160 protein-coding genes and 1 other RNA gene (1 of these 161 cut by a window edge) are annotated in these 163842 nt (G+C 64.7%); 84 read left to right on the top strand and 77 right to left on the bottom strand.

Going from position 1 to position 163842, the window contains the following annotated elements; genetic code table 11:
• A partial coding sequence (locus C6V82_RS09860) for a transketolase family protein (RefSeq protein WP_107164739.1) occupies positions 1 to 1385 on the top strand: 1385 nt, incomplete at its 5' end.
• A 24-nt stretch (positions 1386 to 1409) separates the two neighbouring features.
• On the opposite strand, the gene C6V82_RS09855 is transcribed toward C6V82_RS09860, so the two are convergent.
• The 4 genes from C6V82_RS09855 to C6V82_RS09840 form a co-directional block, all read right to left on the bottom strand.
• Entirely contained in the window at positions 1410 to 2816 is a 1407-nt protein-coding gene (locus tag C6V82_RS09855) for a mannose-1-phosphate guanylyltransferase/mannose-6-phosphate isomerase (RefSeq protein WP_102587777.1), read from the bottom strand.
• A 168-nt stretch (positions 2817 to 2984) separates the two neighbouring features.
• Positions 2985 to 4037, bottom strand: a complete 1053-nt coding sequence (locus C6V82_RS09850) for a class I fructose-bisphosphate aldolase (protein WP_102587776.1) — start codon at positions 4035 to 4037, stop codon at positions 2985 to 2987.
• Positions 4038 to 4352: 315 nt separating this feature from the next.
• Positions 4353 to 4745 carry an Hsp20/alpha crystallin family protein gene (locus C6V82_RS09845; RefSeq protein ID WP_102587775.1) on the bottom strand — a complete coding sequence of 131 codons (393 nt, stop codon included), beginning with the start codon at positions 4743 to 4745 and terminating at the stop codon, positions 4353 to 4355.
• A 40-nt stretch (positions 4746 to 4785) separates the two neighbouring features.
• Positions 4786 to 5247 (bottom strand): Hsp20/alpha crystallin family protein, encoded by a 462-nt coding sequence (locus tag C6V82_RS09840; protein WP_102587774.1) that lies wholly within the window; start codon positions 5245 to 5247, stop codon positions 4786 to 4788.
• Positions 5248 to 5391: 144 nt separating this feature from the next.
• Here C6V82_RS09840 and C6V82_RS09835 point away from each other — a divergent pair, with 144 nt between their 5' ends.
• From C6V82_RS09835 to C6V82_RS09800, 8 genes are all read left to right on the top strand, one after another.
• On the top strand, positions 5392 to 5760 hold the full coding sequence (locus C6V82_RS09835) for a CidA/LrgA family protein (RefSeq protein WP_102587773.1): 369 nt from the start codon (positions 5392 to 5394) through the stop codon (positions 5758 to 5760).
• Positions 5757 to 6476, top strand: coding sequence for an LrgB family protein (locus C6V82_RS09830; protein WP_102587772.1), 720 nt, complete (start codon positions 5757 to 5759; stop codon positions 6474 to 6476). The genes C6V82_RS09835 and C6V82_RS09830 overlap by 4 nt, the downstream gene beginning before the upstream one ends.
• Positions 6477 to 6549: 73 nt before the next feature.
• Entirely contained in the window at positions 6550 to 7593 is a 1044-nt protein-coding gene (locus C6V82_RS09825; protein ID WP_102587771.1) for a type I glyceraldehyde-3-phosphate dehydrogenase, read from the top strand.
• A gap of 52 nt (positions 7594 to 7645) precedes the next feature.
• Positions 7646 to 8812 (top strand): phosphoglycerate kinase, encoded by a 1167-nt coding sequence (locus tag C6V82_RS09820; RefSeq protein ID WP_102587770.1) that lies wholly within the window; start codon positions 7646 to 7648, stop codon positions 8810 to 8812.
• Positions 8813 to 8902: 90 nt separating this feature from the next.
• Positions 8903 to 9967 carry a class II fructose-bisphosphate aldolase gene (gene fba / locus C6V82_RS09815; RefSeq protein ID WP_102587769.1) on the top strand — a complete coding sequence of 355 codons (1065 nt, stop codon included), beginning with the start codon at positions 8903 to 8905 and terminating at the stop codon, positions 9965 to 9967.
• 148 nt (positions 9968 to 10115) lie between these two features.
• Positions 10116 to 11045 carry a LysR family transcriptional regulator gene (locus C6V82_RS09810; protein WP_102587768.1) on the top strand — a complete coding sequence of 310 codons (930 nt, stop codon included), beginning with the start codon at positions 10116 to 10118 and terminating at the stop codon, positions 11043 to 11045.
• A 169-nt stretch (positions 11046 to 11214) separates the two neighbouring features.
• Positions 11215 to 11970 (top strand): SDR family oxidoreductase, encoded by a 756-nt coding sequence (locus C6V82_RS09805; protein WP_102587767.1) that lies wholly within the window; start codon positions 11215 to 11217, stop codon positions 11968 to 11970.
• 119 nt (positions 11971 to 12089) lie between these two features.
• Positions 12090 to 12356, top strand: a complete 267-nt coding sequence (locus tag C6V82_RS09800; protein WP_102587766.1) for a hypothetical protein — start codon at positions 12090 to 12092, stop codon at positions 12354 to 12356.
• Positions 12357 to 12479: 123 nt separating this feature from the next.
• Here C6V82_RS09800 and C6V82_RS09795 read toward each other — a convergent pair whose 3' ends face one another.
• On the bottom strand, positions 12480 to 12794 hold the full coding sequence (locus C6V82_RS09795) for a hypothetical protein (RefSeq protein WP_229843153.1): 315 nt from the start codon (positions 12792 to 12794) through the stop codon (positions 12480 to 12482).
• Between the two features lie 397 nt (positions 12795 to 13191).
• On the opposite strand from C6V82_RS09795, the gene C6V82_RS09785 reads away from it, so the two are divergent.
• The 10 genes from C6V82_RS09785 (at position 13192) to kduD (ending at position 22833) form a co-directional block, all read left to right on the top strand.
• The gene (locus tag C6V82_RS09785; RefSeq protein WP_102587764.1) at positions 13192 to 14214 is read left to right on the top strand and encodes a LacI family DNA-binding transcriptional regulator; all 1023 of its coding nucleotides are present in this window, start codon (positions 13192 to 13194) and stop codon (positions 14212 to 14214) included.
• Positions 14215 to 14236: 22 nt separating this feature from the next.
• Positions 14237 to 15049 carry a sugar phosphate isomerase/epimerase family protein gene (locus tag C6V82_RS09780; protein WP_102587763.1) on the top strand — a complete coding sequence of 271 codons (813 nt, stop codon included), beginning with the start codon at positions 14237 to 14239 and terminating at the stop codon, positions 15047 to 15049.
• Between the two features lie 29 nt (positions 15050 to 15078).
• Positions 15079 to 16053, top strand: coding sequence for a sugar kinase (locus C6V82_RS09775; protein WP_219724492.1), 975 nt, complete (start codon positions 15079 to 15081; stop codon positions 16051 to 16053).
• A 22-nt stretch (positions 16054 to 16075) separates the two neighbouring features.
• A complete protein-coding gene (locus C6V82_RS09770) occupies positions 16076 to 17065 on the top strand; it encodes a 2-hydroxyacid dehydrogenase (RefSeq protein WP_102587762.1) in 990 nt (329 codons plus the stop codon).
• Between the two features lie 90 nt (positions 17066 to 17155).
• Positions 17156 to 18247: a LacI family DNA-binding transcriptional regulator gene (locus tag C6V82_RS09765; RefSeq protein WP_102587761.1), complete on the top strand. Its 1092-nt coding sequence runs from the start codon at positions 17156 to 17158 to the stop codon at positions 18245 to 18247.
• Between the two features lie 64 nt (positions 18248 to 18311).
• The gene (locus C6V82_RS09760; RefSeq protein WP_102587760.1) at positions 18312 to 19313 is read left to right on the top strand and encodes a TRAP transporter substrate-binding protein; all 1002 of its coding nucleotides are present in this window, start codon (positions 18312 to 18314) and stop codon (positions 19311 to 19313) included.
• Positions 19314 to 19383: 70 nt separating this feature from the next.
• Entirely contained in the window at positions 19384 to 19989 is a 606-nt protein-coding gene (locus C6V82_RS09755) for a TRAP transporter small permease (RefSeq protein ID WP_102587759.1), read from the top strand.
• Complete coding sequence (locus tag C6V82_RS09750; RefSeq protein WP_102587758.1) at positions 19989 to 21296, top strand: TRAP transporter large permease; 1308 nt, start codon at positions 19989 to 19991, stop codon at positions 21294 to 21296. The genes C6V82_RS09755 and C6V82_RS09750 overlap by 1 nt, the downstream gene beginning before the upstream one ends.
• 104 nt (positions 21297 to 21400) lie before the next feature.
• Entirely contained in the window at positions 21401 to 22084 is a 684-nt protein-coding gene (locus C6V82_RS09745) for an HAD family hydrolase (protein WP_102587757.1), read from the top strand.
• Entirely contained in the window at positions 22081 to 22833 is a 753-nt protein-coding gene (gene kduD / locus C6V82_RS09740) for a 2-dehydro-3-deoxy-D-gluconate 5-dehydrogenase KduD (protein ID WP_102587756.1), read from the top strand. The genes C6V82_RS09745 and kduD overlap by 4 nt, the downstream gene beginning before the upstream one ends.
• Before the next feature lie 45 nt (positions 22834 to 22878).
• On the opposite strand, the gene C6V82_RS09735 is transcribed toward kduD, so the two are convergent.
• A complete protein-coding gene (locus C6V82_RS09735) occupies positions 22879 to 24351 on the bottom strand; it encodes a mannitol dehydrogenase family protein (RefSeq protein ID WP_102587755.1) in 1473 nt (490 codons plus the stop codon).
• Between the two features lie 148 nt (positions 24352 to 24499).
• On the opposite strand from C6V82_RS09735, the gene C6V82_RS09730 reads away from it, so the two are divergent.
• Together C6V82_RS09730 and C6V82_RS09725 are read left to right on the top strand one after the other, a co-directional pair.
• Positions 24500 to 25189: an HAD-IA family hydrolase gene (locus C6V82_RS09730; protein ID WP_102587754.1), complete on the top strand. Its 690-nt coding sequence runs from the start codon at positions 24500 to 24502 to the stop codon at positions 25187 to 25189.
• Between the two features lie 111 nt (positions 25190 to 25300).
• Positions 25301 to 25675 (top strand): translation initiation factor Sui1, encoded by a 375-nt coding sequence (locus C6V82_RS09725; RefSeq protein ID WP_102587753.1) that lies wholly within the window; start codon positions 25301 to 25303, stop codon positions 25673 to 25675.
• Here C6V82_RS09725 and C6V82_RS09720 read toward each other — a convergent pair.
• Positions 25656 to 26531, bottom strand: a complete 876-nt coding sequence (locus C6V82_RS09720) for an NAD-dependent protein deacetylase (protein ID WP_102587752.1) — start codon at positions 26529 to 26531, stop codon at positions 25656 to 25658. The two genes, C6V82_RS09725 and C6V82_RS09720, sit on opposite strands and share 20 nt — an antisense overlap.
• 131 nt (positions 26532 to 26662) lie before the next feature.
• On the opposite strand from C6V82_RS09720, the gene C6V82_RS09715 reads away from it, so the two are divergent.
• Entirely contained in the window at positions 26663 to 27562 is a 900-nt protein-coding gene (locus C6V82_RS09715; protein ID WP_102587751.1) for a nuclease-related domain-containing protein, read from the top strand.
• A gap of 10 nt (positions 27563 to 27572) precedes the next feature.
• On the opposite strand, the gene C6V82_RS09710 is transcribed toward C6V82_RS09715, so the two are convergent.
• The 5 genes from C6V82_RS09710 to glnA form a co-directional block, all read right to left on the bottom strand.
• Positions 27573 to 28916: a deoxyguanosinetriphosphate triphosphohydrolase gene (locus tag C6V82_RS09710; protein WP_102587750.1), complete on the bottom strand. Its 1344-nt coding sequence runs from the start codon at positions 28914 to 28916 to the stop codon at positions 27573 to 27575.
• Between the two features lie 124 nt (positions 28917 to 29040).
• The gene (gene glnG / locus C6V82_RS09705; protein WP_102587749.1) at positions 29041 to 30453 is read right to left on the bottom strand and encodes a nitrogen regulation protein NR(I); all 1413 of its coding nucleotides are present in this window, start codon (positions 30451 to 30453) and stop codon (positions 29041 to 29043) included.
• Positions 30446 to 31492 (bottom strand): nitrogen regulation protein NR(II), encoded by a 1047-nt coding sequence (gene glnL, locus C6V82_RS09700; protein ID WP_102587799.1) that lies wholly within the window; start codon positions 31490 to 31492, stop codon positions 30446 to 30448. The genes glnG and glnL overlap by 8 nt, the downstream gene beginning before the upstream one ends.
• A 614-nt stretch (positions 31493 to 32106) precedes the next feature.
• A complete protein-coding gene (locus C6V82_RS09690; RefSeq protein ID WP_102587748.1) occupies positions 32107 to 32670 on the bottom strand; it encodes a DUF4124 domain-containing protein in 564 nt (187 codons plus the stop codon).
• 109 nt (positions 32671 to 32779) lie between these two features.
• Complete coding sequence (gene glnA / locus C6V82_RS09685) at positions 32780 to 34186, bottom strand: glutamate--ammonia ligase (RefSeq protein WP_102587747.1); 1407 nt, start codon at positions 34184 to 34186, stop codon at positions 32780 to 32782.
• A 915-nt stretch (positions 34187 to 35101) separates the two neighbouring features.
• Here glnA and C6V82_RS09680 point away from each other — a divergent pair.
• Entirely contained in the window at positions 35102 to 35674 is a 573-nt protein-coding gene (locus C6V82_RS09680) for a glycosyltransferase family 2 protein (RefSeq protein ID WP_102587746.1), read from the top strand.
• Between the two features lie 140 nt (positions 35675 to 35814).
• Positions 35815 to 37641 carry a translational GTPase TypA gene (gene typA / locus C6V82_RS09675; RefSeq protein ID WP_102587745.1) on the top strand — a complete coding sequence of 609 codons (1827 nt, stop codon included), beginning with the start codon at positions 35815 to 35817 and terminating at the stop codon, positions 37639 to 37641.
• 99 nt (positions 37642 to 37740) lie between these two features.
• On the opposite strand, the gene C6V82_RS09670 is transcribed toward typA, so the two are convergent.
• Positions 37741 to 38610, bottom strand: a complete 870-nt coding sequence (locus C6V82_RS09670) for an alpha/beta fold hydrolase (protein WP_102587744.1) — start codon at positions 38608 to 38610, stop codon at positions 37741 to 37743.
• Positions 38603 to 39724, bottom strand: a complete 1122-nt coding sequence (locus tag C6V82_RS09665; RefSeq protein ID WP_102587743.1) for a helix-turn-helix transcriptional regulator — start codon at positions 39722 to 39724, stop codon at positions 38603 to 38605. The genes C6V82_RS09670 and C6V82_RS09665 overlap by 8 nt, the downstream gene beginning before the upstream one ends.
• Positions 39725 to 40006: 282 nt before the next feature.
• On the opposite strand from C6V82_RS09665, the gene C6V82_RS09660 reads away from it, so the two are divergent.
• The 8 genes from C6V82_RS09660 (at position 40007) to C6V82_RS09625 (ending at position 48456) form a co-directional block, all read left to right on the top strand.
• Positions 40007 to 41062, top strand: a complete 1056-nt coding sequence (locus tag C6V82_RS09660; protein WP_102587742.1) for a transferrin-binding protein-like solute binding protein — start codon at positions 40007 to 40009, stop codon at positions 41060 to 41062.
• Between the two features lie 114 nt (positions 41063 to 41176).
• A complete protein-coding gene (locus tag C6V82_RS09655) occupies positions 41177 to 42502 on the top strand; it encodes a porin family protein (RefSeq protein ID WP_146157040.1) in 1326 nt (441 codons plus the stop codon).
• A 65-nt stretch (positions 42503 to 42567) separates the two neighbouring features.
• Positions 42568 to 42906, top strand: a complete 339-nt coding sequence (locus C6V82_RS09650; RefSeq protein ID WP_102587740.1) for a hypothetical protein — start codon at positions 42568 to 42570, stop codon at positions 42904 to 42906.
• A 130-nt stretch (positions 42907 to 43036) separates the two neighbouring features.
• Positions 43037 to 44482, top strand: coding sequence for a sodium-dependent transporter (locus C6V82_RS09645; protein WP_102587739.1), 1446 nt, complete (start codon positions 43037 to 43039; stop codon positions 44480 to 44482).
• A 54-nt stretch (positions 44483 to 44536) separates the two neighbouring features.
• Positions 44537 to 45301 carry an ABC transporter ATP-binding protein gene (locus C6V82_RS09640; RefSeq protein ID WP_102587738.1) on the top strand — a complete coding sequence of 255 codons (765 nt, stop codon included), beginning with the start codon at positions 44537 to 44539 and terminating at the stop codon, positions 45299 to 45301.
• A 96-nt stretch (positions 45302 to 45397) separates the two neighbouring features.
• On the top strand, positions 45398 to 46102 hold the full coding sequence (locus tag C6V82_RS09635; RefSeq protein ID WP_102587737.1) for an ABC transporter ATP-binding protein: 705 nt from the start codon (positions 45398 to 45400) through the stop codon (positions 46100 to 46102).
• A gap of 51 nt (positions 46103 to 46153) precedes the next feature.
• Positions 46154 to 47155: a branched-chain amino acid ABC transporter permease gene (locus C6V82_RS09630; RefSeq protein ID WP_102587736.1), complete on the top strand. Its 1002-nt coding sequence runs from the start codon at positions 46154 to 46156 to the stop codon at positions 47153 to 47155.
• Complete coding sequence (locus C6V82_RS09625) at positions 47155 to 48456, top strand: branched-chain amino acid ABC transporter permease (protein WP_102587735.1); 1302 nt, start codon at positions 47155 to 47157, stop codon at positions 48454 to 48456. The genes C6V82_RS09630 and C6V82_RS09625 overlap by 1 nt, the downstream gene beginning before the upstream one ends.
• A gap of 202 nt (positions 48457 to 48658) precedes the next feature.
• On the opposite strand, the gene C6V82_RS09620 is transcribed toward C6V82_RS09625, so the two are convergent.
• The gene (locus C6V82_RS09620) at positions 48659 to 49864 is read right to left on the bottom strand and encodes an ABC transporter substrate-binding protein (RefSeq protein ID WP_102587734.1); all 1206 of its coding nucleotides are present in this window, start codon (positions 49862 to 49864) and stop codon (positions 48659 to 48661) included.
• A gap of 204 nt (positions 49865 to 50068) precedes the next feature.
• On the opposite strand from C6V82_RS09620, the gene C6V82_RS09615 reads away from it, so the two are divergent.
• Together C6V82_RS09615 and C6V82_RS09610 are read left to right on the top strand one after the other, a co-directional pair.
• Positions 50069 to 50854: a dienelactone hydrolase family protein gene (locus C6V82_RS09615; RefSeq protein ID WP_102587733.1), complete on the top strand. Its 786-nt coding sequence runs from the start codon at positions 50069 to 50071 to the stop codon at positions 50852 to 50854.
• Positions 50851 to 51927, top strand: a complete 1077-nt coding sequence (locus C6V82_RS09610; RefSeq protein ID WP_229843152.1) for a C45 family autoproteolytic acyltransferase/hydrolase — start codon at positions 50851 to 50853, stop codon at positions 51925 to 51927. Before C6V82_RS09615 ends, C6V82_RS09610 begins: the two co-directional genes overlap by 4 nt.
• Here C6V82_RS09610 and C6V82_RS09605 read toward each other — a convergent pair.
• Together C6V82_RS09605 and C6V82_RS09600 are read right to left on the bottom strand one after the other, a co-directional pair.
• Positions 51904 to 52203, bottom strand: coding sequence for a hypothetical protein (locus C6V82_RS09605; protein ID WP_102587732.1), 300 nt, complete (start codon positions 52201 to 52203; stop codon positions 51904 to 51906). The genes C6V82_RS09610 and C6V82_RS09605 overlap by 24 nt on opposite strands.
• A gap of 87 nt (positions 52204 to 52290) precedes the next feature.
• On the bottom strand, positions 52291 to 52920 hold the full coding sequence (locus tag C6V82_RS09600) for a DUF4202 domain-containing protein (RefSeq protein ID WP_102587731.1): 630 nt from the start codon (positions 52918 to 52920) through the stop codon (positions 52291 to 52293).
• Between the two features lie 151 nt (positions 52921 to 53071).
• Between C6V82_RS09600 and C6V82_RS09595 the strand changes: the two genes are divergently transcribed.
• From C6V82_RS09595 to C6V82_RS09580, 4 genes are all read left to right on the top strand, one after another.
• Positions 53072 to 54550, top strand: a complete 1479-nt coding sequence (locus C6V82_RS09595) for a bifunctional enoyl-CoA hydratase/phosphate acetyltransferase (RefSeq protein WP_102587730.1) — start codon at positions 53072 to 53074, stop codon at positions 54548 to 54550.
• Entirely contained in the window at positions 54547 to 55761 is a 1215-nt protein-coding gene (locus tag C6V82_RS09590) for an acetate/propionate family kinase (RefSeq protein WP_219724491.1), read from the top strand. Before C6V82_RS09595 ends, C6V82_RS09590 begins: the two co-directional genes overlap by 4 nt.
• A gap of 119 nt (positions 55762 to 55880) precedes the next feature.
• A complete protein-coding gene (locus C6V82_RS09585; protein WP_102587728.1) occupies positions 55881 to 56351 on the top strand; it encodes a hypothetical protein in 471 nt (156 codons plus the stop codon).
• 44 nt (positions 56352 to 56395) lie between these two features.
• Positions 56396 to 57535, top strand: a complete 1140-nt coding sequence (locus tag C6V82_RS09580) for a zeta toxin family protein (RefSeq protein WP_102587727.1) — start codon at positions 56396 to 56398, stop codon at positions 57533 to 57535.
• 80 nt (positions 57536 to 57615) lie between these two features.
• On the opposite strand, the gene C6V82_RS09575 is transcribed toward C6V82_RS09580, so the two are convergent.
• Positions 57616 to 57933, bottom strand: coding sequence for a HigA family addiction module antitoxin (locus tag C6V82_RS09575; RefSeq protein ID WP_102587797.1), 318 nt, complete (start codon positions 57931 to 57933; stop codon positions 57616 to 57618).
• Between the two features lie 36 nt (positions 57934 to 57969).
• On the opposite strand from C6V82_RS09575, the gene C6V82_RS18110 reads away from it, so the two are divergent.
• The 23 genes from C6V82_RS18110 (at position 57970) to thiE (ending at position 75157) form a co-directional block, all read left to right on the top strand.
• On the top strand, positions 57970 to 58134 hold the full coding sequence (locus tag C6V82_RS18110) for a hypothetical protein (protein WP_180978258.1): 165 nt from the start codon (positions 57970 to 57972) through the stop codon (positions 58132 to 58134).
• A gap of 67 nt (positions 58135 to 58201) precedes the next feature.
• A complete protein-coding gene (locus tag C6V82_RS09570) occupies positions 58202 to 58939 on the top strand; it encodes a hypothetical protein (RefSeq protein ID WP_229843151.1) in 738 nt (245 codons plus the stop codon).
• Between the two features lie 102 nt (positions 58940 to 59041).
• Positions 59042 to 59191, top strand: a complete 150-nt coding sequence (locus C6V82_RS18105; RefSeq protein WP_180978257.1) for a hypothetical protein — start codon at positions 59042 to 59044, stop codon at positions 59189 to 59191.
• Entirely contained in the window at positions 59191 to 59925 is a 735-nt protein-coding gene (locus C6V82_RS09565; RefSeq protein ID WP_102587726.1) for a metal ABC transporter ATP-binding protein, read from the top strand. The genes C6V82_RS18105 and C6V82_RS09565 overlap by 1 nt, the downstream gene beginning before the upstream one ends.
• Positions 59909 to 60799 carry a metal ABC transporter permease gene (locus tag C6V82_RS09560; RefSeq protein WP_102587725.1) on the top strand — a complete coding sequence of 297 codons (891 nt, stop codon included), beginning with the start codon at positions 59909 to 59911 and terminating at the stop codon, positions 60797 to 60799. Before C6V82_RS09565 ends, C6V82_RS09560 begins: the two co-directional genes overlap by 17 nt.
• Before the next feature lie 42 nt (positions 60800 to 60841).
• Positions 60842 to 61891, top strand: coding sequence for a metal ABC transporter solute-binding protein, Zn/Mn family (locus tag C6V82_RS09555; protein ID WP_102587724.1), 1050 nt, complete (start codon positions 60842 to 60844; stop codon positions 61889 to 61891).
• 86 nt (positions 61892 to 61977) lie between these two features.
• A complete protein-coding gene (locus C6V82_RS09550) occupies positions 61978 to 62280 on the top strand; it encodes a DUF4160 domain-containing protein (RefSeq protein WP_219724490.1) in 303 nt (100 codons plus the stop codon).
• Positions 62281 to 62299: 19 nt separating this feature from the next.
• Positions 62300 to 62539: a DUF2442 domain-containing protein gene (locus C6V82_RS09545; protein WP_102587722.1), complete on the top strand. Its 240-nt coding sequence runs from the start codon at positions 62300 to 62302 to the stop codon at positions 62537 to 62539.
• Positions 62540 to 62748: 209 nt separating this feature from the next.
• The gene (locus C6V82_RS09535) at positions 62749 to 63057 is read left to right on the top strand and encodes a nucleotidyltransferase domain-containing protein (RefSeq protein ID WP_102587721.1); all 309 of its coding nucleotides are present in this window, start codon (positions 62749 to 62751) and stop codon (positions 63055 to 63057) included.
• Entirely contained in the window at positions 63054 to 63581 is a 528-nt protein-coding gene (locus tag C6V82_RS09530) for a hypothetical protein (RefSeq protein ID WP_102587720.1), read from the top strand. Before C6V82_RS09535 ends, C6V82_RS09530 begins: the two co-directional genes overlap by 4 nt.
• 44 nt (positions 63582 to 63625) lie before the next feature.
• Positions 63626 to 64303 carry an ABC transporter ATP-binding protein gene (locus C6V82_RS09525; protein ID WP_102587719.1) on the top strand — a complete coding sequence of 226 codons (678 nt, stop codon included), beginning with the start codon at positions 63626 to 63628 and terminating at the stop codon, positions 64301 to 64303.
• Complete coding sequence (locus C6V82_RS09520; protein ID WP_102587718.1) at positions 64303 to 66840, top strand: FtsX-like permease family protein; 2538 nt, start codon at positions 64303 to 64305, stop codon at positions 66838 to 66840. The genes C6V82_RS09525 and C6V82_RS09520 overlap by 1 nt, the downstream gene beginning before the upstream one ends.
• Complete coding sequence (locus tag C6V82_RS09515; protein ID WP_229843149.1) at positions 66837 to 68003, top strand: lipocalin-like domain-containing protein; 1167 nt, start codon at positions 66837 to 66839, stop codon at positions 68001 to 68003. Before C6V82_RS09520 ends, C6V82_RS09515 begins: the two co-directional genes overlap by 4 nt.
• 49 nt (positions 68004 to 68052) lie before the next feature.
• Positions 68053 to 68958 carry a LysR family transcriptional regulator gene (locus C6V82_RS09510; RefSeq protein ID WP_102587717.1) on the top strand — a complete coding sequence of 302 codons (906 nt, stop codon included), beginning with the start codon at positions 68053 to 68055 and terminating at the stop codon, positions 68956 to 68958.
• 116 nt (positions 68959 to 69074) lie between these two features.
• Positions 69075 to 69497 (top strand): DoxX family protein, encoded by a 423-nt coding sequence (locus C6V82_RS09505; RefSeq protein ID WP_102587716.1) that lies wholly within the window; start codon positions 69075 to 69077, stop codon positions 69495 to 69497.
• A 113-nt stretch (positions 69498 to 69610) separates the two neighbouring features.
• Entirely contained in the window at positions 69611 to 70360 is a 750-nt protein-coding gene (locus C6V82_RS09500) for a DODA-type extradiol aromatic ring-opening family dioxygenase (RefSeq protein WP_102587715.1), read from the top strand.
• A gap of 125 nt (positions 70361 to 70485) precedes the next feature.
• Positions 70486 to 70830, top strand: coding sequence for a hypothetical protein (locus tag C6V82_RS09495; RefSeq protein ID WP_102587714.1), 345 nt, complete (start codon positions 70486 to 70488; stop codon positions 70828 to 70830).
• Positions 70831 to 70901: 71 nt separating this feature from the next.
• Positions 70902 to 71417, top strand: coding sequence for a C40 family peptidase (locus C6V82_RS09490; protein WP_102587713.1), 516 nt, complete (start codon positions 70902 to 70904; stop codon positions 71415 to 71417).
• A gap of 181 nt (positions 71418 to 71598) precedes the next feature.
• The gene (locus tag C6V82_RS09485; RefSeq protein ID WP_102587712.1) at positions 71599 to 72627 is read left to right on the top strand and encodes an ABC transporter substrate-binding protein; all 1029 of its coding nucleotides are present in this window, start codon (positions 71599 to 71601) and stop codon (positions 72625 to 72627) included.
• 8 nt (positions 72628 to 72635) lie between these two features.
• Positions 72636 to 73388, top strand: a complete 753-nt coding sequence (locus C6V82_RS09480; protein WP_102587793.1) for an ABC transporter permease — start codon at positions 72636 to 72638, stop codon at positions 73386 to 73388.
• The gene (locus C6V82_RS09475) at positions 73385 to 74182 is read left to right on the top strand and encodes an ABC transporter ATP-binding protein (RefSeq protein ID WP_229843147.1); all 798 of its coding nucleotides are present in this window, start codon (positions 73385 to 73387) and stop codon (positions 74180 to 74182) included. The genes C6V82_RS09480 and C6V82_RS09475 overlap by 4 nt, the downstream gene beginning before the upstream one ends.
• Positions 74183 to 74209: 27 nt before the next feature.
• Positions 74210 to 74509, top strand: coding sequence for a DsrE family protein (locus C6V82_RS09470; RefSeq protein ID WP_102587711.1), 300 nt, complete (start codon positions 74210 to 74212; stop codon positions 74507 to 74509).
• Positions 74510 to 74545: 36 nt separating this feature from the next.
• Complete coding sequence (thiE, locus tag C6V82_RS09465) at positions 74546 to 75157, top strand: thiamine phosphate synthase (protein WP_102587710.1); 612 nt, start codon at positions 74546 to 74548, stop codon at positions 75155 to 75157.
• A gap of 63 nt (positions 75158 to 75220) precedes the next feature.
• Here thiE and C6V82_RS09460 read toward each other — a convergent pair whose 3' ends face one another.
• On the bottom strand, positions 75221 to 75937 hold the full coding sequence (locus tag C6V82_RS09460) for a metal-binding protein ZinT (RefSeq protein ID WP_102587709.1): 717 nt from the start codon (positions 75935 to 75937) through the stop codon (positions 75221 to 75223).
• A gap of 62 nt (positions 75938 to 75999) precedes the next feature.
• A complete protein-coding gene (locus C6V82_RS09455; RefSeq protein WP_102587708.1) occupies positions 76000 to 76650 on the bottom strand; it encodes a zinc ABC transporter substrate-binding protein in 651 nt (216 codons plus the stop codon).
• Positions 76651 to 76734: 84 nt separating this feature from the next.
• Here C6V82_RS09455 and C6V82_RS09450 point away from each other — a divergent pair, with 84 nt between their 5' ends.
• A complete protein-coding gene (locus tag C6V82_RS09450) occupies positions 76735 to 77406 on the top strand; it encodes a DUF1826 domain-containing protein (protein WP_229843146.1) in 672 nt (223 codons plus the stop codon).
• A gap of 14 nt (positions 77407 to 77420) precedes the next feature.
• On the opposite strand, the gene C6V82_RS09445 is transcribed toward C6V82_RS09450, so the two are convergent.
• The 9 genes from C6V82_RS09445 to C6V82_RS09405 form a co-directional block, all read right to left on the bottom strand.
• Positions 77421 to 78296, bottom strand: a complete 876-nt coding sequence (locus C6V82_RS09445) for a DMT family transporter (protein ID WP_102587706.1) — start codon at positions 78294 to 78296, stop codon at positions 77421 to 77423.
• A gap of 126 nt (positions 78297 to 78422) precedes the next feature.
• On the bottom strand, positions 78423 to 79811 hold the full coding sequence (locus C6V82_RS09440) for a serine hydrolase (protein ID WP_229843145.1): 1389 nt from the start codon (positions 79809 to 79811) through the stop codon (positions 78423 to 78425).
• 151 nt (positions 79812 to 79962) lie between these two features.
• Positions 79963 to 82857, bottom strand: coding sequence for an HD domain-containing phosphohydrolase (locus C6V82_RS09435; RefSeq protein ID WP_102587705.1), 2895 nt, complete (start codon positions 82855 to 82857; stop codon positions 79963 to 79965).
• 74 nt (positions 82858 to 82931) lie between these two features.
• Positions 82932 to 83702 carry a TSUP family transporter gene (locus C6V82_RS09430; protein ID WP_102587704.1) on the bottom strand — a complete coding sequence of 257 codons (771 nt, stop codon included), beginning with the start codon at positions 83700 to 83702 and terminating at the stop codon, positions 82932 to 82934.
• 38 nt (positions 83703 to 83740) lie between these two features.
• Positions 83741 to 84790, bottom strand: coding sequence for an ABC transporter ATP-binding protein (locus C6V82_RS09425; protein ID WP_102587703.1), 1050 nt, complete (start codon positions 84788 to 84790; stop codon positions 83741 to 83743).
• Positions 84787 to 85866 (bottom strand): ABC transporter ATP-binding protein, encoded by a 1080-nt coding sequence (locus C6V82_RS09420; RefSeq protein WP_102587702.1) that lies wholly within the window; start codon positions 85864 to 85866, stop codon positions 84787 to 84789. The genes C6V82_RS09425 and C6V82_RS09420 overlap by 4 nt, the downstream gene beginning before the upstream one ends.
• The gene (locus tag C6V82_RS09415) at positions 85841 to 86800 is read right to left on the bottom strand and encodes an ABC transporter permease (protein ID WP_102587701.1); all 960 of its coding nucleotides are present in this window, start codon (positions 86798 to 86800) and stop codon (positions 85841 to 85843) included. The genes C6V82_RS09420 and C6V82_RS09415 overlap by 26 nt, the downstream gene beginning before the upstream one ends.
• Positions 86797 to 87774 carry an ABC transporter permease gene (locus C6V82_RS09410; protein ID WP_102587700.1) on the bottom strand — a complete coding sequence of 326 codons (978 nt, stop codon included), beginning with the start codon at positions 87772 to 87774 and terminating at the stop codon, positions 86797 to 86799. Before C6V82_RS09410 ends, C6V82_RS09415 begins: the two co-directional genes overlap by 4 nt.
• A 67-nt stretch (positions 87775 to 87841) precedes the next feature.
• A complete protein-coding gene (locus C6V82_RS09405; RefSeq protein WP_102587699.1) occupies positions 87842 to 89422 on the bottom strand; it encodes an ABC transporter substrate-binding protein in 1581 nt (526 codons plus the stop codon).
• A gap of 232 nt (positions 89423 to 89654) precedes the next feature.
• Between C6V82_RS09405 and C6V82_RS09400 the strand changes: the two genes are divergently transcribed.
• From C6V82_RS09400 to C6V82_RS09385, 4 genes are read left to right on the top strand one after another with little or no spacing between them, the layout of a single operon-like run.
• A complete protein-coding gene (locus tag C6V82_RS09400; protein WP_102587698.1) occupies positions 89655 to 90326 on the top strand; it encodes a methylamine utilization protein in 672 nt (223 codons plus the stop codon).
• The gene (locus C6V82_RS09395; RefSeq protein ID WP_102587697.1) at positions 90327 to 92657 is read left to right on the top strand and encodes a putative bifunctional diguanylate cyclase/phosphodiesterase; all 2331 of its coding nucleotides are present in this window, start codon (positions 90327 to 90329) and stop codon (positions 92655 to 92657) included.
• Positions 92657 to 93520, top strand: a complete 864-nt coding sequence (locus C6V82_RS09390; RefSeq protein WP_229843159.1) for a DUF3034 family protein — start codon at positions 92657 to 92659, stop codon at positions 93518 to 93520. The genes C6V82_RS09395 and C6V82_RS09390 overlap by 1 nt, the downstream gene beginning before the upstream one ends.
• 13 nt (positions 93521 to 93533) lie before the next feature.
• Positions 93534 to 93986, top strand: a complete 453-nt coding sequence (locus tag C6V82_RS09385; protein ID WP_102587696.1) for a group I truncated hemoglobin — start codon at positions 93534 to 93536, stop codon at positions 93984 to 93986.
• Between the two features lie 87 nt (positions 93987 to 94073).
• On the opposite strand, the gene C6V82_RS09380 is transcribed toward C6V82_RS09385, so the two are convergent.
• Positions 94074 to 94826 (bottom strand): ribonucleoside-diphosphate reductase, encoded by a 753-nt coding sequence (locus tag C6V82_RS09380; RefSeq protein ID WP_102587695.1) that lies wholly within the window; start codon positions 94824 to 94826, stop codon positions 94074 to 94076.
• Between the two features lie 189 nt (positions 94827 to 95015).
• Positions 95016 to 97127: an adenosylcobalamin-dependent ribonucleoside-diphosphate reductase gene (locus tag C6V82_RS09375; RefSeq protein ID WP_102587694.1), complete on the bottom strand. Its 2112-nt coding sequence runs from the start codon at positions 97125 to 97127 to the stop codon at positions 95016 to 95018.
• Between the two features lie 386 nt (positions 97128 to 97513).
• Here C6V82_RS09375 and C6V82_RS09370 point away from each other — a divergent pair, with 386 nt between their 5' ends.
• From C6V82_RS09370 to C6V82_RS09355, 4 genes are all read left to right on the top strand, one after another.
• Entirely contained in the window at positions 97514 to 98137 is a 624-nt protein-coding gene (locus C6V82_RS09370; protein WP_229843143.1) for a hypothetical protein, read from the top strand.
• 155 nt (positions 98138 to 98292) lie between these two features.
• Positions 98293 to 98802: a peptidylprolyl isomerase gene (locus C6V82_RS09365; RefSeq protein ID WP_102587789.1), complete on the top strand. Its 510-nt coding sequence runs from the start codon at positions 98293 to 98295 to the stop codon at positions 98800 to 98802.
• Between the two features lie 12 nt (positions 98803 to 98814).
• Positions 98815 to 99393 carry a histidine phosphatase family protein gene (locus C6V82_RS09360; RefSeq protein ID WP_229843142.1) on the top strand — a complete coding sequence of 193 codons (579 nt, stop codon included), beginning with the start codon at positions 98815 to 98817 and terminating at the stop codon, positions 99391 to 99393.
• Positions 99394 to 99417: 24 nt separating this feature from the next.
• On the top strand, positions 99418 to 99795 hold the full coding sequence (locus tag C6V82_RS09355) for a DUF6164 family protein (RefSeq protein WP_102587693.1): 378 nt from the start codon (positions 99418 to 99420) through the stop codon (positions 99793 to 99795).
• Here C6V82_RS09355 and C6V82_RS09350 read toward each other — a convergent pair.
• Genes C6V82_RS09350 through C6V82_RS09340 form a run of 3 tightly spaced genes read right to left on the bottom strand, consistent with a single transcriptional unit; the run spans position 99784 to position 102125 of the window.
• Positions 99784 to 100599: an EAL domain-containing protein gene (locus C6V82_RS09350; protein WP_102587692.1), complete on the bottom strand. Its 816-nt coding sequence runs from the start codon at positions 100597 to 100599 to the stop codon at positions 99784 to 99786. The genes C6V82_RS09355 and C6V82_RS09350 overlap by 12 nt on opposite strands.
• Positions 100600 to 100624: 25 nt before the next feature.
• A complete protein-coding gene (locus tag C6V82_RS09345) occupies positions 100625 to 101317 on the bottom strand; it encodes an OmpA/MotB family protein (protein ID WP_102587691.1) in 693 nt (230 codons plus the stop codon).
• A complete protein-coding gene (locus C6V82_RS09340) occupies positions 101310 to 102125 on the bottom strand; it encodes a motility protein A (protein ID WP_102587690.1) in 816 nt (271 codons plus the stop codon). The genes C6V82_RS09345 and C6V82_RS09340 overlap by 8 nt, the downstream gene beginning before the upstream one ends.
• A 205-nt stretch (positions 102126 to 102330) precedes the next feature.
• Here C6V82_RS09340 and C6V82_RS09335 point away from each other — a divergent pair, with 205 nt between their 5' ends.
• The gene (locus C6V82_RS09335; RefSeq protein ID WP_180978256.1) at positions 102331 to 103530 is read left to right on the top strand and encodes an EAL and HDOD domain-containing protein; all 1200 of its coding nucleotides are present in this window, start codon (positions 102331 to 102333) and stop codon (positions 103528 to 103530) included.
• Positions 103531 to 103542: 12 nt separating this feature from the next.
• Here the strand turns inward: C6V82_RS09335 and C6V82_RS09330 are convergent, their stop codons facing one another.
• From C6V82_RS09330 to xseB, 30 genes are all read right to left on the bottom strand, one after another.
• Positions 103543 to 104244 carry an RNA polymerase sigma factor FliA gene (locus tag C6V82_RS09330; protein WP_102587688.1) on the bottom strand — a complete coding sequence of 234 codons (702 nt, stop codon included), beginning with the start codon at positions 104242 to 104244 and terminating at the stop codon, positions 103543 to 103545.
• A 24-nt stretch (positions 104245 to 104268) separates the two neighbouring features.
• A complete protein-coding gene (locus tag C6V82_RS09325) occupies positions 104269 to 104676 on the bottom strand; it encodes a flagellar protein FlhE (protein ID WP_102587687.1) in 408 nt (135 codons plus the stop codon).
• On the bottom strand, positions 104673 to 105215 hold the full coding sequence (locus C6V82_RS09320) for a hypothetical protein (protein ID WP_229843141.1): 543 nt from the start codon (positions 105213 to 105215) through the stop codon (positions 104673 to 104675). Before C6V82_RS09320 ends, C6V82_RS09325 begins: the two co-directional genes overlap by 4 nt.
• A complete protein-coding gene (gene flhF, locus C6V82_RS09315; protein WP_102587686.1) occupies positions 105212 to 107398 on the bottom strand; it encodes a flagellar biosynthesis GTPase FlhF in 2187 nt (728 codons plus the stop codon). Before flhF ends, C6V82_RS09320 begins: the two co-directional genes overlap by 4 nt.
• Positions 107399 to 107420: 22 nt before the next feature.
• The gene (gene flhA / locus C6V82_RS09310; protein ID WP_102587685.1) at positions 107421 to 109502 is read right to left on the bottom strand and encodes a flagellar biosynthesis protein FlhA; all 2082 of its coding nucleotides are present in this window, start codon (positions 109500 to 109502) and stop codon (positions 107421 to 107423) included.
• On the bottom strand, positions 109499 to 110656 hold the full coding sequence (gene flhB / locus C6V82_RS09305) for a flagellar biosynthesis protein FlhB (RefSeq protein ID WP_102587684.1): 1158 nt from the start codon (positions 110654 to 110656) through the stop codon (positions 109499 to 109501). Before flhB ends, flhA begins: the two co-directional genes overlap by 4 nt.
• Before the next feature lie 141 nt (positions 110657 to 110797).
• Positions 110798 to 111487 carry a protein phosphatase CheZ gene (cheZ, locus tag C6V82_RS09300; RefSeq protein WP_102587683.1) on the bottom strand — a complete coding sequence of 230 codons (690 nt, stop codon included), beginning with the start codon at positions 111485 to 111487 and terminating at the stop codon, positions 110798 to 110800.
• Positions 111488 to 111536: 49 nt separating this feature from the next.
• Positions 111537 to 111926 carry a chemotaxis response regulator CheY gene (cheY, locus tag C6V82_RS09295; protein WP_102587682.1) on the bottom strand — a complete coding sequence of 130 codons (390 nt, stop codon included), beginning with the start codon at positions 111924 to 111926 and terminating at the stop codon, positions 111537 to 111539.
• A 75-nt stretch (positions 111927 to 112001) separates the two neighbouring features.
• The gene (locus C6V82_RS09290; RefSeq protein WP_102587681.1) at positions 112002 to 113708 is read right to left on the bottom strand and encodes a methyl-accepting chemotaxis protein; all 1707 of its coding nucleotides are present in this window, start codon (positions 113706 to 113708) and stop codon (positions 112002 to 112004) included.
• Positions 113709 to 113902: 194 nt separating this feature from the next.
• Entirely contained in the window at positions 113903 to 114964 is a 1062-nt protein-coding gene (locus tag C6V82_RS09285; RefSeq protein WP_102587680.1) for a protein-glutamate methylesterase/protein-glutamine glutaminase, read from the bottom strand.
• A gap of 147 nt (positions 114965 to 115111) precedes the next feature.
• Positions 115112 to 115963 carry a CheR family methyltransferase gene (locus C6V82_RS09280; RefSeq protein ID WP_102587679.1) on the bottom strand — a complete coding sequence of 284 codons (852 nt, stop codon included), beginning with the start codon at positions 115961 to 115963 and terminating at the stop codon, positions 115112 to 115114.
• Positions 115964 to 115977: 14 nt separating this feature from the next.
• The gene (locus C6V82_RS09275) at positions 115978 to 118161 is read right to left on the bottom strand and encodes a methyl-accepting chemotaxis protein (RefSeq protein ID WP_102587678.1); all 2184 of its coding nucleotides are present in this window, start codon (positions 118159 to 118161) and stop codon (positions 115978 to 115980) included.
• Positions 118162 to 118228: 67 nt separating this feature from the next.
• Positions 118229 to 119857, bottom strand: coding sequence for a methyl-accepting chemotaxis protein (locus C6V82_RS09270; RefSeq protein ID WP_102587677.1), 1629 nt, complete (start codon positions 119855 to 119857; stop codon positions 118229 to 118231).
• Positions 119858 to 119920: 63 nt separating this feature from the next.
• Positions 119921 to 120418 carry a chemotaxis protein CheW gene (gene cheW / locus C6V82_RS09265; protein ID WP_102587676.1) on the bottom strand — a complete coding sequence of 166 codons (498 nt, stop codon included), beginning with the start codon at positions 120416 to 120418 and terminating at the stop codon, positions 119921 to 119923.
• A complete protein-coding gene (cheA, locus tag C6V82_RS09260) occupies positions 120415 to 122469 on the bottom strand; it encodes a chemotaxis protein CheA (RefSeq protein WP_102587675.1) in 2055 nt (684 codons plus the stop codon). Before cheA ends, cheW begins: the two co-directional genes overlap by 4 nt.
• 19 nt (positions 122470 to 122488) lie before the next feature.
• Positions 122489 to 123451, bottom strand: a complete 963-nt coding sequence (gene motB, locus C6V82_RS09255) for a flagellar motor protein MotB (RefSeq protein ID WP_102587674.1) — start codon at positions 123449 to 123451, stop codon at positions 122489 to 122491.
• On the bottom strand, positions 123448 to 124320 hold the full coding sequence (gene motA, locus C6V82_RS09250) for a flagellar motor stator protein MotA (protein WP_102587673.1): 873 nt from the start codon (positions 124318 to 124320) through the stop codon (positions 123448 to 123450). Before motA ends, motB begins: the two co-directional genes overlap by 4 nt.
• 255 nt (positions 124321 to 124575) lie before the next feature.
• Complete coding sequence (flhC, locus tag C6V82_RS09245; protein WP_102587672.1) at positions 124576 to 125142, bottom strand: flagellar transcriptional regulator FlhC; 567 nt, start codon at positions 125140 to 125142, stop codon at positions 124576 to 124578.
• Positions 125143 to 125145: 3 nt separating this feature from the next.
• On the bottom strand, positions 125146 to 125481 hold the full coding sequence (gene flhD / locus C6V82_RS09240; RefSeq protein ID WP_102587671.1) for a flagellar transcriptional regulator FlhD: 336 nt from the start codon (positions 125479 to 125481) through the stop codon (positions 125146 to 125148).
• A 336-nt stretch (positions 125482 to 125817) separates the two neighbouring features.
• On the bottom strand, positions 125818 to 126099 hold the full coding sequence (locus tag C6V82_RS09235; RefSeq protein WP_102587670.1) for an EscU/YscU/HrcU family type III secretion system export apparatus switch protein: 282 nt from the start codon (positions 126097 to 126099) through the stop codon (positions 125818 to 125820).
• Positions 126099 to 127505 (bottom strand): flagellar hook-length control protein FliK, encoded by a 1407-nt coding sequence (fliK, locus tag C6V82_RS09230; protein ID WP_102587669.1) that lies wholly within the window; start codon positions 127503 to 127505, stop codon positions 126099 to 126101. Before fliK ends, C6V82_RS09235 begins: the two co-directional genes overlap by 1 nt.
• Complete coding sequence (locus tag C6V82_RS09225) at positions 127502 to 127918, bottom strand: flagellar protein FliT (RefSeq protein ID WP_102587668.1); 417 nt, start codon at positions 127916 to 127918, stop codon at positions 127502 to 127504. The genes fliK and C6V82_RS09225 overlap by 4 nt, the downstream gene beginning before the upstream one ends.
• A 2-nt stretch (positions 127919 to 127920) precedes the next feature.
• Positions 127921 to 128340, bottom strand: a complete 420-nt coding sequence (gene fliS / locus C6V82_RS09220) for a flagellar export chaperone FliS (protein ID WP_102587786.1) — start codon at positions 128338 to 128340, stop codon at positions 127921 to 127923.
• 248 nt (positions 128341 to 128588) lie between these two features.
• Positions 128589 to 130271, bottom strand: coding sequence for a PilZ domain-containing protein (locus tag C6V82_RS09215; RefSeq protein ID WP_102587667.1), 1683 nt, complete (start codon positions 130269 to 130271; stop codon positions 128589 to 128591).
• A 103-nt stretch (positions 130272 to 130374) separates the two neighbouring features.
• Positions 130375 to 133869 carry a putative bifunctional diguanylate cyclase/phosphodiesterase gene (locus C6V82_RS09210; protein ID WP_102587666.1) on the bottom strand — a complete coding sequence of 1165 codons (3495 nt, stop codon included), beginning with the start codon at positions 133867 to 133869 and terminating at the stop codon, positions 130375 to 130377.
• 164 nt (positions 133870 to 134033) lie between these two features.
• Positions 134034 to 134255 (bottom strand): DUF2835 family protein, encoded by a 222-nt coding sequence (locus C6V82_RS09205; protein WP_102587665.1) that lies wholly within the window; start codon positions 134253 to 134255, stop codon positions 134034 to 134036.
• Positions 134256 to 134354: 99 nt separating this feature from the next.
• On the bottom strand, positions 134355 to 134990 hold the full coding sequence (locus C6V82_RS09200; protein ID WP_102587664.1) for a glutathione S-transferase family protein: 636 nt from the start codon (positions 134988 to 134990) through the stop codon (positions 134355 to 134357).
• A gap of 56 nt (positions 134991 to 135046) precedes the next feature.
• Positions 135047 to 136957 carry a 1-deoxy-D-xylulose-5-phosphate synthase gene (dxs, locus tag C6V82_RS09195; RefSeq protein WP_102587663.1) on the bottom strand — a complete coding sequence of 637 codons (1911 nt, stop codon included), beginning with the start codon at positions 136955 to 136957 and terminating at the stop codon, positions 135047 to 135049.
• A gap of 46 nt (positions 136958 to 137003) precedes the next feature.
• On the bottom strand, positions 137004 to 137885 hold the full coding sequence (locus C6V82_RS09190; RefSeq protein WP_102587662.1) for a polyprenyl synthetase family protein: 882 nt from the start codon (positions 137883 to 137885) through the stop codon (positions 137004 to 137006).
• Positions 137875 to 138180, bottom strand: a complete 306-nt coding sequence (xseB, locus tag C6V82_RS09185) for an exodeoxyribonuclease VII small subunit (protein ID WP_102587785.1) — start codon at positions 138178 to 138180, stop codon at positions 137875 to 137877. The genes C6V82_RS09190 and xseB overlap by 11 nt, the downstream gene beginning before the upstream one ends.
• 253 nt (positions 138181 to 138433) lie before the next feature.
• Here xseB and serA point away from each other — a divergent pair, with 253 nt between their 5' ends.
• The 6 genes from serA to C6V82_RS09155 all read left to right on the top strand — a co-directional run bounded on the left by serA (position 138434) and on the right by C6V82_RS09155 (position 145046).
• Positions 138434 to 139684 carry a phosphoglycerate dehydrogenase gene (serA, locus tag C6V82_RS09180; RefSeq protein WP_102587784.1) on the top strand — a complete coding sequence of 417 codons (1251 nt, stop codon included), beginning with the start codon at positions 138434 to 138436 and terminating at the stop codon, positions 139682 to 139684.
• A 163-nt stretch (positions 139685 to 139847) separates the two neighbouring features.
• Entirely contained in the window at positions 139848 to 141371 is a 1524-nt protein-coding gene (locus C6V82_RS09175) for a sensor domain-containing diguanylate cyclase (RefSeq protein WP_180978255.1), read from the top strand.
• A gap of 40 nt (positions 141372 to 141411) precedes the next feature.
• Positions 141412 to 142197, top strand: coding sequence for an enoyl-CoA hydratase (locus C6V82_RS09170; protein WP_102587660.1), 786 nt, complete (start codon positions 141412 to 141414; stop codon positions 142195 to 142197).
• A 117-nt stretch (positions 142198 to 142314) separates the two neighbouring features.
• On the top strand, positions 142315 to 143142 hold the full coding sequence (locus C6V82_RS09165) for an IclR family transcriptional regulator domain-containing protein (protein WP_102587659.1): 828 nt from the start codon (positions 142315 to 142317) through the stop codon (positions 143140 to 143142).
• 107 nt (positions 143143 to 143249) lie between these two features.
• Entirely contained in the window at positions 143250 to 144281 is a 1032-nt protein-coding gene (gene pyrB, locus C6V82_RS09160; protein WP_102587658.1) for an aspartate carbamoyltransferase, read from the top strand.
• Positions 144282 to 144407: 126 nt separating this feature from the next.
• Complete coding sequence (locus C6V82_RS09155) at positions 144408 to 145046, top strand: DUF308 domain-containing protein (protein WP_102587783.1); 639 nt, start codon at positions 144408 to 144410, stop codon at positions 145044 to 145046.
• A 34-nt stretch (positions 145047 to 145080) separates the two neighbouring features.
• Here the strand turns inward: C6V82_RS09155 and ruvX are convergent, their stop codons facing one another.
• From ruvX to C6V82_RS09115, 8 genes are all read right to left on the bottom strand, one after another.
• Positions 145081 to 145527, bottom strand: a complete 447-nt coding sequence (gene ruvX / locus C6V82_RS09150; RefSeq protein WP_102587657.1) for a Holliday junction resolvase RuvX — start codon at positions 145525 to 145527, stop codon at positions 145081 to 145083.
• Complete coding sequence (locus tag C6V82_RS09145; protein WP_102587656.1) at positions 145527 to 146099, bottom strand: YqgE/AlgH family protein; 573 nt, start codon at positions 146097 to 146099, stop codon at positions 145527 to 145529. Before C6V82_RS09145 ends, ruvX begins: the two co-directional genes overlap by 1 nt.
• Before the next feature lie 17 nt (positions 146100 to 146116).
• Entirely contained in the window at positions 146117 to 147067 is a 951-nt protein-coding gene (locus C6V82_RS09140; RefSeq protein ID WP_102587655.1) for a TonB family protein, read from the bottom strand.
• A 15-nt stretch (positions 147068 to 147082) separates the two neighbouring features.
• Entirely contained in the window at positions 147083 to 148051 is a 969-nt protein-coding gene (gene gshB / locus C6V82_RS09135; RefSeq protein WP_102587654.1) for a glutathione synthase, read from the bottom strand.
• A 312-nt stretch (positions 148052 to 148363) separates the two neighbouring features.
• Positions 148364 to 149131, bottom strand: coding sequence for a CvfB family protein (locus C6V82_RS09130; protein ID WP_102587653.1), 768 nt, complete (start codon positions 149129 to 149131; stop codon positions 148364 to 148366).
• 86 nt (positions 149132 to 149217) lie between these two features.
• Complete coding sequence (locus C6V82_RS09125) at positions 149218 to 149949, bottom strand: 16S rRNA (uracil(1498)-N(3))-methyltransferase (RefSeq protein ID WP_102587652.1); 732 nt, start codon at positions 149947 to 149949, stop codon at positions 149218 to 149220.
• A 10-nt stretch (positions 149950 to 149959) separates the two neighbouring features.
• A complete protein-coding gene (gene secB / locus C6V82_RS09120) occupies positions 149960 to 150487 on the bottom strand; it encodes a protein-export chaperone SecB (RefSeq protein WP_102587651.1) in 528 nt (175 codons plus the stop codon).
• 31 nt (positions 150488 to 150518) lie between these two features.
• Positions 150519 to 150941: a rhodanese-like domain-containing protein gene (locus tag C6V82_RS09115; protein ID WP_102587650.1), complete on the bottom strand. Its 423-nt coding sequence runs from the start codon at positions 150939 to 150941 to the stop codon at positions 150519 to 150521.
• Positions 150942 to 151179: 238 nt separating this feature from the next.
• Between C6V82_RS09115 and gpmI the strand changes: the two genes are divergently transcribed.
• From gpmI to C6V82_RS09100, 3 genes are all read left to right on the top strand, one after another.
• Positions 151180 to 152754: a 2,3-bisphosphoglycerate-independent phosphoglycerate mutase gene (gpmI, locus tag C6V82_RS09110; protein ID WP_102587649.1), complete on the top strand. Its 1575-nt coding sequence runs from the start codon at positions 151180 to 151182 to the stop codon at positions 152752 to 152754.
• Positions 152755 to 152788: 34 nt separating this feature from the next.
• The gene (locus C6V82_RS09105; RefSeq protein ID WP_180978254.1) at positions 152789 to 153943 is read left to right on the top strand and encodes a murein hydrolase activator EnvC family protein; all 1155 of its coding nucleotides are present in this window, start codon (positions 152789 to 152791) and stop codon (positions 153941 to 153943) included.
• 100 nt (positions 153944 to 154043) lie between these two features.
• Complete coding sequence (locus tag C6V82_RS09100; protein WP_102587647.1) at positions 154044 to 155333, top strand: S41 family peptidase; 1290 nt, start codon at positions 154044 to 154046, stop codon at positions 155331 to 155333.
• A 127-nt stretch (positions 155334 to 155460) separates the two neighbouring features.
• Here C6V82_RS09100 and C6V82_RS09095 read toward each other — a convergent pair whose 3' ends face one another.
• From C6V82_RS09095 to C6V82_RS09080, 4 genes are all read right to left on the bottom strand, one after another.
• Complete coding sequence (locus C6V82_RS09095; protein WP_102587782.1) at positions 155461 to 156717, bottom strand: UbiH/UbiF/VisC/COQ6 family ubiquinone biosynthesis hydroxylase; 1257 nt, start codon at positions 156715 to 156717, stop codon at positions 155461 to 155463.
• 32 nt (positions 156718 to 156749) lie between these two features.
• Positions 156750 to 157979 (bottom strand): 2-octaprenyl-6-methoxyphenyl hydroxylase, encoded by a 1230-nt coding sequence (ubiH, locus tag C6V82_RS09090; RefSeq protein ID WP_102587646.1) that lies wholly within the window; start codon positions 157977 to 157979, stop codon positions 156750 to 156752.
• 137 nt (positions 157980 to 158116) lie between these two features.
• On the bottom strand, positions 158117 to 159454 hold the full coding sequence (gene pepP / locus C6V82_RS09085) for a Xaa-Pro aminopeptidase (RefSeq protein ID WP_102587645.1): 1338 nt from the start codon (positions 159452 to 159454) through the stop codon (positions 158117 to 158119).
• Between the two features lie 82 nt (positions 159455 to 159536).
• Positions 159537 to 160115 (bottom strand): UPF0149 family protein, encoded by a 579-nt coding sequence (locus C6V82_RS09080; protein ID WP_102587644.1) that lies wholly within the window; start codon positions 160113 to 160115, stop codon positions 159537 to 159539.
• A 189-nt stretch (positions 160116 to 160304) separates the two neighbouring features.
• On the opposite strand from C6V82_RS09080, the gene C6V82_RS09075 reads away from it, so the two are divergent.
• The 3 genes from C6V82_RS09075 (at position 160305) to C6V82_RS09065 (ending at position 161522) form a co-directional block, all read left to right on the top strand.
• Positions 160305 to 160604, top strand: coding sequence for a cell division protein ZapA (locus C6V82_RS09075; protein WP_102587643.1), 300 nt, complete (start codon positions 160305 to 160307; stop codon positions 160602 to 160604).
• Positions 160605 to 160693: 89 nt separating this feature from the next.
• A non-coding RNA gene (ssrS, locus tag C6V82_RS09070) (6S RNA) lies at positions 160694 to 160878 on the top strand.
• Positions 160879 to 160886: 8 nt separating this feature from the next.
• Positions 160887 to 161522 carry a 5-formyltetrahydrofolate cyclo-ligase gene (locus C6V82_RS09065; RefSeq protein ID WP_102587642.1) on the top strand — a complete coding sequence of 212 codons (636 nt, stop codon included), beginning with the start codon at positions 160887 to 160889 and terminating at the stop codon, positions 161520 to 161522.
• A 468-nt stretch (positions 161523 to 161990) separates the two neighbouring features.
• On the opposite strand, the gene ilvA is transcribed toward C6V82_RS09065, so the two are convergent.
• Positions 161991 to 163505 (bottom strand): threonine ammonia-lyase, biosynthetic, encoded by a 1515-nt coding sequence (ilvA, locus tag C6V82_RS09060; RefSeq protein ID WP_102587641.1) that lies wholly within the window; start codon positions 163503 to 163505, stop codon positions 161991 to 161993.
• Positions 163506 to 163696: 191 nt separating this feature from the next.
• Here ilvA and rpiA point away from each other — a divergent pair, with 191 nt between their 5' ends.
• Positions 163697 to 163842, top strand: partial view of a ribose-5-phosphate isomerase RpiA gene (rpiA, locus tag C6V82_RS09055; RefSeq protein WP_102587640.1) — the 5' end (the start) only. Its footprint extends 529 nt past the window's final position; the window shows 146 of its 675 coding nt (coding positions 1-146); it begins with the start codon at positions 163697 to 163699; its stop codon lies beyond the right edge, outside the window.

Genomic DNA, 163842 nt, shown 5'->3' with positions numbered 1-163842 from the left:
GCTGGCACGTGGTGCCCCAGGTCGACGGCCACAAGCCCGAGGAAGTCGAGGCGGCCATCGCCCTGGCCAAGCAGCACGACGACAAGCCCAGCCTGATCATCTGCAAGACCATCATCGGCTTTGGCGCGCCCAACAAGCAGGGCAAGGAGGAGTGCCACGGCGCGGCACTGGGCGAGGACGAGGTAGCCGCGGCGCGCGTTCAGCTCGATTGGCCCCACGCCCCCTTCCATGTCCCCGAGGATATCTATCGCGGCTGGGATGCCTGCGAAGCCGGCAAGGCTCGCCAGGATGCCTGGCAGGCACGCTTCGATCGCTACGCCGAGGCCCACCCGGAACTGGCCCGTGAATTCGAGCGCCGCGTGCAGTGTCAGCTGCCGACCGAATTCACCAGCGAGGCGATGGTGCAGCATGCCCAGCAGCAGGGCGAGTCGATCGCCAGCCGCAAGGCCTCGCTCAACTGCCTGAACGAACTCGGCCCGCAATTGCCCGAGCTGCTTGGCGGCAGTGCCGACCTGGCGCCCTCCAACCTGACCTTCTGGGACGGCGCCAAGGCGATCACCCCTGAGGCGACGGATGGCAACTACCTGCACTACGGGGTGCGCGAGTTCGGCATGGGCGCGATCATGAACGGCATCGTGCTGCACGGCGGGTTTATCCCCTACGGTGCGACCTTCCTGATCTTCATGGAGTACATGCGCAACGCCGTGCGCATGGCCGCGCTGATGGGCAAGCGGGCGATCTACGTGTTCACCCACGACTCGATTGGCCTGGGTGAGGATGGCCCCACCCACCAGCCCATCGAGCAGCTGACCACGCTGCGCTCGACCCCCAACCTGGCCACCTGGCGCCCCTGCGACGCCGTGGAAACCGCTGCCGCCTGGGATGCCGCGATCAAGCGCAATGCCGGCCCCACCGCGCTGGTGCTGTCACGCCAGAACCTGCCGCATCAAGCGCGCAGCAAGCAGCAACTGGCCAATATCCAGCGGGGTGGATACGTTCTGAAAGAGAGCGTGCTCAAGGACGAGGTGGTGACACCTGACCTTATCCTGATCGCCACCGGCTCGGAAGTCGGCCTGGCCATGGATGCCGCCAGCGAGCTCGAGACCCAGGGCCACGCAGTGCGCGTGGTATCGATGCCCTCGACCGACCGCTTCAATGACCAGGACGCCGACTACCGCGACAGCGTACTGCCACGCGCAGTGACCAGGCGGCTGGCCATCGAGGCCGCCCATGCCGACTTCTGGTACCAGTACGTGGGCCTGGACGGTCGCGTCATCGGCATGCGCAGCTACGGCGAATCCGCTCCGGCGGGGGATCTGTTCAAGCACTTCGGCTTCACCGTCGACAACGTCGTCAAGCAGGCGAGCGAATTGCTGGAAGGCTGAGGGCCAAGGGCGTCGCTGAGGTGATCAAACACGCCCATAGTCATCTTCGAAGCGAACGATGTCGTCTTCGCCCAGGTAACCCCCGGATTGCACCTCGATCAGCTCGAGTGGTATCGGGCCGGGGTTCTTAAGCGTATGAATCTGGCCGATGGGTATGTAGGTTGATTGATTCTCGGAAACGAGATAGGTCTCATGCCCATTGGTCACTTCGGCCGTGCCGGAAACCACGACCCAATGCTCCGCCCGGTGGTGATGCATCTGTAACGAAAGCCTTGCACCGGGATTCACCGTGATGTGCTTGACCTGGTAACGCGGGCCCGTGTCTATCGATTCGTAGCGCCCCCAGGGACGATAGACTTCTCGGTGGTTTTCGAACTCGGACCGTCCGTCCGACTTGAGCCTCTCGACGATCTTCCTGACGTCTTGCGTTTTGTGCCTATCAGCCACCAGCACAGCATCCTTGGTCTCGATAATTACCAGATCATCCAGGCCAATTGCAGCGACCAGACGACTCTCGGCACGAATCAACGTATTGCGGGTGTCTTCTTGAATGACATCGCCATGACAGCTATTTCCCGACTCGCATTTGTCACTTATGTCCCATAGCGACGACCAGGAGCCAAGATCGCTCCAGCGCGCAGACAAGGGGACAACGGCAGCGTGCTGGGTGTTTTCCATCACGGCATAATCCACCGAAATCTCGGGGCATCGAGCAAATGCCTCACCATCCATGCGCGTAAAATCCAGATCCCTTTCCAAGTGGGACATGGCCTGATGGCATGCGTGAAGCATATCGGGATGAAAGCGTTTCAGTTCCTGCAGATAACGACTCGCGCGAAACAGAAACATGCCACTATTCCATAAATATTCACCACTCTCGATGTAAGCGTTCGCTGTGGCAGCATCGGGCTTTTCGACAAATCGCCTGACGCCAAAACCCGCTCTCAGCGGCGATCCCTGATGAATATAACCGTATCCCGTTTCGGGGTAGGTCGGTACCACACCGAAGGTGACAAGATAGTCCAGCTCAGCAAGCGACAGGGCTTGTTCGATGCTGGCGTGGAACTGTTCGACATCCTGGATCAAGTGGTCTGCGGCCAGTACCAGCAACAAGGGGTCATCACCGCCTTGAGTCGCCGCAATGGCAGCCAGCGCGATCGCGGGTGCCGTGTTGCGACCTACCGGTTCCAGCAAGATGCGATGGTTTTCAGACCCGACTTGGCGTAATTGTTCCGCCACCAGGAAGCGATGTGCTTCATTGCAGATCACGATGGGCGGTTGCTTCTCGAGCCCGTCGAGACGTTCCAGCGTCCGTTGCAACATGGTGGGGCCGCCGTCAAGCGACAGGAACTGCTTGGGACGCAATTGTCGTGACGATGGCCATAGCCGAGAGCCAACACCTCCCGCAAGGATTACAGGCAAGAATGACATGTCAAAAAATCCCACGGTTCAAGGGATGACGGCTTGGCCGCAGAAACTGACTACAACACCTGAAACTTCGATCAGGTGTTGCCCACCCAGGCTCGAGGCCGAGGATATCCCCAGCCTCCAGTGTTTGCGTCTCGCCAGCTGATTCACATAATCCAGTGACGCCTGTGATCAAGCCACCGTTACCGCCGGGTCCAGGTAGACGTCCTGGATCGCGTTAAGCAGCCCGACGCCCTCGGCCATGGGCTTCTGGAAGGCCTTGCGCCCGGAGATCAACCCCATGCCGCCGGCACGCTTGTTGATGACCGCCGTGCGCACCGCCTCCGCGAGGTCTGATTCGCCCTTGGAGCCGCCGCCCGAGTTGATCAGCCCGGCACGCCCCATATAGCAATTGGCGACCTGGTAACGGGCCAGATCGATGGGGTGGCCGGTGGCCAGCTCGTCATACACCTTATCGTGGGTATGGCCAAAGCCAATCGCGCGGTAACCCCCGTTGTTCTCCGGTAGCTTCTGCTTGACGATATCGGCCTTGAGAGTGGCCGCCAGATGGTTGGCCTGGCCGGTGAGGTCGGCGGCGACATGGTAATCGGTGCCTTCATGTTTGAAGGCCGGGTTGCGCAGATAGGCCCAGAGGACCGTCACCATGCCAAGCTCGTGGGCACGCTCGAAGGCGGCACTGATCTCCATGATCTGGCGACGGCTCTCGTGAGAACCGAAGTAGATGGTCGCGCCCACCGCCACACAGCCCATGTCGAAGGCCTGCTCGACTTCGGCGAACAGCGTCTGGTCGTAGATGGCAGGATGGCTCAACGACTCATTGTGATTGAGCTTGAGCATCATCGGGATCTTGTGGGCATAGCGGCGCGCCACCGAACCGAGCACGCCGAGGGTCGAGGCCACGCCATTACAGCCGCCTTCGATGGCCAGCTCAACGATGTTGGCCGGGTCGAAATAGCGCGGATTGGGCGCGAACGAGGCGCCCGCCGAGTGTTCGATGCCCTGGTCCACCGGCAGCAGGCTCAGGTAGCCGGTGCCGCCGAGACGCCCATGGTTGTAGAGCGCCTGCAGGTTTCGCAGCACCGCTGGCGGGCGGTCGCTTGCCGATACCACGCGGTCAACGAAATCAGGCCCCGGCAAGTGCAGGCTGTCACGCGGCACGCCTTGACAGGTATGGCCGAGCAGGTCATCGGCATCATTGCCCAACAGCTTGGCAATATCGGTCATGGTGTTCCTCTCCTTGGGAAAATGGGGGCCTTGGGAAAATGGTGGCCTTGGGAAAATGAGGGCCTTGGCTAGAGGCCTGTATCGAATCTAGCGTGTGTGGACCTGGTTCGCGGATGAGCCTTGCGCTTTCTCTACTCCCATCCTAGTGGATACGCACCGTGTCGTGGAAACAGCCTGCGCAGATCACCGCTTGGACACCCGTCGGAAACTGGGTGAAAGACCAGGCGAAAGCCCCATTGGATGGCTGAAGGGGGAGGCTACCAGGAAAAAGCCAGGCGCCCTGACAGGGTCAGGGCACCTGGTATCGGTGGCCACTCAGGCGGCCTGGATCTCGATCCGGCGCCGCCGATGGGTGGCTTTCTTGGGCAGTGTCACATGCACCACGCCGTTGTCGATGCGTGCTTCGATGGCATCGCTGTCGATTTCATGGCTGAGCGTGAAACGCCGCGCATAACGCTGGGCGCGAACCTCGGCATAGATGGCCGTGAGGGTCTCCGGCATCTCGAGGGCCACGTCTCCTTCCAGGCTCAGCACATTGCTGTCGACCTCGATATGCAAGCTTTCGCGCGTCACGCCCGGCATGTCGGCGAGGATGTGCAGGGCATTGCCCTCCTCGAAGATATCCACCGGAGGCAACAGGCTATCGCCACGCTGGTTGCTCTCGGCTGACTCCGGCAGGCCAGCGTCTCGTCGAGTGATATCGTTCATGACCAATACCTCCTTGCTGCGGGACTCGTAGACTCGGGATTCACGCGACCTGGACGTTGATGCGCCTGGGCTTGAGCTCTTCGCGCTTGGGCAGCAGTACCTCGCAGACTCCATCGCGGAAGCGAGCCTCGGCACGCTCGACGTCGAGCCCGTCAGGCAACGCCAGGGAGCGGCTGAATTCGCCCCGAAAGCGCTCGCGACGGAAGTCACTACGCGGCGGCTGTTGCTCGCCATTGCCGGCCTCGGCATCTCGCTTGCCACTCACGGTCAATACGTTGTCCTGAATGTCGATCGCAAGCTCGGACGCGGTAATCCCCGGCGCAAACACGTAGACCCGCACCGTATCATCGGTACGCCCCACGTTGATCATTGGAAAGCTGCCTCGCGGCACCGAGCGAATATCCGCCGCCCCGCTGTCCGGGAACACCTCATCCATCCACTGGCGGAACCAATCCATGCCCTGCACGCGGGCGGGCTCTAACCCTCTGAGATCTCCGAACATCTCGAACACCTCCTTACACATGCCTACACGGTGGGAAAGGGACCGAACCAGCGCCACACCAGGATCAGCTGACAAGGCCCCGGTAATCTGCACAATAGGGGCACTCGATACGGTTTCAAGTCCCCCTTACCGATAGGCACCTGGATGCTCGAACTACGCGGTTTTCTGTGGCTCACCGGCTTCCTGCTGCTGGGTGAAGCGCTGGTCATCTGGCTCGGCCTACCGATCTCCTCCGGCGTCATCGGCATGCTCGCCCTGACCTCGTGGCTGATCCTGCGCGGGCACGTCAGCGTGGCTATCAAGGCCGCAAGCCAGCCACTCATCACGCTCCTCGCCATGCTGATCATGCCGGGTGTCGTCGGCGTGTTCTTTATCGTCGATGCCTTCGCCGGCCAATGGCTCGCCGTGGGCGTGGCGCTGATCCTCGGCACCCTGGCAAGCGTTGCCACCACATTCTGGTTTATGCAGCGCTTCATGCCCCGCGAGACATCAGAGGGGAGAGCCGAGCAATGAGTTCGCTTGCAAGCCTCAGGGATTCGCTGCTGATTACCCCGCTGCCCGCGATCACCCTGACCATTGCCGCCTTCCTGGCCGGCGGCTGGCTGTTCAACCGCCTGGGGCGCCCGGTGTGGTGCCCGGGCGTGCTGATGGCGGCGCTGCTGCTGGCCACCACCCTGGCCATTACCGGTATCGACTACGACGTCTACCGTGAGGGTGCCGGCTGGCTAATGTTATTGCTGGGCCCGGCCACCGTGGCACTCGCCGTGCCGCTCTACCAGCAACTGCCGCGCATTCGCGAACTGTGGCGCCCGATCCTGATCTGCCTCCCGCCAGCGGCGGCCCTGGCGGCCTTCTACGCCATTGGACTCGCCTGGTTGCTCGGTGCCACGCCGGAAGTACTGGCTTCGCTGGCCCCCAAGTCGGTGACCGCTCCCATTGCCATCGGCATCACCGAACAGCTTGGCGGTGTCGTGCCGCTGATGATGGGAGGCCTGCTGGTGACGGGCGTGGCAAGCGTCGCCTTCGTCGGGCTTCTGGCACGCCTGTTCGGCATCCAGGACCAGCGGGTGCTGGGTTTCGTGCTCGGAGTGAACGGACATGTGATCGGAACGGTGCGCGCCTTCGAGATTGGCACCACCGCGGGCGCCTTCGCCTCGCTCGGCATGGGGCTCACCGGCATCTTCAGCGCCCTGTTTCTACCGCTGGCATGGCGGCTGCTGGGCCTGTAGCAGACTGAAGGGGCGCAAATGCGCTAGAATCGCCGGCTCGTGTGACACCGCCGCAGGAGACTGTCCCACCACCATGGCCCATCGCATCGCCATCAACGGTTACGGCCGCATCGGCCAGTGCGTGCTGCGCGCACTCGTCGAACGCCAGGCCCATGGCCAAGCGGCAGCCGGAATGTCGCCACTGGAGATCGTGGCAATCAACGAGCTGTCGGATCTCGCCACCATCGCCTACCTGACACGCTACGACACCACCCATGGCCGCTTTCCCGGCCAGGTAGAAGCCGAAGGTGACGTGATGTGCGTCAATGGCCAGCCGATCCGCGTGCTCTCTCAGCCCGACCCCGAGTGCCTTCCCTGGCGAGAGCTGGGTATCGACCTGGTCATGGAGTGCTCCGGCAGCTTCCGCGACCGCGCCACCGCCGAGCGCCACCTGGCCGCCGGCGCCAAGCGCGTACTGTTCTCCCAGCCTGCCGAGAGCGACGTCGATGCCACCATCGTCACCGGCATCAACGACCATGACCTCGCTCCCGGGCAACGCATTCTCTCCGCGGCGTCGTGTACCACCAACTGCCTGGTGCCCGTGCTGACCGTGCTCGACGAGGCGCTTGGCATCGAGCATGGCGTCACCACCACCATCCATTCGGCAATGAACGACCAGCCGGTGATCGACGCCTACCACCAGACCGACCTGCGTCTGACCCGTTCGGCGATGCAATCCATGGTGCCGGTGGATACCGGGCTCGCGCGTGGTATCAACCGGCTCATGCCGCATCTCGCCGGACGTTTCGAATGCCTGCACATGCGCGTGCCGACCATCAATGTGTCGGCCATGGACCTGGCGATCACCGTACGGCGTGACACCACCGCCGCCCAGGTCAATGCTCTGTTCGAGGAGGCCAGCCGTGAGCGGTTGGCCGGCCTGCTCGGCTACACCGAAGCGCCCATGGCCTCGGTCGACTTCAACCACGACCCGCGCTCCGGTATCGTTGACGCCACTCAGACCCGGGTGGCCGGTAGCCGCTTGATCAAGATGCTGTGCTGGTTCGACAACGAGTGGGGGTTTGCCAACCGCATGCTCGATGTCGGCCAACGCCTGGCCGCCATGCCGCCGCCCTGACGCCCTGGCTCGGCTCCCGCTTCACCATTCCCCAGATGAGGACCACGCTGCGATGACCGTCCACAAGATGACCGACCTCGACCTCGCCGGGCAGCGCGTGCTGATCCGCGAGGACCTGAATGTCCCCGTCAAGCACGGCAAGGTAACCAGCGACGCCCGACTGCGCGCCGCACTGCCGACCATCAAGGCCGCCATGGACTCAGGCGCCAAGGTCATGCTGATGAGCCACCTGGGCCGCCCCACCGAAGGTGAGCCCGCCGAGGAATTCTCGCTGGCCCCGGTAGCCGAGCATCTGGGTGAACTGCTGGGTCGCCCGGTGACCCTGGTCCAGGACTACCTCGATGCCGCCCTCGACCTCGCCGATGGCGAAGTAGTGCTGCTCGAGAACGTACGCTTCAACGAAGGTGAGAAGGGCGACGACGAGACGCTCGCCAAGCAATACGCCGCGCTGTGCGATATCTTCGTCATGGACGCCTTCGGCACCGCCCACCGCGCCCAGGCCTCTACCCATGGCGTGGCGCGGTTCGCTCCCACCGCTTGTGCCGGCCCGTTGCTGGCCGCCGAACTCGATGCGCTCGAAAAAGCGCTTGCCACCCCAAAACGCCCGATGGCCGCCATCGTCGGCGGTTCCAAGGTGTCCACCAAGCTCGACGTGCTGGTGGCCCTCTCCGACAAATGCGACCAGCTGATCGTCGGTGGCGGCATCGCCAACACCTTCATCGCCGCGGCCGGCTACAACGTCGGCAAGTCATTGCACGAGGCCGACCTGATCGGCCAGGCCAAGGCCTTGATGGAAAAGGTCGAGATTCCGCTGCCCAGCGACGTGGTGGTGGCCACCGAGTTCTCCGAATCCGCGCAAGCCGTGGTCAAGCCGGTCGACCAGGTCAATGATGACGAGATGATTCTGGATATCGGCCCCGAGACCGCCGCTCACCTCGCCGGCATGCTCAAGGGCGCCGGCACCATCCTCTGGAATGGCCCGGTGGGCGTGTTCGAGATCGACCAGTTCGGTCATGGCACCGAGGTGATCTCGAAGGCCATCGCCGAAAGTCCGGCATTTTCCATCGCCGGCGGTGGCGACACCCTGGCGGCCATCGACAAGTACGGCATCGAGGCACAGGTTTCGTATATCTCCACCGGCGGTGGCGCCTTCCTCGAGTACGTGGAAGGCAAGACACTACCGGCGGTCAAGGCCCTCGAGGACGCCGCGGCGCGCTGAGAACGGCCACCCGACATCGAAGCGGCACGGCAATGGCCGTGCCGCTTTCGTGAACAGCTTGATAACCCCCGAAAACCGACAGGACACTTCATGGCACTGATCAGCATGCGCCAGATGCTGGACCACGCCGCCGAATACGGCTACGGCGTTCCAGCCTTCAACGTCAACAACCTCGAGCAGATGCGCGCCATCATGGAAGCCGCCGACGCCACCGACTCCCCGGTGATCGTCCAGGCCTCCGCTGGCGCCCGCAAATACGCCGGGGCCCCTTTCCTGCGCCATCTGATCCTGGCCGCCGTGGAAGAATTCCCGCACATTCCGGTGGTCATGCACCAGGATCACGGCACCAGCCCCGCCGTCTGCCAGCGCTCCATCCAGCTCGGCTTCTCCTCGGTGATGATGGACGGCTCGCTGGGTGAGGATGGCAAGACCCCGGCGGACTACGACTACAACGTCGATGTCACCCGGCGCACCGTCGAGATGGCGCATGCCTGCGGCGTGTCCGTGGAAGGCGAGCTGGGTTGCCTCGGCAGCCTGGAAACCGGCATGGCGGGCGAAGAAGACGGCATCGGCGCCGAAGGCAAGCTGGACATGGAGCAGTTGCTCACCGACCCCGAAGAGGCCGCCGAGTTCGTCAAGGCCACCCAGGTCGACGCCCTGGCCATCGCCATCGGCACCAGCCACGGCGCCTACAAGTTCACCCGGCCACCCACCGGTGACACGCTCTCCATCCAGCGCATCAAGGAGATCCACGCGCGCATCCCCGATACCCACCTGGTGATGCATGGCTCCTCTTCGGTGCCCCAGGAGTGGCTCGCCATCATCAACGAGTTCGGCGGCGAGATTCCCGAGACCTATGGCGTCCCGGTGGAAGAGATCGTCGAGGGCATCAAGCATGGCGTGCGCAAGGTCAACATCGACACCGACCTGCGCCTGGCCTCCACCGGGGCGGTTCGCCGCTTCCTCGCCAATAACCCGTCGGAGTTCGACCCGCGCAAGTACCTGAAGGAAACCGTCGGTGCCATGCGCGAAGTCTGTATCGCCCGCTACGAAGCCTTCGGCACCGCCGGCAACGCCTCGAAGATCAAGCCGATCAACCTCGAGGCGATGTTCGAGCGCTACGCACGCGGCGAGCTGGATCCCAAGGTGAGGTAATCCTCGCACGTCTCGCTGGCGATACGGATAGTCGGGCGGCCCTGGTGGCCGCCCGAGTCGCTTCCGGTCATGCCAGCCGGCGGCGGTTTCCGTCCCTGCCCGCCTGTGGCAACCTGACGGCCCCAGCACCAGGATCGACGGCCCCGCCATGGATCGTATCGACACCCTCCGCACCTTTCTGCGCGTAGCCGAGATGCGCAGCTTCACCAAGGCCGCGGCCAGCCTGCAGATGCCCCGCTCCACCGTCTCGACGGCCATCCGGGAGCTGGAGGCCCGGCTGGGTACACGCCTGCTGAGTCGCACGACGCGCCACGTCGCCCTGACCCATGACGGCGAGGAACTCTATGAAAGGGCCCTGCGGCTGCTTGGCGAACTGGAGGCGCTCGAGGGCCTGTTCCACCAGGATGATACCCAGCTCCATGGCAGGCTACGCATCGAGGCCCCTGGCCGCATCGCACGCTTGATCATCGTGCCCGCCCTGCCGGACTTCTTCGCGCGCTATCCTGGCATCGAGCTCGAGGTCGGCGCCAGCGACCGCCCCGTCAACCTGGTGGCCGAGGGCGTGGACTGCGCCATCCGCGTCGGTGAGCTCGCCGAGTCCAGCCTGATCGCCCGCCCGCTCGGTCGGCTGCCGCTGATCAACTGCGCCAGCCCCGGCTACCTTGCCCGGCATGGCACCCCGACGACCCTCGACGACCTGTGGCATCACCAGACCATTCACTACGCCTCCCCCTTCGGCAGCATCGCCGATGACTGGGAATATCGGGAGGCGGGGGAGTCACGCACGCTCTCCCTGCCGGGCCGGGTCATCGTGGACAATGCGGAGAGCTATATCGCCGCCTGTCTGGCGGGGCTCGGACTGATCCAGGTGCCGACCTACGACGTCCAGCACCATCTGCGAGAGGGGCGCCTCGTCGAGGTGCTACCCGATCATCGGGCGGCCCCCATGCCGCTCACCATCCTCTACCCTCACCGCCATCATTGCTCGCGCCTTCTGCGTGTCTTTATCGCCTGGGTGGAGACCCTGCTTGGCCAGGAGATTCAGGGACTCTCATCGCCCCTGACCCTCTCTCCCTGAACCTCTTCCCCTGACCCCCTCACTGTTCGACGTCACGGGATAGTGCTGTCGAGGGAGCGGAGATTATCTCCGGCTCCCCCTTCGCCATACTCCTTCACGCAGCGTCCACACGCGCATTCACCAGGAACTGTCCCTCAATGGGACGCTGGACAGAAAGGAGATGGGAAAGATGACGACACATTCTCTCGACGGCAAGGTGGTCGTGGTCGGCGCCGGCGCCAAGAACCTGGGCGGGCTGATCAGCCGCAAGATGGGCGAAGCAGGGGCCAAGGTCGTAGTGCACTATCATGGCGACGCCACTCGACCCGACGCCGAAGCCACCGTACAGGCAGTTCAGGAGGCCGGCGGCGACGCTTTCGCCTTCCAGGGCGACTTGACGAAACCGGCCAATGTCGCCGCCCTGTTCAACGAAGCGAGGTCGCGCTTCGGCAGGGTCGATATCGCCGTCAATACCGTCGGCAAGGTGCTGCGCAAACCGATCGTCGAGACTTCCGAGGCGGAGTATGACTCGATGTTCGATATCAACGCCAAGGCCGCCTACTTCTTCATCAGGGAGGCGGGACGGACCCTCAACAACGACGGCAAGATCATCACCATCGTCACCTCCCTGCTGGCCGCCTTTACCGACGGCTACTCCACCTATGCAGGCGGCAAGTCGCCCGTCGAGCATTTCACCCGCGCCGCCGCCAAAGAGTTCGGCTCTCGCGGCATCTCCGTTACTGCGGTGGGACCGGGACCGATGGACACGCCCTTCTTCTATGGCCAGGAGACGCCGGAGCGAGTCGAGTTCCACAAGTCCCAGGCCATGAACGGTGATCTGACCAAGATCGAGGACATCGAACCCATCGTGCGCTTCCTCGCCACCGACGGTTGGTGGATCACCGGCCAGACGATCTTCGCCAACGGCGGTTATACCACCCGATAGCCCTTGGCTTGGCTTGGCGAGGCGGGTCCGCCCTCTCGTCGTTTCGCCCTCTCGCCTAGTCGTTTTACGGCTAGGCTATAGGCACGGAAGACTGCTCCAAGAGAAAGGATCCCAGAATCATGCGTACCCTCGCCTTCATCCTTATCGGCCTGCTTCTGCTGGGCGTGGCGCTGGCCCTCAGCCGTCCGGCATGGCGCCCCCGCGTCGCCCTGGGCTTTATCGCCGCTTGGCTTGCGGTCAGTGCCGCCAACCTCGGCGTGGGGCTCTCCCACGGCTACTCCCTGGCCGAGGAGTTACTGGTTCACCTCTTCCTGTTCGGTATCCCGGCCCTGGCCGCTTGGTGGGCATGGCGGCGGCACCGGATCGGGCCGCCCCCCCGGAAGTAACCGCATCAGCTCCTCACGACCGTCCACGCGAAAACGCCGCCACGACAAAGCCGTGGCGGCGTTCACTGGTCTACCATCCCGGCTCACGTCCAGGATGGGGCCGCGCCTGGCGGCCCTTGGAAATTACCAGGAGGAATCCTCGTCATCCTCACCTTCTTCCGGTTCTTCCCATTCTTCCTCTTCGTCCTCGTATTCATACTCGGAGTCGGAGCCTGAGGCGTCATCGGAACCGGACGTCTCCCACTCCTGCTCCTCGTTCTCGTACTCGGTGCTGTCATACCCGGCGCTGTCGCCACTGGTGTCAGGGGCACTCTCTTCCTGAGTGACCGGCTCCTGTTCCTCTTGCTCGCTCAAATCAGCGAACGCCAGCGGGCTGGCGATCAGGCCGAACGAGACACCGGCGACACCGAGCTTCTTGAGGAATTCCTTGGACATCATTTTCGCACCTCCATGGGGTCTGGACTTGCGAGGGTGTTGAGCACTTGGCTCGCGATAGCGGGAAGGCGGATCAGGGACCGCGTAGTGGGTAAGCTGATGGGCGATCCACCGTTCCCGCGTTCATCCTGACCCTGCAGGCGGTGGGCCAGGATGCCAATGAAATATAAATAATACTTTAAAATCAATATTATAAAATAAACCATCGTATGCCACCACGGCCCCTGTGCGGGTCGGATGACTGATTACATCTGACACATGCGACGACTGCACACACTCCCGAGGCTCTCTTCCATCGGCCACCGGACCGGGCAGACGCCTGCAGGGCAACCCTCACCAGAGTTTGCCCAATGCCTCGATCGCGACTAGCATGGGAACGGTTCCATTGATGAGTTCCCCCATGTCGATCCATTCACCGCAGCGCGCCACTATCCTCGAGGTCGCCCGCGAGGCAGGCGCCTCCAAGACCAGCGTTTCCCGCTACTTCGGCGGCGAGCGCGAACGGCTCTCGCGTGAACTGCAGGGCCGCATCGAGAGCGCGGCGCAGCGGCTGGGCTATCGTCCCAACCAGATGGCCCGTGGCCTCAAGGGAGGGCGCTCCCGGTTGATCGGCATGCTGGTGGCGGACATCCGCAACCCCTTCTCGGTGGCGGTAATGCACGGCGTGGAGCAAGCCTGCCGCGAGCGGGGCTATTCGCTGCTGGTCTGCAACACCGACAACGACCCGGCCCAGGAGCGAGAGCATCTGGCGCTGCTTACCTCCTACCGGGTCGAGGGGCTGGTGATCAACGCCGCCGGCAGCCCCGACCGGGAACTCCAGGCGCTAGTCGAACAAGGCATGCCCCTTGTGATGCTCGACCGTGAGCTCGGCGAGGTGGAGGCCGAAGTGGTGGGCCTCGACAACGCCCGGGCACTCGACCTGGCCCTGGACCACCTCCAGGTCCAGGGGTATGGCGAACTACTTTATCTCAGCGAACCCCCGGAACAGGCCAGCCCCCGACAGGCGCGCCTGATGCGCTTCCACCAGGGTGTAGCGGCACGCGGCCTGGCCGGTGAGGCGCATTGCCAAGCCCTCAAGGATCGCGAGACCTTGCAGCGTGCCATCGGCGACTTCCTGGCCCGTCCGGGCACGGCGCCACGGGCGCTGCTGTGTGCCAATGGCAACGCCACCCTGGCGGCTACCCGCGCCCTGCAGACCCTCGGCGCCCGCCTGGGCGACACCGGCCTGCTGGGCATCGACGAGCTCGACTGGTGCGCGCTGGTCGGCCCCGGCATCACCACGCTGGCGCAACCCACCGAGGCGATCGGTCGCGCCGCGGTGGAGTGCCTGATGCGGCGTCGCGAATGCGGTGACCACACGACGCCGTCGCGCCGCGTGCATTTCCAGGCCAGCCTGATCCCGCGCGGCTCCACCCGCCGCTGAGAGCCCCCCTTCAGGAGTCCCCATGTCCGCTACCTTGCCCACCCCCCGAATAGCACCGTTCCCATCACTACTGTCCGGTACCGCGGATACTCCCGCCGTGCTGGTATCCACCTCCGCCTATGGTCAGAACCTGATCGTCACCCACGGTCAGGCCGCCGTGCTGCCGTGGCTCGCCGCGGCCGGGGCCGATGGCGTGGAGATCCGCCGCGAGCTGTTGCCGGAGGGCTTCGCGGACTTCATCGGCCTGGGCCAGGCCTGTGCCGCGCAGGGCCTGGCGGTGATCTACTCCGCCCCCGATGGGCTCTGGGAGGCAGGCGGGCTCACGGTGCGACTGGACCAGCGCCTGGACGAAGCCGCCGCTCTGGGTGCGATCGCGATCAAGGTCTCCCTGGGCCACTACCCCGGCGGGAGCCTGGTCGACTGGGCGGCACTGCGCGACCGTTTGAACGACTTTCCACCGCTGCTGTTAGAGAACGACCAGACCCCCGAGGGCGGCACACCGGAGCACCTGGCCGAATGCCTTGAGGACGCCGCGGCAGCAGGATGCTCGCTGGGCATGACCTTTGACATCGGTAACTGGCACTGGACCGATAGTGACCCGCTGGACGCCGCCCGGCGCCTGGGCCCCTTCGTGCGCTATCTACACTGCAAGGGCATCGTGCACGATGGAGGACGTCTCGGGGCCGGTGTACCCCACGACAGCGAACTCTCTGCCTGGAAGGCACTGCTGGCACACCTGCCGAGCGGCCTGCCGCGCGCCATCGAATACCCCCTGCAGGGCCAGGACCCGGTGGCCCTCACCGCCAAACAGCTGGCGCGACTGCGCCGCCTCTGACATACCACCCACGACCACAGGAGACTGCCATGACTCAGCCTTCCTCCCCGCCCGAGATTCTCGCCTTCGGTGAGGCCATGACGATGTTCGTCGCCGATGATCCTGGCGAACTGGCCGCCGTCGAGCACTTCCAGCGCCGTATCGCCGGCGCCGACACCAACGTGGCCATCGGCCTGGCCCGGTTGGGCTTTCATGTGGGCTGGTTGAGCCGGGTCGGGGACGATGGCTTCGGTACCTTCATTCGCCGTGCCCTGGAAGTCGAGGGGCTGGACTGCCGCCACCTGCGCACCGACGCCGACCATCCCACCGGCCTGGTATTCAAAGAGCTCGCCCAGGGCGGCGCCGATCCCCACGTGGAGTACTTCCGCCGTGGCAGTGCCGCCAGCCACCTGGCACCGACCGATGCCGACGATGTGGACTTCTCGGCGCTGCGCCACCTGCACGCCACCGGCATCCCCCCGGCGCTCTCGACGAGCAGCCGCGAGCTCGCAGAAACCATCCTCGAGCGGGCACGAAACGCCGGCGCCAGCCTCTCTTTCGACCCCAACCTGCGACCCAGCCTGTGGGCGAGCGAAGCCGAGATGCGCGACACCCTCAACGCTCTGGCGTCGCGCACCGACTGGGTGATGCCCGGCCTGGCCGAGGGCCGTCTGCTGACCCGCCGTGACAGCCCTGAGGCAATCGCCGACTTCTACCTGGAGCGCGGCGCCCGGGCAGTGATCATCAAGCTGGGTCCACAAGGCAGCTACTATCGGGGTAGCCTGGGCGGCGTCGAGGACAGCTTCACCGTACCCGGCGTACCGGTGGCCGAGGTGATCGACACCGTAGGCGCCGGTGACGGATTCGCGGTGGGGGTGATCAGCGCCCTGCTCGACGGCCTCGCCCCCCGGGAGGCGCTGAGCCGCGGCAACCTGATTGGCGCCCTGGCGGTACAGGTACGCGGCGACATGGAGGGCCTGCCCGACCGCGTCCGCCTCAATGAACTGGCATCCACCCCGCAATGAGAGAACCTCGAAGGAGACCGACATGAAGAAGCGTATCCTGGCCTATGGCCGCCTGAGCGAGGCCCAGATGGCCCAATTGTCCCGCGAGTTCGAGGTCCAGCAGTTCAAAGGCCTCGCCTCGGCGGATGACCCCGAGTTCCGGGCCGCCCTGCCCGGTGCCCACGGCCTGATCGGCTCCAGCGTGGCGATCTCCGCCGAGCTGCTCGAGAACGCACCCAACCTGGAGGCCATCGCCAGCATCTCGGTGGGCTACGACAATTATGACATGGAGGCGCTGAGCCAGCGTGGCATCCTGCTCTGCAATACCCCAGACGTGCTCACCGAGACCACCGCCGACACCGGCTTCACACTGATCATGGCCACCGCACGCCGAGTGGTGGAACTGGCCGACTTCGTCAAGCGCGGCGACTGGCAGAAGAGCATCGGGCCCGAGCACTTCGGCAGCGACGTGCATGGCAAGACCCTCGGCATGGTGGGCTTCGGACGCATCGGCGCCGCCGTGGCCAGGCGCGGCGCCCTGGGCTTCGGCATGCGGGTGCGCTACGCCATGGCCTCGCCCAAGCCGGCCCTGGAAGCCGAGCTGGGTGCCGAGCGCCGCGAACTCGACGAACTGCTCGCCGAGTCCGACTTCGTATGCGTCACCGTGCCCCTCTCCGAGGCCACCCGCCACCTGATCGGCGCCCACGAGCTAACCCGCATGAAGTCCTCGGCGATCCTGGTCAACATCGCCCGGGGCCCGGTAGTGGACGAGGCGGCCCTGATCGAAGCGCTGGAGATGGGTCACATCCGCGCCGCCGGTCTCGACGTCTTCGAGCGGGAACCGCTGTCGCCGGAGTCGCCCCTGCCGCACATGGCCAACGTGGTCGCCCTGCCTCACATCGGCTCGGCGACACACGAGACCCGCGATGCCATGGCCCAGCGGGCGGTGGACAACCTCATCCTGGCACTCACCGGCGAGCGCCCCATCAGCCTGGTCAATGAAGATGCCTGGGAGAATCGTCACAACGCCTGATCGAGCGATCTTAGACTAAAGACGATTGGTAGGCAGGCGTCGTCTTGGCTAAGTTTTAGATCAATCCAAAAACACCACGTCGGAGCCACCATGCGCCAGGATGCCTCGCCTCGCCAAGGCCAGCGCGACACCGCAAGCGTCACCCTGCAGGACATCGCCGCCCACGCCGGCGTGTCCCGCTCCACGGTGTCGCTGGTGCTGCGCGAGAGCCCTCTGGTGGCCGAGCGCACCCGGTCGAAGGTGCAGCGTTCGATCAAGACCCTGGGGTATGTCTACAACCGAGGCGCGGCCGCGCTGCGCGGCAGCCGCACATCGACCCTTGGGGTGGTGGTCTACGACATCGCCAACCCCTTCTTCGGCGCCATGGTGGCCGGCATCGATGCCGCCCTGAACCGCGAGGGCTACGTCTCCTTCCTGGCCAACAGCGAGGACTCCCCGGCACGCCAGCAACGCTTTCTGGAACGCATGCGCGAGCACCGCGTGGACGGCATCCTGCTGTGCCCTGCGGAAGGCACCGACCCCGGGCTGATCAACACCCTCTCCGGCTGGGGCATGCCCTGCATCCAGGTGCTGCGCCATGTGGGCGAGCCGCCCTTCGACTACGCCGGCACCGACTTCCATCAGGGGGTCTGCCAGGCCATGGACCACCTGGTGGCCCTCGGCCACCGGCGTATTGCCTTTCTCGGCGGCCACTACGAGCACTCGGCGACCCGCGAGCGCTGGCAGGGCTACCGGGAATCGCTGGAGCGCCACGGGCTCACCTACCAGCGCCTGCTGCGCTCCACCGTGACCCGCCGCGATGGCGTCGCCATGATCCAGCAACTGATGGCCGAATCGCCGGCGCCCAGCGCCGTGGTCTGCCATAACGACCTGGTAGCCTTCGGCGCCATGCTGGGCTTGAGGCGCCTGGGTCTGGTACCCGGTGCCGACTGCGCGGTGATCGGCACCGACGATGTCGAGGAAGCCTCCCTGGGTGAGCCGGCACTGACCAGTGTCGCCACCCATCCTCATGCCATCGGCGAGGAGGCCGCACGCCTGGCGTTGCGGCGAATCGCCAATCCAGAGGGCGCGCGGGAACAGGTCGTACTGGCGCCCCGACTGAAGGTTCGCGACTCCTGCGGAGCCACCCGGCCCGAGCCGGGCGCGACCTGGACCGAACCTGCCACCGGGGAGCACGCCTAGCGTTCCGCCCCACGCCAGCCACACCCACCGCCGCCCTGGGCGGCGACAACAACAAGGAGTCATCATGACTCAGAAATGGATCGATCCAAACCGTACTGCCCGCGGCCTGCTGAGCACCGCCCTGCTGGCCACCGCAATGGGCATCGCCGGCACGGCCCAGGCCGTCGACCTGCGCTTCGGCCACGGCGGCACCGAGGATACCGCCTACCATCTGGGGGCCGAGCGCTTCAAGGAACTGCTCGCCGAAGCCAGCGACGGCGAGATCGGCGTGGAGATTCTCGGCAACTCGGTGCTCGGCCACGAGACCGAGATGTTCGAGCAGCAGATGGCCGGCGCCCTGGACGTGTCAATCATCAACCCCGGCCTGATCACCGACTTCTCGCCCGTGGCCAACGTCTTCTCCATCCCCTTCCTGTACCGCGACGAGGAGCACTGGCAGACCGTGCTCGACGGCGAAGTGGGACGCGAAATCGCCGACCGCATCAGTGACGAGACAGACGTGCGCATCCTCGCCTTCTACGGCGGTGGCAAGCGCCAGATCGTCAGCACCGAGCCCCTCGAGAGCCTCGACGACCTGGAGGGCCTGAAGCTGCGCACCAACCCGACCAAGCCGCTGATCACCGCCTGGGGGGCACTGGGCGCCGACCCGACGGTGATGGAGTGGGAGGAGATCTACACCGGCCTTCAGGTAGGCGCCATCGACGGCCTGCTCAACGAAGCCGAGTGGATCCACCGCATGCGCTTTCATGAGGTGGCCCCGCACATCGGCCTCTCCGAGCACGACATCACGGTGCGCCTGCTGACCATGTCGCAGATGTCCTGGGACCGGCTCTCCGAGGAACAGCAGGAAATGGTGATGAGTGCCGCCGAGGAGTCCGCCGGCTACGCCCGCCAGGTGCAGCTGGAGCAGGACGCAGAGGCTCTCGACCTGCTGGTCGAGGAGGGTGCCACTCTGCACGAGCTCGACCGCGAAACCATGATGGAGACCGTGGCCGGCCCGCTGGAGAGTGTCATCGAAGAGATGAACCTCACCGAACTGCACCGCATGATCGTCGACGCCGAATGAATCGGCCCGGCGCCCGCCCGACCGGCGCGGGCGCCGACTTCACCCTCACCCCCCTAGACAGGTAACCGCCATGTCCCTGCTGCTTCATGGCCTGGCCCGGCTCAATCGCCTCCTGGAGCGCCTGCTGCACGTGGTGCTGCTGGCCTTGGTATTCACCTTCATCGTGCTGATCATCTACCAGGTGGCAAGCCGCAACCTGCCCTTCATGCCACGCCTCTACTGGACCGAGGAGTTCAGTCGCTTCGCGTTCCAGTGGATGGTGATGCTGGGGGCCGCCGTAGGCGTTCTTCACGCCGACCATTTCGTTCTCGAGGCCTTCCCCCGCGGCTCGCGTGCCGACCTCGCCACCCGCTTGATCCGCGACCTCGCGTGCCTTGCGATCGGGGTGATCTTCCTGTTCCTTGGCCAGGAATTCGCCGCATCGGGACTGCGCCGCAATGCTACCGCCTCGGGCCTGTCGATGGTCTTCGTTTACTCCACCTTCGCCGTCAGCGGCGCCTTCATGATGCTGTTCAGCCTCCAGCGCCTGCTGCACACCACCCTGCACGGCATGGGCGACATGGAAGACGCGCTCAACACCCCCAACGAGATCGACGAGGTCCTCGACCACACCCCCCATGAGGGCGATCCCTTGAACCCGAGTTCTCGCTCATCCCCGCCCGGAGGACGCTCCTGATGCTGTCGATGGATTGGGTCTTCCTGCTTCCCTGGCTGCTCTTCGCCCTGCTCGGTGTACTGATCATCGCCGGCGTGCCTATTGCCATGGCACTGATCCTGACCGCCTTCGGGGTGATCTGGCTCGACCCACGGCTCACCCACTGGGTCATGTTCCAGCGTATGTACAACGGCATGGACTCCTTCGTGCTGCTGGCCGTGCCGCTGTTCCTGCTGGCCGGCAATCTGATGAACGCCGCGCGCATCACCGACCGCCTGATCACCCTGTGCATGCTGCTGGTGGGCCACTTCAAGGGCGCCCTGGCCCACGTCAACGTCATGGTCAGCATGTTGTTCGCCGGCGTTTCGGGCTCCTCCACCGCCGACAGCGCCGGTGTGGGCACGGTGCTGATACCGGCCATGAAACGCGAGGGCTATCCGACGCACTTCGCCGTGGCGGTGACCGCCGCTTCCTCGGTGATGGGCATCATCATCCCGCCCTCGATCAACATGATCGTCTGGGGCGCCTTGACCAATACCTCCATCGCCGGTCTCTTCCTGGGCGGCATCCTTCCTGGCATCATGATCGGCATGGCCCAGCTCGCCCTCAACCTGGGCTATGTACGCCGCTACCAGGTACCGGTCAGGAAGCGCGCCTCCTTCAGAGAGCTGCTGCATTCCGGCAAGGATGGTCTGATGGCCGCCGGCATCCCAGTGGTGATCATCGGCGGCATCACCCTGGGGATCGTCACCCCCACCGAAGCGGCGATGATCGCCGTGCTCTACGCCCTGGCGCTTGGCTTTCTGATCTACCGGGAGCTGCGCCTGCGCGATGTGCTCGACGCCTCCACCGCCACGGTGCGGCTCTGTTCACTGTCGCTGTTCAGCCTGGTGGGGGCGGCGATCTTCGGTTACCTGATCAGCTTCTACCAGATTCCGCCCAAGCTGATGGCCGGGGTGAACATCACCGACCCCATCGTGCTGCTGCTGATCATGACCCTGGTAATGCTGGTGATCGGCACATTCATGGACTCCTTGCCGGCCATGGCAATCATGGCACCGATCTTCCAGCCGCTGGCCATGCAGGCAGGTATCCACCCAGTACAGTTCGGGGTGATCGGCGTGATGGCCCTGGGCCTGGGGTTGATCACGCCACCCTACGGTCTGTGCTTGATGATCTCGGCCAAGATCGGAGGCATCCCGCTGCTCAAGGCACTGGGCACCACCTTGCTCTACCTGGCGGTGATGCTCGGGGTCATCCTGCTGCTGATCGTCTATCCCCAGTTGGTCCTGGCGATTCCCCGGCTCCTGGTGCCGGACTTCGTCTGAGACTGGACCACTAGACCACCCGGCATCGCCGGCCCTGCTAAGATGGGCCGGCGACCTATCTCCCGGACTATCTACCGAATCATCTCCCAGACTATGAGGCCACCATGACCCCACCGCTCTGCCTGCTCTTCGACTCCGACGGCACCCTGGTCGACAGCGAGATCCTGCTGGCCGAGGTGATGGGCGAGCTGCTGCCAAGCCACGGCCTGCCGTTCACTGCCGACCAATACATGGAAGAGTTTCGCGGCGTGCGCTTCCAGTCGATCATCGAGACGCTGGAAGCACGCCATGGCGTGCTTGGCGAAGGCCAGTTCGCGGTTGTCGAAAGCACCATGCGCGACCTGATGGAGGAGCGCATGCGCGCAGAACTCAAGCCTGTCGCCGGTATTCCCGAGGCGCTCGCGGCACTTGCCGGGCACCCCATGGCGGTGGCCTCCAACGGCCCCGAGCGCAAGATCCGCTGCGCCATGCAGAGCAGCGGGCTTGCCGAGCACTTCGGCGACAACCTGTTCAGCGCCTATACCCTGGGCACCTGGAAGCCCGACCCGGGGCTGTTCCTGGCGGCCGCCAAGGCCATGGGCCATGCGCCCGAGCGCTGCGTGGTGATCGACGATGCCGCTGTCGGTGTGTCGGCGGGGCTTGCCGCGGGCATGCGGGTCGTGCACCTCAATCACTTTCCCGACGAGGAAGCCACACCCCAGGGCGCCATCGGCATTCGCCACGCCAGCGAGTTGCCTGGCGTGATCGCCGGTTTGAACTCACCAAGCCAGCTGAAGGAGGCCCCATGAACCCCTTTTCCCTCTCTGGCCGCGTGGCCATGGTCACCGGCTGCAACAAGGGTCTCGGCCAGGCCATGGCTGTGGCGCTCGCCGAGGCCGGCGCCGATGTGGTCGGCGTCAACCGTACATCGGCCGACACGACCCGGGAGCGTGTCGAGGCCCATGGCCGCCGCTTCTTCGATGTCGAAACACAGCTTGGCCGCACTGCGCCTGGCGACATCGTCACCCGGGCAATCGCGCAGGCCGGCAAGCTCGATATTCTGGTCAACAACGCAGGCACCATCCGCCGCGCGCCCGCCCTCGAGTTCAGTGAACAGGACTGGGACGACGTCATCAACGTCAACCTCAAGGCGGCGTTCTTCCTCGCCCAGCAGGTCGCTCGTCACCTGGTGGACCGAGAGGCCGCGGGGCGGATCGTCAATATCGCCTCGGTGCTCTCCTTCCAGGGGGGCATTCGTGTGCCCTCCTATACCGCCAGCAAAAGCGGGCTGCTCGGCCTAACCCGGCTGATGGCCAACGAGTGGGCGGCCCATGGCATCACCGCCAACGCCATCGCCCCGGGCTACATGGCCACCGACAACACCCAGGCGCTGCGTGATGATCCGCAGCGCAGCGCCGAGATTCTCGGCCGCATTCCCGCCGGGCGTTGGGGCTCGCCGGAAGACCTGGGTGGCGCCCTGGTGTTCCTGTGCTCGGATGCAGCCGCCTACGTCAACGGCCACGCACTGGCTGTCGATGGAGGATGGCTGGCGCGCTGACCCTCGCATTCAAGCCATCGGGGGCAACGCGTACCTGTCGGTATCTCAGCGGATATCCAATGCTGCCAGGGCACCGGCAAGGCCGTCCTGAGCCAGGGTGCGGTAAGCGTCCAGCACCGCATTGGCGAAGGTGGGTGTGGCGGCAAGCTCGGGCGGCACCACGTCATCCATGGCAAGGAAGGCGTTCACCAAGGTGTCGTCGGACTGGCCATGGTCGGCATGCAGGGCCGCGAAGCGCGGCGCCAGCGGGTCATCGACCGGGTAGCGATTTCCATCGAAATCATGGCCGGCGGTATAGCGAATCCATGCCGCCATGCCCAACGCGACACACCCCGTGGGCTCGTCCGCCCGGACCCGGGCCAGGGTGCCCGCCAGCCAGCGCTGGGGCAGCTTCTGGCTACCGTCCATGGCGATCTGCTGCAAGCGATGACGCAGGCTGTCGTTGCCGAAGCGAGCCAGCAGCGACTTGGCGTAGGCGTCCACATCAGTGCCCTGGGGCATTTCCAGCGTAGGGGCGGCTTCCTCGAGCATGTAGCGGCGCAGCAACGCCGTCAGCTCGTCCCGGCTCACCGCGTCGAATACCGTCTCGATGCCGGCAAGCGCACCCAGGTAGGCAAGCAGCGAGTGGCTGCCGTTGAGCATGCGCAGCTTCATGGTCTCGAAAGGCGCGACATCGGCGACGGTTTCCACACCCACGGCATCCCAATCCGGCCGCCCCTGGGGGAAGTCATCCTCGACCACCCACTGGGCGAAGGATTCGCAGACCACGGCATTGGGATCATCGATGCCGAGCTCGGCAAGACGCGCGACATCGGCCTCGGTCATGGCCGGCACGATGCGGTCGACCATGCTGCAGGGGAAGGCCACCTCACGCTCGATCCACTCGGCGAGCCCGGCATCGCGCCTTGCCGCGAGTTGTACCACTGCGTTGCGGGTCCGCTTGCCATTGTCCGGCATGTTATCGCAGCAGAGTACCGTGAAGGGTGCCATGTCCAAGACGTGGCGGCGCGCCAGCGCCTCGACCAGCAGGCCCGGCGCGGTGCGAGGTGCCGTCGGCGTGGCGATATCGTGGGTGATCATCGGATCGTCGAGACGCAGGTCGCCACTGGCAGGGTTCAGGAAGTAGCCCTTCTCGGTGACGGTCAGGGTGACGATGCGCACCTCGGGGGAGGTCATGCGGTCCAGTAGCGTCTCGAGATCACGCCCCCAGCGGCCATCCGCGTCACACCCGGTGAACAGGGTCTGCTCGATCACCCCGATCTCGCGCAGGGTGAGCGTCTCGCTGTCGATGTATTCGGCCACCTGATAGCGGTGACCGGCGCGACGCAGGTCGTCCACGAGATCGACGTTCGAGCGCAGGTTGGCACTCGCGATCCCCCAGGCGTCATCCCCGCTGTGCTGTCGATAGCGCTCGAGGTAGACGGCTTGCTGGGCGCGGTGAAAGGCACCGAGGCCAAGATGGACGATCCCGACCCTCCCTGCCGGCGGGGCGGCGGGGTGTCGTGTTATTCTGGTCATGCTTGTTTACTCCATTATGGGGCGATAAGTCGGCCGGCCCTCCAATATAGTTGAAGAACACTGTTCACAAAAAAGCGGATGTGGTCTTTAATAGTAGGACTTACGGAGTAGAACTTATCGCTCATTGACACGCCCGAGAGGCTAGGTAATGACACGCCCCCTCTGCTTGCTCTTCGACTGTGACGGCACCCTGGTGGACAGCGAACCCCTGCTTGCCAGTGAAATGTCAACGGCACTTACCGCGGCAGGCCTGCCTTTCAAGGCCGACGACTACATCGGTGAATTCCGAGGCGCTCGCTTTCGTCGCATCGTCGCCACCCTCGAACAGCGCCATGGCAGTGTCGACCCGCGCCAGCTCGAACCCCTCGAAGCGGAAATGCGTGCCAACCTGAATCGCCGCCTGGCCACCGAGCTATCACCGATCGTCGGCGCCGCCGAAGCCATCGCCGCCTTGAGCCACTACCCCATGGGGGTAGTATCCAACGGCCCGGAAAACAAGATCCGCACCTCGCTTACCGCCACCGGCTTCGATGCAATCTTCGGTGACCACCTGTTCAGCGCCTACAGTGCCAACTGCTGGAAACCCGACCCCTGCCTCTACCTGCATGCCGCCGAACGCATGGGCTATGCCCCCGAACAGTGCGTGGTGGTCGAGGATGCCATCGTCGGCGTCAAGGCGGGCCTGGCCGCCGGCATGATCGTGGTGCACTTGAACCGCTTCCCGGATGTTGACGAGACTCCGGAAGGCGCCATCATGATCACCAGCATGTTCCAGTTGCCCACGGTGATCACGCGGCTCGCCATGGACAGGGTGCCACTGAAGGCCTACGCACGCTGAGTACTTCGCGACACCTGCCGCTGCCTGCCCTGCGCCTTGCACGCACCTTACATGCGGTACGCCGTTCAAGACGCTATCATGCGTTCCCACAGTCACAGCAGGAGGCTTGCCATGGCAACGCTTCAGGATCAGCTGCGCGGCCTGGTCTACTCCACCGAACACGGCGACATCTGCCCCGAATGCCGCGCACCTCTCGCCGAGTGCCGCTGCGAGGCGCTGGCCGATGAGCAGCGACTGGCCGGGCTGGATGGGATCGTGCGCATTCGCCGTGAAACCAGCGGTCGCAAGGGCAAGGGCGTAACGACGGTTTCCGGCGTGCCGCTTGCCGAGGCGGAGCTCAAGGCACTGGCCAAGGCGCTCAAGAAGCGTTGCGGTACCGGCGGCTCGCTCAAGGAGGGTGTGATCGAGATCCAGGGGGATCACCGCGACCTGCTCAAGGCGGAACTGGAGAGCCGCGGGTTCACCGTCAAGCTGGCCGGCGGCTGACACTGGGCTCGCCATCAAGCGCGACCGCCAATGCTGAAAGAGTCGATTCGACCGGTGCCTCGAGCTTCAGGGTATACAGTGAATCGGCGCGGGTGCGGCCCAGATTGAGACAGCCAATCGGCTTTGCCTGTGCGGCCGCCGCGCGCGCGAAACGAAAGCCCGAGAACACCATCAACGACGAGCCGACCACCAGCAGCGCATCGCTATGCTCAAGCAGCGCAAAAGCCCGCTCCACCGTGTCGCGGGGCACGCTGTCGCCGAAGAACACCACGTCGGGCTTCCATACGCCACTGCCGCAGCGTGTGCAGGCCGGCACCTGGAAATCGCTGAAATCGGCCTCGAGGTCGGCATCGCCATCCGGCGCCGCACGCGCGCCAAGGGTCGACCAGCGCGGATTGCGGCGCGCCAGTTCGGCGTGCAGATCATGGCGCATGCGATTGGCGTCACAGCTCATGCAACGCACCCGGTCGGCACGCCCATGCAGATCGATCACCTCCCTGGAGCCGGCCCGCTGATGCAGGCCATCGACGTTCTGGGTAATCACCCCGCTGACATGGCCCAGCGCCTCGAGCCTGGCCAGCGCATGGTGAGCGGGATTGGGGGTGGCCTCGCCAAGCACCCGAAACCCCACCAGCGCCCTCGCCCAATAGCGCTGACGCGCCGCGTGGCTGCCCATGAACTGCTGGTGCTGCATCGGCGGCGAGCGCTTCCACTCACCGCTGGTGTCGCGATAGTCCGGGATGCCACTGGCGGTACTGACACCGGCCCCGGTCAGCACCGCTACCCGCGCATGGCGTTCGAAGAAGGCCACCAGCGCCTCGATATCGCCGCCGGTGCCACTCAGTTGCTGATCCACAGTGATCTCCTCACACCTCACGACTCACGACTCACGACTCACGACTCACGACCACCGAAAGAGCATGGCCCCCCCGGGGCAAGCTTGTCTAGAATGGTCGAATCGTCTCAACGCATGGGCAAGGAGCCCCGATGGCCTGGTTGGAATACCTGTTACCGCTGATCTTCCTGTTTCCGTTGGCGGCCACCGCGGTGATCGTACTGGCTCTGCGTAACCTGCATGACGCCAGTGTCACCTCACCCTTCGACGCTCATCCGCTGCGCGAACCGGGGCAATCGCTGCGCGACAGGCTGGACCGTGCCTTCGCCGGGCTGTTCCTCAATGGCGCCATGGGCCCCATCGTCACCTTGGCGCCGCTGGTCTATGGCATGGGGCGCATGCTGTTCGCCAGCGAGCAGGACTGGATCGAGTGGGCACTCTACGGCGTACTCTGCTCGGTGCTGGTATTGGTGTACTGCTTCCTGCTGATGCGCGATTTTCAACGTATCCGGCGTCTCAAGCTGGGGCTTGCCTGCGAGCTTGCCGTAGGCCAGGAACTCGAGCGGCTAATACGGCCAGAAGCGCACCCTTTCTATGTCTTCCATGATGTGCCAAGCGACGGGGCAACCATCGATCACGTGGTGGTCACGCCGCATGGCGTCTTCGTGGTGGAAACCCGCGCCCGCACCCGCCCCTTCTCTCCCTCGGGCGAGGAGATCGATCTCGTGCACGTGGAACCCACGCGCTTGCGCTTTCCCGGCTGGAGCGAGCGCCAGCCCCTGGACAAGACTCGCCGAGTCACCCGCTGGCTATCCAACTGGCTGGCGGAACTCATCGGCAAGCCGGTGCCTGTCATGGGGGTGCTGACCCTGCCTGGCTGGAAGGTGGAAACTACCCAAGCCCCGCCCGACCTGCTGGTGGTCAGTGGTGATGGCCTGGCCACAACGCTTGCCGAGATGCCACTTGGCGAGCTGGACACCGCCACCCACGATGCGGTAATCCAGCGTCTGCTGGAACGGGCTTCTCGCCTGGATGGCCAGGCAGCACCCTGAGCATACTCGCTCATTCACCACGCAAGCGGCCGCCCATCTCCTGGGCCAGGTCCACCGCGTAGTGATCGGTCATGCCGCCGATGAAATCGAGCATGCGCCGGTAGCTGTCGTAGAGCGTCCATGAGGGCCGGGGGGTGTTCTCGCCGACCAGCGCCAGCACGCGCTGGTGCTTGAAGGTCGAGCGACCGGTGTGATGCAGCTCATGGGCCGCGCCGATGAAGGCCTCGAGCAGGATGCCAAGCGTGGTGTAGGCACCGATCTCCAGCTTGGCCTTGCGTTCGTTCTGGAAGATGCGTTCGCGGGCCAGTTGCTTGGCCGCCTTGACCCCCCAGCCGAGGTCGGGGTGGCAGAGCTCGAGCAGATCCTCCTGCAGCCGCCCGCCGAGCAGCTCCGCCTCGTGTTGCACGAAGACCGCCCCGACATCATTGACCGCCCGTTCCATGGCCGCGCCGCGCAGCGCCGCGATTCGCCGGCGCTGTGACACGCCGAGGCGCTGCATCTCGGCATAGTCCCCCGGCTCGCCGCCGGCAATCTGGGTGAGAATCTCGGCCACTTCGTCGAAGCGCAGAATGCCCATCTCCAGGCCATCCTCGAGATCGAGCAGCGCATAGCAGATATCGTCGGCGGCCTCGACCAGCCAGGCCAGAGGATGCCGGCACCAGCGACCGGGGCCATTCGGCAGCAATCCCAGGCGCTTGGCCACTTCCGCCAGCAAGTGCTGCTCGCTCTGGTAGCAGCCAAACTTGCCGGCGGCCCCGCCATATTCCACGGTCCAGGGGTACTTGAGCAGGGTGCCCAGGGTCGCCGTGGTCAGGCGCATGCCGCCGCGGAACTGGTTGTATTCCACCTGAGTGACGATCCTGAAGCCCTGGGCATTACCCTCGTAGGTCAGCAGATCGTCACGCTCACGCGCCTCGAGCCCATCGAGCAGGCCGCTTGCCTCGGCACGCTTGAACCAATCGCGGATGGCATATTCGCCAGCGTGGCCGAAGGGTGGGTTGCCGATGTCGTGACCAAGGCATGCGGCCTGCACGATCACGCCGAGATCGGCGGGAGTGATCCAGCCTGGCAGCCGGTCGCGCAGCAGCTCACCGACGATCATCCCCAGCGAGCGGCCCACGCACCCCACTTCCAGGGAGTGGGTCAGGCGGGTGTGGATATGATCGTTATCGGTCAGCGGGTGCACCTGGGTCTTGCGCCCCAGGCGGCGAAAGGAGCCGGCGAAGACAATCCGGTCATGGTCCTTGTGGAAAGGGCTACGCCCGATCTCGCCGCTGCCACTTTCGGGGCGCTTGCCGCGCGTGTCGTGCAGGCGGCCCGGGTCGAGCAGCCGCTCCCAGTTCATCTGCGTCATGGGCAATCTCTCCTTGAGACGCCCATTCTGGCAGCCCCGGGCGACGGCGCCCAGCCCCGGAGGCCAGAGCTATCGCAGGCGCGTGCTGATCAGCAATAGTGCGAGTGTCGCCGAGGAAGGGGATTCAGTCGCCCTCGGCCAGCGCGGGCAGCAGAGTTTTCAACTTGCGGGTCAAGGTATTCCTGCCCCAACCCAGCAGCTCGGCGGCTTCACCCTTGCGGCCACCGGTATGGCGCAGAGCGGTCTCGATCAGGATGCGTTCGAAATCCGGCACGGCTTCTTCCAGCAGGTGCGTGTGGCCCGCCGCCAACGCCCGGTCAGCCCACTCACGGAAGGCGACCCGCCAATCGCCGGCCACCGCCTCGCCACTGCTGGCATCCCGCAACTCGGGCGGCAGGTCTTCGATCAGCACCTCGCGGCCGGAGGCCATCACCGTCAGCCAGCGGCAGGTATTCTCGAGCTGGCGCACGTTGCCAGGCCATGGCAGGCGCGTCAGGTGGGTCTCGGCTTCCGGTGTCAGCACCTTGATATCGGTGGAGAGCTCCTTGGCCGCCTCGGCGAGAAAATGCCGCGCAAGCCTGGGGATGTCCTCGCGGCGCTCGGCGAGCTTGGGCAGGTGCACCCGGATCACGTTGAGGCGGTGGAAGAGATCCTCACGGAAACGGCCATCTTCGACCAGGGTTTCGAGATTCTGGTGGGTGGCGGCGATGATTCGCACGTCCACCTTGACCGAGGTGTGACCGCCGACGCGGTAGAACTCGCCATCGGCCAGCACCCGCAGCAGACGGGTCTGGGTCTCGGCGGGCATGTCCCCGATCTCGTCGAGGAACAGCGTGCCACCATTGGCCTGTTCGAAGCGCCCCTGGCGCTGGGCGGTGGCGCCGGTAAAGGCGCCCTTCTCGTGGCCGAACAGCTCGGATTCGATCAGGTCGCGGGGAATCGCCGCCATGTTGAGGGCGATGAACGGCTGACTGCCACGCGGGCTGTGCTGATGCAGGGCGCGGGCGACCCGCTCCTTGCCGGTGCCCGATTCGCCGTTGATCATCACCGTGATGTGCGAGTGCGACAGGCGGCCGATGGCGCGAAACACCTCCTGCATGGCTGGCGCCTCGCCGATGATCTCGGCATCCAGCCCCTCCGGCACGCTGACCGGCCGCTTGCGTTCACGAGCATGGGCCACGGCGCGCCGCACCAGCGCCAACGCCTCGTCCACATCGAAGGGCTTGGGCAGGTATTCGAAGGCACCGCCCTGGTAGGAGGCCACGGCGCTGTCCAGATCGGAGTGCGCGGTCATCACGATAACCGGCAGATCCGGGTGGGCTTCGCGCACTCGGGCCATCAGGTCCAGGCCATCGATTCCCGGCATGCGTATATCGGTGACCAGCACATCCGGGGGATTGTCCAGCAAGCGATTGAGTGCGGTATCGGCACGCTCGATGCACTCCACCTCGAGGTCGGGCTGGGCCAGGGCACGCTCCAGTACCCAGCGTATGGCGCGGTCGTCGTCGACGACAACCACGCGTGCGACATCAGTCATGGCGCTTCTCCAGCGGAATCAGCAGTCGAAATTCGGTTTGGCCGGGAATGGACTCGCATTCGATGAGCCCCTGGTGCTGGTGCAGGATCGCCTGGGCAATCGACAGCCCCAGGCCACTGCCATCGGCACGCCCGGACACCATGGGATAGAACAGCGTGTCCTGCAGCGACTGTGGGATACCGGGGCCGTTGTCGATGATGGCCACTTCACACACCAGTCGATGGCGTTCGGCACCCATAGTGAATTGCCGACGTGCGCGGGTGCGCAGCACCAGCCTTGGCGACTCGATGGCGGCCTCGGTCATCGCCTCCACGGCATTGCGCGCCACGTTCAACACGGCCTGGATCATCTGGGCTTCGTCACCGCAAAGATCCGGCAGGCTGGGGTCATAGTCGCGCTCTACCCATACCTGCGGGTGCTCGACGATCAACAGCGAACGCACGCGTTCCAGCACCTTGTGAATGTTCAGCGGCTCGTGGCGGGTGACACGGTTGGGACCCAGCATCGAGTCGACGAGATCACGCAGGCGGTCGACTTCCTCAACGATGATCCGCGTGAATTCCTTGAGGTCATTGTCCTCGAGGTCACGCTCGAGCAGCTGCGCCGCGCCTCGGATACCGCCCAGGGGGTTCTTGACCTCATGGGCAAGCCCCCTGGTCAGCACCTTGATGGTCTCCTGACGCGTCATCAGCGCCTCTTCACGCGAGATGCGCATCAGCCTGTCGCGCGGCTCGATTTCGAGCAGCAGCTCATCGTCGGAAAGTGGGGTGACGGTATAGTCGACGGTGATCGGCTCACCCCCGATCATCGCCAGCCGAGCTTCGCGCTGGGTGAAGGGATGGAACTCGTCACGCGCCTTGCCGAGTACCTCGGCGAGACTGTCCTCGCTTTCCATCAGCGAGGTAAGCGTCAGCCCGCCAACGCGACTGAGACTGACGGCCAGCAGCGCTTCGGCGGACGGGTTCATCCACTTCAAGCGAAGCTTGCCATCCAGCAGCAGCACCGCCGTCGTCAGGTGTTCCATCAAGCGTTGGTACATCGAACGGGCCATCTTGAATCCACGATTGTCGTAAGTTTTGCAAGAAGCGCGCCAGACCGACAAAGCGCCAGGGGGCGATGTTTCGGTGCCAGTCTCACCGACAGCATGCGCCAAAACGGTGCACCCGGAAACGTCATGCACCCACCATGGACTAAAGGCGGTGCAAGGCAAGGGGCACGATGAGGCAGCCTTATGCTCGAAACAGGCACACACGCGAAGCCGCGCGGTAACAGAGCGGTGCAGAAACAGGGAGCCATGCCGATAAAGGTCGCCTTGCTAACAACGGTAGCAGTGCTGAAACAGGAAACAGCGCTTAAACGAGAAGGCGCCAGTCAGGATCACTCCTCGGCAGGACGGGTGGCCCGCTGGCGTGGCGACATATCGTCTTCGGAAGGCGCGGAATCGACGCCGCCGGAGGCCCGGGCACGCCTTTCACTAGGTGCCTGGGCGCCATCAGGCCGATCACTTCCGGCCTGGGAGGGCCATGGCGAATAAGGAATGCCTTGTCCATACGGGCGGTCATGGTGATAAGGGCGGGCATGAGGTTGACCGTCATGACAAGGCCTGAGACTTCCGTCCGTGCACAACGGCCAGGGTGCCCGGCGAGGGGGCAGCTAACCCGAGCTGCTTGGGCGATTGACGTTGGCACGCTGCACATAGATGGTGACCGGCGACGTGCGATGACGCACCTCTCCCGTTGCATCCAGCAACTCGGCCTGCAGCACGTGCTCGCCGGGATTCATGTTGGCGACCATGAAGACCGTGGTGTGCATCTCCGATTGGCTGACCTGGCCATCCACCAGCAGGCGTACCCGATGATCCTCGCGCAGCTCAGGCTCGATACCCAACTCCACTTGGACATTGCCTCCCTGGCCCACGGGAATTCCCTGCTCATGACTTGGCGAGAGCAGACGAAAGCTGTCGTAGGGCATGAACGGCTGCCCTGGCGAGCTCGTCACGGACGCCCCGGACTGCACGCGCGGTTGGCTTTCCGCCCGCACCTCACCCCGGGAGGGCACCACGGTCAAGGGGGTCAACTCGACCTCTTCACCGCCCTGCTCGGGGTTATCGGTGAACACCACGTTGCCTTGGGCATCCGTCGACCGGAAGATTTGCTGCGCCTGGGCGGCCAGGCTCAGCGATAGTCCCACCGCCAATACCATGAGTGACGTGCGCATTCCTGTCTCCCCTGCGTCATGACCGTTAGAGTGGCCAACCAAAAAGGAGGGATCCGCGATGGCGGAACCCTCCTTGTGGACAGCATCGTCTTTCGACAGTTTCAGCCAATCAGCAGCTGTAATACATGTCGAACTCGATCGGATGCGTGGTCATGCGGATACGCTCGACATCTTCCATCTTCAGTTCGATGTAGGCATCGATCATGTCGTCGGTGAACACGCCACCTTCGGTGAGGAAGGCACGATCCGCGTCCAGCGCCTCGAGTGCCTGATCGAGGCTGGTGGCGACGGTCGGCACCAGCTTGCCCTCTTCCGGAGGCAGGTCATAGAGGTTCTTGTCCATGGCATCGCCAGGATGGATCTTGTTCTTGATGCCATCGATACCGGCCATCAACATCGCGGCGAAGCACAGGTACGGGTTGGCGGTCGGATCGGGGAAGCGAGCCTCGACGCGCTTGCCCTTGGGGCTTGCGGTATAGGGGATGCGGATGGACGCGGAGCGGTTGCGGGCGCTGTAGGCCAGCATCACCGGCGCCTCGAAGCCCGGTACCAGGCGCTTGTAGGAGTTGGTGGACGCGTTGGTGAAGGCGTTCAGCGCACGCGCATGCTTGATGATGCCGCCAATGTAGTAAAGCGCCATTTCGGAAAGCCCGGCATACTCGTCGCCAGCGAACTGGTTGGTGCCATCCTTCCAGAACGACTGGTGGACGTGCATGCCACTGCCGTTGTCACCCACCAGGGGCTTGGGCATGAAGGTCGCGGTCTTGCCGTACGCATGCGCCACGTTGTGGATCACGTACTTCATTTCCTGAACTTCGTCGGCCTTCTTCACCAGGGTGTTGAACTTGACACCAATCTCGTTCTGACCGGCGTTGGCCACCTCGTGGTGGTGCACCTCGACGCTCTGGCCAATCGCTTCCAGGGTGTTGCACATGGCGCCGCGCATGTCGTGGAAGCTATCCACCGGCGGTACCGGGAAGTAACCACCCTTGACGCGCGGACGGTGCGCCAGGTTGCCGCCCTCGATGGCACGATCAGTAGCCCAGGCACCTTCCTCGGAGGTGATCTTGTACATGGAGCCCTCGATATCGGACTTCCAGTGCACCTCGTCGAAGATGAAGAACTCGGGCTCCGGGCCAAAGAAGGCGGTGTCGCCAAGCCCCGTGGACTGCAGGTAGGCCTCGGCACGCTTGGCGATGGAGCGCGGATCACGCTCGTAACCCTGCATGGTGGCGGGCTCGATGATATCGCAGCGCAGCACCAGGGTCGCGTCTTCGGTAAAGGGGTCGAGGAAGGCGCTGCCATCTTCAGGGCGCAGGATCATGTCCGACTCGTTGATGCCCTTCCAGCCAGAAATGGAGGAACCGTCGAACATCTGACCATTCTCGAAAAATTCCTCATCGATGTCGCGCGCCGGAATGGTGACATGCTGCTCCTTGCCGCGCGTATCGGTAAAACGCAGGTCGATCCACTTGATGTCATGTTCTTCAATCAGGGCGAGAGTCTTGGCAGACATGGTGTCCTCCACAAATGACGATAGGTTGGCTCGTGTCCTTGGCTGTTGATCACTGGCTTGTTGATCACAAGGGACGTTGATCACTAGCGCTGGTCAATTCCAGCGAATGTTGTAGCACGCCGTGGGCTCACTGCCCACGGCCGCCATGCATTGGCTTGGCGCTGGCCATAAGAATGCACGTCTCGTGCCAGAATGTCTCATCAAGGCCAATGATTCATCCAAGTGACTGATTTTTCGTCTAGCATCCTCTCAGACTGCGCACCAATGCGCACCATCAGAGCATCCCCAGGCATGCAGAGGCGTATTGGCCGCGCTCGAACGCATCATAATGGTGCGCACAGCCACCCCAGCGCACCAAAATAGCTCAAAACGAGGCCTGGGCTACCCATCTACCGGCGACATCGGGCGCGCTGGTGTGCACCACGCCGTTTCATCCACCTTGGCATTGATTTCCAGCAGGTATCCCTCTCCACAACGCACCCGACTCCAGCACGCATTCATCCGTGGCTGGCATTCACCTTTAGCATCGACATTTGTAAAAGACTTTGAAACGAATTGACACCTAGCACTACACTTCATTACAAGGTGAGCTTCTAGGGAAGCGCCGAACAAATCGAAGAGCGAGATGAAGCGCACGGAGCACAGCACCGAGCGGAGCGACAAACATCCGAAGGATGGCCTCGAAGGGGCGAGAAACCGGAGGTTTTGAGTCAACCGGAGCATAGGTGAATATGTGAAGATTGTGTCCGGGCTGGCGCACCAGCACCGCGCAACGCAGCGATTCGCCCGAGCAGGTATTTGTGCGGTGTTTCCCTAAGCAGGAATCCACCTTTCGCCTGGATCACCGCCTTGCAGCGAGCCACAGGCATCCTAAAACAGCAATTATCGATATGGCGGCTAGCCCCCGGAGCTCGCATGACACCCTATCTCGGCTGCATTTTGCTTGACGCTCGGGTGTCGGGATCCCACCTACCCCGTCAGCTCGCCGCGCTTGAAGGCCTGAACCGCCAGCGTGACCCGACCTTCGGGATATTGCTTGTCGATGATACCGCCGATCAGCGCCGCGCTTCCCTCGCCGCTCGCCACGGAGTGCAGCATCTCGTACTGGCCCCAGCCGCGCTGGGCACTCGGCTCAATATCGCCACGTCTCACTGCCAAAGTGACGTGCTGGTATTTCCCGCCGCCAGGCAACAGCCCGACCCCGCCAGTATCAGCAAGGCAGCGGCTCGAGTCGCCGAGAAACGCCAGGATGCGATGTCGCTCACCACCTCGCCCAGTGGCCCTCTTGCCCGCTGGCTACCCCGCCTGGTGCGCGGCGATCTCAACCACACACTCTGCGTCTCCCGGGAGTGGTTCGAGCGTATCGGCGGCTGTGACCCGGAACTCGAGCACTCGGCACTCACTGAGCTGCTCGAGCGACTACGGGCCTGCGGGGCACGCGTGGTTGAATCGAGCCTCAACCACAAGGCTGGCACCGTCGAGCTCTGAACGCCAACGATTAAAACTTCCCAACTCCTTGAAATTCCTGATAGCGCTTGTTCGTGAATCTCGAGACTCTCGACAAAGCTGGTAGCCGTTGCACTACTGCCTCTATAATGCGGACCCATTTTTCCCAGCAGGATCGCGTCGTGATCGAGAATCTTCGCAACATTGCCATCATCGCCCACGTCGACCACGGCAAGACCACCCTGGTCGACAAGCTCCTCAGCCAGTCCGGCACCCTGGACCGCAAGGCTGAAGGGCAGGAGCGCATCATGGACTCCAATGACCAGGAGAAGGAACGCGGCATCACCATCCTGGCCAAGAACACCGCGATCCGCTGGACCGATCCTGCCGGAAACGGCTACCACATCAATATCGTCGACACTCCCGGACACGCCGACTTCGGTGGCGAGGTCGAGCGCGTGATGTCGATGGTCGACTCCGTGCTGCTGCTTGTCGACGCCGTCGACGGCCCCATGCCGCAGACCCGCTTCGTGACCCAGAAGGCCTTCGACCAGGGCCTCAAGCCGATCGTGGTGGTCAACAAGATCGACCGCCCCGGCGCGCGCCCCGATTGGGTCATCGACCAGATCTTCGATCTGTTCGACAACCTCGGCGCCAGCGACGAGCAGCTCGACTTCCCGATCATCTACTGCTCGGCGCTCAACGGCATCGCCGGGCCGGATCCCGATGAACTGGCCGAGGACATGACGCCCATGTTCCAGTCCATCGTCGACATCGTGGAGCCACCCAAGGTCGAGCTCGACGGTCCGTTCCAGATGCAGATCTCCGCGCTGGACTACAACAGCTATGTTGGCGTCATCGGCCTTGGCCGCATCACGCGGGGCTCGGTGAAGCCCAACCAGCAGGTCAGCATCATCACCAAGGAAGGCAGTACCCGCAAGGGCAAGATCGGCCAGGTAATGACGCATATGGGCCTGGAACGCGTGCAGACCGACGAGGCCACCGCCGGCGACATCATCTGCATCACCGGCATCGACAACCTGGCGATTTCCGACACCCTGTGCGACCCGGCCGCTGTCGAGGCCCTGCCGCCGCTGTCGGTCGACGAGCCTACCGTCTCCATGACCTTCCAGGTCAACGACTCACCATTCGCCGGCAAGGATGGCAAGTTCGTCACCAGCCGCAACATCAAGGACCGCCTCGAGCAGGAGCTGATCCACAACGTGGCGCTGCGCGTCGAGCAGGGCGAAACCCCGGAGAAATTCAAGGTCTCGGGGCGCGGCGAGCTGCACCTTTCGGTGCTGATCGAGACCATGCGCCGCGAGGGTTTCGAGCTGGCGGTGGGTCGCCCCGAGGTGATCATCCGCGAGATCGATGGCGAGAAGCAGGAGCCCTACGAGGAAGTGATCATCGACTGCGAGGAGCAGCACCAGGGTGCCATCATGGAAGAGCTCGGCTACCGCAAGGGTGAGCTTTCCAACATGCACCCGGACGGCAAGGGCCGCGTGCGCCTGGACTTCATGATCCCCGCACGTGGGCTGATCGGCTTCCGTGGGCAATTCCTGACCCTGACCTCCGGTACCGGCATCCTCACCAGCCGCTTTGACCACTATGGCCCGCTCAAGCCAGAGGCCTCTATCGAACGCCGCAACGGTGTGCTGGTCTCGATGGTACCCGGCAAGGCGCTGGCCTATGCGCTGTACGCCCTGCAGGAGCGCGGCAAGCTGATCATCGACCATGCCACCGAGGTCTACGAGGGCATGCTGGTGGGTATCAACAACCGCGCCAACGACATGGTGGTCAACCCCACCAAGGGCAAGAAGCTCGACAACATGCGCTCCACGGGCAACGACGAGAACATCGTGCTGACCCCGCCGATCAAGTTCACCCTCGAGCAGGCCATCGAGTTCCTGGATTCCGATGAACTGGTGGAAGTGACCCCCAGCCACATCCGCCTGCGCAAGAAGCACCTGACCGAGAACGAGCGCAAGCGCGCCAGCAAGAAGTAAGCACGCTGACAAGCTGATCTTCTCGGTCGATCACCCGATCAAAGCCCTGTGGCCGACACGCCGCAGGGCTTTTTTACTGGTGCGTCATCGACACGTTCGTCACCGACAGCAAGCCAGGCGCGCGAAGACATCGATCAAGGTATCGTAATGCCCGGAGCGCGGCAGCACCGTCAGGGAACATCCTTTGATACCCGCCTCCAGTGCCCGGCCATGGGCAAGGTGCACCAACTCGTCGCTGTCACCGTAGAAAGCCTCCACGGGTGGAGCGATACCGCCTGGATCAAATGGCCATGCCTGGATCATCAACCGCGTATCCCGGATGATGCTTTCAGCCGCCACCATGGCACCCTGGCGTATCGCCGCCACCAGGTTATCCGTGAAGGCCGCATCAATCCCGGGGGTATGCAGGCAGCGCTGCTCCCTATCCCCCAGAGAATCCATCAAGGCGGCACTCAGCACGTCGCTGTCGCCCGTCAAGGTTGCCAATCGAGTCGCCAGGGCCTCGGGGTCTTCCAGGGCGGCGTGCCACACCTCCGCCGTCAGCGCTCCAGCATGCGAGAACGGGTCATCCAGCAACGGGACACAAGGCGTTCCCACCAGCGCCAACCGCTCGACTCTGCTGGCAAGGGCCTGGGCGGTTGCCATGGCAAACACGCCGCCTCCCGAAAAGCCCAGCAAGGAGAAGTGGTCGATCTGGAGATGCTCAGCCACTGCCAGTACGTCATCGGCATGATCGGCCAGGCTATAGCGCGGCATCGGCGCGGACTCACCATATCCAGGTCGGTCGATGGCAATCAGTCTCACCCGCAGGCTTCCCCCCGCCGCGGTCGCCAGCAGACGCTCCTTGCTCGAGCCGGGAATGCCGTGGCAGTGAAACCAGACGGGCCCATCGCGAGGGCCTGTATCCACGTAGCCCAATGAACGACCACCTCGTCTGGCAAGAATCCCGGTATCCAACGCATCATTCATGGCGATTTATCATTCCCACACTCAGCAGTAACTTGCGGATCAGTTCCGCTTGGCGACTGACATCGGTTTTCTGCATGATCGACTTCAAATGTGTGCGTGTGGTGTGCGCGGACACCTGCAGGCAGGCGCTCGCCTCGGTGACGTCAAGGCCGCGAATCAACAGGTCGACAAGGCGCAACTCCGCCACAGTCAGCCCGTAGAGGCTTCGTAGCCGCGCATGGTCAAGGGGAGTGGCCAACTGCGGGTCGAGCAAGAACGCGATCACGCCCGCATTTCGGCTGGCACTCAGTGAGTCATGCCAACCTCCTTCGCGGTTTCGCATCAGTACCAGTGAGGCGCCATGGGCGCTCAGCCGGATGCACTCGCAGTGGCTCTCTCCCTTGCGGAGAGTGCGCACCGCCTGAGTGAGTCCTGCTGCGTGCTTGCCGTCCTCGAGGGTCAGGTGGCCATTGCGCTGCCGCAACCCAAAACAGTGAGTGGCCAATGCCTCCTCCGCAGCCCGATTCAGCCATTGGCAGCGGAACTCGGCGTCCAGCATCAAGACCCCGAAGGGAAGCGCATCCAGGGCATGGCGAGCCTGCATCAGCGACGCCTGAACCTGGTGAGTCAGTCTTGTCAGTTGCACCACACGTCGGAAATGCTGGTTGAAGCCTTGCAGCAATAGGCGTTCCCGCTCGGTAAACGCTCCCCGGTCATATGGCCGATGTATCCCGACATGCATGGCGGCATGGCCATCGCGTTCGAATTGGGCCCCCATGGCATAAAAATTCCCGTTGGGGCGGAAAAACACCTGGTAATGATCGCTTCGTTCGAAGGCGCGGTCCGAAATGATGTCCTGACTTACGTGCACTTTCCCCAACGGCCCCGTTGCCAGGGGTACCCGAAAGGGATCTAGAGTGACGGCCTCCTGGCCGTAATCGAGGCCCTGGGTGATACCGACCGTGAAGGACTGGTAGACAACCGGATCCGCGCGATCAGTGATACGCAGGACGGCGGTAGGGGAGTCAAATCGGGTGGCTAGCTGTTGCAGGAAGGTAGGCCAGCCATCGGGCTGGGTCACATTGTCATACAGCGTGTTCAACAACGCCGATGTGGTCCGTTCTTCATCGAACATGACGCCCCCAGGGCGATGGTATCGGTGGTGGCCATCAAGAACATACGCTTCGACTTCACAGCCAACCGCAGACATTCAGGCAAAATACTGGCAATTGTTACTACTTTACCACTAGGTTTCGAGGGGTAGGCCGGCAGGAAACTAGCGAGACGCCTCACCCATATGGGTGATTATCACAGGGTTGCCGCATGTTTCAATTCAACACGCCAGGCTCAACCTAGGGCGCTCGTTCCGAAAATAAGGGTGAACCTAAAGGCCAAACCGAAGAAGGGGAACATTAAAATGAATAATTTCAACAAGCTACCTGCAGGATTCAAGCTTTCATTGCTGGCCCTGGCGATCGTCGCCGTGGCCGGTTGCTCGAGCAGCGGCACCGTGAACTCGCCCGAGAGTTCAGGTGGTGGCACGGAGCAGCCCAACAGCGGCGGCTCGGGTGGCGATGGCGGTGGTGATACCGGCGGCGGTGGCGATACCAGCGACCCGAGCGACCCAGATCCGACCTACGGCACTGTCAACCCGGCCGACGAGATTCCCGCGGGCGAGGTGTTCGCGCTGGACACCACGACCATCCAGCCCACCGAGACAAATGAGGGCGTCACCATCAACAGCGGGCCCACCGTGGGCGCCAATGCCACCATCACGGTGCTCGAGCAAGCCGCAGACGGAAGTTCCAGGCTGCAGCTCCGGGACCCCGACAACGGCGTGGATGTGATACTGACCGAGGGGGACTTCACTGGTTTCTACGAAGGCGCCAATGGGGCCGAGATCGAGCTGTTCTCCCAGGACAGTTCGCTAGCGAGCCGGATACCCTCGGGCGGCTTGAGTTATGCCGCGTACGGGTTCTGGTCGGTGCCCCAGAGCGCCAATTCCAATGAGCTCGATGTCGGATTCTTCGCCGGTGGCTACGCCACCCGAACAGACGATATGCCCGACATGGGCACGGCAACGTTCACTGGCGTGGCCAACGGCTTCAGCGTGACCGCCGCCGGCGTGCCATCCGATGTCATCGGCAATGTCCGCATGGATGTCGACTTCGGGGCGGACACCCTGACCGGCGCCATGACCAATATGAGATCCGGCGCGGATATCGATGGTGCATTGAACAGCACCACGCCCTGGAACGATGTGGCCTTCAGCGGCAGTATCATCGGCAATGCCTTCAGCGCCGATGCCGATGTCACCAATGCCCCCGATAATGCGGCTGCACTCGATGCCAATGCGGAAGGCAACGTCACTGGCCGCTTCTATGGCCCACAGGCCGCCGAGGCGGCGGGCACCTGGAGCCTTGAGGATACCAGCGGTGGCACGGCGTTCGGGGCATTTGGCGTCAAGCAGTAGCCACGCCTGCTCGTGACGAAACCCGCCACTTGAGACAAGACCCGCCCACTGGGCGGGTCTTGTGTCTGGTGCTCAGGCTTGCCACCGCCAATTGATGAGGAGCGTGCTTTGCCGTTGCCACGTACCATTGTTTGCCTGGGAATCGCCTGGCTGTTTGCCATGTTCCCCGTTACCGCATCCGCTCAAGCTACCCAACCCACCCAATCCGCCCAGCGCCAGATGCCCGTGGCCGCCGTGGCCGCTACGGGCCTGATGGAGCAGGGCGAGAACGAGCGCGCCAAGGCCATTCTTCTCGAGGCCCGCGAGCGTTTCGCCGAGAGCGACGATATCGCCTTTCTGCTCGGCATGCTGGCCATGGGCGAGCAGGACTACGAGGGCGCGGCCGAGTACTTCCGCGAGATCCTGATCCGTGACCCGCAGGCGGTTCGCGTGCGCCTCGAACTCGGCCGCGCGCTGTTCGAAAGCGGCGACTACCGCGATGCCGGCCGCCAGTTCCGCTTCGCGCGCAGTGGCGACCTTCCCGCGGAAGTGAATGCCAATATTGACCGCTACCTCGCCGCCATCCGTGAACGCCAGACATTTGACTGGGATGTATCGGTGGCCATGGCGCCGGATACCAACGTCAATGCCGCCCCCAGCATCGAGGAAATCAGCATCTTCGGGCTGCCCTTCGAGCTATCGGAGGGTGCCCGGCGCCAGACCGGCGTCGGGCTGCTGTTGAATACCAGCGCGGAGTGGTCGCCACATATCGGCGAGCGCACCCGTCTCCGCGTGGGCGGCGATGTGTACCGCACCGACTACAGCGGCGGCGACTTCGACGACACCCTGGCTCGCGTCCACCTGGGGCCCAACTGGCGGTTCGACAACACCGAGCTCAGCACGCTGTTGACCGGCTTCCACCGCTGGTATGGCAACGAGCCCTACAACCACGGTGCCGGCATCCGCCAGGAACTGACCCACTACCCGTCATCCCGTACCCGGCTGCACACCTCGCTCGAGCACCAGTGGGTGCGTCACGACGAGGCCGAAAGCCTCGACGGCACCCGCACCAGTTGGCTGGGCAGCTGGCAATACGCGCTGACGCCATCGAGTGGGGTGATGGGGCTGGTCGGGGTGTCCAGGGAATCGACCGAACTCGATATGCTCAGCAATAACGTCTATCGCGCCGGCGTGGGTTACTACCGGGAGTTGTTCGGCGGCCTGACGGCGCTGGTGCAGCCGGAGTACCTTCACGCGCGCTATGACGACGTGACACCCGCCTTCGGGGTGGAGCGCCGTGACGACCTGTGGCGCACCCGGCTACGCCTGACCAATCGTCGCTGGATCTTCAAGGGCTTCACCCCCGAGCTCACGCTGATTCACTCCTCCCGTCGCAGCAACATCGACCTGTACAGCTACGACCGCAACCAGATCCAGCTCGGCGTCACGCGTTTGTATTGAACGGTCGACCACAAGGTCTATGCTGGAGGCGTAATCCATCGTTGGTTAACGGCAGGAGCCTTGCCATGCATAAGCACGTCGATTGGGACGACCCGGGCGCCGATAGCGTGATGCGCCACTTTGAAAAGGACACCTCGGGCCACCACTCCGACCCCGGCCCAGGCGATATCCTCTCGGCGCGCCACGAGGGCGCGATCGTGCGCATCAAGGTCGAGGCCTATGTGGAAGACACCAGCATCGGCGAGGTGGTGGCGCTGATCGCCACCGACAACGGTCGGCGCATGAAATCGCATGGCAAGCTCAACCTGGGGGATACAGTGCGCCTGCCCGATGCCAGCCGCGCACTGGAACCACAACCCAGGCACACGGACGACGATGGCGATGATCCCGCGGACGAACATTGACCCCCGAGCCACGGCCACGCCATGTCTAAACGGGCTCTAAACGCTGTGCATCTGGTCCCGCGCGCCCTTTTCCCGCAAAATTGGCGAGTTGGCCGACACGGCCTCGACCCCCTCTTTTCCGGGAGCTGGCATGAGCACGCACAACGTCTGGACCCACAAGGGCACCTTCCTGCTTGCGGCGGTGGGTTCGGCGGTGGGGCTTGGCAACCTGTGGCGTTTCCCGTACCTGACCGGTGAAAATGGCGGCGGCGCGTTCATTCTGATCTACGCGCTGACCATCTTCGCCGTGGGCATACCCATCCTCATCGCCGAGACCATGCTGGGCCGCGCCAGTCGTCGCAGCCCGATCATGGGCATGCGCTTTCTGACCCGTTGCCACAATACGTCGCGCGCCTGGGAGTCGATCGGCTGGCTCGGTGCCGCCTCGGCCTTCATGATCCTGAGCTTCTATTCGGTGATCGCCGGTTGGGCCATCCACTACACCTGGCAGATGCTGACAGGCTCGCTGGTCGGCGCCGATGCCGAGATGATCGGCGAGGGCTTCGATGCGCTGCTCGCCGCGCCTGGGCTTTTGACCTTCTACCACACGCTGTTCATCGTCGCCTCGGGGCTGATCGTCGGCATGGGTGTCCACAAGGGCATCGAGAGCGGCCTGCGCATCATCATGCCGGCACTGTTCGCGATCCTGCTGGTGGTGCTCGTCTATGGCATCGCCAATGGCGATTTCGCGGCCGCCGCAAGCTTCCTGTTCACGTTCAACATCGCCGACTTGAGCCTCGAAGGCTGGCTTGCCGCCATGGGGCAGTCATTCTTCACGCTGAGCCTCGGCATGGGCGCGATCATGGCCTATGGCGCCTACATGAACAGCGAGGTCTCGTTGACCCGCACCGCCATCGCCATCGCCATCGTCGATACCTCGGTTGCCATGGTGGCGGGTCTGGCCATCTTCTCGCTGGTATTCGGCGCCGGCCTGAGCCCCGGCCAGGGTCCCGGGCTGATGTTCGTCACCCTGCCCTTGGCGTTTGCCGAGATGCCCTTCGGTGCACTGGTCGGTGGGGTGTTCTTCATCCTGGTACTCGGAGCGGCCATCAGCTCCTCCATCTCGCTGATCGAGCCGGTGGCGGCCTACCTGGTCGAACGTTTCGACATGACCCGCCCGCAGGCAGTCGCCTTGATGGTGGTGGCCAGCTGGGCGCTCGGCCTGCTTACCGTTGCCAGCTTCAACATCTGGGCCGAAGGCACGCTGTTCCATGCCTTGGCGGGCCGCAGCCCATTCGAATTCATCGAGCTTCTGACCAATATCTTCATGCCGCTGGGTGGCCTGTTGATCGCCCTGTTCGCCGGTTGGGCGCTGACCCACTCCGAGGTGATGAAGGAGATGCGCACCAGCGAAACCTGGTTCATGATCTGGCGTTTCCTGGTGCGCTTTGTGGCGCCGGCGGCGGTATCCTTCGTGTTTCTGCGCACCATTCCACAGGTTGAAGGCTATTTGATTCCCACCATTGGCGCCCTGGTCATCGTTGGCGCCTTTGCGGCCGGTCGCACCTTCCTGGCCGACGGTCACCAGGAAGGGTGACGCCCATGGGCTCGGCGTAAACCCCACAAAGCACAACGGTAGGCACTACACCCCATGACAGCCATCATCGACGTGCGACACGTCAACAAGGCCTTTGGCGGCCTGCGAGTCATCAACGACTGTTCGATCCAGGTCGAAGCGGGCTCGATCACCGGTTTGATCGGCCCCAATGGGGCAGGCAAGTCGACGCTGTTCAATATCATCGCCGGCAGCCTGCCGCTGGATAGCGGCCAGGTGCTGCTGGATGGCGAGGACATCACCAACCGCCCCGCCAATGAGTTGTTCCACAAGGGCCTGCTGCGTACCTTCCAGATCGCCCATGAGTTCTCGCAGATGACGGCGCTGGAGAACCTGATGATGGTGCCGCCGGCCCAGGCCGGGGAAAACCTGTTCAACACCTGGCTGAAACCCACCCGGGTACGTGAACAGGATGCCGAGGTACGCCGCCGTGCCCTGGAGGTAATCGACTTCATCGGCCTTCACCATGTCCGCAACGAGCTGGCCGGCAACCTCTCCGGTGGCCAGAAGAAGTTGCTGGAGCTTGGCCGCACGATGATGACCGACGCACGGGTGGTGCTGCTCGACGAGATCGCCGCCGGGGTCAACCGTACCCTGCTCGGTGACCTGGTGGGCAATATCGAACGCCTGAACCGAGAGATGGGTTACACCTTCCTGGTGATCGAGCACGACATGGAGATGATCGCCAGGCTATGCGACCCGGTGATCGTGCTGGCCCAGGGCAGCGTCATGGTGCAGGGCGCGATCGAGGATATCCAGAACAACCCCGAGGTGATCGAAGCCTATTTCGGCACCGCCTGAGCACGGCTCTCGACTCACGACTTACAACTCACGACTTACAACTTACGACTCACGACTCACCATTCACCTACAGACGAACGCAGAGACCCACCCACGATGCCATTACTCGAAGCGCGCGACGTGCATGGCGGTTACGGTGGCATGAACATCCTCAACGGGGTGAACATGACCATCGAGGCCGACGAGATCGGCGTGATCGTCGGTCCCAATGGCGCTGGCAAGTCGACCATGCTCAAGGCGGTATTCGGCCTGCTGCAGGTCAGCCAGGGCGAGATTCTGCTGCGCGGTGAACCGATCCACAACCTGCCACCCAACAAGCTTGTCCAGAAGGGCATGGGCTTCGTACCCCAGGAGAACAACGTCTTTCCGAGTCTGAGCGTTCAGGAAAACCTCGAGATGGGCGCCTTCCTCAAGCCCGACAACGTCAAGCGCATGCTGGCCCAGGTCTACGAGTTCTTCCCGCCGCTGCATGACAAGCGCCGCCAGCCAGCGGGCGAGCTCTCCGGCGGCCAGCGCCAGATGGTGGCCATGGGCCGCGCGCTGATGGCCGAGCCCGAGGTGTTGCTGCTCGACGAGCCCACCGCCGGCCTGTCGCCGCTGTACATGAACGAGATCTTCGAGCGGGTTCGCCAGATAAACGCGGCCGGCGTCGGCATCCTGATGGTCGAACAGAACGCCAAGCAGGCGCTGGCAATCGCCGACAAGGGGTTCGTGCTGGCCGCCGGCCAGAACCGTTTCACCGACACCGGAGCGGCCCTGCTGGCCGACCCCGAAGTCGCCAAGAGTTTCCTCGGCGGCTGACGGCGACCGTCGAGCGCGCCCCCAAGGAACGCATCTCGTGGAGAGAACGTCTTGAACGAACTGGTTTTTTTCATCAACAACGTGGTGATCGCCGGCAGCGTTACCGGCTCGATCTATGCCATCGGCGCGATCGGCGTGACGCTGATTTTCAGCATCATGCGCTTCGCCCACTTCGCCCACGCCGACATGATGACCTTCGGTGCCTTCATGGCCCTGCTGCTGACCGCAATCTTCCCTGGTGCCGGCGCGCTGGTGGGGCTGCCCACCGCCATCGTCATGCTGCCGCTGGCCATGTTGCTCACCTCCGCGCTTGCGGTCGGCATCGACCGCGCCTTCTACAAGCCGCTACGCGCCCACGGCGTGAAACCCATCGTCATGGTCATCGGCTCGCTGGGCGTGACCCTGATGCTTCAAGGGTTGATCCGGTTGTTTTCCGGCACCGGCGGGCAGAGCCTGTACATCGATGAGCGCAAGGAGATCTTCCGGCTGGCCCTGCCGTTCGAGAACGTCCGTGCCCCCATCGTGGTCACCGAGCCTCAGGTCATCCTGTTCGTGCTGACGGTGGTTTGCGTACTGGGCCTGCATGTGTTCCTCAGCCGCTCGCGGCTTGGCAAGGCGATGCGTGCCATGTCGGACAACCCCGACCTGGCGCGCGCCTCGGGCATCAACACCAACACCATCGTCGCGGTGACCTGGGTGATCGCCGGTGGCCTGGCCGCCATCGCCGGCACCCTGCTGTCGCTGGATGTCACCTTCAAGCCAGACCTGAGCTTCTTCCTGCTGCTGCCGATCTTCGCGGCGGCCATCGTCGGCGGTGTTGGCCACCCCTATGGCGCCATCGCCGGCGGGTTCGTGGTTGGTTTCGCCGAGACCCTGGCGGTCTTCAACTGGTCGATCCTGCTGCGCCCGTTTGGCGACAGCCTGCCCGAATGGCTCGTCCAAGCGAACCTGGCCTTCGTCGGTACCGAATACAAGATCGTGGTGCCGTTCTTCATCCTGGTGGCGATCCTGATCTGGCGCCCCACCGGCATCTTCAAGGGCAAGGTGATCTGATGACGACCCAACGACCTGATAGCGTTGCCACCCCTTCGCGCTTCCCACTTCGGGAATTGGCGCTGTTCGCCGCCCTGCTGGTGGCCATTCTCGGTGTCTACGCGGTGATGGGCATGGCCTACAGCACCCGCATGCTGGTCGAGGCCGCCTGCTATGCGATCCTGGCCCTGGGCCTGACCATCCAATGGGGCTACGGCGGGCAATTCAATGCCGGGGTGATGGGCTTCGTGGCACTTGGCGGCTTCTGCGCGATGATCTTCAGCGTACCGGTCAACGACACCTTCTGGCAGAGCGAGTTGCCGGGAGAACTGGGCGTGGTACTGCTCTACGTAGTGGCTGCCGGGGTGCTGGTATTCGGTGCGACCCGGCTCGACCGGCTGGGCTTCCCCCGTTGGCTGCGCACCCTGATCGCCATCGTGCTGGCGGTCGTGCTCTACCTGGTGGTGATCAGCATGCTGCGCGAGGTCACCGCCGAAATCGAAGCACAGGCCGGCTTCGTGGGCGGGCTGGGGCTACCGGCCTGGACCGGCTGGATCGTCGGTGGCGCCCTGGCCGGGGTCGTCGGCTACTTCATCGGGCATATCTGCCTGGGCCTGCGCAGCGACTACCTGGCCATCGCCACCCTGGGCATCGCCGAGATCATCAAGGCATTTCTCAAGAATTCCGACTGGTTGACCCGCGGCACGGCAACGGTCTCACCGCTGCCATGGCCAACGCCGGGGCCATCCGATCTCGGCTTCACCCTTGCAAGGGCCGTCTACCTGTCGATCACCGCAGTGATGATCGCCGCCATCTTCTTCCTGCTGCATCGCGCCTATCATGCCCCCTGGGGCCGCATGGTCAGGGCCATTCGCGACAACGAAATCTCCGCCGCCGCCATGGGCAAGGACATCAACCGGCGCCGCCTGGAGATCTTCGTGCTCGGTTGCATCCTGATGGGTATCGGCGGTGCAGCGCTGACCAGCTTCAACAGCATCTTCGACCCCCAGGGCTTTCTGCCACTGAACCACACCTTCCTGGTGCTGGTGATGGTGATCCTGGGGGGGCCGGGCAACAACCTCGGCACGATCTTCGGTGCCGTGGCGGTGTATATCATCTGGATCATGTCCGAGCCCCTGGCGCTATGGCTGATGGAGCTGATCGTCGCCATTGGCGAGGGCAGCTTCGGCTGGGAGGCACCGGGCAATCTCGAGAGCCGCGCCTTGCAGGCGAGGGTCTTCGTGATTGGCCTGCTGATCACCGTGGTACTGCGCTTCGCCCCCAAGGGCTTGCTGCCGGAAAAGGTCTCGCACCACAGGTAGCGGTCACCGACGACCGCTCGGTTGAAGCAGCACAGCGCGCCATGCCTGGCGCACAATGAACAGGTAGGGCAATCGCGGTGGACATGACGAGGGGCGCCGGGGACAGGTCGAAGAAGAAGGCGATCACCCTGACGAACTGGGCCTCGGCAATGCCGAGGCCCAGTGCTTTCGCTACGTTGTCGGATTTAGCGGGCGATCAGGATCAGGGCTCGACAAAGCCCTTGCTGGTGAAGGTGCCATCTTCCACCACCATTTCGACCACTACGCCGGGTACGTCGCCGGCCTCATCGAACTCATGGGTGCCCGAAGCGCCTTCGTAATTGATCTCTTCACCCGCGGCGATCAACTCGACGGCCTTCTCCCATTCACCCGGCAGGATCACCTCGCCCGGCTCGCTCGAGACACTACGCAGGGCGGCGGACACCCCTTCCCTTTCGGCGCTGCCATTCTGCTCGATGGCCAGGGCCAGCAGGAAAGCGGCATCGTAGGCCTGGGCGGCGAATACCGCGCTTGGGTCGATGTCGGCCGCCTCGGCGGCTTCGTTGAAGATATCGGTACCCGGCAGATCGGGGCTGCCCGGGCGGGTGGCGATCATGCCATCCAGAACATCCGCACCGATGGCCTCGATCAGGCTGTCGCCGACCATGCCATCGGCCCCGACATACTGGGTGAACATACCACCCTCATAGGCCTGACGCAGCACCGTCTGGCCGGAGGTGTCGGCATAGGCCAGCACTACCAGGGTCTCGGCGCCGCTGACCGATAGCGAGCCCAGCTCAGAGCGGTAGTCGGCACGGTTATCCTCGTGGGCGAGGTTCTCGGCCACCGTGCCACCGCCGTTCTCGAAGGCCGTGGTGAAGGCACCCGCCAGGCCGCTGCCGTAATCGTTATTGACGTAGGTCACCGCGACATTGTCGATGCCCTTTTCCAGCAACAACTTGGCGAGCATTTCCCCCTGGAAGGCATCCGAGGGCACGGTGCGGAATACCAGGTCGTTGTCATCGAGCTCGGTCACCGCAGGGGCCGTGGAGGCGGGCGAGACCATGGTCACACCACCAGGAATGGCCGCATTGTTGGCCGCCGCGATGGTAGCACCGGTGCACAACGCCCCGACGATCGCCGTCACCTCCTCGGTGTTGACCATGCGATCCGCGGCATTGGAAGCGGCCGAGGCGTCGCTGCAGGTGGTATCGCCGCTGGGCATGACCAGTTCCTGGCCATCGAGAATGCCGCCCTGCTCGTTGACCTGCTGAACCGCCAGCCGGGCGCCATCGAAGATCGGCGGCGTCAGGCTCTCGATCCCCCCGGTGAAGCCACCCAGGAACCCAATCTTCACTTCCGCCTGCGCCACACCTGCCAAGGCCAGGGCGGAGGCTGCAACTGTCATCGACAGAATGTTCTTCTTCATGGTGTCACGCTCGTGTTGGCTGAATCAGAAATCCCTGTTAAATCTGGAACCCTACGGCCGAAAATACAAGTTCACGCTGCCAACGTTGTGGCCTGGCAAAGGCGCACGTCCAGCAATTCCCGTCGCGTCATGAAAAGCCCTCTCAACGGGCGCTTGCACTAGACTGATCCAAGCAACCCAGCAGACCCCGACGAGGAGCCCACCATGCCACGCCATTCGTTAGGCACCACCACCCGCATCACCCTGCTTTCCGCCCTGGCCCTGCCCCTGCTAGTCGCCCCGGCGCTTGCCGATGAGCATGCGGGCCGCGATATCACCTACGAGATCGACGGCGAAGCCTTCGAGGGCTACCTGGCGACCGCCGAGGGAGACGCTCAGGGCAGCGTATTGATCATCCACGACTGGGATGGCCTGGATGACTACGAACGCAAGCGCGCCGACATGCTCGCTGAGCAAGGCTATGATGCCTTTGCCATCGACCTGTACGGCCAGGGCAACCGCCCCCAGGAGCTCGACGCCCGCAAGGAGGAAACCGCTCGCCTCTATGAAGACCGCGAGCGCATGCGGGCGCTGACGCTGGGTGGGCTTGCCGAGGCACGCGCCCAGGGCGCCGCCACCGACATGGTGGTGATGGGGTACTGTTTCGGCGGCGCGGTGGTGCTGGAACTGGCACGCTCGGGCGAGGCCATGGACATCGCCGGCTACGCCAGTTTCCATGGTGGCCTGGGCACCCCCGAGGGGCAGTCCTACGAATCCGACACGCCGCCGATCCTGATCGCCCACGGTGGCGCAGACGAATCCATTTCCCTGGACGATGTGGCAACACTGGGCAAGGAGCTCGAGGACGCTGGCGTCACCTACGAGATCGAAGTGTATTCCGGCGCCCCCCACGCCTTCACCGTATTCGGCTCCGACCGATATCAACAGCGTGCCGACGAGAAGTCCTGGGCCGCCTTCCTCGACCTGCTCGACGAGACGCTTGGCGAATGATGGCACCACGCGCCCCTCTCGAAGTCACCAAGCTTCGTGGCACACGCCACGAGATCGGCCTGGCCCACGGCCGCCAGCATGCCCGGCTGATCCACTCCAGCATCGAGGTCTACGACCGGCTGTTCCAGGATTTCGTGGGGATCGACTGGGCCCAGGCCCGTGACGAAGCCGAGCGCTTCGGCGCGATGATCGAGCGTGGCTTTCCAGAGATTCTCGATGAAATGGCCGGCATCGCCGAAGGCGCGGGGCTGGATGTCGCCGACATCCTCACCCTCAACTGCCGAAGCGAGATCTCGCTGACCCGTGCCAGCGGTGGCTGCTCGGCCTTCGCCCTGCACCGGGCGAATACTCAATGGCTGGCCCAGAACTGGGACTGGCGCGCCGACCAGCTGCCTAACGTGGTGGTGCTGCGCATCGAGGGCGACCACGCCGCTCCGCTGATCAGCGTCGGGGAGGCCGGCATGGTCGCCAAGATCGGCATGAATGCCCACGGCATCGGCGTCTGCCTGAATGCCATTCGCTCGCGAACCTGTGGCGAAGGGCTGCCGATCCACGTAGCGCTGCGCAAGATCCTCGAAAGCCCGGACATGCAAAGCGCCGTCGCGGTGGCGGCACGCCAGCGGGTCTGTTCCCCGGCGCACTTCCTGATCGCCAGCGGCACCGGCCAGGCGGTGGGGCTGGAAGTGCACCCCGGCGAACCCGGAAGGCTCGAGCCGCATCACGGCGTGGTCACCCACACCAACCACCTCACGGCGCGGGCCGTCACCTGCCAGGTGGAAGACTTCCCGCGCCCCGATTCGCGTCCGCGACTGGCCCGGCTGGATGCATTGCTGCAGCAACAACTTCCCGAACCTTCCGGGGTGAACGAGGCCGCGCTGTTCGAGATTCTCTCCGATCACCAGGACGAGCCCCTGTCGATCTGCCGCCACGAGAACCTCGCCCAACCCGTCGAAGAGCGGATGGAAACCCTGTTCAGCGTGGTGATGAACCTCACCCAGCGCCAGCTCGCGCTGCGCCACGGCAAGCCCTGCGAGACCACCGAGACCCTGTCAGTGACGCTCGACCCCGTCTGACGCACCAGGCCGCCTGTGGCGCCGCCAGGCGCCAAGGGCCGGTGTCGAATCGAGCTCGCCCTTGAGGTACTGCTCGGTAGTCAGCAGGAACAGCCGGCGGAAGAGGTCATGAATCGCCTCCTCACGGCGCATGGCCAGCATGTCTCTCTGCTCATCGGAGATGTCTGCGGGTTCGCGTGGATACTCCCAGGCCACGCGTACCGACCCGGTGGTGGCATCGCAGATCTGCAGCGTCGGGTTCAGCCCATTGAGTGCGGTGTTGATGCGATAGGACATGACGGCCTCCCAGATGTCAGATTAAATGATACAGATTATCATTTGCACTTGTGAATCTAGGGCGTCTACCAGGCCTTGTCAAACCGTTCAGGTCAGCGCCTCTTCCACCAGCGCACGCGCTTCTTCGCTCATCGGCAAGCCCAGCGCCAGCTCATGGGCGCGCGGCGACATCTTCTTCCAGGTCATGCGCACGATGCGCACCAGGTGCTCATGCTCGATCTGCTTCGAAAAGTCGGCGAAGTAGTTCTCCAGAAACACCAGGCAGGCGCAATCCTCCACTGCCTGGGCGCCCGGGTCGCGCCCGAGCCCCTGCTTGCGGATCATCTTCGCCACCTGCTCGGCCTGCTCCTCGGGGTACCCCGCTTCACGCATCACCCGGGCGGTGGTCTCGCCCGCGCGCTTGCCCTGGTCGCGACGCCAGGTCAGGTAACCGACACGCCCCTCGGGGTAGTCGCTACGCGGTACCTGCCAGCGCTGCAGGTGCTGGTTGCGCACCGCCAGCCGAATCAGTTCGTCGGGCGCCTCGATGAGTTCGGCAAGCCAGGCGCTCATGCGCCCGGCATGCCACAGCTCCTGGGGCATGGGCTCACCATCCACCTCCACGCGGCGTGGATCCTCGGCATGCAGGGCATCCAGAGCGGCCACGGCACTATCGAAAGGCGTAGAGGGGGAGGAAGTAGAGAGGGAGGAAGACGTGTCGACGTCGTGGTGTGTCATGGCAAGCGCCTCGTCGGGTGAAAGATCCTACGTTGCAGCCTACCAGCAGCGAGGCGCATTGTGGCGCCAACCCGACCTCGATCAATGCGGCCCGCCTCACTGGGCGCTAGGCTAGGCGAACATGCTGCTCGAACCATCACGGAGGACACCCATGGAAGATGCGACAGGCGACCATTCTGCAGGAGACAGGGCTTCAGGAGAAAGCGCCCACAGCGAGGAGCACGCTTTCATCGAAAACCGGACCTTCGACGAGATTCAGGTCGGCGACGTGGCGCACCTCAATAAACGCCTGACCATGGACGACATCAAGCTGTTCGCCATCATGTCCGGCGACGTGAACCCCTCCCATGTGGATGACGATTTCGCCCGCTCGAGCCGCTTCCAGGAGGTGATCGCCCATGGCATGTGGGGCGGCGCCCTGATTTCCACCGTACTCGGCACCCAGCTTCCCGGGCCCGGCACCATCTATCTCAGCCAGACCCTCGACTTCCATGCGCCGGTCAGGTTGGGCGACGTGCTCGACGTCAGCGTCAAGGTCACCGCCAAGTCACCCGAGACCCATCAACTGACCCTGGATTGCCGTTGTGCGAACCAGCGCGGCAAGGTGGTCATCGAAGGCCAGGCCCGCGTACTGGCGCCCACGCAGAAGGTCCGCCGGCCCCGTACCGTATTGCCCTCGGTGCGGCTCGCCGAGCGCGGGCGGCTACACGAGATACTCAGCGCCGCCGACCACCCCGAGGCGATCACCATGGCGGTGGTGCACCCGGTCGACGGAAGCTCCTTGACGGGCGCGGTGGCCGCCGCGCAGCACGGCCTGATCACGCCGATCCTGGTCGGACCGCGAGCGAAGATCCAGGCCGCCGCCATGGAGGCCGAACTGGATATCACCGGCTTCGAGCTGATCGATGTCCCCCACAGCCACGCCGCCGCGACCCGTGCCGTGGCACTGGTGCACGAAGGGCGCGCCAACGCCCTGATGAAAGGGGCACTGCACACCGATGAACTGATGCATGAAGTGCTCAAGCGCGACGGCGGCTTGCGCACCGAGCGCTGCATCAGCCATGTGATGGCCTTCGATGTCCCCACCTACCCGCGCCCGCTGCTGATCACCGATGCCGCCATCAACATCACGCCCAACCTCGCCACCAAGCGCGATATCGTGCAGAACGCCATCGAACTGGCCCATGCCCTGGGCAACGCTGACCCCAAGGTGGCGATACTCTCCGCGGTGGAAACCATCAACCCCAAGATCGCCTCCACCCTGGATGCCGCCGCACTGTGCAAGATGGCCGATCGTGGACAGATCCAGGGCGGCACGCTGGATGGCCCACTGGCCTTCGACAATGCCGTCTCGGAAGCCGCCGCCAACGCCAAGCACATCATCTCGCCGGTGGCCGGCCGCGCCGATATCCTCGTCGCCCCGGACCTCGAATCCGCCAACATGCTGATGAAACAGCTCACCTACCTGGCCGACGCCACCGGTGCCGGGCTGGTGATCGGCGCCCGGGTGCCCATCGTACTGACCAGCCGCGCCGACGAGCCGATCACCCGCATGGCCTCCTGCGCACTGGCGCTGCTGCTGGCCGACCACCAACAACGTCAGAACCTGGCGCGGCTGGCGGGGGAATGATGGGCGACATCCTGGTCATCAACAGCGGCTCATCGAGCCTCAAGTTCGGGCTGTATGGCGCGCCCGGCGACCCGTCGCTGGCCAGCCTGGCGCTGCGCTATCGCGGCCACTTCGCCGGGCTGGGCCACGGCCAGGGCGCGGCACGCCTGACCCTGGTCGATGGCCAGGGAAACAGCGCCCAGGCCCCGGCACTGCAAGGGCTTCCCGGCGATCTCGACCACCATGACGCCCTGCAACGGCTGCTGGACTGGATCTCACAAGCCCCCGATCTCGCCGACCTCTCGGTCGTCGGCCACCGCGTGGTACACGGCGGGCGCCACTACCAGGCACCGGTGCGGCTCGACGCCACCATCATCGATGAGCTCGCCGGCCTGAACTCACTGGCCCCGCTCCATCAGCCCTACTGCCTGGCCCCGACCAGACGGCTCGCCGAACGCCACCCCACGCTTGCCCAGGTGGCCTGCTTCGACACCGCCTTCCACGCCACCCAACCCCAGGTGGCCAGGCACTACGCCCTGCCCCGCGAACTCACCGAACGCGGCCTGATCCGCTACGGCTTCCACGGCCTCTCCTACGACTACATCAACCGCGTGATGCCCGAGCACCTTGGCGGCCACCCCGGCGGGCGGGCGATCGTCGCCCACCTTGGCAACGGCGCCAGCCTGTGCGCGATCCAGGACGGCCAAAGCGTCGCCTCCACCATGGGCTTCACCGCCATCGAAGGCCTGGCCATGGGCACCCGCAGCGGCAGCCTCGACCCCGGCCTGGTGCTGCACCTCATCCGCCAGGAAGGCATGAGCGCCGAAGAGGTGGAAACCATGCTCTACCAGCGCTCAGGCCTGCGCGGGGTTTCCGGCATCAGCGGCGACATGCGCGAACTGCTGGCAAGCCCTGCCCTGGAAGCCCGCCAGGCCATCGACCTCTACACCTACCGCATCACCCGCGAGATCGGCAGCCTGGCCGCCGCCATGGGAGGGCTCGACCACCTGATATTCACCGCCGGCATCGGCGAACACGCCGCCCCGGTACGCGACGCCATCTGCCAGGGCTGTGACTGGCTAGGCCTCAGCCTCGACCCCACCGCCAACCAACGCCACGCCACCCGCATCAGCACCGCCGACAGCCGCGTCGGCGCCTGGGTCATTCCCACCGATGAAGAACGCATGATCGCCTGGTACAGCGCTGGGATGGTGGCGGGGGGAAGGGGGTGATGCGAGTGATGGTGGTCATGCGTACCCATGCCACCGCCACAGATTGATGGTGATTGATTCAGCATCGCGGCTGGGTTATCGAAATGCTATCTTGTAAGTGCATAAAAGGAGGTAGAAGCATGAATGCACTGCCTGACAAAGTGAAGACTTATAAACGAACCGGGACGAAAACCACCGTCGTCCGGCGACGTCGTACGCACAAAGCCCGCCAAGACAGCAGTAACAGTGAAGCGCAGGCACAGCGCCTCCCGGCAACCGTGTTGGATAACCGCCTGAAACAGCGCTGGGGCCATATCTTCAGGCTCCTGAACCGCAAGGCCCGCGAAGCGGATGCCTCTGGTCACCCAGAGCTGGGTGAACGGCTCCGCCATGTTGCAAAGGAGTTTTATCCCACCAAGCGCCGCCAATTCGCTGCTTGCCAGTCGAAGAACGATTACGACGCTACCATGGCAGCATACAGCCAGCTTGGGCATGTCGTCCGCATGATCTCAGAGGCAACCCCTGACGAGAACATGGTGCGCGAAAGCGAACGTTTCACCGCCGCCGTGTTAGACGACCTCTCGAACCACAAATCGCGCCTCTCCATCTAATCGAGCTGTGTAAATACCTTATAAGATCGACATGGCCGGACCCAATGCCGACAGACCCATCTTGGTTCGCTGACAGCGCGGATATACCCACCAAAACCCTCGGCAACATTTACTCTTCTGAGATTGCTCCGGCGTATCTCGACGGCCTCGCACCGGCTGAAGATAAGCGAGCGATCCTGATTGGTGGGCAACCAGGGGCAGGCAAGTCATCGGTGCAGGATTCTCTGAGTGCGGAGATTGAAGACGACTTCGTGGCCATCGATGCAGATGAACTGAGAGACTACGTGCCGGGGTATACTGATCGCGCCAGGACAGTCGATCAGGCGCAAGGGGCGGCGAACTGGTCTCATGCTGCCACACAATACCTGACAAGCCGGCTCCTCGAGGATGCCATCTTGAAAGGAGTCAACTTCGTCTTCGACGCCACACTGGCAAAAAGCGACAAGGCTATCGATCTTATCAGCCGGCTCCAAGCAAATGGCTATGAAGTAGACGTGGCTTATGTCTGCACACATCGCAGCATCAGCGAACGGGGAGTACAACAGCGCTATTTCTACGACAAGCGTGACGTGGGCTCCGAGATGGATGCTGGCGATTTGATCCCACGCTATGTTCCCAGCGCAGTGCAATCTGAAGCCTTCACCGGCCTGTCCGCCGTAGTGAAGGCGGTTGACCGGCACAGCCACAACACCACGGATGTCCAGCTCAGCCTTTGGGAACGAAACTCTGAACTTGGTGAACCAGCAAAGCAGATTCCCTTCAAACCAGGCGAAGCCTCACAAGCTCTGGAGCAAGCCCAGCAGCGGCAGCTATCCAGCTTCGAACAACTGACAGCACACTTCCGGGAGTGGAATGACCTGACAGTCATGATCACCAACCCGGCGTCCCGCGCAACCCTGAATGAGCTTCGTGAAACATCGCTAATTTATTCAACACAGCTCGAACGCCATGACTGGGAAGTGCCGAACAGATTTCAACGAATCGTTATGCGCCTTCTCACTTCCGACAGAGCCCTATCGGCCCGGGGTAACGCTTACAGAAAAGGCGACGGCGAAGGGTTCATGCGTATGGCTCGCGAATACACCAGTCAACGACTGCACGAACATATCAATGAGATTCCCGGCCATTGGCACCAACGCACATCAAGACCCAGCCCAAGCGATCCGAACAATCCATCCCGCTAGCCACCATCGGCGAGAGGTCTGCAACTCGTGCCAAGCGAGATCACAACGATGCTCGGCGGCTCATCCCCGCTGGCGCGGAGTTACACCAACTCGGCGAAGCTTTCTATGGGCGGCTGGGCACGGTGTTCGGCCTGCCACAGGTCGTAATCACATTGCACCGCCAGCCAGGCACGCGCCCGGCCAATGCCGGCTCTTTCAAGGCGAACGGCCAGATCCGGGCTAATCGGTGCCCGCCCGTGCAGAATCCGCGACAGAGTTTCCCGCGCCAGCCCCAGGCGACGCGCCATTTCCGTCACGCTGATCTCCAGTGCCGGCAATACATCTTCGCGCAGCGTCTCACCGGGGTGCGGGGGATGTCGACGCCGGAGCTGTAAGTCCGTAAAGGGGGTAGCTGTCATCAAATAATCGGTACGAACGGCACGCAGCCGCTTAGCGTGGCGGCCATCAGCATCACTGCGCTCAGCTTCATCATCGACATCAATGTTCACGTCCTCGTGTTTATCAAACAGGCTTTCTTAATCAACGATCATGGCATGGTGGCAGCGGTCATGTCGCGCATCGTTCTGACGTCGGGGAATGCCCCCACATTAGCAGCATGAGGCATGCGGTTCCCGCCCCCTTGCTGCTAGGCTTCTGAGGTTCCCCTCACCGCCCTGGAGCTGCCCGATGCCGACTTTCTTACGCCCCTCCACACGATTGGCCCGCGCGCTCTCGAAAAGCGGTCTGTCGTCTTCGAAACCGTCGTTTGCCTGCCGTTCGCTGCTGATCCTGCTGCTATCGGCCATCTGGCTTTCCACGCCAGCCCTTGCCCAATCCTCTTCCCAGGAATACCGCGCCTACGAGGATGCGCTGGCCCAAGGCTCGCGACACGCCAACCTGTGGCAGGTCGGGTGGACAAGCGTCTACGCCGGAAGCCTGGCCGTGAATGCCTGGCAGGCCAGCGAAGCGAGCGATGCGGACGACCGCTTCGATGCCCGGGTCGGGGTGGTCAAGTCGGCATTGGCGCTGGGTGGCATGCTGCTGGACCGCCAACCGCATCCTGCCGCTTACCGTGAATGGCGTGACGGCGAGGACGATATCCAGCGTGCCCGTCGGTTGCTCGAAGCCGTCGCCGAGGAAGAACGAGCGCGCCGCAGCCTTCAGGCGCGACTCGGCTCGCTGGCCGTCAATACCATTGCGGGGCTGACGATTGCGGTGGGCGATGGCCGCGAGCGCGACGGGGCGATCAACTTCGCCACCGGCATGCTGGTCAGCGAACTGCAGTTGCAGAGCCAGCCGCGCCAGGCCACCTCGGCGATCAATCGCTTTCAGCCCGCCAGGGTCTCGTTCGGTGATGTTCACCTCGAAGGCGAGTACGCCTGGCTGGTGGGGCCCAGTCAGTTGGGCGTCGCCCTGCGCTATTGAGCATCGCCCCCTTGGCGTTGAACCGCTGGCGATGCCGAGCGCTCTGGCCAGGATGAGTATTGTTATGTTATAACCTCCCCCACTTTGCCGGAGGAGGCTTCCATGGCACATCGCACACACCGGCACCGCCCGGAAGGACCTTGCCATTTCTCGCTGATGTCGCTGGCCGCCGGCCGCCGATTGCTGCTGGTGGCAGCACCCCTGGTTGGCCTGTGGCTGGCGACATCCTGGGCCGCCGGGTGGTGGTCCTGATGTCGCGCCTGCAACTCGAAGACCTGCAACTGGCGCGCGGTGGACAAACCGTGCTCGAACATCTCGATGGCCGCTTCATGGATGGCGCCATCACCGCTCTGGTCGGCGCCAACGGCTCGGGCAAGAGCACGCTGATCGCCTCGATCATGGGCATGCTGCGCCCGGTGGCCGGCAAGGTGGAATGTCAGGTACCGAAGGAGCGTTGCGCCTGGTTGCCACAACAATTGGCCCTGGACCTGACCTTTCCGATGAGTGTCGAAGAGCTGATCATGACCGGCACCTGGCCAAGCCATGGGGCGCTGAAAGGCTATTGCGCGGCGCACTACCGGCGGGGCCGCGAGATCATGGCCAGGCTCGGCATCTCGTCGCTTGCCCATCGCCCGTTGGGCGAGCTCTCCGGTGGCCAGCGCCAGCGCGCGTTGATCGGCCGCACCCTGATGCAGGAAGCCGAACTGCTGCTGCTCGATGAACCCTTTGCCAACGTCGACATCGAGACCGTCAACGTGCTGACGGATGTGCTGCGCGACACGGCCAGGCAAGGCGCCACCATCATTGTGGTGCTGCATGACCTGGAACAACTCTCGCGGCTGGCCGACGACGTGCTGATCCTGGCCGGCGGCCATGGCCGCTGGGCAAGCCCCGAATCGCTGCTGGAACGCTATGCCGGCCAGCCTGCCAAGGCCCCGCGCCTGCCTTTCATCTTCCCGGATACTCTTGATGCTGGAACTGTTTGACGCCTGGCTGCTGGCCCCCTTCGACTACGGCTTCATGCGCCGCGCCTTCGTGGCCGGGCTTGCCCTGTCCCTGGCCGCTCCGCCACTCGGGGTGTTCCTGATGCTGCGCGGCATGAGCCTGATCGGTGATGCCATGGCCCACGCCATCCTGCCCGGCGTGGCGCTGGGCTTTCTGCTGGCCGGCTTCTCGCTGCCGATGATGAGCCTGGGTGGCGTGCTCTCGGGGCTGTTGGTGGCGGTGATGGCCGGTAGCGTCTCGCAGATGACCGGCCACCGCGAGGACTCCGCCATGGCCAGCTTCTTCCTGATCTCGCTGGCCGGCGGGGTGATGCTGGTATCGCTGGGCGGCAGCAGCGTGGACCTGACCCATGTGCTGTTCGGCTCGATACTTGCCGTCAACACCACGGCGCTGGTGCTGATCACCGCCATCACCAGCCTGATCGTGGTCACCCTGGCAGTGATCTTCCGCGCCCTGGTGGTGGAGTGCCTCGATCCGCTGTTCCTGCGCGGCCAGGGGGTGCGCGGGGGGCTGGTCCACGGCATGTTCCTGGGGCTGGTGGTGCTCAACCTCACCGCCGGCTTCCAGACCCTCGGCACCCTGATGGCGGTGGGCCTGATGATGCTGCCGGCCACCACCGCGCGCTTCTGGAGCAAGCGCCTGGAAGGACTGATCGGCATCGCCATCGGCATCGCCATGCTCGCCAGCAGCGGTGGCCTGCTGCTCTCCTATCACCTGAGCCTGCCTTCGGGCCCCGCGATCATCCTGCTGGCCGGGGTGGCCTACCTGCTCTCGGCCCTGTTCGGCCGTCACCACAGCCTGACCGAGCGCCTGCGCCGGCGTGCCGCCCCGCTGGGCTCGGCCGAGTCGTCCTGACCTTACAACTCATTGATGACCTCCACGAAGGATTCAACACCGATGCAACCAATCACACGAGCCCCGAGTTCCGCCGCCCTGCTGCTGGCCGTCGCCACCCTGCTGCCCATGCCCGCCGCTATCGCCGCCGAGCGCGTCCAGGTGGTGACCAGCTTCAGCATCCTCGCCGACATGATCGACAACGTCGGTGGCGAGCATGTCGAGATCACGTCCCTGGTCGGCCCCGACAGCGACGCCCACGTCTATTCACCGCGCCCCACCGATGCCCGCCGGCTGGCCGAGGCCGACCTGGTGGTGTTCAACGGCCTGCGCTTCGAAGGCTGGATGGAGCGACTGGTCGAATCGAGCGATTACGACGGAGCGCTGGTCATCACCACAGAAGGGATCGCCAGCGTGCCGCGCGATGAGCATGGCCATGTGGATCACGACGACCACGGCCATGACGATCATGCAGACCACGACGATCACGCGAATGACCACGATGATCATGGCGGCCATGATGACCATGACCACGGTGACCAGGACCCCCACGGCTGGCAGGATCTCGCCATGGGCCAGGTCTATGTCGCCAACATCCGCGACGGCCTGATCGAGGCCGACCCGGACAACGCCGCCGCCTACCGCGACAACGCCGAGCGCTACATCAACGAGCTCGAGGCCACCGATGCCGAGATACGCGAGCTGCTCGGCGAGATTCCCGGGTCCACCAGCGTGATCACCGGCCACGACTCCTTCGGCCACTTCTCCGCGGCCTACGGTATTCGCTTCCTCTCGCCGGTGGGGCTCTCCACCGAAGCCGAGCCGAGTGCCGCCAACATGGCCCGCCTGATCGACGTCATCCGCGACGAGAACGTGCAGGCGCTGTTCCACGAAAACATGACGAGCCCGGCGATCATCAACCAGCTCGCCGAGGAAACCGGGCTCGAGGTCGTCGGCACGCTGTATGCCGATGCGCTGGCCGCCGAAGGCCAGGCAAGCACCTATATCGGCATGATGCTGCACAACGCCCGCACCCTGCATGCAGCCCTGGCCGACCTGGATCATGACGACCACGGCGATCATGGGCATGACCACGACCACGATGATCATTGACCGATAGCCTCGCGGCTACTTCCCGGTGCTGCGCGAGAACACCGTGCTTGAGCGCTACCAGGTGGTCATCGACCTGGCATTCACTGATGATTTCTTCCACAACGCTGCGAGGACGCTGCCATGCCGGTTATCTCGATGTTCTATGGCATCATTTTATCCGCATGTATTTTCTGGACAATCAGCACCATGGCGAGCCGCACTTGCATGCACGCTATGCTGAGTACGAGGCGTCGATCAGCCTTGCCGAAGGTGAGGTACTGGCCGGAGAATTGCCGCGCAAGCAGCTGCGTCTGGTGCAGGCCTGGATCGAGCTGCATCGCGATGAACTGATGGCCGACTGGGCCTTGGCAATTGCGGGGGAAAGCCTCTACAAGATCGATCCGCTGTAATGGACAAGGAGACATGCCTATGTATTGGGATGTGAAAGTCGTCAGGCCACAACCCGACTATACGCTCTATGTGGAGCTGGAAAATGGCCAGAAGGGCCTGTTCGACATGAAACCCTACCTGGACCACGGCATTTTCCGTGAGCTGCGTGATACGGCCTACTTCGCTCGGGTTGATATCCTGTTTGGCGCCGTGACCTGGCCCAACGGACAGGATGTCGCACCGGAAACGCTGCTGGCTGAGCTAAAACAGCCGGCATGATGCTGCATAACGCCCGTACCCTGCATGACGCCCTGGCCGACCTGGATCATGTCGATGACGGCCATGACGACCACGACCACGACCACGACCACGAGGATCATTGACCGATAGCCTCGCGGCTCGATCAACGCCATCTTCGGGTGGCGTTGTCGACCACCGCAGGCGCAGTGCTAGACTCTTGATGAGCCTCTCATGCCCGGAATCTCACCATGCGTCTCACCCGTCAGCAGCGCCAGCTCATCCTCTCCACCACCAGGCAGCTGGTTGGTGCAGACGTGGAGGTCCGACTGTTCGGCTCACGCCTCGACGATACCCGACGCGGTGGTGACCTGGACCTGTTGCTGGTATCTCCCGCATCTATCTCACTTCTCGCGCGCGCCGAACTGAAGCAGGCATTGGAAGAGTCCTTGCAACTCCCTGTGGATATAGTGACTTATGCACAGCACACTGACCCGACTCCCTTCCAGGCCATCGCGCTGAAACAAGCACGGCCAATCGATGTCGAGGATGCCGCATGAGCCACGATGTTCTCGACGATCAGAAGCGCCACCTCGCTGAACTTCTGGAAGCCATCCAGCGCTGTGCCTGGTTTCTCCAGCAGTCGGAAGCCAAGCTCGATTGGCCAATCGAGCCCGTTTGGCTGTCAGAGCACAAGAAGGACGTCGACCTCTTCGAGACACTTGCCGCCATCAATGAGCGATTCGCCAAGCTTCAGGACTCCCTGGCCTCCGCCATGCGCCATAGTGCTCTGCTGGCAGGGGAGTCCATTGACAGCTTCCTCAAGGTGCTCGCCTTCTTCGAGAAACAGGGTGTCATCGACACCACTGATGATTGGCAACGCTGTCGTGCGGTTCGCAACATGGCGGCACATGACTACGCCACGCATTACGCTGAAATCGCCGAGCACTTCAATTTGCTTCATGAGCTCTCGGAGTCCCTGTTCCAGGCATCCCGACGGCTGATTGCCTGGAGTGCCGATCAGCTCGGCATGGTTCCCGCCAGCCAAGATTTTTCCGCAGAGTTCGAAGGTATCTTCACCTGAGCGATGGCTCACACCATCGTCGAAGCGGCGCCAGGGAGGATGCCATGCTCGATTTTTGTGATGTCCACAAGGCCTATCCCACCCCGCAAGGGCCGCTGCGGGTGCTCGATGGCCTCGACCTGCGGCTGGCGCCGGGCGAGAGCCTGGCGCTGATGGGGGAGTCGGGCAGTGGCAAGTCGACCCTGCTGCACCTGGCCGCCGGGCTCGATCTGGCGGATCACGGCGAGGTGTTGCTGGCCGGTGAATCTCTCGCCCGCCTTGGCGAACCGGCACGCGCACGGCTGCGCCGCGAGTCGCTTGGCCTGGTGTTCCAGCAGTTCCATCTGGTGCCGAGCCTCACGGTGGCCGACAACCTGCGCCTGCAGGCCCGCCTGGCGGGCAGGGAGGATGCCGAGTGGTCAGCCGAGCTGCTGGCGCGGTTGGGGCTTTCGGCACTGGCGCGGCGCTACCCCGAGCAGTTGTCCGGTGGCCAGCAGCAGCGCCTGGCCATCGGCCGGGCGCTGGCCCCGCGCCCGGCCCTGCTGCTTGCCGATGAGCCCACCGGCAACCTCGACGAGACCACCGCCGGCGAGGTACTCGAGCTGCTGCTCGATCTGGTGCGCGATACCGGCTGCGCCCTGTTGCTGGTGACCCACAGCGCCCAGGTGGCTGCACCGCTGGACCGCTGCGAGCGACTTTCCCATGGCCGGCTTGACCATGACCCGCGGGCCGCCAGGCCGTGATGCATACCGCCTTCCTCACCCTGCTTTCCCACTACCGGCGCCACCCCGGGCAGTTGGCGATGCTGCTGCTAGGGCTGTGGGTGGCAAGCGCGCTGTGGAGCGGTGTCGAGGCGATCAATGCCTCGGCTCGGGACAGCTACGCCCGCGCGGAGTCACTGTTCACCAGCGGCCTGGACGGCCTGCAACGTGCCGATGGCCAGCCGCTGACCCGTGACGACTTCCTGCGCCTGCGCCGGGCGGGTGTGCCGGTCTCCCCCCTGCTGGAAGGCCGGTTGGAAGCACCCGATGGCACCCGCTTGACGGTGATCGGCATCGACCCGCTCACGCTACCCGGTGACAGCGCCTTCGCCAGCACCGACAACCAGGCAGACAATCGGGCCACATTGGCCAACTTCGTCACCCCGCCATGGCAGACCCGGCTCTCTCCCGACACCCTTGGCGCCTTCGGTCTCGACCTGCGCAACGCCACAGGCGCCACCCCGCCGCTGGCCGATGGCCAACGCCTGCCTGCGCTGAGCCTTTCGCCAGCGCTGCCGCCCGACACCCTGGTGATGGATATCGCCGCGGCGGCCGAGCTGCTGGGCAGCGGCGATACACTGACCCGTCTGGTGGCGAAGGCCGGCCAGCTCGACGAGGCACCGCCGGGGCTTGCGCTGACGCGCGCCGACACCCAGCTCTCGCCCGGTCAGCTCACCGAGAGCTTTCACCTCAACCTCACGGCCATGGCGATGCTCGCCCTGGTGGTCGGGCTGTTCATCGTCCAGGCGGCGCTGGGGCTGGCCCTGGAGCAGCGCCTGGCGCTGCTGCGCACCCTGCGGGCGCTGGGTGTCTCGGGCTGGGCGCTGGTCGGCCTGCTGGCACTGGAACTGCTGGTGCTTGGCGTACTCGGCGCCCTGGCCGGTATCGCCAGCGGCGCGTGGCTGGCGCAGCGGCTGCTGCCGGATGTCGCCGCCACCCTGGGCAGCCTCTACGGCGCGGGGGTCTCGAGCGATCTGCGGCTGCCCTGGCACTACTGGCTCGGCGGCCTGGGGGTGACTCTGGGTGGCCTGCTGCTGGCCGGCAGCGGCGTGCTTTGGCGGGCGGCACGGCTCAGCGTGCTGGGGCTTGGCCAGGCCCAGACCTGGCGTACGGGCTTCCATCGCCAACTGCGCCTTATGGCGCTGGGTGGTGGCGTGGCGGCCCTGGCCGCGCTGGCGCTGTGGGGATGGCTGGCGCGCCAGCCGGCGGGCGAGGGACTGATGGCTGGCTTCGGCATGGTCGGCTTTGTGCTGCTGGCCAGTGCGTTATGGCTGCCGCCGCTGCTCGCCGCTTTGCTGGCGTGGCTGAGCGCGCGCCTGCGTCGTTACGCCCTTGCGCACTGGGCGCTGGCCGACCTTCAACTGCAGTTGCCCCGGCTGTCGCTCGCCATGATGGCGCTGCTGGTCGCGCTCTCCGCCAACCTCGGCGTAAGCAGCATGGTCGGCGGCTTCCGCCTGACCTTCCTCGATTGGCTCGACCAGCGCCTGGTGGCCGACCTCTACCTGCAGCCGCCCGTCGAGCGTACCGAGGAGATTCATGCCTGGCTGACCGAGCGCCCCGAGGTGGCCGAGCTGCTGCCCACGCGCCGCCGCGAGGCCACCCTGGTGGCCACTGGAGTAACCACCGGAGCGGCAGCCGAAAGTCCTCCAGAAGAGACGTCCCTCGACCGCCCGGTGGTGCTGTATGGCATCACGCCGGGCGTGCGGCTCATGCCCAGTTGGCCATTGCTCGACACCCTGGAGGGCCGCGATGCGGCATGGGCGGGGCTCGCCGCCGGTGAGGTCTTCATCAACGAACAGTTGGCCATCGCCGAGGGCCTCGCACCGGGCGCAACCGTCACCCTGGCGGTGCCGGGCCAACGGGAGACCAGGCGGGTACTGGCGATCTACCCCGATTATGGCAACCCGCGCGGCGAGGTACTGATGGCCACGCCCCGGCTCGCCAAGACGTTCCACGCCCCGCCGCGCTCAGTGGGAATCGTGCTGGCTGAGGGTGTGAGCAGCGAGGCGCTGGGCCGCGCCCTGAACGCGCGCTTCGCGCAGGGAAGCGATGCCTTGCAGGATCAGCGCAGCGTCAAGCGCCTGGCCACCACGATATTCGAGCGCACCTTCACCATCACTCGGGCGCTCACCGCCCTGACCCTGATGGTGGCCGCCCTGGCCCTGCTGGCCAGCCTGCTCGCCCAGGCCCGCGAGCGCCGTCGCCATCTGGCACCGCTGTGGGCGCTCGGGGTGCCGCGACGCCGCCTGCTGTGGGTGAGCCTGGCCCAGCTGGGTGGGCTGGCACTGGTCACCGGCCTTCTGGCCGTGCCGCTGGGCATCGCCATCACCGCGGGGCTGGTCGGGGTGATCAACGTGGCGGCCTTCGGCTGGCGGCTGCCGCTGCATATCTTCCCCGGCGAAGTCGCGCTGACGGTGACCACCGCCGTCGGCGTGGCGTTGCTGGCGGCGCTATTGCCGGCGCTGAGGCTGTGGCGGGCCTCGCCACGCGCGCTGCTCGCCGAGGAGACACCAGCATGACGCACCTCCGCCGCTTGCAGCGTGCCACTGGCCTGGCCATGGCCATAGCACTGTGCCTGGGCCTTGCCGCTTGCGAGCGCACGCCCGCTCCGTCCTCGGCCCCGCAGGGCTTCGCCGGGCTGGGTGCCGAAGGCGACGGCTTTGCCCAGGCCGGGCCGAATCAGCGGCTGCGCTTCCCCGAGGACCACGGCCCGCATCCCGATACACGCATCGAATGGTGGTACCTCACCGCCAACCTCGAGGATGACGAGGGCCAGCCACTCGGCCTGCAATGGACGCTGTTTCGCCAGGCACTGATGCCACCCACTGAGCGCCCCGAGCCCGCCACGTGGAGCGCCGACCAGGTCTGGATGGCGCATATGGCGGTCTCGCGCGGCGACACGCACCGCGTGGCGGAGCGTTTCGCACGTGGCCACTCGGCACGAGTGGACGGCCAGGCCGGTGCGCAGGCCGCACCGTTCCGCGCCTGGCTGGATGACTGGGAGCTGAGTTCACGCCGTTCGGCAACCCACGACGAATCATTCGGACACCTCGCACTGAGCTCCTTTGCCCCCCATGAGCAGGGAACCTTCGGCTTCCAGCTTGCGCTCGATGCCGAGGGGCCGCTGGTGCTGCATGGCGAGTCGGGCTTCAGTCAGAAGGCCGCCGACGGCCAGGGGTCGATGTACTACAGCCAGCCGTTCTGGCGGGTCAGCGGCGACGTCACCCTGGATGGCGAGACCCGCCGGGTCACCGGCCGGGCCTGGCTCGACCGCGAATGGAGCAGCCAGCTGCTCGGCCCCGACCAGCGGGGCTGGGACTGGTTCTCGCTGCATCTGGCCGATGGCCACAAGCTGATGGCTTTCCAACTGCGGGGAGGCGGCGAAGGCGGAGGCGACTACCGCTCCGGCACCTGGATCAGCCCCGACGGCGAGACGCGTGCCCTGGCCGAGGATGAGCTCGCGCTGAGCGCCCTCGGTGAGTCCCGCGTGGCCGGCCGCGACGTGCCCACCCGCTGGCGGCTCGAGGTGCCCCACGCCGGGCTCGACGTCGAGGTGTCCGCCCCCTACGCCGAGCGCTGGATGCCGACCAGCGTCGGCTACTGGGAAGGCGAGGTGGTGGTACACGAGAGCGACAGCGGCGAGCGAGTCGGCGAGGGTTACCTGGAAATGACCGGGTACTGAGCCTGCCGGAAGACCTTTGAGCAAGAGCGGGCCAAAAAGGAGTACCGCCATGAATCTGCTGGACGCCATCAACGCCTTCGTGCGGGTCTCGGAGCTTGGCAGCTACACGCGCGCGGCGGAGGTGCTGGATCTATCGCGAAGCCGTGTCTCGCGGCTGATCGTGGATCTGGAGACCCATCTGGAGGTGCGCCTGCTGCAGCGCACCACGCGGCGACTGCACCTGACCGAGGCCGGTGAGCGCTACCTGGCACGCGCCCAGGGCATCCTGCTGGCGCTTGAGGAGGCGCATGCGGAAGTCGCTCACGGCACCAGCGAGATTCGCGGGCGACTGCGCGTCAACGGGCCGATGTCCTTCGGCACCCGCTTCCTGGCGCCGCATATCGCCCGCTTCATGGCCGAGCACCCGGCGCTGCAGGTGCGGCTCGACCTCAACGACCGACGTGTCGATCTGCTTGAGGAGGGCTTCGATCTGGCGATCCGCATCGGCAGCCTGCCGGACTCGAGCCTGGTGGCGCGCCGTTTGACCCGCTGCCGTCTCGTGCTTTGCGCCTCGCCCGACTATCTGGCGCGACACGGCGAGCCCGCCACGCTCGACGCACTGAGCGACCATCACTGCCTGCGCTACCGCAGCGGCAACAGTGGCGGCGACTGGCAACTTGGCGGCAGGCACCTGGCCGTGCATGGGCCGCTCGACAGCAACAACGGCGATGTGCTGACCCATGCGGCGGAAGCCGGGCTCGGGATCGCCCATCAACCCAGCTTCCTGGTCACCGAAAGCATTGCCAGTGGCCGGCTGGTACCGATACTCGTCGGTGAACCGGCGGTCTCGCTGGATATCCACGGCGTCTACCCGGCCAGACGCCATCTGCCGGCCAAGGTGGAGCGGCTAATGGACGCTCTGACCGAAGCCTGGGGCGACCCGCCAGTGTGGGAGCGGGAGATGGGCTTGTGGTGATTATTGTCGCCAATTCAGCAACAGTATTGTGCGAAAAAGGCTGATTATCTCGTAAAACGTTACGGGTAGAGTGGCTCCATCAACCCCACACCATATCCCTGACGGAGATCACCCTCATGACCACACACGCCACACACTCTTCCCGAATCGACAACCTGCAGCCCCACGCCACGGCCCTGCTGCGCGTGGCCCTCGGTACCATGACCCTGGCCCATGGCCTGATGAAGGTCTTCCTCTTTACCGTGCCCGGTACCGTCGGCTACTTCGAGTCGCTGGGCCTGCCCGCCATCGTCGCCTACCTGACGATTATCGCCGAGGTGGGTGGTGGTCTGGCTCTGATTCTCGGCATCTACACCCGCTGGATCAGTCTCGCCCTGGTGCCGGTGCTGCTGGGCGCCGCCTGGGTCCATGCCGGTAATGGCTGGGTATTCTCCAACGCCGGCGGAGGCTGGGAATTCCCGGTGTTCTGGACCATCGCGCTGCTGGTGCAGGCCGGCCTCGGCGGCGGTAGTCTCACATTGAATCGCCGGTTCGCCTGAGGTCCTTGCGAGTCACTCATCCGCTGCCACCCGCTTGCGGGCGGCAGCGCTCTCGGTGCCACACTCGTGGTACAGCGCTATTAATTCGGCACGCCAGAACGAGGAGCCACACCATGTTGCCCAGTCTATTCATCTCCCACGGCTCACCCATGCTCGCCCTGACCCCGGGGGAAGCTCACGACTTCCTGCGCCAGTTGGGCCAGCGGTTACTTCAGACAGACCGCCCGAAAGCCATCGTGGTGGTCTCGGCCCACTGGGAAAGCCAACGCCTGATGGTCAGTACCAGCGAGCACCCCGAGACCATCCACGACTTCGGCGGCTTTCCGCGCGAACTGTTCGAGTGCCAGTACCCGGCGCCCGGCCTGCCCGACCTGGCCAGGCGCCTGGCGCGTGAGCTCAACGCCGTACCCACCGAGCGCGGCCTGGATCACGGCGCCTGGGTGCCGCTGTCGCTGATGTTTCCCGAGGCCGATATCCCGGTGGTCTCCCTGTCACTACCAGTTAGCTGGTCGAATGCCGAGCTGGCCGCACTCGGCGAGACACTGGCGGCACTGCGCGAGGACAACATTCTGGTGATCGGCTCGGGTAGCCTGACCCACAATCTGGCCGAACTTCAGGCACTCGATGCCCCGATGCCGGCCTGGGTCGGTGAGTTCGCCGACTGGATCGATGCCAGGCTTGCCGACGACGACCGCGATGCGCTGCTGGCCTGGGAGCGCGCCCCCCACGCCCGCGAGAACCACCCCACGCCCGAGCATTTCCTGCCATTGCTGGTGGCCATGGGCGCGGGCGGCACGCCAAGCCGGTTGCATCACAGCGTCGAGCATGGGGTGCTTGCCATGGATGTCTACGCGTTTGCATGAACACTTTTGAGGAACTCACGAGGACGCCATCTCGACCTTGCAAGGTGGCAACCTACTTCTACACTTCTTGTACAAGATGAATTTCCTCAACCGCGCTTCTTCAATCACGCCACGAGGCTGACACGATGGGTTCCCATGATTACCAACTGGGCGATCACATGACGCTCAAGCAACTGGCCGATGCGCTGTCGCATGGCTTCACACCGATCGTCGAGGTCGAGTCGATGGATGGTATCTATACGGTCAGGCTGCATCACCGCAACGGTGTCTCCCAGCTCTCCGATGCCGATGGCAGGACGCGGACCTTCCTGGGCACCGGCGAGATACGCGACCTGCTTGGCGACATCGGCCTGACCCACGGGGTACTGACCTGGTCGGATCAGTGCGGCGACGAGATGATCGGCGTTCCAGGACATGCCATGACCCCCGACGAGATGCTGGCGCACGGCACCCGCATCGCCTTTCGCTGAACAGGCCTTTCACTGACGCGTGACGACGGCTAATGTAGCCGTTTGTCCCGATTCTGGAAGCGATCTCCGTCATGGCAAGCCACGCCACACCGCCTACCACCTCGACCACCCCGCACGGGTTGTACACGGTTCTGGTGTTGTTGATGCTGCTGACCCTTGCCGGTTGCGCCGGCCGTGAACTGGCCACCCATGACCCCGCGCCGGGTGAGGGGCTTTCCATGGAACGCGCCTTGATTCTCTCCACCGCCGAGCGCGCACTGGGCACCCCGTATCGATTCGGCGGCACCACGCCCTCGGGGCTCGATTGCTCGGGGCTGGTGGCACTCGCCTATCGGGCCGCGGGCATTCCGGTCCCGCGCACCGCCGACGACCAGTTCCGCGAACTGCCTACGCTTGATGAGGCACGCCCGGGCGACCTGCTGTTCTTCGACACCGCCGGGCGCGGCAAGGCCAGCCACGTGGGCATCTATCGTGGCAACGGCCAGATGATTCACGCGCCAGGCCGGGGCCGCCGGGTCGAGAGCACCCCGCTTTCCATCGCTTACTGGGAGGAACGCTTCCTGGGTGCCGCAGGCCCGGCTCCCTGATGCGTCTTGACCTGGAGATGCCAACCTCTTCCCCCTCCCTCACTATAATTATAAAAAATCGTTTCAAGATTGCCATTCAGTTATATAGAGCAAGGCGCTAGACTAGACGCCCGTGTTTTAACACCAACGTTTTAACACCAACGTTTTGACGCGAACGTTTTTCTGACGGAGACGCCTTGCCATGTCACCTCGCACTTACCTCGCCGCCCTCCTGGCCGGCTTGATGTCATTCGTCGGCCAGGCCCAGGCCGATGATCACACCACGACCCTCGAGGTCGGCTACATGCCGATTCTGCCGGTCGCTCAACTGTTCGTCATGGAAGGTGAAGGATGGACCGAAGAGGCCGGCCTGACACTGGAACTGACGCGTTTCTCCAGTGGCCCGGCGATGGTTCAGGCGCTGGCTTCCGGCGAGCTGGATGTCATGTACTTCGGCATCGGCCCTGCCATGGTGGCGCGTGCCAACGGCGTGCCGATCAAGGTGCTGGCTTCGAGCATTCAGGAGCAGATCGGCCTGGTGGCACGCGGCGAATTCGCTGACACCTTCGAGGACGATGACGCCGCCGAAGCCATCGCCCGTTTCACCGAGGAGCAGGGACGCAAGCCGAAGATCGCCACCTTCCCCCAGGGGTCGGTTCCGGACACCGTGCTGCGCTTCTGGCTGGTGGAGCAACTGGGCATTGGCCTGGATGCCGTTGAAATCGTCGCCATGGGTGCAGACCGCGTGCAGCAGGCACTACTTGCCGGTGCCGTGGATGCCGCCTCGATCCTCGAGCCGATTCTCACTACCGTCCAGGAACGCGACGACAGCGCCCGCGTGGTAGCGCGTGCCGATTCGATGCTGCCGGGCCAGCCCGGCGCCGTTCTGGCGGCCCGCGAAGCCACCCTGGAGGAACACCCCGAGGCGATGCGAGCGTTGATGGCGTTGCACCTGCGCGCCACCGAGATGCTGATCGATGAACCCGAGCGCGCCGCCCCCCATGTGCGCGAGTTCGTCGGCCGCCGGTTGATCGACCTGGCAACGGTCGAGACCGCCTTGAGCTCCCCATCCTCCAACTACGAGAGCGACCCCCATGCCATTCAGGCGGGCACCCGGCGCATGCACGACTTCCAGGTCAGCCAGGGTTCGCTGCGCAAGGAAGTGGATCTCGATGCGCTGTTCGATACTCGCCTGTATGACGAGGTGAGCGAGGAGCGCGCCGAGCAATGAGCCTGGCCATGAGTCGTTCCCGGCGCACGCTTTACAGTGCGCTGGGGCTGGTTGCCTTTGTGCTGCTGTGGGAGCTCGCGCTGCGCAGTGGCTTGCTGCCCGGCAGCCTGGTGCCGCTGCCGTCGTCGATTCCGCTGGTATTCTGGTACGAGCTGGCGGACGGCATCTGGCTCGACGTGGTGCGCTCCAGCCTTGGTCACTACAGCGTCGGGCTGCTGATCGGCTCGAGCCTGGGGATCGCGGTCGGCGTCGCGGCGGCGCTGCTGCCGCGTTTCGATGCGCTGCATGCCTGGCTCGCCCGCCTGCTGCGGCCGATCCCGCCGCTGGCCTGGATTCCCTTCGCGATCATCTGGTTTGGCATCAACCCCACCGCCGCTGCCTTCATCATCAGCATCGGGGTGTTCTGGATCAACTACTTCGCCAGCTATAGCTCGGTACGCTCCATCGACCCCGATTACGACGAAGTCGCCCTGGCCTTTGGCCAACGCAGCTTTGTCTCGCGGCTCACCAAGGTCAACCTGCCGGCCGCCGCCCCGGGCATCCTCGGCGGGCTGCGCGCCGGGCTCGGCCAAGGCTGGATGACCGTGGTCGCCGCCGAGCTGTTCGGCATTCCCGGCATCGGGCAGCGCATGATGGAGGCATCGAGCCTGCTGGCAACCGACATCGTGGTGGTCTACATGCTGACCATCGCCGGGCTGTATGCGCTGTTCGATTTCCTGTTCATGCTGATCCAGCGACGCCTGCTGAGGTGGCAGCCATGATGACATCCTCGACATCCAGCGGTGTGACACAGGCTCACGCCTCGACTTCGCCGGCAGTGCTCAGCGCGCGCAGCGTAAGTCTCGGCTTTGGTGGCACCCCCGTGCTGGCCGGCGTCGACATGGCGCTGCATCCGCGCGAGTTCGTGGCGGTGGTGGGTGCCTCGGGGGTCGGCAAATCGACCCTGTTGCGTGCGCTGACCGGCCTGCTCGCTCCCCAATCCGGCGAGGTGGAGATTCCCGCCGGTAACGACCCCGGCACCCGCGCCTGGTCGATGGTCTTTCAGGCCCCACGCCTGTTTCCCTGGCGCCGCGTTCGCGCCAATGTCGAACTGGGGCTCGAGGGGCTGGGCCTATCGCGCGCCGAGCGCCGCGAGCGGGCCATCGAGCCCTTGACGCTGGTCGGCCTCGATGAATACGCCAATCGCTGGCCGCACACCCTGTCCGGTGGCCAGCAACAGCGGGTGGGCATCGCCCGGGCACTGGCCGTGCGCCCCAGGGTGCTGTTCATGGATGAGCCTTTCTCGGCGCTGGATGCCATCACCCGTCGTCGCCTTCAACATGAACTGATCGCCCTGCGCCGACGCACCGACGCCGCCATCGTCTTCGTCACCCACGATATCGAGGAAGCGGTATTGCTTGCCGACCGCGTGATGGTGCTGGGCGGCCACGGTCCTGACCAGCCGGCCCGCGTCGTCGAGACCCTGGCGGTCGACCTGCCACTGGACGAGCGCCGCGACCACCCCGACTTCGCGCCCCTGGTGCAACACGTCGAGGCCCGCATCGGCGAGCACTGAGCCCTGGCACTCATCACGGAGATCCCCATGACACCGCTTCGCGTGCTGCTTCACGCCCCCACCGCCGAGGCGCTGGCCCGCGCCAGGCGCAACGCCAGCAACCTGCTCGATGCCCGGCCCGACGCCGAGGTGCTGATCATCGCTAATGCCGGCGCCGTGGGCGCCGCCCTGGCCACGCCCGACGCCAGCGACCCGTTGCTGCGGGTGTGCCGCAACTCGCTGACTGCCCAGCGGCTCGACAACGACCGAGGGCTTGCCGAGGTCGAAGCGGCCGTGGTCACCCTGGCCGAACACCAGGCTCAGGGCTGGTCCTATATTCGCGCCTGAGCATTGCCCCCCGCCATCCGACTCTGGAGATCATCGATGCGTCTGGATCTTTCCCTGTACCTGGTGACCGACCCTGGCCTGTGCGCCCGTGCCGGGCTGGTCGAAACCGTGGTAGCCGCCGTGCGCGGAGGCGTGACGGTCGTGCAGTTGCGCGACAAGCACGCAAGCGACGCTGAAATGATCGACCAGGCGCGCCGTCTGAAGGCGGCACTTGCCGGCACGGGTGTGCCGCTGATCATCAACGACCGGCTGACCGTGGCGCTCGAAAGCGGTGCGGACGGCCTGCATATCGGGCAGGACGACGGTGACGTGGCCGCCGCGCGCGAGGCACTTGGCGAAGGGGCGATCCTCGGGCTCTCGGTGCAGCGCCACGATCAGCTCGCCCGGGTCGATGTCGAGCAGCTCGACTATCTCGGCCTGGGGCCGGTATTCGCCACCCCGAGCAAGCACGACCATTCCGAACCGCTGGGCTTCTCGGGGCTCGCCTCGCTGGTCGCGGCAAGTCCATTGTCCAGTGTGGCGATCGGCGGGCTCAAGGCGGAACACACAAGCGCGGTGCGCGACACCGGCGCTGGAGGCCTGGCGGTGATCTCGGCAATCTGCGGCCAAGCGGACCCCGAAGCGGCGGCACGGCGTTTCTTCGTGTAAGCCCTGCCGCCAACGGCACATTCCATCAACACCAAGGCCCCTCACGGGAGGGGCCTTGGGACGTCAATGCGCCAGCATTTCCTGAACGATTGCCTCACCATCCAGGCGGGATGGGTAGTATGTTGGCCAGTTGGTGACCTCTTCCAGCAACGCCTCACGGTCATCGCCCCTGTACAGGTGGTAATGATCGGCGTCGGTCGGATAGATGGCATGATCGCTGAACTGAATGTATGCCGGGAGATCCTCTCCCTCCCCCTCAAGGGCGAAGATATACCTCACCCCTCGGTTGCCAGCCTCGTAATTCAGGATCTCGTACCCGTCGTAGGCGTACTCACCGGACCGCTCCTGGCCATCCTCGAAGAAGGAAACGGTGTTCCCATCGATGACGATGCGCTCGACGTCGGTCCGATAGCCGATTTCATAATATTGCTTGTACTCCTCGGCGGTTTTGCCATCGCCTTGCTCCGCCTTGTGGGCAAACACCTCATCGAGAGTGCCGTCCTGAAGGTAGGGGTAGACCGACTGCCAGTCGCCGTCCCAGTCGGAAAGTGCCCGATCCTCAATCTGGCTATCGTCAAAGTAACCCGCATAGATATCCTCATCTTGGGCATGATCGTGGCTGTGGTCACGGTCATGGTCATGGTCATGATCGTGCCCATGGCTGTGCTCATGCTCGTGGTTGTCGCCATGGCTATCCTGTGCGATGGCCAGCGGCGTCCCTGCCAGCGACAGCACGCTGATGGCGAGGACAATCTGCTTCTTGGAAAATGCCAGGTTCATGGTTATCGCTCCTTTCGTTCTCGATTGATGTGGGCTCACCGTCCTTGCGGCGAACGCGGCCCTCAGGTGTGTGATGCGCAACGCGCCACACCATCAGCCAGCTGACGCAGCAGCTGCGGATAAAGGTTGGCGCCAAGCGGCAGGTCGACGCCCAGGGGGTCGATGACAATCGACGTGTCGACGCCGGTGCCCTCGAACACGCTCTCAACCAGCGCCGGGTTGAACTGTGGCTCGCGGAACACGCACTGGATATTGAGCTCGGCGACCCGCTCCTGGACCTCACGGATCCGCGCCGGGCTCGGGTCAGAGGCGTCACCCAGGGCAATGGCACCCGCCGCCGGCACATCGAAGCGGCTCTCGAAATATTGGTAGGCATCGTGGAAGACGATGAAGCGCGCGTCCCGGGCATCAGCGAGGCTGTCATTCAGGTCGTTGACCAAGGCGTCCAGTTCCGCCTGCCCCTCCGCCGCATTGCGGCGATAGACGCCGGCGTTGGCGGGGTCGAGCTCGGCCAGCGACTCGGCGATGGCCTCGAGCCATGCCTGGGCATTCACCGGATCGAGCCAGCCATGGGGGTCCACACCCTCATGGGAATGCCCGTGGTCGTGGTCTTCATGCGCGTGCTCATCGTGCGCATGATCATGGGCCTCGAACGTCGCGCCCTGGCGCTCTTTCGCTTCCAGGCACAAGCATGCCTCTTCGGCCGTTGGCATCGGGCTACCTCAAGGATTTTTCTTCAAGAGCCAAAAAAGGTACGTTATAACATATCAAAAAATCAACCCATGGAGTTCCTCGACATGCCGACAGCGGCTCTCTCACATCAGCCCCCTGACGACACCGATATGGCCACCGACATGCATTTGGCCGTGGGCGAAGACATCGACGTGCTGCCAAGAATCTTCGAGGATGCGATCAATCTCGCCATCCTGCGCCGCCAGTTGCCCACCGACGTTCAGGCCGGCGTGAACGCCCAGTATCAAACCGATAGAGGGCTGTCGTTCTCCTGGCTGGGAAGTCCCGGGGATGCCCTACGGGCCGATCTCCGGCGACGGCTCCATGTCCCCGACGCCTGCGGCGCGCTCATCGAGGATATCGTGACGCTGGCCGAGGCCATGGCCTTTCTGTTCGATACCGACACGGTGGGTCTTCGCCTGCGCCGGCTCGGGGACGTCATGTGTCCGCGCTTTCACTGCGACAATCTTCCAGTACGTCTCGTCACCACCTACCATGGTCCCGGTTGCGAATGGCTGCCTGAGTGGGCCGTCGACCGACGGGGCCTGGGGGCGCCTAGCCCGAGCAAACCCGAGATCGTCACCGATCAGTACGCCGTTCAACGGCTTGGAACCGGTGACCTGGGACTGCTCAAGGGGAGCGGTTGGGTCGGTAACGAGCGGCGGGGGCTTGTGCACCGCAGCCCGGCACTGGGCGATGGTGAGCAGCGCCTGCTGCTCACCATCGATCCCGCCTGAGGCAGGTAGCGGGCTCAGGACGTCGGGCGGCGCTTGAGGGGGGTGCGCCCCTCGCGATAGGCGATGGCAAGCCCGCTGCCGATGATCAGCGCGCTGCCCACGAAGACCCAAATATCCGGCATTTCGCCCCAGAACCACCAACCGAGCAGCACCGCCCAGAGCATGGCGGTGTAGTCGAAGGGGGCGGCAATGGCCGCTGGCGCGTGGCGAAACGCCAGGGTGATGAACGCGGTGGCGCCCACGCCGAATATCCCCGAGGCGATGAAGCCCGGCCAGTGCCAGGCGGTCGGCGCCTGCCACACCCAGGGCAGCGACGCGGCGGTGATCACCAGGGGTACCAGGGTCATGTAGAACACCATCGCCCACAGCGATTCCCGGCCCCCGTAACGCCGCGCGGTGATCATCATCAGCGCATAGAAGAGTGCCGCTCCGACCAGCACCAGGGAGCCCGGGTGGAAAGCCTCACCACCCGGACGCACCACCACCAGTACCCCCAGAAACCCGACCAGCGAGGCGGCCAGTACCGGCCACTCGATGCGCTCGCCAAGCAGTGGCACCGACAGCAGTGTGACGAACATTGGCGCCACGAAGGCGATCGCCGTGGCCTCTGCCAGTGGCAACAGGGTCAGGCCGATCACGAAACACACCATGGTGCCGGTGTAGATCAGCCCACGCAGCAGGTGAACGCCTGGCCTGCGCGTGCGTAGCTTGCGCAGGCCACCGGCGAAGTGGGCCAGCACCGCGATCAGCGGCAACGACACCAGGGTACGGAAGAAGATGATCTGCAACGGCGAGTGCACCTCGCCCAGCCACTTGGCGATGGCATCGCCAACGGCCAGGCAGAACACGCCGAGACACATGAACCCGATTCCCTTGAACGATGCCGACATGATGCCCCCCTGTTGCGTTGCCTGCCTCCAAAAAAGCCACCCCGCCGGCCTTGTAAGGGCGGCGGGGTGGGAGTCAGTACAGGCTAGAAGGTTCGCAGGCGAACGGCAAGCCAGACGTCACACCGTTCAAGAGCCGGAATTGATCACCAGGCAGTCGATACCTTCCTGAACGAGACTACGGCAGGCACGGTAGGCCTGATTCTCGTCGAGATTCACCAGCCGCGCGCGGAAGATAGGCTGAGTACCCGTCGCTTCCTCCACGTCGATGCGCGCATTGACCATGTCGCTTGCCAGGCGGTCGGCGGCACGGCTGGCCAGGCTACGGGCGTTGTCGGGATTGCTGAAGGCCCCCACCTGGACCCCCCAGCCACCACTGGGGCCAGCCGGCTCGAGCCGGTGCGTCACCCGGCTTGGCTCACGCGGGGTGGGGGCGGCTTCCGGCGGCTCACTGCGATTGATGAGGTCACGGATCGGATCGGCGGCGGACCCTTGGGCGGTGTCGGGCAACTCACTGGTGGAGGCGGCGAAAGACGAGTTCTCGAGACTGGCCAACTGCTGCTGGATCTCTTCGATGACCAGGCGATCAGGCTCGGAGGGGGCCGAGGTGGGCCTGGCCGGCGCAGCGCCCGGCAGGCTCATGCGGTCACCGGAAAAGTCCGCCTGGGCGACCCAATCGCCACGCCCGTAAAGCGAGGCACGTACGAAGCCGCGGTTGAGGAGGTCAGACATGTGGGCGTCCCGCGAGGCAGCGGTAAAGCCGCCCATCACCACCGAGACCAGCCGCCGGCCATTACGCACCGCGGAGGTCGCCACATTGAACCCAGAGGCACGAATGAAACCGGTCTTCATGCCGTCCGCACCCGGGTAGTTGTCCAGCAGGCGATTGTGACCCGTGATGGTCTTGCCCTTCCAGTTGAAGCGGGTCTTGGAAAAGTAGGGGTAGTACTGGGGAAAATCCTGCATCAGGCGAATCGACAGGGTCGCCATGTCCCGGGCAGTGGTGGTCTGTCCCGCATCGGGCAGGCCATTGGGGTTACGGAAGGTGGTGCGAGGCATGCCAAGCTGGCGCGCCTTGTCGGTCATCATGCGGCCGAAGTTTGCCTCGCTGCCGCCCAGCGCCTCGGCCACCACCACCGCCACATCATTGGCGGAGCGGATTATCAGCGCCTGGATGGCGGTCTCCACGGGTAGTGTCGAACCCGCCTTGACATAGAGCTTGGACGCCTGCCTGGAGGCGGCATACTCGGAAACCGGCAGCGGCGAGTCGAGCTGCAATTCCCCCCTCTCCAACCGCTCGAACAGCAGGTAGAGCGTCATCATCTTGGTCAACGATGCCGGGTAACGGGTATCATCGGCGTTGGCGGCATGCAGCACTTCGCCGCTTTCCACATCGACCACGATGGCCGCATAGCGTGGATTGGCATTGGCTGGTGTCGCGACAAGGGCCGCCACGCATAAACACATCATCAACCAGAGAACCGTCACGGCATGACGGCGCAATGGGCTTGAGATCATGGTCACCATCTCACTGTCCCTCGATTTCCCGTGCGCATGATGTTCATCATGTATTGCAAGATTTGTTGTTAGACGTGCGTCAGGAAACACCGCCTGCGTCCCTGCATTATGAACGGCATAATCACCCTGTACAGGCCTATAACGCTTTTCCTTATTCACGCAGGCCCGCCAGCCGATACAGCGCATCAATATCCACCGAGTCTACCTGGGCGGCGGACATGTATTGCCTGGCATAGTCACGCCATAGCCCCGAGTCGAGCATCAGCGCGAAAAGCTCGCCATCGAGGTGACCGTCGCGCACCATCTCGGCAAGAATTTGCAATGACGTGGAGAGCGAAAGTCCCGCTTTGTAAGGCCTGTCGGCGGCTGTCAGCGCCTCGAACACATCCGCTACCGCAAGGACTCGCTCCTCGACGCTCGCCGCTTCAAGACGCAGGCGCCTTGGGTAACCCTCGCCATCCATGCGCTCATGGTGACTGCCGGCAATGACCGGCACACGTCTGAGCTGTGCGGGCCAGGGCAGCGACTCGAGCATGATGATGGTCTGCACGATGTGCTCCTGAATCCGGAAACGCTCGATGTCATTGAGCGTGCCACGCTTGACGAGCAGGTTGTAGAGCTCGCCCTGGTGTCCGGCATGGGCGGGACGCGGCATGTCGAAATGCCAACGATTGCCGACATCATCGGCCTGCACCGCCGGGCGCCGGCCTGGCGGCCATTCGATGAGATCGCGTGGGCGATCGGCCAGCAGCGACTCCTCCGCTGGGAGCGCTCGCCGCGGTTCCCGCGCCATGCGCTCGGCTTCCTCGCCGGACACCCCCAGCCGGTCGTCGAAGTGGCGCCACCAACGCCACTCGGCAATCTCCTCCAGTCGAGCAGCACTCGCCTCGTCCATTACCACGCTGCCCAGATTGGCGTTCGCAACCTCTGTGAAGGCCGCCTGGAGCTCGGAGTGACGGGCATTCAACACATCACGCAACCGGTCATCGTCATCCCCCTTGGCCAGTGCCCGCCAGTAGTCGATCTCGGCATCTCGCCACAGCACTTCGAAGCGGGTGCGAATTTCATGAATGCGATCGTAGCGCGTTTCGAGCCTGGTCCCTTTCTCCATCACCGCATCCGGGGTGGTCAATTTTCCGCAGTCGTGCAACCAGGCGGCGAGATGAAAGGAATAGCGGTCTTGCGGCGAGGGAGTGATGTCGGCAAAGGGACCTTCACGGGCCTGTGCCACTCGGTCGAGCAGCATCTCAGCCAGCACCGGAACCCTTGAGCAGTGGGCTCCGGTATGCGGCGACTTGATATCGATGGCGCGGGCCATCATCTTCACCAGCGCGTCGAGCAAGCGTTGCTCCGCTTCCAGCAGGCGACGCATCTCGATGGCCACCGCCGCAGCACCGGAAATCTCCTTGACGAAACGTGTCCAGTGGCTGACATCGCTTCCGAGGCGGGCGTTTTGCAGCGTCAGCACCAGCATGCCCATCCGATGGCCATCGCGGTCACGCAGCGGAAACGCCAGGCGATTCTGCGCCTGCAGTGCCTGCTGGAGTCGATCGAGGTCGCCCGTCTCTTCCGATGCCTGCAGAAGATAGGTCTCGGGAAGTGGCTCGCCTTCCTCGGGTTCACCGGTGAGGGCTACCCGGCGCAACAGGTTCGGTTGCGGTTCATCGACCAGATAGATCGCGCCATGGTCACTGTTGGTGACGCGGGTCAGGTCGACCAGCACTCGCTCGAGCATCACCTCGAGTTCGGGTTCCGAACTCAGCGTGCGCATCATGTCACGGAAGTCAGCGAGCCCGCTCATCATGCTGGTCAATGCCCCACTGAGCTGGCGCACTTCGACGATACGCGATTCCACCCCTCGGCAGGCGGCGAAATCGAAGCTCCCAAGCGCCCTCACCTGGACGCCGAGTTCATGCAGCGGGCGACCAATCCGGCGACCCAGCCACAGCCCGACCGGCAGCAACAGCACCACCATGCCTCCGGCGATCAGCGCCTGGCGCCCCAGCAAGGTGCGCGAATCGGCAAGCACCTCATCGGCGGGGATCGCCACCAGCAGCCAGGCGAGCTGGTCGCCCATGGCCTGGAACGTCAGGCGCATGGCGAACCATGCTTCACCATCGGCCTGGATTTCATGCACGCGGCCCTCGGCATGCTCCACCGTCAGGCTTGCCAGCGCTGGCACGCTGAGTTCCTCGAGCGTCGCCAGGCGCAACGCATCGATGCCACCGACCAGCAGGCGGTCCAGGTCAGGGTACGCCAGCACCTCACCGGACTCAGAGGCGATGGCCAGTTGGGTGCCCGGCGTCAGCTTCAGTGAGGCCATTTCCTCACCGAGATCGGTCACTGTGGCATCCATGCCTACCACCGCGCCACCCGCACTGGCACGCCGCGACAGGGTCACCCCGACTTCGCGGGTAGTGAAGAAGACATAGGGACGTGTCAGCCGCGTCTCGTCGGTCAATGCCTGGTGGTACCAGGGGCGCTCACGGGGATCGAAGCGGTAATCATCGAGGTCAGTGGAAGCCACCTGCCGCATGTCGGTATCCAACAATCGCCATTCCCCAAGCGTCCCTTGGGCGCCCTGGGTGACGCTCTGCACCAACCAGGCGCCCTCCTCGACGTCGCTGAATTCGGCAACCGGCAAGGGCAGCGCTGCGGGACGCCATGGTCGCAGTAGCAGGAAGTCGCCGTTGTCGTAACCGATGTAGATGGCACTGGCGACATCATGCACTTGCAAGGCTTCCGCCAGCGCCGGCAGGCGCTCGAGTCGTTCGGGTAGGGTTTGGGCCTGCACCAGGGGATCGAAAGCCAGTAGCCGCAACAGCCCTTGCCCTGGCTCCACCAGGCGTCGAGTCCGTTCTTCCGCGGTAATGGCCAGTTGCTGAACGCTGTCTTCCATGGTCTTGACCAGCACGCGATCAGCGCTACGCGCGCCATGCCACATCAGCACCGCCGCAATCACCAGCATCATGCTGACGATTACCAGGGAGGTCAGCACGCGGATGCTGAACAACCGCCGAGCGACGCGTCCCCTCAACGACGGCATGGCGACCCCCTTTCGACATGTAAACTTTTATGAATGATCTACCGCATCATCAGCATAAGTCGATACAGGCGATTTCAGCCAGCAGTAAGTCGCGCCACTCCCAGCCAGGCCAGGCGTAGCGCCAACAGGGTCAGTACCCACTTGAACAGCGCATCGAAGTGCGTATCGGAAAGCCGTCGAAGCAACCGCAGGCCCAGCCAGGTCCCCAGGATCCCGGCTACCACCATGGCCAGCATCAACCCCAGCCACTCGCGGAACACGAAACCAGCGACACCGAATACGAAAGCCTTGGTAAGATGCTGGGCCGTCATGCAGGCGGCGAATGTCGCCACCCGGGGCAGGCGCTCGCTGAAGTGCTGCTTGATCACCGCCGCCACCAGCGGCCCGGTCGCGCCTACCAGGCTTGAGAGCAGGGTGGTCAACGCGCCGGCCAGCAGGGTGCCGCCGCGTCCCAGCCATCCGCGGGGCCAGCCCGGGCCCCAGCACGAGAACAGCACGAAGGACGCGATGCACAGCTCCAGCACACCGGGCGGCAGGCGCACCAGCAACCAGGCCGCCGCCAGCGCGCCGAGCACGACGCCCGGCAGGAATGCCAGCAACAGGCGGACATCGATATGCCGCCAGGTCATCATGGCCCGCCCGCCATTGGAGCCCAGCTGCACCATGCCATGCACGGGTATCAGCGCAGTGGCTGGCATCACCTGGGCCATCACCATGATCAGCAGCGACCCGCCACCGATGCCAACCGCCGCCGAGAGTCCCGAGGTGAGCGCCGAAAGCGCCACCAGCAAGCCATTGACGCCGCCGGCAAGCGGCGACAGCCACGACAGGGCCTCCTGGATCACCGCCGGTCACTCACTCGATCCGCCTCATTCGATCCGCCTTACTCAATCCGCCCCTCCTCGACCGCGTGGCACGCCACCTCGCTGCCATCGCTGCGTGCGATCAGCACCGGCACTTCCCGCGAGCAGCGCGCATCGGCATGCGGGCAGCGCGGGTGGAAGGCGCAGCCGGAGGGAGGGTGCACGGGATTGGGCACTTCGCCCTCGATCATCGTCCGCTCGCGACCCACGCCCTCGAGTGACGGCACCGCCGCCAGCAGCATTCGCGAATAGGGATGGTGGGGGTTGGCGAACAGCGCATCGGAGGGTGCGATCTCGGCGATTCGTCCCAGGTACATCACCGCGATTCGGTCGGCCATGTGCTTGACCACCGCCATGTCGTGGCTGATGAACAGGTAGGTCAGGCCATACTGCTTCTGCAGGTCGCGCATCAGGTTGAGAATCTGTGCCTGAACCGAGACATCCAGCGCCGACGTGGGTTCGTCGCAGACCATGAACTCCGGCTCGTTGGCCAGCGCCCTGGCGATCGAGATGCGCTGGCGCTGGCCACCCGAGAACTCGTGGGGATAGCGATTGGCATCGGCCGCCGACATGCCCACCTGCTCGAGCAGTTCGCCAACCCGTTGATGTCGTTCGGTGGCGCTCAATTCGGCACGGAACACCCGTAGCGGCTCGCCAATGATGGTGCCCACCCGCCACAACGGGTTGAGGCTGGCGTAGGGGTCCTGGAAGATCATCTGGAAGCGCTTGCGCACTGCGGCGGCCTGCACCCCGCTGCGGCTCGCCAGGTCGCTGATGTCCTCGCCATCGAAGATCAACTGCCCGCGGGTCAGCCCATACAGGCCGACGATCAACCGCGCTACCGTGGACTTTCCGCAACCGGACTCCCCCACCAGCGCCACCGTCTCGCCACGCCGGATGGTGAAGCCGACACCGTCCACAGCACGCAGGGTGAGCCTTTCGCTGCGCTCCAGCACCCGGTTGAGCCAGGGTTTGGAGACATCGAAATGGCGCGCCAGGTCGCGCACCTCGAGCAGCACATCGTGTTCACCCGCCGCGGGGCGTTCGGGCGTTGTGATTGCCTCGCTCATCGAGCCTCCTGGGTGGCGTCGTCTGTGCCTTGGCCGACCGGTTCACGCGGCAGCGGGTCGACCGGATCGTGCAGCCAGCAGGCAGCGAGGCTTTGTCCCGCCGCCATCAATTCCGGTCGCTCGCTGCGACAGCGCGCCTTGGCATGGGGGCAACGCGGGTTGAAGGCGCAGCCAGCAGGAATCGCCGCCAGCCGGGGCATGGCGCCCTCGATCTGGTAGAGCCGCTCGAGGCGCTTGGTGATCCCTGGAATCGATGCCATCAACCCCTCGGTATACGGGTGCCTGGGGTGGCGAATCACCTCACCGACCGGGCCGATCTCGATCAGCCGACCGGCATACATCACCGCCACCCGGTCAGCGGTTTCGGCGATCACCCCCATGTCGTGGGTCACCAGCATCACCGCCGCACCGCGTTCGGCGCACAGCCGCTTGAGCAGCGCCAATATCTGCGCCTGCACCGAGACATCCAGCGCCGTGGTCGGCTCGTCGGCGATGATCAGCTCGGGTTCAGCAGCCAATGCAAGGGCGATCACCACCCGCTGGCGCATGCCCCCGGAGAACTGGTGCGGGTAGGCCGCAAGCCGGGTTTCCGGAGCCGGAATGCCCACCTCACGAAGTAACTCCAGCGCACGCTCACGGGCCTGGCTGTCGTTCATGGGCAGATGGGCGCGAATGGTCTCGATCAGTTGGTCGCCGATCGAGAACAGCGGATTGAGGCTGGTCAGCGGGTCCTGGAAGATCATCCCGATGTGCCGGCCACGCAGCGGCACGAAGTCATCCTCGGCGAGGTCGTCGATGCGCCGCCCGGAGAGCCGTACCTCACCGCCGGCGATATGGCCCGGGGGCTCGAGCAGTTGAATCACCGCATTGCCGGTCATCGATTTGCCGGCACCGGATTCCCCCACCACCCCGAGCACTTCGCCCGGGGCGATATCGAAGGAGATGTCATCCAGCGCCACCAGCGTGGCATGGCGCGTCGGAAATTCCACGCGCAGGTGGCGCACGCTGAGCACCGGCTCGTCCCCGGCTGGCACGCGCTCGGCCTGAGAACTAGCGGAGTTTGGGGTTGAGGACATCACGCAACCAGTCTCCCAGCAGATTGACGGAGAGCGCCAGCATCAACAGCGCCACCCCGGGGAACAGCAGGATCCACCATTCGCCCGAGAACATGTAGTCCTGGCCAACGCGAATCAGGGTGCCCAGGCTCGGCTGAGTGGCCGGCATGCCGACCCCCAGGAATGACAGCGTGGCCTCGGCGATGATCGCAAGGGCAAGGCCAATGGTGCCGATCACCAGTACCGGGCGCATCACATTGGGCAGAATGTGCTGTACGAGTATCTTGCGGTCGGGCAAACCGATTACCCGAGCTGCCTGCACGTACTCCTTGCTCTTTTCGACCATGGTGGCACCGCGAACCGCGCGGGCATATTGCACCCAGTCGGAGAGCCCGATGGCCACGATCAGCACGATGATCGCCACCTCGGCGTGCATCGAGCGCGGCAGGAAGCCGCGAATCACGCCGAAGATCAAAAGCGCCATGAGAATCGACGGGAAGGTCAACTGCACATCGGCGACCCGCATGATCAGGGCATCCCGCCAGCCACCGCGAAAGCCCGCCGAAAGGCCCAGCAGCGTGCCCAGCACCAGCGCGAACAGCACCGCGGCGAAGCCCACCAGAAGCGAGATGCGCGAGCCATAGAGAATCGCCGAGAAGACGTCGCGCCCCTGGCTGTCGCTGCCCAGCAGGTAGAACGTGCCGGTGAAGTCCGAGGTGGTCAGCGGCGGGGTGAAGGCGTCGATCAGATCGATCTGGCGCGGGTCGAAGGGGTTCTGTGGCGTGATCCATGGCGCGAACAGTGCCCCGGCGAACATGACCAGGGTTACCAGGGTGGCGACGATCACCACCGGTTGTTGCTTCCAGGAGTAGACGATGTCGCTGTCGAGGAAGGTGCGCAGCCTGCCGGGCCGGGCCGGCACCACCACGTCACCGCGTTCGGCATGCTGGCTCATTTGGCACCTCCCTGTACGCGCAGGCGCGGGTCGACTGCGTAATAGAGCAGGTCGACGATCAGATTGATGATCACGAACACCAGCGCAATCATCATCAAGTAGGCCGCCATCACCGGAATATCGACGAAGCGCACCGCGGTGATGAACAGCGCCCCCACCCCCGGCCACTGGAATACCGTCTCGGTGATGATGGCGAAGGCGATGATGGTCCCCAGTTGCAGGCCGATGATGGTGATCACCGGGATCAGCGTGTTCTTCAGCGCATGGCGCAGGTTGACCACGCGCCGCGAGAGCCCGCGGGCGCGGGCGAACTTGATGTAGTCGGCGCGCAGCACCTCGAGCATCTCGGCACGAACCAGGCGCATGATCAGTGTCAACTGGAAGAGCCCCAGGGTGATCGCCGGCAGGATCAGCGAGCGCAGCCCGCTTCCCGTCAGAAGCCCGGTGTTCCACCAGCCCAGGTCGACCACCTCGCCACGCCCGAAGGCCGGCAACCAGCCAAGCTCCACGGCGAACAGGTAGATCAGCAGGATGCCGATAAGAAAGGTCGGCAGCGAGACCCCGATCAGCGAGGCGGTCATGATGAACTTCGACAGCCAGTTACCGCGCTGGATGGCCGTGTAGATACCCAGCACGATGCCCATGACCACGGCGAAGATCGCCGAAATGGTGGCCAGTTCCAGGGTCGCCGGCAGGCGCTCGAGGATCAGCTCGGACACCGAGCGTGCCGAACGGTAGGAAATACCGAACTCGAACTGCGCGGCATTGACGATGAATTGCCAGAACTGCACCACCACCGGCTGGTCGAGGCCCAGTTGGCTGCGCAGCATGTCACGGTCGGCTTCGGTGGCCTCCTGGCCCAGCATGTTGAGCACCGGGTCACCGACATAATGGAAAAGCGAAAAGGCGATGAGCGCGACCACAAACATCACGAAGATGGCCTGCAGCACGCGCTGAATCAGAAATGCGAGCATGGGATTACCATCGCGTTGAGCCCCCCGCACGCTTGTGGCGTGCGGGGGGCAAGTTCATGGCAGACGATCAGTCCTTGAAGCGAAGATACTTGAAGTGCGGGGTATTCTCGCTCTGTACCTTGAAGTCGATATCGTCGCGCATCGACCAGGTGAGCATCTGGTGGTGGATCGGGATGTAGAGGATCTCGTCGGCCACGATCTCCCAGGCTTCCGCGATCATCGCATTGCGTGACTCGGTGTCGGTTTCGCTGGCCATGTCCACGGTCAGCTCGTCGACTCGCTCGTCACTGTAGCCGGTGAAGTTCCAGCTACCGCGATCCTCATCCTTGGTGTGGTAGAGGTAGTTGAAGATGTACTCGGAATCCATTGTCGGCACGCCCCAGCCGAGCATGTAGAAGTCGTACTCCTCGCGGGCCAGCTCGGCGAAATGCACCGAGCGGGTCTGCGCCACCAGGTCCACGGTGATGCCGATGCGCGCCAGCATGCTGACTACCGCCTGGCAGATCTGCTCGTCGTTGACGTAGCGGTCGTTGGGGCAGTTGAGGGTGACGCGGAAGCCATCGCCATAGCCGGCATCGGCCATCAGTTCATTGGCACGCTCGAGATCCGCCGGCACTACCTCGTCCAGCTCCTCGGAGTAGCCATTGACGAACGGCGGCGCGATCACCCCGGCCGGCTCGGAATTTCCACGCATCACCGCGCGCTGGATGGTGGTCTGGTCGACGGCCAGGTCGATGGCCTCGCGCACTCGGCGGTCGGCAAACGGGTTGTCGTCGGTATCGGCGCTGCGCAGTTCGGCGGAACCCACGTCCATGCCGAGGAAGATGGTGCGGTTCTCGGCGCCCTGCTCGTTACGCAGGCCTTCGGCATTGGCCAGGCGCTCGATGTCCTGCACTGGAGTCTCCTGGAGCAGGTCGACCTCGCCGGAGAGCAGCGCCGCCACGCGGGTGGCCGCCGACTCGATGGGCGTATAGATCAGCTCGGAAATTTCCATGGGGTAGTGATCGATGCCCCAGTAGTCGTCGTTACGCTCGAGCACCGTGCGCACGTCGGGCTCGCGGCTGACCACGCGGAAGGGCCCTGTGCCGTTGGCGTTGCGCACCGCATGGGTCTCCTCGCCGGCGGCGAAGTTCTGCGGCTCCTCGACGTCGTGCTCCTCGGCCCACGCGCGGCTCATGATGAACAGGTTGGTGAGGTTGTTGGGCAGCAGCGGATTGGGTTCGTGGGTCTCGACATGAACGGTGAAGTCATCCTCGGCCCGCACCTCGGCGATGGAGGTCAGCAGGCCGCGCATGTCGGCGTGTTCGTGGCGGGCACGGTTGAGCGAGAAGACCACGTCATCGGCGGTCAGCGCCTGGCCCTCGTGGAAGGTCACGCCCTCGCGGATCTTGAACACCCAGACCTTGGGGTCGTCCTCGTGGACGTACCACTCGGTGGCAAGCCCTGGCTGGTACTCCACGTCCATGTCCTGGTAGACCAGGGTATCGAAGATCTGGTGGTTGAGGGCGTGGGTCGGCCCTTCGTTCTGGGAGTGCGGGTCCAGGGTCAAGCCATCGGCGGAGCGCGTCCAGCGCAGGGTCTCGGCGTGGGCGGACGTCGCCAGCATGGCCATCATCACGGCGGAAGCGATCACTGTCTTCTTGAACATGTGGGTTCCCTCGATTGTTCTTTGTGCTTCATACAAGCGTTCGATGGGCATATAGCCCTGTGATGTTTCTCCCATACCGTAGCCGAGAACGCCAGCGCTTCCGCGTGGAATGCTTCATCGCTGTTTCGACTTTCACACCGGCGCCATGTCAACGCTGTGCCGTGCTAGGATCACCATCCGGGTAAAAAAATGAAACCTGGGCGTTGAAACGCGGGGCAATGGGGACATCTCGATGTTGACGATCAAACATGGCTATCATCATATGATCCTGCTGACAGTCACCCTCGGATTCGCCTGCCCGACCCTCGCCGCTCGCCTTGCCATCAGTGATGCCGCGACCGGCCAACCGCTCGAGAATGCCGTGGTCGAGATTTTCCATGGCGACATGCCACCGGCCAACGATGCGAACCAGGTCATCCAGCGCGAGGCCACCTTCACGCCCCATGTCACGCTGATACCCACCGGCAGCCAGGTCAGCTTCCCCAATCGCGACACCACTCGCCATCACGTCTTCTCGTTTTCGCCTGCCAAGGTCTTCGAACTCGAGCTTTACCTGCAGGAAACGCCGCCGCCGATTACCTTCGACCGGCCCGGAGTGGTGGTGCTGGGCTGCAACATCCACGATCACATGCGCGCGTTTATCATCGTCAGCGACGCGGCGAACATGGTCCTGACCGGAAGCGACGGCACGGCACGTTTCGATGAGCTGCCCACCGGTACCCATCGCATGAGGGTCTGGCACCCGCGCCTGGAGGACACTCATCAGCAGTGGTGGGAAGGCGAGATCGCCCCAGGCGAATCCCGCGAGGTGATGCTTGAACTTCAGGCCAGCCCACCGCCTACACCAGAGCCTTCCCGTCTGCAGCAACGCTTTCGCCAGGCCCTTGAACAACAGGAGTCGTGAATGTCGTTTCGTCGCCGCCTGCTGGTGGTGATGCTGGCGGTGGTGATCCTCGCCCAGCTGGTTACCGCCGCCGCCACCCTGCGGACTCTGGAACGCGATGTGCTGGAAAAGGGTGGCCGCGATCTCGGCGTGGGGCTGGATGTCATGCAGCAGCTGCTCGCCGAGCGGGGTGCCCGGCTGCGCAACAACGTGGCGATTCTGGCCGCCGACTTCGGCTTCAAGAGCGCCGTGGCCACCCAGGACACCTCGACCATCGAGAGCGTGCTTGCCAACCACGGTGATCGTGCCGGGGCCGACATGGTGCTGCTCACCACCCCGGATGGCCAACTGCTCGCCAGCAGCCACCATGCACCCGACGCCCAGACCCCGTATCCGGCGTTGTGGCGAGAAGCCATGGACAACGGCGAAAGCGTGCAGGTGGTGATCGAGGGTGGTGAGCCCTACCAGGTGGTGCTGCTGCCGGTACACGCACCGGGCCTGATCGGCTGGGTAGGCATGGGGTTTCTGCTCGACGATGCGCTGGCCAGCGAAATCGGCACGCTGACCGGCCTGGATACCAGTGTGCTGACGGTGGGCGACCCGCAGGATACGCCCTATATCGCCTCGCCGATGTCCCGCGAGGCGCGAGGTCGGCTGATGTCGCTTCCCGACCAGCTCGCCGCGGGTCGCTACCTGGAGGCCAGCCGCTTCGATCCGGACACCACCTACCTGACCCGCGCCAGCCTGCTCCAGCGCAGCGAGCAGGGCAGTACCTACCTCGTCGCCCAGCTCTCGCGCCAGGCCTTGTTGGCGGTCTACGCCGACCTGCGCTGGCAATTGTTGGCCATCTTCGTCGCCACCCTGCTGCTCACCGCGTTGATGGCCGCCTGGAGCGCCCGGCGCATGGCAAGACCGCTGGGCACCCTGGCCGATGCGGCAAGACGCATCGGCCAGGGTGAGCACATGGCGCGCAACCCGGTGAGCGATGGTGGCGAGGTCGGGCTGCTCGGCGACACGCTGATGACCATGCAGCAGGATATCGACCTGCGCGAGCGGACCCTGCTGTACCAGTCGCGGCATGACCAGCTCACCGACCTGGCCAATCGTCACGCGGCGCAGCAGGAGATTGATTCGGCCATCGCCCGCGGGCAGCCGTTCACCCTGCTGCGGCTGTCGATCAACGGATTTCGCGCCATCAACGATACCTTCGGCTACGAAATCGGTGACCAGGTGCTCAAGACCCTGGCCAGCCGGCTACGCGCACAGCCTTGGCCACTCGACGAGGCCTACCGTCTGAGTGGCAATGAATTCCTGCTGCTGCTCGATCAACCGGCCACCACACCGGGCTGGGTCGAGGCGTTGCATCGGCAACTGGCAGAGCCCATCGACTTTCGCGGCTCACCGATCCGCCCGACCCTGTCGATGGGTGAAGTGCGCCATCCCGAGCATGGCGATAACGCCACCTTGCTGTTGCGCCGCTCGGAGATCGCCCTCGACATGGCAAGACAAGCGCGCCAGCGCTACCAGTGCTACGTGGAGGGGCTCGATGAGCGTCATCTACGCCAATTGACCCTGGTCCGCGACCTGCAGGATGCCGCGCGCCAGCAACAGCTGTCGATGGTCTACCAGCCCCAGCTGGACGCCCGCACCGGCCGCTTGATCGGCGTCGAGGCACTGATGCGCTGGCAACACCCGACGCTCGGCTTCATCCCGCCCGACGAGTTCATCGAACTGGCCGAGCGCTCCGGCAACATCCAGCGGCTGACCGGCTGGATGCTCGACAGCGTCTGCGCCCAGTTGCAGCGCTGGAACATCGAGGGCCACGGGCTCAGTGCCGCGGTGAATCTGTCGGCGCGTGATGTCAACGACGACACGCTTCCCGAGCGCATCAACGACTGCCTGGCCAGCCATGGCCTGACGCCGGACAGGCTGCGCCTGGAAATCACCGAAAGCGCCATCATGCACGACCCCGACCACGCCAGCCGCCAGCTCGCCACCCTGAGACGCGCCGGCCTGTCGATCGCCGTGGACGATTTCGGTACCGGCTATTCGTCGCTCGCTCAGTTGAAGCGCCTGCCGGTCCAGGAACTCAAGATCGACAAGTCCTTCATCCTCAAGCTCGACGAGAGCGCCGATGACGAGATCATCGTGCGCTCGACCATCGAGCTTGGCCACAACCTCGGGCTTGCCGTCGTTGCCGAAGGCGTCGAGACCGAATCCAGCCGTGCGCTGCTGGCGGGCCTGGGTTGCGACATCCTGCAGGGCTACCTGTTCTCGCGCCCCTTGCCCGCCGACCAGCTGATCCTCTGGGCGCAAGCCCACTCGCATATCACCTCCGGAGACGCCCCGTGATGCCCCCACGCTTCATGACGATGCGCCGCCAGGCGCTGCTTGCCCTGGCCTGCCTGGTGATCCTCGGCCTGCCGACGGCGGCCATGGCCGGCAGCCGATTGCTGGCCACCGGTGGCGTCAGCGCCATCGAGGGGGCGGCGGGGGGCGGCCTGTCGCCATGGGCGGTGCTGACCGGCACGGCAAGCGAAGGCGAATGGGCGGTGACCGCCAACCGCGGTGCGGCGCGGCTCGATGACTTCCGGCTCGACGTGAGTGGCGTGGCCGCCAACTGGCAGGATCGCGTGGAGGTGTCGTTCGCCCGCCAGCGCCTCGGGCTCGACACCCTGGGCGGCAAGCTCGAACAGGACATCCATGGCCTCAAGGTACGCTTGTTCGGCGACGTGCTCTATCACCCGCTGGGCATCTGGAGTGCCGGGGTGCAGCACAAGCGCCTCGCTGACGGGAGCCTGGCGCGCGCGGTAGGCGCCCACGACACCCAGGGCAACGACCTTTACCTGGCCGGCAGCAAGCTGTTCTTCGATGCCGTGGCGGGCCGCAACCTGCTGGTCAACCTGACCCTGCGCTCGACCCGCGCCAATCAGGGCGGGCTACTTGGCTTCGGTGGCGATGAGAAGCGTGGCCGGTCAGTGGTGGCGGAGGGCTCGCTGGGGCTGTTCCTGACCCCTTCCTGGGTGGTCGGCATGGAGTTCCGCCAGAAGCCGGACAACCTTGGCTTCGCCCGCGAGGATCACTGGCGCGATGTCTACACCGCCTACTTCTTCAACAAGCACCTGTCGCTGACCGGCGCCTGGCTCGACCTCGGCGACATCGCCGGCCTCGAGGCGCAGCGCGGCGGTTATCTGTCACTGCAGGTCGCCTTCTGATGCCGGAGCCCCCATGCCCTCTCGCCACGCCAGTACACTGCCGTTCCTGACCACACTGTTGCTGATCGTGATGCTGCCACTGTGGGTCGGCGGCTGCGCGCAACGCCAGGACACCCTCTACCAGCAGCTCGGCGGTGAGCCCGGCGTGGCCGCCATCGTCGAGGACTTCACCCTGCGCCTGGCCGATGACCCCGACATCGTCGGCTTCTTCGCCAACAGCAACATCGACCGCTTCGTCGCCTCCCTGGAAGAACAGCTCTGCGCGATCAGTGACGGGCCTTGCGTCTACACAGGCCCGCCCATGGACCGCGCCCACCAGCACATGGGCCTCACCGATGCCCACTTCAATGCCGTGGTTGCCCACATGCAGCAGGCGCTGATCGACCAGGGCGTGCCGAGCGGGCCACGCAATCAACTGCTCGGCCGGCTGGCCCAGCTGCACGGCGAGATCATGTCGCTGCAATGAGCCCGCCAGCATTCGCATCACCCTGAACGCAGCACGGGGCCCCTGGGGCCCCGTGGTGGTATTGCATGACGTGGAGGGACCCGAGGCTCAGCCACACTTGGACCAGCCACACCCCGAGTAGCAGGTCGGGCAACCATCCATCATGATCAGCTCGCCATTGCACTCCGGGCAGGTGCCGACCACGGCTGGGCCTTCGCCCTTGGCGTGGGCGCTGCGCTCGGCCCTTTGCTCGGCCTGGGCGATTTCCTCGTCGGTTGGCGGCACCCACAGGTGGCCGCTGGCCTGACGCTTGGCGTAGCGGGTCACCAGCTCTTCCACCGGCACCTGGTTGCCATCAATGTCCAGGAAACCGCGGCGGTAGAGAATCTGCTGGATCGACCAGGCGATGGCCGCGACTTCGGAGTCGTGGAACATCGGCTTGCCCCAGCGGTTCATGCCGCAGCGCACCAGGCCCTTGTCCCATGCCACCTTGCGCAGGTCGGCCACCGCCTGGGTGACATAACCACCCCGCGCCGCCAGTGACAGGCTGCGCATGGTGGCGGTGATCCACTGGTGCTCGCTGGAGAGCTGCCCAGAGGGGAAGAAGAACTCCACCGGGCGCTCGATCACCACCCGCTTACCGTTCAACACGCCTTCCACCGGCATGAACGACACCAGCAGGTAGACCTTCTTGCGGCCCTCGGCGCCGACGTAGGAGATCTTCTCCGATACGGCTTCCAGGGTGCCCTCGGGGCGCGAGGGAATGCGCACCGTCAGCGGATTCTCATCAGGCAGCGGCGGCGCTTCCACGGCCTTCTTGACGCTGTAGGAAACGATCTTGGAGTTGATTTCGACGGCCATCAGGCGGCTCCTGCTGAAAGGGGTTGAATGGCAGTTTGCTGGCGACGCTCGGAGCGTTTCCGGGAATGACCCTTCGAGGAGGCGCTATCAATACATCCTTGTACGCTACCGACGCCATCCATGGCGTAGGACCTCCTCTGCGGCTCATCCCCGGCGCCCCTCGCTGCTGGCAACCGCACCATTGCCGGCTTACCACTTGCCATAGGTGCCTTCCTTCAGCGCGTCATAGAGGTTCGCCGCGTTGTGTTCCTCGCCATCGTAGACCACCTTCTCGTCACCCTTGAGCTCGACGCTCTCGCCATTCTCCAGCTCGAAGACATAGGTGGTGTTCTTCAGGTCATCCTCGCGCACCAGCACGCCCTGGAAGGCCTCGGGGTTGAAACGGAACGTGGTGCAGCCCTTGAGCTTGCTCTGGTAGGCATCCAGGTACAGGTCCTTGAACGCCGCGAAGGGGAAATCGGTGGGCACGTTGACGGTCTTGGAGATCGCCGAATCGACCCACACCTGGGCCGCTGCCTGAACCGCCACGTGCTGCTTGGGGCTCACCGCGTCGGCGGTGATGAAGTATTCGGGCAGGTCGCTCTCCACCGCGTCACTGGCGATGAAGTGGCGATAGGCGGCAAGCTCGAAGGACACCACCTCGACCTGCTCCTTGGACTTCTTGCCCGCCTGGATGACGTTGCGGAAGTAGCGGTGCGAGAAGGACGGCTCGATACCGTTGGAGGCATTGTTGCCAAGCGACAGGCTGATGGTGCCGGTCGGCGCGATCGAGCTGTGGTGGGTGAAGCGCGCGCCGTGCTCGGCGAGCTTCGCCACCAGCTCCGGAGCGACCTCGGCGACCTTCTGCATGTAACGGCTGTAGCGGGCGTGCAGGATGCGACCCGGCACCTTGTCGCCCACCTCGTAACCGTCCTTGGCCAGTTCCGGGCGTTCACGCAGCATCCTGGGGGTGATCGCGTAATCCTCGGCGAGCGCAGGCGCCATGCCCTTCTCCCGCGACAGTTCCAGGGCCTGCTTCCAGCCTTCGATGGCCAGATGGCGGCTGACTTCCTCGGTGAATTCCAGCGACTCGGGCGAACCGTAGGGAATCTTGAGCATGGTCAGGGTCGAGCCAAGGCCCAAAAAGCCCATGCCATGACGGCGCTTGGCCTCGATCTCGCGGCGCTGGCCGGAAAGCGGCAGGCCACTGATCTCCACCACGTTGTCGAGCATCCGTGTGAAGATCGCCACCACCTCGCGGTAGCGCTCCCAGTCGAAGCGCGGTTTCTTGCCGAACGGCTCGATCACGAAGCGTGTCAGGTTCACCGAACCGAGCAGGCACGCACCCTCGGGGGGCAAGGGCTGTTCGCCGCACGGGTTAGTGGCGCGGATCTCCTCGCAGAACCAGTTGTTGTTCATGCGATTGACCTGGTCGATCAGAATGAACCCCGGTTCGGCGAAGTCGTAGGTCGACGCCATGATGGTGTCCCACAGCTCGCGGGCACGGATCACCTCGACGACGCGGCAGGCCACGCGGCCCTCGGCATCGACGGTATAGCCGTCCTCGATCACCGGCCAATCGCGGTAGATCAGTTCATCGTCGCTGACATCGTCCTTCTCGCCCTCATGGAGCGGGAAGGCCAGCGGCCAGTCGGTGTCGTTCTTGACCGCTTCCATGAACTCGTCGGTGATCAGCAGCGACAGGTTGAACTGGCGTAGCCGGCCGGCCTCGCGCTTGGCCTCGATGAAGTCGCGCACGTCGGGATGGCCGATATCGAAGGTGCCCATCTGGGCACCACGCCGACCGCCCGCCGAGGCCACCGTGAAGCACATCTTGTCGTAGATATCCATGAACGCCAGCGGGCCGTTGGTGCCGGCACCGGCGCCGAACACGAAGGCCCCCTTGTGGCGCAGGGTCGAAAACTCGTAGCCGATCCCGCAGCCGGCCTTGAGGGTCATGCCGGCATCCACCACCGAATCGAGGATGTCGTGCATGGAATCGCGGATGGTGCGCGAAACGGTGCAGTTGATCAGGCTCACCGCCGGCTTGTAGGCCTCGGCACCGGCATTGGAAGTGATTCGCCCGGCGGGAATGGCGCCGTTCTCGAGCGCCCAACGGAACTTCGGCAGCCACTCGGCGGCCTGCTTGCCCTCGACCTCCGCCAGGGCCCGCGCCACGCGATCCCAGGTGGCGGCCACGTCCTTGTCCACGGGCTGCCCATGCCGGTCCTTGAGTCGATACTTGGAATCCCAGATATCGCGAGAAGGCGCCTGCATCGGCACCTCGGTGGATGACGCCATGGGCTTGGTGGAAGTGCTCATTCAGGGTCTCCGGCAAGCAGGAAAGAGGGCTGGCACTCAGGGTGCAAAATTAAGGGTGCGGAATTAAGGGTACAAAAGTCAGGTGCAACAAGCAGAGTGACTAAAGGCTCGAAAGACGTCGGGCGGCAGGGCGGAAAGCCTCGTGCAGCGGGTACGACATGTTGCGAACCTGGTACAACATATAGACCAAAACGGTGGAGAAAGTACCAGATGCAGTGAAATTCAACCAGAAAGAGGATACTGGGTATGCCCCTTGGCAGGCAACCAACGCTGTGCATCAGCATGTAAACCATGGCCCACATCGCGCGCAATCAACGTCTTGGCCGGTCGGCTCCGAAGGCATCGAGTGATACCATCGCATCGCCCAGGTCCAGGAAATCAGCCCCATGTTCCACCGTTACATCGCGACCGCGTCCCCCCGCTGCGCCTTCCGGCGTGGATCGGTTGCAACGAAGCCTTTGGCGCTTGTCGTTTTTGCACTGCTTTCCGCGCTTCTCGCCATTCCGCTGGCCAACGCCACCACCTTCAACACCACCGATATCCAGCGCCATGAGCACTGGCAGTCGATGACGCTGACCCTCGGCGAGGAAACCCACTGGCGGGCCGTGGAAGCCCACAGCTACAGCGATTCGCACTTCAGCGTCAACCTGACCCCCGGCGCCTGCGACCTGCCGTGGCTCGAGATGCGCGTCGACCTTGGCGAGCACCAGCCTGACAGCGAGGTGGTCAATCGCGTTCCCGCCGACCTCAGGGTCGACCACGAGACCATTCATAATGGCGAGGCGGAATTCATCACCCAACGCGGAGACAGCGGCTTCTACGTGCAGTTCCACCTGCCCGAGCAGCCCCTGTCGATCGAGGAGATGCGCCATGGCGAGACCTTGCGCCTGCGCCTGATGCGCAGCGAGGACGACCCCTGGTTCATGGTCTTCAGCCTGGCGGGCGCCGATGAGGCGCTTGCGCGTATCGAGCGCCAGTGCCAGGCCGCCGAGGTACCTGACAGCAGGTAAAGCCCGGCGTATTCTGTTCCCAACCCACTGACAAGGACACAATCGTGCTGTCTCGCCGCCCCATGACCCCAATGATGCCCTCCTTCATCCCCCGCGCCTTGCGTTCAGTACTGCTGGCCGCCAGCCTTCCGGCCCTGGCCGGCATTCAGGCCGCCATGGCCAGTGACGCCGATGTGATCCTGCACACCAGCCAAGGCCCCATCTCCATCGAACTCTTCGAGGACCAGGCGCCCGCCAGTGTCGAGAATTTCCTCGCCTACGCGGAGGAAGGGCATTACCAGGGCACGCTGTTCCACCGGGTAATCGACGACTTCATGATCCAGGGCGGTGGTTTCGACGCTGACTTCAACCAGAAGCCGACACGCGAGCCGATCACCAACGAGGCCGACAACGGCCTGGCCAATACGCGTGGCACCCTGGCCATGGCACGCACCGGCGACCCGCACTCCGCCACCGCCCAGTTCTTCATCAACGTGGCCGACAATGGCTTTCTCGACCACCGAGGCCCCCAGTCCGGCCGGACCTGGGGTTATGCGGTATTCGGCCGGGTGATCGAGGGCATGGAGGTGGTCGATGCCATCAAGGACGTCCCGACCACGAGCCGTGGGCCCTTCCAGGACGTGCCGGCCGAGCCGGTGCTGATCGAACGCGTCGAGCGTCTGTGACCGGAGCCCAGCATGCCGCTGCACAATCGCTACTTGTTGATGCGCCACGGCCATAGCCAGGCCAATGCCCGGGGCGTGATCGCCAGCACACCGCAGCATGCGCTGCAAGGCTTCGGCCTGTCGCCCCAGGGGGAAGCCCAACTCCAGGCGCTGATGGAGAACTGGCACTGGCCGGTACCCAGCCTTGTGCTGCACTCGGATTTCCTGCGCACCACCGAAACGGCCGCCCGGGTGGCGACACACTTCGGGCTTGCCATGCAGGCCGAAACCGGCCTGCGCGAGCGGTATTTCGGTACCTTCGAGGGCGAGCCCGACACGCGCTATGCCGAGGTATGGGCGCTGGACGCCAATGACCCTGGCCACAGCGAGCACGGCGTGGAATCGGTGGCGAGGGTCGCCGAGCGCATGCGTGGCGTGATCGACGCCCAGGAGCGTGCCCATCGTGACGAGACGATCCTGCTGGTCAGCCATGGCGACCCGCTGCAGATTCTACTCACCGCGCTTGCTGACACGCCATTGACCGGCCACCGGGAACGCGAGCCGCTGGCCCCGGCCAGCATCACGGTGCTCGATGCGACCGGTGGCGCATGAACCACCCGCAGAGGGAGTCCCCGCGTGGCTAGACTGCTGTTTCGACTGAGCAACGTGCCCGACGAGGAGATCGTCGAGGTTCGCCAGCTGCTCGAGGCCCATGGCTTCGACACTTACGAGACACGAGCCGGCTTCTGGGGGCTTGGCGTGGCGGCAATCTGGCTACGCGACGAGACGCAGTATGAAGCGGCTCGCCAGGTGCTCGACGACTACCAGGAGGCGCTGGGCGCACGCATGCGCCAGGAGCGCGACAGGCTGGCCTCGCGCGGCGAGGCACCGACCCTTGGTGGGCGCCTGCTTCGACACCCGCTGCGGGTGGGCCTGGTCACCATCGCGGCACTGGCAATCATCGCCATCTCGGTGCTGCCGTTCCTGGGGCTGATTGATGGCCTATCGCGCTGAGTAGCCGTGTCGGGCCGGCGTCTCGTGGCTCAGGCAGTCGCGAAGTTCGGCCAGGGTCTCGCCTAGATCGCCAGCCAGCGACGCCACCTTCGGGCGGGCATAGAAAAACCCCTGCTGGCGGGTGATGCCCGCGCGCCCCAGCCATAGGGCTTCCTCGCGAGTCTCGACCCCTTCGGCAATCAACTGGATACCGAGCTCGTCGGCAATCCGGCTGACCCCGTGCAGCAGCGCCTGGCGACGCCTATCGCCATCACAGCCCATCACCAGCTCTCGGTCGATCTTGAGCGTGTCGGGTTGCAGGTCGGTGAGCAGATCGAGGTTGGCGTAGCCGTTGCCGAAGTCGTCAAGGGCCGTTGTGAAGCCCATCGAGCGGTAGGCGTCGATGATCCCTCGCAGGTGATCGCGATCCTTCACCCTCTCGGTCTCGGTGATCTCGAAGACGATGCGCTCCGTCGGCCAGCCGACTCGCCGTGACACCTCGAGCGTGGCCTGTATGCACGCCGAAGGCTCGTAGACCGCATTGGGCAGGAAGTTGATCGAAAGCGCCTCATCCATGCCAAGCTCGCTTGCCATCTCGATCGCGCGTACCCGGCATGCCTGGTCGAAGCGATAGAGCAGGTCCTCGGTGACCTTGGAGAGCACGCTCCACGCCGATTCTCCACCAGGCCCACGTACCAGGGCCTCATAGGTGGTGATCCGTGCGGCGGCCAGATCGACGATCGGCTGGAACGCCATGGTAAACTCAAAGGGCAAGTCGCCCTCGCAGCGGCCGCAATGGCCCGCCACTCGTGCACAGTGATTCATGATCTTCCCGTTCTTTCCCCGTCTGTCATGGCAACTGATTCAGCAACAGCTCGACACGGCGATTGGCCGCGCGCCCCTCGGCTGTCTCGTTGCTGACCAGCGGTTGTGTATCGGCATAGCCGATGGCACGCAGCCGCGATTGGGCCAATCCCGCCCCCGCGAGATAACGCAATACGGCGATGGCGCGTGCCGTGGACAGTTCCCAGTTGGACGGGAACCTGGCCGTGGCAATCGGCACATTGTCAGTGTGCCCCTCCACGGATATTCGGCCCTCGATGCCGGCGAGTGTTCCCACGAGACGCTGCAACACCTCACCACCCCCCGTGGTGAGCCGCGCCTGGCCGCTGTCGAACAGCAGGTTGTCGTCGATGCGCAAGGTGATGCCGCCTTCTCCTTCGGCCACGCTGACCCCCTCCATTTCGAGCCCTCGAAAGCGTGGCTTGAGGCCATCATGGCGCGGCTCGAGCCCCGTTGCCAAGGGCGCAAGCCCATTCACCGCAAGTGCGGAAGCCTCACCCTGGCGAGAGACCTGCTGTGCCGTACCGCCACCCGCGACGGTGTCGTTACCAGTCATTCCGCTACCGGCCATCGACAGCAACAGCACGAACAGCGTGATCAACAGGGTCAGCACATCCAAGTAGCTGACAAGCCAGCCTTCCCCATCGCCCTCTGTCGGGGAGCCAGGCAGCAGCGCCTCGCGGGAGTCGCGATCAAGCATGCTGGCTGGACTCGTCGAGGTCGGAACGTGGCCGGCCGGGTTCGCGGATCTCATCGTGGTAGTTGGCAACGAAAGAGTTGAGCGTCTCCTCGATGAACGAAGGCAGGCGCCGCTTGGTGATCAGCGAGATGCCTTCCAGCACCATGTTCATGGCGATAAGCCGTTCCTCGGTGCGCCGCTCGAGCTTCACGGCAATCGGCTTGAACACCAGGTTGGCCAGCAGGATGCCGTAGAAGGTGGTCAGCAGCGCCACCGCCATGCGCGGTCCGATCACCTGCAGGTCACCGGCCTCCATCACCTCCAGCATGTTCACCAGGCCAACCAGGGTGCCGATCATGCCGAAGGCCGGGGCGTAGGTGGCCATGGTGCGAAAGATCTGCGCCTCGGCCTGCTCGCGGGCACGCAGCCGGGCAATGCGCCAACGCAGCAGGTCGAATATCTCCTGCTCCTTGGTATTGGCGATGACCAGCTGGATACCGGTACGCAGGAAGGGGTTGCGGGTATGTTCCAGTGCTTCTTCCACCGCTCGCACATCGCCCTTGAACCACAGCCGCGACATGTCGACCAGCTCCTTGATGTCATCGCGGGTGTAGGTGTTCTCACGCCGGAACACCAGCCCCACCAGGCGCACCACCCGCAGCACCTCCTTGAGTGGATAGCTGATGAAGGTGGCGGCCATGGTACCCGCCAGCACGATGGCAAGGCCCGGCAGATTCACGAAGCTCTGCGGCGATTCAGCGGTGAACAGCAGCACGCTTGCCAGCAGCACGCAACTGGCGAAGATACCGATCAGCGTTGATGGATTCATTCACGGCTCCTTGCCGGACAGAGAGATGCAGAAAGGTACAGAGAGATGGCGTCATTGGCAGATATCGGCGGCACGGCGACAAGCTTGAGGGTCGCCGACCGCGAGCATGCCAGGCGCCGGAGTGGTACGCTTGCCGACATCTGCCCCGGGATGCGCCATTCGGCACAGGCGTCCTGGCAGGCATTCGATGCAGGGAGCCAAGACCATGCCAGACAAGAAGGACGCAGACGCCTTCGCCATCGCCCTCGAGCCGATCCATGACGCCGAGGACCGACACATTGCCGACCAGCTGCGCTATCGCCATGACGGCGCTGGGGAAGACCCGGTGGCCGACACCGCCCGCGCTCTGGCGGCGGTGATCTACGAGCTGGATGATGGCCAGCGCCTGGGGGGGCGTGAGCTGTTCATCGACCTGCCCGACGACTGGCTCGGCCGTGGCGAACTGCTGCCCACGCCCGCCAAGCTGATCGTCATCGGCCTGTCCGACGACCTCGACCCAACCGCGGCGATGGTCGACGACCTGCACGGCATTCGCGAGAAGGGCTATCGGCTGGCCGCCTCGGCAAGCCTGGTCAAGGCGCAGCCGCGGTTGATGCTGCCGCTGGTCGATGTGATCCAACTGCACTCACCCACGGTGTTCGACGCCGCCGAGGCCCACCGACTGCGGGTGATGGGCAAGCAGCTGATGGCCGTGGAAGTGCGCGACCAGGCGGCGCTTGACGCCTATCGTGAGCTCGGCTGCCAGTACGTCAATGGACGCTATCTCGCCGAGCCGACCTTTCACGCCACGAGGCCAAAGGGGCGCCATGGCAACCGCGCCGCGCAATTGCGACTGGTCAACGAGCTATACCGACCCGACGCCGACCCCCATCGTCTCTACGAACTGATCCTGCAGATGCCCCACCTGCATGTGACCATCCTGCGGCGGGCCAATTCGAGCTATTACGCGCGCGGCTCGCAACAGCAGAGTGAGCTGCGCCAGGCCATGCAGCGGCTCGGTCTGCACGAGCTGCGTCGACTGGTGATGACGCTGTCGCTGGCCAGCGAGTTGCCATCGTCGAAGCTGATGGTGCGCATGGCACTGACGCGCGCCTTCATGTGTCGCAATCTGGCCCGCCCCTTTCCGACCATCGACCCCGAGGATGCCTTCACTACCGGGCTGTTCTCGATGATGGGGCCGCTGCTCGACGAGGACCAGCAGACCCTGCTCGAGGAGATGCCGCTGGATGCGGCGATACACGATGCACTGGCCACTCGAGGGGGGCACCTGGGTGCCATATTGGCACTCGCCGAGCAGCATGAGCAGCAAGTTGAAAACCAGCAGAGCGAGATACCGCTCGACCGGCTCCAGCGCTGCTACCTGGACGCGCTGGATGATACCGCGGCGTTGATGGGGCGCCTGTAACGCAGTGCTGGTTCAGTCATCACGAAGCCGGGCGCGCAGGCGACTGACCGCCTGGCCATGCAGCTGGCATACCCGCGACTCGGTCACGCCGAGTACCGCACCGATCTCCTTGAGGTTCAGCTCTTCCTGGTAATAAAGCGCCATCAGCAACTTCTCGCGTTCGGGAAGTGCTTCGATCGCTTCCACCAGCCGCCCGCGCTGCTCGCCATCGACCAGCGAGGCGAAGGGTGACAACGGCCCCTGCTCGCCGGCACCGGGCTCCGAGCCTTCCTCCACCAGTGCCTCGAACGGCAGCAGCTGCCCGCTGTTGGTGTCGCTTAGCAGTTGCCGGTAGTCGGTGAGGTCCATGTCGAGGTCGGCGGCGATCTCATGCTCCTCGGCGGCGCGGCCCAGTTGCTGCTCGAGCCGACGCACGGTCTCATCCACCGCACGGGCATTGCGCCGCACGCTGCGGGGAAGCCAGTCACGGCTGCGTAGCTCATCGAGCATGGCGCCACGAATCCGTTGGCTGGCAAACGTCGCGAAACTGGCGCCCTGGCCGGCATCGAATCGCCCCAGGGCTTCCAGCAGGCCCACCGTGCCGGCCTGGATCAGATCATCCAGTTCGATGCTCGACGGCAGCCTGACCTGCAACGCCAGGGCCTGCCGACGTACCTGCGGCAGATACTGCGTCATGAGCTCATGCTGGTCGATCTTGCCCTTTGCTGTGTACATCCCGTTCTAGTGCCTCTGTCAGGATCAGCGATAATTGACGATGACCTGCAACCCCTGCACGGTCACTGCCTGGCGCTGGCCCGGCGCCAGCGCAAAGCGGAACTCCAGCGGCGTATCCGCGGCCATGCCGGCGAATCCATTGCTGGTCCCCCTGGGCGCCGCAATCGGCAGACAACCGTCGGCATGGCATAGCCTTGCGCGTACCGTCTCGCCGGGGGGCACCTGGTACTGCCAGGTGATGGTGGCGATCTCGCCCTGTACCTGCCCGCCCGACGAGCTCAGTGGCGCGGAAGCCACTTCGCGCTCGGCCATCACCACACGCACCGACGGGGCCGCGGCCACCCAACTGCCGGCCGATACCGCCGGAATGGCGGGCATCACCATCACCAGCGACCCCATCACCAGTTGAGCAAGCGTGGCCACGACGCTCATGCCAGCACCACCAGGTCGATGCCAAGATAGGCCCAGGCGGCCTGGCGCAGGTTGTCGAGCAACCCATGGCGGCCCATGCCTGTCGGATGCACCGCCAGCAGTCGACGCGGCCCCTGGCGTTCGGCCAACCGTACCAGCAGACGCCAGGCGCGCCGGAACGCATCGGGGTCGCTGTCCACCCACAGCGCCCAGCGTGGTTGCTGGGCCGCAAGCAGTGGCAGATGCGGGCTCGCCACATCCACCGCGACCATTCGCCAGCGCGCCGGGTCACCGACCCAGCGCCGCCCAAGCCCGGCCCAGTACCGAAAGGTGGCCGATGCGCGTTCCAGCTGCCGGGTTGGCAGGCCCACCACCATCAGGGTGAACCCCGACGCCGGGGAAGCCGATGCCGGGGAAGCCGACGCCGGCGCAGGGCGCCTCGCGGATGTACCGGCCGCCAGTTCCAGCAGCGCCTCGGCGACGTGCCGGGGGCAGCCCGTCTCATCGGCGCGGGCGCTGGTCGCCCACTGGCGCAGTCCCGCCGCCTGATCGATGCTCATGCGCCAAGCCCCTCCCTACCGACAACCGCCAGCTCGCGGATCGCCTCTCGGGCCATGCCGAGGTAGAGCAACGCATCGAGCAATGCTTCGGCGCTGCGTCGACGGCGTCCACCAAGCAGGCCAAGCAGGTCGGCTCGCAGATCGCGCGCCCACTCGGTCTGGCTGCGCTCCAACTGGCCGGCCACCGCCGCCAGGCCACCGGCCAGCAACAGCCGCAGTGCCGGGGCGCTTTCCGGGTGGCTATCCCCAAGCCGCGCGTGGGCGCGCCGGGTCAGGCGCGGCAACGTCTCGGCATCGAGCTGGCCCAGCAGCAGCGGCAGGGCATCGTCACCCAGCGCTTCCGGCGCAAGCCAGATACGCCGCCCGAGCCCGCGTCCGCTGTCACGCTCCTCGAGCACCGCGAACCAGGCTCGCAGGGCCAGCGTTTGGCCACCCAGCGTCGCCACCACCGGCAGCCGCGATAGGCGCACGCGCACCTCGCGGCCGCGAAGCCTGCGCTGTGGGGCGGCGAGCGGTTCGGCCAGCGCCGCCAGTTGGCTCAACGCAAGGCGTTCGCCGGCATGGCTGACGCGCTGGGTGGGGCGCGCCTGAGCCACCCAGGCCAGCTGGCGTTCGGCAAGCCAGGTAGCGGCATCGGCCTCCGGCAAGGCCGGCAGCAGGTGCCAGCTGCCGCCATGATCCGCCGTGGCCCAGGCCAGGCGCTCGCACTGTCCGGCGGGCTGACGGTGCTGGGGCAGTGGCAACGCCGACCACCCGCCCTGGTCATCCAGGCGCAGATCCGGCATCGACCACCCCTGGCCACGCACGCGGCTGCGCGATGTCCACACAACGCCAGCGTGGCTTGCCGGAGCCACTCCTTCGAGCAGGCTGTCGAGACGCGCGAGGTGCAGGCTTTCGGGGAGTGCGGTGAGTGACCAGGCCTGCTCGAGCGCGGCGAAGTCGCTGATTCGCTCACGCAGCCCACCGAGTACCGCGGCCAGCCGCCGCCCCTGGCCAAGCAGTCCGCGTGCCGCCGGCGCCGATGGCACGTGATGGGCCGGCATGGCACTGCGGGTGGCCAGCGCCTGACTCACCAGGGCATGCGCCTCGGGGGTGGCCAGGTCCTCCGGTACCCGCTGGCCATGGGCCACGAACAGCAGGCGCAGGCCATGACGCATCAAGGCATCGAGCAGTATCCCGGTGCGGCCGGCCTCATCGTACTTGCTGATCACACAGTCATCGAGGCGTCCACCGGCGGCGCGCGCGGCCTGGCGAAAGTTGTTGATCACTTCTTCCAGGGTCTCGGGCTGGCTGGCGGCGTTGAGCAGCAACACCAAGCGTACCGCACGCGCATTGCCCTGCAGCCGAGCCACTTGTTCGAGCACTCGCTGGTCACGCTGGCTCATGCCCACGGTGTCGATGATCACCAGGCGCTTGTCGGCAAACCGCGCCAGTGCCTCGTCAAGTGAGCCCTGGTCATCGAGCCCGGTCATGGGAATGCCCAACAGATCGGCGTAGATACGCAACTGCTCGTGGGCCCCGATACGAAAGCTATCGGTGCTCACCAGGGCGACCTGGTCCGGGCCATGGCGCATCACGTAGCGCGCCGCCAGCTTGGCGGTGGTGGTGGTCTTGCCGACCCCGGTAGGGCCGACAAGCGCCAGGATCCCGCCTTCGGCCAGCAGCGCGTCATCGTCTTGTACCGGCAGCCGCGTGACGAGCTGGCGGGACAACCAGGCTTCGAGGCCTGCGTCATCGGCGTGGGCAAGCTCCTCCGGCACCCCGGCCAGCAGATCATCGGCCAGCGCCTGACCAAACCCCGCCTCGCCAAGCCAGGCCGCGAGTCGCCCCGTCACACCATCATCCGCTGTGCGCTGCCTGGCCAGCAGCGTGCGCATGTCCTGCATCTCCTTGAGCAACTGGGCGCTCATGGCCTGAAACGCATCGCTGGACGATGGTGCGGTTGCAGCAGCCGGGGCAACCGGGGTGGGCGCTGGCTGGCTGGCCGACACTGCCCTGGCGGCCGGCGGCGAAGGTGGCTCGCCCGCCGTCAGGGCTTCGGCGGGCGACTCGGCCATCGCCAGTATTTCCACGCCCTGCTCGGTGTGGCGGTTGGCCAGGATCAGCGCCTCGTCGCCCAGGGCGGCCCGCACCTGGCGCATCGCCTCGCGGCTGGTGGCGGCTGTGAATCGCATCACGCTCATGTCGTCGGCGTCCTTTCAGTGCTCATCGCCCACCCACCAGTTGAGTGACGCGCAGGGTTCGGTCATCGGGAATCTCGGCCTGGGACATCACCACCAGGTGGCGAAGCCGGCGGCGCAGGAAACGCGCCAGCACTGGCCGCAGGCTGTGCTGAACCACCAGCACCGGCGGCTCGCCGCTGGCTTCCTGGCGCTCCAGGGCCTGTTCGGCCTGGGTCATCAACGTCTCTGCCAGGCCCGGCTCGAGCGCGCCATTGCCATTCATGGCCTGCATCAGCACCTGCTCGAGCTGCGCATCCAGGCCGATCACCTTGAGTTCGTCGTCGCCGGGGAACCATTGCTGGGCAATGGTCCTGCCGAGGCTTGCGCGTACCAGGGCGGTGAGTTCGCCGGCATCCTGCTGGGTGCCGGCATGCTCGGCCAGGGTGTCGAGAATGGTGCGCAGGTCACGGATCGAGACATCCTCGTCCAGCAGGTTCTGCAGGATGCGCTGGAAGACCGTCAGCGAGATCGCCTTGGGCACCACGTCCTCGACCAACGATTTCTGTTCGTCGCCAAGCTTGTCGAGCAACTTCTGCACTTCGGTGCGGCCGAGCATCTCGGCGGCATGCCGATGCAGCAGGTGATTGAGGTGGGTGGCCACCACGGTGCTGGCATCCACCACCGTGTAGCCATAGACCTGGGCATGCTCGCGCTGGCCCGAGTCGATCCATACCGCCGGCAGGCCGAAGGCCGGGTCGTGCGTCGCGGTGCCGGAGAGTTCACCCGAGACCTGGCCCGGGTCGATCGCCAGCCACTTGCCGGGGAAGGCCTCGGCACGGCCGATCTCGGCGCCCTTGAGGGTGATCACGTAAGTGCTGGGGCCAAGCTCCAGGTTGTCGCGGATGTGCACCACCGGCGGCAGGAAGCCAACGTCCTGGGCGAACTTCTTGCGCACGCTCTTGATGCGCCCGAGCAGTTCGCCTTCCTGGCGCTGATCGACCAGCGGGATCAGCCGATGGCCCACCTCGAGCCCCAGGGTATCGACCAGGGCGACATCATCCCAGCTCGCCTCCGGCGCCTCCGGGGGCGGAGCTGGCTCGGTGGAAAGGGCCTCCTGAACCTGGCGCTTGGCCTGATGCCGAATCAACAACCAGGCCAGGCCACCCAGCAGCGTGGTGAACAGCAGGAAGACGAAATTGGGCATGCCCGGCACCATCCCGAGCAGGCCCATGACCGCCGCCGAGAGGATCATCACCTTGGGGTTGACGAACAGCTGGCTGATCATCTGCTGGCCAACGTCCTGGTCGGTGTTGACCCGTGACACGGTGACGCCAGCGGCGGTGGAGATCACCAACGCAGGAATCTGCGCCACCAGGCCATCGCCGATGGTCATCAGCGTGTAGGTGCGCGCCGCACTGCCGAAGTCCATGTCGTGCTGGAGCATGCCAATCAGCAGGCCACCGATGATGTTGACCACCATGATCACCAGCCCCGCCATGGCGTCGCCACGCACGAACTTGCTGGCGCCATCCATGGAGCCGTAGAAGTCGGCCTCCTGGGCAACCTCGGCACGCCGCGTGCGGGCATCTTCCTCACCGATCAGGCCGGCATTGAGGTCGGCATCGATGGCCATCTGCTTCCCTGGCATGGCGTCGAGCATGAAGCGGGCACCCACTTCGGCGATGCGCCCCGCCCCCTTGGTGATGACCATGAAGTTGATGACGATCAGAATCAGGAACACCACCAGGCCGACGGCAAAGTTGCCACCGACCAGGAACTGGCCGAAGGCCTCGATCACCTTGCCGGCGGAATCGCCGCCCTGGTGGCCCTCCATCAGGATCACCCGGGTCGAGGCCACGTTGAGCGACAGGCGCAGCAGCGTGGTGAAGAGCAGTACCGCTGGGAAGGCGGCAAAGTCGAGCGGCTTCTGGGTGAACATGCTGACCAGCAGCACCATCACGGAAAGCGCGATGTTGAAGGTGAAGAACAGATCCAGCGCGATGGGCGGCAGCGGCAGGATCAGCATCGCCATGACGAACAGGATCAGCAGCGGCCCGGCGAGCAGCTTCATCTGCGTGTCGGCCATCCAGTCGCGGCGTCCCAGGTAGTCGCTCCAGGCCTTCATGCGTCGTTCTCGTCAGTGCGGGCCGGAACCTCGAGCGATTCCGGTACCGGCAGGTCCTCGGGTGTTGGTGGCACCTCGCCCCCTTCGTGTGACACCCGCCGTAGCCGAAAGGCCCATGCCAGGACCTCCGCCACGGCGGTGTAGAGTGCTTCCGGAATCTCGGCATCGAGATCCACGTGTTGATAGAGCGCCCTGGCCAGCGGCGCGGCCTCGAGCCTCGGGATCGCGTGCTGCTCGCCGAGTTCGCGAATCTTCGCGGCCACATGGTCGGCGCCCTTGGCAACCACTCGAGGCGCCCCCATGCCGCTCTCCTCGTACTTGAGCGCCACTGCATAGTGGGTCGGGTTGGTGATGATCACGTCCGCCTCCGGTACCTTGCTCATCATCCGCCCCCGGGCCATGGCCTGCTGCTGCTGCCGAATCCGCGCCTTGACATGGGGATCGCCTTCCGACTCCTTGTGCTCGCGCTTGACCTCGTCCTTGCTCATGCGCAGCTTCTTGGCATGGCTCCAAAGCTGGTAGGGCACATCGATCAGAATCACCACCAGCAGGGTCAGCACACACAGGCCGCAGGCCAGGGCAGCAAGTTCCAGGGCGCTGGCCAGAGCCTGCTGGATCGGCTGATCCATCAGGCCCAGGTAAGTGCCGCGCTGGCTCCACAGAAAGGTCACCGCGACCCCGCCGACGAGCAGCGACTTGGCGATCGCCTTGGCCAGTTCGACCAGCGCCTGGACCCCGAAGATGCGCTTGAGCCCCTTGAGCGGGTTGAGCTTGCCAAGCTGCGGCGCCAGCGACTTGGCCGAAATCAACCAGCCGCCGAGCAGCGCCGGGGCCACCAGTGCCACCACGCTGAGCAACAGGAACAGCGGCAGCAGTGCCATCAGCGTACGGCTGCCGAGATCCAGCGCCTGGCTGAGCATCGGCGTGGTTTCCATGGCATGCCGCCGTTCGAACAGGAAGGCCTGCTCCATGACCGTGCCGAGCTGGTCGTAGAGCATGCCGCCCATGCCCCACAGGCCAGCCACGCCCCCAAGCAGCAGCATGAAGGTGGTCAGCTCGCGGGATCTGGCGACCTGGCCGTCCTCGCGCGCCTTCTCGATGCGTCGGGGCGTGGCGTCTTCGGTCTTTTCCTGATCGCTGTTCTGGTCGGCCATGGCCACTCATTCGGGACGCTCGTGCGGACCCTGGCCATTGTGGGGAGGAGCGGGAAGGGGTGATACGTCAAAAAGCGCCGATAATCACGACTTATTCGCGACTATCAGCGCAGCAAAAGGGGAAACGGGTCTCGAGCGGGATCAGAAACCGAGTTGGTCGAGCAGGTCGTCGACCTGATCCTGGCTACTCACCACATCGGCCGCTTCGGGCTTGATCTGCGGGCCATTGAGCAACCCTTCGTCGCGCTTGCGGGCGTCGAGATGGCGTCGATCATCGACCTGGCGCTGCATGTCGTCACGCTTCTCGCCATCGGGCACGCTGTCGATCAGCACCTGGACCAGCTGGCTTTCGATCTCGCGGATGACGTCCATCATCTTCTTGATCACCTGGCCGGTCAGGTCCTGAAAATCCTGGGCCATCATGATCTCCAGCAGCTCCTTGCTGGTGGCCCCGGTCTTGTCGGGCACCTCGGCCAGGTAGCGACGGGTGTCGGTGACCAGTTCGCGGGCATCGTCGAGTGACTGGGGTGTCGCGAACCACTCGGCCCAGCGGGCATCCAGCGCCTCGGCACGTGAGCCGAGCTCGTCCTGCAACGGCTGGGCGCGGTCGATGGCATTGAGCGCCCGCTCGGCGGCCTGCTCCGTCATGGAGGCCACGTAGCTCAGGCGGTCGCGGGCATCGGGAATCGCCTCGGCGGCCTTCTCGATCTCCTTGTCGAGCCCCAGCTCGCGCATGCTCTCGCGCAGCATGCGGGTCAAATGGCCGATGCGCTTGACCAGGTCGTCGCTGGCCGCCTGCTTCGCATCAGCCGGCGATTCTTGCGTGCTCATGTTCTCTCTCCCTCACCTCGTGCCCACGCCAGGGCCTGACAAAAAGACGTCACCAACCCAGCTTTTCGAAGATCTTGTTGAGCTTCTCTTCCAGGGTGGCGGCGGTGAAGGGCTTGACCACATAGCCACTGGCGCCGGCCTGGGCCGCGGCGATGATGTTCTCCTTCTTGGCCTCGGCGGTGACCATCAGCACCGGCAGGTGCTTCAGGCCATCGTCGGCACGAATCTGCTTGAGCATGTCCAATCCATCGAGGTTTGGCATGTTCCAGTCGGAGACCACGAACTCGAAGCCCCCACCCTTGAGCTTGTTGAGGGCGTCCTGGCCATCCTCGGCCTCTTCGACGTTGGTGAAGCCAAGCTCCTTGAGCAGGCTGCGCACGATGCGCCGCATGGTCGGAAAATCATCCACTACCAGGATGCTCATGTTCTTGTCTGCCATAACGGTCCTCGATCCTCTCTGGTCGTTCATGGGCCGGTGGGCGCGGATGGCTCACCGGCCGGGTGTCGGGGGGCTTTAAAACTCTTCCCATTCATCTTCGACTACCGCCTCACGGCGGGGCGCCCGGCGCGGCGTCTCGGAAGACTCGAGCCGCTCGTGGGTGGCCGGCCTGGCGGCGGGCAGGGCAGGGGTTGGCTGGGCGGGGTTGGCACTGCCAGCGGGCATGCCGGAAAGACGAAACACCGCCACGGCCTGCTCCAGTCGGCTGGCCTGCTCCTCGAGCGAGGCCGCCGCCGCGGAGGCCTGCTGCACCAGTGCGGCATTCTGTTGCGTCACCTGATCCATCTGGCCGACCGCCTGGCTGACCTGCTCGATGCCGTCACTCTGTTCCTGGGATGCCGCCGATATCTCATCCATGATGTCGGTCACCCGGCGCACTGCGGAGACTACCTCTTGCATGGTGCCGCCAGCCTGTTCGACCAGCGTCGAGCCTTCCTGCACCTGGTTCACCGAGCCTTCGATCAGCGTCTTGATCTCGCGGGCCGCATCGGCGCTGCGGCTGGCCAGATTGCGAACCTCGCCCGCCACCACCGCGAAACCACGCCCCTGCTCGCCGGCACGCGCCGCCTCCACCGAGGCGTTGAGCGCCAGGATGTTGGTCTGGAAGGCGATGGAGTCGATCACCCCGGTGATGTCGGCGATCTTGCGCGAGCCCTCGGAGATGCCATGCATGGTCGTGACCACGCGCTCGACCACCTGGCCACCGCGCTCGGCGGTGGATGACGCCTCGAGCGCCAGGCCGCTGGCCTGGCGGGCGTTGTCGGCGTTCTGCTTCACGGTGGCGGTGAGCTCTTCCATGCTCGCCGCGGTCTGTTCGAGCGATGCGGCCTGCTGCTCGGTGCGCGAGGAGAGGTCGGCATTCCCGGACGCGATCTCGCGACTGCCGACGTGAATGGAATCACTGCTGGCGCGGACATTGCCGACGATACCGGTCAGGCTCTGCTGCATGTTGCGCATGGCACCGAACAGCTGGCTGATCTCGTTTCTGCCATAGACCTGGATCTCGCTCGTGAGGTCGGCCTTGGCAATCCGCTCGAGGGTCTCCACGGCGGTAGTCAGCGGTATCACCAGCAGGTGACGCAGCACCAGGTAGACCAAAAAGACCTGCACCACCACGACCCCCAGCATGCCCAGCTGGAAGACGGTGAACATCGCCGCCTGATCGCGATGGTTGCCGACCGTCTCCTCTACGCGCTCGCCGGCATAGTTGACGAATGCCTGAGCAGCGCTGCCCAGCGCCTCGGCGGGGGCGACCATGTCCTCGCGCAGCGCGGCGAAGCCACTGGTGTCCATGTAATCGAGGGTCTCGGCCTGTTCCCGCGCCAGCGCCAGCATGGCCTGGAAGTGCTCGATCACCTCGTCGGCCATGGCATCGCCCTGAGCCGTCTTGGGGGTATCGATGAAATTCTGGAAACGCGCTTCGGCGCGATCGAGTATGCCGGTGGCCTCAGAGTAGGCTTGCTTTGCCTCATCCATGCGCCCGACCATCATGTGGCCAAGACCCGCCTCGAGGCTGACGCGCCCGAGGTTGAGCAGGGTGTCGGCACGATTGAACTCGTTGAGCTGGCGGTCGCTGATCAGGCTGACCAGGTCGATGGTCTGATCGGCACTGCGGTTGGAGGTCACCGCCATGGCGGTGACCGCCATGAACAGCAACGTGAACAGGATGAGCATGCCGCTCACCACCAGGTTGAATCTCAGATTACGCAGAAGTCCCATCATGCAGGCGTTTCCTTGTTGGATATCGTGCCGGCTTGCGCGGAAGCCTTGTCATTTATCGGGCTCGTCTAGCCCAGTCCTTGCGTCCTTGCGTCCGTGGCCGGCGTCACGCTTGCCCGGACATGACACTGGTCCCTGCCTGGCGGCTCGACTTGCCAGCCACCATGTCCCTTCTTCACTTCATGCTTCGTATTCGTTCATACGCGTTGTGCGCGGCCCGAGGCCGCCACCAGCGACATCAGGCGTGGCGCGATGTCCTCGAGCGCCACCACCTCGCCGGCACCGCCCAGGGCGATCGCCTCGCGCGGCATGCCGAACACCACACAACTCGCTTCGTCCTGGGCAAGCGTTGGCGCACCGGCCTTACGCATTTCGACCAATCCGGCAGCGCCATCCTTGCCCATGCCGGTCAGCAGCACACCGATGGCATTGCGTCCGGCGTGGGTGGCGGCCGAGTGGAACAACACGTCCACCGAAGGGCGATGACGGTTGACCGGTGGCCCGTCGTCGAGCCGCGCCACGTAATTGGCGCCACTGCGGGCAAGCTTGAGGTGGGCATCGCCCGGGGCGATGTAGGCATGTCCAGGCAGCACCCGTTCGCCATCCTCGGCTTCCTTGACCTTGATCTGGCAGAGCCGGTCGAGGCGTTCGGCGAACGAGCGGGTAAATCCGCCCGGCATGTGCTGGGTGATCAGGATCGCCGGGCTACCCGCCGGCAGCGGTTCGAGCACGCGGCGAATCGCCTCGGTGCCGCCGGTGGAGGCGCCGATGATGACCAGCTTCTCGCTGGTCACCAGCGGTGCCTTGAGGCGAGCGGGTGGCGGTTCGTCACGACGCCGGGGCTTGTGCGGACGCGAGCGTGCCGCGGCGCGAATCTTCTCGGCGATCTCGGCGGCGTATTCGAGCATGCCGCTGCGGATACCCAGCGACGGCTTGGCGACGAAGTCCACGGCCCCCAGTTCCAGCGCGCGCAGGGTGATCTCGGAACCGGACTGGGTCAGCGAGGACACCATCAGCACCGGCATCGGGCGCAGCCGCATCAGCCGTTCGAGGAAATCCAGGCCATCCATGCGCGGCATTTCCACATCGAGAGTCAGCACGTCGGGGTTGTGTTGCTTGATCAGGTCACGCGCGACGATGGGGTCCGGCGCAACCGCCACCACTTCCATGTCGGGCTGGCTGTTGATGATCTCGCTGAGCAGGTCGCGAATCAGCGCCGAATCATCGACACACAGCACCTTTATACTGGCTGCACTCAAGGCAGGCCTCCTCTCCCTCAGGGCAAACCGGCCCCGAAGGGGGCCGGCTCGATATCCGGGTTATATTCAGCGTTATCGGCGCGGTGCCAGCGAACTTTAGCCGTGGAGGGGCGCGCAATACGCTTTATCGCGGCAGCTCGGACCCGCTCAGGCCCGGGTGTAGACCGTCTGCCCGCGCAGCCGGAAGGCCTTGCTGATATAGGAGAAGTTCTCGGAATGCCCGGCGAACAGCAGGCCATCCGGCTTGAGCAGCGGGGCAAAGCGCTCGAGTATCCGGGCCTGGGTGGACTTGTCGAAATAGATCATCACGTTGCGGCAGAAGATCGCATCGAATGGCCCCTGCAACGACCAGCGAGGCGCCAGCAGGTTGAGCGGCTGGAACTCGACCATCGCCATGATCTCCGGGCGAACCCGCGCCATGCCGGCCTGGCGTCCGGTACCTCGCTGGAAGAAGCGCTTGACGCGCGCCTCATCGAGCTTGTGTACCTGCTCCAGCGGATAGATGCCGGCGCTCGCCCGCGACAGGGCATCGGTATCGATGTCGGTGCTCACCACCCTTGCCTGCTGGGCCTGATCGCCAAGGGTCTCGGCCAGGGTCATGGCCAGCGAATAGGGCTCCTCGCCAGTCGACGCCGCGGCGCACCAGATGCGAATCGGGCCTGGCCTGCCGCGCACATGCTCGGCAAGCAGCGGGAAATGGTGGGATTCACGGAAGAAGGCCGTGAGGTTGGTGGTCAGGGCATTGGTGAAAGCTTCCCACTCCCTCGCCTCGGGCTGGCGCTCAAGACGCACCAGATAATCGCCGAAGCGGGTCAGGCCGTGGTGCCGCAGGCGCTTGGCCAGGCGGCTATAGACCATTTCCCGCTTGTGCTCGGCGAGCACGATGCCGGCGCGCTGGTAGATCAGCTCGCAGATACGCGTGAAGTCACCATCGGTCAGCTCCAGGTCCCGTTCCAGGCCCCCGGAGGATGACCAGCTGCCGGCCTTGAAGGCCGGCATGTCCCTGGATTCGTTCAAAACTCCTCCCACTCCTCGACGGCCGCCGGGCGTTGTGCCTTCGCCGCGCGCTGCGGTGCCGGCAGGCGCCCGGCATCACCCGCCGGCTTGTCATGCCCCCCCGGCTTTTCATGAACAAGCCCACGCCGCTCCTTGAGACTCGGCGCCCGCTCCTTGCCGGCACCACGCAGGCGGAAGGCCGCCACGGCGATCGCCAGAAGCTGCGTCTGATGCTCAAGCTCCGCCGCCGCCCTGGCGCTCTCCTGAACCCTGGCCGCATTCTGCTGGGTCACCTGGTCCATCTCGACAATGGCCTGATTGATCTGGCTGATACCGCCACTCTGCTCCTCGGAGGCGGCGGTGATCTCGCCCATGATGTCGTTGACGCGGCTGGTTGCTTCCACCACTTCCTCGATGGCGCCCTCGGCTTGCTTGACCACCGCGGCACCGGCACCGATCTCCCGGGAGGAGCCATCGATCAGTCCACGAATTTCCTTGGCGGCGTCGGCCGAGCGTCCGGCCAGGTTGCGCACTTCGCCGGCCACCACCGCGAAACCGCGTCCCTGCTCGCCGGCTCGCGCCGCTTCCACCGACGCGTTGAGCGCCAGGATGTTGGTCTGGAAGGCGATGGAGTCGATCACGTCGATGATCTCGGTCATCTTGCGCGAGCTCTCGGTAATACGGTTCATGGTCGCCACCACCTCATGCATCAGCTCACCGGTCTGACGAACGCGCTGGGTGTTTTCGGTGGCGAGCCCACCGGCCTGACGCGCGTTGTCGGTGTTCTGCTGCACGGTGGTGGTCATCTCCTCCATGCTCGAGGCGGTCTGCTGCAGCGACGCCGCCTGCTGTTCGGTGCGCGAGGAGAGATCGTCATTGCCACTGGAGATATCTCGTGCGGCCGGGGTCACCACCTCAATGCCGTTATGCACGTCAGTGACAATGCTGCCAAGGCTCTTGCGCATCACATCCAACGCGGCAAGCAAGCGGCCCACCTCGTCACGCCCTTGGGTCGGCACCTGGGCAGCCAGGTTGCCGGCGGCAATCTGCAGGGTGAAGGCCATCGCCTCTCGCAAGGGCCTTGCCACTGCACGCAGGGTCAACGCGCCAAGCAGCACCAGCAGCAGCAGACCCGCCGCCAGCACCGCCAGTTGCGCCATCAGCATCTGCTGCTGCCCCGCCTCGGCCGCCTCGGCCATGGCGGTAGCCGCCTGGCGCTTGTTCTCGATCAGCTCATTGACCGTCAGCACCAACGTCTCGGCATCCTCGAGCAACACCGGGGCATCGTCGTTGATCGCCATCATGGCGTCGAACGGCTCGCCGGTGAGCGACGCCGACATCGGCAGCAGCCCATCGCTGATGAAGGTATCAAGCGCCTCCCCGAACTCGCTGGTCTGCTCGGTCCGGTTGATCTCACGGGCGGTGTACTCGTCCCAGATCGACTCGAGGCGCGAGGCCGTGGTCTCCAGGAAGCCGGCATGCGCTTCGCGTTCATTGAGGATGTCCATGCGCTCCTGCCCGGAGAGGCTGCTGGGCGCTTCGCTGACCAGCTGGCCGATCCGCTGCAGGCGCACCACGTCTTCCAGGCCATCGCGGTTGAGCTCCACCAGGCGCTCGCCCGAGCTCTGCACGCCAAATAGCCCCATGCCGCCACTCGCCAGCAACAGCACGCCGGCCAACAGCACCATCAGGCTGATCCGCGCCCGGATGGAGCTCAAGTTGACCCTGGCCATGGCACCGCGCAGGCCACGCCGACGCAGCTGACCGCGCTCGAGCCGAAGGTGCTTGCCACGCCCCGCGCGGATCTCGGCGTAGGCCGCTTCGGCCGCGTCGATCGCCTCGCGACTGGCCTGGACACGTACCGAGGCATAGCCAACCAGCTCACCGTCCTCGATGATCGGCGTCACGCTGGCATCGACCCAGTAGTAATCACCATTCTTGCGGCGGTTCTTGACCAGCCCGCGCCAGCTCTCGCCGGCCGCCAGGGTGTCCCACAGGTTGGCGAAGGCCTCTGGCGGCATGTCGGGGTGTCGCACCAGGTTGTGCGGGGCGCCGATCAACTCCGCCTGGCTGAAACCACTGACCTCGGCGAAGGTCGGGTTGGCATAGGTGATCCGCCCCTTGAGGTCGGTGCGGGAAATCAGGAAATCTTCTTCCCGAAGGGTGTATTCCTGACGGGTGACAGGCTGGTTATCGCGCATGGTGTGTTCCCTGGTGCGATGTCATTGATGGTGGCGACGTGTTTGATCGGGCGACGTTCGGCGCCGCTCAGGCCTGGCTGAATCGCGTTGGCTGGTCACGTTCGCCGTGAGTCTCGAGTGCCAGCGGTTCGACGCTTGGCTGCCAGGTGGCCTGCCCCGCCACCCGGAAGCGTGCCACGTGTTCGCGCAGGCGCTGGCTCTGTTGGGCGAGACGCTGCGACGCTACGCTGTGCTCCTCGACCAGACCGGCATTCTGCTGGGTCATGCGATCCATCTGCGAGACGGCCTCGTTGACCTGCTCGATACCATGGCTCTGCTCGCGCGAGGCGGCGGATATCTCATCGACCAGGCTGCTGAGTTCGGTGATCTCGCGGGCGATACCGGCGATCAACTGGCCGGTCGTCTTGACCTGCTCGCCGCCCTCGACCACCTGGCGATCGGACGTTTCGATCAGCCCCTTGATCTCGCGTGCCGCCTCGGCGCTGCGGCTGGCCAGGTTGCGAACTTCCTCGGCGACCACCGCGAACCCGCGACCGTGCTCCCCGGCGCGCGCCGCCTCCACCGAGGCGTTGAGCGCCAGGATGTTGGTCTGGAAGGCGATGGCGTCGATGGTGTCGACGATGCTGGTCATCTGGCTGGCGCTCTCGTTGATCGCCGCCATGCTGCGCTCGACACCGCCCATCGCCTGACGTCCCTGCTCGGCGCTGGCAGCGGAGCTCGCGGCAAGCTGGCTGGCCTGCTCGCCATGCTCGGCGTTCTGTTTCACCGTGGCGGTCAGCTGCTCCATGCTCGTGGCCGTCTCGGCAAGCGAGGCCGCCTGCTGCTCGGTGCGGGTAGCCAGTTCGTCGTTGCCGGCACCCAGTTCTTCCACCGCGAAGCCGAATTCGTCGGCACTGCGGTGAATCTCACCGATGGTGTCGGCAAACGTGCCGCGCATGCGCTCGATGTCGTAGAGCAGGCTTGCGGTATCGCCACGGCCTAGATGCACTTCTCGGGTCAGGTCGCCGTCGGCGATGTGGCTCACCACCTCGCCGGCATAACGGGGGTCACCGCCAAGGCGGCGGTTGATTCCGCGAATCACCAGGCCCATCAGCACGGTGATGGGCAGGCCAATCGCCAGCAGCGCGACCAGGCTGCCAAGCAGCGATATCTGGAAGGCCTCGTCAATGTCATCGATGTAGACGCCGGTGCCGATCATCCACTCCCAGGGTGCGTAGTAGACGTTCAACGACGACTTCTCGCCCAGGCTGTCCTGCTCGGCATGGGCCCATAGATAGTCGACGACACCATCGCCCTGCTTGGCCGATTCGACGAACTCGCGGAACAGGTAGCGCTCTTCCTCGTTCTGGAAGTCACCCACAAAGGTGCCCTCCGGCAGCCTCGGATGCGCCAGCAGTTCATAGTCCTCATTGAAGACAAAGAAGTAGCCACGCCCCTCGTCGTAGCTCATGTCGCGGACCATGGCGGCGGCCACCCGCCGCGCCTCGGCCTCGTCGATCTCCCCCGCGTCCACGCGTGCCGCCTGGCCGGCGATGGCGTTCATCGCCATGTCGACATAGTCACCCAGGGCAGCCTTGCGCTCCGCCAGCATGGTCTGGCGATTATCCCAGGCCCCCCAGCCCGCCAGACTCAGCATGGCAAGCCAGATGATGCCAACCAGCCCCCACAGCCTCGCGCTCGTTGAAAGTCCCGTCATGCGTCCCTCGATCGTCTTTGTCATCGCTTGCGTTGTTATCGTGCTTGCCGGTGCACTGGCGGCTCAGTCAGCGGCGTGCTCCACCAGCGCCATTTCTTCGCTGGTCAGCAGGCGATCGATGTCCACCAGCACCAGCATGCGGTCGTCGAGGCTGCCAAGGCCGCTCAGGTAGTCGGAGGAGAGGGTCACGCCGAATTCCGGCGCCGGCTTGATCTGTTCGGGCGTCAACGTCATCACGTCGGAGACGCCATCCACCACGATGCCCACCACCCGGTCGGCGACATTGACCACGATCACTACCGTCTGGCCGCCATATTCGACGCTTGAGAGGCGGAACTTGATGCGCAGATCGACGATCGGCACGATCACCCCGCGCAGGTTGGTCACGCCCTTGATGAAATCAGGCGCGTTGGCAATCCGCGTGACGTTCTCGTAGCCACGGATCTCCTGCACCTTGAGGATGTCGATGGCGTACTCCTCGTCACCCAGCGAGAACACCAGGAATTCACGGTTTTGCTCTTCGGCGGCAGACAGCGCGGCCTGGGCATTGAGTTGGCTCATGGGGTTTCAATCTCCTTGCGGTCGTGCGGGACATCACTGATGGGCTTGGGCTCGGCGCGCTTGCCGCCGCGCGCTTCTTTCTTGGTACGAACGAGACGGTGGAGGCCGGCGATGTCGAGGATAAGTGCCACGCTGCCGTCACCCAGGATGGTCGCCGCGGACACACCAGGCACCTTGCGGTAATTGGTTTCCAGGTTCTTCACCACCACCTGCTGCTGTCCGATCAGATCATCCACCAGCAGCGCATAGCGGCGACCCTCACCCTGGACGATCACCGCGATCGACTCGGTGGGCTCGGTACGCGCATCCGCCACGTCCAGCGCCTCGTGCACGGCCACCACCGGCAGGTACTCGTCGCGAACCTTGAGTACCACGTCGTCACCCGCCATGGCATACAGGTCTTCGCGCCTTGGTTGCAGCGACTCCAGCACCGTGGAGAGCGGCAGGATGAACATCTCGCGACCGACCTTGATCGACATGCCGTCGAGAATCGCCAGGGTCAGCGGCAGCACGATACGGGTGGTGGTGCCCTGCCCCGGTCGGGACAGGATCTCGACATGTCCACCCATGCCCTGGATGTTGCGCTTGACCACGTCCATGCCTACCCCGCGGCCGGAGACGTCACTGACCTCCTTGGCGGTGGAGAAGCCAGGCGCGAAGATCAGTTGCCACACCTCGTCGTCGCTCATGGTGTCGGAAACCGCCAGGCCACTTTCACGGGCCTTGGCGAGCAGGCGCTCGCGGTCGAGACCGGCGCCATCGTCGATCACTTCGATGAGGATGCTGCCGCCCTGGTGCTGCGCGGAAAGGGTCAACCGGCCGGTGCCTGGCTTGCCCGCCGCCGCGCGCGCCTCGGGCGTTTCGATGCCATGGTCCAGGCTGTTGCGCACCAGGTGGGTGAGCGGGTCGATGATGCGCTCGGTGAGGCTCTTGTCGAGTTCGGTGGACTCGCCCTCGGTGACAAGCTCGACATCCTTGCCGAGCTTGCTGGCCAGGTCGCGCACCAGCCGCGGATAGCGACTGAACACATAGTCCATCGGCACCATGCGAATCGACATCACCGCTTCCTGGAGGTCACGGGCATTGCGTTGCAACAGGCTCATGCCGTTGAGCAGCGACCCATTGGTCACGCCTTCCAGTTCGCTCGCGGTCTGATCAAGCATCGACTGGGTGATGATCAGCTCGCCCACCAGGTTGATGATCTGGTCGACCTTGTCCACCGAGACACGGATCGACGTGGATTCGCCCGCCGGCTTGCTCTTCTGGCGGGGTGAATTGGGGACAGACCCCAATTCCGCCTGCGATGAATTGGCGGAATTGGTGGGCGGGGAATTGGGGTCAGAATTGGGGTCTGTCCCCAATTCCACCGCCACCTGGGTGACTTCGATCTGCCCGGGCTCGATGATGAAGCACATCACCGCCTCGATATCATCGGCACTGGCGGTGGTCTCGAGCGTCACCTCGAAGCGCGTGTCATCGCCGGACTCGCCACGTACCTCGCCGAGCTGGGCGAGCTCTTCCACCAGCAGGGTACGGTTCTCCTTGTCGACACCGAGCAGCGCCACGAGCAGCAGGCCGGAATCGGGGACAGACCCCGATTCCTCCAATTCCTCAACTGGTGATCCCGCATCCTGTGCGGAATCGGGGTCTGTCCCCGATTCCCCCAACTCCTCCAGGGCCAACTGCTGCAGCGTCTTGCAGATTCGCTCGAAGGCCTCTCGGTCGGGCGCCTCGTCGTTGCGATAGGCGTTGAGCTGGTCGTGCAGCATGTCCTTGGTTTCCAGAAAGAGGTCGACGATGTCACGTCGCAGGCGCAGTTCGCCGCGTCGCGTGTGGTCGAGCAGGTTCTCGAAGATGTGCGTGGTCTTCTGCAGCACGTCGAAGCCGAAGGTACCGGCACCCCCCTTGATGGAGTGAGCCGCACGAAAGATGGCGTTGAGCTGTTCTGTGTCCGGCGCCTCGACATCGAGCTCGAGAAGATGCCGCTCCATGTCGGCCAGCAACTCCTCGGCTTCCTCGAAGAAGGTGTCGTAGAAATCCGTGATATCCATCCGTTTTCCCGCTCGTGGTTTATTGACGGGCCGCGGCCCCCGATTCACTGCCCAAGGCCTGCCGCAGGTTCTCCTGGAAGGCCACCACTGACGCCAGGTCGACGTCGCTTGGCCGTGGCCCAAGCGACGCCCCACCCTCGGCGATCAGCGCCGGGTCGCGGATCTGCTCACTGACCCGGGGAAACAACACCAGAAGCTCGATTCGCCGGTTGGCGGGATCCAGCGAGTCGGCCTCGGGCAGCGGCACGCGGTCGGCGAAGCCGGATACCCGGAGCAGCTTGCTGGAATCCAGCCCACCGGCCACCAGCTCGCGCCGCGAGGCGTTGGCCCGATCATTGGAGAGTTCCCAGTTGCTGTAACCGCGATAGCCCCCGGCGTAGGGCATGCTGTCGGTGTGGCCGGCGATGCTGAGGTCATTGGGCAGCTCGTTGAGCAACGGCGAGATGGTGCGCAGCAGGCCACGCATGTAAGACGCCACCCTGTCGCTGCCGAGGTCGAACATTGGCCGCTGCTCGGTATCGAGAAGCTGGATGCGCAGCCCCTCCCGGGTCATGTCGAAGCGCATCTGCGAACGCAGGTGGCGCAGCTCCGGATCCGCTTGAATCGCCGTCTCGATGCGCCGCTGCAGGTTCGAGAAGACCAGGCGTTGCACGTCACTCGGCCGGGTCTGAGTACGCATGTCGATACGCGCGCGCTCGCCCTCGGCGTGAACCGGGTCGGGGCCACCACCGGGGATCACGCTGGCGCTCGACGACGAGCGATCACCGCCGGTAATGGCGGTGACCAGTGGCGTGCGAAAATACTCCGCCACGCCCTCACGCTGCTCAGGACTTGCCGCCGAGAGAATCCACATCACCAGAAACAACGCCATCAGCGCGGTCATGAAGTCGGCCAGGGCGATCTTCCAGCTGCCGCCATGGTGGCGATGAACGACCTTCTTGCGCCGAATGATGATCGGACGTCTTTCGCCTGCCGCACTCATGTGCTGCCCGCACCCGACTTGGCGTTACGCACGTACTCCTCGAGTTCGCTGAATCCGGGACGTTCGGCGGAGTGCAGTGCCTTGCGCCCGAACTCCACCGCCAGTTGCGGCGCGTAGCCATGCAGGCTTGCCAGCAAGGTCACGCGTATGCACTGCAGCATCTTCTCGGCTTCCTTTGCCTGCCGCTCAAGCCGGCTGGCCAGCGGATTGATGAAGCCATAGCCCATCAGGATGCCAAGGAAGGTGCCGACCAGGGCATGGGCGATCATCACCCCCATCTCATCGGGACTGGCATCGGCGGTGCTCAACGCCTTCACCACCCCCATGACCGCCGCGACGATGCCGAAAGCCGGCATGGCATCGCCTACCTTGGCGATGGCATCAGTGGGAATGTGCGCTTCCTGCTCGAACGCCTCAATCTCGTGCAGCATCAGCTCGTCGAGCTCCATGGGCTCCATGCTGCCGCTGACCATGAGACGCAGGTAATCGGTGAGAAAATTCATGATCATCGGGTCGGAGAGCACCTTGGGATGCTCATTGAACAATGGGCTCTCCTGGGGGGTGTCGATGTCGCGCTCGATACCCAGCATGCCTTCGCGGCGAATCTTCGAGAGCAGCTTGTACTGCAACGCCATCAGTTCCATGTACAACGCCTTGTCGTACTTGTTGGAACGACGCAGCTTGGGAAAGATGCGGAAGGTCGCCTTGATGGCCTTGCCATTGTTGGCGGCGATGAAAGCCCCCACACCGGCACCGCCGATCATCAGGAACTCGGTGGGCTGGAACAGGGGCCCCAGGCTGCCGCCGGCCAGCACGAAGCCACCGAACACACAGAGCAGAACGACGATATATCCAAGGGGTATCAGCACAGCCGGAATCCTTTGCTCACCAGTGACTTTCGTCGGCGCTTACCGATGCGTCGGGCAAGCGACTCGCGTTGTCGAAATCTCAATGGTGGTATCGGCAGCGGTGCGGCGGACTTGAGTCATCCGGCGTAAAAACCGGCGGGGGCTTTCGTCACATGACCACGCCCCTTGGCGGGACGAAGTGGGAGGCATCACGGAAAGAAACGCCGTGGCCAGGCGCTGACAGAAGTGGGCAGCCCGGCGGGCTTGCCCGGGCCATCAGGCCTGATGGCGCAGCGGTGTGGTGGCGGCAGAGGCGATGCGGGGCTTGCTCTTGCGTGTCTTGCCGGCGCGGGACGGTGGCTGACATATCCCGCAGACATAATCATGCATGGGGCTATGGGCATGGGCCACGAAATGACCCGCACAGCGCGTGCAGCGGGAAAGCTGCAGCAGGTCGCTCTCGAAGAAGCGGATCAGTGTCCAGGCCCGGGTCAGCCCCAGCACCGTCTCGGCACTGTCGAGCTGCACCTGCTCCTGGTAGAGACGGAAGGCCCGCACGAACGCCTCCATCCGCTCACAGCCCTGATCCTCGCGCATGCGCAGATAGATGTTGTAGAACAGCGACGAGTGGACGTTGGGCAGCCAGGTGATGAACCAGTCGGCCGAGAACGGCAACATGCCCTTGGGCGGCGACATGCCACGCACTTCCTTGTACAGCTTGATGAGCTTGGCACGGCTGATCTCGGTCTCGGTCTCGAGCACCTGAAGGCGAGCACCCAGTTCGATCAGCTCAATGGCCAATTGCACCTGGTGCATCTCGTTGACGAGGCTTTTGTGTGACATCGCTCAACTCCCCTGGGGCACGAATGCGCCATTCTGGCCAGGCCGGGAGGCCATCAGCAAGGAAGCATGGAAGCGCGACAGGCCCTGTTCTCGCTGATTGTGGGTCACCTGGCGAAGCTGGTCGGCGCCTGCATGGCCGAAGTGGCACAGCAACTGGTTGGTCCGTGCAAGCTGCGCCAGCTGCCGAGCGCCAAGCGACAGCAGCAGCTCAGCCATTTCGTCATCGATCTTGAGACGAAACATCGCCGTGGCACGATCATCACCCAGCATCCGCTGAGCCAGTAGCAGGTAGGCGAGATTGAGTTCTTCGATCTCGTCCAGAAGGTTTGAGTTGTCCATGGTTCCCTGATCTTCTTTATCGCGACGCTGGGCGCCACTCTTTGTTTTGCGGTCGAATACATGAAGAGATTGTGAACAATCGAGGCGCGGATGCAATACCCGCCGGGGATCGCCAGTGCCGCGGAGAAAATTGACACCGGTCAAATAGTAAAAAAAGATGAGTTAAATCATTATTCTGGTGCGATAAAAGCCCAACTGTGTCGAAATTAAGACAAATTTTACTTTGGTATTTTTCAATTACACAACATAAAATTACAATAAATTGCACAGATAACAGCCAGTCACGAGACCGATCTACAATCTCACGTATCCAAAGCCAACGTGCGGGGGAGGGAGTCACCCATTGCGGGGCTCTTCGGCTATCTCGCGCACCCACAGCAACAGCTCGGCGATCACCTGATAGAGCTGGGGAGGAACACGCTCATCCAGGTCGAGCCCCATCAACAGGCTGACGAGCTCCGGGGCATCGTGTACATGTATGCCCTGCCGTCGCGCTTCAGCCATGATCCGCTCGGCAAGCTCGCCATAGCCCTTGGCGATGAGATGCGGCGCGTCATCCCCCTCGTGATAGGCGAGCGCCACTACCCGGCGTCGCTTGTCCGGCCTGGTGTCGTCCACTACCCGCTCTCCTGGGTTGCCACTACCCTGGCCCGCACATCGGCAAGGCCATTGCCCTTGAGCCGGCTCACCAGGCGCGGCAAGCCATTTTCCAGCTCACGCTGGATCACCACGTCATGCGCCGAGAGATTCAGGTCCAGCCTTTCACCACGCAACCAGAGGTTGACCCCGACCCGGCCAAACCCGTCGACGTCGAGGGTCATCTCGGAACGCCAGCCCTGCTTCTCCCGCTCATCATTCTGGTCACCCTGCTCGCCCTGCCCCTCTCGCTCGGGCTGGGGAAAAGGCATCACCAGGGCCATGAAAATGCCCGTCCAGACATCCCCCTCCCAACGCAGCACCGGTGTCACCAGCATTTCCAACTGATGACGCACAATCCCCTGGAGGCTCTCATGGATGGGCTCGCGCACCACACGCAGGGCGCCTTCGGCCAGTGCCGCGCGCGACTCCTGGGCAGCCGCCCCCTCTCGTGTCTCGCCGCCAGTCTGGCCGCTTACGGGTGTCGCCGGTGAGGACAGTGGGGAGGGTGGGGAGGGTGAGGCAGCGCCGGACCCCGGCGCTGCATGACTGCCGGCGCCTGGCGGCAAGTTGCCGGGGCGATGATTTCCAGGGTCGCTGCCAACATGCCCATGGGTGACAGGGCCGGGGATGACAGGGCCGGGGTTGCCAACTCCCATGCGCAGCCCATCCGGCGCCGGGGGCGTGGCCACCAGCATGGCTCGCGCAAGCCCGGGACCCGCCACGTTCGTGTCGTGCCGCATGGCGGTTGCCACCGCCTGCCCCGGGAAGCCCCCCGGCGCCATCTGGCGGTTGCCGGATGCCGCCATCGTCCCCCACCCCACCACGTGGAGAGGCGAGGAGGCGTCACGCCCCGCGGGAGCCGGCGTGAAGGTCAGCGTGCGCCACATCTGTGGCTCGCGCTGCAACTGTTCGCGGGGCATCTCGCCACGGTACCAGCGCGCCAGATGAGCTTCGTAGAACAAGCCGCTATCCCGCACACTGCCTTGCAGACGCTCGGCCAACTGGGCGGGGGCCGGTGACTGCCCCGCCGCCACCAATGGCAGCGGCGGCTTGACGACCGACGGCGGAGCCGGGAATCGCAGCAGCAGGTCGGCGATGGAGCGTGCGGAAGCGGTGAGGTGCAGCTGGGTGGACGGTGGCGCATCACCCGCGGACCTGGCCATCGGCATCTGGCCATCCGCCTGGCGTTGCGCGGGCGCCGATGCCGGCAGAATCAACTGCCTGGCACGCGCATCGAGCCGCGAATCGCTGTGCAGGGCGCGCGGCGCATCGGCGGCCGACATCGGGCGAACCGGTTCATTGAGGTCGCGCGGTGGCGGCGTATCGACCCGCTTGCCGAGCACCTGGTGCATCAGCGTGTCGATCAAGGGGTTGATGCCGCTCACGGCGCCTTCTTGGGAGCGCGCCGATCATCCATGGTGATTACCTCGGGTGCCTTCTGCGGGCCATAGGCCCGTGACAGCGCCAGTGTCTGCCGCGAACTGCCGATCAGCGTGGCAAGTGCCTCGCGCCGCTCGAGCAATCGTTCGCGGATCTCGAGATCCTGGGCCAGGATACGCTCCAGCAGATCGGCCTTGCGGCTGGCCTCGGCGGCATCCAGGGGGAGCTCGGCCTCCCGCCGGCGCAGACGCTCCACATCGACCACATAGCCGGTTTCCTGGCCGATCAACGCTTCCCAATCGGCCGCACGGGCGGCATCGAGCATGCGCGACGAGCGAGCCAGCAAGGCTTCGTAGGCCTCGAGCAGCGCGGCCGACGAGGATGGCTCGTGGCGCTGCAGCTGGTGATGATGAGACATGCTTACTCCCCCGTGGCCTGGCCGCCGATCTCGCGCCAGGCAGATGCCACGTCGTCGAGCAGCGTCTCGGCCTGGTCCAGGCTCTGCTGGTCATTGTGCCGATTCGCGGCAAGCAGCAGTCGCGAAATGTAATCGTAGAGCGACGCCAGACGACCGGCGATCTCCCCACCCCGCTCGGCGTCAAGCGCCGCCATCAGGCCATTGTTGACAATATCCAGCGCCTTGGAAATCGCCTTGCCCTTCTCGGCGACATTGCCGGCCTGCATGTGGATACGAGCCGCCCGGATCGAGGCCTGGGCGCCATCGAACAGCAGCACGATCAGCTGATGGGGGCTTGCCGACATCACACTGCTTTCCACACCGACCCGGGCATAGGCGCCGGCCCCGCGCGCGTAGGCTGCCGCTCCTCGCATGGCACTCATGGTCATCTCACTCCTGTTCCTGGCAATCGTGTCGGCCTTGGCCGGATAGTCTCTTGCAGCGGCTACCATCATTATTGAAGGTGATGACGATGCCATCCATTCTGACAGGCCTGCTCACGCCACGTTGCAGCGAATAACCCGACCCTTGCCACGTAATTCCAGTTATCGGCGAGCCATGCGCCAACTTTAGTGCCGGTGTCGATCCGGGTGCCGGCGCTTCAGGTGGAGGCCCTTCAGGTGGAGGCCCTTCAGGTGGAAAGGGGAATTTCCTCGACGATTCGACCAAGCCTAGCCAGCCGTTCATCGCGCACGACCTGTCCCAGCGAATCATCGGGCGGCTTGATCGATTCACAGCGCTGGACCTGGGCGGGTGCGCCCTTGTCATCGAGACGCTGAACCCACCCAAGTTCTCCTCCTTCAAAGCGCACCAGCGAGCCGATCGGCACCAGCCCGAAATGGGTGATATAGCGCTTCACCCAGCGCTGGTCGAACTGCTCTGGATGACCGAGCAGATGCCGGTAGATCTCGGCGACCCTCCAGGCCGGGCGGTCCTGGCAGTCTCGGCGCATGGCATCCACGGTATCCACCACCATGGCCAGTCGGGTCAGTTCACCGAGTGATTCGCCTGTGAGCCCAAGGGGATAGCCGCTCCCATCCAGACGCTCGTTGATACGCTCTACCAGCGACTGCACGACGCTGCTGGAGAGCCATTGGCAACTGGCCAGGCGTGGCAGCAATAGCTCGACATGGGAAGCCAGCTTGCCACGTCGCGGAGCATCCATCGACGCGGACGCCATCACTTCCTCCGGCAACAGCGACTCGCCAAGGTCATGCACCATGCCGCAGGCCACCACCGCCTTGCGCACATCACGCGGCATCGAGGCGGTCGCCGAGATATCCAGCAAGTGCACCGCCACCGCCAGCCCGCGGCGCACCGGCAGCGGCTCGCGCAGCATGCAGCGGGTGGCGAACAGCGTCGCTTCGCGGTCCTCGTCGTGCAGGGTCAGCAACCGGTCGGCATGGCGCGAGAGCTGCACGCTGTCGAAGTCGCTGCCACGCTGAAGCTCCAGCAACTGGCCATCGAGATAACCCGCCACCCTGGCCATGCGCCTGGCCATCGGCGTGGCATGCGCCTGGACATAGCGGCGCCCCACCGAGGGCGACAGCGTAACGGGATACTGGAAGAGCGGAGAAGGCTGCAAGGTGGCGTCTGCGTCGCTGGCCTGGCGGGTCGATTCGCGCTCGATCTCGCGCACGAAAACCCATAGCTGACGCTCCTGGTCGCCGCTTAGCGTCACGAACTGGAACCCCACCTTGATGGTCTGGCGCTCGGTATCCACGACATGATGCCGCGGGGTACCGAGCACCACGGCGCGGGCGCCATTGGGGAAGCAAAGCTCCAACTCCAGCGGCATCGGGCTTGCCAGCTGGCTCGCCGAGGTGATCGGCAACTCGACCTGACACCCCTCGAGAGAGAGATCCTTGAGGTCACCCTGGAGATGCAGGTCGGCACCATTGGCCCTGACGATCACGCCGACTTCCATGCCAAGCCGCAGCCGAGCCCGAAACGACTCGCGGCGCTGCAGCACCTCGAGCGCCAGCGGGTAAGCGCTGTGGCACAACAAGCGACCGTCTCTGTCGTGGCACTCGCTCATCACCAGCGGTGGCGAGCGCAGCATCTTGTCGCGTGACTGTCCCATCAAGCGAAACGCCTTGCCCCGCTTTAGCTCACCGGCGACCTCGCGAATGGCGGAAATGTCGAGCAGCAAGCTCTCGCCAGGGTGCTGCTCGGCCACCAGCACCGGCAGCGGCTTGCCCTGGTCATCCTCCAGTTGCAGCGAGGCACCACCCGGCTGGCTCAAGCTCTCGAGCAGTGTCTCGATCTCAACCGGATTATCGACCCGGGTGTAGCCATCCTGGGGTTGCGTCATCCCTGCCTCGCGTCCGACATATGATCATTGGCTCATGAGCTATCGGCCGAATGCACATGAACTTTAACCACTGGCGGTGAGCACGGCTCGCAGGCGTGTCGCCTCAGGCCGGTTGACGACGATTGATGAACGCGATGAGCCGGTCGAGCGGCATCGGGCGGGCCAGCAGGAAGCCCTGGAAGATGTCGCAGCCATACTCGGTGAGACGCTGATGCTGGTCGTGGGTCTCGATCCCCTCGGCCACCACCTCGAGCCCCAGGTGATGGGCCATGGAGATAATGCCCTGGACGATGGCGGCATCATGGCCACTGGTGGTCACGTCGTTGATGAAGCTGCGATCGATCTTGACCTTGCTGATCGGCAGGTGGCGCAGGTAACTCAAGCTCGAGAAGCCGGTGCCGAAGTCATCGATGGACACACCGACCTGCATGCTGCGCAGCGCATGCAGGATGTCGATGGCCAACTCGGTATCGTTCATCAGAATGCCCTCCGTCAGCTCGAGCTCCAGCATGTCCGGCGCCAGGCCCGTCTGCTGCAGGGTCTGGCGCAGGTTGGTGAGAAAGTTGGTGCGGTGGAACTGCAACGGTGACAGGTTCACCGAGACCCGCAAGCGGGCGACCCCCTGGTCCGCCAGGCTCACCATGTCGCGACAGGCTCGCTCCAGTACCCAGCGGCTGATCGGCATGATCTGGCCGGTCGACTCGGCCAGGGGAATGAACACCGCCGGCGAAATATAGCCCTTCTCGTGATGTTTCCAGCGCAGCAATGCCTCGACACCGCAGACCTCCCCATGGCGGTCGATCAGCGGCTGATAATGCAGCTCGAACCGCTCGTTCTCGATGGCCTCCTGCAGGTCGTTGCGCAACGAGACCCGCTCGCCGAGCCGGTCGGTGATCTCGCGGGTGAACCACTGGTAGGCGTTGCGGCCCTGCTGCTTGGCCTGGTACATGGCCATGTCGGCCTGCTGGATCAGCTCCTGGGGCTCGGTCATCTCGGGCGTGCTGACGGCGATGCCCACGCTGCACGTCAGGTGCAGCTCGTGGCACTTGATGGTGTACGGCCGCGCCACTACCGGCAGCAGGCGCTCGACCACTTCGAGGGTCTGCTCCTCATGGTGAAGTTCCGGCAACAGGATCACGAACTCGTCGCCACCGAGTCTGGCCACCGTATCGCCGGCCCGCACCACGCTTTTCAACCGCCTGGCGACCTCCACCAGCAACTGGTCGCCCACCGCGTGGCCCAGAGTGTCGTTGATGGGCTTGAAATCGTCGAGGTCAACGAACAGGACCGCCAGCAGGTCGGAATGGCGCTTGGCCAGGGCGAAATCGTGGGCCAGTCGATCCTCGAACAGGGTCCGATTGACCAACCCGGTCAAGGCATCATGGCTGGCATGGTAGGCCAGGCGCGCCTCGTAGGCCTTGTGCTCGGAAATATCGTGCTGCACCGCCACGTAGTGGGTCACCACGCCGTCGCCGTCACGCACCGGCGAAATGTATAGATCATTCCAGAACGGGCTGCCATCGCGGCGGTAGTTGCACAGGGTGACGTGCACTTCCTGGTGCCTCGCCAGGTGATCACGAATGATGCGCACCGCCTCGGGGTCGGTGTCGTCGCCCTGCAGGAAGCGGCAGTTGCGACCCATTACCTCGGCCTCGGTGTAGCCGGTCATCGCCATGAACGCGGGGTTGGCATAGATGATCGGCATGTCACCGCGGAGCGCATCGGCCACCACCACGCCATTCACGCTGGCCTCCACGCTGCGTTCGAGCAGGCGCAGGCGGGTCTCCTGGGCACGCCGCTCGGTGACATCCTTGGCGATGCCATACACCCCACGCACCTGTCCATCGACGATGATCGGCAGGTTGAGCAGATCGAGGGTGTGGCGATTACCGTCACGGTCGACGATCTCCAGCTCGTAGTGGGGAATCTCCCCTCGGCTTGCCGCCTCGAAGTAGCCCTGGATGCGTGGCATTTCGTGGGGGTGCACGAAGGTCGCGAAGTGCAGGCCGATGATTTCCTCGATGCCATAGCCGGTGATCTGGCTGCAGGTGCGGTTGGCCGCGACGAAATGCCCGCTCAGATCCAGCGAGAACACCGCATCGGGGTGGTAGGCGAACAGCGAACGGTAGCGCTGCTCGCTCTCCCACAACGTCTGGCGTGCCTCGACGAGTGCCCTCGAGCGGGCCATGACCAGGTTTACCAGCCCCAGGCTGAAGGCCAGCAGCCAGCTCAACGTCAACCCCGCCGACGCCACCCCGGTAGGCATCAGGCTTGCAAGCAGCAACCCACGTTGCGAGGCGGGGTAGGCCTCGACGGTCAGCATCACGCCGCCGGGTAAGCCAATATGGCGGCGTGACAGCAGGTGAGGAATGAGCGGCTGGTTCTCGGCCTGGTACCCGGGCTGCTGAAACTCGGTCATCGGCTCGCCGCGCCGGCTCACCACCACACGCAAGGCGCCCATCTGCACACGCAACTGCGAGGAAAGCAGCTGTGATATATCGAGCATGGTCACCAGTTGCTGCTGGTGGCTTGGCACGCCGATCACCATCAGCGCCATGCCGGGCGTGTCGGCCTCTGGCACCATCATGCGTGGCGAGTCAAAGGGCATGGCCAGCCAGTCGCCCACCACGGGATCGCTGAGTTGGGCGCCCAACCAGCGCCAGTCGTCATTGTCGCGCGCCCACCCCCACTGCCAGCGGTTGTCGCTGTCCAGCAGGCCGATCGCCTGAAGGCTGCTGGCATCCTCCAGATAACTCTGCACGTCGCGGTCGAGTACGCGTTGCTCGAGTTGCCCCTCGGCGGCATCGAGGCGCTGGGCCATGCGCCGCATCAGGGTCAGCCTGGATGCCATCACTTGCTCGGCATTGAGCTGGATGTTGTCGATCAGTTGTTCGGCCTCGTGATGCAGGGCCTGCTCCTGTTGCCAGCTGAGCATGAACCAGGCCAGGCTGCTGATGGCCACGCCAGCAAGCGATGCCATCACCACCAGCCGCCCCAGAAACAGCTTGTAGTGCTGCTCGGAGGTTCGGCTTCCGGCCACCAGCATGGCCGCACCAAACAGCAACGCCAACAGCACCACGACCACTGGTGAGGAGCTGAATAGATGTTGAACATAAGGACTTTGCGGCGCCAGCAGCCAGCCAAGTGCCACCAACACGCCGACAAGGCAGAGCAGCACACCGCTGGCCAGCCACAGCATGCGACGGCGAGGGGTGCAGGTACCCAGCATCAGGCAGCTCGACACCAGGATCAGCAACACCGCCGCGGGCGAGGTGATGCGCAGGCCACCGGCAAGCCACGATTCACCGACCTGGCTGCCGCCGGCCAGGTGATTGTGCGCCAGCGAGTAAAGGCCCAGCGCCACCAAGGCGCCCCCCGCCAGCCAACGCAGGCGGGTGCAGCCCTGCAGCATCGCCATCAGGCTGATGCCGCCCAGCAGTACCGCCAGGTAGCCATCGGGCACCAGCAGCACATACAGGGGGGAGTGAAGGTCTGCCACCATCCCCACCCCGAGCCCCGAAAGGCCGACGATGATAAAGGTGGAGGCCACCATCAGCAGCAGCGTGTCGAACGCCAGGTAGTGAGTCTTGATCGCCATGACACGCACCCTCCCTGCTGGCGTATGGCGCTTCTCGGGCTCGGTGGATGGGGCCCTCCCGATGCCGGCGCCACTCATCGCTATCGGCCCAGGCACGCTGATCTTGAATGAGGCCTTGAATGAGAGCCTTGAAGGCGCACCTCGAGCCTGTCACGCCAGGCAGCTCACCCGAGCCTCTGGATCGAGATAAAACGCCCGGCGTCACTGAAGCACAATCGGTAGATGCCTCTCACCCCATCACGTGTCACTACCCGGCGCAATGCCTCGGCGGGAAAAACCACGCGACGCCCATCCAGACTGCGCGCGATCACCTGGCCCGCCCGGCCTTCATAGTGGGCAAGGCAGGCCTCGCGGGAGAGGTCGATCGCAAGATCGATGCTTGGCATGTCGGTCAGGAAACCCTTGGCAAGCGCCAGGCAGGCGTTTCAAGAAGGCAGGCGTTTCGTGCAGGCAAGCGTGCCGCTATACACAGTGCTCGCCATGCTTCAGGCCCGGGAGGACTCGGCAGCCTGGCGCTCACGCTCAACCGCCCGGGCCAATGCCGGGCGCGCCTGGCAGCGCTGGCGATACGCCTCGAGGTCATCGGGCAGGCGGTGCTTGAACATCACCGCCCAGCTCAGGGTATGGGCGACCATCAGGTCGGCCAGGGTGAAGTGCGACCCGACCAGCCAATCACGCTCCGCCAGCCGCGACTGCAGGACCGAAAGCGCGCGCTGGAATTCCCAGGCGGCAGTGGGCAGCACGGCGGGCACGCGCTTGTCGCGCGGGAGGGCGAACTTGTGCTTGCCCTGGGTCCACAGTGGCTGCTCCAGTTCGCCAACGACGAAGAACAGCCATTGGTCGACGAGTGCCCGCTCGGCGGCGGCGGCAGGCAACAGGTGGCCAGGTTCGCCGTGGCGCTCGGCAAGGTAGCGGCAAATTGCCCCCGACTCGAACAGCGTGAGGTCGTCTTCCTGAATGGCCGGCACCTTGCCATCGGGGTGGCGGGCCAGATGCTCGGCCGCGCGCCCCTGTCCGGCGGCGAGATCGACATGCTGGCAGGCGTACTCGAGGCCCAGCTCTTCAAGTGTCCAGGCGACTCGCAGCGAGCGCGACGAGGGAAAACTGTAGAGGGTGATCATCTACTGACTCCGCATAGGCTAAGGATGGCGTAGGCCGCCCCGATCCCCCCTTGCCATCAGGGCAATCGGGCACGAATCGACGTCTCGACACCGTCGGCATCGAGTCCACAGTCGCCGAGCAGCTCGGCGGGCTTGCCATGCTCGACGAACGCATCGGGCAGGCCGAGATTGAGCACCTCCACCCGCACGCCTTCCGCCATCAGCAACTCATTGACGGCGCTGCCGGCGCCACCGGCCACCACGTTCTCCTCCAGGGTCACCAACAGGTCGTGTTCGTCGGCGGCATCGAGTACGACCTCGCGGTCCAGCGGCTTGATGCTGCGCATGTTGAGGTGGCTGGCATCCAGCCGTTCGGCGACCTCGGCGGCGACACCATTCAGGCTGCCGAAGGCCAACAGCGCCACCCGCGGGCCTTCGGCCCCACCGCGACGGCGGCGCTGGGCACGGCCGATCTCCAGCGGTTCCAGGTGGGCGGGAATCTCGACCCCGGGGCCGGTGCCACGCGGGTAGCGCACCGCGGCCGGTCCTGGATGATGGTAGGCGGCGCTGAGCATGGCCCGGCATTCGGCTTCGTCGGCCGGCGCCAGGATCACCATGCCGGGCACGCAGCGCAGGAAGGAGAGATCCATGCTGCCATGGTGGGTGGGGCCATCCTCCCCAACGACCCCAGCGCGATCGATGGCGAAGGTGACATCGAGCTGCTGCACCGCCACGTCATGGATGAGCTGATCGTAGCCGCGCTGCAGGAAGGTCGAATAGATCGCCACCACCGGTTTCATGTCCTCGCAGGCCATGCCCGCGGCCAGGGTCACCGCGTGCTGCTCGGCGATCGCCACGTCGTAGTAGCGATCGGGGTATTCCTTCGAGAAGCGAATCAGGTCCGAGCCCTCGCGCATCGCCGGGGTGATGCCGATCAGCCGCTCGTCGACCGCCGCCATGTCGCACAGCCAGTCGCCGAAGACGTTGCAGTATTTCTTTTTAGGCTTCGGCGGCGGCGTGGAGGGCTTCAGCGGCGGCGGGGTGTCGCCGTTCTTCTCCAGCTTGGTGATGGCGTGATAGCCGATGGGGTCGGCTTCGGCGGGCAGGAAGCCACGCCCCTTGCGGGTCTTCACGTGCAGGAACTGGGGGCCTTCGAGGTCACGCATGCTGCGCAGGGTCTGCAACAGCAGCGGCAAGTCGTGCCCATCGATGGGACCGATGTAGTTGAAGCCCATCTCCTCGAACAGCGTGGCGGGGCTCACCATGCCCTTCATGTGCTCCTCGGTGCGCCGCGCCAGCTCCAGCGCACCCGGCAGGTGTGACAACACCTTCTTGCCGCCCTCGCGCATGGTGGTGTAGGGCTTGCTGACCAGGATGCGTGCCAGATAACTGGCAATGCCGCCGACGTTTTCGGAGATCGACATCTCGTTGTCGTTGAGTATCACCAGCAGGTTGGCATCCACGTGGCCGGCATGCGCCAGCGCCTCGAAAGCCATGCCGGCGGTCAGCGCCCCATCACCGATCACCGCACAGACCCGGCGCTTCTCGCCACGCGTGCGGGCGGCCAGCGCCATGCCAAGCGCCGCCGAGATCGACGTACTGGAATGGCCGACCCCGAACGTATCGAAGGATGACTCGGCACGGCGCGGAAAGGCCGCCAGGCCACCGTACTGCCGGATGCCGGTCATCGCCTGGCGTCGCCCGGTCAGTATCTTGTGCGGGTAAGCCTGGTGGCCGACATCCCACACCAGCCGGTCGTACGGGGTTTCCAGCGCCTGATGCAGCGCCACGGTGAGCTCCACTACGCCGAGACCGGCACCGAAATGCCCGCCGGAAACACCCACGCTGTAGAGCAGGTAGGCGCGCAGTTCATCGGCCACCTGCATCAACTGGGGGGTGGACATCGCGCGCAACGCGCCCGGGGTGTCCAGAGAGTCGAGCAGGGGCGTCACCGGACGCTCGACGGGAATATCTTCGAACAGCTTCATGTGGGCCCTGTCTGTCGTGGCGACGCCATCCCGCGATGGCGCCACCTCAATGGTCACGCTCGATCATGTAGCGGGCAAGCTCGGCGAGCGGTGCGCCAGCCGGCCCCAGGGGAGCAAGCGACTCGACCGCCTGCTCGACCAGCTCCGCGGCCCGCAAACGGGCACCCTCGAGCCCCAGCAACGCGGGATAGGTCGGCTTGTCGCGCGCGGCATCCGCACCCGACACCTTGCCGAGGGTCGCGGTGTCACCGGTCACGTCGAGTACATCGTCATGGATCTGGAAGGCCAGGCCGATGGCCCTGGCATAGGCATCCAGCGCGGCCAGCCTCGGGTCATGCGCCGACACTGCCACCAGCCCGCCCAGGCGCACCGCGGCACGAATCAGGGCGCCGGTCTTGTAGCCATGCATGGCAGCCAGCGCCTCGGCATCGGGGTGGCCACCCACCGCGGCAAGATCCAGCGCCTGACCGCCCACCATGCCATCGCGGCCAGCCGCCTCGGCGAGTGTTCGCACCATCTCGCCCAGGCGCAACCCGCACCCTGCGAGCACCTCGAAGGCCAACGCCTGCAAGGCATCGCCAGCAAGGATCGCGGTGGCCTCGTCATAGGCGCGGTGCACCGTGGGCTGGCCACGCCGCAGGTCATCGTCGTCCATCGCCGGCAGGTCATCGTGGACCAGCGAGTAGGCATGGACCAGTTCGATGGCCATGGCCGGGGCGTCCAAGTCCTCATCAGCGGCTCCAAGTGCGCGGCCGGCGGCATACACCAGTATCGGTCGCAACCGCTTGCCGCCGACCAGCACACCGTGGCGCATGGCCGCATCGAGACGCGGCGAGGGGGCCGAACGTGCGTCGAACAGCGCCACCAGCCGGGCATCCACCCGGGCGCGATCGATACCGAGACGCGCCGGCAGGTTGTCAGCGTTCACGCGTGTCTTCCTCGTCCGGCCCGGCGAAAGGCGCAAGCTCGATTCCGCCGTCAGCGCCCTCGGTCAGGGATCGCACCTTGAGTTCGGCCTCATCGAGCCGCCGTTGGGCATCGCGGGTCAGGCGCACGCCCTCCTCGAAGGCACCCAGCGACCCCTCCAGGGTCAGCTCGCCCGATTCCAGTCGCTCGACCAGGCGTTCCAGCCGCTCGACGGTGGCGGCGAAGTCCAAGTCGGAAGGCTCCACCTGGGAGCTATCCGCTGGCGGGTGGCGCTCGGGGCTAGGGTTGTCTGCCATGTTGCTCTCTGCCGCAGTGGCGATGATGTATTCGGATAATGTATTCGCAAGTACCGGGTAATTCCCGAAGGGCACAGTATACACGCCCCCCAGGGGGCTGTCGGGGTTGACCGCTTGGGTCAACTTGCAACGCATTCATCTCGGCAGCGCAGCATTTTCATCCTGGCTCATCGCCTGGCTGTGCTACCATGAGCGCCCTCTCACTTACCCATGACACTGTATGCGGCTCGCGCCGGAAGGGGTTGATTCGACCATGGCCAAAACGTCCCTGGACAAGAGCAAGATCAAGATCCTGCTGCTTGAGGGCGTCCACCAGAGCGCGGTGGACAATCTGCTCAACGCTGGATACACCAATATCGAGCACCTGCCGACCTCGCTGGACGAGGCGTCGCTGATCGACAAGATCCGCGATGTCCACTTCCTCGGCATTCGCTCGCGTACCCAGCTTACCGAACGGGTCTTCGCCGCCGCGGAGAAGCTGACCGCAGTGGGATGCTTCTGCATCGGCACCAACCAGGTCGACCTCAATGCCGCCCTGGTGCGCGGCATCCCGGTCTTCAACGCCCCCTACTCCAACACCCGTTCGGTGGCGGAGCTGGTGTTGGCCCAGGCGATCATGCTGCTGCGCGGCATTCCCGAGAAGAATGCCCGCGCCCATCGCGGCGGCTGGCTGAAGAGTGCCAAGAATTCCCACGAGGCGCGCGGCAAGACACTGGGCATCGTCGGCTACGGCAGCATCGGCTCGCAACTCTCGGTGCTGGCCGAGTCGCTGGGCTTCGATGTCATCTATTACGACGTGGTCACCAAGCTCGGCATGGGCAATGCCCGCCAGGTGGGCAGCCTCGAAGAGCTGCTGGCGCGTGCCGATGTGGTCAGCCTGCATGTGCCGGAGATACCCTCCACCCAGTGGATGATCGGTGCCGAGCAGCTCGCGCTGATGAAGCATGGCGGCATCCTGATCAATGCCTCGCGCGGCAGCGTGGTGGTGATCGAGGCACTGGCCGAGGCGATCCAGGCCGGCAGGCTCAATGGCGCGGCCATCGATGTCTTCCCGGTGGAGCCCAAGGGCAACGACGAGGAGTTCGTCAGCCCCTTGCGCGGCCTGGACAACGTGATCCTCACCCCGCATGTGGGTGGCTCGACCCTCGAGGCCCAGGAGAACATCGGCATCGAGGTTTCCGAGAAACTGATCACCTACTCCGACAACGGCACCACCGTGACCTCGGTGAACTTCCCCGAAGTGGCGTTGCCGGCCCACCCGGACAAGCACCGCCTGCTGCACATCCACGACAACGTGCCGGGCGTGCTGTCGAAGATCAACCAGGTGCTTTCCGAGAACGGCATCAACATCTCTGGCCAGTACCTGCAGACCAACGACAAGGTCGGCTACGTGGTCATCGATGTCGACAAGGCCTATGGGGCCAAGGCACTCGAAGCGCTCAAGCACGTCGAGCACACGCTGCGCGTTCGCGCACTCTACTCCGAGACCAACTTCGAGGACTAAGGCGGTACCTGCCTCCAGTCGTCACCCAAAACACCGCCAGCTCGCTCCGAGCTCGCGGTGTTTTGCGTTGTTTGAACCCTCACGACGCTCAACGCGATAGCGTGTAAGCTGGTGGGCGCCGGGCCACACATCAGGCATGTCTCCCCAACAAGGAATCGAGCACGTGACGGACAAGCGAATTCGCCAGACGCTGGTCCGCATGACCCTGATAGGCCTTGCGTACTATGCAGGTGCCTGGATCGGAGTCCATCAGACCATCACTCCCGAGGGTATCGCCGTTCTCTGGCCACCCAATGCGGTGTTGCTGGCCGCGTTTCTTGTGCTGCCCTTCCGCCAGTGGCCCGCCGTGGCCGTCGCCGCACTATGCGCGGAACTGGCCGCCGACCTGCCGAGCTTTCCGCTGCCGGCCGCCCTGGCATTCGGCTTGATCAATCTGCTGGAAACCTCCGTGGCCGCCTGGCTGATCCGCCACTTCACGGGCGGCGAGTTCAGTTTCCGCCACCTGCGCAATGGCGCCTGCTTCCTGCTGTTCGGCCCATTGCTGAGCTCGACGGTTGCGGCCCTGCTGGGGGCGGGTGTCTACCTTGCCCTGGGACGTGCCGACAGCAGCTATCTCATGCTGTGGCGGCTATGGTGGTTTGGTGATGCCCTCGGCTTGCTGCTGCTGACGCCGCTTTTCGTCACACTCTGGCAACGCCTGGCCTCTCGACACCCTCTCCGGTTCAGTTTGGCAGGCGGCGCCGAACTGCTCCTGCTGTGGGTAGCCACCGTGCTGATCGGCATGCTGGCCTTCGTTCAGGACACCCCCACTCAACTGAGCTTTCACTTCTCGCCGATCCTGCTGGTGCCCCTGGGCATCTGGTCGGCGCTGCGCTTCGGGGTGGCCGGGGCGACACTGACGGTCTCGCTGATCGCAAGCCTGGCGGTGGGGCATCTGACTCGTGGCATCTACCCTTACCCCGGCATTGAACCGCAGGATGCGGTATGGGTGACCCAGGAGTACCTGGCGATCGTCGCCGTGCTCTCGGTGGGATTGGCGATCCTGCTGCACGAAATCGCCCAGCAACGCCTGACCCTGATCCGCCAGGATAATGAGCTAAAGGCCCAGAACAGCCTGCTGGAAGCACGCATCGCCGAACGCACCGCCGACCTCGAGCATGCCAACCAGGCCCTTCAGCAAGCCAATACCCAGCTAGAGAAAGTCGCTACCACCGACTTCCTGACCGGCTTTCCCAACCGTCGGCATTTCGAGACCCAGGCCCAGCGCGAACTCAACCGACTGGCGCTGGACCAAAGCAAGGCGGCACTGATCATGTTCGACCTGGATCACTTCAAGTCGATCAACGATATCCATGGCCACGAGGCAGGCGACGCGGTGCTCCGTGAGCTGGTCGCGCCGGTTCAGGCCGCACTGCGCCCCAGCGACCTCTTCGCCAGACTCGGCGGAGAGGAGTTCGTCATCCTGCTTTCCCACGCCAATCGGCAACAGGCACGCCATGTCGCGGAGCGTATCCGTGACGCTCTGGGAGCGCTGGAAATCGTCCAAGGCACCACTCGCATACATGTCTCGGCAAGCTTCGGTGTGGCACAGTGGGATGGGAGCGCCGACTTGCACAGACTGATCCAGCAGGCCGATATGGCACTCTATCGCGCCAAGGGCAGCGGTCGAAACTGCGTCATGACCTGATCCCCCATGGACCCACGACCACCGCAGCGGAGCAACCACGATGTCGAATGATACCCCACCCCTGCATCGCCACGATGACAGTGGCGTCGCCACCCTGACGCTGAGCCGCCCCAGCCGCTTCAACGCCCTCTCCGAGGAGATGCTGGGCGCACTCGCCGACGAACTCGAAAGGCTGGCAAGCGACGAGCAGGTGCGCTGCGTGGTGCTCGCCGCCGAAGGGCGCGCCTTCTGCGCCGGCCATGATCTCAAGCAGATGCGCGCCAACCCGGACAAGGCCTACTACCAGCAGCTATTCGCGCGCTGCGGCGCGGTGATGCAGGCCATCGTGGCCCTGCCGGTGCCGGTGATCGCCCGCGTCCAGGGGCTGGCCACCGCGGCGGGATGCCAACTGGTGGCGAGTTGCGACCTCGCCGTGGCGGCGCGCTCGGCGCGCTTCGCCGTGTCTGGCATCAATACCGGGCTGTTCTGCTCTACGCCGGCGGTGGCGCTGTCGCGCAATGTGAGCCGCAAGCGCGCCATGGAACTGCTGTTCACCGGCGAATTCATCGATGCCGAGCAGGCCCGCGACTGGGGGCTGGTGAATCGCGTGGCCGATGACGAGGCCCTGGACCGCGTGCTCGACGAGCTGACCTCGAGCATCTGCGCCAAGAGCGCCGTGGCGTTGCGTACCGGAAAGGCGATGTTCCACCGCCAGCTCGCCATGCCGCTGGACGAGGCCTACGCCTATGCCGGCGAGGTGATGGCCTGCAACATGCTGGCCGAGGATGTCGCCGAAGGCATCGATGCCTTTATCGACAAGCGCCGGCCTGTCTGGCGAGATCGCTAGGGGCCTGACGCCGGATGACGCCCGAGTGCTTCTGGAAGGCATTTCCGCAACCAAGACAAGTCGGCCTTGACACGCTATCCTGTGGCTCTTGAATTCATCGGCACGAGGAGACCCCGGGTGAGCGAAGGCAAGCGCAGGACGGCGGGACGCCCCGCCGGATCAGGGAAGAGTGTCAGCGGCCACAGCCAGTCACTGGTGCGCGGGCTCAACCTGCTCGAGCGGCTATCGGCAAGCCCCGGAGGGCTTGCGCTGTCGGAGCTCGCCGAACAGGCCGACCTGGCACCTTCCACCACCCACCGGCTTCTCCAGGCGCTGCAGAGCCAGGGCTTCGTGATCCAGGATGCTGAACTTGGCGTATGGAAGATCGACGTCAAGACGTTCCGCATTGGCAACAGCTTCCTCGAGGCTCGCGACTTCGTGGGCACCAGCCGACCGTTCCTGCGTCGTCTGACCGCCCAGACCGGCGAGACCGCCAACCTGGGTATTCGCGACAATGGCACGGCGGTGTTCCTCGCCCAGAGCGAATCGCCACAGATGATGCGCATGATCACCCGGCTTGGCTCGCGGGCACCGCTGCACGCCTCCGGGGTGGGCAAGGCGCTGATGGCCTGGCTGCCGGATGACGAGCTCGAGCGAGTCCTCAGCGAGCAGGGCCTGACCCAGGTCACCGAGAACACCCTGGCCACTCCCCAGGCATTGCGCGAAGGCCTTGCCGAGATTCGCCGCCAGGGCTTCGCCGGTGACCGCGAGGAGCATGCCATCGGCCTGCACTGCGTGGCCGCCTGCATTCACGATCAGCACGGTATTCCACTGGCTGCCATCTCGGTTTCGGGCCCTGTGGCGCGAATCCCGGAAGCTCGCCTGCTGGAGCTCGGCGCGCTGGTGCGCGATACGGCAGCCGAGATCACCGCCCATCTCGGTGGCCGGATTCCCGAGCCCTGGTGACCACGATCGCTTGATTGGCCGGCGGGCGGTAGCCGTCGTGGGCTGTCAAGGCGATGCCCGGCCGCAGTACACTAGCGCCCGATTTCCCCTGCCAGCCGAGGCCCGCGATGAGTTCCCACCTGCTCTCCGTCGATTCCCTGTCACGTGACCATGTCAACCACCTGATGCGGGTGGCCAAACGCATGGAGCCCTTCGCCTGTCGCCGACAGGTCACCCGAGTGCTGGAAGGCGCCGTGCTCGGCAACCTGTTCTTCGAGGCCAGCACGCGCACCCGAGTCAGTTTCAACGCTGCCTTCTGCCGCCTCGGTGGCAGTGTCTGCGACACCACCGGCTTCACCTTCTCCTCCATGGCCAAGGGGGAATCGCTGTATGACACCAGCCGGGTGATGAGCGGGTACTGCGATGCCATCGTGATGCGTCACCCCGACCAGGGCTCGGTAGCCGAATTCGCCGCGGCGACCCATGTTCCGGTGATCAACGGCGGTGACGGCCCCGGCGAGCACCCGAGCCAGGCGCTGCTGGACTTCTATACCATCGACAAGGAGTTTGCCCATCTCGGCAAGTCACTGGCGGGGGCCCATGTGCTGCTTACGGGCGACTTGAAGCATGGTCGCACCGTGCACTCGCTGATCAAGCTGCTGTCGCTGTACGATGAGATGCGCATCAGCCTGGTCTCGCCGCCGGGGCTCGAGATGCCGACGCCGCTGATCGACCTGGTGACCTCGCGTGGCCACCGCGTGGAGCAACGCGAGAGCCTGGCCGGCGACTTCAGCGACCTCGACGTGGTCTACACCACGCGCATCCAGAAGGAGCGCTTCACCCAGGAAATGAGCGAGAACTTCGCCGGCGTTTCAGAGGATTTCACCGTCAACCGCGCCTTTCTCGACAGCCGCTGCAATGCCACCACCATCGTCATGCACCCACTGCCCCGTGACAGCCGGCCAGGTGCCAACGACCTCGATGTCGACCTCAATGGCGACTCGCGCCTGGCGATCTTCCGCCAGACCGACAACGGCATCCCTGTGCGCATGGCGATATTCGCTACCCTGCTCGGGGTGGAGGAGCTGGTCGAACGTGACGCGCGCCCGGTGCGCTGGTTTGTGCCGGCACGTGTTGGCGTTGACGACCCTGAATTCTAAGCACTCACACTCCGCGTCATGATCGCCTAAGATTGTGACGAGTCATACGAACACGTCACGACGACAGCCAGACAACAAGATGGGCCGCCCCAGCGGGTGGCCAACAACCACGGAGGCATGATGCCCATGACCCTCAACCGCGCCTATCAGATGCTCGCGGCCTTCTACACCCTGCTGATCGTGGTGGGAGTGATCGCCATACTCGCGGGAGGTGGCACCGCCATCGCCCTGGCCCACCTGGTCGCCGGTGCCCTGGTGGTCACCGGGCTTTGGGGCTACATCCTCGAGCGCGGGTTCATGAACCCGAGAATGTGGCGGCCCCTGGCCGTGGTGCTTGGGGTGGCGTCACTGGCACAGCTGTATGTGGTGCTGACGGTATCGGTATCCGGCGCGATGATGACCTGGATGCTGACCAGTACGGTGTTCTCGCTGCTCATGGTGGTGATCCTTTATCGCTACGGCAATCGCGACCAGGAACTCTGGGCCACGCCCGAGGAGCGGGAAGGCGGACGCGCCCTGGATGACATGCTGGCCGAGCGCGGCCGTGTGGAGGCCGAAAAACACGAGGCCGACCGGCAAGCGAGTGTCGAGGTGGTCAAGACGGGCAGTGAATATCGTGCCAGCGTCACACGCCGCCGCGAAGGCCAGGAGGAGCGCTTCAGCGAGAGTTTCCGCTGTCCCTCCACGATGGTGTTCTTCCTCGAGAAATTCGCCGGGATCTCGGTGGGGGATTTCCACCCGCCACACTCCGACACCCCCGCCTGACACGGCGACGGCGCCTGAACGACGCCTGGTCTGCTCAGATATTCCTGGGCAGCCCCTCGCAAGTCGCGAACCAGCTCTCCAGAATCAGCACCGCGGCAATGCCGTCGACGCCATCGTCACGGTAATTGCCGCGGTGGCCGCGTTGCCGGGCGATGGTCTTGGCCTCACGGGTGGTGCCACGCTCGTCGACCATCTCGCAGGGCACGCCGAAGCGCCCGAACAGGCGCTTGCCGAACTTGCGGGCACGCACGCACATCTCGAGTTCCGCGCCATCGAGCTCCAGCGGCAAGCCGACCACGAACAGGTCGGGCCGCCACTCATCCACCAGCGCCGCCACCCGTTGCCAATCGGGAATACCATCGCGCGCCATCAGCGGCGTCAGTTCCCGGGCACTGGCCACCAGCTCATTACCCACGGCCACGCCGATACGTCGGGTACCGAAATCGAAGGCCAGGACCAGGCGCTGACCGACATTCGCCATCAGCTGTGCCCGGCCTCGCGCGTCATCAGGTTCAGGTCGACTCCCAGGATGCCGGCGGCAGCGGAGAGGCGCTGCTCCGCGGGTACCTCGAAGAGGATGTCGGCGCGGCCTTCAACGGTCAGCCATGCGTTCTCCAGCAGCTCGCTCTCCAGTTGCCCCGACTCCCAGCCCGCGCAGCCCAGGCACACCAGGAACTGTTCTGGCCCCTGGCCTTGCGCCAGGGCCTGCAGCATGTCCATGGAGGTGGTCAGCGCGATGTCCTCGGCCACCTGGATACTGGAATCCCAGGCGGCGCTGGAACCGCGGTGCAGAATGAACCCGCGATCCTTGTGCACCGGCCCCCCGTAGTAGACCGGTGCATCGCGGTGCGGGCTGCTCTCGCCATCCAGCTCGAGCTGCTCGAACAGTGCATCGAGGGTCAGCTCCAGCGGCCGGTTGACGATCACCCCCATGGTGCCTTTCTCGTCGTGATCGCACAGATAGCTCAGGCTACCGGCGAAGTTGGGGTCTTCCAGGTGCGGCATTGCCAGCAGGAAGTGGTCTTTCAGGCCGAAGTGTTGCAACGATTGCATGAGACTCCCCGGCGGTCCTATTGCACGCCGTAATGATTGCCTTGGCCGAACCGCCAGACACGAGTGATGGAGAGACTGTCGAGCGCCCCCATGCTTCGGTCGAAGGGCCGATAGGGCGCCGCCCCATGGACGGTTTCCAACGCAGCCTGGTCGAGTTCGGCGTGTCCCGACGATTGTACCACCTCCGCCTGGCGAAGCTCGCCGTCGCGGCCAATCACCACGCGAATCCGTAACTGGCCATGCAGATCGGCGGAGGCCGGGTGAACCCGGTTGCCGTAGTCCTCGACACGGCGTGTCCAGTCGTCCACGTAGCGTGCCTCGGCGGCACGGCTGGCGGCCAGCTGGCTGGCGCCGGTCTCCGGTCCCGCCGCCTCGGGGGCAACCCCTTGCTCGCGGATGCTGCGCGTGGCCTGGGCGAGCAGGTCACGGCCGGAAGCCGAAGGGGCCGCGGCGGTCGGTGGGGCCGAGGCATCCGTCGCCTGGGGGGCGCTGTCACGCGGTTCCGGTGGCGCGTCGGTGTCGCTCGGGGCATCGGCGGTGGGCGGCGCTTGCTCGACGGGCCGCGTTTCGGGCTCGACCCGTGCCGCCTGCTGGGGTTCCGCCGGGGTCGCCGGGTCCACGTCGCGCTGGCTCTGCTGCACGTCAGGGAGATCCTCCATCGGCGCGGCGCGGGACTCGGCGGGCGCCTCCCGCTGTTGCTGCCCGGCAGCCTGCTGGTCAGCGTCGGCAATGGCATTGGCGTCGACCGGTGACGGGGATGAGCGGGTGACCAGTACCACGTCCACGCTGGTGGGCTCGAACGGTGGCGCGGCAAACTGCAGGCTCGCCACGCCCCCGATCACCAGCAGGTGCAGCAGCAGCGCCAACGACCACGCAAACCAGCGGCGATAGGGCCGCGTGACCGGGGCATACTGGATCGGATCATTGACCTGCATGTCACTCAACCGAATAGAGGCGCTTTCGGACACGGCATGCCTCCTGGCTCAGGCCAGGCGCGAGTCGAGGCGTCGCAGAATGGCATCCATCAGCAGCCCGGCGATATCGGTACCGCGCTGGTCGTCGATCTCGCGCACGCAGGTGGGGCTCGTCACATTGATTTCGGTGATGTAGTCACCGATCACGTCGAGTCCAACGAACATCAGGCCCTTCTCGCGGATCATCGTTTGCACCTGTTCGATCAGCCAGTGATCGCGCGCGGTGAGCTCACGGGTGATGCCGGTGCCGCCCGCCGCCAGGTTGCCACGGGTCTCGCCGGCCATGGGCACGCGCGCCAGGCCGAAGGGCACCGGTTCGCCATCGACCAGCAGGATGCGGGTGTCCCCCGCGCTGATCTCGGGAATGTAGCGCTGGGCCATGATCTGGCGGCTACCACGCTCGGTCAGCATCTCGATGATCGCGCCGAGGTTGCGGCCTTCCGGACTCACATGAAAGATGCCGCTGCCGCCCATGCCATCCAGTGGCTTGAAGATCACGTCCTGGTGCTCGGCATGGAAGGCGCGCAGCACCGGTTCGCTGCACGACACCAGGGTCGGCGTGCAGCACTGCGGGAACTGCTGGGCGAACAGCTTTTCGTTGCATTCGAGCAGCGCCCGGGTGGGGTTGACCACCAGCACGCCTTCGCGCTCGGCGAAGCCCAGCAGGTGCACGGCATTCAGGAAGTGGGCATCCACCGGCGGATCCTTGCGCATCAGGATCACATCGAGCTCGGCAAGCGGGCGCGCGGCGGGCTCGCCCAGCTCGTACCAGTGGCTGGGGTCACGGTATACCTCGAGCTCGCGCATGCGACCATGGGCACGACCATCGCGCAGGAACAGATCATCCTGCTCGAGGTAGTGCAGCGACCAGCCGCGATCACGGGCCGCCCACAGCATGGCCATGGAGGTATCCTTCTTGTAGGCGATGTCGGCGATGGGATCCATCACCACACCCACCTTGAGGGCGCGTTCATTCATCGAATCGGCTTCCGCAGCAGAGAATCAATGGGGCCAGTATGCCGTATGGCCGGCAGGCGCACCAAGCCATGACCTCTCGGGGTTGCCCGGTGGCAGGCCGCGAGGAGGCGCTGTGAACCCGTCCCTGGGCGCTACATTTGCCATCCCTGGCAAATGACCTCCTCTTCGGCCCGCCCCGGTGCCCCTCGTCGCATACCATCCAGAGGGTTCGAGGGCGACTACCGCGCAGGCCTATCGCCGGAACAGCCTCGTGAGGGAACGAAATAGCCTCGTGCAATAAGCAACCGCGAGCGATAGCGCCAAGCGCCTGGGTCAATCTCCTCCCGGCACCAACCGAATCCCGGTCGGCTCCAGGGTGATCACCCCGCGCTTGTAGAGCCGGCCGATGGCCTGCTTGTAGGCGTTCTTGCTGACCCCCAGACGTGCCTTGATTTCGGCGGCCGAGCTCTTGTCGCCCAGCGGCAGGTAGCCGCCGCTTTCGCGCAGCGCCTTGAGCACCGCCTCGCCCACCACGTCGAGTCGCGCTTCGCCGGGCGGCAGCAGGGAGATATCGAGGCGGCCATCCTGGCGCAGGCGCTTGACGTAGCCGGTCACGCGCTGCCCACGCCTCAGCGGCCGGGTGATGTCGTCACGGTAGAGCAGGCCCCAGAAGCGATGGTTGACCACCGCCTTGAAACCGAGGTCGGTCTGGTCGGCGATCACCAGGGTCACCTCGTCACCCGGCGCCAGCCCCGCCGCCTCGTCCTCAACGAAGCGGTCGAGCTTCTGGGAGGCCACCGGCCGGCCCTGCTGGTCCTCGTAGATCACCACCAGAACGCGCTTGCCGACACTGGGCCGGAAGCGCTGCTCGCCGTAGGGCAACAGCAGGTCGCGGGGGTGGCCCCAATCGAGAAAGGCACCGGTCTCGTTGACCGTCACCACCTCGAGGTAGGCGACGTCGCCGACCGCGGTTTTCGGTGCGCGATAGCGCCGCGGGGCACCCCGCGCGCCAGGCGACACGTCCTGGCGGGGGGCCCCTCGAGCGCTGGAGGCATCGGGGCGCGGCGTTTGGCCAGGCCGGCGGTCACGGGAATCAGCCATGGGAAAGATCCAGCGGGGAAGTGAACGGGGCAATCGCTTGACGACCGCAACAGTATGGCCTGCCGCCGGCGGCAGGTGAAGCCGGCTCAGAGGTCGCCGAAGCGGTATTGCAGCAGCGCAAGCGCCACCACCGGAGCGGTCTCGGTGCGCAGGATGCGCGGGCCTAGCGAGAGCGGCGTGAAACCGGCGGCCCGGGCAGCCGCAACCTCGCCATCGGCAAGCCCGCCCTCGGGGCCGATCAGCAGCGCGGCACTGGGCGGCGTGCCGCTCTCCGCCAGGGCATCGGCCACACCGGGATGCAGCACCAGGCGCAGCGCCTCGTCACGCTCGGCCAGCCAGTCGGCCAGCGCCACCGGCGGATGCACAGGCGGCACGACCGCACGACCGCACTGCTCGCAGGCGCTGGCGGCCACCGCTTGCCAGTGGGCGTGTTTCTTGGCCTCGCGCTCGCCCTTGAGCCGCACGTCGCCATGCTCGGTGTAGAGCGGGGTGATCGCCGTCACACCCAGTTCCACGGACTTCTGGATGGCGTAGTCCATGCGATCGCCCTTGGAGATCGCCTGGCCGAGGTGAACCGCCAACGGTGACTCACCGGCGCCAGGCTCGATGGCCTCGATGCGTGCCACCACCTGCTTGCGCGTGACCGCGACGATCACCGCGCTTGCCTCGTGGCCATGGCCATCGAACAGGCAAAGCGGCGCGCCCTCGCCGAGGCGCAGCACACGCCCGACATGACGGGCGGGGCCGTCGGGCAGAACGACGTCGCCGCCGACACGAAAGTCGGCGGCGACGTGGATGCGTGGCGCCTTGGAAGCCAAGCTCGCGCGCCTACTGCTGGGTGGGCTGCTCGCCCTGCGGCTGGGCCTGGGCGGCCTCGCGCTTCTTCTTCTGGGCGTAGATCGCCTCGAAGTTGACCGGCGCCAGCATCAGGGGCGGGAAGCCACCGCGATTGACCAGGTTGTCGACACATTCGCGGGCATAGGGGAACAGCACGTTGGGGCAGAAAGCGCCCAGCGTATGCTCCAGCTGCGCGCCCTCGATGCCGCTGATGCGGAACAGCCCGGCTTGCTCGATCTCGGCCAGGAAGGACGTGGTGCCCTCCTCGCTGTGAGTGACCTGGGCGGTCACCTTGATCACCACCTCAAAGAGGTCTTCACCCACTTGCTGGCTCGAGGTGTTAAGGTCCAGCCCGACCTTGGGCTTGAACGGCTGCTGGAACACCGACGGCGAGTTGGGCGCCTCGAAGGAGATGTCCTTCACGTAGATGCGCTGGAGCGCGAACTGCAGCTGGGGCTTGTCCTGCTGGCCGGCTGCCTGGTTGCCGGTACCGGCGTTCTGGTTGTTCTCTTCCGCCATGGGAAAGATCCTTTGAAACGATGAACGAAGATTACTTCTTGACGACCGGCAGGCCGTCGGCCTGCCACTGCATCATGCCGCCCTTGAGCTTGAGCGGGCGAGCAAAACCGGCCTTGGCCAGCTTCGCGACGGTGGCACCCGATGACTGACCCTGCTTGCAGACCACGACGATCGGCTTTTCCTTGACCTTTTCGAGCTCGGCCAGGCGATCGTCGATCTTGCTCTGGGGTATGTTGCGGGCCCCGGCGATGTGCCCGGCCTTGAAGTCACCTGCCTCGCGGGTATCCAGCACCACCGCGTCCTCGCGGTTGATCAGTTGGGTAGCCTCGCTTGAGGTCACGCCGTTGGCGCTGCTGTTGCGAACCTCATAGGCGATCCAGGCAACCAGTACCATAAGGAAGGCGCCCACCAATAGCGGGTGGTTCTGCACGAATTCAAACAGCTGATCGATCATGGGTCCGGAAAACTCTCGTCTCGATACACGAAAAATGGATCAGCGACGCGGCCGCGCCGCCACCGTAAAGACCGCCGAGTATACACGATGCGTGCCGGGGTCGTGGCAGCCGCCCGACAATGACGCCCGATGCTGCTGTGCGATATGATGCCGCAAGATGCCGCAAGTCGCGACCCTGATCGCCACGCCATGATCATGGAGTCGCCCTCCCCTTGCCACCGACCACGAGGCCCGCCGCATGACCGACTCTTCGATCCAGGCTCCACGCCCTGTCGCACTGATCATTCTCGATGGTTACGGCCATAATCCGGATGCCGCGCACAACGCCGTTCTGGCCGCCAGCACCCCGGTGATGGACCGCCTGCACCAGGAGCACCCCGCCACCCTGATCCACACCGATGGACGCTACGTGGGCCTGCCGGATGGCCAGATGGGCAACTCCGAGGTCGGCCACATGAACCTGGGCGCCGGACGGGTCGTCTATCAGGACTTCACGCGCATCACCAAGGCGGTCGAGGATGGAGAGCTTGACACCATCGAGGCGCTGACCGCACCCATCGATGCCGCCGTGGCAGCCGGCAAGACCGTGCACCTGCTGGGCCTGCTCTCGCCGGGCGGCGTGCATAGCCATGAAGACCACTTCATTGCCATGGCCGACATGGCCGCGCGGCGTGGCGCCAAGCGTATCGTGGTGCATGGCTTCCTCGATGGTCGTGACATGCCACCCAAGAGCGCCCAGGCCTCGATCGAGCGGATCAACCAGCGCCTGGCAGAGCGGGTCGGCGCCGACAACGGTTTCATCGCCTCGATCATCGGCCGCTACTTCGCCATGGATCGCGACAACCGCTGGGATCGCGTCGAAAAGGCCTACCGCCTGATCACCGAGGGAGCGGGTGAGTTCGAGGCGGCAAGCGCCGAGGAAGGCCTGCGCATGGCCTACCAGCGCAACGAGACCGATGAGTTCGTCAGCGCCACCAGCGTTCGCCCCCACGGCGAGGCGGTGGCAATGCAGGACGGCGATGCCGCCATCTTCATGAACTTCCGTGCCGACCGCGCCCGCGAGCTGACCCGCGCCTTCGTCGAGGATGACTTCAGCGGCTTTTCGCGCCATGCCCGGCCGACCCTGGCCGCCAAGGGCCTGGTGATGCTGACCCAGTATGCCGCCGATATTCCCGCGCCGTCGGCCTTTCCGCCGGCCGAGCTGACCAACACACTGGGCGAGGTCATGGAACAGCGCGGCTTGACCCAGTTGCGTATCGCCGAAACCGAGAAGTACGCTCATGTCACTTTCTTCTTCTCCGGTGGCCGCGAGGACGAGTATCGCGGCGAAACCCGTATCCTGGTGCCCTCTCCCCAGGAGGTGAAGACCTACGACGAGAAGCCCGAGATGAGCGCCGAGGAAGTCACCGACAAGCTGGTGGCCGCCATCGACTCGGGCGACTACGATCTGATCGTCTGCAACTACGCCAACGGCGACATGGTCGGCCACACCGGTGATTTCGATGCCGCCGTGGCCGCCATCGAGGCGGTGGATACCTGCGTCGGCCGCGTGGTCGAGGCGATCCAACGTGCCGGTGGCGCCTGCCTGGTCACCGCCGACCACGGCAATGCCGAGCAGATGGTCAACCCCGAGACCGGTGTCGCGCAGACCTCCCACACCACTTTCGAAGTGCCGCTGATCTATGTCGGCGAGCGCCCGGCACGCCTGAAAGATGACGGTAGCCTTTGCGACATCGCCCCGACCCTGCTGACCCTGATGAATCAGTCAGTCCCCAAGGAAATGACTGGCCAGGCACTGATCGAGCTTTCGTGATGACCGCCGCCATGGAAGGCCGGAAGCCCGTTGCATGGCATCAGGCGTGACAAAGGCCGCACGTCCTCTCGTGATAGTGATGCTGGCGTTGTGGCTGGCAGGCCCGCTTGCCGCTCAACCCAGCGAGCAGGATGCCCGCGCACGGCTCGACGACCTCGGCGAGCAGATCCAGGGGGTGTCGCGGCGACTGACCACGACGCGCCAGGCGCGTGACGAAGCCGGCCGCGAGTTGCGCGAGGTGGAGACCACACTGTCCGACACCCACCGCCGCCTCGATGCCCTGCAGGCCGAGCGCCGCGACCTGTCCGCCGAGCTCGACCAGCTCACCAAGCGCCATGCGGCCTTGCAGGCCGAACGCGCGGAGCAGCTAGCGGCGCTCGAGGACCAGCTCGATGCACTCTACCGCCTGGGCCTGACTCCGCAGCTCAAGCTGTTGCTCAACCAGGATGACCCGGCCCGGCTCGATCGCCTGCAGCACTACCTGAACCACTTGTCGCGGGCGCGCAACGACCGCCTCGAGGCCCTCGCACGGCTGGACATCGCGCTCGCCGACAACCGCCACGCGCTCGAGAGCCGCGGCGAGCGTCTCGATGAACTGGCAAGCGATCTGGCCAGGCAGAGTGCCGAGCTAGCCGAGCAGATGCGCTCACGCGCCGAGCTGGTCGCCGAGCTGGACGGCCGTTATGCCAGTGAACAGGCGCGGCTCGAAGACCTCAACCAGGACCGCGCCCATGCCGAACGGGTGCTGCGTGAAGTGCAGGAAGAACTGGCCCGGCTGCAACGACCACCACCCTCCACCGCCATCGAGCAGACCCGTGGCGATTTGCCCTGGCCAGTGCAGGGCGCCGTGGCCTCGGGTTTCCGCCGTGGCAGTGGCGTGCACCGCAATGGCATGTTGATCCGTGCCGCGGAAGGCACCCCGGTGCGTGCCGTGCATGCCGGGCGCGTGGTGTTCGCCGACTGGATGCGTGGCTTCGGCAACCTGATGATCATCGACCATGGCGACCAGATCATGACACTGCATGCCCATCTGCAGCATTTCGAGGCCGATGTCGGTCAGGCGCTCGCGCGGGGCGATGTGCTGGGTGCCGTAGGCACGAGTGGCGGCCACACTCAGCCGGCATTGTATTTCGAGGTACGCCGCCGCGGCGATCCCATCGACCCACAGGGCTGGATCGCGTCACGCTAGTCAGAGTGAGACCCGGCCCGATTCCAGGGCCCCGCTATTCCATTGCCTGCCGGGCCCGAGCTATGCTGATCGTTCACCGACCCGGAACCGCGGAGATCGCATGTCCCCACGCCCCGCCAGCCTTGCCCTGTCGCCTCGGCGCCTGATGGCAACGCTGTTGCCCGCCGCTCTGCTGTCATTCCCACTGCCGGCCCTGGCCGATCCAGCGGCCAACGACTTGCCCGTGGAGGACATCCAGACCTTCGCCGAGGTATTCGAGCGCATCAAGCGGGCGTACGTGGAGGAGGTCGATGACTCCACTCTGCTGCGCAATGCGATGCGCGGCATGCTTAGCGAGCTGGATCCGCACTCCGCCTATCTCGATCGAGACGAGTTCCAGAGTTTGCGTGAATCCACCCAGGGGGAGTTCGGCGGTATTGGTATCGAGGTGGGCATGGAGGATGGCCAATTGACGGTCATCACCCCCATCGACGACACCCCCGCATCGCGGGCCGGCCTCCAGGCACGCGACCAGATCCTGCGCATCGACGACACCCCGACCGACGGCATGTCGCTGCAGGAAGCCGTCGAATTGATGCGCGGTGAACCTGGCAGTGAGATAGAGATGACCGTCATGCGCAGTGGCGAGACGTCACCGATCACCGTGACCCTGACCCGCGAGGTGATCCGTACCGAAAGCGTGCGCAGCGAACTGCTCGAGCCCGGCTACGGTTACCTGCGCGTCAGCCAATTCCAGACCCGCACCGGCGAGCAGGTCAATGATGCCATCGGCCAGATGGAGCGCGATGGCGAGCTGAAGGGCCTGGTGCTCGACCTGCGCAACAACCCCGGCGGAGTGTTGCAGGCCGCCGCCGCCGTGGCCGACGCCTTCCTCGAAGATGGCCTGATCGTGTATACCGAAGGCCGCCTGCCTAACACTGAAATGAGCTTCAGCGCCAAGCGGGAAACCGCCGCGCCCGATGTACCACTGGTGATATTGATCAATGGCGGCAGCGCCTCGGCGGCGGAAATCGTCGCCGGCGCCCTGCAGGATCAGCGGCGCGGCGTGGTCATGGGCACCGAAACCTTTGGCAAGGGCTCGGTGCAACAGATCATGCCGCTGGGTAATGGCGAGGGCGTGAAGCTGACAACGGCACTCTACTTCACCCCCAATGGTCGCTCCATTCAGGCCCAGGGCATCGAGCCGGATGTCGAGGTGGTACGCGGGCGGGTCGAAATCACCGAAAGCGGCAGGGGAGTGCGTGAAGCCGACCTGGAGGGCCACCTGGGCTCACGCGATCAACCTCGGGAGCGCCGTGAGCTCAGTGAAAGGCTGCGCGACGACTATCAGCTAGGCGAGGCGCTCAACCTGCTCAAGGCGTTGGACGTGGTGGGCCAGCGCAACCGTTAGGCCAGTATCCACCACTTACCCACAACCCGATCACAGATTTGTCCCGCCCCGCCCACAGGGTTATCCACACCCTGCGGGCGTATCCAATGGCAGGCCATGCTAACGCTGGGTTGCTAACGCTGGGTTTCTAACGACAGGAACGCGGCAAACGGCCTCTATGCCCCGTCGCCTGCTGCATCAATAGCCGTTTCAGGGGCGAGAGCCGGTCGACACCGCGCATGCCCAGGTTACGTGCCAGGGTAAGTGCCGGGTGGCGTGCCGCAAACAGCAACCGAAAACCATCCATCAGCGCCAGCATGGCGGTATTGTCCGAACGCCTGCGGCGCGCATAACGCTCGAGAATACGCGACTCGCCGAGCGAGACACCCCGCTTGTGCGCCACGAGAAGCTCCTCGGCCAGTACCGCCGCGTCCATCAATCCCAGGTTCACGCCCTGCCCCGCCAGCGGATGAATGCTGTGGGCGGCATCGCCCACCAGTGCAAAGCCTGGTTGGGTGTAGCGCCTGGCATGACGCTGGCTCAAGGGCACGGTCTGGGGTCGGTCGATCACCGTCACCTCACCCAGCCGGTGGTCGATGGCAGCAGCCAGTTCATCACCCAGCCGCTCGGGCGACAGGGCGGCTAAACGCTTGGCCTCGGCCGGCGACGTCGACCAGACGATGGAACAATGGTCTTGTCGCCCTTCGACCAGCAGCGGCAGAAACGCCACTGGCCCGGTGGGCAGGAAGGCCTGGCGGGCTACCTCGCCATGCGAGCGCGCCACGCGCACCGTGGTCACCACCGCCACGTGGCCGGTATCGTGCGCCTGCGACGCGATACCCGCCAGGTCGCGCAGGCGCGAACGTGCCCCGTCGGCGGCCACCACCAGGGGTGTACGAAGCCTGCGACCGTCTTCCAGCATGACCGTCTCGTACTCGCCTTCGCGCCCAAGCCCGGCGACCCGCGCTGAAAGGAACTGGTGCATCCCAGGCAGCTCGGCCAGGCGTCGCTCCAGGCCCGCCAGCGTCACATCGTTCTCGACGATGTGACCGAGTAACGGCACGCCGGCCTGCTGGGCCGAGAAACTCACCTCACCCTGGCCTTGTGCATCCCACACCTGCATGAACCGATAGGGGCTGACGCGCCGCTGGGCCATCCACGTCCAGACGCCCAGCCCCTCGAGCAGCCGCTGTGAAACCGGCGTCAGCGCGCTGACGCGTTGGGCGGGTGGCCCCTTGCCCGCCACCGAGGCATCGATTGCGGCATCGCGGGCATCCAGCAATGCCACCTCGACGCCAGCCTCGCCCAGCAGGCAGGCCAGGGTGGCACCGACGATCCCTGCGCCGACAATCACTACATCGACTCGCGCCATTGGGTGGCTTGTCATGCTTGTCATGCTTGTCATGCTTGGCTCATTGCTCATCTCATTTGCTCATCTCAACGTTCCAGGCCCATGGCACGGCGTGCCAGCCCCCGGCGCAGCGGCCCCACCATGTTCACGCCGACCAGGCCGGCGGCCCGCGCGCGGGAAAGCCACGAGTTGTCCACGCCGAACAGCCGGATCAAGCCATCACTGAAACGGATGACATTATGACGATCCGCCTCGCGTCGGGCATCGAAATCCGCCAGCACCTCGGCGCTACCCGGCGCTTGATCATCCTCCCGGCCCGCTTCGATGGCCGCCACCAGGTCCATCACGCCACGCAGCGCCAGGTTGAAGCCTTGCCCGGCAACGGGGTGCAGCGAATGCGCGGCGTTGCCAAGCACCGCGAGTCCCGGGCGGACCGCTTCGCGCGCGGTGACGAGCGACAGCGGGTAGGCATGGCGGGTGCCCACACGGCGAAAGCGTCCGGCACGGTCGCCGAAGGCGTGCTGCAACTCGGCCAGGAAGTCGCCATCCGAAAGCGCCAGACGCCGCGACTCCTGACCGGCGGCATGGGTCCAGATCAACTCCATGGCCTGGCCACGCAACGGCAACAAGGCGATCGGTCCCTCGGCCGTGAATCGCTCCCAAGCCACCCCCTCGTGGGGCTTGCTGACCTCGACGCTGGCGATGACCGCCACCTGGTCGTAGGGCTGTGTCTCACTGGCGATGCCCAATTGCTCCTTGAGCCCCGAACGCCCTCCATCGGCCAGCACCGTCAAGCCCGCCAAGCGTATCCGGCCATCGGACAGCACCAGCCGATGGCCCCCGGCCACCGGCGTGATCGACTCGACCTTCGCCGGGCAGTGCCAGGCCAGCGGCAACTCGGCCAGGCGCCGATGCAGCACCCGGCCAATCCAGGCGTTGGGGATCACATGGCCCAGCGCCTCGACACCCAGTTCAGCGCCGCGCAGGCGCGTCGCGCCCAGGCGCCCTCTTTCGCTGACATGGATATGGCGAATCGCCTCGGCCTGTTCGGCCAGCGAAGGCCATAGCCCCATGCCGGTGAAGTGCTGCACCGAGCCCTGGGCGATGGCACTGGCCCGCGCATCAAAACTTGGCTGCCAGGGGGTCTGCAGCGTATCGAGCAACGGAGCGGCCTCGATCACCGCGACCGACAGGTTCTCTCGCTCGACGAGCGGGGCAAGTGCCGCGCCGAGGCTTGCGCCGACCAGGCCGCCCCCGATGATCGCTATGTCCACGTGCTCCTCGGCGGCTAATTTCTGTTCAACCGATTGTTTCATTGACACTTTTTTCGAATCACCTGGCTGGTTGTCGGAATCCGCTGGCATCGGTCACGCATGGCTTTCATGTGATGGAGGTCAGCTGATACATCCGTAATGTACATTACATAATAAAAACACATGCCGACTGCCAATGATCATTTATCGATCATCAGTGCTTCAATTTCAGCAACTTGCTTGGGAACACCACCGGTCAGGACCTCTGCGCCACTGGCAGTAACCACCACGTCATCCTCGATACGAATGCCGATGCCACGGTACGCCGCTGGAATGTCGTCATCGGCGGGAATGTAGAGCCCGGGCTCGACGGTCAACACCATGCCGGGTTCGAGCGGACGTGGCTTGCCATCACGGCGGTAGGTACCCACGTCATGCACGTCGAGCCCCAACCAGTGAGACGTGGAGTGCAGATAGAAGCGCTTTACGCTGTCATCGTCGATGCGCGCCTGCACATCGCCCGCGAGCAACCCCAGGCCAATCAACCCCTCGGCGAGCCCACGCACCACACCCGCGTGGATCTCGACCAGCGTCACCCCCGGCCTGACAGCCGCAACGGCGCGCTCCTGCACGGCCAACACGACCTCGTAAAGCGCCTTCTGGGCGTCGCTGAAGCGACCATTGACCGGAAAGGTGCGGGTGATGTCACCGGCATAGAGGTCGAATTCGGCGCCGGCATCGATCAACACCAGGTCACCTTCACGCAGCGCGGCGCGGTTCTCGATGTAGTGCAGCACACAGGCATTGGCACCGCCACCCACGATGCTGGCGTAGGCCGGCCCGCTGCCACCCTGCCAGACGAATTCATGCTCCAGCTCGGCCTGCAGGTGGTACTCGGCAAGCCCGGGCCGGGCCGCGCGCATGGTTCGCACATGGCCGCGTGCCGAGAGTTCGGCAGCGTGACGCAACAAGGCTAGCTCGGCCTCGCTCTTGGTCAGGCGATGCTCATGCAAGAGCCCGCAGATATCGGCATAGGCCTCGGGCGGACGGGCACCCTGGCGGCCGCGAGCCGCCAGGCGACTGCGGACGTCATCAGCGAGCGCCAAGGCGTGCTCATCGGCCAGCGGCAGGTAGAGGGTATGTCGGCCATCCAGCAACTCGGCCAGACGCTCGTCGCGCTTGGCATTCTCGAAGGCCTGGTCGACGCCATGCTCACGTACCGCCCCGGCGGCACCGAGCCGAATGCCCGTCCAGGCTTCCATGGTCGGGTCGCGATCCTGGCAGAACAGCACACTTTCACCGTCGCGACGTCCGGGCAGCAGCAGCAGCAACGCCTCAGGCTCGGCGAAGCCGGTCAGGTAGTGGAAGTCGCTGTTCTGGCGAAACGGGAAGTCGCTGTCACGGGAGCGCGTGACCAGCGAGGCGCCTGGCAGCAGCACGGCGCTGTCGGCGGGCAACGCCGCCATCAGCGCGCGGCGCCGCGACCGGTACTCGTCGTTGGAAATGGGCGCGGGCCGGGGAAGTATCTCGGGGTGCATGAAGACTCCATCAAAGGCGCGGGAAGTGGAAAGATCGATGAGGCTCGCCAGGGTTGAAACGAAAGCCCTGAGCACAGGGCACTCAGTGGCGCGTCTCGTCGTCGCTGCGCTCGACCTGGGGCTGGCCCGGGTGCTGCTCGGTATACAGCAGCATGGCGGCCATGCGCGCATGCTCGGTCAAGGCAAACAGATCCGCTTCGTTATCGGCACCGTCGTCGATGTCGGTGTCCATGCCGGCGATGCCCTCGAGATCCTCCAGGGCTTCGCACAGCGCACTGGACCACCCCTTGCGCAGGGCCTCGCCGGCATCCTGGACGACCTCCAGGAAGCCCAGCGTCCACTCCTTCAGCCCCTGGGCATGTTCGGCCAGCGAGAACAGCTCATCGGGCAACAGCGGTTGGTAATCGAGCTCCGCCGCGCTGAGAGCCTCAAGCGTCTGCCGCCGCCAGCCAAGCAGGCACTCGGCGCTCGGCTCATCGCGGGGTTGTTCGACGCCAAGCGTCAGGCAGACCTGTTCCAGCCACACATCGGGCGGCAGATCATGCAGCGCAAGGCCAGCGCACAGCCTGCCGTCGAGGAACGCCGGCGACTGCATGCTGCCATGCAGCAGAAAGAGGTCGGCAATGGTCGAAAAATCCTGGTGTTCGTTGATCAAGGACATGTCAGGGATCCGGGTCTGAATGCGAGGTGTGGTGGATATCACGTCACGCGTCACGAGCGCTGCGCGTTGACCGCTCGAGAACGGCTCTCTTATAGTGGGCATCGATACTTTCTCCCCTGGATGTTAACGCATCGGGCCACCGGGACGCGCGGCCTGCGCTTACCCGGCCGGACCGAGCCGGAGCCCCACATGACCGATGCATCGCGGCCGACCACCGAGATTTCCCTGCTGGGACGCTACTATGTCATCGCCTGCCCACCCGACGAGCAGGACAAGCTCGAGCGGGCCGCCCGATACCTGGACAAGGCGATGAATGGAATACACGCCCAGAACAACCTGCTCGGCAGCGAGCGGATCGCCATCATGGCCGCACTCAACATCACCCATGAGCTTCTGGAAACCCTCGATGCCCAGCGTGACAGCGAGCGTAGTCTCGATGCACTGAGTTCGCGACTCGAAGCGGCACTTGCCGATACGCCGCCACGTTGAGCATGCCAGGCTTTCCATCGAAGGCTTTCCAACAAAGGCTTTGGAAACGATTGCTTTGGAACCGCTGTGCCGCTCTGATAGGATGAGAGCGTTCCCTGGGGTGTTTGCCAGTCGTTATCGTCCCTCGAGCCTATGCGCAGTACCCAGGGGGCCAACAGCTAGCCGGACCCGTGTGCATGTCCGTGCGACGGAAAGCCTGACGGTTCGGCTGCGGCCACCCACCTTGAACCAATGGGTTCAAGGGCCAGAACGACAGCGGCACTCTGGGGAACCTCTTCCAACATGACACCCCTCATGCAGGAACCCGCCGCACCCGCTTCCCTCGACCTCTCACGCAAGGCCTTGCGTCGGATGCTGAGGAATCAACGTCGTGCCCTGTCGCCACGCCAGCAACGCGAGGCGTCGCGGCGACTGTGCCGCAGACTGCGCGGCCTGCATGAGGTCCAACGCGCTCGGCGTGTGGCGCTCTACCTGCCCAACGACGGCGAAATCGACCCCACGCCACTGATTCAATGGCTGGAACGCCGTGGTGCCCGTGTCTTCCTTCCGGTCCTGAAGCCGCTCTCCCGCAACCACCTGTGGTTCGTGCGCTATCATTCCGGTACCCCCATGGTCACCAATCGCTTCGGCATACCGGAACCGCAGATTCGCCATGGCGCCCATCGTGCACGACGCCTGCCGGCCTGGGCGCTGGACCTGATACTCCTGCCCCTGGTCGGCTTCGACGATGCCGGGCAGCGCATGGGCATGGGCGGCGGCTTCTATGACCGCACCCTGGCCTTTACCCGCCGCGCGGGCCCTCGCCCCTGTCTGATCGGGGTAGCCCATGACGTTCAGCGTGTGCCTCGCCTGCCCGTTGCCCCCTGGGACGTACCGCTGGATGCCATTGCCAGCGACCTGAGGGTGCTCCGGCCCTGAAAAGGGCTGGAAACGTCTGGTACAACGAAACGGGCCGGTGCAGTCATCTGCACCGGCCCGTTGGGGATCGTCGGTCTATCTGGCCCGCCTGGCGTGAAGCCCAGGCCAGCAGACGCGAAGGGGGAACCTCAACCTCCCGCCAGCGCTTGGGCGTAGCCTGTCGCCACGACACCAATGCCAAAGAACAGCACCAATGCCATGACCAGATCGGGCTTGCGCTTCATCGTCGACTCCGAAAACAGGATATTACGTATTAGTGTGCCCTGAACGAGGGCATTAGATTGACGATGACTATAGGTCCAGTAACACCATGTTGACAAGCGCTTAACGTTGTTCGTTACATTTTCGAACACTCGCCACCCGAAGGTCGTGAGGTTAGTCAGCATTCACATCGACCACTCCTGTAAGGACAGCGCTGGATTCACCGATCTAGACCCGACACCTTTCCGCAACGCGCAATCAATGGGGTCAGGCCATGAACAACCGGTAGGCCGCGTTGTCGGTTTCCTTCCAGTAGCGGTAGCCGATGGCATCGAAGTACTCCTCGACATGGGCACGATCGCCGTTGGGAATCTGCATCCCGACCAGCACTCGCCCGTATGCCGCCCCGTGATTGCGGTAATGAAACATCGAGATGTTCCAGTCCTGGGGAAGATGGGTGAGAAAGTTCATCAACGCACCGGGACGCTCGGGAAACTCGAAGCGGTAGACCTCTTCTTCGAACTGCTCCTTGGGACGCCCACCACCCAGGTGGCGGATATGCAGCTTGGCCAATTCGTTATCGGTGAGGTCCTCCACCGGATAGTCGGCGTCGCGCAGCCGTTCGATGACCGCCTGGCGGTCATCGCCACCAGGCTTGACCTGCACACCCACGAAGATGTGCGCCTGGCCCGGGTCGGCGTAGCGATAGTTGAATTCGGTGACCATGCGCTTGCCGATAGTCTTGCAGAACTTCTTGAAGCTGCCCGGTTTCTCGGGAATGGTCACCGCGAGGATCGCCTCGCGCTGCTCGCCGAGCTCGGTGCGCTCGGCGATGTGCTGCAGGCGATCGAAGTTGGTATTGGCGCCGGAGTTGATGCACAACAGGGTCTTGCCTTCAGCACCCGTCTGCTGGATGTACTTCTTCAGGCCGGCCAGCGACAGCGCGCCGGAAGTCTCGGAAACCGCACGGGTATCTTCGAAGATGTCCTTGACTGCGGCGCACATCTCGTCGGTATTCACGGTGATCACGCCATCGAGCAGGTCGTGGATGATCGAGAACGGTACCTCGCCGATCTGCGCCACCGCCACGCCCTCGGCGAATACACCCACCTGGTCGAGCACGACCCGCTCACCGGCTTCCATGGCCGCCTTGAGGCAGGCGCTGTCCTCGGACTCGACGCCGATCACCTTGATGTCGGGCCGCAGGTACTTCACATAGGCCGCGATGCCGGCGATCAAGCCGCCACCGCCAACCGGCACGAAGATCGCGTCGAGTGGCCCGGCATGCTGATGAAGGATCTCCATGGCAATGGTGCCTTGCCCGGCGATCACGTCGATATCATCGAACGGCGGAATGTAGGTATAGCCATGCTCCTTGATCAACTCCTGAGCATGCTCGGCGGCCGCCGCGAAGGCATCTCCCTTGAGCACCACCCGCGCGCCTCGCGCACGTACCGCGGCCACCTTGATCTCGGGAGTGATGCGCGGCATCACGATTACCGCCTTGACCCCCATCAACTTGGCGGCCATGGCCAGTCCCTGGGCATGGTTGCCGGCGGAGGCGGCGATCACACCCTTGGCTTTCTGCTCGTCGCTGAGCTGCGCCATCTTGTTGTAGGCACCGCGAATCTTGAAGGAGAAGACTGGCTGAAGGTCCTCGCGCTTGATCAGGATGGTGTTATTGAAGCGGCGGGACAAAAAGGGGGCCGGGGAGATCGGCGTTTCCCGAGCGGCTTCGTAGACCCGGGCCTGGAGAATCTTCTTGACGGTAGCTTCGAGCATCCTGATATCCCAGCGGCGTGACGCGAAAAACCCCTATTGGTAGCATCCCCGCCGGGGCGCCGTCCAGCGCAACCCTCGTCCGACGCCCGGCCAAGCCCATGACCCGGCATCCCCCAAGCGCCAGACTGGCCTATAATGCGCCCGGCTTGCCGGATGCTTTTCTCCCACTCCCCTCCATCGGAGAACACTACATGACCCAGGACCAACTGAAGGATGCCGTGGCCGCGGCCGCCATCGACGAAATCCAGCCCTGGCTCGAACGCGATACCGTGCTTGGCATCGGCACGGGCTCCACCGCCAACCGTTTCATCGACCGGCTGGGCCGCCTGCGCCACGA

It is taken from the genome of Halomonas urumqiensis (genome assembly GCF_003028575.1).
Taxonomy (GTDB): Bacteria; Pseudomonadota; Gammaproteobacteria; order Pseudomonadales; family Halomonadaceae; genus Halomonas; species Halomonas urumqiensis.
The sequence above is the reverse complement of the archived record's forward strand: the minus strand, read 5'-3'. Positions and strand labels throughout refer to the sequence as shown.

Coding starts and splice junctions, on each gene's coding strand:
- C6V82_RS09585 (WP_102587728.1), top strand. CDS start 55,881: ATGAATGCACTGCCTGACAAAGTGAAGACTTATAAACGAACCGGGACG.
- pepP (WP_102587645.1), bottom strand. CDS start 159,454: ATGCACCCCGAGATACTTCCCCGGCCCGCGCCCATTTCCAACGACGAG.
- C6V82_RS09145 (WP_102587656.1), bottom strand. CDS start 146,099: ATGCAATCGTTGCAACACTTCGGCCTGAAAGACCACTTCCTGCTGGCA.
- C6V82_RS09460 (WP_102587709.1), bottom strand. CDS start 75,937: ATGAACCTGGCATTTTCCAAGAAGCAGATTGTCCTCGCCATCAGCGTG.
- C6V82_RS09105 (WP_180978254.1), top strand. CDS start 152,789: ATGGCATCAGGCGTGACAAAGGCCGCACGTCCTCTCGTGATAGTGATG.
- C6V82_RS09360 (WP_229843142.1), top strand. CDS start 98,815: ATGCCGCTGCACAATCGCTACTTGTTGATGCGCCACGGCCATAGCCAG.
- C6V82_RS09485 (WP_102587712.1), top strand. CDS start 71,599: ATGTCACCTCGCACTTACCTCGCCGCCCTCCTGGCCGGCTTGATGTCA.
- C6V82_RS09530 (WP_102587720.1), top strand. CDS start 63,054: ATGAGCCACGATGTTCTCGACGATCAGAAGCGCCACCTCGCTGAACTT.
- C6V82_RS09605 (WP_102587732.1), bottom strand. CDS start 52,203: ATGTCCTATCGCATCAACACCGCACTCAATGGGCTGAACCCGACGCTG.
- glnA (WP_102587747.1), bottom strand. CDS start 34,186: ATGTCTGCCAAGACTCTCGCCCTGATTGAAGAACATGACATCAAGTGG.
- C6V82_RS09850 (WP_102587776.1), bottom strand. CDS start 4,037: ATGACCGATATTGCCAAGCTGTTGGGCAATGATGCCGATGACCTGCTC.
- kduD (WP_102587756.1), top strand. CDS start 22,081: ATGAACCCCTTTTCCCTCTCTGGCCGCGTGGCCATGGTCACCGGCTGC.
- C6V82_RS09450 (WP_229843146.1), top strand. CDS start 76,735: ATGCCGACAGCGGCTCTCTCACATCAGCCCCCTGACGACACCGATATG.
- gpmI (WP_102587649.1), top strand. CDS start 151,180: ATGACCGACTCTTCGATCCAGGCTCCACGCCCTGTCGCACTGATCATT.
- C6V82_RS09800 (WP_102587766.1), top strand. CDS start 12,090: ATGCGTACCCTCGCCTTCATCCTTATCGGCCTGCTTCTGCTGGGCGTG.
- C6V82_RS09345 (WP_102587691.1), bottom strand. CDS start 101,317: ATGCTTGATCGCGACTCCCGCGAGGCGCTGCTGCCTGGCTCCCCGACA.
- C6V82_RS09270 (WP_102587677.1), bottom strand. CDS start 119,857: ATGACGGGACTTTCAACGAGCGCGAGGCTGTGGGGGCTGGTTGGCATC.
- C6V82_RS09575 (WP_102587797.1), bottom strand. CDS start 57,933: ATGACAGCTACCCCCTTTACGGACTTACAGCTCCGGCGTCGACATCCC.
- C6V82_RS09745 (WP_102587757.1), top strand. CDS start 21,401: ATGACCCCACCGCTCTGCCTGCTCTTCGACTCCGACGGCACCCTGGTC.
- flhC (WP_102587672.1), bottom strand. CDS start 125,142: ATGTCACACAAAAGCCTCGTCAACGAGATGCACCAGGTGCAATTGGCC.
- gshB (WP_102587654.1), bottom strand. CDS start 148,051: ATGAATGAACGCGCCCTCAAGGTGGGTGTGGTGATGGATCCCATCGCC.
- C6V82_RS09320 (WP_229843141.1), bottom strand. CDS start 105,215: ATGAGCATCGATCAGGCGGCGGGACTGCGCCAGTGGGCGACCAGCGCC.
- C6V82_RS09455 (WP_102587708.1), bottom strand. CDS start 76,650: ATGCCAACGGCCGAAGAGGCATGCTTGTGCCTGGAAGCGAAAGAGCGC.
- C6V82_RS09670 (WP_102587744.1), bottom strand. CDS start 38,610: ATGAATGATGCGTTGGATACCGGGATTCTTGCCAGACGAGGTGGTCGT.
- C6V82_RS09395 (WP_102587697.1), top strand. CDS start 90,327: ATGTCGTTTCGTCGCCGCCTGCTGGTGGTGATGCTGGCGGTGGTGATC.
- C6V82_RS09830 (WP_102587772.1), top strand. CDS start 5,757: ATGAGTTCGCTTGCAAGCCTCAGGGATTCGCTGCTGATTACCCCGCTG.
- flhF (WP_102587686.1), bottom strand. CDS start 107,398: ATGAGCGTGATGCGATTCACAGCCGCCACCAGCCGCGAGGCGATGCGC.
- C6V82_RS09780 (WP_102587763.1), top strand. CDS start 14,237: ATGTCCGCTACCTTGCCCACCCCCCGAATAGCACCGTTCCCATCACTA.
- C6V82_RS09645 (WP_102587739.1), top strand. CDS start 43,037: ATGAGCACGCACAACGTCTGGACCCACAAGGGCACCTTCCTGCTTGCG.
- C6V82_RS09065 (WP_102587642.1), top strand. CDS start 160,887: ATGACACCCCTCATGCAGGAACCCGCCGCACCCGCTTCCCTCGACCTC.
- C6V82_RS09505 (WP_102587716.1), top strand. CDS start 69,075: ATGACCACACACGCCACACACTCTTCCCGAATCGACAACCTGCAGCCC.
- C6V82_RS09445 (WP_102587706.1), bottom strand. CDS start 78,296: ATGTCGGCATCGTTCAAGGGAATCGGGTTCATGTGTCTCGGCGTGTTC.
- C6V82_RS09480 (WP_102587793.1), top strand. CDS start 72,636: ATGAGTCGTTCCCGGCGCACGCTTTACAGTGCGCTGGGGCTGGTTGCC.
- C6V82_RS09210 (WP_102587666.1), bottom strand. CDS start 133,869: ATGGCGATCAAGACTCACTACCTGGCGTTCGACACGCTGCTGCTGATG.
- C6V82_RS18105 (WP_180978257.1), top strand. CDS start 59,042: ATGGCACATCGCACACACCGGCACCGCCCGGAAGGACCTTGCCATTTC.
- C6V82_RS09735 (WP_102587755.1), bottom strand. CDS start 24,351: ATGACCAGAATAACACGACACCCCGCCGCCCCGCCGGCAGGGAGGGTC.
- C6V82_RS09200 (WP_102587664.1), bottom strand. CDS start 134,990: ATGATCACCCTCTACAGTTTTCCCTCGTCGCGCTCGCTGCGAGTCGCC.
- C6V82_RS09370 (WP_229843143.1), top strand. CDS start 97,514: ATGTTCCACCGTTACATCGCGACCGCGTCCCCCCGCTGCGCCTTCCGG.
- C6V82_RS09555 (WP_102587724.1), top strand. CDS start 60,842: ATGCAACCAATCACACGAGCCCCGAGTTCCGCCGCCCTGCTGCTGGCC.
- C6V82_RS09425 (WP_102587703.1), bottom strand. CDS start 84,790: ATGAGCGAGGCAATCACAACGCCCGAACGCCCCGCGGCGGGTGAACAC.
- C6V82_RS09730 (WP_102587754.1), top strand. CDS start 24,500: ATGACACGCCCCCTCTGCTTGCTCTTCGACTGTGACGGCACCCTGGTG.
- C6V82_RS09825 (WP_102587771.1), top strand. CDS start 6,550: ATGGCCCATCGCATCGCCATCAACGGTTACGGCCGCATCGGCCAGTGC.
- C6V82_RS09665 (WP_102587743.1), bottom strand. CDS start 39,724: ATGTTCGATGAAGAACGGACCACATCGGCGTTGTTGAACACGCTGTAT.
- C6V82_RS09620 (WP_102587734.1), bottom strand. CDS start 49,864: ATGAAGAAGAACATTCTGTCGATGACAGTTGCAGCCTCCGCCCTGGCC.
- xseB (WP_102587785.1), bottom strand. CDS start 138,180: ATGGCAGACAACCCTAGCCCCGAGCGCCACCCGCCAGCGGATAGCTCC.
- C6V82_RS09810 (WP_102587768.1), top strand. CDS start 10,116: ATGGATCGTATCGACACCCTCCGCACCTTTCTGCGCGTAGCCGAGATG.
- C6V82_RS09495 (WP_102587714.1), top strand. CDS start 70,486: ATGGGTTCCCATGATTACCAACTGGGCGATCACATGACGCTCAAGCAA.
- C6V82_RS09640 (WP_102587738.1), top strand. CDS start 44,537: ATGACAGCCATCATCGACGTGCGACACGTCAACAAGGCCTTTGGCGGC.
- C6V82_RS09690 (WP_102587748.1), bottom strand. CDS start 32,670: ATGCGCACGTCACTCATGGTATTGGCGGTGGGACTATCGCTGAGCCTG.
- fba (WP_102587769.1), top strand. CDS start 8,903: ATGGCACTGATCAGCATGCGCCAGATGCTGGACCACGCCGCCGAATAC.
- cheA (WP_102587675.1), bottom strand. CDS start 122,469: ATGGATATCACGGATTTCTACGACACCTTCTTCGAGGAAGCCGAGGAG.
- thiE (WP_102587710.1), top strand. CDS start 74,546: ATGCGTCTGGATCTTTCCCTGTACCTGGTGACCGACCCTGGCCTGTGC.
- ilvA (WP_102587641.1), bottom strand. CDS start 163,505: ATGCTCGAAGCTACCGTCAAGAAGATTCTCCAGGCCCGGGTCTACGAA.
- C6V82_RS09390 (WP_229843159.1), top strand. CDS start 92,657: ATGCCCCCACGCTTCATGACGATGCGCCGCCAGGCGCTGCTTGCCCTG.
- C6V82_RS09525 (WP_102587719.1), top strand. CDS start 63,626: ATGCTCGATTTTTGTGATGTCCACAAGGCCTATCCCACCCCGCAAGGG.
- flhA (WP_102587685.1), bottom strand. CDS start 109,502: ATGAAGGCCTGGAGCGACTACCTGGGACGCCGCGACTGGATGGCCGAC.
- C6V82_RS09820 (WP_102587770.1), top strand. CDS start 7,646: ATGACCGTCCACAAGATGACCGACCTCGACCTCGCCGGGCAGCGCGTG.
- C6V82_RS09470 (WP_102587711.1), top strand. CDS start 74,210: ATGACACCGCTTCGCGTGCTGCTTCACGCCCCCACCGCCGAGGCGCTG.
- C6V82_RS09225 (WP_102587668.1), bottom strand. CDS start 127,918: ATGTCTCATCATCACCAGCTGCAGCGCCACGAGCCATCCTCGTCGGCC.
- C6V82_RS09840 (WP_102587774.1), bottom strand. CDS start 5,247: ATGTTCGGAGATCTCAGAGGGTTAGAGCCCGCCCGCGTGCAGGGCATG.
- C6V82_RS09075 (WP_102587643.1), top strand. CDS start 160,305: ATGACCGATGCATCGCGGCCGACCACCGAGATTTCCCTGCTGGGACGC.
- C6V82_RS09475 (WP_229843147.1), top strand. CDS start 73,385: ATGATGACATCCTCGACATCCAGCGGTGTGACACAGGCTCACGCCTCG.
- C6V82_RS09845 (WP_102587775.1), bottom strand. CDS start 4,745: ATGAACGATATCACTCGACGAGACGCTGGCCTGCCGGAGTCAGCCGAG.
- cheY (WP_102587682.1), bottom strand. CDS start 111,926: ATGGCAGACAAGAACATGAGCATCCTGGTAGTGGATGATTTTCCGACC.
- C6V82_RS09510 (WP_102587717.1), top strand. CDS start 68,053: ATGAATCTGCTGGACGCCATCAACGCCTTCGTGCGGGTCTCGGAGCTT.
- flhD (WP_102587671.1), bottom strand. CDS start 125,481: ATGGACAACTCAAACCTTCTGGACGAGATCGAAGAACTCAATCTCGCC.
- C6V82_RS09565 (WP_102587726.1), top strand. CDS start 59,191: ATGTCGCGCCTGCAACTCGAAGACCTGCAACTGGCGCGCGGTGGACAA.
- C6V82_RS09325 (WP_102587687.1), bottom strand. CDS start 104,676: ATGAGCGTCGTGGCCACGCTTGCTCAACTGGTGATGGGGTCGCTGGTG.
- C6V82_RS09330 (WP_102587688.1), bottom strand. CDS start 104,244: ATGTACACAGCAAAGGGCAAGATCGACCAGCATGAGCTCATGACGCAG.
- C6V82_RS09130 (WP_102587653.1), bottom strand. CDS start 149,131: ATGGCTGATTCCCGTGACCGCCGGCCTGGCCAAACGCCGCGCCCCGAT.
- C6V82_RS09595 (WP_102587730.1), top strand. CDS start 53,072: ATGGAAGATGCGACAGGCGACCATTCTGCAGGAGACAGGGCTTCAGGA.
- flhB (WP_102587684.1), bottom strand. CDS start 110,656: ATGGCCGACCAGAACAGCGATCAGGAAAAGACCGAAGACGCCACGCCC.
- C6V82_RS09785 (WP_102587764.1), top strand. CDS start 13,192: ATGTCGATCCATTCACCGCAGCGCGCCACTATCCTCGAGGTCGCCCGC.
- C6V82_RS09600 (WP_102587731.1), bottom strand. CDS start 52,920: ATGACACACCACGACGTCGACACGTCTTCCTCCCTCTCTACTTCCTCC.
- C6V82_RS09775 (WP_219724492.1), top strand. CDS start 15,079: ATGACTCAGCCTTCCTCCCCGCCCGAGATTCTCGCCTTCGGTGAGGCC.
- C6V82_RS09625 (WP_102587735.1), top strand. CDS start 47,155: ATGACGACCCAACGACCTGATAGCGTTGCCACCCCTTCGCGCTTCCCA.
- C6V82_RS09440 (WP_229843145.1), bottom strand. CDS start 79,811: ATGATCTCAAGCCCATTGCGCCGTCATGCCGTGACGGTTCTCTGGTTG.
- C6V82_RS09550 (WP_219724490.1), top strand. CDS start 61,978: ATGATTTCTTCCACAACGCTGCGAGGACGCTGCCATGCCGGTTATCTC.
- C6V82_RS09610 (WP_229843152.1), top strand. CDS start 50,851: ATGATGGCACCACGCGCCCCTCTCGAAGTCACCAAGCTTCGTGGCACA.
- C6V82_RS09170 (WP_102587660.1), top strand. CDS start 141,412: ATGTCGAATGATACCCCACCCCTGCATCGCCACGATGACAGTGGCGTC.
- C6V82_RS09855 (WP_102587777.1), bottom strand. CDS start 2,816: ATGTCATTCTTGCCTGTAATCCTTGCGGGAGGTGTTGGCTCTCGGCTA.
- C6V82_RS09680 (WP_102587746.1), top strand. CDS start 35,102: ATGACACCCTATCTCGGCTGCATTTTGCTTGACGCTCGGGTGTCGGGA.
- C6V82_RS09080 (WP_102587644.1), bottom strand. CDS start 160,115: ATGTCCTTGATCAACGAACACCAGGATTTTTCGACCATTGCCGACCTC.
- C6V82_RS09835 (WP_102587773.1), top strand. CDS start 5,392: ATGCTCGAACTACGCGGTTTTCTGTGGCTCACCGGCTTCCTGCTGCTG.
- fliS (WP_102587786.1), bottom strand. CDS start 128,340: ATGAGTGCCATGCGAGGAGCGGCAGCCTACGCGCGCGGGGCCGGCGCC.
- C6V82_RS09280 (WP_102587679.1), bottom strand. CDS start 115,963: ATGCCGGCCTTCAAGGCCGGCAGCTGGTCATCCTCCGGGGGCCTGGAA.
- secB (WP_102587651.1), bottom strand. CDS start 150,487: ATGGCGGAAGAGAACAACCAGAACGCCGGTACCGGCAACCAGGCAGCC.
- C6V82_RS09420 (WP_102587702.1), bottom strand. CDS start 85,866: ATGTCCTCAACCCCAAACTCCGCTAGTTCTCAGGCCGAGCGCGTGCCA.
- C6V82_RS09350 (WP_102587692.1), bottom strand. CDS start 100,599: ATGAATCACTGTGCACGAGTGGCGGGCCATTGCGGCCGCTGCGAGGGC.
- C6V82_RS09765 (WP_102587761.1), top strand. CDS start 17,156: ATGCGCCAGGATGCCTCGCCTCGCCAAGGCCAGCGCGACACCGCAAGC.
- C6V82_RS09520 (WP_102587718.1), top strand. CDS start 64,303: ATGCATACCGCCTTCCTCACCCTGCTTTCCCACTACCGGCGCCACCCC.
- C6V82_RS09100 (WP_102587647.1), top strand. CDS start 154,044: ATGTCCCCACGCCCCGCCAGCCTTGCCCTGTCGCCTCGGCGCCTGATG.
- C6V82_RS09435 (WP_102587705.1), bottom strand. CDS start 82,857: ATGCCGTCGTTGAGGGGACGCGTCGCTCGGCGGTTGTTCAGCATCCGC.
- dxs (WP_102587663.1), bottom strand. CDS start 136,957: ATGAAGCTGTTCGAAGATATTCCCGTCGAGCGTCCGGTGACGCCCCTG.
- C6V82_RS09715 (WP_102587751.1), top strand. CDS start 26,663: ATGGCCTGGTTGGAATACCTGTTACCGCTGATCTTCCTGTTTCCGTTG.
- C6V82_RS09515 (WP_229843149.1), top strand. CDS start 66,837: ATGACGCACCTCCGCCGCTTGCAGCGTGCCACTGGCCTGGCCATGGCC.
- C6V82_RS09405 (WP_102587699.1), bottom strand. CDS start 89,422: ATGTTCAAGAAGACAGTGATCGCTTCCGCCGTGATGATGGCCATGCTG.
- C6V82_RS09375 (WP_102587694.1), bottom strand. CDS start 97,127: ATGAGCACTTCCACCAAGCCCATGGCGTCATCCACCGAGGTGCCGATG.
- C6V82_RS09770 (WP_102587762.1), top strand. CDS start 16,076: ATGAAGAAGCGTATCCTGGCCTATGGCCGCCTGAGCGAGGCCCAGATG.
- C6V82_RS09410 (WP_102587700.1), bottom strand. CDS start 87,774: ATGCTCGCATTTCTGATTCAGCGCGTGCTGCAGGCCATCTTCGTGATG.
- motB (WP_102587674.1), bottom strand. CDS start 123,451: ATGAGTGCGGCAGGCGAAAGACGTCCGATCATCATTCGGCGCAAGAAG.
- C6V82_RS09795 (WP_229843153.1), bottom strand. CDS start 12,794: ATGATGTCCAAGGAATTCCTCAAGAAGCTCGGTGTCGCCGGTGTCTCG.
- C6V82_RS09215 (WP_102587667.1), bottom strand. CDS start 130,271: ATGACGCAACCCCAGGATGGCTACACCCGGGTCGATAATCCGGTTGAG.
- C6V82_RS09115 (WP_102587650.1), bottom strand. CDS start 150,941: ATGATCGATCAGCTGTTTGAATTCGTGCAGAACCACCCGCTATTGGTG.
- C6V82_RS09385 (WP_102587696.1), top strand. CDS start 93,534: ATGCCCTCTCGCCACGCCAGTACACTGCCGTTCCTGACCACACTGTTG.
- C6V82_RS09710 (WP_102587750.1), bottom strand. CDS start 28,916: ATGACGCAGATGAACTGGGAGCGGCTGCTCGACCCGGGCCGCCTGCAC.
- serA (WP_102587784.1), top strand. CDS start 138,434: ATGGCCAAAACGTCCCTGGACAAGAGCAAGATCAAGATCCTGCTGCTT.
- C6V82_RS09095 (WP_102587782.1), bottom strand. CDS start 156,717: ATGACAAGCATGACAAGCATGACAAGCCACCCAATGGCGCGAGTCGAT.
- cheW (WP_102587676.1), bottom strand. CDS start 120,418: ATGAGCCAACTCAATGCCCAGGCCGCGCTGTCTGCCGCCGAAGAGCAA.
- pyrB (WP_102587658.1), top strand. CDS start 143,250: ATGAGTTCCCACCTGCTCTCCGTCGATTCCCTGTCACGTGACCATGTC.
- C6V82_RS09415 (WP_102587701.1), bottom strand. CDS start 86,800: ATGAGCCAGCATGCCGAACGCGGTGACGTGGTGGTGCCGGCCCGGCCC.
- C6V82_RS09570 (WP_229843151.1), top strand. CDS start 58,202: ATGCCGACTTTCTTACGCCCCTCCACACGATTGGCCCGCGCGCTCTCG.
- glnG (WP_102587749.1), bottom strand. CDS start 30,453: ATGACTGATGTCGCACGCGTGGTTGTCGTCGACGACGACCGCGCCATA.
- C6V82_RS09590 (WP_219724491.1), top strand. CDS start 54,547: ATGATGGGCGACATCCTGGTCATCAACAGCGGCTCATCGAGCCTCAAG.
- C6V82_RS09615 (WP_102587733.1), top strand. CDS start 50,069: ATGCCACGCCATTCGTTAGGCACCACCACCCGCATCACCCTGCTTTCC.
- C6V82_RS09205 (WP_102587665.1), bottom strand. CDS start 134,255: ATGCCAAGCATCGATCTTGCGATCGACCTCTCCCGCGAGGCCTGCCTT.
- C6V82_RS09545 (WP_102587722.1), top strand. CDS start 62,300: ATGTATTGGGATGTGAAAGTCGTCAGGCCACAACCCGACTATACGCTC.
- C6V82_RS09500 (WP_102587715.1), top strand. CDS start 69,611: ATGTTGCCCAGTCTATTCATCTCCCACGGCTCACCCATGCTCGCCCTG.
- ruvX (WP_102587657.1), bottom strand. CDS start 145,527: ATGGCGAATGTCGGTCAGCGCCTGGTCCTGGCCTTCGATTTCGGTACC.
- C6V82_RS09725 (WP_102587753.1), top strand. CDS start 25,301: ATGGCAACGCTTCAGGATCAGCTGCGCGGCCTGGTCTACTCCACCGAA.
- cheZ (WP_102587683.1), bottom strand. CDS start 111,487: ATGAGCACGCAAGAATCGCCGGCTGATGCGAAGCAGGCGGCCAGCGAC.
- C6V82_RS09365 (WP_102587789.1), top strand. CDS start 98,293: ATGGCCAGTGACGCCGATGTGATCCTGCACACCAGCCAAGGCCCCATC.
- C6V82_RS09155 (WP_102587783.1), top strand. CDS start 144,408: ATGACCCTCAACCGCGCCTATCAGATGCTCGCGGCCTTCTACACCCTG.
- C6V82_RS09650 (WP_102587740.1), top strand. CDS start 42,568: ATGCATAAGCACGTCGATTGGGACGACCCGGGCGCCGATAGCGTGATG.
- C6V82_RS09340 (WP_102587690.1), bottom strand. CDS start 102,125: ATGAATCCATCAACGCTGATCGGTATCTTCGCCAGTTGCGTGCTGCTG.
- glnL (WP_102587799.1), bottom strand. CDS start 31,492: ATGTACCAACGCTTGATGGAACACCTGACGACGGCGGTGCTGCTGCTG.
- C6V82_RS09535 (WP_102587721.1), top strand. CDS start 62,749: ATGCGTCTCACCCGTCAGCAGCGCCAGCTCATCCTCTCCACCACCAGG.
- C6V82_RS09750 (WP_102587758.1), top strand. CDS start 19,989: ATGCTGTCGATGGATTGGGTCTTCCTGCTTCCCTGGCTGCTCTTCGCC.
- C6V82_RS09805 (WP_102587767.1), top strand. CDS start 11,215: ATGACGACACATTCTCTCGACGGCAAGGTGGTCGTGGTCGGCGCCGGC.
- C6V82_RS09560 (WP_102587725.1), top strand. CDS start 59,909: ATGCTGGAACTGTTTGACGCCTGGCTGCTGGCCCCCTTCGACTACGGC.
- C6V82_RS09335 (WP_180978256.1), top strand. CDS start 102,331: ATGCCAGACAAGAAGGACGCAGACGCCTTCGCCATCGCCCTCGAGCCG.
- C6V82_RS09635 (WP_102587737.1), top strand. CDS start 45,398: ATGCCATTACTCGAAGCGCGCGACGTGCATGGCGGTTACGGTGGCATG.
- C6V82_RS09290 (WP_102587681.1), bottom strand. CDS start 113,708: ATGATGGGACTTCTGCGTAATCTGAGATTCAACCTGGTGGTGAGCGGC.
- C6V82_RS09400 (WP_102587698.1), top strand. CDS start 89,655: ATGTTGACGATCAAACATGGCTATCATCATATGATCCTGCTGACAGTC.
- ubiH (WP_102587646.1), bottom strand. CDS start 157,979: ATGAAACAATCGGTTGAACAGAAATTAGCCGCCGAGGAGCACGTGGAC.
- C6V82_RS09760 (WP_102587760.1), top strand. CDS start 18,312: ATGACTCAGAAATGGATCGATCCAAACCGTACTGCCCGCGGCCTGCTG.
- C6V82_RS09660 (WP_102587742.1), top strand. CDS start 40,007: ATGAATAATTTCAACAAGCTACCTGCAGGATTCAAGCTTTCATTGCTG.
- C6V82_RS09580 (WP_102587727.1), top strand. CDS start 56,396: ATGCCGACAGACCCATCTTGGTTCGCTGACAGCGCGGATATACCCACC.
- C6V82_RS09275 (WP_102587678.1), bottom strand. CDS start 118,161: ATGCGCGATAACCAGCCTGTCACCCGTCAGGAATACACCCTTCGGGAA.
- C6V82_RS09755 (WP_102587759.1), top strand. CDS start 19,384: ATGTCCCTGCTGCTTCATGGCCTGGCCCGGCTCAATCGCCTCCTGGAG.
- C6V82_RS09380 (WP_102587695.1), bottom strand. CDS start 94,826: ATGGCCGTCGAAATCAACTCCAAGATCGTTTCCTACAGCGTCAAGAAG.
- C6V82_RS09490 (WP_102587713.1), top strand. CDS start 70,902: ATGGCAAGCCACGCCACACCGCCTACCACCTCGACCACCCCGCACGGG.